This is a genomic window from Methylomicrobium album BG8, from assembly GCF_000214275.2.
Taxonomy (GTDB): Bacteria; Pseudomonadota; Gammaproteobacteria; order Methylococcales; family Methylomonadaceae; genus Methylomicrobium; species Methylomicrobium agile.
The window spans coordinates 804,567-970,000 of sequence record NZ_CM001475.1 but is presented as its reverse complement, the minus strand read 5'-3'; the positions used below and the strand labels follow the sequence as shown (position 1 = coordinate 970,000).

161 protein-coding genes, 3 tRNA genes and 1 pseudogene (1 of these 165 only partly in view) are annotated in these 165,434 nt (G+C 56.0%); 76 read left to right on the top strand and 89 right to left on the bottom strand.

Annotated elements, in window-relative coordinates; translation table 11 throughout:
• Positions 1–67: 67 nt before the first annotated feature.
• From rfaD to METAL_RS04180, 12 genes are all read right to left on the bottom strand, one after another.
• Positions 68–1,036, bottom strand: a complete 969-nt coding sequence (rfaD, locus tag METAL_RS04235) for an ADP-glyceromanno-heptose 6-epimerase (protein WP_005369958.1) — start codon at positions 1,034–1,036, stop codon at positions 68–70.
• Entirely contained in the window at positions 1,033–2,457 is a 1,425-nt protein-coding gene (gene hldE / locus METAL_RS04230) for a bifunctional D-glycero-beta-D-manno-heptose-7-phosphate kinase/D-glycero-beta-D-manno-heptose 1-phosphate adenylyltransferase HldE (RefSeq protein ID WP_005369957.1), read from the bottom strand. Before hldE ends, rfaD begins: the two co-directional genes overlap by 4 nt.
• Positions 2,438–2,974, bottom strand: a complete 537-nt coding sequence (locus METAL_RS04225; RefSeq protein WP_051040464.1) for a D-sedoheptulose-7-phosphate isomerase — start codon at positions 2,972–2,974, stop codon at positions 2,438–2,440. Before METAL_RS04225 ends, hldE begins: the two co-directional genes overlap by 20 nt.
• A 72-nt stretch (positions 2,975–3,046) precedes the next feature.
• The gene (gene msbA / locus METAL_RS04220; protein ID WP_005369955.1) at positions 3,047–4,831 is read right to left on the bottom strand and encodes a lipid A export permease/ATP-binding protein MsbA; all 1,785 of its coding nucleotides are present in this window, start codon (positions 4,829–4,831) and stop codon (positions 3,047–3,049) included.
• Positions 4,828–5,667, bottom strand: a complete 840-nt coding sequence (locus tag METAL_RS04215; protein WP_005369954.1) for a glycosyltransferase family 2 protein — start codon at positions 5,665–5,667, stop codon at positions 4,828–4,830. Before METAL_RS04215 ends, msbA begins: the two co-directional genes overlap by 4 nt.
• Complete coding sequence (locus METAL_RS04210; RefSeq protein WP_005369953.1) at positions 5,664–6,416, bottom strand: glycosyltransferase family 2 protein; 753 nt, start codon at positions 6,414–6,416, stop codon at positions 5,664–5,666. Before METAL_RS04210 ends, METAL_RS04215 begins: the two co-directional genes overlap by 4 nt.
• Complete coding sequence (locus tag METAL_RS04205; RefSeq protein ID WP_036303941.1) at positions 6,409–7,632, bottom strand: O-antigen ligase family protein; 1,224 nt, start codon at positions 7,630–7,632, stop codon at positions 6,409–6,411. The genes METAL_RS04210 and METAL_RS04205 overlap by 8 nt, the downstream gene beginning before the upstream one ends.
• Positions 7,633–7,776: 144 nt before the next feature.
• Positions 7,777–8,859 carry a glycosyltransferase family 9 protein gene (locus tag METAL_RS04200; protein ID WP_005369951.1) on the bottom strand — a complete coding sequence of 361 codons (1,083 nt, stop codon included), beginning with the start codon at positions 8,857–8,859 and terminating at the stop codon, positions 7,777–7,779.
• 6 nt (positions 8,860–8,865) lie between these two features.
• Entirely contained in the window at positions 8,866–9,651 is a 786-nt protein-coding gene (locus tag METAL_RS04195) for a hypothetical protein (RefSeq protein ID WP_005369950.1), read from the bottom strand.
• Between the two features lie 142 nt (positions 9,652–9,793).
• Entirely contained in the window at positions 9,794–10,219 is a 426-nt protein-coding gene (locus METAL_RS04190) for a YqaA family protein (RefSeq protein ID WP_005369949.1), read from the bottom strand.
• Positions 10,220–10,284: 65 nt separating this feature from the next.
• Positions 10,285–11,199 (bottom strand): cupredoxin domain-containing protein, encoded by a 915-nt coding sequence (locus tag METAL_RS04185; RefSeq protein ID WP_005369948.1) that lies wholly within the window; start codon positions 11,197–11,199, stop codon positions 10,285–10,287.
• A gap of 99 nt (positions 11,200–11,298) precedes the next feature.
• Positions 11,299–11,892, bottom strand: coding sequence for a hypothetical protein (locus METAL_RS04180; RefSeq protein ID WP_005369947.1), 594 nt, complete (start codon positions 11,890–11,892; stop codon positions 11,299–11,301).
• 273 nt (positions 11,893–12,165) lie between these two features.
• Between METAL_RS04180 and pgi the strand changes: the two genes are divergently transcribed.
• Complete coding sequence (pgi, locus tag METAL_RS04175; protein ID WP_005369946.1) at positions 12,166–13,806, top strand: glucose-6-phosphate isomerase; 1,641 nt, start codon at positions 12,166–12,168, stop codon at positions 13,804–13,806.
• Positions 13,807–13,998: 192 nt separating this feature from the next.
• Here the strand turns inward: pgi and METAL_RS04170 are convergent, their stop codons facing one another.
• The 3 genes from METAL_RS04170 to msrB form a co-directional block, all read right to left on the bottom strand.
• A complete protein-coding gene (locus tag METAL_RS04170) occupies positions 13,999–14,316 on the bottom strand; it encodes a hypothetical protein (protein WP_005369945.1) in 318 nt (105 codons plus the stop codon).
• Between the two features lie 451 nt (positions 14,317–14,767).
• The gene (locus METAL_RS04165; RefSeq protein ID WP_005369943.1) at positions 14,768–16,075 is read right to left on the bottom strand and encodes a M18 family aminopeptidase; all 1,308 of its coding nucleotides are present in this window, start codon (positions 16,073–16,075) and stop codon (positions 14,768–14,770) included.
• Positions 16,072–16,470 (bottom strand): peptide-methionine (R)-S-oxide reductase MsrB, encoded by a 399-nt coding sequence (gene msrB / locus METAL_RS04160; RefSeq protein ID WP_005369942.1) that lies wholly within the window; start codon positions 16,468–16,470, stop codon positions 16,072–16,074. Before msrB ends, METAL_RS04165 begins: the two co-directional genes overlap by 4 nt.
• A gap of 152 nt (positions 16,471–16,622) precedes the next feature.
• Between msrB and METAL_RS04155 the strand changes: the two genes are divergently transcribed.
• The 8 genes from METAL_RS04155 (at position 16,623) to METAL_RS04125 (ending at position 23,342) form a co-directional block, all read left to right on the top strand.
• On the top strand, positions 16,623–17,198 hold the full coding sequence (locus tag METAL_RS04155) for a DUF2058 domain-containing protein (RefSeq protein WP_005369941.1): 576 nt from the start codon (positions 16,623–16,625) through the stop codon (positions 17,196–17,198).
• An 88-nt stretch (positions 17,199–17,286) separates the two neighbouring features.
• Entirely contained in the window at positions 17,287–17,628 is a 342-nt protein-coding gene (locus METAL_RS04150; RefSeq protein ID WP_005369940.1) for a DUF2782 domain-containing protein, read from the top strand.
• A gap of 31 nt (positions 17,629–17,659) precedes the next feature.
• Positions 17,660–17,821, top strand: coding sequence for a hypothetical protein (locus tag METAL_RS20460; protein ID WP_005369938.1), 162 nt, complete (start codon positions 17,660–17,662; stop codon positions 17,819–17,821).
• Entirely contained in the window at positions 17,814–19,484 is a 1,671-nt protein-coding gene (ggt, locus tag METAL_RS04145) for a gamma-glutamyltransferase (protein ID WP_040578284.1), read from the top strand. The genes METAL_RS20460 and ggt overlap by 8 nt, the downstream gene beginning before the upstream one ends.
• Before the next feature lie 31 nt (positions 19,485–19,515).
• Positions 19,516–20,196, top strand: a complete 681-nt coding sequence (locus tag METAL_RS04140) for a 4'-phosphopantetheinyl transferase family protein (RefSeq protein WP_005369935.1) — start codon at positions 19,516–19,518, stop codon at positions 20,194–20,196.
• Between the two features lie 136 nt (positions 20,197–20,332).
• Entirely contained in the window at positions 20,333–20,605 is a 273-nt protein-coding gene (pqqD, locus tag METAL_RS04135) for a pyrroloquinoline quinone biosynthesis peptide chaperone PqqD (RefSeq protein ID WP_005369933.1), read from the top strand.
• Positions 20,583–21,710: a pyrroloquinoline quinone biosynthesis protein PqqE gene (gene pqqE, locus METAL_RS04130; protein ID WP_005369931.1), complete on the top strand. Its 1,128-nt coding sequence runs from the start codon at positions 20,583–20,585 to the stop codon at positions 21,708–21,710. Before pqqD ends, pqqE begins: the two co-directional genes overlap by 23 nt.
• A 27-nt stretch (positions 21,711–21,737) precedes the next feature.
• Complete coding sequence (locus METAL_RS04125) at positions 21,738–23,342, top strand: tetratricopeptide repeat protein (RefSeq protein ID WP_005369930.1); 1,605 nt, start codon at positions 21,738–21,740, stop codon at positions 23,340–23,342.
• A gap of 653 nt (positions 23,343–23,995) precedes the next feature.
• Here the strand turns inward: METAL_RS04125 and METAL_RS04120 are convergent.
• The 4 genes from METAL_RS04120 to METAL_RS04105 all read right to left on the bottom strand — a co-directional run bounded on the left by METAL_RS04120 (position 23,996) and on the right by METAL_RS04105 (position 27,975).
• Entirely contained in the window at positions 23,996–24,556 is a 561-nt protein-coding gene (locus METAL_RS04120) for a hypothetical protein (RefSeq protein WP_005369928.1), read from the bottom strand.
• A gap of 282 nt (positions 24,557–24,838) precedes the next feature.
• A complete protein-coding gene (locus tag METAL_RS04115; RefSeq protein WP_005369926.1) occupies positions 24,839–25,411 on the bottom strand; it encodes a UbiX family flavin prenyltransferase in 573 nt (190 codons plus the stop codon).
• Positions 25,412–25,422: 11 nt separating this feature from the next.
• Positions 25,423–26,391 (bottom strand): prolyl aminopeptidase, encoded by a 969-nt coding sequence (pip, locus tag METAL_RS04110; protein WP_040578451.1) that lies wholly within the window; start codon positions 26,389–26,391, stop codon positions 25,423–25,425.
• A 111-nt stretch (positions 26,392–26,502) separates the two neighbouring features.
• Positions 26,503–27,975, bottom strand: a complete 1,473-nt coding sequence (locus METAL_RS04105; protein WP_005369924.1) for a helicase HerA-like domain-containing protein — start codon at positions 27,973–27,975, stop codon at positions 26,503–26,505.
• 239 nt (positions 27,976–28,214) lie between these two features.
• Here METAL_RS04105 and METAL_RS04100 point away from each other — a divergent pair, with 239 nt between their 5' ends.
• The 6 genes from METAL_RS04100 (at position 28,215) to METAL_RS04075 (ending at position 32,214) form a co-directional block, all read left to right on the top strand.
• Positions 28,215–28,514: a DUF6763 family protein gene (locus METAL_RS04100; protein WP_005369922.1), complete on the top strand. Its 300-nt coding sequence runs from the start codon at positions 28,215–28,217 to the stop codon at positions 28,512–28,514.
• Between the two features lie 18 nt (positions 28,515–28,532).
• Positions 28,533–29,378: a P-loop NTPase family protein gene (locus tag METAL_RS04095; protein WP_005369920.1), complete on the top strand. Its 846-nt coding sequence runs from the start codon at positions 28,533–28,535 to the stop codon at positions 29,376–29,378.
• Positions 29,379–29,390: 12 nt separating this feature from the next.
• Positions 29,391–30,455 (top strand): homoserine O-succinyltransferase MetA, encoded by a 1,065-nt coding sequence (gene metA, locus METAL_RS04090; protein WP_005369917.1) that lies wholly within the window; start codon positions 29,391–29,393, stop codon positions 30,453–30,455.
• Entirely contained in the window at positions 30,452–30,922 is a 471-nt protein-coding gene (locus tag METAL_RS04085; protein WP_005369915.1) for a nucleoside deaminase, read from the top strand. Before metA ends, METAL_RS04085 begins: the two co-directional genes overlap by 4 nt.
• A gap of 81 nt (positions 30,923–31,003) precedes the next feature.
• Positions 31,004–31,612 carry a hypothetical protein gene (locus METAL_RS04080; protein WP_005369913.1) on the top strand — a complete coding sequence of 203 codons (609 nt, stop codon included), beginning with the start codon at positions 31,004–31,006 and terminating at the stop codon, positions 31,610–31,612.
• Positions 31,613–31,812: 200 nt separating this feature from the next.
• Positions 31,813–32,214, top strand: coding sequence for a C40 family peptidase (locus tag METAL_RS04075; protein ID WP_245549464.1), 402 nt, complete (start codon positions 31,813–31,815; stop codon positions 32,212–32,214).
• A gap of 61 nt (positions 32,215–32,275) precedes the next feature.
• Here METAL_RS04075 and METAL_RS04070 read toward each other — a convergent pair whose 3' ends face one another.
• Together METAL_RS04070 and METAL_RS04065 are read right to left on the bottom strand one after the other, a co-directional pair.
• Complete coding sequence (locus METAL_RS04070; protein WP_005369909.1) at positions 32,276–33,022, bottom strand: phosphate/phosphite/phosphonate ABC transporter substrate-binding protein; 747 nt, start codon at positions 33,020–33,022, stop codon at positions 32,276–32,278.
• Positions 33,023–33,034: 12 nt separating this feature from the next.
• Positions 33,035–33,511 (bottom strand): PAS domain-containing protein, encoded by a 477-nt coding sequence (locus tag METAL_RS04065; protein ID WP_005369907.1) that lies wholly within the window; start codon positions 33,509–33,511, stop codon positions 33,035–33,037.
• A 292-nt stretch (positions 33,512–33,803) separates the two neighbouring features.
• Here METAL_RS04065 and METAL_RS19805 point away from each other — a divergent pair, with 292 nt between their 5' ends.
• The 4 genes from METAL_RS19805 (at position 33,804) to METAL_RS04045 (ending at position 36,670) form a co-directional block, all read left to right on the top strand.
• Positions 33,804–34,250 (top strand): hypothetical protein, encoded by a 447-nt coding sequence (locus METAL_RS19805; protein ID WP_157203425.1) that lies wholly within the window; start codon positions 33,804–33,806, stop codon positions 34,248–34,250.
• 128 nt (positions 34,251–34,378) lie between these two features.
• Positions 34,379–35,323 (top strand): tRNA (adenosine(37)-N6)-dimethylallyltransferase MiaA, encoded by a 945-nt coding sequence (miaA, locus tag METAL_RS04055; RefSeq protein ID WP_005369905.1) that lies wholly within the window; start codon positions 34,379–34,381, stop codon positions 35,321–35,323.
• 82 nt (positions 35,324–35,405) lie between these two features.
• Entirely contained in the window at positions 35,406–35,975 is a 570-nt protein-coding gene (locus tag METAL_RS04050) for a DUF447 domain-containing protein (protein WP_005369903.1), read from the top strand.
• On the top strand, positions 35,972–36,670 hold the full coding sequence (locus METAL_RS04045) for a (5-formylfuran-3-yl)methyl phosphate synthase (protein ID WP_005369902.1): 699 nt from the start codon (positions 35,972–35,974) through the stop codon (positions 36,668–36,670). Before METAL_RS04050 ends, METAL_RS04045 begins: the two co-directional genes overlap by 4 nt.
• A 32-nt stretch (positions 36,671–36,702) precedes the next feature.
• On the opposite strand, the gene METAL_RS04040 is transcribed toward METAL_RS04045, so the two are convergent.
• The gene (locus METAL_RS04040; RefSeq protein ID WP_005369896.1) at positions 36,703–38,751 is read right to left on the bottom strand and encodes a sensor domain-containing diguanylate cyclase; all 2,049 of its coding nucleotides are present in this window, start codon (positions 38,749–38,751) and stop codon (positions 36,703–36,705) included.
• A gap of 233 nt (positions 38,752–38,984) precedes the next feature.
• Here METAL_RS04040 and METAL_RS04035 point away from each other — a divergent pair.
• The 7 genes from METAL_RS04035 (at position 38,985) to METAL_RS04005 (ending at position 46,336) form a co-directional block, all read left to right on the top strand.
• Positions 38,985–39,062: transfer RNA gene (locus METAL_RS04035), tRNA-Arg, on the top strand.
• 164 nt (positions 39,063–39,226) lie between these two features.
• Positions 39,227–39,736, top strand: a complete 510-nt coding sequence (purE, locus tag METAL_RS04030) for a 5-(carboxyamino)imidazole ribonucleotide mutase (protein WP_005369894.1) — start codon at positions 39,227–39,229, stop codon at positions 39,734–39,736.
• Entirely contained in the window at positions 39,733–40,827 is a 1,095-nt protein-coding gene (locus METAL_RS04025) for a 5-(carboxyamino)imidazole ribonucleotide synthase (protein WP_005369892.1), read from the top strand. The genes purE and METAL_RS04025 overlap by 4 nt, the downstream gene beginning before the upstream one ends.
• 198 nt (positions 40,828–41,025) lie before the next feature.
• The gene (locus METAL_RS04020; protein ID WP_005369888.1) at positions 41,026–42,414 is read left to right on the top strand and encodes an MFS transporter; all 1,389 of its coding nucleotides are present in this window, start codon (positions 41,026–41,028) and stop codon (positions 42,412–42,414) included.
• Positions 42,415–42,695: 281 nt separating this feature from the next.
• Complete coding sequence (locus METAL_RS04015; protein WP_005369883.1) at positions 42,696–44,756, top strand: carbon starvation CstA family protein; 2,061 nt, start codon at positions 42,696–42,698, stop codon at positions 44,754–44,756.
• A 195-nt stretch (positions 44,757–44,951) separates the two neighbouring features.
• The gene (locus METAL_RS04010) at positions 44,952–45,908 is read left to right on the top strand and encodes an IS5 family transposase (RefSeq protein ID WP_005369880.1); all 957 of its coding nucleotides are present in this window, start codon (positions 44,952–44,954) and stop codon (positions 45,906–45,908) included.
• 230 nt (positions 45,909–46,138) lie between these two features.
• Positions 46,139–46,336, top strand: coding sequence for a CstA-like transporter-associated (seleno)protein (locus METAL_RS04005; protein ID WP_005369875.1), 198 nt, complete (start codon positions 46,139–46,141; stop codon positions 46,334–46,336).
• Positions 46,337–46,409: 73 nt separating this feature from the next.
• Here METAL_RS04005 and METAL_RS04000 read toward each other — a convergent pair whose 3' ends face one another.
• The 7 genes from METAL_RS04000 to METAL_RS03970 form a co-directional block, all read right to left on the bottom strand.
• Positions 46,410–47,138 carry an esterase family protein gene (locus METAL_RS04000; protein ID WP_005369874.1) on the bottom strand — a complete coding sequence of 243 codons (729 nt, stop codon included), beginning with the start codon at positions 47,136–47,138 and terminating at the stop codon, positions 46,410–46,412.
• On the bottom strand, positions 47,135–48,076 hold the full coding sequence (locus METAL_RS03995; RefSeq protein WP_005369872.1) for an acetylxylan esterase: 942 nt from the start codon (positions 48,074–48,076) through the stop codon (positions 47,135–47,137). The genes METAL_RS04000 and METAL_RS03995 overlap by 4 nt, the downstream gene beginning before the upstream one ends.
• A 97-nt stretch (positions 48,077–48,173) precedes the next feature.
• A complete protein-coding gene (locus METAL_RS03990; protein WP_005369871.1) occupies positions 48,174–48,761 on the bottom strand; it encodes an NADPH-dependent FMN reductase in 588 nt (195 codons plus the stop codon).
• A gap of 42 nt (positions 48,762–48,803) precedes the next feature.
• On the bottom strand, positions 48,804–49,400 hold the full coding sequence (locus tag METAL_RS03985) for a DUF502 domain-containing protein (protein ID WP_005369870.1): 597 nt from the start codon (positions 49,398–49,400) through the stop codon (positions 48,804–48,806).
• A 156-nt stretch (positions 49,401–49,556) separates the two neighbouring features.
• Positions 49,557–50,834, bottom strand: coding sequence for a phosphate regulon sensor histidine kinase PhoR (gene phoR / locus METAL_RS03980; RefSeq protein ID WP_005369869.1), 1,278 nt, complete (start codon positions 50,832–50,834; stop codon positions 49,557–49,559).
• A gap of 12 nt (positions 50,835–50,846) precedes the next feature.
• Positions 50,847–51,539 (bottom strand): phosphate regulon transcriptional regulator PhoB, encoded by a 693-nt coding sequence (gene phoB, locus METAL_RS03975; RefSeq protein WP_005369868.1) that lies wholly within the window; start codon positions 51,537–51,539, stop codon positions 50,847–50,849.
• Between the two features lie 124 nt (positions 51,540–51,663).
• Entirely contained in the window at positions 51,664–52,131 is a 468-nt protein-coding gene (locus METAL_RS03970; protein ID WP_005369866.1) for a nucleoside deaminase, read from the bottom strand.
• A 105-nt stretch (positions 52,132–52,236) separates the two neighbouring features.
• On the opposite strand from METAL_RS03970, the gene mscL reads away from it, so the two are divergent.
• The 9 genes from mscL to METAL_RS03925 all read left to right on the top strand — a co-directional run bounded on the left by mscL (position 52,237) and on the right by METAL_RS03925 (position 58,011).
• Positions 52,237–52,644, top strand: a complete 408-nt coding sequence (mscL, locus tag METAL_RS03965; protein ID WP_005369864.1) for a large-conductance mechanosensitive channel protein MscL — start codon at positions 52,237–52,239, stop codon at positions 52,642–52,644.
• 340 nt (positions 52,645–52,984) lie between these two features.
• Positions 52,985–53,071 (top strand) — tRNA-Leu (locus METAL_RS03960).
• 651 nt (positions 53,072–53,722) lie between these two features.
• Complete coding sequence (locus METAL_RS03955) at positions 53,723–54,181, top strand: C40 family peptidase (RefSeq protein WP_051040461.1); 459 nt, start codon at positions 53,723–53,725, stop codon at positions 54,179–54,181.
• A 312-nt stretch (positions 54,182–54,493) separates the two neighbouring features.
• A complete protein-coding gene (locus tag METAL_RS20455) occupies positions 54,494–54,676 on the top strand; it encodes a hypothetical protein (RefSeq protein WP_169740953.1) in 183 nt (60 codons plus the stop codon).
• 76 nt (positions 54,677–54,752) lie between these two features.
• The gene (locus METAL_RS03945; RefSeq protein WP_005369856.1) at positions 54,753–55,088 is read left to right on the top strand and encodes a phage holin family protein; all 336 of its coding nucleotides are present in this window, start codon (positions 54,753–54,755) and stop codon (positions 55,086–55,088) included.
• A gap of 228 nt (positions 55,089–55,316) precedes the next feature.
• Positions 55,317–55,520, top strand: a complete 204-nt coding sequence (locus METAL_RS03940; protein WP_213069452.1) for a hypothetical protein — start codon at positions 55,317–55,319, stop codon at positions 55,518–55,520.
• 57 nt (positions 55,521–55,577) lie between these two features.
• The gene (locus METAL_RS03935) at positions 55,578–55,886 is read left to right on the top strand and encodes a hypothetical protein (protein WP_005369853.1); all 309 of its coding nucleotides are present in this window, start codon (positions 55,578–55,580) and stop codon (positions 55,884–55,886) included.
• A 29-nt stretch (positions 55,887–55,915) separates the two neighbouring features.
• Complete coding sequence (locus tag METAL_RS03930; RefSeq protein WP_005369852.1) at positions 55,916–56,515, top strand: c-type cytochrome; 600 nt, start codon at positions 55,916–55,918, stop codon at positions 56,513–56,515.
• Between the two features lie 2 nt (positions 56,516–56,517).
• Complete coding sequence (locus tag METAL_RS03925; RefSeq protein ID WP_005369851.1) at positions 56,518–58,011, top strand: cbb3-type cytochrome c oxidase subunit I; 1,494 nt, start codon at positions 56,518–56,520, stop codon at positions 58,009–58,011.
• 353 nt (positions 58,012–58,364) lie between these two features.
• Here the strand turns inward: METAL_RS03925 and METAL_RS03920 are convergent, their stop codons facing one another.
• The 12 genes from METAL_RS03920 to METAL_RS03870 form a co-directional block, all read right to left on the bottom strand.
• Positions 58,365–59,195 carry a sulfite exporter TauE/SafE family protein gene (locus METAL_RS03920; protein WP_051040458.1) on the bottom strand — a complete coding sequence of 277 codons (831 nt, stop codon included), beginning with the start codon at positions 59,193–59,195 and terminating at the stop codon, positions 58,365–58,367.
• Between the two features lie 21 nt (positions 59,196–59,216).
• Positions 59,217–61,670 (bottom strand): heavy metal translocating P-type ATPase, encoded by a 2,454-nt coding sequence (locus METAL_RS03915; RefSeq protein ID WP_005369849.1) that lies wholly within the window; start codon positions 61,668–61,670, stop codon positions 59,217–59,219.
• A 248-nt stretch (positions 61,671–61,918) separates the two neighbouring features.
• Entirely contained in the window at positions 61,919–62,524 is a 606-nt protein-coding gene (locus tag METAL_RS03910) for a hypothetical protein (protein WP_005369848.1), read from the bottom strand.
• 95 nt (positions 62,525–62,619) lie between these two features.
• The gene (locus METAL_RS21445; RefSeq protein WP_236994373.1) at positions 62,620–62,808 is read right to left on the bottom strand and encodes a hypothetical protein; all 189 of its coding nucleotides are present in this window, start codon (positions 62,806–62,808) and stop codon (positions 62,620–62,622) included.
• Between the two features lie 345 nt (positions 62,809–63,153).
• Positions 63,154–63,333, bottom strand: a complete 180-nt coding sequence (locus METAL_RS20450) for a heavy metal translocating P-type ATPase metal-binding domain-containing protein (protein ID WP_005369835.1) — start codon at positions 63,331–63,333, stop codon at positions 63,154–63,156.
• 331 nt (positions 63,334–63,664) lie between these two features.
• Positions 63,665–63,862, bottom strand: coding sequence for a hypothetical protein (locus METAL_RS03895; RefSeq protein WP_005369833.1), 198 nt, complete (start codon positions 63,860–63,862; stop codon positions 63,665–63,667).
• 298 nt (positions 63,863–64,160) lie between these two features.
• Positions 64,161–65,201: an ATP-grasp domain-containing protein gene (locus METAL_RS03890; RefSeq protein ID WP_213069451.1), complete on the bottom strand. Its 1,041-nt coding sequence runs from the start codon at positions 65,199–65,201 to the stop codon at positions 64,161–64,163.
• Between the two features lie 202 nt (positions 65,202–65,403).
• Positions 65,404–65,673, bottom strand: coding sequence for a hypothetical protein (locus METAL_RS03885; RefSeq protein ID WP_005369829.1), 270 nt, complete (start codon positions 65,671–65,673; stop codon positions 65,404–65,406).
• Between the two features lie 386 nt (positions 65,674–66,059).
• A complete protein-coding gene (trhP, locus tag METAL_RS03880; protein ID WP_005369828.1) occupies positions 66,060–67,397 on the bottom strand; it encodes a prephenate-dependent tRNA uridine(34) hydroxylase TrhP in 1,338 nt (445 codons plus the stop codon).
• A gap of 137 nt (positions 67,398–67,534) precedes the next feature.
• Positions 67,535–67,732, bottom strand: a complete 198-nt coding sequence (locus METAL_RS20445) for a hypothetical protein (protein WP_157203423.1) — start codon at positions 67,730–67,732, stop codon at positions 67,535–67,537.
• A 100-nt stretch (positions 67,733–67,832) separates the two neighbouring features.
• A complete protein-coding gene (locus METAL_RS19800; protein ID WP_005369821.1) occupies positions 67,833–69,458 on the bottom strand; it encodes a TIGR03118 family protein in 1,626 nt (541 codons plus the stop codon).
• A 606-nt stretch (positions 69,459–70,064) separates the two neighbouring features.
• Positions 70,065–70,607 carry a flavin reductase family protein gene (locus tag METAL_RS03870; RefSeq protein WP_005369819.1) on the bottom strand — a complete coding sequence of 181 codons (543 nt, stop codon included), beginning with the start codon at positions 70,605–70,607 and terminating at the stop codon, positions 70,065–70,067.
• A gap of 308 nt (positions 70,608–70,915) precedes the next feature.
• Here METAL_RS03870 and METAL_RS03865 point away from each other — a divergent pair, with 308 nt between their 5' ends.
• Together METAL_RS03865 and METAL_RS03860 are read left to right on the top strand one after the other, a co-directional pair.
• Positions 70,916–71,308 carry a DUF4143 domain-containing protein gene (locus tag METAL_RS03865; protein ID WP_213069450.1) on the top strand — a complete coding sequence of 131 codons (393 nt, stop codon included), beginning with the start codon at positions 70,916–70,918 and terminating at the stop codon, positions 71,306–71,308.
• A 99-nt stretch (positions 71,309–71,407) separates the two neighbouring features.
• Entirely contained in the window at positions 71,408–72,601 is a 1,194-nt protein-coding gene (locus tag METAL_RS03860) for a CCDC34 family protein (protein ID WP_005369817.1), read from the top strand.
• A gap of 271 nt (positions 72,602–72,872) precedes the next feature.
• Here METAL_RS03860 and METAL_RS03855 read toward each other — a convergent pair whose 3' ends face one another.
• From METAL_RS03855 to METAL_RS03845, 3 genes are all read right to left on the bottom strand, one after another.
• Positions 72,873–73,739, bottom strand: coding sequence for a hypothetical protein (locus METAL_RS03855; RefSeq protein WP_213069449.1), 867 nt, complete (start codon positions 73,737–73,739; stop codon positions 72,873–72,875).
• A 109-nt stretch (positions 73,740–73,848) separates the two neighbouring features.
• A complete protein-coding gene (locus METAL_RS19795; protein ID WP_051040305.1) occupies positions 73,849–74,073 on the bottom strand; it encodes a hypothetical protein in 225 nt (74 codons plus the stop codon).
• The gene (locus METAL_RS03845; RefSeq protein WP_051040299.1) at positions 74,070–74,573 is read right to left on the bottom strand and encodes an FRG domain-containing protein; all 504 of its coding nucleotides are present in this window, start codon (positions 74,571–74,573) and stop codon (positions 74,070–74,072) included. Before METAL_RS03845 ends, METAL_RS19795 begins: the two co-directional genes overlap by 4 nt.
• An 826-nt stretch (positions 74,574–75,399) precedes the next feature.
• Between METAL_RS03845 and dusA the strand changes: the two genes are divergently transcribed.
• The 6 genes from dusA to METAL_RS03815 all read left to right on the top strand — a co-directional run bounded on the left by dusA (position 75,400) and on the right by METAL_RS03815 (position 81,541).
• Positions 75,400–76,371 carry a tRNA dihydrouridine(20/20a) synthase DusA gene (dusA, locus tag METAL_RS03840; RefSeq protein ID WP_051040298.1) on the top strand — a complete coding sequence of 324 codons (972 nt, stop codon included), beginning with the start codon at positions 75,400–75,402 and terminating at the stop codon, positions 76,369–76,371.
• A 41-nt stretch (positions 76,372–76,412) separates the two neighbouring features.
• Entirely contained in the window at positions 76,413–76,955 is a 543-nt protein-coding gene (gene folE, locus METAL_RS03835) for a GTP cyclohydrolase I FolE (protein ID WP_005369809.1), read from the top strand.
• A 7-nt stretch (positions 76,956–76,962) separates the two neighbouring features.
• The gene (hemH, locus tag METAL_RS03830) at positions 76,963–77,931 is read left to right on the top strand and encodes a ferrochelatase (RefSeq protein ID WP_005369807.1); all 969 of its coding nucleotides are present in this window, start codon (positions 76,963–76,965) and stop codon (positions 77,929–77,931) included.
• 216 nt (positions 77,932–78,147) lie between these two features.
• Complete coding sequence (locus METAL_RS03825) at positions 78,148–79,719, top strand: MutS-related protein (RefSeq protein WP_005369806.1); 1,572 nt, start codon at positions 78,148–78,150, stop codon at positions 79,717–79,719.
• Positions 79,716–80,918: a formate-dependent phosphoribosylglycinamide formyltransferase gene (gene purT / locus METAL_RS03820; protein WP_005369805.1), complete on the top strand. Its 1,203-nt coding sequence runs from the start codon at positions 79,716–79,718 to the stop codon at positions 80,916–80,918. Before METAL_RS03825 ends, purT begins: the two co-directional genes overlap by 4 nt.
• Positions 80,919–80,929: 11 nt before the next feature.
• On the top strand, positions 80,930–81,541 hold the full coding sequence (locus METAL_RS03815) for a transglycosylase SLT domain-containing protein (protein WP_005369798.1): 612 nt from the start codon (positions 80,930–80,932) through the stop codon (positions 81,539–81,541).
• 228 nt (positions 81,542–81,769) lie between these two features.
• Here METAL_RS03815 and METAL_RS03810 read toward each other — a convergent pair whose 3' ends face one another.
• Both METAL_RS03810 and METAL_RS03805 read right to left on the bottom strand, forming a co-directional pair.
• The gene (locus METAL_RS03810) at positions 81,770–82,426 is read right to left on the bottom strand and encodes a class II aldolase/adducin family protein (RefSeq protein ID WP_005369797.1); all 657 of its coding nucleotides are present in this window, start codon (positions 82,424–82,426) and stop codon (positions 81,770–81,772) included.
• A complete protein-coding gene (locus tag METAL_RS03805; protein WP_005369796.1) occupies positions 82,405–83,244 on the bottom strand; it encodes a c-type cytochrome in 840 nt (279 codons plus the stop codon). The genes METAL_RS03810 and METAL_RS03805 overlap by 22 nt, the downstream gene beginning before the upstream one ends.
• A 252-nt stretch (positions 83,245–83,496) precedes the next feature.
• On the opposite strand from METAL_RS03805, the gene METAL_RS03800 reads away from it, so the two are divergent.
• On the top strand, positions 83,497–85,026 hold the full coding sequence (locus METAL_RS03800; protein ID WP_005369795.1) for a hypothetical protein: 1,530 nt from the start codon (positions 83,497–83,499) through the stop codon (positions 85,024–85,026).
• A gap of 303 nt (positions 85,027–85,329) precedes the next feature.
• Here METAL_RS03800 and lipA read toward each other — a convergent pair whose 3' ends face one another.
• The 12 genes from lipA to METAL_RS03740 all read right to left on the bottom strand — a co-directional run bounded on the left by lipA (position 85,330) and on the right by METAL_RS03740 (position 97,050).
• A complete protein-coding gene (gene lipA, locus METAL_RS03795; protein ID WP_005369794.1) occupies positions 85,330–86,292 on the bottom strand; it encodes a lipoyl synthase in 963 nt (320 codons plus the stop codon).
• Positions 86,289–86,897 carry a lipoyl(octanoyl) transferase LipB gene (gene lipB / locus METAL_RS03790; RefSeq protein WP_005369789.1) on the bottom strand — a complete coding sequence of 203 codons (609 nt, stop codon included), beginning with the start codon at positions 86,895–86,897 and terminating at the stop codon, positions 86,289–86,291. Before lipB ends, lipA begins: the two co-directional genes overlap by 4 nt.
• A 33-nt stretch (positions 86,898–86,930) precedes the next feature.
• On the bottom strand, positions 86,931–87,194 hold the full coding sequence (locus METAL_RS03785; protein ID WP_005369786.1) for a YbeD family protein: 264 nt from the start codon (positions 87,192–87,194) through the stop codon (positions 86,931–86,933).
• Positions 87,191–88,033, bottom strand: coding sequence for a D-amino acid aminotransferase (locus tag METAL_RS03780; RefSeq protein ID WP_005369779.1), 843 nt, complete (start codon positions 88,031–88,033; stop codon positions 87,191–87,193). Before METAL_RS03780 ends, METAL_RS03785 begins: the two co-directional genes overlap by 4 nt.
• Positions 88,023–89,201, bottom strand: coding sequence for a D-alanyl-D-alanine carboxypeptidase family protein (locus tag METAL_RS03775; protein WP_005369778.1), 1,179 nt, complete (start codon positions 89,199–89,201; stop codon positions 88,023–88,025). The genes METAL_RS03780 and METAL_RS03775 overlap by 11 nt, the downstream gene beginning before the upstream one ends.
• A 34-nt stretch (positions 89,202–89,235) precedes the next feature.
• Positions 89,236–90,114 (bottom strand): septal ring lytic transglycosylase RlpA family protein, encoded by an 879-nt coding sequence (locus METAL_RS03770; RefSeq protein WP_005369777.1) that lies wholly within the window; start codon positions 90,112–90,114, stop codon positions 89,236–89,238.
• Positions 90,107–91,078, bottom strand: coding sequence for a lytic murein transglycosylase B (mltB, locus tag METAL_RS03765; protein WP_005369776.1), 972 nt, complete (start codon positions 91,076–91,078; stop codon positions 90,107–90,109). The genes METAL_RS03770 and mltB overlap by 8 nt, the downstream gene beginning before the upstream one ends.
• A gap of 441 nt (positions 91,079–91,519) precedes the next feature.
• Positions 91,520–92,650: a rod shape-determining protein RodA gene (gene rodA / locus METAL_RS03760; protein WP_005369775.1), complete on the bottom strand. Its 1,131-nt coding sequence runs from the start codon at positions 92,648–92,650 to the stop codon at positions 91,520–91,522.
• On the bottom strand, positions 92,640–94,484 hold the full coding sequence (gene mrdA, locus METAL_RS03755; protein ID WP_005369771.1) for a penicillin-binding protein 2: 1,845 nt from the start codon (positions 94,482–94,484) through the stop codon (positions 92,640–92,642). The genes rodA and mrdA overlap by 11 nt, the downstream gene beginning before the upstream one ends.
• A 13-nt stretch (positions 94,485–94,497) precedes the next feature.
• On the bottom strand, positions 94,498–94,986 hold the full coding sequence (gene mreD / locus METAL_RS03750) for a rod shape-determining protein MreD (RefSeq protein ID WP_005369769.1): 489 nt from the start codon (positions 94,984–94,986) through the stop codon (positions 94,498–94,500).
• Entirely contained in the window at positions 94,973–95,818 is an 846-nt protein-coding gene (gene mreC, locus METAL_RS03745; RefSeq protein WP_005369768.1) for a rod shape-determining protein MreC, read from the bottom strand. Before mreC ends, mreD begins: the two co-directional genes overlap by 14 nt.
• A 185-nt stretch (positions 95,819–96,003) precedes the next feature.
• A complete protein-coding gene (locus METAL_RS03740; RefSeq protein ID WP_005369767.1) occupies positions 96,004–97,050 on the bottom strand; it encodes a rod shape-determining protein in 1,047 nt (348 codons plus the stop codon).
• A gap of 216 nt (positions 97,051–97,266) precedes the next feature.
• Between METAL_RS03740 and gatC the strand changes: the two genes are divergently transcribed.
• From gatC to METAL_RS03720, 4 genes are all read left to right on the top strand, one after another.
• A complete protein-coding gene (gatC, locus tag METAL_RS03735; RefSeq protein ID WP_005369766.1) occupies positions 97,267–97,554 on the top strand; it encodes an Asp-tRNA(Asn)/Glu-tRNA(Gln) amidotransferase subunit GatC in 288 nt (95 codons plus the stop codon).
• Between the two features lie 14 nt (positions 97,555–97,568).
• Positions 97,569–99,020, top strand: coding sequence for an Asp-tRNA(Asn)/Glu-tRNA(Gln) amidotransferase subunit GatA (gene gatA, locus METAL_RS03730; protein WP_005369765.1), 1,452 nt, complete (start codon positions 97,569–97,571; stop codon positions 99,018–99,020).
• 13 nt (positions 99,021–99,033) lie between these two features.
• Positions 99,034–100,467: an Asp-tRNA(Asn)/Glu-tRNA(Gln) amidotransferase subunit GatB gene (gatB, locus tag METAL_RS03725; RefSeq protein WP_005369764.1), complete on the top strand. Its 1,434-nt coding sequence runs from the start codon at positions 99,034–99,036 to the stop codon at positions 100,465–100,467.
• A 90-nt stretch (positions 100,468–100,557) separates the two neighbouring features.
• Positions 100,558–101,007 carry an Rsd/AlgQ family anti-sigma factor gene (locus METAL_RS03720; RefSeq protein ID WP_005369763.1) on the top strand — a complete coding sequence of 150 codons (450 nt, stop codon included), beginning with the start codon at positions 100,558–100,560 and terminating at the stop codon, positions 101,005–101,007.
• A 145-nt stretch (positions 101,008–101,152) separates the two neighbouring features.
• Here METAL_RS03720 and METAL_RS03715 read toward each other — a convergent pair whose 3' ends face one another.
• On the bottom strand, positions 101,153–103,792 hold the full coding sequence (locus METAL_RS03715) for a UPF0182 family protein (protein WP_005369762.1): 2,640 nt from the start codon (positions 103,790–103,792) through the stop codon (positions 101,153–101,155).
• Between the two features lie 580 nt (positions 103,793–104,372).
• Here METAL_RS03715 and fusA point away from each other — a divergent pair.
• The gene (fusA, locus tag METAL_RS03710) at positions 104,373–106,457 is read left to right on the top strand and encodes an elongation factor G (RefSeq protein ID WP_005369760.1); all 2,085 of its coding nucleotides are present in this window, start codon (positions 104,373–104,375) and stop codon (positions 106,455–106,457) included.
• Between the two features lie 208 nt (positions 106,458–106,665).
• Here the strand turns inward: fusA and METAL_RS21440 are convergent, their stop codons facing one another.
• A complete protein-coding gene (locus tag METAL_RS21440; RefSeq protein WP_084675331.1) occupies positions 106,666–106,803 on the bottom strand; it encodes a transglycosylase SLT domain-containing protein in 138 nt (45 codons plus the stop codon).
• A gap of 209 nt (positions 106,804–107,012) precedes the next feature.
• Between METAL_RS21440 and METAL_RS03705 the strand changes: the two genes are divergently transcribed.
• The gene (locus METAL_RS03705; protein ID WP_005369759.1) at positions 107,013–107,546 is read left to right on the top strand and encodes a hypothetical protein; all 534 of its coding nucleotides are present in this window, start codon (positions 107,013–107,015) and stop codon (positions 107,544–107,546) included.
• A gap of 12 nt (positions 107,547–107,558) precedes the next feature.
• On the opposite strand, the gene METAL_RS03700 is transcribed toward METAL_RS03705, so the two are convergent.
• Positions 107,559–107,744 (bottom strand): hypothetical protein, encoded by a 186-nt coding sequence (locus METAL_RS03700; RefSeq protein ID WP_005369758.1) that lies wholly within the window; start codon positions 107,742–107,744, stop codon positions 107,559–107,561.
• A gap of 2 nt (positions 107,745–107,746) precedes the next feature.
• The gene (locus tag METAL_RS03695) at positions 107,747–110,125 is read right to left on the bottom strand and encodes a DNA translocase FtsK (RefSeq protein ID WP_005369757.1); all 2,379 of its coding nucleotides are present in this window, start codon (positions 110,123–110,125) and stop codon (positions 107,747–107,749) included.
• A 214-nt stretch (positions 110,126–110,339) separates the two neighbouring features.
• Here METAL_RS03695 and trxB point away from each other — a divergent pair, with 214 nt between their 5' ends.
• The 4 genes from trxB (at position 110,340) to infA (ending at position 113,149) form a co-directional block, all read left to right on the top strand.
• Complete coding sequence (gene trxB, locus METAL_RS03690) at positions 110,340–111,293, top strand: thioredoxin-disulfide reductase (protein ID WP_005369755.1); 954 nt, start codon at positions 110,340–110,342, stop codon at positions 111,291–111,293.
• Between the two features lie 70 nt (positions 111,294–111,363).
• Positions 111,364–112,059 (top strand): leucyl/phenylalanyl-tRNA--protein transferase, encoded by a 696-nt coding sequence (gene aat / locus METAL_RS03685; protein ID WP_005369752.1) that lies wholly within the window; start codon positions 111,364–111,366, stop codon positions 112,057–112,059.
• Positions 112,056–112,778, top strand: coding sequence for an arginyltransferase (locus tag METAL_RS03680; protein ID WP_005369750.1), 723 nt, complete (start codon positions 112,056–112,058; stop codon positions 112,776–112,778). The genes aat and METAL_RS03680 overlap by 4 nt, the downstream gene beginning before the upstream one ends.
• Before the next feature lie 152 nt (positions 112,779–112,930).
• The gene (gene infA / locus METAL_RS03675; RefSeq protein WP_005369748.1) at positions 112,931–113,149 is read left to right on the top strand and encodes a translation initiation factor IF-1; all 219 of its coding nucleotides are present in this window, start codon (positions 112,931–112,933) and stop codon (positions 113,147–113,149) included.
• A 37-nt stretch (positions 113,150–113,186) separates the two neighbouring features.
• Here infA and clpA read toward each other — a convergent pair whose 3' ends face one another.
• Together clpA and clpS are read right to left on the bottom strand one after the other, a co-directional pair.
• Positions 113,187–115,457: an ATP-dependent Clp protease ATP-binding subunit ClpA gene (gene clpA, locus METAL_RS03670; RefSeq protein WP_005369746.1), complete on the bottom strand. Its 2,271-nt coding sequence runs from the start codon at positions 115,455–115,457 to the stop codon at positions 113,187–113,189.
• 13 nt (positions 115,458–115,470) lie between these two features.
• Positions 115,471–115,794: an ATP-dependent Clp protease adapter ClpS gene (gene clpS / locus METAL_RS03665; RefSeq protein WP_005369734.1), complete on the bottom strand. Its 324-nt coding sequence runs from the start codon at positions 115,792–115,794 to the stop codon at positions 115,471–115,473.
• Positions 115,795–116,050: 256 nt separating this feature from the next.
• Here clpS and METAL_RS03660 point away from each other — a divergent pair, with 256 nt between their 5' ends.
• From METAL_RS03660 to METAL_RS03615, 10 genes are all read left to right on the top strand, one after another.
• Entirely contained in the window at positions 116,051–116,512 is a 462-nt protein-coding gene (locus METAL_RS03660) for an NUDIX hydrolase (protein WP_005369733.1), read from the top strand.
• Positions 116,505–117,596: a tRNA 2-thiouridine(34) synthase MnmA gene (gene mnmA, locus METAL_RS03655; protein WP_005369732.1), complete on the top strand. Its 1,092-nt coding sequence runs from the start codon at positions 116,505–116,507 to the stop codon at positions 117,594–117,596. Before METAL_RS03660 ends, mnmA begins: the two co-directional genes overlap by 8 nt.
• Positions 117,593–118,018, top strand: a complete 426-nt coding sequence (locus tag METAL_RS03650) for a hypothetical protein (protein WP_005369731.1) — start codon at positions 117,593–117,595, stop codon at positions 118,016–118,018. Before mnmA ends, METAL_RS03650 begins: the two co-directional genes overlap by 4 nt.
• Positions 118,015–119,310 (top strand): KGGVGR-motif variant AAA ATPase, encoded by a 1,296-nt coding sequence (locus METAL_RS19790; protein ID WP_005369730.1) that lies wholly within the window; start codon positions 118,015–118,017, stop codon positions 119,308–119,310. The genes METAL_RS03650 and METAL_RS19790 overlap by 4 nt, the downstream gene beginning before the upstream one ends.
• Complete coding sequence (locus tag METAL_RS03640) at positions 119,307–120,761, top strand: hypothetical protein (RefSeq protein ID WP_005369728.1); 1,455 nt, start codon at positions 119,307–119,309, stop codon at positions 120,759–120,761. Before METAL_RS19790 ends, METAL_RS03640 begins: the two co-directional genes overlap by 4 nt.
• Positions 120,762–120,811: 50 nt before the next feature.
• On the top strand, positions 120,812–122,176 hold the full coding sequence (gene purB / locus METAL_RS03635; protein ID WP_005369726.1) for an adenylosuccinate lyase: 1,365 nt from the start codon (positions 120,812–120,814) through the stop codon (positions 122,174–122,176).
• Positions 122,177–122,356: 180 nt separating this feature from the next.
• Entirely contained in the window at positions 122,357–123,586 is a 1,230-nt protein-coding gene (locus tag METAL_RS03630) for a nucleoside recognition domain-containing protein (protein WP_040578449.1), read from the top strand.
• A complete protein-coding gene (gene mtaB, locus METAL_RS03625) occupies positions 123,587–124,876 on the top strand; it encodes a tRNA (N(6)-L-threonylcarbamoyladenosine(37)-C(2))-methylthiotransferase MtaB (protein ID WP_005369723.1) in 1,290 nt (429 codons plus the stop codon). It abuts the gene before it with no gap.
• 337 nt (positions 124,877–125,213) lie between these two features.
• Complete coding sequence (locus METAL_RS03620; RefSeq protein WP_005369718.1) at positions 125,214–126,956, top strand: AAA family ATPase; 1,743 nt, start codon at positions 125,214–125,216, stop codon at positions 126,954–126,956.
• 75 nt (positions 126,957–127,031) lie between these two features.
• The gene (locus tag METAL_RS03615) at positions 127,032–128,552 is read left to right on the top strand and encodes a lipopolysaccharide biosynthesis protein (RefSeq protein WP_005369717.1); all 1,521 of its coding nucleotides are present in this window, start codon (positions 127,032–127,034) and stop codon (positions 128,550–128,552) included.
• A gap of 311 nt (positions 128,553–128,863) precedes the next feature.
• Here the strand turns inward: METAL_RS03615 and tadA are convergent, their stop codons facing one another.
• The 7 genes from tadA to METAL_RS03580 form a co-directional block, all read right to left on the bottom strand.
• The gene (gene tadA, locus METAL_RS03610; RefSeq protein ID WP_005369716.1) at positions 128,864–129,325 is read right to left on the bottom strand and encodes a tRNA adenosine(34) deaminase TadA; all 462 of its coding nucleotides are present in this window, start codon (positions 129,323–129,325) and stop codon (positions 128,864–128,866) included.
• Positions 129,316–130,902: a glutamine-hydrolyzing GMP synthase gene (gene guaA / locus METAL_RS03605; RefSeq protein ID WP_005369715.1), complete on the bottom strand. Its 1,587-nt coding sequence runs from the start codon at positions 130,900–130,902 to the stop codon at positions 129,316–129,318. Before guaA ends, tadA begins: the two co-directional genes overlap by 10 nt.
• Positions 130,903–131,019: 117 nt before the next feature.
• Positions 131,020–132,486, bottom strand: a complete 1,467-nt coding sequence (gene guaB, locus METAL_RS03600) for an IMP dehydrogenase (RefSeq protein WP_005369714.1) — start codon at positions 132,484–132,486, stop codon at positions 131,020–131,022.
• A gap of 869 nt (positions 132,487–133,355) precedes the next feature.
• Positions 133,356–134,732, bottom strand: coding sequence for a methanethiol oxidase (gene mtoX / locus METAL_RS03595; RefSeq protein WP_005369713.1), 1,377 nt, complete (start codon positions 134,730–134,732; stop codon positions 133,356–133,358).
• A gap of 8 nt (positions 134,733–134,740) precedes the next feature.
• Positions 134,741–134,929 (bottom strand): (4Fe-4S)-binding protein, encoded by a 189-nt coding sequence (locus METAL_RS03590; RefSeq protein WP_005369711.1) that lies wholly within the window; start codon positions 134,927–134,929, stop codon positions 134,741–134,743.
• Between the two features lie 18 nt (positions 134,930–134,947).
• On the bottom strand, positions 134,948–135,226 hold the full coding sequence (locus METAL_RS03585) for a DUF4242 domain-containing protein (protein ID WP_005369704.1): 279 nt from the start codon (positions 135,224–135,226) through the stop codon (positions 134,948–134,950).
• Between the two features lie 17 nt (positions 135,227–135,243).
• The gene (locus tag METAL_RS03580; protein WP_005369702.1) at positions 135,244–135,873 is read right to left on the bottom strand and encodes a TetR/AcrR family transcriptional regulator; all 630 of its coding nucleotides are present in this window, start codon (positions 135,871–135,873) and stop codon (positions 135,244–135,246) included.
• Between the two features lie 147 nt (positions 135,874–136,020).
• On the opposite strand from METAL_RS03580, the gene METAL_RS03575 reads away from it, so the two are divergent.
• The 6 genes from METAL_RS03575 (at position 136,021) to METAL_RS03545 (ending at position 140,735) form a co-directional block, all read left to right on the top strand.
• Positions 136,021–136,518: a low molecular weight protein-tyrosine-phosphatase gene (locus METAL_RS03575; RefSeq protein ID WP_005369695.1), complete on the top strand. Its 498-nt coding sequence runs from the start codon at positions 136,021–136,023 to the stop codon at positions 136,516–136,518.
• Between the two features lie 9 nt (positions 136,519–136,527).
• Positions 136,528–137,247 carry a dienelactone hydrolase family protein gene (locus METAL_RS03570; RefSeq protein WP_005369693.1) on the top strand — a complete coding sequence of 240 codons (720 nt, stop codon included), beginning with the start codon at positions 136,528–136,530 and terminating at the stop codon, positions 137,245–137,247.
• Positions 137,248–137,475: 228 nt separating this feature from the next.
• The gene (locus METAL_RS03565) at positions 137,476–138,288 is read left to right on the top strand and encodes a L,D-transpeptidase family protein (RefSeq protein WP_031430805.1); all 813 of its coding nucleotides are present in this window, start codon (positions 137,476–137,478) and stop codon (positions 138,286–138,288) included.
• 420 nt (positions 138,289–138,708) lie between these two features.
• Positions 138,709–139,478, top strand: a protein-coding gene (locus tag METAL_RS22085; protein WP_213069446.1) for an IS5 family transposase whose coding sequence is annotated in 2 segments (ribosomal slippage) — positions 138,709–139,087 and positions 139,087–139,478 — 771 coding nt in all. Because the reading frame shifts where the segments join, the coding sequence is not laid out codon by codon here.
• Positions 139,479–139,616: 138 nt separating this feature from the next.
• Entirely contained in the window at positions 139,617–139,994 is a 378-nt protein-coding gene (locus METAL_RS03550) for a thioredoxin family protein (protein ID WP_005369687.1), read from the top strand.
• 12 nt (positions 139,995–140,006) lie between these two features.
• On the top strand, positions 140,007–140,735 hold the full coding sequence (locus METAL_RS03545) for a cytochrome c biogenesis CcdA family protein (protein ID WP_005369685.1): 729 nt from the start codon (positions 140,007–140,009) through the stop codon (positions 140,733–140,735).
• Between the two features lie 159 nt (positions 140,736–140,894).
• Here METAL_RS03545 and tolA read toward each other — a convergent pair whose 3' ends face one another.
• The 4 genes and pseudogenes from tolA to METAL_RS03530 form a co-directional block, all read right to left on the bottom strand.
• Positions 140,895–141,503: a cell envelope integrity protein TolA gene (gene tolA / locus METAL_RS19785; protein WP_031430803.1), complete on the bottom strand. Its 609-nt coding sequence runs from the start codon at positions 141,501–141,503 to the stop codon at positions 140,895–140,897.
• 63 nt (positions 141,504–141,566) lie between these two features.
• Positions 141,567–141,689 (bottom strand): annotated as a pseudogene (locus METAL_RS22080) (zinc-ribbon domain-containing protein); the annotation flags it as partial.
• Positions 141,690–141,964: 275 nt separating this feature from the next.
• A complete protein-coding gene (locus tag METAL_RS03535) occupies positions 141,965–144,994 on the bottom strand; it encodes a type I restriction endonuclease subunit R (RefSeq protein WP_005369681.1) in 3,030 nt (1,009 codons plus the stop codon).
• 426 nt (positions 144,995–145,420) lie between these two features.
• Positions 145,421–145,996, bottom strand: coding sequence for a Fic family protein (locus METAL_RS03530; protein ID WP_281023976.1), 576 nt, complete (start codon positions 145,994–145,996; stop codon positions 145,421–145,423).
• A 279-nt stretch (positions 145,997–146,275) separates the two neighbouring features.
• Between METAL_RS03530 and METAL_RS22075 the strand changes: the two genes are divergently transcribed.
• Positions 146,276–147,042, top strand: a protein-coding gene (locus METAL_RS22075; RefSeq protein ID WP_157203341.1) for an IS5 family transposase whose coding sequence is annotated in 2 segments (ribosomal slippage) — positions 146,276–146,651 and positions 146,651–147,042 — 768 coding nt in all. Because the reading frame shifts where the segments join, the coding sequence is not laid out codon by codon here.
• Here METAL_RS22075 and METAL_RS03515 read toward each other — a convergent pair.
• Genes METAL_RS03515 through rtcR form a run of 6 tightly spaced genes read right to left on the bottom strand, consistent with a single transcriptional unit; the run spans position 147,032 to position 154,050 of the window.
• Positions 147,032–147,388 (bottom strand): Fic/DOC family N-terminal domain-containing protein, encoded by a 357-nt coding sequence (locus tag METAL_RS03515; protein ID WP_051040292.1) that lies wholly within the window; start codon positions 147,386–147,388, stop codon positions 147,032–147,034. The two genes, METAL_RS22075 and METAL_RS03515, sit on opposite strands and share 11 nt — an antisense overlap.
• Positions 147,385–148,752 (bottom strand): restriction endonuclease subunit S, encoded by a 1,368-nt coding sequence (locus METAL_RS19780; protein ID WP_005369677.1) that lies wholly within the window; start codon positions 148,750–148,752, stop codon positions 147,385–147,387. Before METAL_RS19780 ends, METAL_RS03515 begins: the two co-directional genes overlap by 4 nt.
• Positions 148,745–149,848 (bottom strand): PDDEXK nuclease domain-containing protein, encoded by a 1,104-nt coding sequence (locus METAL_RS03505; protein ID WP_005369676.1) that lies wholly within the window; start codon positions 149,846–149,848, stop codon positions 148,745–148,747. Before METAL_RS03505 ends, METAL_RS19780 begins: the two co-directional genes overlap by 8 nt.
• A 6-nt stretch (positions 149,849–149,854) precedes the next feature.
• Positions 149,855–152,224: a type I restriction-modification system subunit M gene (locus METAL_RS03500; RefSeq protein WP_005369675.1), complete on the bottom strand. Its 2,370-nt coding sequence runs from the start codon at positions 152,222–152,224 to the stop codon at positions 149,855–149,857.
• Positions 152,225–152,261: 37 nt separating this feature from the next.
• Positions 152,262–152,399, bottom strand: a complete 138-nt coding sequence (locus METAL_RS20420; protein WP_157203421.1) for a hypothetical protein — start codon at positions 152,397–152,399, stop codon at positions 152,262–152,264.
• Between the two features lie 58 nt (positions 152,400–152,457).
• The gene (gene rtcR / locus METAL_RS03495) at positions 152,458–154,050 is read right to left on the bottom strand and encodes an RNA repair transcriptional activator RtcR (protein WP_005369674.1); all 1,593 of its coding nucleotides are present in this window, start codon (positions 154,048–154,050) and stop codon (positions 152,458–152,460) included.
• A 502-nt stretch (positions 154,051–154,552) separates the two neighbouring features.
• Between rtcR and METAL_RS03490 the strand changes: the two genes are divergently transcribed.
• The 5 genes from METAL_RS03490 to METAL_RS22070 all read left to right on the top strand — a co-directional run bounded on the left by METAL_RS03490 (position 154,553) and on the right by METAL_RS22070 (position 159,504).
• Positions 154,553–155,773 carry an RtcB family protein gene (locus tag METAL_RS03490; protein ID WP_005369673.1) on the top strand — a complete coding sequence of 407 codons (1,221 nt, stop codon included), beginning with the start codon at positions 154,553–154,555 and terminating at the stop codon, positions 155,771–155,773.
• A gap of 283 nt (positions 155,774–156,056) precedes the next feature.
• Positions 156,057–157,082, top strand: a complete 1,026-nt coding sequence (gene rtcA / locus METAL_RS03480) for an RNA 3'-terminal phosphate cyclase (protein WP_005369671.1) — start codon at positions 156,057–156,059, stop codon at positions 157,080–157,082.
• A 773-nt stretch (positions 157,083–157,855) separates the two neighbouring features.
• Positions 157,856–158,278 carry a hypothetical protein gene (locus METAL_RS03475; RefSeq protein ID WP_005369668.1) on the top strand — a complete coding sequence of 141 codons (423 nt, stop codon included), beginning with the start codon at positions 157,856–157,858 and terminating at the stop codon, positions 158,276–158,278.
• Positions 158,279–158,286: 8 nt separating this feature from the next.
• On the top strand, positions 158,287–159,216 hold the full coding sequence (locus tag METAL_RS20415; protein ID WP_005369666.1) for a putative molybdenum carrier protein: 930 nt from the start codon (positions 158,287–158,289) through the stop codon (positions 159,214–159,216).
• Positions 159,217–159,369: 153 nt separating this feature from the next.
• Positions 159,370–159,504, top strand: a complete 135-nt coding sequence (locus METAL_RS22070; protein WP_213069443.1) for a type II toxin -antitoxin system TacA 1-like antitoxin — start codon at positions 159,370–159,372, stop codon at positions 159,502–159,504.
• 60 nt (positions 159,505–159,564) lie between these two features.
• Here the strand turns inward: METAL_RS22070 and METAL_RS03460 are convergent, their stop codons facing one another.
• The 8 genes from METAL_RS03460 to pheS all read right to left on the bottom strand — a co-directional run.
• Complete coding sequence (locus tag METAL_RS03460; RefSeq protein ID WP_005369664.1) at positions 159,565–160,329, bottom strand: tRNA(His) guanylyltransferase Thg1 family protein; 765 nt, start codon at positions 160,327–160,329, stop codon at positions 159,565–159,567.
• Positions 160,316–160,765 (bottom strand): ATP-binding protein, encoded by a 450-nt coding sequence (locus tag METAL_RS03455; RefSeq protein ID WP_005369662.1) that lies wholly within the window; start codon positions 160,763–160,765, stop codon positions 160,316–160,318. Before METAL_RS03455 ends, METAL_RS03460 begins: the two co-directional genes overlap by 14 nt.
• A 99-nt stretch (positions 160,766–160,864) precedes the next feature.
• Positions 160,865–161,026 (bottom strand): hypothetical protein, encoded by a 162-nt coding sequence (locus tag METAL_RS20405; RefSeq protein ID WP_157203419.1) that lies wholly within the window; start codon positions 161,024–161,026, stop codon positions 160,865–160,867.
• Between the two features lie 540 nt (positions 161,027–161,566).
• A tRNA-Pro gene (locus METAL_RS03450) sits at positions 161,567–161,643 on the bottom strand.
• 105 nt (positions 161,644–161,748) lie between these two features.
• Positions 161,749–162,102: a MerR family transcriptional regulator gene (locus METAL_RS03445; RefSeq protein WP_005369656.1), complete on the bottom strand. Its 354-nt coding sequence runs from the start codon at positions 162,100–162,102 to the stop codon at positions 161,749–161,751.
• Positions 162,083–162,382, bottom strand: a complete 300-nt coding sequence (gene ihfA, locus METAL_RS03440; protein ID WP_005369653.1) for an integration host factor subunit alpha — start codon at positions 162,380–162,382, stop codon at positions 162,083–162,085. The genes METAL_RS03445 and ihfA overlap by 20 nt, the downstream gene beginning before the upstream one ends.
• 4 nt (positions 162,383–162,386) lie before the next feature.
• Positions 162,387–164,762: a phenylalanine--tRNA ligase subunit beta gene (gene pheT / locus METAL_RS03435; RefSeq protein ID WP_005369651.1), complete on the bottom strand. Its 2,376-nt coding sequence runs from the start codon at positions 164,760–164,762 to the stop codon at positions 162,387–162,389.
• A gap of 13 nt (positions 164,763–164,775) precedes the next feature.
• Positions 164,776–165,434: the 3' portion of a phenylalanine--tRNA ligase subunit alpha gene (gene pheS / locus METAL_RS03430; RefSeq protein ID WP_005369649.1), read on the bottom strand. 361 nt of this gene lie beyond the right edge of the window; 659 of the gene's 1,020 nt are visible here — the last part of the coding sequence; its start codon lies beyond the right edge, outside the window — the gene reads right to left on this strand; its stop codon occupies positions 164,776–164,778.

The window sequence follows — 165,434 nt, the reverse complement described above, 5'->3', positions numbered from 1 at the left end:
TTTTCGGACTTGGCAAACGGTTTTGTGAATTTTTTGCGATGGTAAATCTTAACACCACAAAATTTCCTTAAGAATTAAGCACTTTTCCCTTGGGACCATTCAGCCGGTCCAGATATTTAGACACACCCTGTTTTACATTCAAAAACTCGCTCTGATAACCCGCCTGCCGCAAACCGGAAATATCGGCCTGCGTATAGCTTTGATAAGCGCCTTTCAGATGATCCGGGAACGGAATGTATTCTATCTCGCCTTCGCCGTGCCAGTCGATGACTGCTCGGGCGACCTGATTGAATGTCTCGGCTTTGCCGGTACCGACATTGAAAATGCCCCGCTGGTCGGGATGATCGAAAAACCACAGATTCACATCGACCACATCGCCGACGTAGACAAAGTCGCGCCGCTGCTCGCCGTTCGGGATGCCGTCACACCCTTCGAATAATCTCGCCTTTTTCTGCTCGATCACTTGCCGGTTGAAATGGAATGCGGTGCTGCTCATCGCGCCTTTGTGCTGTTCGCGCGGCCCATAAACATTGAAATAGCGGAAGCCTACGATCGGGCTCCGGGTTTCCGGCAAGATTCGCCGCACGTACTGGTCGAACTGGAATTTGGAGTAAGCATACATATTGATGGGCCGCTCGCATTCGCGTTCGACCCGGAAGCCGTTTTCGCCGCTGCCGTACACCGAAGCGGAGGAGGCATAGATGAACGGCACATTCTTGCCGATGCACCATTGCAATAGACGTTTCGAATAATCGTAATTGTTTTCCATCACGAAGCGCCCGTCCCATTCGGTCGTGGCGGAACAGGCGCCCTGATGGAACACGCCCCGAACCCGGTTCAAGAAACAGGGCGATTCGAGCTTTTGAATGAACTGGTCTTTGTCCAGATAATCGGCGATATCGAGATCGGCCAGATTATGCATCTTGCGGCCGTTCAGCAGATTGTCGACGACCAGAATGTCTCGCTCGCCGCGCTCGTTCAATGCCTTGACCAGATTGCTGCCGATAAACCCGGCGCCGCCCGTCACTACGATCATGCTGTCCCCCTCGCCTTGTTGATCATCGATGTCGTCGATTGCCCCTCGACGAACTGCAAAATTCTGACTTCGCCGCCCGCCTCGATCACGCAATCGCCGCCGGCAACCTGATCGGGCGCGTAATCGCCGCCCTTGACCAGCACGTCGGGCAACAGGCGGCAATAAAGGCGTTCCGGCGTTTCTTCCTCGAAGGCGACAACCCAATCCACACAGGCCAGCGCGGACAATACGGTCATCCGTTCCTTCAAACCATTGATCGGGCGCGACTCGCCTTTCAACTGCCTGACCGACGCATCCGAATTGACTGCCACGATCAGCCGATCGCCGAGCGCTTTCGCCTGCTCCAGATAGGTCACGTGCCCCGCATGCAGCAGGTCGAAGCAGCCGTTGGTCATGATGATCTTTTCGTTATGGGCCTTCGCGCGGGCGACGATATGCATCAGTTCGTCTTCGGAGACGATTCCGTACTGCGATCCGCGGTCGCCGTGCAGCGCCCGGCTCAGCTCCTCGACCGAAACGGTCGAGGTACCGAGCTTGCCGACCACGATGCCACCGGCCAGATTGGCCAGGCACATCGCCTCGTGCAGAGGAAGATCCAGCGCCACCCCGAGCGCCATTACCCCGATCACCGTATCGCCGGCGCCGGTCACGTCGAAAACGTCCTTGGCTTGCGCGGGCAACGAATGGGTTTCGGTTTCCCGAATCAGCGTCATGCCGGCTTCGCCGCGCGTCAACAGCAAGTTTTGCATTCCACAGCGCTGCAGAAGCTCCCGTCCTTTGTCCAGGATTTCGGCTTCGCTCGCGCAAGCGCCCGCCACCGCAAAAAACTCGGACAGGTTCGGCGTAATCACGTCCGCATGCCGATAGCGCCCATAATCGACGCCTTTCGGATCGACCAACACTTTCAGGCCGGTCTGCTTCGCGGTCGCGATATGGTGCGTCACATCGGCCAGCGTGCCCTTGCCGTAGTCGGAAAACACGACCGCATCATGATCGGGCAGATGCCGCTTCAGCTTCGCGCTCATCTGGGCGCCGTCGAACGCGATCGGCGTATCTTCGAAATCGAGCCGCAGCAATTGCTGATGCTGGGCCATGATCCGCAATTTGCAGATGCTGCGCGCGCCTTCAGCCACCACGAAGTCGCAGACGACCCCTTCAGCTTCGAGCAGGTCGCGCACCCTTTCGCCTTCCGGATCGTCGCCGACCACGCCAAGCAAGGTCACCCTGCCGCCCAGCCTGGCGATATTCAAGGCGACGTTGCCGGCGCCGCCGATCCGCTCTTCGCTGCCTTTGACCTTGACGACCGGCACCGGCGCTTCCGGCGAGATGCGCGCGGCCTGGCCGGACCAATAGCGGTCCAGCATCACGTCGCCGACGACGAGAATCCGTGCCGGGGAAAAATCAGGTGTGGTCGCGATCATGAAACGCCTCCTCGACCAAGCCGCACCACCAGTGTCCGATCAATATATGCGCCTCCTGAATCCGCGCAGTCACTTGCTCAGGCACCACGATCGACATCGTCGCGACTCCGGCCAGCATGCCGCCGCCATTACCGGTCAAACCGATCACCGCCATCCCTTTATCGATTGCGGCCTCGGCCGCATTCAGCACGTTTCTGCTGGTTCCGGAGGTCGAAATCGCGATCAGGCAGTCGTTGTCGGTGCCGAGCGCCTCGACCTGGCGGGCGAACACGCTGTCGAAATGATAGTCGTTCGAATGCGCGGTCAGAATGGAAGAGTCGGTCGTCAACGCGATCGCCGCCAGCGGCCGCCGGTGTTTTTCGTAGCGGACCACGAACTCGGCCGCGATATGCTGGCAGTCCGCCGCGCTGCCGCCGTTGCCGCAGAGCAGGATTTTGCCGCCCTGTTTGAGCGTATCGATCAGAAGCTCGCCGGCCGATTCGATCACATCGGTGCGCGTCCTGAGCTTTTCGATCATCGCCTGATGCTGTTCGAGCTCGGCAATAAAGGTTTTCAAATCAACATCCTCTCAGTACTTTGAAATATTCGATCAGGTGATATCGCCTGCTTCGGCCGGCTCTTTGACCTGCATCTGGTGCAGCCGCGCATAGGCCCCGTTCAGCGCCAGCAGCTCCTGATGCAAGCCGCGCTCGACGATCCGCCCGTGCTCCATCACCAGAATCATATCAGCATTTTCGATCGTCGATAACCGATGCGCGATCACCAGCGTGGTCCTGCCCTGCATCACTTTTTGCAGGGCGGCTTGAATATAACGCTCCGATTCGGTATCGAGGGCCGAGGTAGCTTCGTCGAGAATCAGGATCGGCGCATCCTTCAGCAAGGCGCGCGCGAGCGCGAGCCGCTGGCGCTGACCGCCGGACAGCTTGACGCCGTTCTCGCCAATCTCGGTATCGAGCCCCAGATCGAGCTTGTCGACGAACTCCAGCGCATAGGCGTCGCGCGCGGCAGTTTCGATTTTTTCGCGCTCGGCGCCGGCCAAGGCGCCATAGGCGATGTTGTTCGCGATCGTATCGTTGAACAGGATCACCTGCTGGGTAACCAGGGCGATCTGCTGCCGCAAATTGGCCAGTCTGTAGCGGTTGATTTCAACGCCGTCGAGCAGGATTTCGCCCTCGTCGTGCGGATAGAAGCGCAGAATCAGATTCGCGAAGGTACTCTTGCCGCCGCCGGAAGCGCCGACCAGCGCCACCGTCTGGCCGGGTTCGATCCTGACGTCGATATTCTTCAACGCCCAGTCGCCTGCGCCCGGGTAGCGGAACGACAGATTTTTGAATTCCAGCGCGCCCCGGCTTCTGGCCGTTTCGAAATCGCCTGTGTCCGGTTCGCCTTGCTCGTCCAGAATTTCGAACAGTGATTCGGCCGCCGCAATCCCTTTCTGAATCTCGCCGTTCGCATCGCTGAGCTGCCGAATCGGCCGCGGCAGCAGAAACGCCGCGGTCAGATAGCCGACGAATTCGCCGACCGTGGCTTTCTGCATGAAGAACAGCGCCAGGTACATCAAGCCGGACAAGGCAATCGCAATGATGAACTGCATCAAAGGATTGTGAATCGCCATCGTGGTCGCCAGCTTCAGCGACTGCCGCCGGTTATACAGGCTGCTTTCGAGAAAGCGCCGTTTTTCGTAGGCTTCGCCGCCGTAGCTGCGCACGACCCGGTGGCCGCCGACCAATTCGGAAGTAATATGGGTCATGTCGCCTACCGATTCCTGGATGCGCTTACTGATCATCCGCAGGCGCTTGCTGACGTAAGTGACCAATACCGCAATGATCGGCGTGATCGCGACGAATATCATCGACAACTTCCAATTCGTGTAAAACAGATAGGCGATCATCCCGACCGAGGTCAGCCCTTCGCGTACGAAAGTCCGCACCGAATCGGTCGTGGCCCGGGTCACCTCGCCGACATTGTTCGTGATCCGGGCAATCATGTAACCGCTGTTGTTCGCATCGAAATAGGTCGTCGGCAGTTCGGTGTATTTGTCGAAAATCTGGCAGCGCAGCGCATGCACGACATTGGTCGAAACTTTCGCGAGGAAATAATTGCCGAGGTAGGCGCCGATGCCGTGGATCACGATCAGTCCGCTAAACAGCAGGGGCAAATAATACATCCCTTCGCGGGCTTCGGTTTGCAGGGTGTCGATGATGTGCTTGACTAAAGCCGCGAACAGTGTCTGCGTGCCCGAATACAGGATGAAGCCGAAGAAACTGATCAGAAACAGTCCCCGGTGCGGCCTGACATAGGTCAAGAGGCGCCGATAGACCTGGGCGCTGCCTTTTGCTGCGGTTTTATTTTTAGTTTTCCTGGATAAATTCATCGTGTCGTCGAGGCGGGTTCGGGAAGATATTGCACGACGCCGCGCTCAGCGATTTTAAAATCCTCCCGCGCCAGCCGTTCCATCAACCGCTGGTAATTCAAATCCTGGCGGCTCTTGTCGTTGGAGGAATGCCAAAGATGCAGCACCGACACCGCAAAGCGCCCTTCCTTGCGCCGGACGCCGGCATGGATCAGCCGAATCACCAGATCGGAATCTTCATAGCCCCAACCTTCGAACAGTTCGTCGAAGCCGTTCACCGCGATAAAGTCGCTTTTCCACACGCCCAGGTTGCAGGTCATCGCCTTTTCCCATTTGCGGGGTTGAAAATAACGCAATTTGCCGAGCGGCAAATGCAGCAGCGCCGAAATGCGATTGATCCGGCCCAGCAGCCTGAGCCACCAAAAATAAGGCCAGCGCCGCAAATAAATCGGCAGCCGTTCGGCCAGCACTTGGTTCGTGAAACCCCGGCTGAGCAGGATCCGGTTGCCGGGCACGAAATAACCGGTCTCGGCCAGCCGACGATGCCGGGAAATAAAATCGGGCATCAATAAGCAATCGCCATCGACGAACAACAGATATTCGCCGCGGCTTTTGGCCGCAGCCTTGTTGCGGATCGTGCCCGCGCGAAAACCTCGATCTTCATGATGGACATAGACGATTGGAACCGGAGCATCTTGGCAATAGCTTTGCGCCGTTTCGCGATGCTCCGGCCGTGAGCCGTCATCGGCGATCACGATCTCGAAATCACGGTCGGTCTGCGCTAACAGACTGTCGAGGCAAAGCTGCAAAGCCTCCGGCCAGTTGTAGGTCGTCACGATCACCGAAATCAAGCTCATGACGGAAGGCGTCCGCGCGTTTGCAGTTCCCACAGCTTCAGGTATTTGTAATAGGCGCCTTCGGCGTTCGATACGGCCAGCATGAAGCCATGCCGTCCATCCAGCAGCGCAGCCTTCACGAAGTAAGTCCGAAAAAAAGTCCACACCCCTTTCAGGACCGCCTTGGACAAGGAAGACCGGACGCCTTTCCGGTAAAGCATTTCCGCACCCAAGGCCGAATAATTGTTCACCTTATGCAGCACTTCGTCCAGATTCACAAACGCTTCGTGCAGGAGCGGCGACTGCAGACGACCGGTTTCGCCCTGGACAATAATGCGCTCGTGCACGGCCGAATCGGTAAACCGTCCCGCTTCGCGCCGGAACAGCCTGAGCACATAATCCGGCCACCAGCCGCCGTGCCGGATCGACCGGCCGCAATAATCGGACAAGCGGGGAATTTCGTAGCCGTTAAGCTGCGGCGAGGCAATCGCAAGTTCGATTTCCCGCCTCAATTCAGGCGTCACGACTTCGTCCGCATCGATCGAGAAGAGCCAGTCGCCTTGCGCTTTTTCCAGCGCGCGCTGTTTCTGAACCCCGAAACCGGGCCAGTCGGTTTCGAATACTTTATCCGTGAAGCGCCGGCAAATCGCGACCGTCTCGTCGCTACTGCCGGAGTCGAGCACGACGATTTCGTCGGCCCAACTGACCGATTCCAGGCAGCGGCCGATATGCGCCGCTTCGTTTTTGGTGATCACGATTACGCTAAGCATGAGCGATGCCCATCTTTTCGCCGGACTCCAAGGCTGCGAAACAAAGCGCGATCATCACGGCGAACCAGTGGCCTTCGGTATGATCGTAAATCGGGGTATTGAAAAGGCTGGTAATCAGCAAAGAAATCAACAAGCCTTGCGCCAGCCATTTTTCCCGATCGGGTAATTTGCGCGATTCGAAAAACTGGCTGCTCAAGAATCCGAAATAAGGAATCAATCCGAACAAACCAAGCTGCACGCCGATAAACAAAAATTCATTGTGCGGATGCTGCGCCAGCAATTTTTCGTCTTGCGCAACGCGGGCATACTCCTCGGCAAAGCTGCCGGTGCCATGCCCGAACAACGGCTTTTCGGCAATCAGTTTGGCCGAATATTTCCAGAACGTATAACGCTGCCCCATCGACGAATCGGTCTGTTCCGGCTTTTCCTGCATATAGGCCTGGGTATTTTCGATCCCTTCAAAGACCCGCTTGGCCTTGTTCGAAAACCCCAGAAACAACCCGAAGAAGATCGCCAGGACCAGGCAAGTCAATAAACATCTCTTGAAACTTAAGCGCTGCACCGCAAACAACACAGTCAGCACCAGAACCATCAGTTGACCGGTGCGTCCTTCGACGATAAAAAACACATTGAACACGGCGAGCAAAAACAAGCCAAGGTACAGCCGCCCGGCAGGCCCGCCGACCATCGACCGGTGCAGGCAATAAAAAGCAAAAAAGCCGATAAAAATGCCGTGGGTAATCCGGCTTTTCAAGGAAGCTCCGTGGTAAGAGGACGTTTCCAAAACATCCAGGCTCATCAGAAAAGAAATCGCCAGCGACACCAGCGAAGCTACCACAAAGGCCCGCCAGGCGAGGTCACGATAGCGCGGCCTATTCAATAAAGAGAGCAATACGGGGATGAACAGCAGCTCGCGGTATTTTTTCAACGAAGCGATCGCCTCGTCATGCGGCGCAGTGCCGTAAGCCAGGCCCGCGATCAAACAGCCGAACAGCAGCAGAGACCAGGCCGCGACCGGATAACGCTTCAATACGGTTGTCAAACCGACGAACCGGGCCGACAGCAGCCAGATCAAACCGACCACGATCGAAGCGACCACCGCGATCGCTGTCGAGAAATAAATCCCGGCGAGGAACAGGGCCACGGTCATGCCGCCCATATTCAGAAGCCGCTCCTGAACGCGCGAAGGCAAATTGATGTTAGACGATATCTGCATGCGTAAAATGAGTAAATCGGCCCTCTTTCTGCGTTCAAAAAAGGGGACCGTTATTGTAGCTTAGCCGTAAAAAAAATGTGCGCCGATCTGCCTGCCATCTATTCGCAGGGACATTCGACCGAAACGGGACAACTCCGGCCGATGCTACCGCAATACCTGCCGTATCGCCTCGATCACGCGTCGCGCAGGCAGACGGCAGAGGCATTCGCTGCGGCTCGACCGGTGGCGCTCGCAGCCTTCCAGGTCGCACGGCACGCAATCGCCCTCTCCCTGGATCAGATACACGTTATTCACCTGCCGGTTGCCGGATTTTTCGAACGGATTCCGGTCCTGCCGGTAACCGTAGGGCCAGGGCGCCCATTTGACCGGATTGGTCGGACCGAACAGCGCCACGACCGGGATGCCGGTCGCGGCCGCCAAGTGGGTAATGCCGGTGTCGGGCCCGACGAAACATTTGGCGCGCGCAATGATGTCCGCCAATTCCGCGAGGGTAACCTGTCCCGCCAGATTGACCGTGTCTTCGGGCAGCTTGCTCTGTAATGCGTCGAGATAGGCGATCTCTTCCTCTCCCGGCCCGCCCGAGAGTACCAACCGCAACCCCTGCCGGCGCAGATAGCGGCCGATGTCGAGCCAGCCTTCTGTCGTCCATTGCTTGTAGGCCCATTGCGGATAGGGATGCAGCACCGCGTATTCCGGCGACAGTAAAAAGGATTTTACCGAGCCGCTGTGGGGAGGTATCAGGGCATGACTTCGGGGTATCCGAAGCGCATCGGCAAGTTTCAGGTTCTGCAGCACCGTGTGCGTATGTTCGTTATCGTGCTCGGCATAGCCGTTCAACAAATAACGCTTCCACCAGCCGGCGGCCCCTTTGGGCGGCACGACCCCGGCCCGGCACGGCGCCGCGATCAGACTGTAAATGAAGGGCCGGTCGCCGGCCTGCACCGCAAGCGCCAGATCGTAGCGCCTGAAAATGCGCGGAATCAGCGTCAGGTAGTCCCGAAGTTTCGGGCGGTTGGGCGTCGTAATGATACGTTCGATATCGGGATTGCCTTCGAACATGCCGGCGGTGTTGCGGTAAATCAGGATATCGATCTTCGCTTCGGGAAATGCCTGTTTCAGCGAATGAATCAGCGGCGTCGCCAGCAGCGCATCGCCGAGGAAGCGCATCGCGATCAGCAAAATCCGGGCGGGCGGACGCTTCAAGAAATGCGCTTTTATGATCGGCATGACGCGCTATTCGCCGCTGCCGGCACCCTGCCAGGCATTTTTGTCCGCTCTGGCCCGCCAGCGCGCCCCCAGCATTTTGGCAATCGCCAACACCCGCGGCGCCCCGCCTAATGCCACCGCATCGACCAGGCAATACCAAGCGGCGACCCCGCTCGGCGGGTTGCCCTGGGGCAGTTTCAACACCGGATCGATCGCGGCCCATTTCCAGGTACCGGCCGCGGTGCCGATCAGTTCCAGCCAAGTAGTGATGAAAAAGGCGGCCAGATACACCATCGGCGAGCGCCCCTTGAACAGATAAATCAGAAACACCACGAACAGCAGCGCGCCGACCCAATCGCCTTGCTCGCCGAGCCCGCTGATGCCCCAGAACGACCAGGCGCCGCAAACCAGTACCACGAAGCCGGCGATTTCGCGCGCATAGGTCTGGAAAAAGCCGGAGCGGGCCAGCGCAACCGCTGTCAGATATACCATCCCGTGCCCCGGCGGCACATAGGCAGGCACGTTATGATAGCGGTAGGTATAGCCGCCCATGAAAGGAGAAGCGAAATGCTCGCCGATCGTCGCAAAAGCGACCGCAATCGCGACCTGTACCCGGATTTCCTTGTTTTCGCCGAGCAGCAGACCGATCAAAAACACCCAGGCGCAAACGCCCAGCGCATTCTGTTTCTCCATGCTCGCATTCGCATCGCTCAACAGACAGACCGCGACACAGAAAAACGTAAAGCCCGCGATGAAATAGTCGCGTTTTCGATGGGAATAGACCGCCCCTGCCTTCGGAAAATGGCGTAGCACATGCACCTCTTATGATTATTATTTATCGGCTCGATCCAAATACCGCTCTTCCAGCCAGAATCCGCGACCTCAGCGGCAAAGGATCGAAGCGCGGCTCAATTCAATTTTCGAAAAGGCCTTCGTAGCTGGGATATGGAAGTCCTTAACCGAACACCCAGGCGATTGCCCCATACCGGCCGAGTTTGCCGAGCAGAATCACAAGCGTACCGGTCAACAGCGGCAATTTCAACCAGCCGCCCGCAAAACACAGCGCATCGCCGATGACCGGCAGCCAGGAAAAGAACAACGCCCAAATGCCCCGTTTCATGACCACATCCAGCGCTTTTTGCGATTTTTCCGGCAACAGCGAAGCCGCCGGATAACGTTTTGCGGCCAACATGCCCAATCCCCATGTCGTCATCGCACCCAGGGTATTGCCGAGCGTCGCGGCGCCGACCAAGGCCAGGGCCGGATGCCGCCCTTCCGCAAGCAAATAAGCCAGTACCGCTTCGGAACCTCCGGGCGCGATGGTGGCGGAAACGAAGGCGCTGACAAACAAGCCGCCGATTTCAAACCAGGCTTCCCGCATTTTCGATGCTCAATAAAAACCCCTGCTGCAATCTGCAGACAGGGGTCCGGTAGAATTCATCCAAATCAGCCGCGGGGCAACATCTTCGACTTGTTCGAAGAAATCATCTTGACCAGCTTGGCGATCAAGCCCAGCAACAGCTCGATAAACTGGCGCAGCAACACGAACGCATGGGTGGCGGCTTCGGAAAACGTCATGCCTTTGAAGGTACGCGCCAATACCGGCGCCAGCAATAAGCCGATCGCGAGCCCGATCACGGTAATGCCGGAAACGAAAGAATCGTCTTGCCGAACCGCAGGCGTCGAAACGGAGGAAGGAGATGGCGACGACACAGAGCCCGGCTCGGAAGAAGTCGTCGAAGCAGCCGCCGGCTTCGCAATTACCGGAATGGCGCTGTCGGTGTAATCGTCGGAAATTTCAAGCGCGGTCACGCCCGGAATGCTCGGCAAATCGCCGCTGCCCGCGCCGACTTTCAGCTGCGCCTTCATGCCTTTTTCCATATGCTGGGCAATATCGCAATGCACCAGATAGGTTTTGTCGCCCGGCGGCAGAATCAGCGTGCCGGAAATCTTGGCAGGGCCCGAAACTTCCAGGTGAAACATGCCTTTCGGATAGAGGTATTTCGGTAAACCGTGCATCATCCATTGATGTCTGATGCCGTCCTCGTTGATGAAGTGCACCGTCAGTTTGGTGCAAGGTTTGAACTGGAACTCCTGGGTGTCGAACGCGAACATCCTGCCCGGAAATTTCTCCGCGTATTTATGCCCGGCACGGACCGTGATTTCTTTCGTTTCCGAAATCTTGTCGCAGCCGCCCGGCAACGTATCGGTATTTTGCCCCATTACCATCCCGCCGCCCATGTCCATCAAGTGGCCGGCCCCGTGATCCATCAGCATCTTGTTATGGTCTTCATATTCTTGAGCCGCGAGCGGCGCAGCAAATCCCAGAACCAGTGCTCCGGCCCACAATAATTTCACCATCACTTTACCTCTACAACTTCAAACTAAGATTCCGCGTTAACGCTTCCGGCAGGAAAGACGTTAACGCGAACAAAACCCCGCCCTCGCGGAGCTCAAAAACTAGGCGCTCGTTTTCTTTCCGAGCAAACCGTCGACTTTGTTTTTGAATGCGGCGTTGGACAGATACAGTCCATACACACCCGCAAACGCGAACAGAATATACAGCACATAGCTGGATGTGCTGGTCGGCGCGCCGGTACCTGCGGTGAAGCTCATATGCGCATCCAGGCGATCGCCTTGATCAGGCACCAGCGTGATATGGATCAGGTATTTGCCCGCTTCCGGCACGCCGTTCGGCAAGTCCAGATTGACGGTGCCGGATTTGTGCTTGCTGGCAGGCAGGAAAAATACCCGGGTGCCTTCCGGCTCTTTGGTGACTTCAAATTCAACCGACATGTTCCGGTATCTCATGTCCTGGTAATCGAAAACCAGCTGAGTCGGGGTAGCGGCACCTGGAAGTTTGCCGCAAAACTCTTCGGCCGGATAGGATTTCGGCTGATAGGCGGTGTAATGGATCCAGTGGCTCGGCTCCAGTTCGAATTTACATTGATCGGTATCGGTACCCGCTGCGCCGCCGTGCGCCCAGACCGCCGCAGACAGCAGCAGGCCCAGCATTCCTAGAAAACCTTTTGCGATAAAATGTGCTCTGTTCATAATGCCTTCCAGTTTCGATAAATTATTATATTTACAACAACCAAGCTCTAAGCAGCGCTTGAACTCCCCAAAATAACCTTATTTCCAATAAAGTCAATTGCCAGTAGGCCACTCTAGCATATCAAAACCCTTAAATTCAAGGCATTGATGACCTTCCAGCCGGTAATCCGTCAAACCTTCTTCCGCCCGCCAATGTTCTATTGCCATACTCCCTTCATTTCCGTAGACTTACACCCACTAATTCGGATTATTTAGATCTTGGAGTCCCTAAAAATGTCGTCATTGACTCATTCCAAAGCGTGGAGCGCACTCAAAACCCATTTTCAATACATTCAAAACGAATCGATGAGGGAAATTTTTAGGAAAGACCCGGACCGCTTCAAAAAGTTCTCCCTCCGGCTCGACGACATCATTTTCGATTACTCCAAAAACCGCATCCACGAAGAAACCATTGCCCTCCTCGTCGACTTGGCCGAATCGCAAGGGCTCAGGCAGAAAATCGAGGCGATGTTCACCGGCAAAATCATCAATATCACTGAACACCGCGCCGTTCTGCATACGGCTCTTCGTAACCGCAGCAACACCCCCGTGTATGTCGACGGCAAGGATGTGATGCCGGACATCAACCGCGTACTGGCCCAAATGCGCGCCTTTTGCGCAGCGGTCCGAGCGGGGGATTGGAAAGGCTATAGCGGCCGGGCCATCACCGATATCGTCAGCATCGGCATCGGCGGCTCCGGCCTGGGTCCCAAAATGGTGTCCGCGGCGCTGTCCCCTTATGGTTCGGATCGGCTCAAAGTCCACTATGTTTCGAATGTAGACCAAACTAATCTGGTCGAGGTGCTGAAACCCTTGTCCGCCGAAACGACCTTGTTCGTGATCGCCTCGAAAGTTTTCAATACCCAGGAAACCATGATGAACGCCCGGTCGGCCAGAAACTGGTTGACCGAGCGCTCCGGATCGGAAGCGGCGATTCCGAAACATTTCGTCGCGATCTCGACGCACGCGGAGAATGTCGCCCGGTTCGGCATCGATACCGAGAACATGTTCGAGTTCTGGGACTGGGTCGGCGGCCGCTATTCGCTGTGGTCGGCGGTCGGCTTATCGACCGCGCTGAGCATCGGCATGGATCATTTCGAAGAACTGCTGCAAGGCGCTTACGAGGCCGACCTGCATTTCCGCCATACGCCGTTCGACCGGAACATTCCGGTCATCATGGCCCTGCTTGGCGTCTGGTACAATAATTTTTTCGGCGCCGATTCGCACGCGGTGATTCCTTACGACCAGTCGATGCGCTATTTCGCGGATTACCTGCAGCAGGGCGACATGGAAAGCAACGGCAAAAGCGTCGATCTGGACGGCAATCGGGTCGATTACAGCACCGGGCCGATTATCTGGGGCCAGCCTGGCACCAACGGCCAGCACGCCTTTTTCCAGTTGATCCATCAGGGCACCAAGCTGATCCCGTGCGATTTCATGGCCGCCGCGAACAGCCATTATCCTCTGCCCGAGCACCATGATATTCTGATCTCCAATTTCCTCGCCCAGCCGGAAGCGCTAATGAACGGCCTGACCGAGGAAGAAGTCAAAGCCCGGCTGTCGCCGGAAGAACGGGAAGACCGGGTGCTGGTCGCCTCGAAAGTGTTCGACGGCAACAAACCCTCCAATGCCTTCCTGTATAAAAAGATGACGCCGAGAACGTTGGGTTCTCTGATCGCGTTTTACGAACACAAGATTTTCACGCAAGGCGTAATCTGGCATATCAACTCGTTCGACCAGATGGGCGTCGAACTCGGCAAGGTGCTGGCCAAGGCGATACTGCCCGAGCTGAAAAACGACCGGATCATCACCAGCCATGACAGTTCGACGAACGGATTGATCAATGCCTATAAACAATATAAAGAACGCGCCTAATCGTACGCACGCACCACAGCGGCTCCAGCCAGATCCTTTTATAGATCTGGAGAATGAAGGGAAGCGGAATAAACCGGAGAGCCTTAACCTCCGGAAACCGAATCGGGGTTTCTACCCTCTCTGAGCAAAAGGCAGGATATGCTCCAATATCCTGCCCGCACCGTTATCCCTAATCTGGCGAACTACCTGAAATTATCTCTCGGTCTGCGGAAAGTTATAATCGCCCACCGGACGGGTAAAGGTAAATTTGTACGGATTCACGACGACCAGATCGGCAAATTTTTCGAACTGATTATGAGGCGGCTGGAGCGAGGTGATCGCGGTAAAAGGACTCATCGCAAGATAGAAACCGGTACCCAAAACGGTCGACACAAAACCGGCCGGACGCAGCACGACATCATATACGAAATCGGCGCCGCTCGGCTGGTTCACGACCTGCGGATCGTCTGCAAAAACAGGGGCCGACAGGGTCAGGGTAAAGCCAATGACGGCCGGTTTAATAAATTTCATACAATCTCTCCCAGGCTCTCAAGTTAATTTAAGATTAACGATGATAGCATTTTTCCGCTCACCATCCCATGCGGCCGAAAATAGAACGGATTAAGTCGACTTTAGGATTGGGCCGATCATAACTTCCCCCGCTCGCTCTCCCGCCGAACGTTTATCGTGATACCCCGCCGGCTTTGGGCCACACTCCAAAGGGCACAGACCGCTGTAGGGTACGCTGTGCGTACCTTCCCCCTCCCAATGGTACACACAGCGCACCCTACAACTGATAGGAACGATCAGGCGGCAGGCCGGGAGATTATTTTTAGCCACACCCTTTAGTGTATTGACCATAACACAATCCCAGCCAGAAGAGTGGAAAGTCAAATCAGCGCCTCCGGCATTCGTGTGGTGGACGCACTTCGCTTATCCACCACACGAGAAAGCCGGTTCAATTACGGACCGCCCCGTCGATTCAATCGCCTTTAAAGAAACGCTTCAATACCCGAATCATATACTCATGATCCAGCACGCCGACGCTCTCGCGGATGCTGTGCATCGCCCAGAGCGGGCAGCCGACGTCGACCGCGCGGATGCCCAGCTTTGACGAGGCGATCGGTCCGATCGTGCTGCCGCAGGGCAGATCGCTGCGGTGCGAATAGCGCTGGTAAGGTACGCCGGCTTCCTCGCACCAGTGGATGAAACGCACGGCCGAAACGCTTTCGGAACTGTAGCGGCGATTCGCGTTGAATTTGATCACCGGCCCCTTGTTCACGAGAACCTTATGGTCCGGATCGTAAGCCGACGCGAAATTGGGCTGATAGGCGTGCGCCATGTCGGCGCTGATCAAAAAGCTTCGGGCCAGCGCACGAGCCGCATCTTCGGCATCCGGCGAGACGGCGAGATTGATCCGCTGCAGCATATCGGTCAGGAAACTGCCGGCCGCGCCGATCGGGCTCTCGCTGCCGATTTCTTCGTGGTCGAAGAACGCGCAGACCAAGGTGCTGTCGGTCTGGCTCAGAATATTCTCGTCCAGCAGCGCCTGCAGCGCAGCATGGCAAGAGGCCAGATTGTCGAGCTGGCCGTTCGCGATAAACTCCTGATTGGCGCCCCAGAACGCGCCCTTCTGCGTATCGTAAACGGCCAAGTCCCAGGACAAAACCTGCGCCGCGCCGATGCCGGCGCCCTGCTCCAGCAGCGCCAGAAAATAAGGCTGCGGCAGCTGCTCGCCGGCCAGTTGCGCGAGCAATAAAGGCAACTCGTTCTGCTTGTGCAGCTTCAGGCCGTCTTCGTTGACGCCCCGGTTCATATGGATCGCCAGATTCGGCAAACGCAGCAACGAGCGCTCGAATCGTACCAGCGTGTGTTCGATCCGTTCGCGGTCGTCGACATAGCTGATCCGACCAGCCAGGCTCAGGTCGCGGTCGGTGAAAGTCGCAAGGATCGGCCCGCCGTAAATCTCGACCCCGAGCCGGACCAGTCCGTCACTGGCGGTCGCCGGATTCGGCCTGAGCCGAAGGCCGGGCGAATCGGTATGCGCGCCGACGATGCTGAAGCCCGCTTCGGCCGGCGCTTTCCGGCCGAGCGCGAACAGCACGATCGAGGAGTCGTCGCGCACCACGTAATAGCGGCCGCCCGGCTGCAGTTGCCACTTCGCGGTTTCATCGAGCCTTTCGAACAGAAACGCCTTGGCCGCCGTTTCGATCAAGGCGGCCGCATGCCACGGGCTCGGGCTGTTGTCGATGAAGTCCAGCAACTGCTGGGCGTGTTGCCTGGCGGTCATGATTTTTCCTGCAAATCCAGCGCCGCCGAATTGATGCAGTAGCGCAGGCCGGTCGGCTGCGGGCCGTCCGGAAACAGATGACCCAGATGCGCGCCGCAGGCTTTGCAGACGACCTCGACCCGGCGCATGCCGTGACTGCTGTCCGAATGTTCCGCGACGCTGTTTGCGGTCATCACGTCCCAGAAACTCGGCCAACCCGAACCCGAATGGTATTTGGTCTCGGAATCGAACAACGGATTGCCGCAGCAGACGCAGCGGTAAATTCCCGGCGTCTCGCAGTCCGTGTATTTGCCGGTAAACGGCGCTTCGGTCGCCTTCTGGCGGCAGATCGCGAACTGCTCGGGCGTCAGTTTGTCGCGCCATTGTTCGTCGCTATGATTCGAATTGTCGTTCATGAAGTATCCCTCGTACCTTGACTACCGATTCATTGTACCCGCCCGCGGCGGCATCGCAAAACCGGCCTGCCCGGTTCGTAAAACATCCCTTTTTGACATGACTCGGGACGCTTCTATAATGACATCCCAATGATGTCACCGGAATGTTGGATATGAGTCAAAAAAAATTATCGTTGCAGGAACAATTATTGAAGGCGGGCCTTGTCACGACCGCCCAGGCCAGGACCGCCAAGTCCGATAAGCATAAACAGGTTCAGCAGCAGCGCCATAATAACCTGCAGGCTGTCGATGAAGCCAAACGGCTGGCGCAGCAAGCGCTGGCCGAACAGGCCGAACGCGACAAGGAACTGAACCGGCTCAGACAGGAGCAGGAAGAGAAAAAACAGCTTGCCGCGCAAATCCGGCAATTGATCGAAAACAACCGTATCGCGATCGACGAAACTGCGATCGAGGAATACGACGACAGCCAGGCTTATCATTTTACCGACCGAAACAAGGTCAAAAAACTGTTCGTGCCGAAAGCGATGCGCGAACAGATCACCGGCGGCAAATTGGCCATCGTCAGACTGCGCAAACGCTACGAAGTGGTGCCGGTCGAGATTGCCGGAAAAATCCGCGAGCGCGACCCGGCCTGCGTGATCGTGTGGAACGATGCTTCCGCCGCGCCGGTCGAAAACTGCGACGATCCTTATGCCCAATACCAGATTCCCGATGATCTGGTGTGGTAACGCCCGGTGGTTCAAGCCGCGATTTATTTGCGGCCGATTCGTTCGACCGATTAAGATAACCCGATTTCTGACTTTGGAAACAACCGTCATGCGCCGATTCTTTCTGTTATGGTGTCTTGCTTTGCCGGCTTATGCGGTTGACGAACGCCCACCCAAGCTCGAAGAAATCCCTCAAGAAGTCCCCGAACCGCCAATGCCGGTGCAAAGCGGCGAAACGCTGGAACCCGACATCACGATCATCCGTAAAGGCAAGAACACGATCCAGGAATACCGTCAAGGCGGCCGGCTCTATATGATCAAAGTGATTCCGGACATCGGCCCGCCCTATTACTTCATCGATTCGGACGGCGACGGACAGATGGACGTACAGGGCAATGACGGCGACCGGGGCAGCCAGATCAACATGTGGAAGATTCTGGAGTGGGATTAACGCCTTCGTATCGGTGGATAAGCGATCGTCGATGAACCTGAGAATCAAGCTGTTGACCGTGCTAATCCTGCTGACCGTACTCGGCATCGGCCCGATGCCGGTCACCAGCGTGATCGGCATCTATGTCGTGCTGTTCCGTCCGGCATGGTTCAAACGCATGGTGATCGAACTGTATGACGAACCGGATGCTTAAACCGAAGCGTCGGGCCTGCCTTTACGCCTGCCTGCTGTGCGTTGCGGCGCCGCTGCGTGCGAATCCTTCTTCCGAACCACAAGCTGCCATCGCCAGCGCGCACCCTTTGGCGACCCGCGCCGGTTTCGAAATCCTCGCCAAAGGCGGAAACGTGTTCGATGCGGCCGTCGCGGTCAGTGCGGCGCTCGCGGTGGTCGAGCCTTCCAGCTCGGGGCTGGGCGGCGGCGGTTACTGGCTGCTGCACCGCGCAAGCGACGGCTTCGAAACGATGATCGACGGCCGTGAAAAAGCGCCGTATGCGGCCCATCAGGACATGTTTCGGAACCGTCCGAACGTCTCGACCGACGGCGCGCTGGCCGCCGCGATACCCGGCCTGCCGGCCGGGCTGGCGCATTTGGCGGAACGTTACGGCCGCCTGCCGCTGGCGGTTTCGCTCGCGCCGGCGATCCGCCATGCCGAGAACGGCTTCGCCGTCGGCCATAAATTCCATAAACTGCTCGCATCCCGGCAGCCGGTGATCCGCCGCTTCCCGGCCGCTTCCCGCATCTTCCTGCCCAAAGGCAAATTGCCCGAGCCTTTCTCGATTCTGCGCCAGCCGGATCTGGCCGAAACGCTCAAACGGATCGCCCGATCGGGCCGGGACGGGTTTTATCGCGGGAAAGTGGCCGAAAAACTCGTCGATAGCGTCAGAGCCACCGGCGGCATCTGGACCGAAACGGACCTCGCTTCCTACCGGATCGTCGAGCGCCGGCCGGTCAAAGGCGAATACCGCAGCATCAAGATCACCAGCGCCGCGCCGTCCTCGTCGGGCGGCATCGTGCTGATCGAAGCCCTGAATGTGCTGTCGGGTTACGATCTGCAAAAGGCGGACGAAACGGCCCGCACGCATCTGATCGTCGAGGCGATGCGCCGGGCCTATCACGACCGCGCCTTGTACCTCGGCGATCCCGATTACGTCCACCTTCCGGTCGAGCGCTTGCTGGATGCCGATTACGCGGCGGGACTGCGCAGCACGATCCGCTTCGACAAGGCGCTGCCGAGCGCGATGCTGACCGGCGAACCCGAGCAAAACGCCGAAGCCGCGAACACGACCCATTTTTCGATCATCGACCGGGACGGCAACCGCGTCGCGGCGACTTTGAGCATCAACCTGCCTTTCGGTTCCGGCTTCGTCGCGGCAGGAACCGGCGTGCTGCTGAACGACGAGATGGACGATTTTGCCAGCGGCCCAGGCACCGGCAACGCCTTCGGCCTGATCGGCGGCGCGGCGAACGCGATTCAACCCGGCAAGCGAATGCTGTCGAGCATGACGCCGACTTTCCTCGAAAACGAACGCGGAGTCGCGGTGCTGGGCACGCCCGGCGGCAGCCGGATCATTTCGATGGTGCTGCTCGCGGCGCTCGACTATGCGGAAGGCCACGATCCCGATTCGTGGGTGAGCCTGCCGCGCTTTCACCACCAATACCTGCCGGACGCCATCCAGTTCGAACCCGATGCGCTGAGCCGCGCCGAGCTCGATGCCCTCGCGGCGAAAGGGCATCGACTCACGGCTCTGACCGAACGTTACGGCGACATGCAGGCGGCGCTCTGGAACAAAAAAACGCGCGCGTTGAGCGCCGGCAGCGATCCGCGCGGCGAAGGGCTGGCGCTCGTGGGGCCTTGATGATCCATCCCCATCCGGCCGTCTACCGCTCATGAGTAAACATTCCCTGGACATCTGGCTCGGCCGGCTCGCCGCCTCCCCTGCCGATCTCCCTTTTTACCGGAGTCTTCTCGACCGCGAGGAGAGAGTCCGCGCGCAACGGATCAGAATCCCGCAAAGACAGGATTATTATGCCGAGACCCATGCCCGGCTGCGGCTCCTGCTGAGCGAAACGGTCAACGCCGCGCCGACGCAACTCCGCTTTTCCCGCAATGCGCACGGCAAGCCCTTTCTGGCCGATTTTCCCGACGTCGCCTTCAACCTGTCGCATACGGCCGACCGGCTTGCTATCGCGGTCGTCCGACGCTGCAGGCTCGGCATCGATATCGAGACCTGCAAGCCCAGAACCAATCTGTCCGCCTTGGCCGCTAAATGCTTCGGCGCCGAAGAAATGGCCTATTGGCAGTCCCTGCCCGAGACGGAGCGATTGGCTGCCTTTTATTATTTCTGGACCCGCAAGGAAGCTTTCGTGAAAGCCGTCGGCCAAGGCATCAGCTTGGGATTGCAGCATTGCGTGATCAATCCCGCCCACCCCACGGGAATGCTGCATATACCCGCCTCGTGCGGAGCTTCCGGCGACTGGTCGCTTCACGATCTCGACATCGGCGACGGTGTTCTCGGCGCAGTCGCCGTAGACGGACCGATTGCGGCGATGACTGTCCGGACGCTTTAAATTCGGTCAGGGCTAGTCGAATCATTTGACATTTCCGTACCGGCAAGTATGCTTCCCGTCTTCGGCAAGAGTATCCCTTTCATAAAAAACTTTTTTCATTGCCTCCCAACCACCGTACTGGCTGACTGAATACGACATGACGATCAATCCGGACCTGACACTCAAATTTTCTCCCCTACACCGCCTGCAATGGGAAGAAGCCCAACAAAAATTCGTCATTCTGTATCCCGAAGGCATGGTCGAACTGAATCTGAGCTCGGCCGAAATCCTGAAGCTGTGCGACGGCGCGCACAACCTCGGTCAGATCGTCAGCGAACTGGAACAGAAGTTCGCCACCTCCGGTCTGACTAACGACATTACCGCTTTCCTCGACATCGCGCTCAACAATGGCTGGATCCAACAACCTTAAACCCACCCCGCCGCGCTGGCTGCTGGCGGAACTGACCTACGCCTGCCCGCTGCAATGCCCGTACTGCTCGAATCCGGTCGACTACAGCAAGTACCCTTCCGAGCTGGGTACCGAGGACTGGAAGCGGGTGCTGTCCGAAGCCCGCAAAATGGGCGCGGTGCAACTCGGTTTTTCCGGCGGCGAACCGCTGACCCGCAAGGACTTGGCCGAACTGGTCCGGCATGCGCGCGGGCTCGGCTATTATTCGAACCTGATCACCTCCGGTTACGGGATGACCGAAGAGAAGATCGTCCAATTGAAGGAAGCCGGACTCGATCATATCCAGGTCAGCATCCAGGCCAGCACCCAGGAACTGAACGACCATATCGCCGGCACCGCCTCTTTCGAGCATAAGAAGAAGGTCGCGCATCTGGTCAAGAAGCACGGCTATCCGATGGTATTGTGCGTGGTGATCCACCGCGAGAACATCCACCAGATGCCCGAAATCCTGGCAATGGCCGAAGAACTCGGCGCCGATTATCTGGAACTCGCGAATACGCAATACTACGGCTGGGCGCACGTGAACCGCGACTTGCTGATGCCGACCAAGGAACAGTTCGAACAGGCCGAGGCGATCGCGCAGGCGTTCAAGGAAAAAGTCGCGGGCAAGATGAAGATCTACTATGTGGTGCCCGATTATTACGAAGACCGCCCGAAAGCCTGCATGAACGGCTGGGGCACCACCTTTTTGACGATCGCGCCGGACGGAATGGCGCTGCCCTGCCACGAGGCGCGCGTGCTGCCCGGCCTCGACTGTCCGAACGTGAGAGACTACAGCATCGAGCAGATCTGGAACGAATCGAAAGCGTTCAATTTCTTCCGCGGCGACGCCTGGATGAAGGAGCCGTGCCGAAGCTGCGACGAAAAACACAAAGACCACGGCGGCTGCCGCTGCCAGGCGTATCTGTTGTCCGGCGACATGTACGCGGCCGATCCGGTGTGCAGCAAATCGCCGGATCACCACCTGGTCGACGAGGCGATTGCCTCGGCGAGAAACAGCGCTTTGGCGACCGACGAAAAACCGTTGATCTTCCGGAACAGCAAAAATTCGCGTCAGTTGGCCTAACCGTCCGCAACGTTAAAGCAGATTCCCGTGAAATCCCAACCGAAGCCTCAAAAACAGCCCCAACCCGCCGAACTGCAGTCGCTGCATCAACTTTACCAAAGCGGCCGCCTGCAGCAGGCCGAATTGATGGCGCAATCGCTGCTCGCGGCGTATCCGAAAGCGCCGGTGCTGTACAACGTGATCGGTCTTTGCCAGCAACGGCAGGGAAAATTGAAAGAAGCGGCGGCCAGTTTCCGGAAGCTGGTGGCGATCGATCCCGGTATCGCCGAAATTCATTTCAATCTGGGCGTGCTGCAAACGCAATTGAACGATCCGAAAGCCGCGGTCGCCAGCTACCGCAAGGCGCTGCAACTGAAACCGGCATTGCCGTCCGCCCATTTCAATCTCGGAGCGCTGCTGCAAGGCCAGGGATTTCCGAAGGAAGCGGCACAGCACTACCGGAAGGCCGCCGATCTGGAACCTCGCTTTTTCGAAGCGCATGGCAATCTCGGCACCGTACTCCAGCAGCAGGGAAAACTGGAAGAAGCCAAGCAATGCTACCGCCAGGCTCTGGCGATTCATGCCGATGCGCAAGGCCGTTTCAACCTCGGAACCGTGCTGTACGGACTGGGACGTCATCAGGAAGCGATCGAAGAATTCGGGGAAGCGGTGAATCTGGACCCGCAATTCGCCGATGCCTGGAATTCGCTCGGCGAAACCCTGCGCGACCGCGGCGAGATGGAAGAAGCGGTGCGCTGCTATGAGCGGGCGCTGGCGGCACAGCCGGAGCACGGCCGCGCCCGCTACAATCTCGGCGAGACGCTCTGCCTTGCCGGACGCCTGAACGAGGCAATTTCCCATTTCGATGCCTCCGATTTTGCGGACAGCAAGGAGCGGTCACTGCAATGCCTGTACAAAACCGGCCAGTTCGAATACTTCAAACAGCGCTTCGACGAGCTGACGGCCACGGCCCCGCACCGTTCGGTATTGCTCGGTACGCTGGCGTCCCACTACGCGGCCAATTTCGAAGCGCCGAACAGCTATAACTTCTGCAAGCAGCCGATGGACTATGTGCTGCATACCCGGATCGAAGCACTGGCCGCCCCCGAAAGCCCGCTGCTGCAGGAACTCCTGGAAGACATCCGGCATCTGGCGATCGCCGAACGGAAACAGGGAAGGCTCTATTACGGGATGCAGTCGGCCGGGAACTTGTTACTGCGCTCCGAACCCTCGTTCCGGAAACTGGCCGCGCTGCTTCGGCAAAAGGTGACGGAATACCGGCAGCACTTCGCCGCGAACAGTGAGGAAATCATCCGGGCGTTTCCGCGCCGGATCGAATTCGCCAGTTCCTGGTACCTCAGGATGAACCAGGGCGGCTACCTAACTTCGCACATCCATGAGGAAGGCTGGATCAGCGGCTGCGTCTACCTGAAGCTGCCGGACAAACAGCAGGGCCACGAAGGCAGCTTCGAATACAGCACCGACGGCGACGATTATCCGAGACTGCACGACCATTTTCCGAGCCGGATCGTCGACCAGCAGGTCGGCGATCTGGTGCTGTTCCCCTCTTCCCTGTTCCACCGAACGGTTCCGTTTCAGTCGGATCAGGAACGGGTCTGCGTCGCGTTCGATATAAAACCCTCCGACATGTAAGGTACGCGTAGCGTACAATCCCTCCCAAGGCGCATACAAGCCTCCGATCTTTACGCCAAAGGTCCAGCACCCGCCCGTCCCGTTAACCATCGCCGCGAACGAGCCCGATTATAAGTTTGCTCGAATATTTTCCATATTTTCTATGCCCCTATATCATGTGCGATAACCCCGACATAACGTTTCACAACAGTGAAGATTTATGCTCACGGTTGAATAAAGTAGGCTTTCAATTGGGTAGCGGCTCCAGATTATCGCCATAGCGAAGCAAGATTGCCACCTGACGTCGGGCAACGATAAAGCTGTTGCCCGACCTACCCGGCTGAGGCGGCCTAGATTGAAGCCACTTGGCATGGCACGCTGGGCAGAAAAATTTGGTTTTGTTGTTACGCCATGCCTCGATGGTGCGTTCGGTATGACGTGAAACTACACCGCAACGTGCGCACTTAAAGCTTTTCTCCTTGGGTTGACGCTTTGGTAGGAGCTTGCTCACAAAGGACAAGACAATGACGCCAGCAATAATAACTCCGAAGATAGCTTCCGATGACATTTAGCTCCCCACGCCTAACGTAAAGCTAACCGGGCGCGGCCACGGGAAGCTGAAAAACAAAACCGCATTATAACCGCGCTCCGGTTGAGCGCAATGTTAGCCATTGCTACGCCGTCATTGCAATGTTCCATGAAACTAGCTCACCACTTTTGTTGTTGCATAGCCAGCGCTCAACGCCGGCGACAATGCCTTCGCCGTCACCGCGTAGCGCAGTAAATGCAGAAAGCGGAGGCCCCATGCGTTCGAGTAGTGGCAACAATTGGTCGGCATTTATGCAGCGTACTTCGAATGTTGCGTTTCGATTTACTTCTGTTTCGCGTTCGATTTGTTTCCAGCATTGGCTGTGAAAAAGCTGGTTCTCGGGAAGGCGAATCATGGTCTCTGCGTCGTATGCCGGTGAAACACGCCAGCGGTCTTTCATTCTGTTTCTAGAAATTCCGACATATCTGATTTTACCATCAGCTCCGCCAACCAAATATAGACATGGAATCCGGGCTTCCCAAACCTTTGTATTAAGGATGCTATATTCAGCTTGAAGCCAGGGTCCGATTCTACCGCCCTTGGCTACATTTCTTTTCCAACGCTTTCCGCCAATTCCTTGAATATGAAGAACCGGCGTGGCCTTTTGATATATGTCGGCAGAGTGAGTAAGTGCGATTTTATTCATGTATCTTCTGTAAATAAGGTGAATGCTGAAAGATGGTCTGTGTCGATGGCTAACTACAATTAGCCATCCTAAATGACGAAAAACATTGCGTCAAAGGGTTGCCTAAAAAGTTCTCTAAAACTAAAATCCTAGTTAAATCATTCATGTGCAGAAATTTAGCATATCCTAAAAATTATGCAAGATCGATCAAAAACTGTTTCTGGTCAGTCGCCTATAAGTGGCCAGCCCAAATTCTGGCGCCAAGACTTAAAAAACGCGGGGTTTAGTAAACGCACAGCGTATCTACAACCCGTCCCAGGGCGTGTACAGGCCATCGACATTCACCCCAAACATATCGAGCACCCGCCCAACCGTCTCATTTACCATTTCCGCCAACGAGTCCGATTTGCTGTAAAAAGCGGGCATCGGCGGAAAGATGATGCCGCCCATTTCGGTGACCGTCGCCATGTTTCGAATATGCATCAGGTTCAGCGGCGTTTCGCGGGGCATGATTACCAGGCGCCGCCGCTCTTTCAGCACCACGTCGGCCGAGCGCGAGATCAGGTTGTCGCCGAAGCCGTGCGCGACCGCCGCCAGCGTCTTCATCGAGCACGGCGCGATGATCATTCCCTCGGTCTTGAAGCCGCCGCTGGCAATGGTCGCGGCAATGTCGCCGATTCCGTGCGTCACATCGGCCAGCCGGCTCAAATCGGCGCGCTTCATGCCCATCTCGTGCTTCAGGTTCACGACCCCCGCATCCGAGACGACCAGATGCGTTTCCCATTCCGGCTGCGGCTTGAGGTGCTCCAGCATCCTGACCCCGTAAACCGCGCCGGTCGCGCCGGTCATCGCGATGATCAAGCGTTTTTTCGGCATCCGGGCTTCCTTCATGTTCCGGTCGCCGCACCGGCCGCGAGCCGCTCCGCGAACCGGTCGGTAGCGGACAACAAGGCGTCGATCATCTCGTCGCTTTGAGCGATATGACCGGCGTTGGGCAGTACGGTCATCTCCGCCTCCGGCAATGCCCGGTGCAGGCTGAACGCGGCTTCGATCGGGCAAACCAGATCGTTGCGCCCGTGAATGATCACGGCCGGAATATCCCGCAGTTGATCGCAATGGTCCAGAATCCGGTTTTCCTCGATAAAATAGCCGTGCTCGGCATAATGCAGTTCCATCGCCGCCTGCAGCACCATCTGTTCGGTCACATGGCCGCTTTCATCCGCCTGAAACGCATTGCCGAGCGCCACCTGCGCGCTCCAGGCCGACCACTCGCGCGCGACCCGGCGCCGGGCAACTTCATCCTCGCCCGTAATCGCATGGCAGAGCCCCTGCAGCAGATTGATGCGGTCGCGCGAAGGAACGCTTTCATAGAGGCGCTGCCATTGTTCGGGATAGATTTTCCCCGCGCCGTTTTTCAGAAACCAGTCCATATCCGTCTGCCGGGCCAGAAAGACGCCGCGCAGAATCATTCCGAGCACGCGCTCCGGATGCTGCTGGGCATACAGCAGCGCCAGCGCGGCGCCCCACGAACCGCCGAACAACAGCCATCGGTCGATGCGCAAATAGGCGCGAATCCGCTCCATGTCATCGATCAGATCCTGCGTGGTGTTGTTGCCGATTTCACCGAACGGCTTCGACTGGCCACAGCCGCGCTGGTCGAACAGGATGATCCGGTAACGCTCGGGATCGAAGAAGCGCCGATGGTCCGGCCTGGTGCCGGAGCACGGACCGCCGTGCAGGAAAATCACCGGAATACCGCTCGGATTGCCGCTTTCCTCGACGTAAACCGAATGCGCACTGCCGGTTTCAAGATAAAAAGTACGGTTGGGATTGATCTCTGAATACAGTGTTTTCATGCAGTAACTGAGCGAATGCCTTTTTGCGTAGGGTACGCTGCGCGTACCTTTTTTCAATATTGAAACGACCATCAATAATGGTACGCGCAGCGTACCCTACTTCGGCTTGAGTCAGCGCCGCCCGCCCAGCAAAGAGCCCAACACGCCGCGCACGATCTGTCGTCCGACCTGGCTGCCGATGCTTCTCGCGGCGCTTTTGAGCAGTGCTTCGGTCGCAGTTTCGCGACTGCGCGGCTGACGCGCGGGAGCGGAACGTTTGCCGCCGATCCGGTCGGAAATGTCCCGCAAATCTTCCGCGCTGGCCACTTGCGCTTTCTGTTTGAGCATTTCGTAAGCGGACTCGCGGTCGACGGCCTGTTCATAGCGCCCCTTGAAGGGCGAGCGGTTCAGCATTTCCTGGCGTTGTTCCTCGGCCACAGGCCCGATCTGCGATTCGGGAGGACGGATCAATACCCGTTCGACCGGCGTCGGAGCGCCGTCCGTATCGAGCACCGACACCAGCGCCTCGCCTTTTTTCAGTTCCAGTATCGCGGTTTGGGTATCGAGGGAGGGATTGGTGCGGAAAGTGCCCGCGACGCTTTTGAGGGCCGCCTGGTCTTTCGGCGTAAACGCCCTGAGCGCATGCTGGATTTTGAGTCCCAGCTGGCCGAGAATTTCCTCCGGGATATCGAGCGGATTCTGGCTGATAAAATAAATCCCCACACCTTTCGAACGGATCAGCCGGACGATCTGCTCGATCTTGTCGACCAGCGCTTTCGGCGCCTGATCGAACATCAGGTGCGCCTCGTCGAAGAACAGCGCCAGCTTCGGCCGGTCGGCATCGCCGGCTTCGGGCAGATTCTCGTACAGTTCGCCCAACAGCCAGAGTAGAAAGGTCGCGTACAGGCGCGGCGACTTGCTGGTCAGTTCGGTGGCATCGAGCAGGCTGATCACACCGTTGCCGGAAAAGTCGGTTTTCATGATGTCTTCGAGATCCAGCGCCGGCTCACCGAAGAAATGCTCGGCGCCCTGCTGTTCCAGCACCAGGAGCTGCCGCTGAATCGTCCCCAGGCTCGCGGAAGCGATCATGCCGTATTCGGCCTGCAATGCCTTCGCATGCTCGCCCATCCAGATCAAAAGCGCGCGCAAGTCTTTCAGATCGAGCAGCAGCATCCCGTTGTCGTCGGCGATTTTGAAGGCGCTGTACAAGACGCCGCTTTGCGTGTCGTTCAGTTCCAGCAGATTGCCGAGCAACAGCGGGCCGATCTCGGCGATGGTCGTACGGACCGGATGGCCGGTCTTGCCGAACACGTCCCAGAACACCGCCGGATTGCCGCGTGGCTGGAAATCTTCCAGGCCGACCTGTTTGACGCGTTCGCCGATCCGCTCGCCGGCCTGGCCGGGCAGCGCAATGCCGGACAGGTCGCCCTTGATGTCGGCCAGAAACACCGGCACGCCGATCCTTGAAAACCCTTCGGCCAGAACCTGTAGGGTCACGGTCTTGCCGGTTCCGGTCGCGCCGGAAATCAGCCCGTGGCGATTACCCATCGCGGCATTCAAGAATACCTTGACGCCGTTCTGCCCACCGATAAATAATTTCTGCATGTGAAACCCGCTGAAGAGTCGTAAGTGTGCGCATCCTAGCACAGCCCCACCTTGCAAGAAAGCAACACTTCCTCTACAGCTGGCGAAAACTGTCGGCCCGGTTGAACTGAAGCCGGGCAGGACGCATCCATATCGTCATCAACGGAACGATGATTGCGCTGTCGGTCAGGAGCGCGATTGAAATCCTGCCGTTTTTCATTCAGATACAGCACAAACTCAATTTATCGGAGGTAACTCGCATGGCAACCGTGGCAGATCCCATCGTCGGAAACTGGTACAAAGATTTGGAAAACAATCTGACTTTCAAGGTCATCAATATCGAGGAAGGCGAAGATTCGATCGAGGTCCAGTATCTCGACGGCGACATCGGCGAATACGACCATGAGAGCTGGTATAATTCGACCTTCGACTATATTGAAGAACCGGAAGACTGGAGCGCCCCTTTCGACGACCTCGAAGACGACGATCTGGGCTATACCGACCTGGACGAACATCGGCGCAACCCCGATGACATCGATTTCGAGGATTATTTGGACTGAAGCGGGAAATAAAACTTTATGAAAATGGACCCCCAGGAATTCCTGGACTGGGAAACGAAGCGGATTACCTTGCTGGCGATGTCCGGCGCCGGTAAGACCACCCTCGCCAACAAACTGCCCAAAGCCAAATGGTTTCATTATTCGGGCGATTACCGGATCGGCACCCGTTATCTCGAAGAACCGATCATGGACAACATCAAGCGCCAGGCGATGCATGTGCCTTTCCTGCGCGACCTGCTGCTCTCCGACTCGATCCGGATCAGCAACAACATCACCGTCGAGAATCTCGCCCCGGTATCGAGTTTCCTCGGCAAACTGGGCAATCCCCAACTCCACGGGCTTCCCCTCGAAGAATTCAAGCGCCGGCAGAAGCTGCATCATCAGGCCGAAATCTGCGCGATGAACGATGTGCCGGACTTCATCCGCAAGGCCGAGGATATCTACGGCTACAAGCATTTCATCAACGACGCCGGCGGCAGCGTTTGCGAGCTCGACCGCCCCGAAGTGCTCGAAACGCTGGCCAAGCATACGCTGATCGTCTATATCGAAATCCCCAAGGATCTCGAACAGACGATCATCCGGCGCTCCAAGACCGACCCGAAGCCGCTCTATTACCGGGAAGCCTTTCTCGACGAGAAACTCGCCGAGTTCATGGCGCTGAAAAACTATCCGTCGACCGAGGCGATGCCGCCCGACGAATTCGTGACCTGGGTATTTCCGGAATTGTACCGGTCCCGCCTCCCGCGCTACCGGGCGATCGCCGACCGGTACGGCTATACGGTCAATGCGCACGATGCGGCCAAGGTGCGGAACGAAGACGATTTTATCCGGCTCGTCGCCGCCGCGATCGCGGCTCGGCAGTGAGGGATTCGGACGATGCCCTTAGTCGCCCATACCGATTTACCGACGTTCGCCCGACTCAGGGAGGAAGGCGAAGAAATCCTGGAAGTCGACCGCGCCAGCCGACAGGACATCCGCGAGATGCACATCGGCCTGCTGAACATCATGCCGGATGCCGCGCTGGAGGCTACCGAACGGCAATTCTTCCGGCTGGTCGGCGCCTGCAACCAGATCGCGCAGTTCCACGTCCATCCGTTTACGATCGACGGCCTGCCGCGAGGCGAAGCGGCGCAGGCGCATATCGCCCGCTATTACGAGCCGTTCGAAAAAATCAAGGAGGACGGCCTGGACGCGCTGATCATCAGCGGCGCGAACGTGACCCATCCGCACCTGCCCGAGGAAAACTTCTGGCAACCGTTGACCGAGGTGTTTACCTGGGCCAAGGAAAACGTCACTTCGGTGCTGTGTTCGTGCCTGGCGACGCATGCCTTGATCGAGTTCTGTTACGGCATCGAGCGCACCCGGCTGCCGGACAAGCGCTGGGGCGTTTTCTCGCATCGACTGGTCAATCGTTCGCATCCTTTGGTCGCCGAGATCAACACCCGCTTCGACGTGCCGCATTCGCGTTTCAATGAAATTTTTCGGAAGGACATGGAGGCAAAGGGACTTAAGGTGCTCGCAGTCAGTCCGGATGCGGGCGTGCATCTGGCGGTCAGCCCGGACGGATTCCGGGTCGTGTTCTTCCAGGGCCATCCCGAGTACGACGATATCAGCCTGCTGAAGGAATACAAGCGCGAGGTCCTGCGTTACTACCGCGCCGAAACCGACGGCTATCCGCCGTTTCCGGTCAATTATTTCACTCCGGAAGCGCAGCGCGTCTTCACCGACTATCGGGAGCATGTGATCGCCGCACGGCAAGCGGGCTCTCCTCTTGACGAGTTTCCGGAAAACCAGGTGCTTGGCACGATCGACAACACCTGGCGCGATACGGCCAGAGCGGTATTCGACAACTGGCTCGGCAAGGTATATCAGCTGACCAATCAGGATCGCCGGCTGCCGTTCATGGACGGGATCGATCCGGACAATCCGCTGGGTCTATGACGCATCAAAAATTTTTACAGCAGGCGATCGATCTGGCGGTAGAGAATGTCGAATCGGGACAGGGAGGCCCTTACGGCGCGCTGATCGTGAAGCGGGGCGAGATCATCGCGCGTAGCGGCAACCGGGTCACCCGCCGCCTCGATCCGACCGCGCACGCCGAAATCATGGCGATTCGGCTTGCCTGCCGGAAACTGCAGGATTTTCAGCTGACCGACTGCATCCTTTATACCAGCTGCGAGCCCTGCCCGATGTGCCTCGGCGCAATTTACTGGTCCAGGCTGCACAAGGTTTACTTCGCCTGCGACCGACACGATGCGGCGGCCGCGGAGTTCGACGACAGCTTCATCTATGACGAGTTGGCCGTTCCGCCCGCCGAGCGAAGGATCGCGATGCTGCGTCTCGACCTGCCGGATGCGTTGCGGCCGTTCGCTGCCTGGACGCAGAAAGGCGACAAGGTGCGTTACTGACCTGGAGGCATTTTTCGTTCGATTCCGCCTCTTGCGCATAAAACCTTGTCGGGGGTTACCGCTATTACCTGGAGGTTTCGAATGATTACGACAACCCTATCGCCGCGGATCTTTCTTTATCCTCTAAAAGAAAATCCGGCCCGCTTCGCGGGCTTGTTCGGTTTGTTGTTCCTATTGAACGGCTGCCAGAGCGGCCCACCGCCGGAAAAAGTAGCCCAGGCGTTCTGGGAAGCGATGGCGCAAGGCAATCCCGAAATCGCCAGAACTTACACGACTCAGGTTTCTCAATACCTGGTCACCCAGCAACCCGAACTGGAACAGGCATCCGTTCGAACCGGGGCCGTCAAGGTCGACGGTGACAACGCCAGGGTGGCGACCGTCCTGACGCTGAAACCACCCGATCACAGGACGGTCGCTTTCGATACCGTACTGGCCGAAGAAGACGATCAATGGAAAGTCGAGTACCTGCAGACGATGAACAACTTTCTTCATCTGCCGTTCGGAGAGATTTTCAAAAGCCTGCAGGGAATCGGCGAGGCGATCAACAGGAACCTGCAACAGCATCTTCCGGAACTTGAAGAGCAGCTGGAAGGCTTCAGCGACGGCTTGCTGCAGCAACTGGAAGACTTTCGCCGCCGTTTGGAAAAGTCCGTTTCGCCCGAACCGCCGCAGCGGGATCGAACGATTTAATCACGCCACGTACCTTTGGGAGTATTTATGCGTCATTTTAATCAACGGGTCTATTTTTAAAGTGCATAAAAATACGAGCGGGTACGGTGAAACATCAGACTGACTTCCTTCCAATCGCCCTCCCTCCCCAGCCGGCGCTCGCGGCAGTTTTCGCCTTGCTGGCCGCCTGCTCGAGCGCGCCGAAGATGCCCCCCGCCCCGATGCCCTCACCGGCTGCGCAGGCGCATCTTCCGCCGGTTACCCGCTATGCGCTGAGCCTGGTCGGAGCGCCCTACCGCTACGGTGCGGCATCACCGGGTGAGGGCTTCGATTGCAGCGGCTTCGTGCGCCATGTCTATCAGCGGCACGGCATCCTGTTGCCGCGCACGGCCGGAGAGATGGCCGGAGCCCTGCCCCGCGCCGATGACTTGCGCTCGGGCGACCTGGTCTTCTTCAACACCGACGGCGGCGCGTTTTCGCACGTCGGCCTGTTCGTCAGCGGCGACCGGTTCGTGCACGCCGCCAGCCGCCGAACCGGAAAGGTGCTGGTTTCGAGCCTGAACAATCCCTACTGGCGCAAACATTTCACCGGCATCCGCCGGCCGGCTGCCGGTGCGCATTGAGCCTCCCGGCCGGAAGGCTGCCGGTCCTCGGGAAAAATCCTCCGGAGAACCTCTCAAGCGCTCAGAGGGTGAGCGTATCCATCAGGTCGATCATGAACTCCATTTCTTCGTCATCGACCTTTTCCCAGGCCCTGAAACCGAGGCTTTCCAGCACGCCCCGCCCTTTTTCGTCTCCGGTCATGCCGAGCAGGCATTGCTGAAACTGTTCGCGCTTGTCCAAAAGCCCGGGGCCGATCATCAACGAGTGATGGATCACGCTGATCTGGCTGCGCACCAGGATTTTCAACTGTTTCTTGATCATCTCGGAGAGGCCGTCGTAAGCCTCGGCCAGGAAGATCCCGACATCGGCCTCGCCCCGTAGCAAATGCTTGGCGACCTGGACATAGGCGTCGCACGGCATGCTTTGCATATTGCCCACATCCAGATCGCCCGGTTCGAGCATGATCATTCCCATCATCTTGACATCCGGATCGTCGGTAAACGCCAGCCGGATACCCGGCGTCAACTCCGCCGCGTCACTGACCGGATTGCTCGCGGAAACCGCAATGATCGCCTCGTCGGATTCGCCTACCGGCTTGGCCAGCGGCAGAAAACCTTTCTCTCTGACCAGCATTGCCGCGTCGTAAGGATTCGCATAAATCAGGTTGACCTTGTCCTGGCTGATCGCCTCGCGTTGGGCGTTGAAACCGTTGTACATCTCCAGATGGATCGCGACGCCGGTTTGCTTTTGCAGCCACGTGTTGAAAATATACCAGCCGGACAAGTGGTCGGGCGTAAAATCAGGACTGACGGTAAACAGAAACGACATAGGATTTCCTGATCAAAAAAGTGTCGGATAAAGCGCGATGCATTCTTCCACCTTCGTGCGGGAAGGCTTCCGGCGCACGGACGTATAACCGACGACCACGCCTTTGCGGATATTCGGAACCACGGTCGCCTTAACCCAGTAATAGCCGCCGTCCTTGCGCAGGTTTTTGACGAAACCCTGCCATTTTTCACCTCTTTCGACCGTATCCCACAAATCTTTAAAGGCGGCGGAAGGCATGTCGGGATGCCGCAGTATCGAATGCGGCGCCCCGATCAGTTCTGCCTCGGTATAGCCGGACATATCGATAAATGCCTGGTTCACATGGGTGATGATGCCGGTCGGATCGGTTGTCGATACGATCAGTTTGCCGTCCGGATAAGGGGTTTCGATCCCGGTATAAAACACTTTACGCTGCATGCCGCCGTACAGATTCAGTACGGTTTCCCGGAATTCGCCGACAATGTCCCGCGGATTCATATCATTGATCATAATAGTCTCCCAACCACGACCTCCATTTGATAAAATGACGAAAAAACCGCCGGCTCTCTGTACCCGCTGCCTATCGGGCCGGCATCCGGCGCAGCCTGCCGGGTTCGAACAAAACGAATAGGACCCGCTATAAACTCTATCGTTCATAGGGTTATTGATACGCAAGTATAGCAGCCGATAAAAATTTGGCTGACGCGAAGCAATTTTTTTCAAACCGTGCGGAACCGGCTTGACACCGGCAGCGAACTCCACTACCTTCGGAAATTCATTGCAAAACAGGGTTTATAACATGATGAAGCTTGTTCATGGCGCCATTATCGCGCTATCGGTAGCGGCCAGCTTGCCCCTGCGCGCCGAGGAGGTTACGGCGCAGCAAAACAATCCGCCGCCCGCCGCGTACCGGCCCACAGCCCCCGCTGCGGCTCCGTATTATGCTCCGCCGCCGTCCGGCTACCCGCCTCCGCAAATGCCGGCCTACAGGCTGCGCCCGTTCAAGGCGGACCCGGCCTTTACGCTGCTGGACGTCCTGATTTACAGGCCGATCGGTCTGGCGGTAACCCTGGCCGGCATGGGCTTGTTCGTGGGCATGTCGCCACTGACCGCGCTGGCGTCAATCCCGAGACCGCACGATGCGTTCCCGCAAGCGTTCGACATTCTAGTCAATACGCCGGCCGCTTATACCTTTGCCAGGCCGCTGGGAGACAGATCGGTTCCTTACCAATACCTGCAGCACTACTGATGCCCGCACTGTTGGCTTCACAACAAACCCGATTCGCATAGCTTCCGCACAGCCGCTGCGATAAGTCTTCGCCACGCGGAGCCTTACCACTGCCCTGCCGTCTTCCTGTTTCTGATTTCCCGTCACGCATGCCCGACCGTTCCTCCCTGCCTCCCGCCGTTTTGTTGATGGGGCCTACCGCGTCGGGAAAATCCGCGCTGGCCGTCGAGCTGGCCGCCGCGCTCGGCGGTGAAATCATCAGCGTCGATTCGGTACTGGTATACCGGGGCATGGACATCGGCACCGCCAAACCGACCCTAGAGGAACGCCGCGGCATTCCGCACCATCTGATCGACATCCTCGACCCGGCCGAAGCGTTTTCGACCGGACAGTTCAGGGCGCAGGCGCTGAAACTGATGCAAGAAATGACCGGGCGCGGGAAACTGCCGATCCTAGTCGGCGGCACGATGCTGTATTTTAACGCCTTGACGCAAGGGCTGGCCGCGCTGCCGAAGGCCGACCCGGCCATTCGGGCCCGCCTCGATAAAGACCTCGCCCGGCTCGGATCAGGCGCCCTGCATCAACGGCTCCGGGAAATCGATCCCGAAGCCGCCGCCCGAATTCACCCGAATGACCCGCAGCGCATCCAGCGCGCCCTGGAAGTTTTCGAAGTTAGCGGCATGCCGTTGTCTTCGTTTTTCGATAAAACGCCGGCGGAAACCATGCCCTACCGCCTGATCAAGCTGATCATCGCGCCGGAACAGCGCGCCGCGCTGCACGATCTGATCGCCGCACGCTTCCGGCAAATGCTCAAAGCCGGCCTGATCGAGGAAGTGGAAGCGTTATACCGGCGCGGCGATCTGAGCGAGAAAATGCCGTCGATCCGTGCAGTGGGCTACCGGCAAGTCTGGGCCTATCTCGCCGGCGAATACGACCGGGAAACGATGACCGAAAAAGGCATTATCGCAACCCGGCAGCTGGCCAAACGCCAGTTTACCTGGCTGCGCCGGGAAACGGACGCCTTGCGCTACCCGACCGGCCGGCCGGGCCTGCCGCGGCAGGCACTCGCCGACATTCGCCGCCGGCTCGAGTAACCGGCATTCTGCTCGGTATTTTTAATGACTCGGACCCGATCTTGCTCTAGGATGGGTCCCCTTTGCATCGATTTATTGATTCATGATTCTGGAAACGATTGTCACAACCCGAAACCGCGCAGGAAAGCCGCATATCGCGCCGATGGGCATTCACACGCAAGGCGAAGAACTGGCGATATTGCCTTTTCATCCCTCCGCAACGCTCGACAATCTGGCCGCCACCAAAACGGCCGTGATCAATTACTGCGACGACGTGCGCATCTTTGCGGGCTGCCTGACCGGGCGGCGCGACTGGCCGCTCAAACCGGCCGAAAAGATTGCCGGCCACGTGCTGGCCTCGGCGCTTGCGCACACCGAGGTCGAAGTCGTGCGGGTCGAAGAAGATCCGCTCCGCCCGAAATTTTTCTGCCGCCCGGTAACCGAAGTCAACCATGCGCCATTCAGGGGTTTCAACCGCGCCCAGTATTCGGTGCTCGAAGCGGCCATCCTGGTCAGCCGCCTGAGCAGGCTGCCGCTCGAACGGATCGAGCGGGAGATCGGCTATCTGCGGATAGGCATCGAAAAAACCGCCGGCCCCCGGGAATTGGAAGCCTGGAACTGGCTGATGGTGCACATCGAATCGTTCAAGGCAAAAGGAGAGCCACGTTTATGACCCGAATGCTGGCCAGCGTCAACAGCCTCGCGGAGGCGCAACTCGCCTATCGGGCGGGCGCCGACATTATCGACCTGAAACAGCCGGCCGCCGGCGCACTCGGCGCGCTGCCCCCGGAAGAAGTCGCCCGGATTCGCGCCTGGTGCGCGGGCAAAATCCCGGTCAGCGCCACGGTCGGCGACCTGCCGATGCAGCCGGACTTAATTTTCGACACGGCGCAGGCAATGGCGGCGACCGGGGTCGATTACGTGAAGATCGGTTTCTTTCCGGGCGGAGACTGGTCCGGCGTCGCCCACCGCCTGACGGTGCTGACAGAACGCGGGCATGCCTTGATCGCAGTGTTGTTCGGCGACGCATCGCCCGATCCGGCTTTTATCCCCACCTTGCAGCAGGCCGGCTTCGTGGGCGTGATGCTGGATACGATGGATAAAAGCCGGGGCTCGCTGCCCGAGATCCTGACGCCCGCCGAAATCGAACGCTTCGTCGAGGCAGCCAGGGCCCGCCATCTGCTCTGCGGACTCGCCGGCTCGCTGCGCTTGAAGGATATTCCAGCGCTGCTGCGCTACAGGCCGAATTACCTGGGTTTCAGAGGCGCCTTATGCGTTCGGCACCATAGAACCGCCGAGCTGGACGGCAAGGCGGCCGCACTGATCAAACAAGCTATCCAAAACGGCACCGCGCTGGAAACCACCTGAATGTCTACCGGCAGCGAAGCGGAAAGTCTCTCTCATGCCTCCTGTTTCGGCGAACTGGCCGGCGCCCCATCGCCGGCCGGAAGATCGTCGAATAAAACGACACGGTTGCGGCCGGCCATTTTCGCGCGGTACATCGCCCGATCGGCAGCGTCGATCAATTCGTGATAACTCCCGAAGTTCGGCCGATACAGCACCACGCCGATGCTCACCGTCAGTTCCAGTTGCCGAAACCTCGGCTTCAGGGTTTTCCCGCGGCGCTCGATTTCCGAACGAATGCGCTCGGCATAAGCGCGCACATCGTTTTCGTCGGTATCGGTCAGCACGAACAAAAATTCCTCACCGCCGAAACGGCCGACCAAATCGCCAGGCCGGGTCAGGCGCTTCAGCATATCGGCGACCAGCCGGATGATTTCATCGCCTTTTTGATGCCCGCACCGGTCATTGAACAGCTTGAACCGGTCGATATCGACAAAACCCAGCGCCACGTTTTGCAGTTCCCCGGCAGGGCGGCGGCAAATCCGGTTCAACGAGAACTCGAGCATACCTCGGTTGTAAATCCGGGTCAGGGGGTCCAGTTGCGCCTGATGCTTCTGTATTTCGTAATGCCTGGCATTGGCCAGCGCGACGCCCAATTGAGCGGCAACCGCGACGATCTCCTCGAGAACCCGGGCGTTTATCGGTTTACGGCTGAGCCCGTAATCCGCGTAAATGATCCCGGCGAGCCGGCAGTGGCTGAGTACCGGCACCGCGATGAACTCCGCCGCACCGAACTGCCCGACCAGCGGATTTTCCGGTTCGAGCGCCGCAGGGATCAGCACCGCCGTCTTCTCGCGAAAACAATGCAGCAATTTGCCCGATACGCGGCCGATGTCGATTTCCAGTCCCGTTTCGCCAGCTTCCGGACAAGCATGGGAAACGACCAGACTACGGCGCTGCGGATCGATTCTGAACAGAAGCACGCGGTCGAAATCGAAATCATGCCTGATCGATTCCAGTGTCCAGGGCACGAAATCCGCCGGTTCCAGACTTTGATGCGGCGCCGTCAAACTGGCCGAAATATTGCGTACGACCGCCGGAGAAACAGGTTTCTCCGAAGTGTGATGACTCCGGCTCATCGCGATGCTCGCCTGCAGAAGCTTGGCCCTGAGGCGGTTGACGTCCGGAAATTCGATGCGGTAAAACTGGCGCGCGGCGCGCATTTCCTTGTCGGTTTCTTCCATCAGGCCGTCCAATTCGAGCTCATCGACCGGCAGCCACTCGAATACCTGAGGAGGCAATTGCGGCGGGCCGGTATGGCGGGTCGAGGAAATCCCCTGCAGCGAAGCGATATAGTTGGCAAAAGCGACGATCGCGATTTCGGTCCGGTAGGGATAAAAAGGCGAACCGGGGTCCGGCAATACGTGATGATGCGAAACCACGCCGGTAATCGGCATTGGCAATTGCCATTCCAAGCACAACGCCAACCCCATTTCGGCATGAGTGATGCCGAAAAAATGTTTTTCCTCTTCAAGCGGCGGGTGGGAACTGTTATGCAGGGAACCGATAAACTGGCTGTAAGTCAGCTTGCCGTGAACTTCAAAGGCCAGCTTGCCGATATCGTGCAGCAGCCCCGCCGCATACACCATTTCCGGGTCGGGATGCCGCAGGGTGGAGGCAATCCGCCGGCTCAGCTCGGCGACGAACAGGCAGTGCTGCCAAAAGAACAGACAATCGAACCGGCCGGATTTGCGCTGGATCATCTTGCTGAACAACAGCATGGTCAACGCGATCCGCCGAACTTCATCCACTCCCAAAAGATTCACCGAACGGCTGATCGAAGTCACCTTGGCGGGCAGACAAAAAGCCGCGGAATTGATCGTCTGCAAAACTTTCACGGCCAGGGCGGGGTCGGTTTCGATAATTTTCGCCAGCGCCTCGATGCGCACATCCGGATCGTAAGTCAAATTGACCAGTTTGACGGCGATCACCGGCACCAGTTGCAGATTCAGCGATTCGTTTTTGAGGATCGCTCGCGCTGCTTTCTTGATGTGTTCCAGTTTATTGTCCATTTCGATCATACTCAGCCCGCTTTCAGCTTTCATCCCACCGTCTCTATCATTCATTGTATTGCATGACACAATCATATTTTCCGAGATGCATTACAAAGTTTTCGAATCAGGCAAGTTCGGCTCGCTCTTCCCTAAAGCCGGCTCCCGGCAAACGTGTAACCCGGCCATTTCGCCGGTAAGAATATACACATTTTCTCCATAGCTTGAGAGCCAGTCTCCGTCGTCGGCTTGTTATGAGCGAGCCAGTCTTGTTAGAATGGGCCGATGTCCCCGTAGCATAAGCCGGATAATGCACCTTCCTCCTAAGAAGGCGACTGGGTGTTCGAATCACCCCGGGGACGCCACTTCTTGCAAGGCGGATTCTCCGATTCCGCATCTTCCCGGCCTCCCGTTCTTTTTCACTTTAAACGCTACATCGCCCGGTATTTATGCGATAATTTTCCGCTTCATTTATCGACCGGACCGGGAGCGCTGGCCGCATCCCGCTTTTTATCTTCAGGAGTACGACATGACAGCACTGGTTGGCATCATAATGGGCTCGACCTCTGACTGGGAAACGATGCGCTTCGCCGCGGAAACGCTGCAGGAACTGGGCATTCCGCACGAAGTCGAGGTCGTCTCGGCGCATCGGACGCCGGACAAACTGTTCCATTATGCCGAAACCGCCGAAACCAAAGGCCTGGAAGTGATCATCGCGGGCGCGGGCGGCGCGGCGCATCTGCCGGGCATGACCGCCGCCAAAACGGCGGTTCCGGTGTTAGGCGTCCCGGTGCAGTCGAAAACCCTGAATGGTCTGGATTCCTTGCTGTCGATCGTGCAAATGCCGGCCGGCATTCCGGTCGGCACGCTGGCGATCGGCAAGGCGGGCGCGATCAACGCCGCCCTGCTCGCCGCTTCGATCGTCGGAAACAAGCACAACACCTACCGTTCCGCGTTGAACGGCTATCGGCAGAAGCAGACCGAATCGGTCCTGGCCGGCTCGGATCCGCGCGGCACTGGCGAAGGCAGCCTCCTATGAAAGTCGGCATCCTCGGCGCGGGCCAATTGGCCCGCATGATCGCGCTGGCGGGTTATCCCCTGGGCATCGACTTCATTTTCCTCGACCCGGCCAAAGATGCCTGCGCCAATACGCTCGGCACGCATCTGCACGGCGATTACGACGACCCGGCGCTGCTCGCCCGGCTGGCCGAAATGTCCGATGTGGTGACTTACGAATTCGAAAACGTGCCGGCCGATGTCGCGCATTTTCTGGCGACCCACACCGAAGTGCATCCGTCGCCCAATGCGCTGGCGGTCGCGCAGGACCGGCTGGTCGAAAAGAACTACTTCAACTCGATCGGCATTCCGACGCCGAAGTTTGCGCCGATCGAGAGCCTGGACGAATTGTCCCGGGCAATGGAAACGATCGGCTGGCCTGCGATCGTCAAAAGCCGGCGGATGGGCTACGACGGCAAAGGCCAAGCTTTCGTCAGAACCCCCGAGGATCTGCCAAAGGCTTGGGAGTCCATGACGGGCGTCCCGGCCATCGTCGAAGCGTTCGTCCCGTTCGACCGCGAAGTCTCGATCATCGCCGCGCGCAGCCCGCAAGGCGAGATCGCCTTTTATCCGTTATCGGAAAACCTGCACAAAGGCGGCATCCTGCGCGTTTCCGAATGCCGCGAAGCCGATCCGATGCAGGCGCAGGCGGAAGATTATGTGACGCGCCTGCTCGAAGGGCTGGATTATGCCGGCGTGCTCGCGCTCGAGCTGTTCCAGGTCGGCGGCCGGCTGGTCGCAAACGAATTCGCGCCGCGCGTGCACAACTCCGGCCATTGGACCATCGAAGGCGCCGAAACCAGCCAGTTCGAAAACCACTTGCGTGCGATTCTGTCGCTGCCGCTGGGCTCCACCCGGCCGGTCGGGCATCCGGCCATGGTCAACTTCATCGGCGGCCTGCCGGCAACGGCCGAAGCGCTGGCGGTCGAACATGCGCATCTGCATCTGTACGGCAAGGCGCCCCGCAAAGGCCGCAAGGTCGCGCATGCGACTATCCGGGCGGAATCGCGCGCGCAGTTGTCCGCGCAGTTGAAAAAGCTGAGCGATTTGGCGGAACGCGTCGACGATTCCTGAGTTCCAGATTCAAGCATAAACGCAGGCCTGCTCCCCACGCGCCTCGGCGCGCGCCGGGAAACAGCCGTGCGATGACAATCATTCGCTCCCGCCGAGCCGAGCCCCTTCCGGCGAACCCTGCCGGAAAGCGCCCGGCCGCTCCATGCACGGCGGCATCAAAGGTAGACCTTATCACGACATCATGAGGAGATTCCGGTTGTGAACCCGATACAGGACATCGCCAGCCCGATGACGCGGCCCGAAAAACGCGCCACTTGGTCGCTGGCCAGCATTTATGCATTCCGGATGCTCGGCCTGTTTTTGGTCATGCCTGTTCTTTCCCTGTTTGCCGAACAGATCGAGGGCGCTACCCCCGCGCTGATCGGCCTGGCGATAGGCATCTACGGCATCGTGCAATCCGTTTTGCAAATCCCGTTCGGACTGGTCTCGGACCGCTTCGGCCGCAAGAAAGTGATCGTCGCGGGCCTCCTGCTGTTCTTTGCCGGCAGCGTGATCGCCGCGCTGTCGACCGACATTTACGGGATCATCATCGGACGCGCGATCCAGGGCTCCGGCGCGATCGCCGCCGCGGTGATGGCACTGGTCGCCGACCTGACCCAGGAAGTGCACCGCACCAAAGCGATGGCGCTGATCGGCGCGAGCATCGGCGTTTCTTTCGGCGTCGCGATTACGGCAGGGCCGGTGATCGCCTCATTCATCGGCGTACACGGCATTTTCTGGCTGATTGCGGGGCTGGCGCTGCTGGCGATCCTGATCGTTCTACTGCTGGTCCCGAATCCTCGGCTGTCCAGAAAGCACCGCGAAGCGCAGGTGATTCCGAGCCATTTCAGCGAGGTACTCACCCATCCCGAACTCTTGAGGCTCGATTACGGCATTTTCATCCTGCATTTGGTGATGACCGCAAGCTTCGTAGTCGTGCCGCTTCTGATGCGCGATGCGGGCCTTATTCCCGCACGGCACTGGATGGTGTACCTGCCGGTTTTCGTGCTGTCGCTGGCCTTCATGATTCCTTTCATCATCCTGGCCGAAAAGAAACAAAAAATGAAAGGCGTGTTTCTCGGCGCCGTGTCGATCTTGATCCTGGCCTTTCTGGGCCTGTCGCTGTTCCATGCTTCCTTGTTCCAGGTGATCGGCTTGCTGCTGCTATTCTTCAGCGGCTTCAACCTGCTCGAAGCCACTCTGCCGTCGCTGATTTCGAAAACTGCGCCGGGCGACCTGCGCGGCACCGCGATGGGCATCTACTCGACCTGCCAGTTCATGGGGGCCGGCATCGGCGGCGCGGCCGGCGGCTGGTGTTACGGCCATTACGGCGCCGGCGGCGTGTTCATGGCCTGCGCCGCGCTGGCAGCAACTTGGCTGCTGCTCGCGTTCGGGATGAAAACGCCCCGGCATTGGACCAATCTGCTATTGTCTCTGGAACGGATCGAATTACAAAAATTCGACGAATTCGAACAGGAGATACTGGCAATCGACGGCGTCGAAGACGTGACCCTGCATCCCGAAGAAGCGGTGGCTTACCTGAAAGTCGACAAGCAGCAGTTGAATACCGACGCGTTGCAGAATCTGATTGTGCAGTACAGCAGATAAGAGGCATCCCTTCGGGAAAGTCTGCTGTACCGTCCCCGGCGCTTTGGCCGCCTTGAGTTTTGCACGCCGCTTAACAGGCAGGAACACGATCCGCTCGGCCAGATCCGCCTTGCCGATTCGGTTTCCGAACGCCGATCGATTGTTTTTGCCCCGCACTCCACGGCGTTTTGCTATGAAACCGACTTTTTAGCCAGCTCGCTGTGCATTCATGATTTTTTTCGCGTATAACTACGCCGGGGAAACCGGCATACCTTACTTTTCAATTCGACACGGGCAAAGTCATGCTTAAAATTCTACTCTGGATACTGGTCGGAGGGCTCGGTGCGTCGGCGGTCGGCGGCATCGCCCTGCAGCGCGGCGAAACGGTCAATTCGCTCTGGTTCATCATCGCGGCGGTCTGCGTCTACGCGCTGGCCTACCGCTTCTATGCGGCCTGGATTGCGGCCAAGGTGCTGGCCGTCAATCCGACCCGCGCAACCCCCGCCGAACGCCTCGACAACGGCCGCGATTTCGTGCCGACAAATAAATGGATCGTGTTCGGTCATCACTTCGCGGCAATCGCCGGTCCCGGCCCGCTGGTCGGCCCGACGCTCGCGGCGCAATTCGGCTACCTGCCCGGCACGCTCTGGATATTGATCGGCGCGGTGCTCGGCGGCTGCGTGCAGGACATGGTCACGCTGTTTTTCTCGACCCGACGCAACGCGCGCAGCCTCGGGCAGATGGCCCGCGACGAGATCGGCGTACTGGGCGGCACCGCCGCCCTGGTTGCAACCTTCGCGATCATGATCATCCTGATCGCGGTGCTCGGGCTGGTGGTCGTGAATGCGATGAAGCATAGCCCGTGGGCGACCTCGACCGTCGCCGCGACGATTCCGGTCGCGATGATCGTCGGCCTGTACATGCGCAGCATCCGTCCCGGCCGCGTGCTCGAAGCGTCGATATTCGGCGTGGCCTTACTGCTCGCCTCGGTCGCTTACGGCGGCTTCGTCGACCGCAGCGAAACCTGGCGCGTGGTGTTCGATCACGACGGCCTGACCCTGGCCTGGGCCGTGATCGCCTACGGCTTCGCGGCGGCGGTGTTTCCGGTCTGGCTGCTGCTCGCGCCGCGCGATTACCTGTCCACTTTCGTCAAGCTCGGCACGATCACGCTGCTCGCGATCGCGATCGTGATTCTGCGGCCCGACGTGAAGATGCCCGCGCTCACCCCGTTCATCGACGGCACCGGCCCGATCTTCGGCGGCAAGCTGTTTCCGTTCGTGTTCATCACCATCGCCTGCGGCGCGATTTCAGGTTTCCATGCGCTGATTTCCTCCGGCACCACGCCGAAGCTCTTGACCAGCGAGCGCGACATCCGGATGATCGGCTACGGCGGCATGCTGCTCGAATCGTTCGTCGCACTGATGGCGATGATCGCCGCGACCGTACTCGATCCCGGCGTGTTTTTCGCGATCAACAGCCCCGCCGGCGTGGTCGGGGCGGACGCGGCCGCCGCGGTCGCGAAGATTTCTTCCTGGGGCTTTCCTGTGACGGCCGAGCAGATGCAGGCCCTGGCCGCGCAAATGGGCGAAGCGAGCCTGTTCGCGCGCACCGGCGGCGCGCCGTCGCTGGCGGTAGGCATGGCCAGCCTCTTCGGCAGCGCGTTCGGCAACGGCTTCCTGGCCCTCTGGTATCACTTCGCGATCATGTTCGAAGCGATCTTCATCCTGACCACGCTCGACGCCGGCACCCGCGTCGGCCGCTTCATGCTGCAGGACATGCTCGGCAATTTCTGGCCGAAGCTCGGCGAAACTTCCTGGACGCCGTCGGTGATGCTGAGCAGCGGAATCGTCGTGGCCGGCTGGGGTTATTTCCTTTACATCGGCGTGATCGATCCGAACGGCGGCGTGAACATCCTCTGGCCTTTGTTCGGGATCGCAAACCAGATGCTCGCCGCGATCGCGCTCTGTGTCGCGACCGGCATCCTGGTCAAGTCGAACAAACTCCGCCATGCCTGGATCAGCGGCGCGCCGCTGGCCTGGCTGGTCACGATCACCTCGACGGCGGCCTGGGAAAAACTGGTCAGCCCGGACGTTCGGATCGGCTTCTTCGCCGCCGCGAATGACCTGAGCGCAAAACTGGAAGGCGGCTTGCTGCCCCCGGAAAAAGCCCATATCGCGCCGCAGCTGATCCTCAATCTGCACCTGGACGCGGCGATCACGCTGAGCTTCGTCGTGCTGCTCTGGCTGATCGTACTGGACATGTTGAGGGCCGTCTACCGGCATTTGTCCGGCAGGCCGGCGCTGCCGCTATCCGAAGCGCCGCACTGTCCGAGCCAACTGATCGAGAACTGGGTACGGGACTGACCCCACGGAAGGGGGAAGCGGGGCTGTAGGTGGATAAGCGTAGCGCATCCGCCACGCAATCGCCGGTACTTCCAGAGGGCACAAGCGCGCTACGCTTATCCGGCCTGCGTAATACCTTAACTTAAGGAAACTCTGAATAAGTCCTACGCCTGGGATAAAATATCCGCAGCTTGCCATTTTCGATAGGTGCCCGCCATGAAGCAACTCGGACTCAGTGCCCCGCTGTTCGTGAAGAAACCGAAACAGACTCGGCGGCAGCAATTTCTCCAAGAGATGGAGCAGGTAGTGCCTTGGAGTTTGTGGGCGAGCCGGATAGCGCCGCACTACCCGACAGCGGGCCGAGGCCGCCGCCCCTTTCCCTTGGCGACGATGTTGCGCATTCACCTGATGCAGCAGTGGTTCGGCTATTCCGATCCGGCGATGGAGGAAGTATTGCACGACATGCCGCTGCTGCGCGAGTTTGCCGGGCTCGATGCGGGCGAGGACGCCCTGCCGGATGAAACCACGATCCTCAAGTTCCGGCATCTGCTGGAACGCCATCAGTTAGCACAAACCCTATTTGATGAAACGGCGGCGCTGTTGGCCGAAAAAGGCCTGTTGCTACGGCAAGGCACGATCGTCGATGCGACATTAATCGCTGCCCCGCCGTCCACCAAGAACCGGGCGCGCAAACGGGATGCCGAGATGAGTTCGACCAAGAAAGGGAACAATTACCACTTTGGGATGAAGGCGCACATTGGGGTCGATGCCGAGTCGGGGTTGGTGCATACTGTGGAGATGACCACCGCCAAGGTGGCGGATGGGGTCATGACGGAGGCGTTGCTGCACGGCGAGGAACGGGTCGTGCTGGGCGATCGGGCCTATACCCGCAAGGACCGGAATCTAGCGGCGGATCGCCTGGAAGGCGAGCCGGTTTGGGCCTTTCCGTTCAAGCGGGGGAAGGGTGAAGAGTTGCCGGTAGAGCAAGCCCTTCACAACCACATGCTGGCGCCGTTACGCGCCATGGTCGAACATCCGTTCCGGATCGTCAAGCGCCAGTTCGGCTATACCAAAGTGCGTTACCGGGGGCTGTTCAAGAATGCCCAACAACTCTACTTGCTGTTTGCCCTGGGCAATCTTTATCACGTTCGGCAGGCGCTGCAGCCGACCTAGGGAGACCTTTGTCCTTCGCCCTGGAAAACCGAGAACACTGAGTGAAATCACCCCGATAGCGGGCGCTGCCGGGAAGGATTTGCCCATTTTCGGCGAGGTGCCACGGATGTCGCACGGTGTCGCTTATAAAAACCACTTATTCAGAGCTTCCTTAACGGCATTGCCCAGGAAAGAGCGAGGCAGATCGCGTCGGCAACCCACGATAATAGTAAGAGTAGGAGCGATTACCGATGCTCAAACACCTGAAAACCTTCTGGCAGGCCGTCCGCCGCCTGAGCGGCGACGACGCTTACGAACGCTACCTTGAGCATTATGCGCACTGCCACACGCATGAAGACCCCCACGAATGCGAGGGTCCCTTGAGCCGGGCCGAGTTTTTCAAACAGTGGCAGGATCAAAAATGGAACGGGATCAAACGCTGCTGCTGAAAATGATCCGGGCCGGCTTTCCAGACCTGTCAGGTTTTTAAATCCTGGCAGGTCCATATCTCTCAAGTCCGCCTCAGACATAAAGACTCGACATCCGCCGCCAGTACCGGCCGCGATGGGCGCGCCCGTCCCATTCGTGCAGTTCGTGCCGGATGCCTTTGGACCACAGGATGCGGCTCAAATGGCGATTGTTGTCGAGAAAGGGATCGTCCCGGCCGATCGCGAAGATCATGTCCATCTGCCGCAACTGTTCCAAGCTCCGTTCACAGGCGAGCTGGGGCAGAAAGTGCGTGGGCGTATGAAAATAAATATTGTCGTCGTAGTAGCCGTCGAACAGGTTGCCAAAATGCTCGACCGCCAGAGTCAGATCGTACCGGCCCGAAAACGCGCACAATTTTTGAAACAGATGGGGATGGCGGAAGGCGATCGTGGCGGCTTTATAGGCGCCGAGACTACAGCCGTAGGCGATCGTGCAGGGATGCGGATTCTTTTTTTCCATAAACGGCAGCACGTCTTTCAGAATATAGTCCTCGTACTGGATGTGCCGCCGGATCCGCCCGGAAGGATGGCACCAGCCGCAATAAAAGCTCTCGCCGGCAATGCTGTCCACGCAATACAATTGCAGATGGCCGGCTTCGATTTTGTGCTGCAGCGTTTTTACGACCCCGATGTTTTCATATTCATAAAAACGGCCCTCGCGGGTCGGAAACATCAGCACTTTCGCTCCCTCACCGCCGAATACCAGGAGTTCCATCTCGCGTCCCAGCTCGGGACTGTACCAACAGTGATATTCCCGCTTCATAAGTTGCCGAAAAACTCCCCCAACTCCGCGATCAACGCGTTTTCCTGCATTGCCTTGCCCGGATAGTCCGCGTGTCCCCAGTCGAGAACGAACAGGCGCTTTTCCCCGGCTAACGCGTTGTAAATACTGAACTGGCCGGGCGGCGCCACCACCGGATCGGCCAGCGCCGCGGCCACATGGGCCGGCGCCCGGATATACCGCGCCGCGACGGCCGCATCATAGTAGCGCAACGTTTCGAGAACATGACCGTCATGGTCGCGCTGGTAGTTTTGCACCGCCGCCGCGCTGCCCCAGGTCGGCAGCTTCAGGCGCAGCGGATGGTCGCCGAAACTCGGCACGTTGAAATGGGCGCGCCGGATGCGCCCGTCCCAGGGCATCGCCAGCGCCCCGATCCCGCCGCCGAAGCTGATGCCGAGATAGCCGACACGGCCTTCTACCCCGGGAAACAACGCCAGCAAGGCGGATACCGCCAGCCACAGGTCTTCGACGCAGCCGCCCAGGATATAACGGTCTTTCCGGTCGATGTCGTGCAGAACGTGGTAAGCCGGATTATCCGAAATCGGCCAGCGCCGGCTGCGGGACAAGCCGCGGAAACACGGAAACAAAAGCACCGCATTCGGGATCGGCAAATGGAAATCCGGCCCTTCGCGCCCGCCGTAACCGTGGCCCACGATCACTCCCCGCTCCACCGGCTGATGTTTCGGAATCAACGCCCAGCCCCGGATATCGAAGTCATCGGTGGAACGGTAATAGAGATCGCAACACTCGAAATCGGGATGCGGCCAGCCGCACGGCCTGAGGCGCTGGCGCGGATCTAGCGCCAGCACCCGCCGGTAGCGTTTCCCCCAGAATGAGGCAAAATCATCCGGCGGCAACGGCGGCATGATCTGCAGTAACTGATCCAGGGAATAGCCGTAGGAAGGGTCAAATTCAGGCATCGAAAATGCGGGTTATCGATTCGGGCGGGAAAGAGTATTTCATCGGCCTGGCCCGTTCAATCATCCCCATGCAGGCAACGCAATGGCAGGGAAATCGTCAACCCCCGCTGTTTTGGAGCTTCTGCAGGATGTCGGCCAGCCGGCCGCCGATCTTCACGACGGCGTCCTGCAATTGCGCGTCGTTCAGGTAGCCTTCCGGATGGAACGCCTTGTCCGCCTGCGCGATGCCCTGCTGCTCGGCCAAAACGGTCACCCCGATATTGCTGAGCAGCAGCCGTAGAAATACCAACCCCCGGAGCCCTCCTAACGCGCCCGGCGAAGCGGCCATAATGCCGGCGACCTTGCCCCGGTAAGCCAGGAGCGGCGCCTCGTCGCCTTCGCGCCGGGAAGCCCAGTCGAGCGCATTTTTCAGCAGCGGGCTGAACGCGCTGTTATATTCGGGGGAGGCGATCAAAAAGCCGTCATGCGCGATCAACAGCTTTTTGAAGGCCCGCGCGGCTTCGGGAAGTCCGTAGGCCGCTTCGTCGTCCTGATTGAAGATCGGCATCGGATAATCGGCCAGATCGACAAGCGTCACCTCCGCTCCGGCCTGCTCTGCTCCCTGGGCCGCAATCCGCACCAGCCGTTGATTGTAAGAGTCTTTCCGGGCGCTGCCGGAAAACGCGAGAATGCTGGGCTTGACCATCAGGCTGGCTCCGGCTTAGCGGTTGGAATAAAGGCTGTCAAGTTAGTCTTTCGGTAAAGCCGCGATCTCGGAAACCTTGCTGAAATCGACCCCGACACTGATAATCAGGCTGCTGGCTTCCTCGATATTCATCGTCGATCTGACCACTTTCGATTTGCTCACGATGGTGGTATAGCCGGAGGTCGGGTTCGGCGAGGTCGGGATAAACAGTACGTATTTGTCATCGAAGCGGTTCGTGACATAAGCCGCCATCCAGGCACCTTCCTTCGGCCATTCGACATAAACGACCTCTTTCGCGGCCGCCTTATCGTGCCCGGAAAACATATTGATGACTTTCTTGATGACCCGGTAAATGGTATTTAAAACCGGAATTCTGCCGATAAAGTTGTCGAAAGTCGCAATCACCCAATAGCGGCCGTCCTTCACGATTTTATGGCCGATCCAGACCAGAATCGCGATACTGACGCCGAACACCATCAGGGTATAAAGGTAATTGTCGGCCACCGCATACACGGTGCCGATCAGATCGGATAGGCGGTCCTTGATAAAGATCATGATTTCCAGCGTAATCACGATCGGGATCACCGCCAGCACACCGATCATGAAATAGTTGAACATCTTTTTTAACGTGTCGCTCATTATCGCTCCTCTGCCTTCACCGGCGGACTTTCGCCGCGGCCGTTACTTTATCGGGCTATTATTATCGAACGCCGTACCCCGCTGCCTTCCGGTTTTCGCCGCAGCGGTGCGGACCGGGCCGGCTCCCATTATAAGCCAAATCGAAAAACTTACCGATCAATCGCACTTGCGGTGCGGCGGGAAGTGACAACTGAAGCAGCTGCCCTTGCCGAGCTCGCTGATGATGTTCAAACGGCCGTCATGGCGCATCAGCACATGCTTGACGATCGCCAGGCCAAGGCCGGTGCCGGGAATTTTCCGGCCGTGAAGGGAGTCGGCCCGGTAAAAGCGCTCGGTTACCCGGGGGATGTCCTCGGGCGCTATTCCGATGCCGCGGTCTTCAACTTCGAACACAACCGTGCCGCCCTCTTCAAACCAGCGCACCTTCACCACCGAATCGGCGGATGAATATTTCAGCGCATTGCCGACCAGGTTGGTGAAGGCGCTGCGCAATTCCTGCTCGTCGCCATCGAGATTCGCAGCGGACGCCAGGACCAATTCGAGGCGCCCGGCCGAATTCTCGACCATTCCCCTTTCGTTGCAGATCTGCTTCAGCAAGGCCGGCACATCGACGCAAACCGTCCGCCTTTGCTGCGTTTCGAGGCGAGTCAGCATCAACAGGTCGTCGACCAGGTGCTGCATGCGCTCGGTCTGTCCGCGCATTTGTTCCAGCGAACCGGCCAATAGCGGCGAGCTGCCGTCGTCCATGTCCTGTAAGGTTTCGAGATAGCCTTTCAATACCGTCAGCGGCGTCCTGAGCTCGTGCGAAACGTTCGCGACGAAGTCCTTGCGCATTCTTTCCATCTGCTTCAATTGCGTCACGTCCTGCGCCAAGAGCAGCCTGAGGCCGGCGCCGTAGCTGACGATCCTGACCGCCAACGTGATCTGTCCGTTCACCGGCGAAGGCAGAATGATGCCGTCCCGGTAATCCCGCGACTTGAGATAGCGGACGAATTCGGGATAGCGTATCAGGTTGGGGATGCGCTGCCCCTTGTCTCCCGGCTGCAACCCCAAAACTTTCAGCGCGGCTTTGTTGGCCCACTCGATCACGTCGTCCTGGCCGAGAATCACGGCGGCATCGGGCAATGCGCCGGTGAACTCCCGGAACTGTTCGAGCAGTTTTCTAAGCTTCTTCTTACGCCGCTTTTCGCTTTTTTTAAGCCGATAGACGTGGTAATAAATGTCCTCCCAAATCCCTTTGGTGTTGGGATAATCGCCCTTGCCGCCTCTGCCGATCCAGTATTCGAAACGGCTGATTTGCTGAATCTGCCGAAACAGAAAGATCAAGGTCGCCGCCAGCAGCAAGGGCAACAGATGGCCGGACAGAAAGCCGGCAATCGCTATCGCCGGCAGAGACAGTAAAGCGATAGTGATTTCCCTTTTCCAAACTCCCATAAAGCCTTTTGTCTATGCGGTCAATGAAAAGCGATAGCCGAAACCGCGCACCGTCTGCAACAGTTCCTCTCTGCCGTACTCGGCCAGAATCTTCCGGAGCCGGCGGATATGCACGTCGACCGTACGCTCTTCGATATACACGCTGCGCCCCCAGACCTGATCCAGCAATTGCGTGCGCGTGTAGACCTTGTCCGGATGCGTCATGAAAAACTGTATCAGCCTGAACTCGGTCGGACTGACCTCGAGCTGACGCTCGCCGATGCTGAGCCGGTGCTGCTCGGCATCGAGCATCATATCGCCGAGCACGATCTGCCCGGCGTCCGAAAGTTTGCCGCTGCGGCGCAGCACCGCGCGAATTCTGGCGATCAGTTCCTTCGGAGAAAACGGCTTGGTCATATAATCGTCTACCCCCACGTCGAAACCGCGCACTTTATCTTCTTCCTCGCCGCGCGCAGTCAACAGGATGATCGGCAAATCCTGGTAAGCCGTTTCCTTCCGGAGGCGGCGCCCCCATTCCGCCCCGCTGATGCCGGGCAACATCCAGTCCAGCAAAATCAGATCCACCGGCGTCTGATCGAGCACGGCCTGGGCCTCCCTGGCATCTCCCGCCGCATACGCCGTAAAGCCGGCCTGTTCGAGCACCAGCAGCAGCATCGCGCGGATCGCCTCTTCATCTTCTACCACGAGAATGGTCGATTTAGTCATAGATTACGAAAGCAAAAATTAAAGCCCGGATTGTAATCCCGAATTTATGACAGTTTTATGACACCTCCCGACTGAAGGCAAACCTGGAACGGTAGGGACGATAAATCCTCCCCATAAAACCGGACTATTCGGAACCTGTACCGAAACAGCCTCGGCGGGCGGCGGCAAATAAGGCATTGCATTCAGTTTCGAGAATTCCGCCGACAATCAGCGTATCGCGAAAAACGGCTCGCGCGCTGACCTCGGCCGCGCGTAAATCGATCTGCCACCAACCGAGCTTCTGCAGGTAAGGGATCGAAGTGCCGTAAAAAACCCGGCCGATTCCCGCCCATTCGATCGCGCCCTGGCACATCGCGCAAGGCTCCGCCGTCGTATAAAGATCGAAACCGCGCCAGTCTTCCGCACAATGCCGGACGGCACAATCGTTGATTGCGACCATCTCGCCGTGATAAGTCGGATTCAAATCCGAGCGGTTGAAACCCTGGCCGACGCATTGTCCATCATCGCGCCGGACGATTACCGCGCCGAAAGGATATTGCGGCGCCTGCCTGGCGAGTTCGATCGCGCGCCGCATGAAATGTTCATGATTCATAAGCGCGAATTATATTAGAATTGGCGCCGGGCAGCTCAGTTTTTGCCCGACATGGCGTTTTTCAGGCGATACGGCAAATCATGATCAATCACGAGGAGATCCTTCATGAATGTGTTAAAAGAATTCAAAGAATTTGCAGTTAAAGGCAACGCGGTGGACATGGCCGTCGGTATCATCATCGGCGCGGCTTTCGGCAAGATCGTCTCGTCGCTGGTCGCCGATGTGATCATGCCGCCGATCGGCGTCCTGGTCGGGGGCGTGGATTTTACCGATCTGGCAGTCAAAATCAAGGATGCCTCCGGCGATACTCCGGCGGTCATGCTGAAATACGGCAACTTTCTGCAAACGGTCGTCGATTTTACGATTATCGCCTTTGCGATATTTCTGCTGGTCAAATTGATCAACAAACTGAAAAAGACCGAGCCCGAAGCCCCTGCCCCGGACCTCGAACCGACCCGCGAAGAACTGTTGCTGACCGAGATCCGCGATCTGCTGAAAGAAAGAAAACCCTAATTCCAGCCGGATGCTCCGGAGAGAACACGGCCAGGATATCAGAACCGCCCCGCTCTCCAGTCTCCAATGCCGTCAAGTTAAGGTATTAGGCCGAGTAACCCTGAAAAGTTGACCATTTGCATAGGTACTTAGCTCAGGCGGAACCAGCCTGCCGGGTTCCGCCGAACGAGATGTCGTGACGGCATCCGCCCTACGCGGGCTATTCGTCGAAACTCGTAAACGGTTCCGACTTACAGGTTGAATCTCCATTTGCCCACAGCTGGCGTCCTCCCAGAAAAAATACCGTCCTGCCCTAGTTTATTTTCGCAATTCTTATATAATACCCCGCTCATCAAGCGATGCCTCGGTGGCGAAATTGGTAGACGCAAGGGACTTAAAATCCCTCGGTGGAAACACCGTGCCGGTTCGACTCCGGCCCGAGGCACCAAATCACAATTTCAGGCCGTCTCATACGGCCCCAGAACCCGCAAGCCGCAAGGCTTAGCGGGTTTTTTATTGGCTTGTGTTGTATTATAGCGTTTCACCGAATGCCAACAAATTGTTGGTAGATTTGTTGGTATCATGACTTACCCCGTACGCCGATACCAACAAAACCGCCCCGAACCGAAAGATGACGGGAGATGAAACCATGCTAACCGACACCCAAATCCGAAACCCATAAGGCGGAACCGGCTTGCCGGGTTCCGCCGGATGAGATTCTGCTGCAGAAGGGTGGAGTACTCGGCATGGCGGCGATCGCCTCGGCAACTGCTCCTGCATTGCCCTCGATCGTTGGTTCCATACGCGATCTATCTCCCTCATCCGTGGGGTCGTACCTCCTGCCTTCATGCAGCCGTGACGGCATCGGCCCTACGCAAGCTAACCGGATCATTCTTGCGCCCAACCGATAGCCGTAGCGTTCTTTCTCAGGTAAACTATTGATCCAGCGAAGCTATTCTGACGGACTGATGAAATCAGCTCAAGCGCATGAAGCCCGCTTTTACCGTTTTGCAATGACGGAAAAAGCGATTGCCCCCGTTTAACGATCCGTTCAATCATCCGCCTGCCGGAAAATATTGTGCCCTATCGTGCGTTTTTGATGCCCATTTACAATACGGTCGAAAGCATTATCGACGGATGCCGCAACAGAGTCGCTCCCGAAATTGGCAGCGTGCTCTATTGCGATCTGGCTTTTGGCTATATGGATCATTCCGGTATTTATATCGGCGATAACAAAATCGTCCATTTGAATCGACATGGAAAAATTCAGGTCACCACGCCCAGAGGTTTCATCAACGGCGGCACGGCGATCCATATCTATGTGTCGTGCCGCAACGGCGTTTCGATCGGCTCTTATCTTTCCGCGGAACGGGCCATCTCGATGGTCGGCGCCTCTAGAAGGTACCATGTGCTGCTGAACAACTGCCATCAGTTCAGCTGCGGCTGCCTGACCGGCAATTTCGATAATACCGACAACTATCTGTGGATGCTGAAGAAAAGGTCCGGCGAACACTTAAGGGCCAATACCTGGAGATATTGGGACATTGACCTTTTCTAAGGGTAAGCGGGCGTTTTCGGGCTGGCGAACCGGATCTTCGCCCGTATTCGAGCGAGCCGCCAACCGCTTGGCCCATCCCTTTCAAAGTCTCCATCCTCCGCTGGGTGCGTTAACGCACCGACCTGGCAGGGTTTTACGTTCAGAGTGTTTCCAGATTGCGGTCCGCCCTATTTAAAGGCATGCTCGCCAAGCCTGCGCATTAGCCCAGGTAGTTCTCCCATCTACACGAACCGGATTTCAGGCTTTTTGTCCTTGAAAAGGTAATGGATATGAATAGGATTTTTTTCTTCATTGTTACCCGGAAAATCGATATTGGCGGCTCCGATCGTTTTATCCTTATCAGGCTGTCCGCTCACGGTAAACCTGAACGTGGCGACGGATAAACCCATTGCGCTGAACATGACTGTCGACAAACCGATCGATGTAAAACTCGATGCCGGGGTTGCCGTCACTAAACTGCCGCCCGTAAGAGTCACGATGGGTAAAAAAGATTGAATAGTTATAGAAGCATATCGGTAAAGAGAGTGATTTTTTCTGCCGATTTCCTGTTCGAACCTAAACGGAGGTCGTTATGATGGCGTTTCTGGCACACCTGATCCTGACGGCAGCCTTGCTGCTGCTTGTCGCCCACTTCGTCCGCGGCGTTCAAGTGGAAGGCTGGGGCTCGGCGCTGATCGGCGCGCTCGTTCTCGGCATCGTGAATGCCGTCGTACGGCCGCTGATGGTCGTGCTGACCCTGCCCTTTACGATTCTCACCTTCGGGCTTTTCCTCCTGGTGATCAACGCGTTGATGCTATGGCTGGTTGCCGGACTCGTGCCCGGTATCCGCATCGAAAGTTTTTGGGCCGCTCTGATGGGAAGCGTGCTGCTGACGCTGCTCAATCTCGCGGTTGAAATCCTCGTGTAGAGGAACGGACGGAACGGCCGAAGTGATGGGTTAATTTCCCCTTCATCCCGCTCCGCCTTGCTCGCCCGAACACCGGACTAACCGCTCACTCCGGCGCCGCCGCATCCAATAGCGATCTTCACGGGCCCGTAAAACAACTTAAACCCCATTATAGCCTTTAGCGCTTGCCCTCGTTGCGTCGATTCCTGAGTTGTCGATCGGGAAAGCATGCTCGCGTAAATCGAGTCGATGAAGCGAAGGAAGCCAAGCTTCATGCCGCCGATCGGCAGCCGCAGCAAGATCGTCAAGCGGCCCATGATCCATTATCACGACGAATTGCCGAACGATACGGCGATCGATCCGCGCAGAAAACCCAATAGATTCACCGAATTCCTGCAAGACTACCGGCCGATCGACGACAGGAAAATCTTAAATTCGATCGGTAACACTTAACTTTTTGTGGTTATTAGTGTTAAATAGCCGCTGCCGACTGACTGGGAGAAACGAAGCATGATCGAACCGGTGGCCTTGTCCGATTTTTTTATCGTGTTTTTCAGCGGTGCGCTGATTATCTTACTGGCGGCACTTTATGCGGCGCTGTTCGCCTGGGGAAAACTGCAGGGCGGCGCAGGATTCCGCTACGGTTCCTGGCTGACCTACGGGCTCTTGCTGGCCTGCGTGGCGATCTTCGCGAAAGTTCTGCATCTGGAAGGGCACTGGAAAATCCTGGCCGTATTGATGGTCGTCGGCTATTGGTGGATGCCGCGTTTGATATGGCGCTTATGTACGGCCACGCACGCACATGAATCCGGACGATAACTCTAAAAAAATAAAAAATCGGAGGCGTTATGAACGAACCACTTCCCTTCTGGGCTTCGGAAACGTTTTGGAAAAAAACCGCTATCTGGGTCACCTCGGGCTCTTTCGTCCTGTTGATCCTGCTGACTTTCGACTCGCTGGCAAAAATTTCCGCCGGCGGTTCGAGAGTGCCGGCCTATAGCGTCATCAACAAGGACATCAGTTACCGCTTCGACAAACAGTTGCAGCGCTACCAGCCGGTAATCCTCGGCGATGCGCCGCTGTTCGGCAAAATGCTGAGCGAGACCGAAGCGGAGCAGCTAGTGGCGCTCGGCAAAAAAACCACCCAAGCGAAAAACTGTATGAATTGCCATACCCTGCTCGGCAACGGCGCCTATTACGCGCCGGACCTGACCAAGGCTTGGCTGGATCAGGCGTGGGGCGGAGCCGGCCGTGAAACGGCGATGGCGCAGTTTCTGCTCGATCCGGAAAAATACGCCCACACTTACGGCTCCAACCGGAAAATGCCGAATCTGGGCATCACCGAAGAAGAAGCGCGCGGCGTCGTAGCCTTTTTGAAATGGATGTCGGCCATCGACACCAATGGGTTCCCGCACAACTTTAAAGCCATCGGCGCAGAGGAGGAATGATCATGGCGATTCAAGCGTATCAAGACAAAGCCGCGGCATTATATGCCGGTTTACGTTCCCGCTACTCGGTCTTCATGGCCAATCCCCATTTGACCGGAGGACAGAAACTGGCGGTGCACTATTTTACGGCCGCCGTCGTCCTGTTCATGGCGCAGTTGCTGTTCGGCCTGTTGGCCGGCCTGCAGTTCATCTGGCCGGGATTCCTGTATGAAGTCCTCGATTTCAACGTCAACCGGATGGTTCACATCAACGCGATGATCGTATGGATGCTGTACGGCTTCATCGGCTCGGTCTACTGGTTTCTGGAAGACGAAAGCGGCGTGCCGGTCGTCGGCCTGAAATGGGGCCAACTGGCATTCTGGGTGCTGACCGGGGCGGTCGCGCTGGTGGTGCTGGTATATCTCCTGGTGCAGGTCGGCAGCGGCAACGACACCTCGCTCTGGTTCATCAACGAAGGCCGCGAATATATCGAGGCGCCGCGCTGGGCCGACATCGGCATCGTGGCAGTGATGCTGGTGTTCTTCTACAACGTCGCGGCGACCTTCGCCCAGGGTAAATGGTCCGGCATCGCCGGCGTGCTGACGCTGGACCTGGTCGCCCTGGCCGGCCTGTACCTGGCCGGAATGTTCTACGCCACCAATATCAGCGTCGACCAATACTGGTGGTGGTGGGTGATTCATCTCTGGGTCGAGGCCACCTGGGAAGTGCTGGTCGGCTGCATCATGGCCTGGAGCCTGATGAAACTGCTCGGCGTGCGCCGGCAGATCGTACAGACCTGGCTGTATATCGAGGTCGCGCTGATGTTCGGCTCCGGCATTTTGGGCTTGGGTCATCACTATTTCTGGATCGGCACGCCGGAATACTGGTTCACGATCGGCGGCTTTTTCTCCGCGCTGGAGCCGATTCCGCTGGTCGCGATGGTGGTGCATTCGGTTTACGATTCCGGCGTACATAACTTCAAAAACGGCAATCATCCGGCGCTGGCCTGGATCATCGCGCATACCTTCGGTAACTTTTTGGGGGCCGGCGTCTGGGGATTCATGCACACGCTACCGCAAATCAATCTTTACACGCACGGCACGCAATGGTCCGCTTCGCACGGCCATCTGGCCTTCTTCGGCGCCTATGCGACGATCAATATCGCCTTTTTCTATCTGGCCGCCCAGCAGGCGCGCGGCAACTGCTGGATGGGCGGCGGGCTGGCGAACGGCTGGCGCTGGAAATGGTCGCTGGCTTTGCTCAATCTGGGCGTGATGGGCATGACCGTCGCGCTGCTGATCGCCGGCTACGAGCAATCCTTCATCGAACGCGCGATCGAAGGCTCGACCTGGACGGCTTATTTCGACGCGCAAAACCATCCCTGGTTCGTGCAGGCGATGGTATGGCGGGTGATCTTCGGATTGATGACGATCGCCGGCGGCGGCTTGCTGTTCTGGGATTTGCTGGCGATCGGCAAAGCCGAGACGAGAAAAGCCGCGGTGATTAATCTTGCGTGACCGTTTTTATGGGAGATTCGGCCGGCAACCGCGCCGGCCGCTTCTTTCCGGACTCCGGCAGAACTTTCCGCTTCCGGAACTATTTGCAGGATTTCCGAAAAACCGGCAGGAAAAACCGCATAACGCGTGGATAGTCCGATACAGCTACCGATCATCGTCCGACGGCCGTTCAGAACCATCCTCCATCGCGGCGCCTCCGCGTTAGACGCCCTTTGCCCAGCGACGGGAAAACGCTCCACGAAGGTAGGGTTCATGCGTCGGTTGCCCCCCAGAGCACAAGCTGTTGTAGGGTACGCTGTGCGTACCATTGGAGGGTGAAAAGGTACGCACAGCGTACCCTACAGTTGATACAACTACATGTTCTGAATATTGCCGACCAGATCGCCGAAATACGCGACCAACTGATACAGATAAGCCATCAACTCGTTCACCCAGGCCTGCAGCATGACATAGTGGTTATGATGCTTGAAATTCTGGTCCAGATAAAAGCTCAAGCCCCGGTAAAAAGTGTTGATACCCATCACCACCATGACCATCGCGGCGGCTCTGTACATCCTCCCGCGAAGGTCTGCCTGGATTCTGCCGAAAGCAAGGCTGATAAACAGCATCATGGGCAGGGTGCCGGCGCCGAACGCGAGCATCAGCGTGCCGCCGCCGAGAACGTTCGGGGCGGTGACCGCTTTTACCGCCATCGCAAAGGTCAACGGGCACGGCATCATGCCGTTCAATAAGCCCGCCAGGAGCGCACCGCCGAGGGGGCCTTGCCGCCGGGAGGCCGCATAGCCTTTGCGCAGCCATTGCACGGGCAACAGGCGCAACGCGCCTTGCCGGGGCAGCCAGCCCAAAATGCCGAGCGCGAGGCCGATCACCACAAGACCGATCAGCATCTGTAAAATGCTCTGGATTTTGCCGAATACTCCGCCCGACACCAGCACCACGCCGAGCAGCGCGGCGGCGATGCCGATCAGGCCGTAAACCGAGATGCGCGCAGCCTGATACAACAGATACGGCCAATACGAGCGCTGTTTGCCGGCGTTCATGAAATAGCCGGACACCAGTGCGCCGCACATGCCGAGGCAATGGCCACTGCCCAAAAAACCCGCGACGAAGGCGAGTGTGTAATCGAAGCCGCCGGCTGCAGCAGCGGCCTCCGCCATGCCCTGCATCGCGGCGTGATCCATCATCGAATGATCCATGCCGAAAACCTACTTTTTACTCAAGCGCAGCGAATTGAGCACCACCGAGAGCGAGCTCAACGCCATCGCCAGGGAGGCGATCATCGGATTCAGCTTGCCGACCGCCGCGACCGGAATCGCCACGGTGTTGTAGCCGAAGGCCCAGAACAGGTTCTGCTTAATGATACGGATCGTATCGGTGCTCAATTCGATCGCATCGGTCACTTTGCCGATGTCGCCACGGGTCAGCGTCATGTCGGCCGACTCGATCGCAATGTCGGTGCCGCTGCCGACCGCAAAGCCGACGTTCGCGGCGGCCAGCGCCGGCGCATCGTTGATGCCGTCGCCGATCATGCCGACCTGCTTGCCTTCGTCCTGCAGGCGCCGGATGATCGCAAGCTTCTCCTCCGGCTTCGCATTCGCGACGATGTCGGCGATGCCGACTTTGCGGGCAATGAACGCGGCGGTCTTTTCGGTGTCGCCTGTCGCCATCACGGTTTCCACGCCGAGCCGGTGCAGGCGCGCGATCGCCTCGGCCGCATGCTCGCGCGGCCGATCGGCGATCCCGAATACGGCTGCTTCCTGATGATCGACCGCCATGTACACCGGCGTCTTGCCCTGCTCGGCGAAGTCCCCGGCCGCCGCTTCCAGATTCCGCACATCGACCTCGCGCTGGCGCATCCAGGCCAGATTGCCGAGCAGCAGGGATTTGCCGTCGACGTCAGCTTCGATGCCGCGGCCCGGCTCGCTGTAAAAGTGCGAACATTCGGCCGGGCCGATGCCCCGTTCGTGAGCGTATTCGACAATTGCCTTGCCGAGAAAATGTTCGGAGTTGTGCTCGGCGGAGGCGGCCAGCATCACGATCGTTTCCTCGCCGAGGCGCGAGACGTTCGACAGATCGCTGACTTTCGGCCTGCCTTCGGTGATCGTGCCGGTCTTGTCGAACACGATCACGTTCAGTTTCGCCGCCACCTCCAGACTTTCGCCGTTGCGGATGTAAATGCCTTTCTTTGCGGCTTGGCCCGTGCCGACCATGATCGACGCCGGCGTCGCAAGACCCAGCGCACACGGGCAGGCAATCAGCAGCACCGTAATCGCATTGCCGAGTGCAAAGCCGAACGGCGCACCCAAGGCCAGCCAGCCGGCAAAGGCCAGCCCGGACACCGCCATCACTGCCGGCACGAATACCGCCGAAATTTGATCGACCTGTTTCTGGATCGGCAGTTTGGCCGACTGCGCCTGATCGACCATATGCACGATGCCGGCCAGCACCGTATCCCTGCCGACCGCGGTCGCGCGAATGCGCAGCACGCCGTTGCCGTTCACGCAGCCGCCGATCACTTGATGGCCCACGTCTTTGATCACCGGCAGGCTTTCGCCCGTTACCATCGATTCGTCGACCGTCGAGATGCCCTGTACGACCTCGCCGTCCGTCGGGATTCTTTCGCCGGGCCGCACCAGAAGTATGTCGCCGACCTGAATGTTCTCGACATCGACGATGATTTCCTGATCGTCCCGGAGCAGAGTCGCGGTCTGCGGCTGCAGATCGACCAGTTGCCGGATCGCCTCGCCGGCCTTGCCTTTGGCGCGTTCTTCGAGATAACGGCCGAGCAGCACGAACACGATGATCGCTGCGGCTGCTTCGAAATACATGTGGCCGCGGCGCTTCAGGAATGACGACAAACTGAAGGCATAGGCCGCACCGACGCCCAGTGCGATCAACGTATCCATATTCGCCGCCCGGTGCCGGGCGAGCCGGAAAGCCTTGTCGAAAAACGGCTTGCCGGCGCCGAACACGACCGGCGTCGCGAGCGCGAATTGCAACCAGTGCAGCGGGCGCGACTTGGCCATCGCCATGCCCAGAATGACCACCGGCGTACTCAACGCCGCCGACCACAAAAAACGCCGCCAGGCCGACCGGATGCGGGCTTGCTCCTTTTCGATCAGCTTCTTGCGCTGTGCCAGGGTATCCATCGGATAGGCTTTGTAGCCCAGACCCTCTATTTTTGCCGAAACCTCGTCCCGGTCCAATTGTCCCTGCACAACCAGCGTTTCGGTCGCAAAATTCACGCTGGCCTGCTTGATTTTCGGGTCGCGGTTAAGCACCATTTCGATCAGCAGCGCGCAGGAGGCGCAGGTCATGCCCTCGATCGCCAGATCGACTTCCCTCATTTCGTTCGAGAAATCGCTCTTTCGACGCGGGCCGGCCGAGCGGGGCCTGCTGACCAGATTGCCGAGCACCGTATCCAGCATCAGCAAGAGATTCGCCTTCGGCAGACGGTTCGAATCGAACTCGATCACGACCGTGCCCAGCGCGGGAGTGGAACGCGTCTTTTTGATTTCGGCGCGCTTTTTGAGCAGAATTTCGAGGATGTAACAGCGCTCGCCGTCCTTTCTCAGCATGGGCGCTTCGATGCGAACCCGTCTTTGCAGTTGATGCGCTACTCGAAAATGTTTATAGGCTGGCGATGCGTCAGAGCTCATGAGTCACTCCCGTACTTGTTTTCAGTTACTTAGGATTGGGTCGGTCATCACTTTCCCCCTGTTTCCCCCGCCAGGTGCTCAGCGTGATATACCTTTTGCCCACTTGGGTTATCCTCAAAAGGGCACAAGCCGATGTAGGGTACGCTGTGCGTACCTTTTCAACTCCCGTGGTACGCACAGCGTACCCTACAGCTGAAAATCATTACAGAGAAAGGGATTTTTAGCCACATCCTCAGGAAAAAGCGCCCTTACCTCGGCCGGCGCGAGCGCATCAACAGATAAATCATATAAAACACCGCCATCCATTCGTAACGGTACTTCAGCGGCCGGGGAATCCACTCCTTGGTGATGTGATCCCAGTGCAGCCGGATCAGAAACAGCACCAGTACGTCATTCAGAAAATCGATGACCATTTTTTCCGGATCCTTGAAAAACTTACCGGGCTGAGTGAGTCCCTTGCCGACGATCTTCGCCGCCTGCAAAGTTTCCCTGGCATCGTCGTATTTGCGGCCGAACCAGCGGAAGGCCTGCAAATTTTTGAACCGATCGCCGACTCGCTGCCTGGCGGCCTGAAGGATTTTGGGCTTGACGGCGGCCAACACGTCTTTCTCCAGGTCGCCGACGATCCGGAATAACAATCGGCACAAACCCACGAAATCATGCACCGTTTCCTGATAACGGATGGCCAATTTTTTCTGGCTGCGATAGACCTTGACCCGGTAAATGCCGTCCACCGCCAGCAATTTTCCTGTCAACGCATCCGCGGCCCCTGCCGTACAGAACGCCGAGGGTATTTCAAAACGAACGTGTTCCGAGCCCCGATAGCGCAAAATAAACTCTTTTTGAATAGTCATAGTCAAAAATACCCGGATAAAAAACGGGTGATTTCCGAACCCGAAGAAATCACCCGTTTCTGCGAAAATGGGGAAGAAAAAAGCCCTGCGCCGGCTCAGCTCTCTTCTTTGGTTTCGGCGACGATGTCTTCCAGGTTTTCTTTTTGCTGCAATACAAAATCCTTGCCGGAATCGAGCGCCTTGTTAGCGGACGCGATGATTTGCTTGCGGTATTTGTATACATAAACACCGGCCACGACGCCGGCGCCGAATACCAGAACGGGATATTTCGCTAATTTGCTCATCAGTTTTGCTCCTGTGTGAACGGTAACGGAAGCCATTGAGCCTTTCATAATTTCCTTGCCCATGGAATTCTTTGTTTTACTCATTTCCTTCATCATGTCCTTGCCATGTACATGCGCCATCACGAGACTCCTCTTGAATTGAATCCAGCCTCACCGCTCAGGTAATGCCGCGCGGCAGGGTGACAAACGGTTTAAATTTTGTTTTTGCTAAAAAACCTGTGTTAGGGATAAAAAGCCTTGAATTCCGGTCTAGCGCTGATGTTTATCCTGAGAACCTGAACACGAAGGGTCTCGCCAATCCAAATCCGGAATTTCGCCAGACCGGACTCTACCTTAAAGAGCGTTTCAAACGTTGGGATCGGGCTCGTCGGCAACGGTGAGTGCTTCGTCTTCATGCAGTACTTGGTAGATACCCCTACACCCTTCGCAGCAAAACGCTTTGTCCCCTTCTTTCGTGCGCCACTTGAAATCTTGGTTCAATACCGGCAACCCGCAAAGATCGCAGGCCTTATCGTTTTCGCTCATGATAATATCAATTTATTATTGGATATGAAAATGCTACTAAACTCGGCAACAAGGCGCAATGTATTTATAAAAATTCCGAGGGGAAATAATAAAAAACCGATTCACTGAAACCGTTGCGGAGGGCGAATCGGGCGAGTATGTATGACGATAAATAGCTGCGGATAATTCGTTACGCGGGCTGTAACTTCCCCTCCTATCCGGATAGCCTACCTAATCAACCAACGCAGGGGCTCTTTTCAAACGTTAGCGGCATGGCCCGGCCGCCCGATTTGGCCTGCGAAGCGATTGCGCCGTTCCTAAATCGACGATTTCGACCTCCGCAGCCCGAATACTAACGTCTAATCGCCTGATTCCCGGCTTTCATCAGCGCCATCCTGAGCGCACCGGTCAGACTTGCGCCCAAGCCGATGCGGGTTGCCAGAGCGGGAATCAAAATCATCGATGCCAATGCGAGCCCCGTTCCTACCAATAAGGCGCCGTTGCCGCCGGAAGACTGGGAGAGGGTGTGTTGTGCTAATTGTTGGTTCATTGCTGCAACCTCCAGGGAGTGGTTCTTCCTTAACTAGAAGCACAATCAATGCCAAAACTTCAAGGAAATTCCAAATTTTCGCGCCGTTTGGTACAAACACCGTAATACATTGATTTTACTGCGCATGATGCCGCTCTATCCGGACCGGATCCTTACCGCCGTCCGTTATCGTTGCCGGATGCCCGTTTCCCATTGCCTGCTTTTCCGCTGCCGTTATGTGATCTGACCTATTCGGGCCGCGTTAAATAACATAGTTTATTTAACCCTTGAAAAGTCAGAGTTAAAGACTGTTATCCGTTCAAACAGTTAACCGGATTTTTGCAAAACCGCCGTTTTCGGTCCGCAAGTTGGTTACCTGCCCTTGATAAATCCGCGCGGCCGCGCCGAGGATGCGGTCGCGGTATACGAACAGCCGGTAATCGGTCTTGAATGCCTGTTGAGGCGCGCCCGGTGTCATCGACGGGTGAATCCGGCGCTGGATCAACGTGTTCTCCGGATCAAGCTCGGCCAGTTTATGCCGGGTCAGCTTTTCGCCCACATACACCCCCCGGCTTGCATAGCCGGTATCGGGTTTGAACACCCATTGCTTACGGGTCCGCCAAGCCTCATCGGCCGTCAGTTCCCTTAACAGCAAGGTTTCAGGTATCGTTTCCGCCAGGATGGAAAGCTCCGCATCCGCAAGCCCGAAGCCGCGCATGAGGACGGGCCGACACCACAGCATCATCCGGCGCTTGTCCGCCAGCAAGCCGTAAGCGCGGGGATTCGGGCTCAGGCACACCTGCCTTTTCAGATAGGCCTCGCGTATGTGATCCAGCGGGGAAGCGTTCAAGTAAAAATCGCAGTGCCGGTTATAGATCATCTCGACCGGCTTGCCGCCGAGAGAGAGTCCGGATGCTTGCGTTTCGATCGCTTCGGGCGGGGCGATCACCGCCTCGATGCCGGCTTTTTCAAACATTAAGACGAAAATCCGCATTTCGGAATACAGCGGTTGCCCGGTCGGATTTTCGTCGAGGATCACAATCCTTTCGGGGCGCGCCACCGCATTCCTCCGAAAAAGGCCATAGTCGTCACAAAAGGTTTTGAGCAGCTTCGAGCCCACCCGCGCGGAAAATTCGACTGCCATAGGGTCATGACTCAGGTTTGCGTACCATATCCCGCCGGCATTGGTGTTCACTTCGATCAGCTTCGGCCCCGTTTCGGATACATGAAAGTCATACCCCATCATGACCGCCTGATTGCCCGGATCGAAACGGGCGCTGGCCGGCAGCAGGCTTTCCAGATAATTTCTATAGCCGGCATTTTCGCTCAATTTGTGTAACAGGCGAACCACGTTGATCATGCGCCTTAAATCCCGGCGGGATAAATCGGCGGGATAAGGACTAATGGGCAATGATGAGGGGGACATAGCCTGCCGGCAGGATGACGGTCGATAAAAAAGAAAGGTGCGCATTTTATCGGAAAATGCGCGAACGGGCTCGGGAAGTTGATGCCGCCCGGATTCAATCCGGGGCAGACAGGATATTAGTAAAATAAGCCTCGCCTCATGGATCGTCGGACTGGAAAGGCAGCAGGTTTTTAGTCTGATGCTGAATCTGTCTGGCCGTGCGGATAATTTTTTTACGGTGCCGGTGCGCGTACGCGCCTGCCGCCATCCCGAGGCCAAAGACCAGCAGCGGGTAGCGTGCGGCGCGATGGATCACCTCGGTGGCGATCTGGGTACCGACCGTAATCAGGCCCAACTTGATCAGGGCGTCGGTTTTGGTGCCGGAATCTTTCTCAGTGAATGTCTTATTTTTGTGTTCGCTTTGCATGCGGTTTCCCGTGATTGATGATTGCCAAAAGGTACGCGGCAGAAGGCGCTTAGCCGGCAAGCCGCTTGATCTGCGCCAGCAAGGCCTCGCTGTCCATATAGCCGACGATCCGCAATGATTTTCTTTCCCGCCGGTCCGGGTCGAAGAAAACGCCGGACTGCCTAGCCGGTGCGCCCTACAAGAGCCGTCGGGCTGAACGAAGTGAAGCGCATCCCTCCGCTCATCCTATGCTCCTTTGTCAATTGGTTGAGGCACCGGTAGAGCCGGCTTTGCAATTCCCCGGCGCTTGACTTAACGGGATGATGCTCCCTCAAAGGATGCATGCCGAGCGGCCGGCAACCTGGCGCGGCCCCACCCTGCAAATTGCGGAGATACCGGACGGATATTCAAAAATATCTGGCCATCAGCCCATACCCTGCGCTCGCCGCCGGGATCGGTATTCTTACTTCATAGCCAGCCCCCGGCGCTTCCTGCATCTCCTGGCCGTGCAGGTCCTGCATCCGTTCGATCGCAATATCGCGGTTGCCTTCGGGCAGAATCAGTTCGACCCGGTCGCCGACCGCGAACTTGTTTTTCACCTCGATTTCCGCAAGGCCGGTGGCGCTGTCGTAACCGCGGATTTCGCCGCAAAATTGCTGTTGGTGGCTTTTCGAATAGCCGGTAATGTAGTTCTGGTATTCCTGGGTATGGTGGCGCTGATAGAAACCGTCGGTGTAGCCGCGGTTCGCAAGGTTTTCGAGCACGCCGAGCAGTTCCGGACGGAACGGGCGCCCCGCCAGCGCATCGCCGATCGCTTGCCGGTAGGTTTGCGCGGTGCGCGCGACATAATAGTGCGACTTGGTGCGGCCTTCGATTTTCAGGCTGTCGACGCCGATTTCGACCAGCCGCTGTACGTGCTCGATCGCGCGCAGATCCTTCGAGTTCATGATATAGGTGCCGTGCTCGTCCTCCATCACCGGCATCAACTCGCCCGGACGGTTTTCTTCTTGCAGGAAATAGATATTGTCGGCCAGCGGATGCCGCTCGCCGCCGCAGCCTCCGCTACTCAGATCGTGCATCGACAGCAAACCGCCGGCCGGCAGGTAATCGCCTTCGGCGTTTTCTTGGGCCGGCATCGTGTCGTATTTCCAGCGGCAGGAATTCGAACAGGTTCCCTGGTTCGGGTCGCGCCGGTTGAAGTAGCCGGACAGAAGGCAACGTCCGGAATAGGCGATGCAGAGCGCGCCGTGCACAAATACTTCCAGTTCCATATCCGGGCATTGCTGGCGGATTTCGGCGATCTCGTCCAGCGACAGCTCGCGCGACAGGATGATGCGCTCGACGCCGAAACGCTGCCAGAACTTGATCGTCGCGTAATTGACCGTATTCGCCTGCACCGACAGATGCACCGGCATCTCCGGCCAGGCTTCCCGGACCATCATGATCAGGCCGGGGTCGGCCATGATCAGGGCGTCCGGCCGCATCGCAACGATCGGCTCCATGTCCTTGAGGAAGGTCTTGATTTTCGCGTTGTGCGGAATCACGTTCGTCGCCAGGAAAAATTTCTTGCCAAGCCGGTGCGCTTCGGCGATCCCGATGCCGAGATTTTCGGCAAGAAAATCGTTGTTGCGCACCCGAAGGCTGTAGCGCGGCAGTCCGGCATACACCGCGTCGGCACCGTACGCGAATGCGTAGCGCATGTTTTTCAGGGTGCCGGCGGGAGAAAGAAGTTCGATTTTTTTCATGGAGTTAAAACAGGATTGGGCAATCGGCTATTTTAACTTATCGGCCGGCGTTCAGCTGGAAATTATAGGAATTTCAAGGTCAAAGACATCGATTTGGAACCGTTCGGAAGATGAAGGCAGGCAATCCGGCCATTCACTCAGAAATAGGCCGGATTGCTTAAAATCACAAAGATAGCAATATCAATGCGCAGCTCGGCCGCCGGGTACCGAGCTTCTTCAGGCGAATACCCGAAAACGGCAATTGCTTCCGAATCACCCCAGGAAACCGCCTTTCTTAAATTTAAGAAAGGCGGTCGCTTGCGAACAGGTATTGATGGCAAATGATCCGGCTGCACCGGGCGTTTCGGCCAGCGCCGAATTCGAGAGCCGTCGTCCCTGTGTTTTTAACTCGCTACGCCACCTGTGCTCCCCGAGCCGGCAGGGACTGTACCCAACTTACGCCGTTTGACCGGTTGCGCCTGTTTCACCGACAGCTCCACCCGTGGCGCCTGTTTCACCGGTAGCTCCACCCGTAGCGCCTGTTTCACCGGTAGCGCCGCCCGTAGCGCCTGTCTCACCGGTAGCGCCGCCCGTAGCGCCTGTCTCACCGGTAGCGCCGCCCGTGGCGCCTGTCTCACCGGTAGCGCCGCCCGTGGCGCCTGTCTCACCGGTAGCGCCGCCCGTGGCGCCTGTCTCACCGGTAGCGCCGCCCGTGGCGCCTGTCGCTCCGGTAGCGCCGCCCGTGGCACCTGTCGCTCCTGTCTGACCCGTCCGGCTGACCGGTTCGATCTTTCCGTAAACGCCATTCGCTTCGCCATTCGGGCCTGCGGTAAAGAACAGGGTATTGGTTGGCTGATTCAGCACCCCGTTCCCGAATGCAATCCCCCACAAACCGTCGAGCGAGACTCTGTTGTTTCCGCCCTGGGTTCCTGTATTGGCTACATTAAGCAATGTACCGCGGAAACGGCCGGTCACCGGGTCGTAAGCATTGATGGAACCGTCGCCGAAGTTGGCTATCAGCAACGTGTTGCTGTAAATCCCGAAATTGGCGGGCGCCAGCGCCATTCCCCAAGGAGAGTTCAATCGTCCGCGGGCTGCAAAACGGCGAATCAGACAGCCATTCGCATCGTAAACATCCACATAACCCGCGCCGCGCCCGGGCATATCGTCCACCCGGTCCTGATCCTGCCTCGCATAAGTGACGTACAACACGCCACGGATATTCTGAATGCCGAACGGGGCAAATCCGGCAGGAATTCTCGCATCGGTAAAATTGCATCCCAGTTCCGTCTGCGGATCCACCCAATTGAAATCGCTGTCGAACACCTGGATTTTGCCATTATGGAAATCCGTGACATATAAATAATGGTCCTGCCCGTTGCTGGCCAGGGCAAGCCCTTTATAAACGGGCGCATCCTCGTCCGGCGGCACGGCGTTTTCGAGCACAACCGCATTATTTACATCGGTTTGATCGGACCACCCTGCCAAGTTGCCGCTTTCTGTCGCAAAAATAAAGCGGGCCGGATTGTTTTCCGTACCGTTGTTGGCGGCTGTCGGAAGATCAAAATCGACGGTATGATTGACAACAATGCCGGTAGGATCGCCGGCTGAGGGCGGCATCGTGATGAAAGGCAGGCCGGTAAACGCAGCCCCATTGCCGTCGTAAAGCGACGCCGTCCCGGTAGCGTTATTGGCGATCCAGGCCGGGCTATCGTGATTGAATGCCAGTCCCCAGGGATTTACCAGGCGTGAATCGGATTGATTGGTTACCAGATTCGTCACGCGATAACGGTTCAGCCGATTTTGCGGGATACCGATATTTTGGCCGGCAACACCCGCTGCACCGGCAGCTCCTGTGGCATTCAGGGCGCCTGCAGCGGTTGTATTGCCTTGGCTTGCGGCATTCTGTCCGGTGGTACTCTGGCTTCCCGCGGCCGTCGCGGTGTTGCCGCTCTGACCGGTGTTTTGCGCTTGCGCCGCGCCGGCGATAGCCCCGAGCGCAGAAAACTGAATACAGGTGAGCATGACTGCCCGCGTCAAAGGTTTAAACTGGAAAGGCGAATTTCGTTTATCGATCTTCATGATTCTTTCTCCTCTTAGGAGTTGCAGCCAAGCCGCAGCATATTCAAGATAAAGTTTTTATGATCCACAGCTTCCACGGGCATCAAATGTCCCTTTACTCTGGTAAATCCCAAAATTTTTGTGGAAGAGCGGAAGAAAAAATTTAATCGTTTGAGCCCTTGAGGTCTGTCTTATGCCCCACATAGAGGATCGTTATCGCTCTTGAATAAAGAGGCGGGCGATATACTTTGATTGATTTCCAACGCAAGACAACTGAATAGCAAGCTCCCGAACCGGGTGCCGCGCCATTTTGAAAGGACCAATGCCACGAATGCGCCAACCCGGCCGGACGATTGATGATACCTTATGAGTGAGTACCCGTTTCGGCATTGGATAAGGCTGCGCCGGACGCATTCGCCCTGCGATCGCAGTGCGGCGCGCAATCCGGTTTTAGCGATGCTTTCGACGTAACGCCCACGGCATGATCACTGGTATTGAGGCTTTAATGACGATTCGGGTAAGTTCGAACGCTTTTTTTGCTAATCGGCGAGTATCGGCTAAAAGCGGGTTATCGACCCTGTTCAAGGAACGGCGGTACACATTCGAAAACAGCCCGTCTTTTCCGCGTCAGAACCCCGCCGGAAGCTTCGAGCGCATCATTTCCCTCCGGTCCAATTTGTATCCGTCGACGACGAAGGTACCGTCCCCGACGGCGTGAAGGGTGCGCTTTTCTTCCCGTGATCGATCGAAGTACGCGGCGACACCTTCAAGCACAACGATGTGGTGCCTTTCGACGATATCGATCACTTTACATTCAATATTTGCCAGGCATTCCTTGACCAGGGGCGCTCCGACATATTTTCCCCGGAGGGGCGTCAGCCCGAACTTTTCAAATTTGTCCGTATCGGCGCCCGAACAGGTCCCCACCCCAACGACCTGATCGATCAGATCCAGAGTAGGAATAGCCACAACGCATTCTTTGGAATCCCGAAGCGCACGGTAAGAATAGTTCCAGGAACCCGTCGTGATAGCAAATTTCGGCGTAAAATCCATCACCATGGTCCAGGAAATGGTCATGAGGTTATGCTTCCCGCCATCCTGGGTCGTAATGAAGACAACCGGACCCGGTTCCAGCAGCGTGAAGGCTTTATTGATCGGCATCGTTTTCATGGCCGTCCCCCTACGGTTTACCACAGACTCAGACGGCTTAAACGCGCGATCTTGAAAGGGCTCGCAGCCGATAACGGCCAGAGTGATAACCGGCAAAAGCAATAAAATTGAAAATGGTTGTTTTTATCAAGCATCGCATGACCTCGCCGATTTATGCAACAAAACCCAGTAAAAATAGGAAAGTGCTTGCCAGAGTAATATGGCACCATTCGAACCAGCACCTTACCCGTTTTACGAATGAGTCACCGGTATAGTTTTCAATTTCATCGAACATTACAATTACGGAATTAAATGCCACAATTACAATGATGATTAGACGAAGATTACAAACCGAGCTCGAACAACTGTTGGCTGCTTATCCGGCCGTGGCGCTGCTGGGCCACCCGGTCTGCGGGCAAAGCTGGGAAGGCTTCGTGATCGAAAATTGCCTGGCCGTAGCGCCACCGCATTGCAAAGCCAGTTTTTATCGAACCAGTGCCGGCGCCGAATGCGATTTGCTGATTACCTTTCCCGATCAGAAGACTTGGACGATCGAAATCAAGCGCAATCTGGCGCCAACTTTGTCGAAAGGCTTCTATTTCGCGCAAAGCGATATCAAGCCGGAGGCCAGCTTTGTGGCCTATCCCGGACAAGAAACCTATCCCATGAATGAAACGGTGCAAGCCATCGGTTTGATCAATTTGATAGACCAAGAAAAATAAAATTACGATGAAAGCCGAATACCATTTGGCGGCAAATTATTTTGAAAGGCTCTGTCAGAAATGCGCCATGCCGCCCAAACCATTACTGAATAACATCTCATGAGTGAATACCAATATTACGAATTCAGAGCGGTCGATAAACCGCTCACGCCACAACAACAAGCGGAACTGCGCAGCCGCTCCTCGCGCGCGACCATCACAGCGACCAGCTTCATCAACGAATACCATTGGGGCGATCTCAAAGGCGACCCTCTCGACTGGGTGCAGCGTTATTTTGACGCACACGTTTATTCGGCCAGTTGGGGAACGTGCAGTTTGATGTTGCGTTTACCCCTTTCGGCCTTGGATAAGGATATGCTGGACCCATTCACTCAGTCTTCGCGATGCGGCGCGCAATCCGGCTTCCGTGATGCTTTCGGCGTAACGCCCACGGCCGATCACAGGATAGTGTATTGGGGCTTTAATGACGACTCGGGCGAATTCGAACGTTTTTGGAGTCAAGAAGACGGCCCGGGCTGGATGAGCAGTTTATTGCCGCTACGGGACGAGTTATTGCGGGGCGATACGCGGCCGCTCTACTTGGGCTGGCTGGCGCGAGTGTGTAACGAGGAAGTGGGCGATGACGATATCGAGCCACCCGTCCCGGCGGGCTTGCAAACATTGACCCCCGCGCAAACCGCCTTGACGGAATTTCTCCTGATCGATCCCGACTGGCTCGCCGCCGCGGCCGGCGCCAGCCCCACGTTACCCGATCGGGATACGATCGATCCGGAACGGGACGACTGGCTTGCATTGCAAACCCAGGAGGCCATGCGAGAAACGCTGCGTCTGCTGTTGGAAGGACGCAGCCAGGAAGCCGAGCGCGCATTGCGGCAGCGTTATCTGGCCTGGCAACGGGAACGTTCATCCCACCCCAAATCCTCTTCGCGCCGCACGGTGGCCGAAATCGATGCCGCATGTGAATGGGTCAGGAACCAGCGCCTTGAGATCGAACGACGGAAGCGCGAAGCCGAGGAAGCCAAGCGCCATGCCGAACGCAAGCAACGGTTGGAACGCCTGGCGGCCCATTCCGACAGGGTTTGGGCCGACATCGACCAAACGTTGCAACGCGGCACGGGTCATGCCTATGATCAGGCCCTGCAAACCATGAAGGATCTGGCCGAAGCCATGACCCAAGCCGGACGCGAAGCCGAATTTCAAGCCGGCCTCGTCAAGTTGCTCGGCGCCCACGGCAAACGCGGCGCCTGGATGAGGCGGCTGACCAAGGAAGGAATCCTGAAAGGAGAAATTTGACGGTGCAACAAACACCATCCCGCTTTATTTAGGCCCGGCACCTATGGGAAATGAAAGCCGAGGATACTGATGATTTCGATGGGGAAAAACCGGCTTGGCTCTCCAATCATCAAGGTCAGGGCCGTAGGATGTGCTGAACGAAGTGAGGCGCATCGTTCGCGTGAGAAGAATTCCCTCGATCGATGCTCATCGTGCCTCGGCACATCCTACGCTTGGCGCATCTTACGGGTTTGCGAGGAAGCCCGAGGTCAGGTTCCGGTTGGACGAATGGTTATGCTTTTTTCTCTTTTATGAAACTCCTGAACACAGTCTTAGCCCTTTCGTGCATGTCCTTCCAATTCGAAAGATCCGATGGCATGTGATGGAAGTAATATGAGAATTCGCCGTCAAAGAACATATGAGTACATTGATACCCCATACTGTCAAAACAGCGAATTAAAGTCTGCGTGGATCCATCTTTTTCTTCCACATAGTACTGGACTGTGGTCGAATCACTCTTTCCACGTACCTTCTCAACTATTAGACCATTTTGCAGTGCTTGCCCTTCTACTTGATGATCTTTATCTGCTCGTAATCTCCATGACTGGATTAGGGGACTGTATCCAAAACCTACATCCAGGCCAACGGTAGGCACTTTTCGAAAGTCCGGTTCCAAGACCGGCTCAAATCGAGGAGCAGCTGCCGAAAGAATCAACATCTGAATTCCCGCAAATGATGGGATATTGAAGGTCGGACTGTACTCCTTTGGAATTTTGAATTTGTAGCCTGCGTAACTGAACGAAACCCTACTTTCGTCTTTGTATTCAATCTCTCCCAGCGAGTCCAAAAAATTCTCCCTAGGATTGCAGAAGATAGGCGGATTTCCATAGGCGCCTTCTTCGAAAAAATTGCTCTTGTATGACCAGTGGTATAGCTCCTGACCGCCCATATCATCAACAACGAGCACCGCGTGATTCAGCGGGCCATTGCCTTTCATGCGGAAGCCAGCCAAATCAACGGAGCTGGAGATTTCCCTATATGCGGTTGATGTCGTCGCGATCTGTATGCAATACGGATTGTCATTGGCGATAGTCTTGGCGCTATTTCTTGCCGAATACATCACGGTAGCCGAGAACACCACCAACAAGGCGATTGCCAAAAACGCAACAGTCAGCAATTTACTAAACAGACGCTCTCCAAAATGCTTAACGAACGTGGAAGCCGCCGAAGACGGCTGTAGCGTTTCCGGTGCAGCGAAGGGTTAGCCGTCACTTGGGTGGCTCTATTGGTACGAGGCCAATGAGATCTTCGAGGGCCTTCTTGCACACAGCCTCGACAGAAGGCATCAGCTGCACCGCAGAAATGCCCATGAGGGAGAGCTCCCGGATCACTTTCGGTCTTTCGCGAACATCAAGTTCGTACTTCGTCAGGAATTTACGCCCTTCAGATTCATTGAGGCGGATGTGCTGTTCGATATCTAGAACGTTGGTCACCGTAAAGCAACCTTGTTGAACAGCGAGCTTGTGATTGCCCACCTGGCGCGGCCGCAGTACTGAGACGTGCGGCGTGAAGTCGGCGAAATCGTAGACTTGACCTCCTGATTGAAGGCAAAGATGGCAACGCGCTCGGACTGTGGCTTGAAATGATTCACGCCCTCGAACGCGAAATACGCGGCGATGTACGGTGACGCGGTCCAATCCAGCAGCGGAGTCGGAAAGCCGTTGTGCTGAGCGAACGCAAGAAACTCTGCCAAGCCCAAAGAATGCTTTAAATCCCATGAGCGTTCGACCCATGCCTCAAGCGCGTCATGCACGCGTGGGAGCATGTAGTCCGCATACCCTTTCAAATCGGGAATGGAGCGAACCAACGCGGTTCGGTGCACAGAGGAAACCAGACCCCAGCTCGCAAGTCGCTGTCCGCGATAGATGACCGCGCCATCGAGCTCGAGATCGGATGTGGCGATCGCTTTGTACTCGGCCCAGGAGATCTTCATTTGGCAGTTCGCAGTCGTGACGGCTAACGTTTGAGTTCACCGGTTGCCATAGGCAATCCAGTGCAACGAAGGGTTAGGGGGCTTTTCCTGTCATGTGAGATTGAGACCACCGTCTGCAACTATGACTTCGCCAGTCAGATAGTCTGAACGTACGATCATGGCGGCAAGGTCAGCGATATCTTCTGGTCCTGATTTCATTGCAAACTAAAATTGAAAGAAAAGTCTGGAATCCATGGATTGACTAGGCGGGATAGCATGCATTTTTCTCATGATAAACTGATCAGGATAATTCCAAAATTCAAACTTAAAATGACTAAGATAGCGATTTTTACAGACATTCAAAGATCAACATCAATAGACCGGTATGGGTCGTTAATCCCCTTTGAGGAATACGGATTTCATGCCAATGCAGCGTCCCCTTTTGTTTCAAGGCGTGATGCCTATACCGAGAGTTTGAGGGCAAAAAAACGTCAGCACGAGAACTCGTACATTCTTTATGAAAGCCAGTTGCCGATATGGGTAACATTGGCTCAAATCAGCAGAGTGTTTAAAATACCGTGACAGCTAATGATCCGGCTAAACGAAATGCCGCCTGATCGTTCCCTCGCTCGACGCTATATATGATCCGTCATTCCGGCAGGAATTGCCGGAATCCAGGCCGCATGGATAGCTTAAGACTCGTCATCCTTGGCACCGGATACCCACTTCCCGGCGAGCATGACGCTACTCGCGCATAATGATGAGCGCTTGGCGTGGAAACCATGAGGGAAGTGATGATTGACCAATATCCTAATTTACCAAGTCAAGAATATTCAAGATTTTCTTAATGAATAAATCACATAGGTTCTGCGTTGCCCCGATGCTGGACTGGACCGACCGCTACTGCCGCTTTTTTCACCGCCTGATAACGAAACGGGCGCTGCTCTATACCGAAATGATCACGACCGGGGCGCTGCTGCACGGCGACCGGCAACGGTTTTTACAATTCGATTCGAGCGAGCATCCTCTGGCATTGCAATTGGGCGGCAGCGATCCGGCCGATTTGGCCGCCTGCGCGAAAATGGCCGAAGACTTCGGCTACGACGAGGTGAATCTGAACGTCGGCTGCCCCAGCGACCGGGTGCAGAACGGCCGCTTCGGCGCCTGTCTGATGGCGGAGCCGGAACTGGTGGCCGAGTGCGTTGCGGCGATGCGGAACGCGGTGTCGATTCCGGTGACCGTGAAGTCGCGGATCGGAATCGACGACCGGGACTCCTACGAGGAGCTGGCCCATTTTATCGGCACGGTCGCCGATGCCGGCTGCCGGACCTTTATCGTGCATGCCCGCAAGGCCTGGCTGAAAGGGCTGTCCCCCAAACAAAACCGGGAAGTGCCGCCCTTGCGCTACGAGATGGTTTACCGCCTGAAGCAGGATTTTCCGCCGCTTCGGATCGTGCTGAACGGCGGCATTACCACGCTGGAACAAGCGGAAGAAGCATTGCGGAATGGCGTCGACGGCGTGATGATGGGGCGGGAGGCGTATCACAATCCTTATATTCTGGCCGAAGTCGACCGGCGCCTGTTCGGCATGCCGGCCGATGCCGTCCCGCGCAGCGAAATCGTCAACCGGCTGATGCCCTACATCGAGCGGCAACTGGCCGAAGGCGTGCGCCTGCACAGCATCACCCGGCATATCCTCGGCCTGTTCCACGGCGAGCCGGGCGCGCGTTCCTGGCGCCGGCATTTGAGCGAAGAAGCGGTCAAATACGGCGCGGACACCTCCGTTGTCCGCGAAGCATTAAAATTCACCGCACAATGATGTTATACTGCGGGGATTGTGTATTTATTGAGAACTGAATCGTGGAAGAATATTTCTCGAAAATTATCGCCGCAGTAGGCGAGGACTTGACCCGCGAGGGGCTGATCGATACCCCGAAACGTGCCGCCAAGGCGTTCAAATTTTTGAACAACGGTTACCAAAAAAACCTCGACGAGGTGCTGAACAATGCGGTGTTCACGGCCGATACCGAAGACATGGTGATCGTGAAGGACATCGAGCTGTATTCGTTGTGCGAGCACCATCTGCTGCCGTTCATCGGCAAATGCCATGTCGGCTACCTGCCGCGCGGCAAGGTGCTGGGACTCTCCAAAATCGCCCGGATCGTCGATATGTACGCCCGCCGCCTGCAAATCCAGGAAAAACTGACCAAGCAGATCGCCGACGCGATCGAGTATGCGGTCGATGCGAAAGGCGTCGCGGTCGTGATCGAAGCGAAGCATCTGTGCATGATGATGCGCGGCGTCGAAAAACAGAATTCGGTGATGACGACCTCGGTGATGACCGGCATCTTCCGTAAAGAAATGAATACGCGTTCGGAATTCCTGAACCTGATCAACCGCTAGCCCTAGCATGCCCCCGAAAAAAACCGGCGTCTTGCTGGTCAATCTGGGCTCGCCTGCGGAACCGACCGTCGCGGCGGTCCGCCGGTTTTTGGGCGAATTTCTCCGGGACCCGCGCGTCGTCAATCTGCCCCGGCCGTTATGGTGGCTGATCCTGAACCTGTTCGTGCTGCCGCTTCGGCCGCGCCGGTCTTTTCTGGCTTACCGCAAGATCTGGGATAAAAAAGGCTCGCCGCTGATTTATCTGACCCGGCGGCTTGCCGAAAAAATCGCCTCCGCACTGGCGGCGAAAAATATCGCGGTACGCGAGGCGATGCGCTACGGCGAACCCTCGATTGCGAGCCAATTGCGGGCTTTCAGGAAAGCCGGCGTCGACCGCGTATCGATACTGCCGCTGTATCCCCAATATTCGTCGACCACGACCGCCTCGGTCTTCGACGCGGCGGCCGCCGAACTGATGCAGTGGCGCCACATTCCGGAAATCCGCTTCATCGGCGATTATCATCGGGACCCCGGCTATATTGCCGCGGTAGCGAATTCGATCCGGCAATACTGGCATCTGCACGGCAAACACGAACGGCTGCTGATGTCGTTCCACGGCCTGCCGGAAATGTTGACCAAGCTGGGCGATCCGTACTTCACGCATTGCGAACGGACGGCCGCCGCGATCGCCGAACAGCTTTCGCTGCAGGATCACGAGTGGCAAATAGTATTCCAGTCGCGCTTCGGCAAGGCCGAGTGGCTGAAGCCGTATTGCCTGGACACGCTGCAGGAATTGCCGAAACGCGGCGTCAAAACAGTCGATATCGTCTGCCCCGGATTCGCGGTCGATTGCCTGGAGACGCTGGAAGAGATCGCGATCGCGAACAAGCAAGCCTTCTTGAAGGCCGGCGGCAGCGCTTATCATTATATTCCGGCGCTGAACGACTCGGATGCGCATGCGGACGTACTCGTCAATTTACTGCTGTCGAGCGATTGAAGAAAAGCGCCGGGCACTTGCCGAGCTTGCAAAGCGGCTCGTGATTTGACAAATTCTCCGCAAACGGCTTACTTATACCCGAAATATTTGAAGTGGTCGTAGCCTCGATGAAGCTTTGCGGAATCGAAGGTGCCGGACTTCGAGATTTCCCGGTTCGGCTTTGCCGCATCGCGGCTACGGGTATTGTTCCACAAAACCGACAACGAGAGATCACCGATGACGGAAACGATATTACAAAGCTGGCAGAATGCCTGGCCCGAAATCAAATCCACCCGGCCCCCGGAAACCGGCGCCGGCGTAATCGACCCGAGTGCTTTCAACACGATCGAAGTCGACAACCTTTTCGACGCGGTCAATCATTGCTCGACCACGGTCGGACAGGCGTTTTTGTACCGTTCGCTGTCCCGCCCGCTGGACGACATCCGGCTTCTCAAAGCGAAACAGGAGGCCGCCGCTGAAATCGGCCGCAATCCGGCGCTCCGGGAAGCAATCGAACGTATCGTGCAACATGCGGCCGATACCGAAAAAAACCTGTACATGCTGCTCTACGCCGAATTCATCGGTTCGTTCGGCGCCGCGCGCGGCGAGCATGAAATCGAAGGCTACGGCTATGCCCAGTACAAGCGCGGCGTGCGCTTCATGCTCGATCTGGTCGAGCGGATTCGGCAGACCGAAGCGCCTCAAAGTCCTTTCCTGGACGCGGTGTTCGATAAAATCCGCCGTTTCGCGGCCAGCCGGGATTATTCGCTGATGGCGGGACCGGTTTACGTGACCGAAGGCGTGATCCAATCGAAGGAAGAAAAGAAGGGCTGGTTTCCGGTTTCGGTGATCTTCAAGCCGCGCCTGTTCAAGCCGCTGATTTTCGCCGCGCTGGCTTTCATCCTGGGGCTGCTGCCGATGGCGATGAACATCACCACGCCCGCGCAGATCATTTTCTTCGCGCCTTTGCTCCTGGTTTATTTCCCGATCGTCGGCGGCTACGACCGCGACAATTGCATCATCCCGCTGCGCAACCGGTTCCGGAGCTCCCAGGAGGTCGGCGAGGCGCTGGACGCGCTCGGTCAGTTGGATGAACTGTTGTCCTTCGTCAAATTCTCCGAAGCGTTCGGCAGCGAAACGACATTGCCTACGCTGATTGACGCGCCGCATCACCGGATCAATCTGACCGCCGCCAAAAACCCGGTGCTCGGCAAGGCGAATCCGAATTATGTTCCGAACGACTTCATGCTCGACGACGACAAGCTGGTCCTGATCACCGGCCCGAACAGCGGCGGCAAGACCGCGTTCTGCAAAACGCTCACCCAAATCCAGCTGCTCGCGCAGATCGGCTGTTATGTACCGGCCAAAGCGGCGACGCTGACCGTCGCGGACCGGATCTTTTACCAGGCGCCCGAAATCAGCCATCTGGTCGACGGCGAGGGCCGCTTCGGCACCGAACTGAAACGGACCAAGGATATTTTTCTGGCCTCGACCGCGAAAAGCCTGGTGGTACTGGACGAGATGTCCGAAGGTACTACCTTCGAGGAAAAAATGGAATCGTCGATCAACGTGTTGACCGGCTTTTACCGGAAAGGCAACAGCACCGTGCTGATCACTCACAATCATCAACTGGTCGATCATTGCATCGCCCAAGGCATGGGCATCGCCAAGCAGGTCGAATTCGCGCATGATACCCCGACCTACCGGCTGATTCCGGGCATTTCGCGGGTCAGCCATGCCGACCGGGTCGCCAAAAAAATCGGCTTTTCGAAGGAAGACATCGACAACTATCTGGCAGGATCGTCATGAAACTAGGCACCGCACTATCGAACAGCGCCACCAAGGCGCTGCTGCTCGGCAGCGGCGAACTGGGCAAGGAACTGGTCATTTCGCTGCAGCGCTACGGCGTCGAGGTGATCGCCGTGGACCGCTACCCCGATGCGCCGGCGATGCATGTCGCGCACCGCAGCCATGTCATCGACATGACCGACGGCGAGGCGGTCAAGAAAATCATCGCGCTCGAAACACCCGATTACATCATTCCGGAGATCGAAGCGATCGCGACCGACGCGCTGGCCGAAATCGAACAGGAAGGCCACAGTACGATCGTCCCGAATGCGCGCGCCATTCAACTCACGATGAACCGCGAAGGCATCCGCACGCTCGCCGCGGAACGGCTCCAACTGCCGACCTCCGCCTATACGTTCGCGGAAAGTTTTGCCGAGCTGAAACACGCCGTCGAGCAAAAAATAGGCTATCCTTGTTTCGTCAAGCCGACCATGTCGTCCTCGGGCAAGGGCCAGTCGATGGTCAAAAGCCCGGAAGAGCTGGAAGCGGCCTGGAACTACGCGAAAGTCAGCGGCCGGGTCGATACCGGCAAAGTGATCGTCGAATCCAAAATCGACTTCGACTTCGAGATTACGCTGCTGACCGTGCGCGCGCTGAATCCGAACGGCGAGATCGAAACCCGTTTTTGCGAGCCGATCGGCCACCGGCAGGAACACGGCGATTACCGCGAAAGCTGGCAGCCGCAGCCGATGGCGCCGGCCGCCATCGGGGCGGCACAGCAGATTGCGCTGAAAGTCACCGGGGCGATCGGCGGACGCGGCCTCTTCGGCGTCGAGCTGTTCGTGAAAGGCGACCATGTCTGGTTCAGTGAAGTGAGTCCCAGACCGCACGACACCGGCATGGCTACAATGATTACTCAACAGCAGAACGAATTCGAGCTGCATGCGCGCGCGATCCTGGGCCTGCCGGTCGACACCCGCCTCTTGAGAGTCGGCGCGAGCGCGGTCATATTGAGCCAAACAGAAGCTGACGATGTCGTTTATGAAGGGCTTGACGCCGCGCTGAACGTACCGGACAGCGAAATTCGCCTGTTCGGCAAGCCGCGCGCCCTGGTCAACCGGCGGATGGGCGTGGCGCTGGCCAGCGCGGAAACGATTGAAGAAGCAACGCAAAAAGCGGTGAAAGCCGCGAGTCTGGTTAGTATTAATGCAAAACAATAAAAGGGGGAGCCATGCTGAGATGGACCACAATCCTAATCACCTTAAGCGTGTCCGGCGGCGCGCTGGCCGACATTTATAAATATGTCGACAGTGCGGGCCGCACCTACTATACCAATATCAAACCCAAACCCGCCAACAGCAGCCTATACAAGCGCATCATGGAGACGAAGCCGTATCGTTATATGCGGCCCGCTCCGACGATGGCCGGTTACCGGGGCTATTTCGGCCGAAACAAGCATAAATTCAGCGATTTGATCAACCAGGCGGCCTATCGGCACCAGGTCGATCCCAAACTGGTCCATGCGGTGATCCAGACCGAATCGGCCTACAACGCCGGCGCGGTTTCCTCGGCCGGCGCGGTCGGCCTGATGCAGCTGATGCCGGACACCGCCCGGCGCTACGGCGTGGACGACCGCCGCGACCCGCTCCAGAACGTCGACGGCGGCACGCATTATCTGCGCGACCTGATCGAAATGTTCAGCCCGAATCTGGAACTGGCCGTCGCGGCTTACAATGCCGGCGAAGGCGCGGTGATCAAATACAATTACTCGATCCCGCCGTATCCCGAAACCCAAAACTACGTCAAGCAGGTTTTGGCGGCTTATAACCGGTCATCCCTGTAAGCCGCGTAATATACTCGCGCTGCAGGCAGATAATAGATTACTTTTTCCGATAACGGTATACGTCGAGCCTGAGCTGCACCCATGCCGTTAAGTTGATGGAGCGTAGGGTGGATAAGCGAAGCGCATCCACCGTATGATCGCCGGATGCGCTTCGCTTATCCGGCCTACACAATATCTTAACGGCATTGGTCGTCATCCCCATTAGACAGAACCTTACCGCCTCTCTAATTACCGGTCTTCGGATAAATCCGCCAGCGCCCAGGCGCTGGCCAAACTCCGCACCATCTGCCAGCAGGCAATCTCCGGCGTCCTGCCGTACGTCAACAACCCATCAAGGTGGCCCCGCATCACGATAATACCCTGCTCCGGATTCGTTTCAGCAATCGCGCTGACCGCCTGGGCCATTGCCGGCGTGCCGTAGGCAATCGCTTCCGCTACGCAGGTGAGCCCCAGGGTCTCGGCATGCCGCCAGATTTCCGGACTATGTCCGTGCGCGACGCAACACACCTCCGGCGCCGCACGATAGATCGCCGCATGCGTGAGAGCTTCCGAAGACGGCGCCAGCGGGCCCTCGGCCTGCAGATAATTTTCTTCGGGAAGCGCCTGGCTGACATAAGCATAATGGTCGGCCGTCAGATGCGGCAAATGGCCGGTTTGGGTGCCGGTCACCGTAAAACTCTCGCCTTTCAGCCGCAGGCTGAGATTGCCGTAGCCCAGACCGTCATAGCGGGCATCATCCTGCCCGATCAGGCCGATCCTCCACAACAGACCGCGCCAGGCGTTCAGCTCGGCAAATCCGGCGATGGTTCGGGAGGGTGCAACCCGGTAATCCAGGCGGTATTTGATCACGCCTTCCCGTTCGCTCATGGCGCCGGTCTTGCGCATGCTTCCGGAGATTCAACTTTCATCGCACCCAAATACCCCACGATGCGCCCGATCATCCGCTGACGTTCCGCTTCCGGCAACAGGCGGGCCAAAGGCGGCATGGCCGTGCCGGGCTTGACGCGGCTCGGCGAATCGATCCAGGCTTTCAAATCGGGCTCCTGCCAACGGCATAGGGCGCGGATCAGATCGACCGGATATTTTTTACCGCCGATACCGCGAATGTTATGGCAGGTCAGGCAATATTCCTTGGTTTCCGCAAAACCTTGCTCCAGCATGGGGGAGGCGCGAGCCGGAAGCAGTGCCCGATCCTCGCTTTTACTGTGCCATTCGACCGCGGTAACCTGGTAAGGCCAGCCATAGGCTCCCTGGCGCAAGAGCTCCGGCTCCTTCTTATTGTCCCAGACGAGATAATACGGGCTGAGCGGGATTTTACGCTCGTTCTGGCTGCTGTTGTCGACGGTGAAAGGCGCGCCGTCGGAGCGGGCAAAGGCCAGAAAAGCGCGGTATTTTTTCAGTTTCGGGCCGGGAACGACCGAGCGGTAGCCGTCCTTGGCGAGAAACACGATCTCCGCCTCTTCCGACGTCCAGCGGTCGCCGAACCAGCGCGTCAAAAGCCCGTCGATCGGTAGCGCCGTATATTCGACCCGCTTCTGCCGCTCGTTCGTCGATTCATGCGGCTCGACGACGATCACCTGTCGGCTCGGAAGCGCATATTGACTCGACAAATCGGCCGGCGGCGGCAGTTCCACGGCTCCGGCCTTTCCGAAAACGGCCATTGCCAGAAAGACTGGCAGAATGCATTTCAAACAGTACGCCATCGGTTATTCACCCTCAAAAATAAGAAATTTGTGCACGCTATCGTACAGAACTATCCCTGATTTATGGGTACAGTCATTATTCGACTATACGCGAGAATGTTGATTTTGTCTTTTCACCGTTGCGAATGCATCGTTTCCATTAATTGAAACATAAATTAGATGCCCGGCTGAGTAAATGTTCTGCCGCTTATGGCCTCAAAGCGCCACGCGGCGATTTTGAAACGTTTCTTAAGCCTCATTAAGGAGAAGACCATGACGTCCAAAAGGATAATGAAAATATCGTCGGGCCTGTTACTGCTGGGCGGTTGTTTCGCCGCGACAGCCCAAGCTCAGGGAGAGAAACGGCTGTTTGACGCCATCGCCGAAGCACAGACGCCGCGCACGGTTCGAAGCACCAGGCCTGAACAGCAAAAAACCGAGCACGACCGTTCGGAAAGGTTCACTCCGAACCAGCCTTCGCCGCTGTCGCCGGCAGTCAAGAACCAGCCCAAAAGCGGCAGGATCTCGGGCTTCGATTTTTACCGCGACCCGTTGAACGCGGACCAGCCCATGCAAAAGCCCGAAGACATCATGAAAAAAGAAACCGCCGGCAAAGCCGACGTCATGGCTGCGCAAAAACAGCTGCTGGAGCAACGCTATGACCTCAACGTCAAGACCGATCCGTCGGCCAAAATGTCGCGCGGCAAACCGCTGGCGGTGGGACCTACGGCAAGGCTGCCTTCCGGCATGACCTGGGACAAGCTCGGCGAAGCGGCTCCCGAGGAAATCAGGGCACAAGGCATTTTCCCTTACCCGTCACTGCCGCATCCGTTACAGTCGAACGGCGGCCAAGTATTTCCGAAAATGCAGATCGACATGTTTCCGCGGCTTGAGCGTTTCGATGTCGATTTCGACCTGCCCGAAGCGTTCCTGCCCGAGTTCCCGCCGGCGCTATTCCTGAACAACCGGCCGGAGCTGGGCGACGTATCGCGCGGCGAGGTGATCTCGATCAACAATTATTATCGCCTGTTCAAAGACATTCTGACGCCGATACAACTGGATGGATTAAGGCTGCTGGTGACGCCGTTTCCGCAAGAGGAGTTCAACCCGACCGACGACCGCAAAAGCAAAGAACCCAGCCTCGGCGTCACCTGCTTCGACTGCCACGTGAACGGCCATACCACCGGCCAGTTCCATTTGAGTCCGGATATCCGGCCACAGGAGCGGCGCTTCCGGCTCGATACCACCAGTCTCAGAGGCGTGTTCAACCAACAGATTCACAGTTCCAAACGCAGCCTGCGTTCGGTCGAGGACTTTACCGAGTTCGAGCAACGCACCGCATATTTCAACGGCGACGAGATTCACGCGATCAAAAAAGGCATGAATGTTCTCGACCGCATCCCGGTCAGCCACATGGCGCAGATGCAGAACATGCTCGACTTCCCTCCTGCGCCCAAGCTCGATCCGGCCACCGGCAGGCTGGACCCGGCCAAAGCCACCGAAAGCGAGGCGCGCGGCGAAAACATCTTTTTCGGCAAAGGCCAATGTTCGAACTGCCATATGCCGCCGACTTATCTCGATCACCAAATGCACGATTTGCATCTCGAACGTTTCGTGAACGAGCCGGGCGACGGCACGATCAAGACCTTTACATTGCGCGGCATCAAGGATTCGCCGCCCTACATGCACGACGGCCGCGCGCTGACGCTGGAAGATACCGTCGAATTTTTCAACATCGTGCTGCAACTGAAACTGAACGCACAGGAAAAACAGGATTTGGTGGCGTTTATGAGGCAGTTGTAGAGTGATGCAGAATCTGAGGGGAATGGCATTAAACTGTAGGGTACGCTGTGCGTACCATTGGAGGGTGAAAAGGTACGCACAGCGTACCCTACCGCGGTTTGTGCCTTTTGGGGCGTAACAGCTGAGCACAAAGGGTATCACGATAGGCGCTCGGCGGGGAAACGAGAGGAAGAAGCTATGATCGACCCAATCTCCTTAAGTTAAACCGTTCGCCCTTCTGACAGGCTCAGAACGAACGGTTAAGCGTTAACTTAACGGCATTGACCTGAGGAGCGAGCGCTTCTACAGCGGGGGAAACGGGGGTCAATCGCCTATCACGCCTTTCGCCTGCGCGTCGGCATGATAGGAGGAGCGGACCAGCGGCGCGCTGGCGACCTGTTCGAACCCCATGCGTCGGGCTTTTTCGCCGAATTCGCCGAATTCGGCCGGCGACACATAGCGCTTGACCGGTAGATGCGCCTTGCTGGGCTGCAGATATTGGCCGAGGGTCAGCATCGTGCAGCCATGATCGAGCAGGTCCTGCATCACCCGGTGCACTTCTTCCGATTCTTCGCCGATCCCGAGCATCAAGCCGGATTTGGCCGGCGTCTCGGGCCGGGCTTTTTTATAGCCTTCGAGCAATTTCAGCGAACCCGCGTAATCGGCGCCGGGGCGGGCCTGCTTGTACAGCCGCGGCACCGTTTCGAGGTTGTGATTGAACACGTCGCAAGGCTGAGCCGCGAGGATTGCGATCGCTTTGTCCATCCGTCCCCGAAAATCGGGCACCAGGATCTCGATCTTGGTCTTCGCGGATCGCTCTCTGATTTCTTTAATGCAATCGGCGAAATGCCCTGCGCCCCCGTCGCGCAGATCGTCGCGGTCGACCGAAGTGATCACCACGTAGTTCAACGCCAGCGCCTTGATCGCCTCGGCCAGACGACCGGGTTCGTTCGGGTCGAGCGGCAAAGGCTTGCCGTGCGCGACGTCGCAGAACGGGCAGCGGCGCGTGCAGAGGTCGCCCATGATCATGAAGGTCGCGGTGCCGTGCTGGAAGCATTCGCCCAGGTTCGGGCAGGCGGCCTCTTCGCAGACCGTGTGCAGATTGTGCTCGCGCAGCAGCCGTTTGACCCGGGTCACTTCGTCGCCCGCGGAAAGCTTGATTCGGATCCATTCCGGCTTGCGCAGCGGCGCATCGCCCGTTTCGACTTTGACCGGAATCCGCGCGAGTTTTTCGGCATTGCGTTGATGCGTTTCCGGCGTAGCCCGGGAAGGCGCTTGGTAAGTCATGATGGCAATTTTTCCGTCAGTATTTGGAGAAGCCGTTCGGCCAGCTCATCAAGATCGACCGCAACACCGAGGTCGGCCAGTTGCGTAACTTCGAGCCCGGCATAGCCGCAGGGGTTGATGAATTTGAACGGGGCCAGATCCATCGCATTATTCAAACTGAGCCCATGATAACAGCAGTTGTTCCGGATTCGTATTCCGATCGAGCCGATTTTTTTGCCTTCCACGTAAACGCCCGGCGCTTCGGGCCGTGCGAGGGCATGAATGCCGTAGTGTGCGAGCACGGCGATCATCGTTTGTTCGAGCAGCGTCACCAACGGGCGGACGCCGAGTTCGCGGCGCTTGAGGTTCAGCAAGGGGTAGACGACCAGTTGGCCGGGACCATGGTAAGTCACCTGCCCTCCCCGATCGCTCTGCACGACCGGAATCGGGCCGGTGTTCAGCAAATGCTCGCGTTTGCCGTTCAATCCGAGCGTATAGACGGGCTGATGTTCGACGATCCAGATCTGGTCGCCGGTCTCCGGCGTCCGGTCCAGCGTGAAACACTGCATGGCCTGCCAGACCGTTTCGTAGTCCTGTAAGCCGAGCTGTCTGATCGTGATCGCCATAAAATAAGAACGAAGACTCTCCCTGCCCCCGGCTTACAACGTCATCAGAATGTGCGGGCTGCGGTTCAGGTCCAGGTAAATCGCGTCCAACTGCTCGCGGCTGTGCGCTTCGATCGTGACCGTGACTGCGGTATAGTTGCCGCCCTTGCTCGGACGCGAGGAGACCGCGCCCTCGCCGATGTTCGGGCTGTGCCGGCGCACGATTTCCACGACGAGCAGGTCGAGTTCCGGACTGGTCTTGCCCATCGCCTTGATCGCGAAGGTGCAGGGAAAGGTTAAGAGGGATTCTTCGTTCATGAGACGGATTGTTTGTAAGCCTGAAACAGGCGGTTGACCTGTTGCCAGGCGGGGCCGGGTTCACCGCCGCCGACGGCTCGGCCGTCGAGGTCGACAACCGGCACGACTTCCCGGACCGAACTCGCGATCCATATTTCGTCGGCCTGTTTCAGATCGTCGATCGTCATCGATTGTTCCCGGCATGAGACATGGTTTTCCCGGCAGATTTTCAAGATCACTGCGCGCGTGATGCCGGGCAGAATGTCCCGGCTCAGCGGCGGCGTGACCAATACGCCGTTCAGCACCGCAAAGACATTGCTTGAGGAACCTTCGGTCACGAAGCCGTTTTTGACCAGAATGGCTTCCGCGCCGCCGCGCTCCGACGCTTCCTGTCTGAGCAGCACATTGGCCAGCAGGGTGATCGCTTTGACATGGCAGTTATCCCAGCGGCTGTCTTCAAGGCAAACGGCCCTGATGCCGGTATCGCGCTCCGGATAAGGGGGAATCGGCGAACTCATCGCGAAAACGGTCGGGGGAATATTTTCGGGGAACAGATGGTCCCGTTTCGGCGCGGCGCCGCGGGTAATCTGCAGATAGACGTATTGGTCGGTTCCGCCCTTCAGAAGCGGAACAAGAATGCCGCGCCATTCGTCCAGGCTGTGCGGATTGCCGATCAGAACAGCGGCCAAGCTGTTGTCGAGCCTTGCCATGTGGGCTTCGAATTCGAACAGCCGGCCGCGGTAGGCGGGGATCACTTCATAGACCCCGTCGCCGAACAAAAAGCCGCGATCCAGAACCGAGATATGGGCTTCTTCGACAGGTAAATAACGGCCGTTCAGATAAACGGGGTTATTGGCCATCCGCTTTTGCAAACCGCATCAAAATCCCGTCGAAGAGACGGCGGAACACGCTCCCCTCGCCGACTGCCTTCAAGGCGATCAGGTCTTTTTGGTCGACCACCTGATCCTTGTAGGTGACTTCGACCGTACCGAACTTGTCGCCTTCATTGAAAGGCGCCACGATTGGCGCATTGACGCGAATGGCCGTTTTCACGTCGCCCGCACTGCCGCGCGGCACCGTGACATAAAGGCTTTCCGCCAATCCCAAAGGTACGGTCCGAACGTCGCCTTTCCAGGCTTTCGAATCGGATAGGGAAGTCTTGCCCTCGTAGAGGCGAGGCGATTCGAAAAAGCGGAAACCGTAGTTCAATAGATTCTGATTCTCGACAGCCCTGGCATTGGCGCTTTTGGTCCCCATCACCACCGATATCAGGCGCATGTCGTTCCGGAGCGCGGACGCAACCAGGCAATAACCCGCATCCTCCGTATGGCCGGTCTTGACGCCATCCACGGTGCCGTCCCGTGACAACAGCAGATTGCGGTTATGCTGAACGATGTTGTTGTAGGTAAATTCTTTTTGCGAAAACCAGGGATAGTACTGCGGAAACTCCTTGATCAACGCAGTCGTCAAAATCGCCAGATCGCGCGCCGAGGTGTAATGGTCTTCGACCGGCAAGCCGTCCGCATTTTTAAAATGGGTGTTTTTCATGCCCAGCCGCGCGGCGTGCTGGTTCAGCATATCCGCGAAGGTGGCTTCGTCGCCAGCGAGATGTTCGGCCAATGCCACGCTGGCATCGTTGCCGGACTGGATGATCACGCCTTTGAGCAGGTCTTCGACTTTGACCTGGGCGTTGACTTCGACGAACATCCGCGAACCGGAGGTGCTCCAGGCTTTTTTACTGATCGTGGCGAGATCGTCCAGCTTCAAATGGCCGTTCGCAAGTTCCTTGAACACCACGTAAACCGTCATGATTTTGGTCAGACTGGCCGGAGCGAGCCTCTCGTCGGCGTTATTTTCCGCCAACACCTTGCCGGACTGGAAGTCTTGCAAAATAAACGCTTTCGCATCGATAGCCGGAGGCGCGGGCGTTTGTATCTCCAGCGATTCGGCATTGGCCTGCAGCGCAAGCGCGAGCAGTACGATCATGAAAAAACTGGGAGTCAGCTTTGATTTTCTCTTAAAAAACATTGCGCCACAAGACTAACTGAAAGGAACGTAAGCGCTATTGTATCATGACGCTTTCGTTTGGGTCGTTTTCCGTCACGTATTGAGCCCCGGTAATGCCGAGCCTAGCCAACCGGACATTCAGCTTGTCCGCCTTGGATTGACTGTCGACCGGACCGACCTGAACAGTGTAGAGCGTGGCTTTGTGATGACGTGAAGCGAGCACTTTGGTTCTGGCCAGATGCTTCGCGGCAATTTTGTATTTCAGTTTGTGCGCCTGGCTGGCGCTCTTAAAAGCGCCGACCTGCAGATAGATGCCCTGCTTCCGCTGTTCTTTCGCGACTTCCCGCATTTTGCGGATCGCCTGCTTGTCCGAAATCGGCTTGATTTGGACCGGCGCGGTGCCGTTCATTTCAAGCTCCTGGGCAGCGGCATAGGATAAATCCATCTCACGGTTGGCAACGAAAGGGCCGCGATCGTTAATCCGCACGATCACCTTGCGATTGTTTTCGAGGTTGGTCACCTCGGCATAAGAAGGAATCGGCAGCGTTTTATGCGCGGCAGTCAGCGCATACATATCGAAAATTTCGCCGGTGGCGGTTTTTTTACCGTGGAAGCGGGGACCGTACCAGGAAGCGACGCCTTGCTTGATATAGCGGGCGAGGCGCGGCAGCAAGGCTTCATCCTGTCCAGGCTCCTCCTGTCCGGCATCGGAAGAAGACGTTTGGGATTTGCCGATGTTGAGTACGGTATGATGGCGGAATTGGTGGTTGGCGGTCAGGTGCCGCCTAGGTCGCTCTTCGGCCTGCGAGGCCGCCGCTTCAGCGGTGGAGGAAGATACTGCGGTAATATCGGTAGCGAGTGAAGAGGTCTTGACTTGAGTGGCTGAGCAACTGCAAAGCACAGTAATAGAGAGAGCCGGTATGATTTTATTCATAGGGAGACGAGTTTCGATAATTTAAGAGGGCCTGGCTGAGCTGGTAAACGGCCATGGCATAGAAGGAACTTTGGTTATAACGCTTGATAACCGAGAAATTGTCTAAAACAGCCCAAAGTTCGTCGCCACGTTCTTGCTCGAACGCCAGAAGTTTTACTTTACTTTCTAAAGGTAGCGGTCTTGAAAATTCAACACGGGCCGATTCTAACTCATCAATTCTTAAATCTCTATTAATTTTGTCATTTAACAATGCTTTATAATCTTCGCTTTTGGCAAAAACCCGCACCGCAACCGGCTGATTCCTGGCCCATCCATGAGCCTTGAAATAGCTGGCAATACTGGCGATCGCGTCTTTCGGGTCGCGCCATAGATCGCGTTTGCCGTCCCGATCGAAATCGGCCGCAAAAATACGGAAACTGCTCGGCATGAATTGCGGCATACCCATCGCACCGGCATACGAGCCGGACGGCTGCAGCGGGCTGACTTTTTCTTCACGGCACAAAAGCAGGAATTGCTCCAGTTCTTTGCTGAAAAAAGGGCTGCGCGGCGGATACGCGAAAGCGAGCGTCGACAACGCGTCGATGACGCGGTAATAGCCGGTACGGCGGCCGTACAGCGTTTCCACGCCGAGTACCGCGACGATGATTTCCGGCGGCACCCCGTATTGTTCCGAAACCCGCTTCAGCGTATCCGCGTGGAGGCGCCAGAATACCGCGCCTTCCTTGATTCGGGCATCGGTCAGGAAAATTTTCCAGTATTTGTGCCAGGGCATCGCTTCCGCCGGAAACGCGATCTTCTTCAGCACATCGTCCCTGATTTTGACTTGAGCGAACACATCCTCCAGTTCATCTTCGGAAAACCGATGCTTGGCGACCATCGCATCGATGAAGGCGCTTTTCTCGCGCTGCGCGGCGCAGGAAGCGAGTGCAACCAGAGAACAAAGCAGAGCGGCGCGAACAGGCATGGACAGGCTCCTTAGGATTTCATCAAAAATAATTTCCTCTTTTGAAAAAGGGGAATTCCGTCAAAAACAACTTCCCCCCTTTGAAAAAGGGGGATCGAGGGGGATTTATTCGATCAATCTCCCCCGGCCCTCGGCAATCGCTCCTGCATTGCCACCTGCCTCCCTGCAGTCGTCGGTAACGGCTTCCTGCGTTATCCTCGATCGCGTGTTCCCGACACGATCTACCTCGCCCTTCCTTGGGCTCGTATCTCCCGCATGAACGCCAGGGATGGCGTGAATGCAGAGATTGCACGACTGCAGGGAGGCAGGAGGTGGGGCAACACAAGGAGCGGTTGTCGAGGAGCAAATCGCTGCCCATGCGGTCTTCTTTTTCAAAGAGGGGGGTGAATCATCCGCTTTTCGAAACAATCAACATTCGGGAAGTTATCTTCTACCAGATCCTCAACCAATCGAAAATTTTTGATGCGTGTGGATCGACATCAGCATGCCGAAACCGGCAAGCAGTGTGACGATCGAGGTACCGCCGTAGCTGATCAAGGGCAAGGGCACCCCGACAACCGGCAGAATCCCGATCACCATGCCGATGTTCACGAACACATAGACAAAAAAAGTAAAGGCCAGCGCGCTGGCCAGCAGACGGTTGTAACTGTCGCGCGCCTGCGAGGCGATATAAAGGCTGCGCGCGATAATCAATAAATAAAGAGTCAACAGCGCGATGCAGCCGAACAGCCCGAATTCTTCTGCGAACACCGCAAAAATAAAGTCGGTCGAGCTTTCAGGCAGAAATTCGAGCTCGGACTGCGTACTGCCGAGCCAGCCCTTGCCGTAAATGCCGCCGGAACCGATCGCGATCTTCGACTGGATGATATGGTAGCCCCTGCCCAAGGGATCGGCTTCAGGATTCAGGAAAGTCCGCACCCGGTCGCGCTGATAGTCGTGCATCAAATGCCAGATGACCGGCGTCGAAGCGCCGACCAGCCCGACGATCGCGCCGATAAACCAGTAGGAAATGCCGGCGAAGAACAATACCGCCGCACCGGCCGAAGCGACCAGCAGCGCGGTCCCGAGATCGGGCTGTTTGGCGATCAGCAAAGTCGGCAGGATGATCAGAAAACCGGCAATTCCCAGTTGTTTAGGCTTCGGCGGCAGATGGTGCTCGGCCAAATACCAGGCAACCATCATCGGGGTGGTGATTTTGATCATTTCCGACGGCTGGAAACGGAAAAAGCCGAGATCGAGCCAGCGTTGCGCGCCTTTCCCGATTTGCCCCATGATCAGCACGGCAATCAACAAAAAAATGCCGATCCCGAACAGAGTGGCCGAATAGCGTTTGAACTGAATCGGATTGACCTGCGCCAGCACGATCATCAAACAAAACGCGAGCCCGACGCGCGCCGCCTGGCGCAGCAAGACTCCGAAGTCCTGACCGCCCGAACTGTAGAGGATCACGAAGCTCAACAGCGCGGTCAGAAACAGGCAAAGAAACAACGGAATGTCGATGTGCATCCGGCGCAGCAATTTGCCGATCATCGACGAAGGATGAAAATGTTCGCGCCGAGTCTCAGTTTTCATGAAGGTTTTGTAAATATTGCTTGATCACTTTGCCTGCAATCGGCGCCGCCACCGAGCCGCCGTGCCCGCCATGCTCGATGACGACCGCGACCGCGATTTTCGGGTCGTCGGCCGGCGCGAACGCCACAAACAGCGCATTATCGCGCAATTTGAAGTCGATTTGGCTCTCGTTGTATTTGGCGCCCTGTTTGATCCCGAACACCTGGGCCGTGCCGGTCTTGCCCGCAATCTGGTAAGGAATGCCGTAGCCGATCCGTTTCGCAGTGCCGGAAGCGCTGTGCACGACGTTGATCATGCCGGCCACGATCGGATCGAGATTCTGCGCTTTCAGCGGAATGATGCGGGCGGGCTGTTCCGGACTCTTCTGGACGCCCTGAGCCGTAACGATTTTATCGACCAGGAACGGAGTGACGACCTGGCCGTGGTTGGCCAACGTCGCGGTCGCCCGCGCCAGTTGCACAGGCGTAACCTGATGATAGCCCTGGCCGATCCCGGTAATCAGCGTCTCCCCCTCATACCATCGCTGCTTTCTCTTCGCCTGTTTCCAGGCAGGCGACGGCAGCAACCCCGCCACCTCGCCGTAAAGATCGATGCCCGTTTTTTCGCCGAAACCGAATTGCTGTAGAAAGTCGTGCATTTTTTGAATGCCGAGCATTTGCGCCAGCCGGTAAAAATACACGTCACAGGATTCGGTAATCGCGCGGATCATGTCGACCGTGCCGTGGCCGCCCCTGCGCCAGTCGCGGTAGCGGTGATCGACGCCGGGCAAGGTGTAATATCCCGGACAATACAAACCCTGCGGCGCGCGGACCTTGTCGTATTCTAGCCCCGCCAGCGCGATGAACGGTTTGATCGTCGATCCGGGAGGATAGAGGCCGCGCAATGCGCGGTTGTACAGCGGCTGGTTTTCCGATTCGTTCAGTGCCTTATAATCTTCGGATGGAATGCCGACCACGAATGGATTCGGATCGAAGCCGGGGCGGCTGACGAACACCAGCACGCCGCCGGTTTTGATATCGATCGCGACCACGGCGCCATTGTAAAAGTCGAGCGCGTCGTAAGCGGTTTTTTGCAGATCGATATCGAGCGTCAGGTAAAGGTTCGCGCCAGGAACCGGCTTGACCTCGTTCAGCGTATTCAGCGCCCTGCCCTGTACGTTGGTTTCGATTTCCGCATAGCCGGTCGTGCCGTGCAATTGTGTTTCATACGTTTTTTCGATGCCGAGTTTACCCATATGAGTAGCGCCCTGGTATTCTGGCATCGGCAATTCCTTCAATTCGGTTTCGTTGATGCGGCCGACGTAACCGACCACATGCGAGGCAAGCTCGTAATACGGATAATGGCGCACCTGGTGCGTCTTGATTTCGACGCCCGGAAAAAAAGGCATCGATACCGCGAACTTCGCAAGTTCCTCGTCGGTCATCGCAGGCAGCAATACCACGCTGTTGAAGCGTTTTTCGCGTTTGCGCTGCCTGTGGAACTGTTCGATTTTCTCGTCCGGCAGACCGAACAACGCCTGCAGCCGTCTCAATGTATCCTCCATGTCCTCGATCTGCTCGGGAATCAGTTCGAGACTGTACGACGGCGTATTTTCGGCCAGAATCCTGCCGTTGCGGTCGTAGATGATTCCCCGGGTCGGGGGCACCGGCGTCAGCTTAATGCTGTTTTCCTTCGCCAGCGTCGCGTAATGTTCGTGACCGACGATCTGCAGATACATGAGACGCACGACCAGTCCCGCGCTCATCAGCCCGATAAACAGCATGGCGACATAGATGCGGCGCAGAAACAGGCGATTCTCGGCCAAGTCGTTTTTGATCGAAAACACGCGGTCCATGGTCCGGCCCGGATTATTTGACGCGTCTGGCCAGGCGGACGAAACGCAACGTCGTATACACCAGCGGCCAACACAACGTGCCGGTCAGAATCGGCACCCAAAAAGTCGCATGCAATTGCGCGGGATGCTGCGCATTCTTGATGAAGAATAGGAGCAACTGCGACAATAGCAGACAGAAAAAAATGAACAGCGTCTGCTGTATCAGCGGAAACAGGCGCAAGCGTTTGTGCAGCTTCAGGCAAAGAAAGATCACCAGCGAATAGGCCAGCGCATACTGGCCGAACAAGCGGCCGAACAACACGTCGGTCAACAGCCCGAACGACCAGGCGTAAAAAATGCCTACCCTTTCCGGCACCGCCAGCGACCAGTAAATCAGGCTCAACAACACCCAGTCCGGGTTCAGGAACGCCCAATCGCCGGGCAGCGGCACGATTCTGAGGGCCATCGCCAACCCTAGAGTGATCACGATACGCCCCCAGGCGTACTTGTTATTCAAGAGCATCCTGGAGTACCTGGTTCTGTTCGGCGGCCTGCTTGGAGACCAAAGGAATCGGAGTCGAATTGCTCCACACGATCATCAATTCGCGGCTGCGGTCCAGAAACGCCTTGGGCGTGGCAGTCACGGTCGCGAACGGCTTGTCCGACTCCGAGGTAAATTTATCGACGACCGCGACCGGATAGCCTTGCGGAAATACGCCGCCGAGCCCGGAAGTGATCAATAAATCGCCGGGCTTGATGTCGGCGTCATTCGGCAGGAACGGCAAGATCAGGCGATTGGTCTGGCCACTGCCGACCGCAATCGTCAGCAGCCCGTTCCGGTTGACCTGCACCGGGATCGCATGATTCGGATCGGTGATCAGCATCACTTCCGACGTCATCGGGAAAGACCGGAACACCTGTCCCACCACGCCGTTTTCGTCCATCACCGGCTGCTGCGGATGCACCCCGAAACGGGTACCCTTGTTCACGACCACGATATGTTCGTAAGGGGCCATTTTGACCGACAACAGCTCCGCGATCATCACCTGCTCGCCGAGCTTGAACGAGTTTTCGAGCAGCGCGCGCAGGCGAATGTTTTCCTTTTCGAGCACATCGAGTTTCAGCAGCCGGGTTTGCTGCATCAAATGGTCTTCCCGCAAGCGCTCGTTTTCTTTTTTCAGGGCCGCGTACGAACTGACCGAATCGGCGGTATGCCGGAACACGGTGGTGGGCATGTCGACCAGATATTTGATCGGGTCGGTCAACAGCGAAAGCGTGGTGCGCAGAGATTCCAGGTGCCGGGTTCTCTGATCGGCGAACAGCAGCGCAATCGAGGCGAGAACGGCGAACAGCAAGCGGGTATGGATCGATGGGCCGGTGGCGAATAACAGTTTGATGGCAAAATTCCTCTGCGATTGGCCCCGGCCGCGGCAAACCGACCGGTGACCGGGAATAATCTTAACGAATTAAACAAACAGCGAATTGAAACCGGCCGCCCGCACTGCGGTCCGCAACGCCGGGCAGAAGCGAGGAAGCCCGGTCATTCCAGAGAAAACGCGGAGACGCCTTTCTTGTCCATCATTTCGAGTACCATGCCGCCGCCGCGGGCCACGCAGGTCAACGGATCGTCCGCGATGAATACCGGCAAGCCGGTTTCTTCCGCGATCAGCCGGTCGATGTCTTTCAGCAGCGCGCCGCCGCCGGTCAGGTAAATGCCCCGGTTCGCGACATCCGCGCCCAATTCGGGCGGCGTCTGTTCGAGCGCGGCCTTCACGGTGCTGACGATGCCGGACAAAGGCTCCTGCAGCGCTTCGAGAATTTCGTTGCTGTTCAGCGCGAAACTGCGCGGCACGCCTTCGGCCAGATTGCGGCCCTTTACTTCGATTTCCTTGACTTCGCTGCCCGGATAGGCGGTACCGATTTCCATCTTGATTTTTTCGGCGGTCGCCTCGCCGATCAGCGTGCCGTAATTGCGGCGCACGTAATTGATGATCGCGTCGTCGAAACGGTCGCCGCCGATCCGGACCGAGGACGAATAGACGATGCCGTTGATCGAAATCACCGCGACTTCGGAGGTTCCGCCGCCGATGTCCAATACCATCGAACCGCAAGCTTCGTCGACCGGCAGCCCCGCGCCGATCGCCGCCGACATCGGTTCTTCGATCAGATACACTTCGCGCGCGCCGGCCATCGCCGCGGATTCGCGGATCGCGCGCCGCTCGACCTGGGTCGAGCCGCAAGGAACGCAGACCAGAATACGCGGGCTCGGCCGCAAAATTTTACTTTTATGCACTTTTTCGATAAAAAAACGCAGCATCCGTTCGGTGACCGCAAAATCGGCGATAACCCCGTCCTTCAGCGGACGGATCGCGGTAATGTTGCCGGGCGTTCGGCCGAGCATGCGTTTCGCGTCCGCGCCGACGGCCGCAATCGTCTTGGCCCCGCGGATCTTGTCTTCCTTGATCGCGACGACCGAGGGCTCGTTCAGGACAATGCCCTGCCCCGGGATATAGATCAAGGTATTGGCGGTTCCAAGGTCGATAGAGAGATCGTTGGAAAAAATTCCACGAATTCTTTTGAATAGCATTGAGGATGGTTCCTGACGGGAAATAAATGGGACTACTTTATCAATCGAGCCGGTATTCGAGCAAGATATAGTATCATATCTCAAGGACCGGATTCTGAATACCTGTTGGCGCTTTTCGCATGCGGCTAGCGGGGGGAATGATGATGAGCATCCCTAATTCTGCGAGACGCTGCATTTATCCGGCCGCGATTTTAAATTTTCTCATGGAGTCATTCAATGTCGTTAACGGCAGACGAAGTAAAAAAAATCGCGCATCTGGCGCGTCTGGGAATCGACGAACAGGATGTGCCGCATTACGCGGAAGATTTGTCCGGCATGCTGGAACTGATGGCCGCGATGGGCGCGGTCGACAGCGCAAATGTGCCGCCGATGGCGCATCCTCTGGATCTGCAGCAACGGCTCAGAAACGATAGGGTGACCGAACGGAACGAACGCGAAAAATTTCAGGCGATTGCGCCGCAAGTCGAGGCCGGGCTGTATCTGGTCCCGAAAGTGATTGAATAAAGGATAAACCGGGAATGTATAACAAGACCATCGCGGAGTTGGCCGAAGGGCTCCGCAGCCGGCAGTTTTCCAGCCGCGAATTGACACTGGCCTATTTGGAGAGAATCGGGCAGCATCAGGCATTGAATGCCTTCATTACGGCGACCGAAGATCTGGCGCTCAAGCAGGCCGAGGCGGCCGATGCCAGGCTTGCCGCAGGCGATGCGGAACCTTTGACCGGCATTCCGATCGCGCACAAGGATATTTTCTGCACCGACGGGATCAGGACCAGCTGCGGCTCGAAAATGCTCGACAACTTCATCGCTCCGTACGATGCGACCGTGGTCGCCAAGCTGCAAAAGGCCGGCGCGGTGATGCTCGGCAAGCTGAACATGGACGAATTCGCGATGGGTTCGTCGAACGAAACCAGCTTTTACGGCCCGGTCAAAAACCCGTGGGATCTGAACGCGGTGCCGGGCGGCTCGTCCGGCGGTTCGGCCGCAGCGGTCGCGGCCCGGCTCGCAGCGGGCGTGACCGGCACCGATACCGGCGGCTCGATCCGCCAGCCGGCCGCGTTTTGCGGCATTACCGGCCTGAAGCCGACCTACGGGCGGGTGTCGCGCTATGGGATGATCGCCTATGCCTCCAGCCTGGACCAGGGCGGACCGATGACGCGCACGGCCGAGGATGCGGCGATTTTGTTGCAGGCAATGGCCGGTTTCGATGAGCGCGATTCGACCAGCGTCGACCGGCCGGTTCCCGATTACCGGGCCGGTTTAACACAGCCCCTCGACGGCCTGAAGATCGGCTTGCCGAAAGAATTCTTCGGCGAAGGCCTGTCTTCCGAAGTCGCGTCGGCGATCGAGGCCGCGCTCGCCGAGTACCGCAAGCTGGGCGCGGAAACCGTCGAGGTCTCGATGCCGAACCTGAAGTTGGCGATCCCGGCCTATTACGTGATCGCCCCGGCCGAATGCTCGGCGAACCTGTCCCGCTTCGACGGCGTGCGCTTCGGCTACCGCTGCGGCAACCCGGCCGACCTGACCGACCTTTACACCCGTTCGCGCGGCGAAGGCTTCGGGCGCGAAGTCAAGCGGCGGATATTGATGGGCACCTATGCGCTGTCGGCCGGCTATTACGATGCCTATTACATCAAGGCGCAGAAAATCCGCCGCCTGATCAGCGACGATTTCAAAAACGCGCTGTCGTCGGTCGATGTGCTGATGGGACCGGTCGCCCCGTCCGTCGCGTTCGGAATCGGCGAAAAAATCGGCAACCCGATCGAAATGTATCTGTCCGACATTTACACGATTGCGGTCAACCTGGCCGGCCTTCCGGCGATGTCGATCCCGGCGGGGCTGGCTTCCGGCAAACCGGTCGGCCTGCAGATCATCGGCAATTATTTCGCCGAAGACCGTTTATTGAATGTCGCACACCAATATCAGCTTGCAACTCGATGGCATCGACTGATGCCGCCGGGTTTCGAATAGAGAGATTAAGAACATGGAATGGGAAACCGTCATCGGCCTGGAAATTCACACCCAGCTTGCCACCCAATCGAAAATTTTTTCCGGCGCGGCGACCGCCTACGGCGCCGAACCGAACACACAGGCCTGCGCGGTCGACCTCGGCCTGCCCGGCGTTTTACCGGTATTGAATCAGGAAGCGGTCAATATGGCGGTCAAACTCGGCCTGGCGATCGAAGCCGAGATCGCGCCTTATTCGGTGTTCGCGCGTAAAAACTATTTTTACCCGGACCTGCCGAAAGGCTACCAGATCAGCCAGTTCGAATTGCCGATCGTCGGCAACGGCCATTTGGACATTGAGGTGGACGGCGTGACCAAACGGATCGGCATTACCCGCGCACATCTCGAAGAAGATGCGGGCAAATCGCTGCACGAGGATTTCCACGGCCTGACCGGGATCGATTTGAATCGGGCCGGTACGCCGCTGCTCGAAATCGTCTCCGAACCGGACATGCGTTCGGCGAAGGAAGCGGTCGCTTATATGCGCAAGCTGCACGAGCTGGTGCGCTACCTGGGCATTTGCGACGGCAACATGCAGGAAGGTTCGTTCCGCTGCGACGCGAACGTCTCGGTGCGCCCGAAGGGCCGGAAGGAGTTCGGCACCCGCGCCGAGCTGAAAAACATCAACTCGTTCAAATTCGTCGAAAAAGCGATCAACTATGAAGTCGAACGCCAGATCGACCTGATCGAAGCGGGCGGCACCGTCGTCCAGGAAACCCGCCTTTACGATGCGGTAAAAGACCTGACCCGCTCGATGCGCAGCAAGGAAGAAGCGAACGACTACCGCTACTTCCCCGATCCCGATCTGCTGCCCGTGTACATTTCCGAAGCATTCAAGGCGGAGGTGCTGACCACGATGCCGGAACTGCCGGACGCGAAAAAGCAGCGCTTCAAGGACCAGTTCGGCCTCGACGATGAGAGCACGACGATTCTGACCTCCTCACGCGAAACGGCCGATTATTTCGAGGCGCTGCTGGCAGCCTCGGCTTGCGAGGCGAAGTTGTGCGCGAACTGGGTCACTGGCGAGCTGTCGGCCGCATTGAACAAATCGGGACTCGAAATCGCCGCTTCGCCGGTCGGTTATCAGCGCCTGGCCGGACTCCTGAAACGGATCGCCGACAATACGATTTCCGGCAAGATCGCCAAGCAGGTGTTCGAAGTGATGTGGCAAGGCGAAGCCGAAGCGGACGAAATCATCGAAACGCAAGGCTTGAAGCAGATCACCGACACCGGCGCAATCGAAGCGATCATCGACAAGATCATCGCCGACAATCCTGGCCAGATCGAACAATACCGCAGCGGCAAGGACAAAGTGTTCGGCTTTTTTGTCGGCCAGGTCATGAAAGCGATGCAAGGGAAAGCCAGCCCCGAGGAAGTCAACCGCATGCTGAAAGACAAACTACATGGCTGACCGTTGATTTTAAAAAAAACGTTGCGGATTAGCAGCATCCGGCATACAGTTAAGGCAAAATATGGGAAATCCATTTGAGAGGAAACCGCTATGGCGACGACAGTAGAACCGGCGCGGCCGGAAAGACGACAGCGCACCGCTCAGCTGATCGATGAACTGCAACACGAAAGACGGGACTTGTGGTCCCTGTATTGCCAGATCGGCGAACTGAAGCCGTTCAACGACGTCGAACCGGTCAAGAGCAAGCTGATGCGATTTGCGGAAGTGCTGGTCGACTACGTTTCGCTCGGGCATTTCGGATTGTACGAAAGAATCCTGTCCGGCACCGAACGCCGCGAAAGCCTGATCGCGGTAGCGACCGACATCTATCCGGAATTTTCCGAGGTCACCGAGTTGTCGGTTTCTTTCAACGACAAATACGAAAACGCCGGCGAGGCCTCCGCCTTGACGAACTTGGCGGACGATTTGTCCGCGCTGGGCGAATCGCTGGCCAGGCGGTTCGAACTGGAAGACCGGCTGTGCGGATTAATGCGGCGCTGAATTGCCAAGCTTGCTGCTTCGCTTGATGAAGGCCTAGACCCGCCAGGTTTTTAAAACCTGGCGGGTCTTTTTATAAACCCCTTTCTACGCGAGAGACCCGATTTTCCGGAATCGGCTCCTGGTCCGTTATTGGCTTCGCCCCGCCTTACTGAGCGGTAGGCGCCGCGGTGCCCGACCCATTGCTTTCCGAGGCTTCTTTTATAAACGTCTGCTTCAGTCGATTGAGTGCCGCCCAAAGGGTTTTTTCCATCACCACTTCATTGCCGATCGAGACGATCACCCTCCGCAATTCCGGTATCTTGACCTTGGTCGATACCAGATAGACCGGCTGCACGTACAACACCGTATTGCCCATCGGCAAAATCACCATGCGCCCCAGTTCGACCCGCGAACCGCCCTGATTCCACAAGGTAAACTGCGCGGAAATTTCCGGATCCTGGTTGATCAATGCTTCGACCTGGGCGGGACCGTTCACCTGCACTTCCTTCCGGAAGCGGTAAACCGTAATGCCGGGCTTGTAACTGTTGCCGCAGGCTTCCTTGTTCAGAATACTGGCGACCCCGATCATGCTCAGGTTGTCTCGATTGATCGGAGTCATCGGGTTGATCATCACGAATTCTTCCTTGTCGTTGCAGTTCCCGAAATCCATGGTCTGATAATAAGGCTTGACCTCTTCGCCGCGAACATTGGCAAACTGCCAGGTTTCGGCCTGTTCGTAAAACAGTTCCGGTCTCGTCTGATGGTACTTGGCGAATACCTTCATCTGCATGTAATACAGGTCGCGCGGATAGCGTAAATGTTTTTGCAGTTCGAGCGGCATTTCCTCCATGTTCTTGAACAGGCTGGGATAGGCCCGCGCATAGGCGTTGATCAACACATCCGACGGATCGGCAATATAATAGTCGACCGCGCCGTCATAGGCATCCACGACAATTTTGACCGAATTACGGATGTAATTGAAAGGCTGGTCGCCTTCGAGATATTCATCGGCGGCCGGTTTCGAAGCCGGATACCATTTCGATAGGGTGTAAGCGTCCTGAATCCAATAGAAGCGGTCCTTGGCCACAACCAGATACGGATCCTTGTCCAAATGCAGAAAGGGAGTCATCGCATTGATCCGTTCGGTGATATTCCGGCGGATTAACATTTTGCTTTTGTCGGTAATCGAGATCGAAAAGAAAATCTTTTCATCTTTGAAATAAAACGCGAACAGCGCCTTTCGGAACCAGGACGGAATCGGAATCCCCCCTTCGCCTGTATACTGACGTTCGATGCTGGGATCGGCAGGCTCAAGCCCGACCACGTTGAGCGTGTTCGGCACGACGGCATAATCGTAACTTCCCTCGCCGTAATAGATATCCGGATTTTTGGTGGTCAATCCGACCGGCGAGTACAGATTCAGGTCGCGCAGATACCAGACCAGCGGAATATCGGCATCCTGGGCGGCCGGTGTCGCCACCGCACCGCTTCCGTGCGTATAGCGCAAATGCGTGTTCTCCCACGTATGCGCCGCTTCGGGCAGTTTGCCGATGTTCACTTCGCGGGCCGCTAAGTTTACCTGACGGGTATGGCCCAACAAAAAGTAGCGGTCTTCGTCGACCGAGAAAAAGGCGTAATAGGGCCGGATCTCCTGCAGCTGCTGATAACTGTTGATCAAATATTCCCGGTCCCAGACCGGAATATTCTCGAAACGCTTTTGCGTGCTCCAGGTCGCGATGTCTTCGGCCGCATTCAAATTGATACGCTGATCGACAATCTTGATGTTTCTCAGGTCATAAGCGTTCAGCGTCGCGTCGATATTATGCTGCATGAACGGTTTTTCGGCTTTGACCGGATTCGGATTGACGATGTATTTCTGGATCGCCGCGGGAATCGAGTCGACGTTCGGCAAAAACCACACAAACAGAAATGCGGCCGACGAAATGAAAAACGGCCCTTTAACGCGGTGTTCCTTCGAGAAAATGAACAGCAGACCGGTTATCGCGACCGCCACAAAGGTGAAGATGCCGAGCCAGATCAGCGGCAGCTTGTAATTGATTTCGACGAACCCCGGCCCGAAGAAAACCGGCTCGTGCGAATGGTTGTAAAGCAGCGCAAACCGATCCAGCATAAAGCCCCAGACCACGAACAGCACGACAAAGCCTATCAGCACGGTCAGATGAATCTTCGCGCCGATGTGATATTCCTTGTTCTGGTTGGGGATGAAGATATGCTCCAGCCAATACAAAATGCCGACCGCGATAAAAATGACGATCGCGGCCGTCAACAATTCTTTTTGAATCAGCAGATAAATCGGATAAGACAACAAATAGAAACTGATGTCGTTACCGTAAACAGTATCGGTGGCGCCCGACGGCTGGCCGAAAAAATACAGTAATGCCGACTCCCATTGCCGATAGAACGGAATCGCGATAAAGACGGCCAAAATCAGCGAAATGGGCGTATAGACCTTGGCCGAACCGCTCATGAAGACATCGGCAAAGCGCTGGAAACGGCGGCGTTTATCCAGGTCGGTCAGAATTTCGTCGGGCGGATTCAAGCCCAGATAGCGGGAGGCAACCCAGAAATGAAAGAAGAAAATCAGGAAAAAAGCCAGCGTGACCCCGCCCGACAGGAAAAACCGGTAAAGCAGCCGGAGCCAGAAGTACGGCTCCTGTTTCAGCGACTGGAACCACCATAAATCAACGAATAGGTCGAGGAAAATGAAATAGAAGGCAACATAGATAATGACCGCGATTCCCAGGATCGCTCCGATCAACGCGGGTAAGAACTTCAGATTCCGCATACTATCCTCATGTTTTTAAAATTGGTATATGACTTAATACTGCTGTACGAGCCCGGAGGACTGTAGCCGGCGCAATACCGATCCGGGCCGTATTTTAACATCCAACCACCGAACCGCCGCCGCTTTTATCCTCCGCGTTACCGGGCACTTTCGCTTGATATCGCCATATTCCCCGGTACTATTGCGTACATTCTCCCATATTGCAAATGCTCCGGCGCAAAATCGCAAAAGGGATTCGAGTTGACGTCCGCTGGTCCGGAACGGCCGAAGACGAAAAGCCGGGCGGTACGTATTTGATGTTTTTATATATTTTTATAAAGAATTTAGGTTAAAATACCCGGCTATCGAAACTGGGCGCGTGCCGGTCCGGCCTTTGCCGAAACCTGCGCTCGACGTGACTCCATCCTCCAGACTTCGATGCGTTCCGTCCAACCCTTGGTTACCCTGACTGCGGTCTACGGCATCAGGCAGCAGGTCATATTTTGCGCCGTTCAAAACTCCGGTCGAATTTGCTTGAGTAAATACTCGCGGGGACGGTTTTTGCAAAAAGATTTTTATGCCCAACATTTAGAGTAACAACATGACTGATTTAAGCCTTTACAGAAACATCGGCATATTCGCGCACGTGGATGCCGGCAAAACCACCACGACCGAGCGTATCCTGAAGCTCACCGGCAAGATCCACAAGCTGGGCGAAGTGCATGAAGGGGAATCTACCATGGACTTCATGGCGCAAGAAGCCGAACGCGGCATCACCATCCAATCCGCGGCGACGACCTGTTTCTGGAAAGACCATCGTTTCAATATTATCGACACCCCGGGCCACGTCGACTTTACCATCGAAGTATATCGTTCGCTGAAAGTGCTCGACGGCGGTATCGGCGTTTTCTGCGGTTCCGGCGGCGTCGAACCGCAATCGGAAACCAACTGGCGCTATGCGAACGACTCCAAAGTCTCCCGCCTTATCTACGTCAATAAATTGGACCGGATCGGCGCCGATTTCTTCCGCGTGGTCAAACAGGTCGAGGACGTGCTGGGCGCAGTCCCGCTGGTGATGACTTTGCCGATCGGCATCGAAGATCAATTCTCGGGCGTCGTAGACCTGCTGACCCGCAAAGCGTGGATCTGGGACAATTCCGGAGATCCGATGAGCTACCGCATCGAAGATGTCCCTGCCGATATGGCGGATAAAGTCGAAGAATGGCGCGAAAAGCTGATCGAAACCGCGGTCGAGCAGGACGACGACGCGATGGAAAAATATCTGGAAGGTGAAGAGCCGGATATGGAGACCGTCAAGCGCTGCATCCGCAAAGGCACGATCAACATGGCGTTTTTCCCGACTTATTGCGGTTCGTCCTTCAAAAACAAAGGCGTGCAACTGGTCCTGGACGGCGTTGTCGATTACCTGCCGAACCCGACCGAAGTCAAGCCGCAGCCTGAAACCGACATCGAAGGCAACCCGACCGGCGAATTTGCGATCGTCGATCCGAGCCGTCCGCTGCGCGCATTGGTATTCAAAATCATGGACGACCGCTTCGGCGCGCTGAACTTCATTCGTATTTATTCCGGCCGCCTGAAGAAAGGCGACACCCTGCTGAATACCTATACCGGCAAGAACGAACGGGTCGGACGGATGGTCGAAATGCATGCCGACACCCGCACCGAAATCGAAACCGCCCAGGCTGGCGATATCGTCGCGCTGATCGGCCTGAAAAACGTACAGACCGGCCATACCTTGTGCGATCCGGACAAGCCGGCAACGCTTGAGCCCATGGTTTTCCCTGACCCGGTCATCTCGGTGGCGGTTACCCCGAAAGACAAAGGTTCCAACGAAAAAATGGGCATCGCGCTGGGCAAAATGGTCGCGGAAGATCCGTCTTTCCACGTTTCAACCGACGAAGAAAGCGGCGAAACGATCCTGAAAGGCATGGGCGAGTTGCACCTCGACATCAAGGTCGACATCCTGAAACGGACGCACGGCGTTGAAGTGACCGTCGGCAAGCCGCAGGTGGCCTACCGCGAAACGATCACGCGCCGCGTCGAAGACGAATACACGCACAAGAAGCAATCGGGCGGTTCCGGCCAATACGCAAAGATCAGCTATGCGATCGAACCGGGCGAACCAGGCAGCGGCTTTGCGTTCGAATCGGCCGTTACCGGCGGCAACGTGCCGCGCGAATACTGGCCGGCGGTCGAAAAAGGCTTTAAGAGCATGCTCGATCAAGGCGTGCTGGCCGGCTATCCCTGCTTGGACTTCAAAGTGACTCTGCTGGACGGCGGTTTCCACGCGGTCGACTCGTCTTCGATTGCATTCGAAATTGCCGCGAAAGCCGCGTTCCGCCAATCGATTCCAAAGGCTGCGCCGCAGTTGATCGAACCGATCATGAAAGTGGATGTCTTCACCCCGGCAGATAACGTCGGCGACGTGATCGGCGACTTGAACCGTCGCCGCGGTATGATCAAATCGCAGGATCCGGGCGTTACCGGTGTTCGCGTAAAAGCGGACGTGCCGCTCAGCGAAATGTTCGGCTATATCGGCGACCTGCGCACGATGACTTCAGGCCGCGGCCAGTTCTCGATGGAGTTCTCACACTATCTGCCATGCCCGAAAAACGTGGCCGAAGAAGTGATCAAGGAAGCCATAGAACGCAAAAAAGCAAAATAATCCACTCTTGACGGGATGATGAAAAAAGGCCGGTCGGCATTGCTGACCGGCCTTTTTTTGTACCCGCCTGATCAAAAAAAAGTTTCGAAGCGAATAACCCAACCTCGCCGTTCGGGCACTCCCCTGGCCTTAATCGGACCCATAACGCTCATTCCATTCAAACACTTGAATCCCGCCTCGCCTGAGTGGCGCTTCGCCATTTTACCGATCAGCTCCGGATGCTGGTGTTCCGTAGCGATCGCCCCAGTCCGAACCTTACGGCAGCCCCTGACATCAAATACATCAAGCCCACCGCGCCGGCCGAGGGAACCGCCGCCGGGTTAGAGGCGGATTCTGCCTGAATCATCGCATGCAAGAACTTCGGATCGACGTGATGCTTATCGCCGAATCGGCCGGGAGCCGCATCAGGAGTTTTGGGCTCCGCGCGCACATTCAAGCCGATGCGACGAAATGTCCTCCCTGCAAATGCCGGCCAAACGGTATAATTCTCAAAAGCCGGCTTGACTTTTTTCGTTTTTATGGTGTGATCGGCAAGTCGGCTGGATGGAGGTATATATGAAACAAGACTATCATTACTTACAGGCATCGTTCGACAACCCCGTGATGGCCATTGTGCAGGGGATCGACCGCGATGTCGAACACGGCGAAGACCTGTTGATGCTGGGGCTCGGGATCGTGATGCTGTCCTCGACGTTTGCCCCGGTTGCCCCGCCGATCTTACTCTTGCCGCTGGTCGCCTTGACCTTTGCGATTACCGTGACCCTGGCGCACCGGAATTACCGGAAAATGGAGAGCAAACTGTTCGCCTCGATGTCCCGCTTAAGCAGCCAGGACATCGCACTGCTTCGCCCGATCGCGGCGATTTTTGCCGAAGTTCCCGCAGACTCCCTGGCCGAGTCGTTCAATCCGGCCAAAAACCTCAAGAGGACGCTGAAAAGCGCGCTCGGCGGCGTATTGATCAATCCTCTCTGGATGCCGATTTTCTATATGATGGGTCTTCAGATCAATGCGGAAAAACGTTTGAGTTCATTGAATCGAGCGATTATCGGGGTCGAGCAAAAGATCAATCCCCCTTCCGCCTGGGTTTGAGCAAGGAGCGGATTATTTCTGAAAGGAATAAAACAAGGCAGCGAGGATCAACTGCAAAAAGACCAGACCCCAAAAATAGAGTCCGAAGAGCACCGCCTTGACCTGGACCGCATGCTCTTTGGAATGCCGCCGGACCAACAGCCAGCCGCCGCCGGCGGCAGCCGTCAGAATCAGGATACCGACGATCGCCAACCGCACGGTCAGTCCCTGACCGGCGCAGGCGCCAGCACGACGCGGGAACCGTTGGATTCTGCCGAACTCACCACGCCTGCCGCTTCCATCGTCTCGATCATCGTCGCGGCCCGGTTATAGCCGATCTTGAAACGCCTCTGCACGCTCGATATCGAGGCTTTGCGCGTCTCGGTCACGAACTGTACGGCCTGGTCGTACAAAGCATCGGCCTCGGGATCGCCGAAACTGCCGTTCCCGCCGCCATGCGCACCGTAGCCTTCGCCCGCATCGGATGCCTCGCGGGTAATTTCTTCGAGATAATTGGCCGGTCCGGTCAATTTCAAGAACTCGACCACACGGTGCACTTCATGATCGTCGACGAAGGCGCCGTGCGCGCGAATCGGAATACTGGTGCCCGACGGCAAAAACAGCATATCGCCGTTGCCGAGCAGCGCTTCCGCGCCGCCCTGGTCGAGAATGGTCCGGGAATCGATCCGCGAAGAAACCTGGAACGAAATACGGGTCGGCACGTTGGCCTTGATCAATCCGGTCAACACATCGACGGAAGGCCGCTGCGTCGCGAGAATCAAATGAATGCCGGCCGCGCGGGCTTTTTGCGCGAGCCGCGCAATCAACTCCTCGACTTTCTTGCCCACGATCATCATCATATCGGCCAATTCGTCGATCACGATCACGATGCTCGGCAAGGTCTCCAGCATTGGAGGCTCTTCGCCTTCAGCCAGCGGATTCAGCGGCTGGAACATCGGATCCTTGATTTTTTCCCCGCGCGCATCGGCATCCGCGACCAGTTGGTTGAAGCCCGCCAGATTCCTGACGCCCATCTTCGACATCAGCTTGTAGCGCCGCTCCATTTCGGCGACCGCCCAACGCAGGGCGTTACTGGCTTCCTTCATATCGGTGACGACCGGCGTCAGCAAATGCGGAATGCCTTCATAGACCGACAATTCGAGCATCTTCGGATCGATCATGATCATCCTGACCTGCTCCGGGGTCGATTTGTAAAGCATACTCAGAATCATCGTATTGATCGCGACCGACTTTCCCGAACCGGTGGTTCCCGCGACCAGCGCATGCGGCATTTTGCCGAGATCGGCGACCAACGGCGCGCCGGAAATATCCTTGCCCATTGCCAACGTCAAGTTCGACTTCGACTTGATGAAAGCACCGGAAGAAAGTAACTCCTGCAGGTTGACCATTTCGCGTTCGCGGTTCGGAATTTCGAGACCGATCACCGACTTACCGGGAATCACTTCGACGATCCGGACGCTGGTCACCGACAAGGCTCTGGCCAGATCCTTCGACAGGGAGCTGATCCGGCTGACCTTCACGCCGGGCGCCGGCTGCAGTTCGAAACGGGTAATCACGGGTCCCGGCAGAAAACCGACGACTTCCACGCTGACGTTGAAATCCTGCAGGATGTTCTCGACCAGCCGGGACATTTCCTCCAAATCGGTCTGCGTATAACCTTTTACGCGGGTATCGCGGTTGTCCAGCAGATCGATCGACGGCAGCGCGCCTTTGTTCCGATAGCGCACGGCGGCGGCTTTTTTCGCAACCCGCTTGGCGACCGCTTGTTGCGCATCGGCCAGTACCTTTTCGAGAACCGGCGACATTTTGGCCGCCGCCTTCTTGACCGATTCGGCTTCGCTTTCGAGAACCGGCAACGTTTTGGCGAGGGCTTTTTTGACCGGTTCGGTTTCGCTTTTAGAGAAAGGCGCCGGCTCAGGCTCATCGGCGATGAACGAGCCGAAAAATTCTTCAGGCTCTTCAAACTCGTCCTGCATATTAAATTTTCTTTCGCTATAACCCGCCACTCGTTCGAACAGCAGCCTGAACAATAACACGGTATATTTGCCTATCAAATCCAGTACGGACAGCCATGAAACTTTGGTCGCCAAGGTAATTCCGCCGAGCAGGCCGACCATCAAAAATAAGGTAGCCCCAGAGTTGCCCAGCTTAACGACCAGCGTATTGCCGATTTCCTGGCCGACGATTCCGCCGGTGCTGTTCGGCAGGTCGACGCCAGGACGCAGTAAATAAAGATTCAGCAATGCCGTCGCCGAAACGATCGTGGCAAAGATGCCGGCCGTATTTACGGCCATGGGAAGGATCTTGGGAGCCTCCTGCAGTTTATGCAGCCTGTAGCCGGCCCAGAAAATAAGCAGCGGGAAGGGATAGGCCAAGAGGCCGAAAAAGCTGAAACTCACATCCGCCAGCCAGGCGCCGAACACGCCGCAGGCATTCGCGATCGCCTTGGCCGTCCCGCTATGGGTCCAGCCGGCGTCGTCCAGGCTGAAAGTCGCCAAGGCGATTAAAAAAAACAGACCGAAGGCAAAAAAAACCAAAACGGCGATTTCACGCAAGCCACGAACAGTTTTTTCTTCCATCACAGCAGACCCAATATTTCTTGGTGAAAAATAATACCGATAAAACATGATTATAGAACATGCATCCAAGAGATTACATGAATAATTTCGCGGCGAACACTTGGTTTTCGCAGATCCAGCCCTTATTTCATCTGTAAATTTTTCCGGTTTACGAACGCTGTATTCATCTGCATAATTGATTGCATAACTTTTGTTTATCCCTGAAGAGGTCCGAATGAGCGACACCAAACACTGCCGTCTGTTGATTCTCGGCTCCGGCCCGGCCGGTTATACCGCCGCGGTCTATGCCGCAAGGGCGAATCTGAATCCGGTCATGATCACCGGCCTGCAGCAAGGCGGCCAATTGACTACCACGACCGAGGTCGATAACTGGCCGGGCGATGTCGAGGGACTGCAAGGCCCCGACCTAATGGAAAGGATGCGCAAGCATGCCGAGCGTTTTGCGACCGAAATCATCTTTGATCATATTCATACCGCCGATTTGTCGACAAGGCCGTTTGTGCTGACCGGCGACGCCGGACGCTATTCGTGCGATGCGCTGATCATTGCAACCGGTGCATCCGCGCGCTATCTGGGGCTGGAGTCCGAGGAAGCCTTTAAAGGCCGAGGCGTTTCCGCTTGTGCGACCTGCGACGGTTTTTTCTACAAAAACAAACCGGTTGCAGTGATAGGAGGCGGCAATACCGCCGTTGAAGAAGCGCTGTATCTGGCGAATATCGCTTCGCACGTAACGGTCGTGCACCGCCGGGACAAATTCCGCGCCGAAAAAATCCTCTCCAATAAGTTACTCGAAAAAGCCGCCCACGGCAATGTGACGATCGAGTGGGGCCACACGCTGGATGAAGTGCTCGGAGACGACATGGGCGTTACCGGAATCCGGATAAAACATGCGCAATCCGACGAAACGCGAGAGATCGACGTGCACGGCGTCTTCATCGCGATCGGCCATACCCCTAACACCGATATTTTCGAAGGGCAACTCGAAATGGAGCACGGCTATATCAAGGTCAAAAGCGGCATCGCCGGCAACGCAACCGCCACCAGCGTACCGGGCGTGTTCGCAGCCGGCGACGTGATGGATGCGGTCTATAAACAGGCAATCACCTCCGCGGGTGCGGGCTGCATGGCGGCGCTCGACGCCGAAAAATATCTCGATGAATTGACCTAAAGCCGTACGGTCTAATTGTGCGAAGCTCGATGCAGAACCCGACTCGCGCTTTTTAGCCAATCCCAAACGGATGAAGATAGCGATACTCGACCCTCAGCGGCCGGATCAACCCTTCCCGCCGCTAAATACCGCCTTGGCGGAACCGAACGGTTTGCTCGCGGTGGGAGGTTGTCTGTCGGTCACCCGTTTGTTGAATGCCTACCGGCACGGGATATTCCCCTGGTACAACGCCAACGAACCGATTCTATGGTGGTCGCCCAATCCCCGGCTGATCCTGTTTCCCGAACATTTGCAGGTCTCCCGCAGCCTAAGCAAGACTTTACGTAAAAATACTTTCACCGTGACTTTCGACACCGCTTTCGACAAAGTAATCACCGCCTGCGGAGAGTCCCGGCAACACCGGGAGGGCACCTGGATCACCCAGGACATTATGCACGCTTACCGCGAACTGCATCGCCTGGGCTTTGCGCACTCGGCCGAAACCTGGCGCGCAGGCGAGCTGGTCGGCGGATTATACGGCGTCGCGATAGGCCGTGTCTTCTTTGGCGAGTCGATGTTTCACACGGAGACCGACGCCTCGAAAACCGCATTTGCGGTGCTGGTCCGGCATCTCAGCGACTGGCATTTCGAATTGATCGACTGCCAGGTTTATACGCCCCACTTGGCCAGCCTTGGCGCCGAATTGATCGGCCGCAACGACTTCATGCGTCTGCTCGACCGCTACTGCACGCGGCCGGCCGCCGCGTGCGCCTGGCAGGACGCATGACATCGATTCCTTTATTCATTACCGGCGACCATTCGTGCAGTTATCTGGACCGGGAGACCGCACGGTCGGCGTTCGTGCATCCGGCGTTCCGGATCACGCCGGCGATCTACGCGGAATTGCTAAAACACGGCTTTAGGCGCAGCGGCAACGACGTATATACTCCGCAATGCCCCCAATGTTCGGCCTGCATCCCGGTGAGAATCCCAGTGGCCCGTTTCAAACCGAACCGGCAACAAAAGCGCTGCCGGAAAAAAAATGCCGATACCCGGGTCGTGATCAAACCGGCAGTGTTTGAACCAGCCCATTACGATATGTATCTGCGTTACCAGAACAGCCGGCACCCGGACGGCTCGATGGCGCGCACCGGCCCTGAGGATTATATCGATTTTCTCGGCAGCGAATGGTGCGATACTCTGTTCGCCGAATTTTCCATTGCAGGAGAACTGGCGGCCGTTGCGGTGATAGACCGCTTCACGCATGCCTGGTCGGCGGTCTATACTTTCTTCGATCCCAAATTCAACGCATTCAGTCCGGGAATGTATGCGGTGTTGTGGCAGATCGAAGAAGCGCGAAAACAGCAGAGCGAATTTCTGTATCTGGGTTACTGGATAAAAAACTGCCGGAAAATGGTCTATAAAAGTGCTTACCAGCCGTTACAGCTCTATATCGAACAGGAGTGGCGGGAATTCTCGGATTACGAAGAAGCAGGCGCCACGTAACGTATGGCGGCCCTCCTATACGGAACGGCTTCCGCCATGCCCGTCTTTTTCAGGTTAAAGGTGAGGAATGCCCGGCGATTGTTCGTCTCGCCTTTTGTCGTGAAGGAACGGCTTATGGTATGATTACTGATTTTAATAACCAGGACCCAAAAATGGCAAAAGAAGATCAAATTGAAATGGAAGGCAAGGTGATCGATACCCTTCCGAACACGATGTTTAGAGTCCAGCTGGAAAACGGCCATATCGTGACGGCTCATATTTCGGGCAAAATGCGCAAGCATTATATTCGTATACTGACCGGCGACACCGTCAAAGTCGAAATGACACCTTACGATTTAACCAAAGGCCGGATCATCTTCCGGATGCGCTGATTCCGGACTCCGGGCCCGGAATCGCGCATTCCGACTCCTAAATGCTTTCGGGCACGATCAAATCCTTGCTTTCAATCGCAAAAGCCAGCTCGTCGTTTTCCATATAAATCCTGACGTGGCCGCCCTGGACCAGCTTGCCGAACAACAGATCGTTCGCCAGCGGCTTCTTGATTTTTTCCTGTATCAACCGCGCCATCGGCCGGGCTCCCATTTTCGGATCACAGCCGTTTTCGGCCAGCCATAGGCGGGCATCGGCATCGAGCGTCAAAGTCACATGCCGGTCGGCCAGCAGCGCCTCCAGCTCGAAAATAAATTTATCGACCACATGCCCGACAACCGAAATATTCAGCGGTTTGAACTGAATGATCGCATCCAGCCGATTTCTGAATTCCGGCGAAAAGCCCCTTTCGATCACCTTCATACTGTCGCCGGCATGATCCTGCTGGGTAAAGCCGATCGATGCGCGGCTGCCCTCTTCGGATCCCGCATTGGTCGTCATGACCAGAATGATGTTCCGGAAATCGGCTTTCCGGCCGTTGTTGTCGGTCAGCGTGCCATGGTCCATCACCTGCAGTAACAAGTTGAACACGTCCGGATGCGCTTTTTCGAGCTCATCCAGCAGCAGCACAGAATGCGGATGCTTGGTCACCTGCTCGGTCAGCAGTCCGCCCTGATCGAAACCGACATAACCCGGAGGCGCGCCGATCAGCCGGGAAACGGTATGGCGCTCCATGTATTCGGACATGTCGAAACGGATCAGCTCGACGCCCAGAATCTTGGCCAACTGCCGCGTCACTTCGGTCTTGCCGACGCCGGTCGGTCCCGCGAACAGGAACGAACCGATCGTTTTTTGCGTTTCCCGGAGCCCGGCCCGCGACAGCTTGATCGCGGAGGCCAACGCGGCAATGGCTTCATCCTGGCCGAACACCAGCATCTTGAGATTCTTTTCCAGATTCGCCAGCTTGTCGATGTCGTTCGACGAAACCGTCTTGGCCGGTACGCGAGCGATCTTCGAAACGATTTCTTCGATTTCGCCCGCATCGATCACCTGTTTGCGCTCGTCTTCGGGCAGCATGCGCTGCCGGGCACCGGCTTCGTCGATCACGTCGATCGCCTTGTCCGGCAGATGCCGGTCGGTAATGAAACGATCGGACAACTCGGCGGCCAGGCGCAGCGACTCGGTCGAGTAAACCACGTCGTGGTGTTCCTCGAAGCGGGCTTTCAAGCCCTTCAGGATCAGCACCGTGTCTTCGACGGACGGCTCCAGAATATCGACTTTCTGGAAGCGGCGCGCCAATGCATGATCCTTTTCGAAGACGCCGCGGTATTCCTGGAATGTTGTCGAGCCGATGCAGCGCATCTGCCCCGAGGCGAGCAGCGGCTTGATCAGGTTCGACGCATCCATCACGCCGCCCGACGCGGAACCGGCGCCGATGATCGTATGAATCTCGTCGATGAACAGGATCGAATCCGGTTCCCGCTTGAGCTGGTTGACCAACGCCTTCAGGCGTTTTTCGAAGTCGCCCCGATATTTGGTGCCCGCCACCAATGCACCCAGATCCAGGGCATAAATGACGCTGTTCTTCAGCACGCGCGGCACATTTTCCTCGACGATCCGCTTTGCCAGGCCTTCGGCGATCGCGGTCTTCCCGACTCCGGCCTCGCCGACCAGCAGCGGATTGTTTTTCCGGCGCCGGCATAGAATCTGAATCGTCCGTTCGACTTCCGGCTCTCTACCGATCAACGGATCGATCCGTCCGCGGCGCGCTTCCTCGTTCAAATTGGTCGTATATTTATCCAACGGGCTTCCGGAGGGTTCGGCATCCGGATTCGAAGCGTCGGAACTCCGGTCCTCGGACGCCTGATTTTCCTGATCGATTTTCGAAATGCCGTGCGCGAGATAATTGACCACGTCGAGTCTGGAAATGTCCTGTTTGTTCAGCAGATAAACGGCATGGGAATCCTGTTCGCTGAACAGCGCGACAAACAGATTCGCGCCGGACACTTCTTTTTTATCGGAAGCCTGAACATGGAAGACGGCCCGCTGCAGCACCCGTTGAAACCCCAATGTGGGCTGCGTTTCCCGCTGTACGCCTTGAGGAATGAGGGAAATGGTCTCGTCGATGAATTGCGTCAACTGGCCCCTCAAAAGTTTAATGTTGCAGCCGCAGGCTTTCATGATCGCCTCCGCGGAAGGGTTATCCAGCAGCGCCAGGAGCAAATGTTCGACCGTTATAAACTCGTGCCTTTTCTCATGCGCATTCTTAAAGGCATTGTTCAGAGTAACTTCAAGTTCTTTACTTAACATAAGCTCACCAAATTTACGCTTCTTCCATTGTGCACATTAACGGATGCTGATGCGCACGTGAATATTCATTGACTAGATAGACCTTGGTTTCCGCCACATCCTTGGAGTAAGTCCCGCATACGCCGACTCCCTGCATATGGACCTGCAGCATCACATGAGTCGCTTTCTCATGGGGCATGCCGAAAAACTCCATCAGAATCTCGACCACAAAATCCATCGGCGTGAAATCGTCATTCAACAAAATAACCTTATAAAACGGCGGTTTTTTCAGCTTCGGCTTGGCTTCCTGCAAAACGAGGCCGCTTTGGTTATCATGCAATGGATCAAAATCAGACATAGAAATCGCGGTGAAAAATCTTTACAGACTTAACAATAATACCAAACGGCAGTTGATTTCAAGCTCATACTCATTGTATTTCCCCCCGCTTCCACCTAACTGAAGTATAGCGCTTTTTCAACGCTATAAAACGGACAAATATCAGCATTCGCTTCTACTCGTTCCGTTTGACACGATTAATGAAAAGAGTTCAATTCGTTCCCCGCCGACGCCCCAAATCGAGTAAAATAGCCGTTTTGTAATACGAGGAAAATGAATGGTTTGGAAGCCGCATGTGACCGTGGCCGCGATCATCGAGCGCGAACAACGATTCCTGCTGGTAGAAGAGGAAACCACTGACGGAATCAGACTGAATCAGCCGGCCGGACACCTCGAAGAAAGCGAAGACCTGCTCGCGGCAGCGCGGCGCGAGGTGTTCGAAGAAACCGCCTGGCGTTTCGAACCGGAACATCTCGTCGGCATCCAGCTCTGGCGGCGCAATCCCGACTCGCCGAGCTTCCTGCGCCTTTGCTTCTCCGGCAGTTGCCACAGCCACCAACCGGAACGTGCGCTGGACAACGGCATCATCGCAACCCATTGGCTCACGCGCGACGAAATGCTGTCCGATCCCCAACGGCTGAGAAGTCCGCTCGTCGCCTTATGCGTGGACGAATACCTCAAAGGCGCCCGTTATCCGTTATCCTTAATCCAATCCCTGCTTGATCTGAACCATGTCTAAAAATATTATCGTCGGCATGTCGGGCGGCGTCGACTCCTCGGTCACCGCGCTGCTGTTGCTGGAACAGGGCCATCGGGTAACCGGCCTGTTCATGAAAAACTGGGAGGAAGATGACGGCACCGAATACTGCACCGCGATGCAGGATCTGGCCGACGCCCGGCAAGTCTGCGACAGGCTCGGCATCGAACTGAAAACGGTCAATTTCGCGGCCGAATACTGGGACGAGGTGTTCGAAGTGTTCCTGTCCGAATTTGCGAAAGGCCGCACCCCGAATCCGGACATCCTCTGCAACAAACACGTCAAGTTCAAGGCATTCCTGAATTACGCGATCGAAGACCTGGGCGCCGAATATATCGCGACCGGCCATTACGCGCGCGTCGAAGCGCGCGGCGGCGAATATTTTTTATTGAAAGGACTCGATCCCGGCAAGGAACAGAGCTATTTTCTGTACACGATGGGCCAGAAGCAGTTATCGCGTACCTTGTTTCCGATCGGCCATCTGCACAAAAGCGAGATCCGCACGATGGCCGAGAAAGCCGGCTTCGCGAATTCCCGAAAAAAAGACAGCACCGGCATCTGCTTTATCGGCGAGCGCAAATTCCGGGAGTTCCTGCAGCGCTACCTGCCGACCCAGCCCGGCGACATCCGCACCCCGGAAGGCAAAACGATCGGCCGCCACCACGGCCTGATGTATTACACGCTCGGCCAGCGCCAGGGGCTCGGCATCGGCGGGGTCAAGGATACGCCCGACGAACCCTGGTACGTGCTGGAAAAAGACCTCGACAACAACGTGCTGGTCGTCGGCCAGGGCCACGACCACCCGCTGATGTTGCACAATGTGCTCGAAGCGGGCCAGTTGGACTGGTGCAGCGGCCGCCCGCTGGCTGGAACGATCCGTTGCGCGGCCAAAACCCGCTACCGGCAGACCGACCAACCCTGCAGGTTGATTCCGTTGCCGGAAAACCGCTGCAAGGCGGTGTTCGACGAGCCGCAGCGCGCGATTACGCCGGGACAATCGGTGGTGTTTTATGATGACGAAGTCTGCTTAGGCGGTGGCATTATCGAGTCTAAGACAAACAAATGAAAGCCGACTTTAAGAATGCTTACGAGCGACATCAGCAAGACGCCGATTCATTGTTCGATGGTAAACGTTATGCCAATGCCGATCATCTTTATGGCCTAGCTGCTGAGTGCGCTTTAAAAGCCGTAATGAAAGGACTTGATCCTAGCCTAGTTGATAAAAACGGCGATTTCTTAAATCAAACCGATAAAAAGCATATAGATAAATTATGGGATCATTTCAGATGTTTTCTTCAAGGGCGAAATGCTTCTTCACTCTCAGCGCATATACCAGGTCCTAACAATCCATTTAACAAATGGACGGTTAATTCACGCTACGCCCATCACAAGAACTTTAATAAAGGTAATGTATTACCCCACAAGCTAGTTGTGAATAACTCAATTGTCAACTTAATGATCGAAGCTCGTGCAAGAGGTATTCTATGAACAAAGTATTTTTTCATGAGGCATTAGAAAAAACCATTGAATTCATAGAAGAAAACCACTCTCACTTCGGGAAAGAGCCCATTTTATTACGCGATATTTACGGTCGAATTAGCGTTATAGTACAAACAAAAAAAAGCAATAAACACAAAAAATTAGCAAAAAAGCTGTTCAATTTATTAGGTAACTTTGCATATTCAGAAGATTCTATTTTTATATATTCTGAAGAACTGATTGCAATCGATAGCCTAATAAAATCCCCTGACAAAATTCTTATCCAAGGAATCTCCCATCCGATTTATTTATTAGACAGACAAATCACCGGCCAAGACTGGTTACGCCAACCTATTGAAGAAGCCCCTCATCCCCCTAGAGTCACATTATTCGGCATTAAAGGAGGCGTCGGACGATCGACTGCACTCTCCATCTGGTCGTGGTATCTGGCCAAGCAAGGCAAAAAAGTCTTGGTTATCGATCTGGACTTGGAATCGCCCGGCATAGGCCAAATTTTGTTGCCACACGAAAGAGCCGCAGACTTCGGCGTGGTCGATTGGTTGGTGGAAGAGGCAGTCGGCCAAGCCGACGAATGGCTGTTACGCGACATGGTTGCCACCAGCCCATTGTCGGAATCGACCGAAGGCACGGTACGGGTAGTATCCGCTGCTGGAGGCAAGGAGCAAGATTACATAGCAAAGCTATCCAGAGTTTATATGGACATCAATCAGGACGGTAGAATACTGGACTTCGCTCATCGACTCTCCGAATTGTTACAAAAACTAGAAACTCAAGAAAAACCTGATATTGTTCTATTGGATAGTCGTGCCGGCATTCACGATATTGCCGCAATCGCCATTACCCGCCTGACAGACATGGCCTTGTTGTTTGCTGTCAATACCCCGCAAACATGGCAAGCTTACCGTTTTTTGTTTAAGCATTGGCAAAAATGGAATGTCAATTTAACGGCATTTAGGGAAAACCTTAAAATAGTCGCCGGCATGGTGCCTGAATTAAGTAGGGAGGATTATTTTTCCAGATGCCGTGAATCCGCTTATAACTTATTTCTGGAAACCATTTACGAAGAATCCGACCCGGAAGACCTGGATACTTTTAATTATCCTCTGACTGACGACACAGCCCCGCATTTTCCTCTTGAAATATTTTGGAACATTACGTTTCAGGAGTTTAATCCGCAATCGGAAGAATATTTTCGTAGCAATAGTAATCAAATAATTGCTTGCTACGGTAATTTTCTGCAAACAGCCAGCCGTCTTGCCTTAGGTGAATATTTCGCATGAAAGCTTTTCCAATCGAAACTCTGCGCAAAGCATTTCTATCACTACCCGAACAACAACAGCAATCGGGTGACAAGGCTATCGACATGCGTTTTTTTTATGTCCCTCCCATTCATACCAAAGCACTGCATCCCGACAATATGTTGGTTGAGGGTATTCGTGGCGCAGGAAAAAGCGAATGGTGGCTGGAGTTGCAAGACCCGGAGCGCCGCCGATTAGTATCTGACCTATCTCCTCGTTCAGAACTTACCAATATTGAATGCTATACCGGGTTTGGCCAGACACCTTCTACGCACTATCCTACAAAAAAGGTCTTGGCCAGTTTATTAAAAAAAAACATATCGACTCAAGACATTTGGAATACCGTTATTACATGGGCGATTCTAGGCTCAGAGAAATTCGGCATATCCGATCAATCTTTATGGTCGGAACGAGTAGAGCACTATCAATCAAATTTTGAAACCCTAGATAATCAACTACTCAAAATCGACAATCAGCTAGTCAGCGACAATAAAAAATCTATCGTTTTGTTCGACGCACTTGACCGCACAGCCGATGACTGGCGGTCCTTAAAAGAACTATTAAAAGGTTTACTACAAGTCGCTTTAGAATTCCGTTCTTTTCGCGCCATTCGTTTAAAAATATTTGCACGCCCGGATATGTTGGAAGATCCTTATGTGACGGATTTTCCTGATAGTTCTAAACTCATTAACAATCCCGCCAGATTGGAATGGAATAAATTAGAGTTGTTTAATTTGCTATGGCAATATTTGGGCAATGCACCGGAAGGCGGCGAGGAATTTCGAAACAATTGCTCTCAACACTTTCAACAGCACTGGACCAAGCATTCTGATTTCGATGTCTGGATTATCCCAGAAGAAATGCAAAAAAATGAAGTAGTGCAACGGAAAGTTTTTCACGCACTTGCTGGTGAATGGATGGGAACCGACGCGCGCCGTGGTTTTCCTTATACATGGCTACCCAATCATTTGGGCGATAGCCGTGGCAAAGTTAGCCCAAGAAGCTTTCTAGCCGCTTTAAGAGAAGCGGCCACCGATAACTTGGTTAGAGATCAAAAATTTGCACTTCACTATCAAGCTATCAACAAGGGCGTACAAAAAGCATCCAATATCCGAGTCAATGAACTAAAAGAAGATTATCCGTGGGTACAACTTTTGATCAACCCATTGAAAGGCATTAGTGTCCCCTGTCAATTCGATATAATTGAAGAAATTTGGAACAAACATAACATCGTCAATAGCTTAAACAATATTGACAGCGAAACGGTAAGACTCCCTCCTAGCCGTTTAGATCAAGGCCCAGAAGGCATCAAACAAGATTTAGTCGATTTAGGTATCTTTGAGGTCATGCGCGATGGTCGCATCAATTTACCGGATGTATATCGAGTGGGTTATGGCTTAGGAAGAAGAGGCGGCATCAAACCAGTCAAATAATCGACCCACTATCCCAACTATCATTTTTCTTAAAAAATCACCCATCGAACATGACTAATACAAGCTTAACCGCCATTTCCCCGATCGACGGCCGCTATGCCCGCCAAGTCGAAAAACTGCGTCCGATCTTCAGCGAATACGGCCTGATCCGCTTCCGTGTGCTCGTCGAAGTGCGCTGGCTGCAGGCCTTGGCTCGCGAGGCGAAAATCGCCGAAGTGCCGGCATTCAGCGAGGCGGCCCTGCTAGCCTTGAATACGATTGCGGACGAGTTTTCAGAAGCGGACGCGGCGCGGGTCAAAGAAATCGAACGGACCACCAACCACGACGTGAAAGCGGTCGAGTATTTCCTGAAGGAAAAAATCGCCGGCAATGCGGAACTCGAAAAAATTTCAGAGTTTTTCCATTTCGCCTGCACCTCCGAAGACATCAATAATCTGTCTTATGCGCTGATGCTGAAAGAAGGTCGCGCGGTCATGCTCGAACAGATCGATGCCTGCATCGCGGCGATCAAGAAGATCGCGATTGACACGGCCGGCCAGCCGATGCTGTCGCGCACTCACGGCCAGTCCGCGAGCCCGACCACCGCCGGCAAGGAATTCGCGAACGTCGCGGCACGCATGCAGCGCCAGCGCAAGCAACTGGCGGCGGTCGAACTGCTGGGCAAGATCAACGGCGCGGTCGGCAATTACAATGCGCACAGCGTCGCCTATCCCGAAGTCGATTGGGAAGCCTTCGCACAAAATTTCGTCGAATCGCTGGACCTGACTTTCAATCCTTATACGATTCAGATCGAACCGCACGATTACATCGCCGAGTTTTTCCATGCGCTGTCGCGCTTCAACACGATCCTGCTCGATTTCGACCGCGACGTCTGGGGCTATATTTCGCTCGGCTATTTCAAGCAAAAAACGGTGGCCGGCGAAGTCGGCTCGTCGACGATGCCGCACAAGGTCAATCCGATCGATTTCGAAAATTCCGAAGGCAACCTCGGCATCGCCAATGCGTTGTTTGGATTCCTGGCCGAAAAACTGCCGGTGTCGCGCTGGCAGCGCGATCTGACCGATTCGACCGTACTGCGCAACATCGGCGTCGGGATCGCGCACACCAGCATTGCGATTCAATCGACCCTGAAAGGCATCGGCAAACTGCAGATCAACAGCGAAGCGATCGAAGCCGATTTAAACGCGAACTGGGAAGTGCTCGCGGAGCCGATTCAAACCGTGATGCGGCGTTACGGGATCGAAAAGCCCTACGAAAAACTGAAGGAGCTGACCCGCGGCCAGCGCATTTCGCCGGACGAGATGCGCGCGTTCATCGAGAAACTGGAGATTCCGGCGCACGCCAAAGCCCGCCTCTTGGCCCTGACGCCGCGCGGTTATACCGGCTACGCCGAAGCCCTGGCAAAAAAAATCTGATCCACCCTTGAAAACTGCGGGTTTTATCCTAGACTCCAATATAACGACTTGCCATGGTTAATGCGTATTCATTGGACTTCTCCCCCGCTTCGAGAGTTTGGTATTTCCTCTCCCAGGCTGCGTCATCCGGCGCAGCCTTTTTTTTGCCTGCGCGGCCTGTCCGCAAAACATAAGACCATGCTGCTCAACCTGATCTGGAGCGGCTTTTTCCTGATCGCCTTGCTCACGGCCGCGGTCAAGCTGGTATTTTTCGGCGACACTCAAATCTTTGCCGGCATCATGGCCGCGCTGTTCAGCCAAGCGAAAGCCGCGTTCGAGATTTCTCTGGGCCTGACCGGCGTGCTGTCGCTCTGGCTCGGCATCATGCGGGTCGGCGAAAAAAGCGGCTTCGTCCAATTGCTGACGCAGGGCTTGACGCCATTATTCAGCCGTCTGATGCCGGACATTCCGAAAAATCATCCCGCGCTCGGCGCGATCGTGATGAACATTTCGGCCAACGCGCTCGGCCTCGACAACGCCGCCACCCCGCTCGGGATCAAGGCGATGAAGGAATTGCAGACGCTGAACCCGAATCCCGAAACCGCCAGCAACGCGCAAATCCTGTTTCTGGTGATCAATACCTCGTCGGTAACGCTGTTTCCGGTCACCATCTTTACCTACCGCGCCCAACTCGGCGCGGCGAATCCGACCGACGTCTTCATCCCGATCCTGATCGCCACTTATTTCTCGACGCTGGCCGGCCTGCTGGCGGTCGCATTCATGCAGAAGCTCAACCTGTTCGACAAAGTCGTAATGGCCTATCTGGCCGGAATGACCCTGCTGGTCGGCGGCCTGCTCGCATACTTTATCTCGCTGCCGCAGGAGGCCATGCTCGCGCAATCGGCATTGATCAGCAATGCGGTCCTGTTTTTGCTGGTGGTTGTATTTATCGCCGACGCGTTCTATAAAAAGGTCAATGCCTACGAAGCGTTCGTCGAAGGGGCCAAGGAAGGCTTCCAGACCGCGATCACGATCATTCCGTATCTGGTCGCGATGCTGGCCGCGATCGGCGTTTTTCGGGCCAGCGGCGCCCTGGACATCCTGAACGACGGGATGCGGTTTTTAACGAGGTGGTTTCAGGTCGACAGCCGCTTTATCGACGCGCTGCCGACCGCCCTGATCAAACCCTTCAGCGGCAGCGGCGCCCGCGCGCTGATGATCGACACGATGAAAACGCTCGGCGCCGACTCGTTTGCGGGCCGCCTGTCCTGCATCATCCAAGGCAGCACCGAAACGACCTTTTACGTGCTGGCGGTTTACTTCGGCGCGGTCGGGATCAAAAATATCCGCCACGCCGCCGGTTGTGGGATAATGGCGGATTTTGCGGGCGTGATCGCCTCCATTTTGATTGCTTATCGGTTTTTCGGATAAATGTTAGTTCATTTGCAAACCCTCGGCTGCCGGCTCAACGAAGCGGAGCTCGAAACCTGGGCGCAGGATTTCGAGCGCGCCGGCCATCGGATCACCGCCCGGCCGGAAGCCGCCCAGTTGATCGTGCTGAATTCCTGTGCGGTGACCCGCGACGCGGCCCGCAAATCGCGCCAGTCGATCCGCCGCATCCACCGCGACAACCCGCAGGCGAAACTGGTCGTCAGCGGCTGCTACGCGACGCTGAATCAGCAGGAAGCCGAGGCCGAAATGGGTGTCGACCTGGTGATTGGCAACCGGGACAAGGACAAGCTGGTCGAAAAAGCGCTGAACGAACTGAACCTGGACAGCATGCCCGCGCAGGCGACCGAACCCGGCGAATTTTCGCTGTTTACCCGCGGCCGCCAGCGCGCGTTCGTAAAAGTCCAGGACGGCTGCCGCTACCGCTGCACGTTCTGCATCGTGACCGTAGCGAGAGGTGAGGAAAAAAGCCGGCCGATCGCCGCGGTGATCGAGGAAATCAACGCACTCTACAGCCAGGGCATCGCCGAAGTGGTATTGACCGGGGTGCATCTGGGCGGCTACGGCGGCGACCTCGGCAGCAACCTGGCCGAGCTGATCCGGGCGATTCTTGCGCAAACCGACATTCCGCGCATCCGGCTCGGTTCGCTCGAACCGTGGGAATTGTCAGACGGCTTTTTCGAACTGTTCGACAACCCGCGCCTGATGCCGCATCTGCACCTACCCTTACAAAGTGGCTCGGACAGCGTGCTGCGACGGATGGCGCGGCGCTGCAAAACGCAGGAATTCACTGAAATCGTGCATCGCCTGCGCCGGCAGATTGCGCATTTCAACGTCACGACCGACATCATCGTCGGCTTTCCGGGCGAAACCGAGCAGGAATGGCAGGACAGTGTCGACTACATTGCCGCGACCGGCTTCGGCCACCTCCATATCTTCACCTATTCCCGGCGCGAAGGCACCAAGGCCGCGGCTCTGCCCGGCCAAGTCAGCAATGCGGTCAAGAAGCAGCGCAGCGCCGACCTGCACCGTCTGGCCGAAGAAATGAAGCTGAAATTCTACCGGAACAATCTGGGCCGCGAACTTCCGGTGTTGTGGGAGGGCTACAGCGAACCTTGCGGCGATAACCGGCAGCGGGTTTTCGGCTATACCCCGAATTACCTAAAAGTTGGTTGCATCGTGAGCTGCGAAAGATCGGTCGAAAATCAGGTAATCTCAACCCACCTGACCGATCCAGGCCAAAATTGGGTTGTGGGCGAATTGATCGAATAGGCAGAGAAGCGCGATAGATTATATTATCCTCGGGGAACGCTAACGTGCACCCTGAGCTACACCAGCAAGAAAAAAACCGTAGGTTGCGGTTGGCGATAGCCAACCCAACATAAGGATGGGAAGTGTTGGGTTGCCCAAAAAGCAGGCAACCCAACCTATATTGCTTCGGTTATACGTCGAATTACTTGAAGGTCGGCAATATAGTGGATCAGAATGTGTCAGTTGAGAATCGGATTATCCGCACGAAACTGACAGAAGTAGAACAAAATTCTCTCATTGGTAATTTAATTGAATAACAATTCAGTTGATTATATGCGTTGGAGCTGGAGAAGGGTAAATGCTAACGAAATTAACCATTCGAAATTTTAAACGTTTTGTAGAAGCTGAAGTTGATTTAGGAAAATCCGTTGTATTTATCGGACCGAATAACTCAGGGAAGACAACAGCGCTCCAAGCCCTTGCACTCTGGGAATTAGGCTTACGACGGTGGAGCGAAAAGAGACAAGGCAAGTCAACCGCAGTTCAGCGTCCAGGCGTAGCTATTAACCGACGTGATTTAGTTGCTCTTCCCATACCTACCGCTAATCTTCTTTGGCGTGATTTACATATCCGTAACGTCGAGCGACAAGAAGGTAAACAAAAAACACAAAACATTCGTATTGACATACTAGTCGAGGGCGTAACTGAAGATCAACCTTGGTCATGTGGACTCGAATTTGATTACGCCAACGAAGAATCCTTTTATTGCCGCCCACTCAGACTTAATGATGCTGATAAGCCGGAGCGAATGGTTATTCCAGAACTGGCAAGCAGAATCAGAGTTGCTTTATTACCGCCAATGTCCGGTCTTGCCGACCGTGAATTTATTAAGCAGCCCGGAGAAATTGGTGTACTCGTTGGACAAGGACAAACAGCACAGGTACTACGCAATCTCTGTTATCGGGTTTGTTTCCCAAGCGAAGAAGCCACCAATCCATCCGATGATTGGAAAGAATTAACCGATAAGATTTTGCGTTTTTTCGGAGTAAAACTGCAAACACCCAAATTTATTACCGAACGTAGCGAGATTATTATGGAATATGAAGAAAAGTCGGGAATTCGACTCGACCTTTCTTCTTCAGGCCGTGGCTTACAGCAAACTCTTTTGATTCTTGCACACCTTTATGCGAACCCACGCACCGTGTTACTGTTAGATGAACCTGACGCTCATCTAGAAGTCCTGAGACAACGCCAGACATATCAACTCATTAATGAGCTTGCCGAAGCAAAAGGCTCTCAAATTATTGCCGCCAGTCACTCAGAGGTAGTGCTTACTGAAGCCGCAAACCGTGGAATTATCATCGCTTTTGTTGGCAAACCACATACCTTGAATGAACGCAATAGCCAAGTCATGAAGGCACTAACCGATTTAGGTTGGGATCAATACTATGAAGCCGAACAAACTGGATGGGTGCTTTATGTAGAAGACTCAACAGACCTGGCAATTCTCAAAGCATTCGCAAAAATTCTGAGCCATCCTGCCGAATCGCTACTCGACCGCCCTTTTGTTCACTATGTTGCAACCAATTTGCCACAAAGATCTCGTGATCACTTCAACGGATTGCGCGAGGCCAAGAGCGACCTAGTCGGTATTGCAATTTTTGATCGATTGGAACGCGAGCTTCAGCCCACCGCTAACCTGAATGAAATCATGTGGCAAAAACGCGAAATCGAAAATTATATTTGTAGTAAAGCTGTACTGGATGCATGGGCTATCCATGATGTCCCAGATGATTTATTTGGTTTGAACGAACGCTTGCATCGCCAACAGACAATGCAAGAAGCTATTGCCGAAGTGACACACTTACTAGAAATTGATGAAAAATCCCCTTGGTCTTCTGAAGTAAAAGCTAGTGATGAAGTGCTTGATCGTATCTTCAGGATATTTTTCAAAAAACTCAATTTACCATTATCTTTTCGCAAGCGTGATTACTATTTGCTTGCCGGGTTTATCACTAAAGAACAGATTGATAATGAAGTAATTGAGAAACTCGATGCCATTGTAGCAACAGCAAAACGAGCGAAACCCCTCGGTGAATAGGTCTATAGATTGGGTTGGCTTTATCTCTTTTTCATCAGTCAGTTTATATCGCTTTATCTATAGATCAGCGAAAATATGAGCATCATCAAAAAACTCGCCTCGCAAACCGCCATCTACGGCCTGAGCAGCATTTTCGGGCGGTTTTTGAATTACCTGCTGGTGCCGCTCTATACCTATCATTTTTCAGCGGCGGAATACGGGGTCGTGTCGGAGTTTTACGCCTATGCCGGATTCTTTGCGGTGCTGCTGGTATTCGGCTTCGAGACCGGCTATTTCCGCTTCCGCGACAAAAACGATCCTCAGCGCGACAGCGCCTATTCGACCGCATTGTGGTTCGTGCTGGGAGCCAACCTGGTTTTTCTGCTGCTAATAAGGCTCGTCCGAACGCCGCTCTCCGAAGCGCTGCATTATGCGCATCACCCCGAGTACGTGGAATGGTTTGCGATCATTCTCGGGCTCGACGCGATCGCCTCGATTCCGTTCGCAAGGCTCCGGGCCGAAAACAAGGCGTTCCGGTTTGCGGGAATCAAGATCCTGGAAATCCTGGTCACGGTCGGCCTGAGCCTGTTTTTCATCGCCTATTGTCCGCCGCTGTACGCGAAGAACGAGCAGGTCTGGTTCGCGCCGATCTACGATCCCGGCATCGGCCTCGGCTACGTGTTCATCGCGAATCTGGCTGCGAGCGGGGTCAAATTCGTGCTGTTGACGCCGCAACTGAAAGGGTTGATTTGGGGCTTCGACCGCGTTTTATTCAGAAAGATGGTCGGCTATTCGCTGCCGATGGTGGTGATCGGTTTCGCCGGCATCGTGAATGAAATGCTGGACCGGGCCTTGCTGAAATATCTGTTGCCGCACGACCCGCTGATGAACATGCGCATGCTCGGGATCTACAGCGCCTGTTACAAGCTGTCGATCCTGATGTCGCTGTTCATCCAGGCATTTCGCTACGCGGCCGAGCCGTTCTTCTTCGCCTATGCGGATAAGAGCGATGCGCGCCGGGTCTATGCGGACGTGATGAAATATTTCGTGATTTTCTGCATGGCGATCTTCCTGCTGGTGACGCTGTACATCGATTTCTTCCAGTATTTTATCGGCCGGGAATTCCGCGCCGGGCTCGGCGTAACCCCGATTCTGCTGCTCGCGAACCTGTTTCTGGGCATTTATGTGAACCTGTCGATCTGGTACAAACTGACCGACCGGACGCTGATGGGCGCGTTCGTCTCGCTCGGCGGCGCGCTGATCACGATCGGCCTGAATCTGTGGTGGATTCCGCACTACGGCTATGTCGGTTCGGCTTGGGCGACGCTGGCCTGCTATGCGGCGATGGCTGTCGTTTCGTACCTGTTGGGGCGAAGATACTATCCGGTCGCCTACGACCTGAAACGGATCGCTTTTTATATCGCTTTCGGGCTCGGCCTGTATTTCGCCCGAGAGCCGTTGCTGACTTACGGGTACCGGAGCTGGCAGGCAGGTACTTTATTGATGGGAAGCTATTTGCTGAGTGCCGCACTGTTCGAGTTTCGCGGCTTGTTCCATTTTCGAAAAAAATTGCCGGCTGGTGATTCCGGCAAATCTTTAGGTCCCGGTAGGAAATAACTTTCCGAATGCGATTGTGATGAAAAGCGAATGATTCATTCCCCTCTTTGAAAAAGACGACTGCATGGGCAGCGATTTGCTCCTCGGCAACCGCTCCTTGCGTTGCCCTACCTTTTTTTGCCTCCCTGCAATCGCTGCATTCACGCATCCCTGGCATTCATGCAGGAGGTACGACACCACGGATGGGGAAGGTGGAACACGCGATCGAGGGCAACGCAGGGAGCAGTTGCCGAGAGGCGCCAGCCGAAACCCATCGATCGAAAACCATCGCGGAGCTTCATGTTGGGTTACGGCTGATGCCTACGATTTATTCAGCGCCTGGCTTTAAAAAAGCTTTTCAGCAGCTCGGAGCATTCGGCTTCCAGCACGCCGCCCTGCCATTCGACGCGGTGATTCAAAAAGCTCGCATCGCTCAGGCTCAGCGCGTGGCAGACCGCGCCGCGCTTCGGGTCGAAAGCCCCGAATACCAGCCTTTTGATCCGGGCATGGCTGATCGCTCCCATGCACATCACGCAGGGCTCCAGCGTCACATAGAGCGTCGTATCGACCAGACGGTAATTGCCGACCGCCCTGCCCGCCTCGCGTAGCGCGACGATTTCGGCGTGCGCGGTCGGATCATGAGCGACTATCGGACTGTTCCAGCCTTCGGCGATGCAGCGGTCGTTCTTAACCACGACCGCGCCGACCGGCACTTCCCCCAGCGCTTCGGCGCGTTCGGCGAGCCTCAGCGCATGCCGCATCCAGGCGGCATCGTCGGCATCGCTTACTCCCATTCAATCGTTGCGGGCGGCTTGCCAGAAATATCGTAAGTAACCCGCGAGATACCCGGCACTTCGTTGATGATCCGCCGCGACACCAGGTCGAGAAACTCGTAAGGCAGGTGCGCCCAGCGCGCGGTCATGAAATCGATCGTTTCAACGGCCCGGAGCGCGATCACGTAATCGTAGCGGCGGCCGTCGCCCATCACACCGACCGACTTGACCGGCAGGAACACCGCAAAAGCCTGGCTGACCTTGGAATATAAATCGTGCCGGTACAATTCCTCGATGAAAATCGCATCGGCCCGGCGCAACAGATCCGCATAGTCCTTTTTCACTTCGCCCAGGATGCGCACGCCGAGTCCCGGCCCCGGAAACGGATGGCGATGGATCATGTCGGCGGGCAGGCCCAGCTCCAGGCCTAATTTTCTTACCTCGTCCTTGAACAGTTCGCGGAGCGGCTCGACCAGTTTCAGGGTCATATTTTCAGGCAGGCCGCCGACATTGTGATGCGATTTGATCAGATGCGCCTTGCCGCTTTTCGCGCCGGCCGATTCGATCACGTCCGGATAGATCGTGCCCTGCGCCAGCCATTTCGCATCGGTCAGTCTGGCCGCCTCCTCGTCGAAGATTTCGACGAACAGGCCGCCGATGATCTTGCGTTTCCGCTCGGGATCGGCCACGCCGTTCAGCGCGGCCATGTAGCGCGCTTCCGCATCGACCCGGATCACCTTGATGCCCATGTGCTCGGCGAACATCGCCATCACCTGGTCGCCTTCGTTCAGCCGCAACAGGCCCGTATCCACGAACACGCAGGTCAATTGGCCGCCGATCGCCTTGTGCAGCAGCGCCGCGACCACCGACGAATCGACGCCGCCGGACAGGCCCAGGATCACCTGGTCGCTGCCGACCTTCGCTCGCACCGCCCGGATGCTGTCCTCGATGATGTTGTCCGCGGTCCACAGCGCCTCGCAGCCGCAGATCTCCAGCACGAAGCGGGAAAGAATCCGGCCGCCCTGCTTCGTGTGGGTGACTTCGGGATGGAACTGCAGGCCGTAAAAATGCTTTTCCTCGTTCGCGATGCCGGCGATCGGCGCGCCGTCGGAGCTGGCGATCCGCTTGAAGCCTTCGGGCAACTCGGTGACCCGGTCGCCGTGGCTCATCCAGACGTCGAGCAAGCCGTAGCCTTCCGGCGAAACATGGTCCTCGATGTCGAACAGCAGTTGCGAATGGCCGCGCGCCCGGATCTGCGCATAGCCGAATTCGCGGTGGTGCGACGATTCGACCTTGCCGCCGAGCTGCTCGGTCATCGTCTGCAGACCGTAGCAGATGCCCAGCACCGGCACCCCGGCCTCGAACACATATTGCGGCGCGCGCGGGGTGTCGTCGATGGTCACCGTTTCGGGACCGCCGGAGAGAATGATTCCTTTCGGCGCGAAGCGCTTGATCTCGTCGGCATCGCAATCGCAGGAAAAAATTTCCGAGTACACGCCGATTTCGCGAATCCGGCGCGCGATCAGCTGAGTGTATTGCGAGCCGAAATCCAGGATCAGGATCTTGTCGGTATGGATGTTCGCGTGCGTGTGTTGCATTTTTAAAACTCTTGATAAGGTCTAAAAAAACAAAGGGCTCGACAGAGCCCTTTTGCAGATGGTACGGTAATCAAACCGGCTTGGCCGTAAGGTACGCATAGCGTACCCTACCGAAATCTAATCCAGCCGGTAGTTCGGCGCTTCCTTGGTGATCGTCACGTCGTGCACATGGCTTTCGCGCATGCCGGCGCTGGTCACGCGCACGAACTGCGCTTTCTCGTGCAGCACGGCGATCGTCTGGCTGCCGGTGTAGCCCATGCTGGCGCGAATGCCGCCGAGCAATTGATGAATCACCGCAAGCAAGCTGCCTTTGTAAGGCACGCGGCCTTCGATACCTTCCGGCACCAGTTTTTCGGCCGAATCGGTTTCTTCCTGAAAATAACGGTCGCTCGAACCCTGAGTCTGGGACATCGCACCCATCGAGCCCATGCCGCGGTACGATTTGTACGAGCGGCCCTGATACAGTTCGGTTTCGCCCGGCGCTTCCTCGGTGCCGGCGAACAGCCCGCCGAGCATCACCGCATACGCGCCGGCGGCCAGCGCCTTCGCCACGTCGCCGGAATAACGGATGCCGCCGTCGCCGATCAGCGGCACGCCGGTGCCTTTCAGCGCCAGCGCCACATTGCTGATCGCGGTGATTTGCGGAACCCCGACGCCGGCGACGATCCGCGTCGTGCAGATCGAGCCCGGACCGATGCCGACCTTGACGCCGTCCGCGCCGGCCTCGACCAGCGCCAGCGCCGCCTCGGCGGTCGCAATATTGCCGCCGATCACCTGCACGTCCGGATAATGTTTCTTGACCCAGCGCACCCGGTCCAGCACGCCCTGCGAATGGCCGTGCGCGGTATCGACCACGATCACGTCGACGCCGGCCGCCACCAGCGCCTCGACGCGCTCTTCGGTGCCGTGCCCGGTGCCGACCGCCGCGCCGACGCGCAGCCTTTCCAGGTCGTCCTTGCAAGCCTGCGGGTAGTCTTTCGCCTTCTGGATGTCCTTGACCGTGATCATGCCGCGCAAATGGAAATCGTCGTTCACGACCAGCACCTTTTCGATCCGGTGTTTATGCAGCAGCGCGATCACCTCCTTGCGGTCCGCATTTTCGCCGACCGTGACCAGCCGCTCTTTCGGCGTCATGATTTTATTGACGGCTTCGTCGTAGCGGGTTTCGAAGCGCAAATCGCGGCTGGTCACGATCCCGACCAGTTCGTCGCCGTCCACGACCGGCACGCCGGAAATGCTTTTCGCCCGGGTCAATCTGAGTACGTCGCGAATGCTGGCGTCCGGCGTTACCGTAATCGGGTCCTTGATCACGCCGCTTTCGTATTTCTTCACGCTTTGCACTTCGCGCGCCTGCTGCTCGGCGGTCATGTTCTTGTGGATGATCCCGATGCCGCCTTCCTGCGCCATCGCGATCGCGAGCCGCGCCTCGGTCACCGTATCCATCGCCGCGGAAACAAGCGGAATGTTCAGGGTAATCCCGCGCGTCAGTTGCGTTTTCAATTCGACTTCACGCGGCAACACGGTCGAGTGCGCGGGCACCAATAACACGTCATCGAATGTGAGCGCTTCTTGAACTATATGCATAAACCGCACCTGCAGATAATAAATTAACCGATTATATTACCATACCCGGTCAGTTTTTGTAAGCGTCTTTATATTACCGACCGTGTATGCCGAAAACTTCGCACGAACACTCCCGCCTCTCCCCAAATATCATTGTATTGAATGATTCAAATTTTCACTGTATCAGGCCGGCGCAACTTTGAAAATTTCTTTGCTGCGCATAAACAATACAGAGTCGTAGGATGCGGTAACGATAGGAACCGCATCAATCGCGAACGATGCGGTTCGTTCCTCACCGCATCCTACGGCCCTGATTCGTTCGGAAATCGCACCGGAATCGGTCGATTTGGCCGGAGTGTTTCCTATTCACTTCGAATCCCGGCATTTCCAGAAAAACCGATCTAAACCGCCGGGATTGAAGCTAGAGCATTTTCGTTTCGGGTTTACGTTCATAAGCCATGCCGCTAAGGATTGGGCTCCCAATCACTTCCCGGCACAAGACCTGCCAGGTTTTAAAAACCTGGCAGGTCTACCCCCACATCGGGAAGTTAATATCGGCCAAATCCTCAGTTGAGGGAAAGTCGTTATTTCGGCAAGGATCGCCGGACGATTTGTAAGGATACAGGCGTTAGAGCAACGCAGGGAGCGGTTGCCGAATCTGGAAGCCAAAGCCTGGCGGGTTCTAATACCTCCCTGTTATATGGATCTCGGCACAAATCTGTCTGGAACAGATTTGCATTGACCCGAAGGGGGCCAGGCAGGAAAGCCTGGTATGAATCCCTGCCGAGATGACGGCTTGACTTAACGGTATTATGCCCCTACATGCGAGATGAAAATGCTCTAGGATTGCATCATCGGGCTTTGAACAAAAGAGGCCAGCCTGACGCTATTTATTTTTTCGCCAGCACGCCTTCGGCATTGTCCGGCTTGTTCGCGCTGTACAGGGAATAGGCATTGAACACCATCTGATGCGCCCGGCCCAGTTTTTCCCGGGTAAAGTCGATCGCGAACTTTTGGGTCAATTGCTTGCCGTCCCAAGCATAGCCTTTCAGGAACTGCTCGTTGTCCGCGCCTTTCTTATCCCAGTTCGCGAGTAAGGATGAGGTGTAATACAAACGCTTGCCGTCCCAGCTCGACGACACCATGTTCACCTGCGCGCCGATTTTTTGCTCGTACACCGGTTTCGGCTTGAACGGATCGGTGATGTCGAACGCGCGCGTCTTGCCGTCCATGAAGGTATTGACCCAGAGCATCCTGTCGTCGCTCGAAATCGAGATGTCCACCGGCAGCGGCACCTTGGACGGATCGCCGACATCGGCAACTTCCTTCGCCTGCCATTCGCCTTGGTCATCCTCGTAGATCAGCCAGATTTTCGAAGTCAGCGCGGTGCTGGTGAAACAATAGTTGTGATTCTCGCCCCAGGCGCAGCGGATTTCGAGCGGCGCGCCGGGCACGTCGAAGACCTTTTTCGGCTGCTTGCTGTGCAGGTTCCACTGCACCACCGTATTGCCGAAGCGCTTCATCGCTTCCGGATCGTTCAGCATCTTGCCGAAATCCATCATGTAGTTCGACCAGCCGGTAAACGACGAAGTCAGCATTAGGTTGCGCCGTGGCAGAACCCGCACGTCGTAGCCGTAGCCGTCCGCATATTTGCCGGACTTGAGCGCGCCTTCGAGGTCGCTGTCGGTGGGCGTCCAATGCGTGGCGATATATTCGCCGTCGTTGGTGTATTCGACCAGGCCGGTGCGGCCGCCGTGATCTTTATTATTCGACAGGCCGGTAATGATCATCCGGCCCGGCAGTGCGTAGGTCGAATGCGGGCCGACCACGCCGCCGCTGTTCGCGACGAAATCGGTAATCGTCTTGATCAGCTTCGGTTTGGCAGGATCGGTATGCACGTCGAAAATGAACATCTTGCTGGTATCCAGCGACGCGGCCCAGAGGAACTGGCGGTCGTCGGTAAAACCGGAGTGGTGCGCTTCGTTGCGGCCACCGACCGACAGCGTGCTGACGACCTTACCGTAAGTCGGCGATTTCGGACTCACGTCGACCGTGACCAGTTTATCCTGTTCGTCCCCGACGCCTTCCTGCCCCAGTGTCCAAACATAGACAAAATCTTCCTGGCCGACGATCTTGGCCATGTAAGGCGATTGGCAGGTTTCGTCGGCAAGCGCGCCTTCCGTGCCCAGACTCGCCACGGCAAGCGTAGATGCCGCGAAGGCGCAGGCCCTCGCCAGGGCGCGCAGTGGATGTGTGTAGTTCATCATGACATTCCTCAATTGTTATTCGCCAACCTATTGCAGCACCCGGAAGAGCACCGGTCGACTGTGTTTTTGATTGTTTCTTCGCTCGCCTTCTCCGCATCGATCACGAACCGGCCGTCCTCGATTTTGAATACTTCGGGCAGCGAGCCGACACATACGCCGGCATGGCAGCATTTATCCTGATCCCATGTAACGCACATGGCGGCTTCCTTGCCAGGTTAACGGCTTTCGGCGGTGGTCGGATCGATCACGGTCCTGACTTCGGAAATCCGGTTGGCCGGAAAGCCGCCTTTTTCGGCATGCTCCCTGACGCTGGCTTCGTCCGGCGCGATATACACGCAATAGACCTTGTCGCCGGTCACATAGCTTTGCACCCACTGGATTTGCGGCCCCATGGAGCGAAGCACGCCGCATGACTTTTCGGAGATGCCTTGCAGCTGTTCCGGGGTTAAGGCGCCGGCATTCGGAATGTCGCGTTCGATGATGTATTTGGGCATTGCGGTTCTCCTCGTGGTTATGAATGGTCCGCCCGGCAGGGCGGAATGGGTCGAGCATTGAAATAATCGCCGAGCAGGTCGCGGCAGCATTGCCGGAGCGGCTCGGCCGATTTTTCGATTTTCATGCGCAGCAGCGCGCCCTGCCAGACGTTCGTCAACAGATCGGCCATCGCCTCGGCGGACTTGTCGGTTCTGACGGTACCTTGCCGCTGCGCGGCGGCCAGTCCTTTCGCCAATAAATCACGGTAGCGGTGCACGGCCTGCTGCAGCGATTCCCGGCACAGCTCGCTGGTGTCGCCGACCTCGCCCATCAGATTGCCGAGCAGACAGCCCCCCTGAAACCCGGAGGTTTCCAGCGCGCCGATCAATTCATCGAAATAGCGTTCGATCGCACCCAGCGCATCGCCCTCTCCGTCCCGCAGGTGGCCGTCGAGCTGCCGGATGAACGGCTCGATATAGTGCCGGACCACTTCCGCGGCGAACTGCTCCTTGCTGCCGAAATAGTTGTAGAAGGACCCCTTCGGGATCCGCACCGCATCGAGAATCTCCTTCAGCCCGGTGCCGTGGTAGCCCTGCCGCATCAGCAAGGACACGCCCTGACTCAAAAGGTTTTCGCGATTGAATTGTTTTTGTGATTTGGTTTCCATGAAAAAATAATATGACCGGTCGTCTCAATATGTCAAGATAAACTTTTAGCGAAAGCTCCGGGCTTGACGGAACTCCGCCCTTCGCTCTTCGACTTTCTTCATCTTCGCATTACAATACTCTCAACTCAATTTCAATCATTCGACCGTATGCAAAAAGTCAAAGTCCTGTTCGTCTGCATGGGCAACATCTGCCGTTCGCCGACGGCCGAAGGCGTCTTCACCAAGCTCGTGCACGAGCGTGATCTAGCCCATCATTTCTCGATCGACTCGGCCGGCACCCATGCCTATCATGTAGGCGATGCGCCCGACCGGCGCGCGGAAAAAGCGGCCGGCGAACGCGGAGTCGACATTTCGCATTTGCGCGCCCGGAAATTCGTACTCGGCGATTTCGAAGATTTCGAGTATATCCTCGCCATGGACGGCGACAACTATGCGATTCTGTCTTCGGCCTGCCCTACGCCGCACCGGCACAAAATCAACTATTTCCTCGACTACGCGCCGCACCTCGGCACCCGCGAAGTCCCCGACCCGTATTACGGCGGCGCCTACGGCTTCGAACGGGTACTGGACATGGTGGAAGCCGCTTCGGAAGGCTTTCTGAACGAATTGCTCGAAACGGGCAAAATCAAATCGAACAAACAATAGGAGCATGTTATGGCGATCGTCTCGAATACCGTTAATTACATGGACGGCGACACCGTTCTGGAAGCCTTTTTCGCCTACGACAACGCGATCGAAGGCCGCCGCCCGGCCGTATTGATCAATCACGCCTGGGGCGGCCGCGACGAATTCGTCGGCAACAAGGCGGTCAAGCTTGCCGAACTCGGCTATGTCGGCTTCGCGCTCGACATGTACGGCAAAGGCGTGCTGGGCTCGGGCCCCGAGGAGAACGCGAAACTGATGCAGCCGTTCGTCGACGACCGGGCGAAGCTGCAAAGACGGATCGGCGCCGCACTGTCCGCGGCAAAGCTGTTGCCCTGGGTCGACGACAAAAAAATCGCCGCGATCGGCTTCTGCTTCGGCGGCCTCTGCGTGCTCGACCTGGCGCGGACCGGTGCGGACCTCAAGGGAGTGGTCAGTTTTCACGGCCTGCTGAACGCGCCCGGCAATACCGAAGACAAGCCCATCAGGGCCAAAATCCTCGCCCTGCACGGCCACGACGACCCGATGGTACCGCCGGAGCAGGTGCTCGCATTCGAACGGGAAATGACCAAAGCCGGCGCCGACTGGCAGGTGCATGTGTACGGCCACACAATGCACGCCTTCACCAACCCGGTCGTGAATAACCCGGATTTCGGCACGGTTTACCAGGCCGACGCGGACCGGCGTTCGTGGATTGCGATGAAGCAGTTTCTGGAGGAAATTTTCGAATAGCCGCGGATCATCGGCGAACTTCCTTGCAGGAACGGCTTAAAAAGCGGCTCGTCACCTTTGGACAACGATCGGCGATCTAAAAGTACAATTTTCGCTCTAATGATTAAGCTGCTTCGAGACCTTTGCCGGAACAATCGGGAGGTGGTCAATACGAAGAAAAAATGGAGGCATGACGAACGGCATTCAAAAGGCTATCATTTATTCACCTTAATCTCAGCCTTGACCTCAATGAATAAACCCACAGCCAAGATCATTGCCGGCCTGGCCTTGACCGGATTGCTCGTCGCCTGTTCCGGGCACAAGCCTGCCTCCCTCGCGCCCAGGATCGCCGCCGTCAAGCCCCAACCCCAGGTCCAGCCCGACCGGCAAATGCAAATGTATTACATCCCTCCCAAGCCGTCCGGCGAACGGACCGTAGCGGATGTGCTGCAAATTTACGGCGAACATACCACGACCAAACTCAAATCCTATTTCGCCAAAGCCAAAGTTTCCTATCCTCCGCAGGAAGTCACCCTTGTGGCCTTGAAACAGGAAATGAAGCTGGAGCTCTGGGCCCGGGACAGCGGCGCATTCCGTTTCATCCGCGACTACCGCATCCGCGCCGCCAGCGGCGTGTCCGGCCCCAAACTGCGCCAGGGCGACATGCAGGTCCCGGAAGGCATCTACCGAATTGCGGGACTGAATCCGAACAGCCATTTCCATTTATCGATGAAGCTCGATTACCCGAACGAATTCGACCTTTTCCATGCCTGGCAGGAGGGGCGCACGAATCCCGGCTCGGATATTTTCATCCACGGCCAGGCCAAGTCCATCGGCTGCCTGGCGATGGGCGATGAAACCATCGAGGAACTGTTCGTGCTGGCCGCGCACACGGGCGCAGGAAACGTGAAAGTCGTGATCGCTCCGCACGATCCGAGGACTTATCCGCTGGCGGCGGATATCGAAGGACTGCCGGCGTGGACCCCGGAGCTGTATTCGATCATTTCCCGCGAAATTAACGCCCTGACGCCTGGGGTAAAATCGGCGAAAACGGGGTTGTGATCATCGAGCTTGAAAATTTCAGGCTATACTTTTTTGTAATGTACATAGCTCGCTCTAGCAGGCAAGTTTGAAATCGGGGCCGGGTAATCCGGCCGAAACCCGAAGCTTTTTAACCCCGTCCCCCACGTTTAAAGACCTACCGCCAACATAAAATCATTGTCTGTATTCGCGCGATTCCAAACGTTACGGACGGGATAAATATCCCGTCCGGCATCGGTATCTTACGGGTTCAGTCCCGTAGGGTACGCTGTGCGTACCTTCCATGTTGAAAGGTACGCACAGCGTACCCTACGGGGCTGGCTTCAGACGGTGAGGACTTCCCTACACACGATATGAAAATGCTCTAGATAGTGTCGTCACAAGATAAGTCTTTGTCAGGTATAATACGGAGATTGTCGTTGCTGATGAGATTAAAGAGCCATGTCCCAACCTGCCCACCGCCGCCATGACATTTCCGATACGGTTTGGAGCTTACTGGTGGAACCCCATCTGCCCGGCCGTGCCGGGGCCTGGGGCGGAAAAGCGCGAGACAACCGCTTGTTTATCAATGCGGTCTTCTGGATTTTGCGTACCGGTGCGCCATGGCGCGACCTGCCACCTGACTATGGCGATTGGAAGAACACCCATCGCCGGTTTTGCCGTTGGCGAGATCACGGCGTCTGGGAAGCCCTGTTGGAACAGTTGGTCACCGAACCCGACTATGAATGGTTGATGATTGATGCCAGCCACATCAAAGTCCATCCGCATGCGACCGGCGCGCAAGGCGGCAATCAGGGCATGGCGGTCACAAAAGGGGGCTCAACAGTAAGATACATCTGGCCGTGGATGCGCATGGTATGCCGGTCAGAATCCTTATTACAGCAGGTACCACAGCAGATTGTTCGCAGGCTTCAGCCTTGATCGAAGGCGTGGATGCTCAGTACTTATTGGCGGACAAAGGCTACGATAGCGATGCTATCGTAGCCCAAGCCGAAGCAAATCAGATGACGGTGGTCATTCCGCCACGCCGCAATCGAAAACAACCCCGCGACTACGATCGCGACCTGTACAAACTGCGGCATTTAGTAGAAAACGCGTTCTTGCACCTCAAGCGCTGGCGAGGTATTGCCACACGCTATGCCAAGAACACCGCATCGTTCCTGGCCGCTGTGCAGATCCGGTGCATCGCCCTGTGGACAGCTATCTTATGACGACACTATCTAGTGAATAAAGTCTCTGTTTTAGGTAATGAACTTTTTAGAGCATAGGCTATTCTATTTTTTGCCGGTTTATGAGGCTTTATCCGGCTCTTTCCAAAAAACGATGGGTTGATAATAGGTAATAACACGATGATTCCATTTTTGCGTTCCCTGATTTTACTGGGGTTGTTGACCGGTACCGCCGCGGCTTCGGAGGAAGCGTTTACCCAGACGGCTTTCGATCGTTTACAACAGCAAGGCGCTCCGATTCTGGTGTGGATTCATGCCGATTGGTGTCCGACCTGCCGCGCCCAGGAGCCGGTTTTAAAAGAACTGCTGGAGCAGGAAGAGTTCAAGCCGATCCGGGCGCTGCGCGTCGACTTCGACCGACAGAAAGAGATCGTGAAAGCGTTCAAAGTGCTCAAACAAAGCACCTTGATCGTATTCAAGGGCGGCAAGGAAGTCGACCGGAACTTGGGCGTGACCCGCGAACAGGACATCGCGGATTTCTTAAGAAAAGCCTTGTAACCGGCCGCCGCGATGATTGTGGGCATGGGCGTTTATGGGCTCAGTCTCGTAGCGGGAATGCTGTCCACGCTGTCGCCGTGCACGTTGCCGTTGATCCCGATCATTCTCGGCACCGCCTTGACGGCGCATCGATGGGGACCCTGGGCATTGGCTGCCGGTCTGGCGCTCGCCTATGCGCTGGCAGGCATCTTTTTGGCTACCGTAGGTCAGATGATCGGGTTGGACCCGGCGCTTTTCCGCTATTTTGCCGCCGGGCTATTGATCCTGTTCGGAGGGGTGTTGCTGTCGGCGCGATTACAAGGGGTTTTTGCGGAAGCCTTGGCGGGCTTGAGTCGCCGAGGTCAATCCTGGCTCGAACACGTAGCAACCGACTCTTTGGCAGGGCAGTTTCTGTTGGGCGCATTGTTGGGCATCGTCTGGAGTCCTTGCGTCGGCCCGACCCTGGGCGCGGCGATTGTGCTCGCCGGCCAGGGCAAAGACCTCGTTCACGTATCGGCCATCATGGCCTTATTCGGCGTGGGCGCCGCGCTGCCATTGGTTGGCTTGGGTTTGATGTCGCATCAAGCCATGCGGCGTTTTAGAAGCCGGTTGCTCGCGACCGGCACCCTCGGTAAAAAACTATTGGGCTCGATGCTGTTGCTGTTAGGTTCGATTGTGGTGACCGGGATGGATAAGGTGTTTGAAGCCTGGATTTTAACGCACGCCCCGGCATGGCTGAGCAACTTGACGATTTCGGTTTAAGGTCGTGCCCTTTGGGGGACGGGAACGTTCCTTCGCGAATCCAACATAAACAAGGGCCGTAGGATGTGGTGAGGAACGAACCGCATCGTTCGCGATTGATGCGGTTCCTATCGTCACCGCATCCTACAGCCCTATCGAGCTACTGACATCCTGAGCCCTTCATGAAGGGGTGAAGGTAAAAGTGAAGCTTCTGAAACTTTTCTCAAACAAATCTTTATCGGCCGGAACCGGCAGCGGCGAGGCTTGGAGCACCGCATTCCGAGCCGAAGTATCGAACGTTTCATCGCCACTCGTGGCAATGATCTCGGCATCAACGACACGGCCATCCGGCATCAATCTGACTCTGACTCGGCATTTAAGGCCCTTTTTCGCCATTACCGGGCGAATCCAACTGTGGTTTATCTTGAGCCTAATGGCTTGAATCGCGCTGGCGATCTGGGCTTGCTGTGCGGTAGCGAGAGCGTTTGCCTCGGCTTGCGCTCTTGCCGCTGCTTGGGCGGCTTGTTCCGCGGCTTCCTGGCCCTCGCTTTCCATCGCTGATGGCGCCGGTACGGTATCCGGAATCGCCGGGTTGGTGGGGAGTAGAGGGGGGACCGTGGTCGGCTCGGCCGTTACAGGTTGATCCTGCGTTTCTGCGGGCCGGGAATCCGAGGCCGGTTGAATGCCATCGCTATGGCTTTCGTAAAAATCGTAGGCGTTGAACGCCGTCCATAAAAGCAGTAAAGCGGCGGCTCCATATAAAACCGGACGCCCCTTAAAAAACCGCAACCTATCGGCGGTTCGGGCGGAACCGGAAGGGACCAAAGGCGCGCCGCACCGGTCGCAATATCGGGCGGTAGTCCGGTTTTCGGTCTGGCATGAGCGACAGTAAAGTACCTTGAGCAGCGAAGCTCCGCAATGATCGCAAAACTGCGCGTTAGGCCGATTCTCGGTATGACAGAAAGAACACTTCATGCAGGTTAGCCAGTTTTTGAAATGGGGAAGCGATTATGGCATGAGGGTTAGTTGATCGTCATCTCGATATTATCTGCAGCCGATTTTGTTCGTCTGGTTCAGAAAAACATCATTCAAAATGGGATGGTAACCGAATCGCCCCCTTTCGGTATTTTAACTGCCAAGCATGCGGAAGTCTTTAAGTGGTAGGTTATCATTCCAAACTTGGGCTTATCCGCTCTAAACTGACAACCACTTATTCCAATACCTATTCCGCCAAGATTATGATGATGTGATCAAGCCACCATTTGCCGCAAACTCTGCTGCATGGCGGCCTTGAATGCCGGATCGTTGGCCAGCAGTTTATACAGCTCCAATTCATTGCGCCGGTTCTTGAGTATCACGTCTTCGAATATCTTTTCGAATGCCAATAGCCGGGTATGGACATCGGGGTTGTTTTGATATTTTTCCTGGAAATCCGGGTGCGCCTTGATGCCGTCGGCGATGTTGATGAACTTGATGCGTTGCGCTTCCGGCGTTGCACCCCAGCCCTGAAACCAGCGTTCGTTAAAACTGCGGATGATTTCATCCAGCGGATCGCGTTCCCCGCCACCGCCATGCGTTCCACGCGGATTGGAATTTGACGGCTCCAATTCGGATTCACTGGCATCCAAGCCAATGCCGTGATTGAGTTTGATGCGCTCCAGGCCGTATGACGACAAATCGACTGACTCCAGTAATTCGTCAATCCGATCCGCAGAGGGGTCTTTGACGATCAGCTTGGGAATCAAAAATTTCAAGAACCAGAACAGCTTCTCCCACGCCGCAATTTCAAAAGGCATGATGGCGGCCATTTGTCCGTAGATTTTGACGAACTGTTTGGCTTTGATCTTGAAGTCGGCTTTAGCCAGTTCATCGAGCGCCAATTCCTGATTGAACCGGTCCGCCGCCGTATCGATAATCGGGCTCAGTTGCTGGGCATCGGCATTGCCAAAATACAATTCGACAAACTGCTCAATCTCAAACCACTCATATACCGCCACTTCGTCCAGCGCGTCTTTTAACTCATGCAACACATTGACGTCCGTGGCTTCCGACAAGCGCGTGGCGGTGTAAAAAGGATCGAAGGCCGTTTTAATATCGTCCACCGAGTTAAAGAAATCCAGGATGAACAAATCCTCGGTCTTCTTGCCCCACTTCGGCGCCGCCCGATTCAACCGCGACAAAGCCTGCACGGCCAGCACGCCTTGCAATTTTTTATCGACATACATCGCGCACAGCTTGGGCTGATCGAATCCGGTCAAGTATTTGTTGGCCACGATCAACAAGCGATATTCATCTTTATCGAAAGTGTCGCGGGTTTCGTTTTCGGCAAAACTATTGATTTGCGCTTCGCTGTACTCGATGCCATCCACTTCTTTAGTGCCGGAAAAGGCAATCGCGACCTTGAACGGATTGCCTCGATCCGTCAATAACTGGCTAATCGCCCGGTAATAACGAATGGCCGCCTCGATGTTCTGGGTAATCACCATGCCCTTGGCTTTGCCTTTCAGCTTTTTACTGTTGACCACCTGCGGAATGAAATGGTCCAGCATGATTTCCGCTTTCACGGCAATGGTTTGCTGGTGGCGCTCGACAAAGGCGCGCAGCTTTTTCTGCGCCTTGGCGCTGTCGAACAGCGGATTGTCGGCGACAGATTTTTGGATCTCGTAATAGCTTTTATAAGTGGTGTAGTTGGCCAGCACGTCCAGAATAAAACCTTCCTCGATCGCCTGTTTCATGGAATACAAATGAAAAGGCTCGAAACTGCCATCCGCTTGTTTAACGCCGAACTTTTCCAAAGTGGTGTTTTTCGGCGTCGCGGTAAAGGCAAAATACGAGGCATTGCCGCGCATTTTTCGCGATTGCATGGCTTGCAGGATTTTATCCTGCACATCCACCGCGTCTTCCTCGGCCTGCTCGCTTTTGCCCATCGCCCGGTTCATATTGTCGTGCGCCGAGCCGCTTTGCGAACTGTGGGCTTCGTCGATGATCACCGCAAAACGCTTGTCGCTCAAATCGGCAATGCCGTCGATGATAAAAGGGAACTTCTGGATGGTGGTAATGATGATTTTCTTGCCTTGCTCTAGGGCGCTTTTCAGCTCCGAAGACTTGAATGCCGGGGCGACGATATTCTTGACTTCGGAAAAATCCTTGATATTGTCGCGCAGTTGTTTATCCAGCAGGCGGCGATCGGTGACGACAATCACCGAATCGAACAGCGGCTTTTCCAAAGCGATAGCACCCGGCGTGTCCAGACTGGCCGGATACGCTTCGATCAATTGATACGCCGCCCAGGTGATGGAATTGGATTTACCGGAACCGGCCGAGTGTTGAATCAAATAGGTTTGCCCAACGCCATTTTGACCGGCATGCGCCACCAATTTGCGCACCACATCCAGTTGGTGATAACGCGGAAAAAACAAGGTGCGCTTATCTAGCGGCTCTTTGCTGCTACCGTCCAATCGCACGAAATGCTGAATGATGTTGGCGACGCTGTTCTTGCTGAACACAGCCTGCCATAAATACGCGCTTTTGTGGCCGTTGGGATTGGGCGGATTGCCGGCCCCAAAATTGTGGCCTTGGTTGAACGGCAAAAAAAACGTTTGTTGCCCGGCCAGTTTGGTAGTCATGTAGATTTCGTCGGTATCCACCGCCATGTGCACCAGACAGCGGCCGAATTGCAGCAATGGCTGGTTGATGTCGCGGTCTTCGCAGTATTGTTTCTGGCCGTGGTAACGCGCGGTCTGGCCGCTCCAGGGGTTTTTCAGTTCCAGCGTGGCAAACGGCAGACCGTTGACGAACAGCACCAGATCGATTTCTTCCAGGGTATTGCTCAAGGAATAGCGCACTTGGCGGGTACTGCTAAAGAGGTTGTCGGCAAAGTTTTGTTTCACTTTGTCGGAACTGCTGGCCAGTGGCGCCGGATACATCAGGTGCAAGGTGGCATCGTCGACGCTCAGGCCCTTTTTCAGCAAATGCAGCAGGCCGTATTTCTTGATCAGCTTGTCGAAGCGCTCCAGTACTTTAAGCCGCCAATCGCCGCCGTGCTTTTGCAGTTTTTCCAGCCCGTCATGCTGGGTGTGCTCCAGAAACGCCCAAAAGCGTTTACTGTCGATGGCGTAACGGGCGTTGAAATCCTGCGCCAAGCCGAGTTGGTAGCCGTGGTTGGGGCTGAACGGCAAATCGCCCACTTCGGCAACACTTTTTTGCGCTTCCAGACAGGTGCCGGTCAATTGTTTTTCAATCGCGATTTCCAGTTCTTTCTCGGTGGTTTTGCTGACCATGGCACTCACTTGCTGAATAGACGGGGCTTTGCAGAGCCCAGACGCTCCACAAACGGGTTTGTTGCCGATAGCGGCTCCATATACGATTCATTAAACTTCCATCGTACTCACACAGAGCGTGAAATCCATAAAAACAGGTCATCATCAAATGAAGCGCTCTTAGTATGCTTTTGATTTGTATGTACAAAACAAAAACCTCCCTGAATCGAATGCTTGCACAATCAAATGACCATCAAATGAAAACAGGTCATGCCCAAAATGGCACATAGCGGTAAGCCTTATGGTTAGCCGTAGATGCGGCAAGACACGAACCACATCTTTCGCGTTTTGCAGAGTCCAGCCACTCCACAAAACAATTTGTGGAGTCTATTTTTAAATACACGCTCCACAAACTTATTTGTTGCCGATAGCGACTCCACAAAATAGTCATAAAATTTTCCTCCCTTCCGCCAGATTCAGTAGCGCAGGAAAACAAAGCGTTGCAGAACGGCGACCGCTACCGGGCTGTAAAATCGACAAGATGCCAGCCTCTTTTAGCTGCCTAAACAAATCGGCTGTGTTTTTTTCGTGTATCGCGTAAGTACGGCTAAGCTGTTTGGTGACATCTGAAACCCGAAAAATCGGTTTATTAAAAATGGCATCCAGTAAATACACCGAATACTGGGACCGCGTGATTTCATGCACTTGAACTTTCATCGTTTCATACAGCACCATGATTTCCTTCACGCGACGGCTATTGTCCTTGGCCTGATAAGCAACCGCCTGTAAGAAAAAGGCAATCCAGCCATTCCAGTCACCCGCCGACGAAATTGAACTTAAGCGTTGATAATACTCGTCGCGATGGCTTTCAAGATATTCGCTCAGATAAAACATCGGTTCGGCCAACAGTCTTTTCTGATACAGAAACAGCGGTATCAAAATCCGGCCAATACGGCCATTACCGTCGTTAAACGGATGCAGCAATTCAAATTGGGCGTGTACCACGGCTGTTTGCAACAACACATACTGTCCTCTCTATCCATATAACCTATCAAGGCTTGCAGATAGTCCGGCAGCCGCAGGGGATCAGGCGGGACAAAACTGGCTTGTTCAATGCTGCAACCTGCTGTACCAATCCAGTTTTGCGTGCGGCGAAATTCGCCGGGTTCTTTGTTTTCGCCACGCACACTGGACATCAAAATTTTGTGCAGTTGCAAAATAAACCCTAGATAGTGTCGTCACAAGATAAGTCTTTGTCAGGTATAATACGGAGATTGTCGTTGCTGATGAGATTAAAGAGCCATGTCCCAACCTGCCCACCGCCGCCATGACATTTCCGATACGGTTTGGAGCTTACTGGAACCCCATCTGCCCGGCCGTGCCGGGGCCTGGGGCGGAAAAGCGCGAGACAACCGCTTGTTTATCAATGCGGTCTTCTGGATTTTGCGTACCGGTGCGCCATGGCGCGACCTGCCACCTGACTATGGCGATTGGAAGAACACCCATCGCCGGTTTTGCCGTTGGCGAGATCACGGCGTCTGGGAAGCCCTGTTGGAACAGTTGGTCACCGAACCCGACTATGAATGGTTGATGATTGATGCCAGCCACATCAAAGTCCATCCGCATGCGACCGGCGCGCAAGGCGGCAATCAGGGCATGGCGGTCACAAAAGGGGGCTCAACAGTAAGATACATCTGGCCGTGGATGCGCATGGTATGCCGGTCAGAATCCTTATTACAGCAGGTACCACAGCAGATTGTTCGCAGGCTTCAGCCTTGATCGAAGGCGTGGATGCTCAGTACTTATTGGCGGACAAAGGCTACGATAGCGATGCTATCGTAGCCCAAGCCGAAGCAAATCAGATGACGGTGGTCATTCCGCCACGCCGCAATCGAAAACAACCCCGCGACTACGATCGCGACCTGTACAAACTGCGGCATTTAGTAGAAAACGCGTTCTTGCACCTCAAGCGCTGGCGAGGTATTGCCACACGCTATGCCAAGAACACCGCATCGTTCCTGGCCGCTGTGCAGATCCGGTGCATCGCCCTGTGGACAGCTATCTTATGACGACACTATCTAGGCGAATCGGATAATCCTGTAAATAATCCCGCGCCTGATATAAAGCCGAGCGGTAATTGGCAATCTCTTGAATGTCCTTATAGTTCTCACCCTCCTTGGCTAAACCCGCGTCGTATTCCAACACATCGTCCACGGTCGCCTGCGTGCCTTCAATTTTGGAGGACAACACCGCCTCGCGAGTGGTCAACGGCGACAGCATCACCGCCGGGCTGGGAATGCCCAGTAATAAGCCGTCATAGCGCGCCAGTTCGGCGCTGGCATCAGCCACCAGCGCAAATAAGCGTTGATAATCGAGCTCGGTAATCGGCAACTGATCGGGAACATAGGGTTTCATCGCACCCCCTCAAGCTGAACAGCGTCAGAAATGCGGACTTTGCCGGTGACGGCGCTGTTGATCAGGGTCGCTTTGTATTCCTTGAGCTTGTCGATTTGCTGTTGCTGAATGGCAATGGCTTGGTCGATTTTGGCGGATTGGGTTTCGATGTGGGTGACGATGGCGGTTTGTTCCTCCATGTTTGGCATAGGTAGAACAAGATTTCCCACAATAGCTGTATTCAAGTTGTCCATCGTTGAACCTACTGAATCTAATCCTAATACTTCAGCAACACCTCGACCAGATATTATTCTAAAAAAATATTTAACATTGAAATAATCATGTTTCAACCGAATCACAATAGAGCCTGTGCCACATAGCCATCCGTGTTCCTTTGTTGAAACAACTGCACATCTTCCCAGTTCTCCACGCCTGGCCATAATTAAATCACCATTTGCCAATTGGTATTTTTTTAAGCGTAGCAGAGTATTGTTGTCTACTGAGCAGGTGGCGTCTGGAATTATATTTCCCTCTTTCATATGCTTGGGATTGATAAGAGGGGTCCCATTTTCTACATAATCATGGGCATGTAATTCTGCCCCAAACGGCCCAGTTTGTATGAAATAAACTATGCGCTTTAACGTAATCAATTCCCAGTGCTCCGGAATCTTGCCGATCCACTCCACGCCGGAGTTGCGCATCGGTACATTGGGGTCAAGGCCGCGGGTAACGGCATTTTGAATCAGGATTTGCTTGCGCTCTTTCAGCAAGGCGATTTGTTGCTCCTTGATCGCCACGGCTTGGTCGATTTGCGCGGTTTTGCAGTCCAGAAAAGCGGCGATGGCGGTTTGTTCGAAAAGTGGTGGAAATAAAAAATGAATATTAGTTAGCTTTTCTTTAGTTAAATGAGCAATACTCACTCTATTAACTATAGAGTCAAATAAACCAATTTTTCCAGTTATAAAAAATAGGTAAAGAAAAAATCGAGAGTTATTCTCTTTTGAAAAGGTAATCTTATGAGCTGAATTTTGAATGTAACATTCATCAAGCTCATTGTTCCAAATACATGTTTTTCCAACTTCGCCTCCCTCGCTTAAAATCAAATCACCATGCATCAAGCGATAAAGCTCAATTTCTGATGGAGAAAACCACATTTCATCAGTAGAGGATATATCAACGTTAAGCCACTGAATATTTTTTGATTTCAAGTATGGTTTTAATTGGTAGTTGCCTTTATTTTCAGTGCAGAGCATTTTCCCTAAAACAACATTAGCTTCATATTTAAGCCTTTTAATATTCCAATACGCCGGAATCTCCCCCAACCATTCCACCCCGGAATCCTTATAAGCCTCGTAAGTCGGCATTTCCGCCAGTTGCTCAATCATCGTCCGCCTCGTCCGTTTTAGTCAGCAATTGCGCCTGTACCTTAATCCGCTCCCGTTCCAATTCGCGTTTCAGCTCCGCCTCGGTCGGTAGATACGGCAGGTATTTGGCGGCGAACAATTGTTCGCTGTCGGTCAACACCGAATATTTCACGACCGCTTCGCTTTTCTGGCTGCACAGGATCAGGCCGATGGTCGGGTTGTCGTCCGCCGAGCGTTGCTGTTGGTCGTAGATGCGCACATAGCTGTCCATCTGGCCGACATCCTGATGGGTGAGTTTGCCCAATTTCAGGTCGATCAGTAAAAAGCACTTTAGCTTGAAATGGTAAAACACCAGATCGATGTAAAAGTCTTGGTCTTCGGTTCGGATGCGCTGTTGCCGGGCGACAAAGGCAAAGCCTTTGCCCAATTCCAACAAGAAGGCTTGCAGGTTATCCAGCAGGCCTTGTTCCAGATCGGATTCCAACCAGTGCTGGCCGGGCAGGTTCAAAAAGTCGAGAATATAGGGGTCGCGCAATACATCTTGGGGCCGCAGTTGTTGCTCACGTTGATTTTCTTCGGCAATTTTTTGTTCGGCCTCGGCCTGAACCGGCGCTTTATCCTGAGTGGACAACAGGCGTTCGTAGTAGAGTTTGTCGATTTGCCGTTCCAGTGCGCGGGCGCTCCAATACTGTTCTATCGCCTCCCGTTGATACCAACTTCTGGCATCCGGATTTTCCACCCGGAGTAAGGTGCGGTAGTGCGTCCAGCTTAATTCGGTACGCACTGCGTTCCAATTTGGATAGGCCAGAAAAAAACTTCGCATATTGCGCAGGTTGCGAGGATCAAATCCCTTGCCAAATTCCACCGTCAATTGCGCGGAGAGTATCTGCAATTGTTGTTTGCCGTAGGCGGCTCTGGCCTGTCCGCGTTGCTCGTGCTCAACAATCAAACAACCTATTTGCCAATAACATTGCACCATTTCGCTATTCACCGCCTGTTGCACTTGCTGGCGAGCCTGCTGAATAACGCGGGCGATGTTTTCGAAAAGCGGCGCTAGTCCATCGGATGACGAAAGTGGGGCGTTGGCTGATTTCAAGGGTTTGGCATCGTTCATCATCGTCACCTATAGCAGGTTCACGTCAATGCCCAAAATATCGGCAATCAAGCCTTCGGCCTGCTTTTCCAGGGCGATGATGTCTTTAGCCACCTCATCCATGCCGCGCAACGGCTTGTGCCGGTAGAAATATTTGTTGAAGCTGATTTCGTAACCGATTTTGGTGGAATCGAGGTTAATCCAGGCCTCTTCGACATGCGGCTTTACCTCGGCCAGGAAATAGCGGTGAATGCGGTCGTTCAGAGGCACCGATTCGCTGTCACGCAGGTCGGCGTGGGTTTCGTAGGTGAGATATTCACCTTTTTTACCGGTGGGGTAATAGCCGAAATCCGGTAGCCCATCTTCGCTGCAATCCAGATGATGCAGTAAAGCATCGAGTTTGTCGCCACTCAGTTTGAGCTGTTGCGCGATGACTTTTTCGGCGGTTTCGTCGTACCAACTGACGGCATTGAGGATGGCGTTTTTGTCGCTGGCGGTCAGCTTGATCGTTTGCGCCTTGAGAACGGCGTCTACGGAGGATTTGAATTGGTTGAAATCGCTGGATTCGTCGGTACCGATCGCCGCCATCAGGGTTTGAGCGGTTTGCATCAGGTTTTGCTGCTTCAGCCAGGTGTCCAGGCTGAGCAATTTGCCGCGATTTTTGGCATTGAGCCCAAGCTCGTTATCTTCGCACCAGGCCAGGATGGTTTTTTCGTGCTTCCCCAACCAGCCGGCTTGATAGACGGCATCGCCCCATTGCCGGTAGATCCACTGCATCGGCTGATTCAGCGCCTTGTCGAAACGCAAGGTTTCAATGCGCTCCAGGCTGAATTGGGCCTTGCGGCGGTCGGGCCGTTCGATATTGACCTTGTAATAGCCAAAATCGCTATTGTCGAAAACCTGAGCGGCAATGCCGGAATCATCCGTCTCGCGTTCCTTTGTTACCAATTCCAGGTAGGTGTCTACGATTTCCCGGATATGCTCGGGGGCGAATTCGCAGTTTTTATTGCCGAGATTTTTGCGCAGCTTGCGGTAGAGCTGGCTGGCATCGGTCAACTGCACTTTGTTTTTACGCGATGGCGCCTTGCGGTTGGACAGCAACCAGATATAGGTGGTGATGCCGGTGTTGTAAAACAGGTTGTTGGGTAGCTGAATAATGGCTTCCAGCAAGTCGTTTTCGATAATGTGGCGGCGAATATTGCTTTCACCGCTGCCGGCATCGCCGGTGAACAGGCTGGAGCCGTTATGGACGGAAGCGATGCGCGAGCCATGCGGACTTTGATCCAGGCTTTTCATCTTGCTGACCATTTCCATCAAGAACAGCAATTGGCCGTCGCTGGAACGCGGGGTGGCATCCAAGGTTTCCGGCTTGCCCCAGTAATCTTTCAGCGTGACCCGAAAGCGGGAGTCGATCACGTCGCCGCCGTCTTTGATATATTTCTGCTCGCTGGCCCAGCTTTTGCCATAGGGGGGATTGGACAGCATGAAATCGAAGCGCGTGCCTGAAAATTCGTCGCTGGACAGCGTGGAACCGACACGAATGTTGGCCGGGTTGTTGCCCTTGATCATCATGTCGGATTTGCAGATGGCATAGGTTTCGTCATTGATTTCCTTGCCGTACAAATAGACGTCGCCGGTTGCCCGTATCGCGCCTTCCTCGTCCTTGATGAAGTTTTGCGATTCGGTGAGCATGCCGCCGGAGCCGCAGGCCGGGTCGTAGATGGTCATGACCGGCGGCAGTTGGTCTTTTACCGGATCGAAGATCAAATGCGTCATCAACTCGATCACTTCGCGGGGCGTGAAATGCTCGCCGGCCTCTTCGTTATTTTCTTCGTTGAATTTTCGGATCAGCTCTTCAAACACGTAGCCCATGCCCAGATTGGTCAGGGCTGGCAGTCGATTGCCGTCCGGGTCGCCCTTGTCATACGGCGTGAGGTTGATATAAGGCGAGGTAAACTTTTCCAGCACGCCGAGCAAAACATCCTTGCCGGCCATGTGGCGAACCTGGGATTTGAGATTGAACTTGTCGACGATTTCCTTGACGTTGGCGCTGTAGCCGTTCAAGTAGTCTTCGACATTGGCTAATAGAATTTGCTGATTGTTGGTCGCGGTTTTCAGCAATTGCGTGAGCGTCCATTTGCTGGTGTTGTAAAACACATAGCCGGAGGCCTCTTTCAAGCCGTTATCGTCCAACTCGGTCAGGCCCATGTCGTTTTTTTGGAAAGCGAGTTCGCCCAGCACTTTGTCCTTGCTGGGTTCGAGTAATGCATCCAGGCGGCGCAACACCACCATCGGCAAGATAACATCGCGGTATTTGCCGCGGACGTAGACGTCGCGCAAACAATCGTCGGCGATCGACCAGATAAAGGAAACGAGTTTATTGTGTGCTGCGTGATTCATGCGCTGGGTTCACTTGTCCGAATCTTAAATGATTTTATTAGTTAAACACTGGATCTTTTTTAATCTTCTCCATCGCCTCATCTTCGCTCATGGTTGGCAAACGATCACGACTCAGAAAGAAAAAGTCTAGTGCTGCGGGGTGTTCTCCGTTCAGCCCGGCGTTGTGCAAGTCCATGCTTCGATCTTGAAGGAACCTTGCTTGTGGCGCTCTTTATTATCAAGGACATTAGTTTTCACATGCCCTTCACTTTGGCCCAGTCCAGACCGAACTTGGCCAGGTATTTGCGCAGGCGGTCGGAATCGTTGCTGCTGCCGCGCCGGGCGCGGGACGCCGCGAACAGTTTCCGGCCCGCTTCCGACAGGCTGTGGCAATCCTGGCACGCGGCGAGCACGGCCTCCAATTGCAGGCGGTCGAACAAGTCCAGCCCGGCCAGTTGTTCACTGTCCAGCGCCTGCGTCATGTTGCCTTGGGTTTTTACCTGCGGCTGACCCCAAAATATAGACAAACGGCCAATTTCCTGCTCAACCAGTTCCTCAGTGATCCGTCCGCCCTGGGCCAGGGTCGATAGGCGCAAGATGGACGCGCTCAGGTCGCGGAAATTGCCTTGCCAGGTCGCAGAGGGTGAAGTGGCGAAATCAAGATACTTGCGTCTTGCCTCCTTATTGAAACTGACTTTTTGACCCAGCTCGGCAAATTGCTGGGTCAGCAGGTAGTCGATGTTGGGCTCGATGTCCTCGGGCCGTTGGGCGAGCGATGGCAAATTATAGGTCCACAGGTTGATCCGGGCGAACAAATCCTCCCGGAACCGCCCGGCCTGCACGTCCTGGCGCAAGTTCCGGTGGGTGCCGGCAATCAGTTGGAAGTCGCTGGTTGCCAACTTGTCGCCGCCGACCGGATAAAACTGTTTCTCTTCCACCGCCTTCAACAGCATGGCCTGTTCGTCCGCGCCCAACTCGCCGATCTCGTCCAGAAACAACAAACCCTTGTTGGCGCTTCTCAACAAGCCCGCCCGGTCATGTTGCGCCCCGGTGAAAGCGCCTTTGACATGGCCGAACAACGCGGAAGCCGCGCCGTCGCCGCGCAAAGTCGCGCAATTGACTTCGACGAACGGGCCGCTGACCTGATGCCGGGCCTTTTTCAGTTCATACACCCGCTTGGCCAGGAATGACTTCCCTGCCCCAGTCTGCCCCATGAACAACAGCGGCGCTTTGGAACGCACCGCCACCTGCTCGATTTCGCCGATCATCTTGTTGAAGGCCGGATTCAAAGTTTCTATGCCGGATTTCAACAAAGTGATGGCATCGGCCTCCGCCCTGGCGTAGCGCTGGGCAATCGCATCGTAATGGCTTAAGTCCAAGTCGATCAGGGTATAACTGCCCAAGGCATCCCCTCTTTTCTTGGATGGCGGAGAAGTTTGCAACAGCACGCCCGGAAAATACCGCGCTTCCACCATCAAAAACAGGCAAATCTGGACGACGTGGGTGCCGGTCGTGATGTGGATCCAATATTCTTCATGTTCGATGTCAAACGGGTATTGCTCGGCAAGATCGAATAAAGCGGCGTAGACCTGGCCGAAGTCCCACGGGTTGGCAATGCTCATTTCCACGGGCGTGACCTCCGTTTCCGGCGACACGGTGGCGATGTCCTGCTTGAGCAAATCGGCCAATGCCTGGTAATTGCGGTCGTACAGCAACATCATCTTGTCGATGACCAAGTTTTCGCGCAGCACCAGCGAGACGGTGGGCCGCCAGCGTTCCCAGCGGCTGGCCGCGATTCCTGAATCCAGTTGGGTACCGATGAAGCCGATGACCACTTTTTTCTTCATGAGAATAATTTATAAATCCAGATAAATATTTCTACAGCCAGCAGTATAGCCGAGTTTTAAAAACCCAAGCGCAATTAAATTTTTTAAAGAACTTATCCCATAATATCAGTCAGTTAAAAACATAAAACAAGTTGAAAGCAAAGCTGGCACAGTTATCGCTTTTTCTGTAAGCGTCGGTGAGTGAAGTCAGTGCTTACAAGTGGCGCATTCCGGCACCCTGGCGCGGTTTATCCTGGTTTAGGTCATCAAGCCGTATCGCCAGCTTCAGGAATGACAGGCAGAGAAACGATGGCATCGCCTGTAGTTCAGCTCCACGACAAAATTGAGTGGCTCAATCGGAGTCCATCTGTCGCATGATTCGATTCCTACTCCAATTCGGTCAATATCCGTTCGTACCGAGTCCTGAGTTTATCGAAGGGTCGAAGCATGAACGGATAATTTCACAAACGTTTGTAAAAGGCAATGTGACGTAAAGTCATATCAGAATAGAGAGATAACAACCATGCCTAGCCAAAATTACCAAGTGCTGCAAGAAGACCAGGGCAAGCCGATCAAACTGTGGGCGCAGGGCGTGCCAGTCGATGACGCTGCCAAGAAACAGTTATTGAACATGGCCCGGATGCCCTTTGTGTTCAAGCATATTGCGGTGATGCCGGACGTGCATTTTGGTTTGGGTTCCACCATCGGCAGCGTGATCCCCACGCGGGGCGCGATCATCCCGGCGGCGGTGGGCGTGGACATCGGCTGCGGCATGATGGCGGCCAAGACCACTTTGACCGCCAGCGACCTGCCGGACCACTTGCACGGCTGGCGCACCGCCATTGAACGGGCCGTGCCGCATGGTTTGACCTTTAAAGGCCGCGACAAGGGTTCCTGGGAGAACCCGGCAGCGAACGTAGACCGGCAGTGGGCGGAATTGTTGCCGGAATTTGAAGCCATTTGCGATAAACATCCGTGCCTGAAGAACACCAATAACTATAAGCATTTGGGTACTTTAGGAACCGGCAACCACTTTATCGAAGTCTGTCTGGATGAAAGCCAAAACGTCTGGTTCATGCTGCATTCCGGTTCGCGCGGCGTAGGCAACCGCATCGGCATGCACTTCATCGAACTGGCGCGGAAGGACATGGAAAAATTCTATATCCAGTTGCCGGATCGGGATTTGGCCTATTTCCCGGAAGGGACGGAACATTTTGACGACTACGTACAAGCGGTCAGTTGGGCGCAGGACTTCGCCAGACGCAACCGCGAGCTGATGATGCACAACCTGGTGGCGGCCGTCCAGGCGATTTGCCCCAAGCCGTTCACGACGGATGTGGAAGCGGTGAACTGCCATCATAACTATGTGCAGCGCGAGCATCATTTCGGCCATAACGTACTGGTGACGCGCAAAGGCGCGGTAGCGGCCTGGCCGGGGCAGATGGGCATCATTCCGGGGTCGATGGGGGCCAAGTCTTTCATTGTGCGCGGCAAGGGTCAGGCGGAATCCTTCTGCTCTTGCAGCCACGGCGCTGGCCGGGCCATGTCCCGCACCGAAGCCAAGAAACGGTTCAGCATTGCCGACCAGATTGCGGCCACCGAGGGCGTGGAATGCCGGAAGGATGCCGATGTCATCGACGAAATCCCGATGGCGTACAAGGATATCGACGCGGTGATGGCGGCACAAACCGATCTAGTGGAGATTGTGCATACCTTGAAACAGGTGGTTTGCGTGAAGGGTTGATAGGCCGCGGCAGTTCCCGTGCCAGACAAGCACGGGAACAAAATTAATTTGTCATTAGGCTAAACCACAACACACCGCCGTTATTGACTTTGAACGACGAATTGAAGGTTTTGGAATTCTACAAAGTAGTCGATCCTTTCACGGCATTCAATAACATATCGGGCTTTATATCCGGTGTGCTAGGCAGCAAGGAACACGAAATGGTCCACATTAACGACAAAGACATGTTGGTCGCTAAAGGCTTTGACCAATGGTCTTTCAAAACCATGAAAAGTAAACAATCATGACAATTGAAATTGACGGCTCCCAAGGCGAAGGCGGCGGGCAAATCCTACGCACTGCGCTGACTTTGTCGGTCATTACTGGGCAAGCCTTCCGCATTAACAACATCCGCGCCCGGCGCAAGTCGCCCGGCCTGATGCGCCAGCATTTGACCGCCGTGCAAGCGGCGGCAGCCATTTCGGGAGCGGAACTGGTTGGCGCCGCAGTGGGTTCGCTTGAATTGAGCTTTTGCCCACGACATTTACAAGGCGGCCATTACCGCTTCGACATTGGCACGGCAGGCAGTTGTACCCTGGTGTTGCAAACCGTATTGCCGGCGTTGTTGCTGGCGGCGGAAGATAGCCGTGTCGTCATCACCGGCGGCACCCACAATACCATGAGCCCGCCCTTTCACTTTTTACAGCGGGCTTTTTTGCCGTTGTTAAGGCGCATGGGCGCGGAAGTTGATTTGCAGTTGAACCGCTTCGGCTTTTATCCGGCGGGCGGTGGCGAGATCGTCGCCACCATCACGGGCGGCACTCAGCTTGCGCCCTTGCATTTGGCCGAACGCGGAACGGCATTGAATAGCTATGCCGAAAGCTACATCGCGGCCCTGCCCGTCCACATTGCCGAGCGCGAACTGGCCTTGGTCAAGTGGAAGCTGGCTTGGGACAATGAGCAACTTCGACTGCATAAACTCGACAACAACCAAGGCCCCGGCAATGTGCTGCTGCTCACCTTGGAGCACGAACAGGTTACTGAAGTGTTTACCGGCTTTGCCGAACGCGGCGTGCCGGCCGAACATATCGCCCAAAGCGCGGTCGCCCAGGCGCACAAATATCTTGCCAGCGCGGCGGCGGTGGGCGCCAACTTGGCCGACCAATTGCTATTGCCCTTGGCCCTGGCGGGCGGCGGTTCGTTCACTGCCACCGAATGGAGTCAACACGCCGACAGCAATGCGGAAGTCATCCAGCGGTTTTTGCCTGTTCGTATCCTGTCCAAGCCAACCCATACGGACTCAGTAGGGGTGGAAGTGGCTGGACAATAAAGCTTGGCGAGATAGGCTGGCTAGAGCATTTTCATATCGCCTATAGGGAGATAATGCCGTTAAGTCAAACCGTCATCTCGGCAGGGATTCATGCCAGGCTTTCCTGCCTGGCCCCCTTCGGGTCAATGCAAATCTGTTCCAGACAGATTTGTGCCGAGATCCAGACTGCAGGGATGCATTAAAGCTTGCCATCCCTGGCTTCTGGATTCGGCAACCGCTCCCTGCGTTGCTCTCGATCGCGTGTTCCTGACGCGATCTACCTCGCCCTTCCTTGGGCTCGTATCTCCTGCATCCCTGCAGTCGTCCGGCAATCCCTGCCGGAATGACGCGTTTCCCCTCACTTTGCGGTATTGATTATGATCGTACACCCAAAACGAAAATGCTCTAATGTTTGTTGTCTCGCTTTGGACTGAGAAATCAAGGCTTAAAGGAGCATGACGAAATGATAAACAATCCTTTGATGAAACAGGCAGAAGCCTTTGACCAATTCGAGTTGAAGATTGACATTAAAGCTTCTGACACGTCGAACCAACCACACTCTGTGTAACACCAGCGGTCTTTTATCAATGGCAATGAACTACAACGCCTGGTGGCCGCCATCGAGGCTCAAACGCTGGATGAGGTGCGAAGCGCGCTGGCCGCAGCGCAAACTCCAATGCCTATCATGGTGCGTATTCCATGCTAGGGCTACATGACAATCATGGTTGTGATATTACGGACAGGTATTTGGCAGAACAAGCTGCCGCTGAAATAACAGACAGAAAACCGAACTCATGATAACCCAACGCTATTTCATCATCGAACCGAAATATTCCGACCCCGATACATTCTGTCATTTCATTGTCGGCAGCGACCGGGTACGGGCTTCCATTCAAATCTACGCCGACCGGTGCATACTTGACGAAGTGGCTACTGCACTCTTAGCTCCGTCGCTAAAGGAGGAAACAGCTCGCCCTTTCTTTGTCGATTACAAGGATGACGATGATCTCTTTCATTTCTTCCTGACGGTTCTGCCGCATGAAGGCAAAAACAGGTGCCTTCGCTTTTGTATCTTTCAGGGCTTCCTTGATGACAGCGCACCGTTCCGGGCCGACATCCGTTTCAACCTCACGCCGGAGGAGGCTGAAGAGCTCGCCAACGATCTGAAAGCGTGGTGCGCCAACCCGGTGTATCAATTTGTATGGAAAGAGGATTAGACAACGCCATGAACAATGAAGAAAACACGCCATTCATTCCTGTCCTCACCGTAATGGTGGACTACGGCAATGCGCCGTTCCTGTGGTGGGTCAAGAGCCCAGACGAACGCGGCGTCGGTGGTAATATCTGCGACGGCGCCTATTGGGATGAGTCGCTCCCGGTGTCGGAAGGGCTATGGCAGAAGTTCGCGGTTTGGGCCATCACGTTCGACCGAACATCGTTCTACTCGGACGACTTCGATGCCGATAGCTGGGACTGGATCGCTTTTAATGTGCGCGGCCTGCAACTGTCGCGCTGGCTCAAGGAAGAAGTGGGAAACGCCTACCGCGTCGTTTATATCAAGCCCGGCGAGGACCCCAACCACAGCATCGACGAGCGCACCGAAATCCTCGCCGGTGGCTGGCTGTCGCCACTGCCTTCGTTCCGCAGGCTGTACCAGACATTTCCCGACCCGCCGCGTTTCTGCCAACACATTGTCTCCGGCGGACAGACCAGCGCGGATCGTGGCGCGTTGGATTTCGCCATCCATCATGGCTATCGCTACACGCACGGTGGTTGGGTACCACGCGGACGCAAAGCCGAGGACGGCATCATCCCGTTGAAATACCAGCTCACCGAATTGGCCGATGGGGGCTACCGCCAGCGCACCCGCCGCAACGTGGAAGACAGCGACGGCACCCTGATTGTCAATCTGGGCGAACTGGAAGGTGGAACGTTAGCGACCCAAGCCTTCGCCCAGCAGATAGCCAAACCACATCTCGTCGTACAGCTCGATGCCGGTGTTACGGCGGAAGCAACGGCCAGCGTACTTGCTTGGTTGCGTACGCACATCATTAAGACCCTGAACGTTGCCGGCCCGCGTGAGAGTAAGCGGCCGGGCATTTACCACCTGACCGTCGAACTGCTCAAAGCCGTTGATGTCGCGTTTAAGACCTAAATTTGTGCTGACAATTGCAACACAAAAACCGAGCATAAATAGCCCATTACCCTCCGGTCATTTGAAATGAAAACAGAATAACTTTCCGCCGAGGTCAATATCCATCTTCGCGGCCGTGCCGCCGAATTGCTGGGTTCCAATCGCTCGCAATTTATGTTGGCATCGGCGCTGAAGGAAACCAAGAACGTCATTCTTGACCAAAGCGCATTCCATGTCGATAACAAAACGTTTAATCAGCTATTGGATTTGCTGGTTCGGAGGCCAGCCAAGAACAGCTTGAGGGTATGAAACGCTTACATTCCACATCATTGCCCTGATCGCGTGACTAAGGGGCGGTAAAACGATAATCTAGCCGCAGTTAGCCAGCATGTCTCCTATAAACTGGCTGTAGCCGTCCTTTATGGGCAAATCGAAGTCTACTTTTATGCGGCTTCGATAGGCTGTTGCAGGTTCACCGGTCAGCGGGTTCATCGCCGTTTTTTCATAGCTTTCCCAATACACGCCCGTGCCGCGTTTTTGCCAATTGGGGAGGTCGTTGAAGTTGACGCCTTTCTGGAAAAGCAATTCGTTTTTCTCGGCCACTGATTTTTTAGATAAAGCTGTGGTCGCGTTCTGAACCGATGCGCCTTCCTTGCGAAGGCTCCAATAACAATGGGCATTCAAGGCGTTTCGGCGGGCATCTTCCTGCCGCCACCGAAAATAATCGATGACCAGTTGTTGGGTCGGCAGTTGGCAAATCCGGCAATCGAAAGCGGCGACATCGCCCAAGAGCAAGCTGAATTTCGCGCTGGCTTCTCCTGCCAGGATGGAATTCAGCTTGCGTTCCTTGCGCTCAAACAGGCCGTCATTCAGATCAAGCCAAAGCGAAATTTCATCGCTTTGGGTATAGCCGTAATTGATCTTGAACCCGCATTGCATCAAGTGTTTGACAGTCTCGATCATCATATCCCGAAACTTCAGGTCAAAAGGCGCTTCAAGCCGATGCTTGTCCTTGGTCAAGGTAGTAAAGCAACGCCCATCAATGCGGGCGACGATGTGGATGCCCGGCAACACGCAGTGGTCGTGCGCGGTCTCGAACACGCGCATTTTTCGGTCAAGCTCACTGAATTTCATGTTTCCAGCCTTCTACCTTGAAGTGGTTGTGGTGGATGCTCACATAATACAACTGGTCAAACCCTTCTGCGTATTCCGGCAACTCCAGTTTATTGTAAGTGCCCTTGAGACCAGCCTCGGGAATGTTTCCCTTGCCTGTTCGCAAGGCATTCCTCTTGAGGCAGGCTTCCAGATTGGCCGCGAAATAATAGCCAATGACTTCAAATCGATGTGTCTTAAAGCCTTTGATGTATTTTCCCCGCTCTTGTCTGGTTGGATTGGTGTTGTCAATCACCACGGGTTGTTTTGCCTCCAGGCAGGCATGGAGCAGCAGATTTTCCCGATGACGGGTTTTCAGCATGTCCATGCTCAGCCGGATATGGGTCTTGGCAAATTGCTGAAAATAAAACGTGGTTTTGCCGCTAGCTTGCAGTCCAATGAGAATAATGCCTTGCATGGGGTGAAGGGGAATTGATTTTTTCTTGCCAGTTGTTTCTGCTTGGGAGCTGAAAAGGGTATCAGGTAGCCGCGCCAGTATTTAGTGGATGATCGCCGATTACCATTCGATCCTTTTTTCAGCTTCCGCCAGCAAAACGGTCAGATAGTCAGCCACCTCGTTCAGCTTCGTCTCGTACTCTTCCATCAGCCCGGCCCGCTCGATCTTCTCCACGAGATCATCCAACCGCTTAAAGGCATACATGTCAGTCTTTGACGGCAAGGATGCGATCTCCGCGTCGATCTCGGAGCGGGTATTGGATACTTGGCCTTTTACGGCTTCCGATGTTTCAGATGCCTCATTAAGCTTAGGATAGCTATTTAAAAGAAGCTCTAACTGCCCTATATCTTCCGCATATTCCCTAGAAGATCAAAAACTGTATACGCTTAAAGATAGATGTCGTGTCTTTAAAAAATCCCAATACAGGGAAACCATGGACAGGAGACAGACAAATCAGGAAGTTTTGGGGATGGGCTCTTAAGCGTACAGGTATTCGTTACCGTAAACCCTATCAAACTCGTCACACTTATGCCTGCATGATGTTTTGACTGCATGTGAATCATTGGCCTGGATAAGTTGGCAGATGGGTCAGGCTCAGTCATCATAACAACAAAGTCTTATGCGCGATTCATTAAAGACAGCCTGCCCGATGCAGGCAACAAAGCGGTGGAGATGTTCACATAAAAAACAGACATTCATTTCGATTTATATCTGTTTATTTCGGTTTTAATGTACGTTTTTCCCTGAAAATACTAATTTCATTGGTCGGGACGAGAGGATTTGAACCTCCGACCCCTTGCACCCCATGCAAGTGCGCTACCAAACTGCGCTACGCCCCGATGATTTGACAACTGCTCGGGCACGCCGCCTTTGCAATTTATAAGATAAGGATAAAACCGGCTTTTGAAAAAAGCCGAAGAGGGAGAATTATATTACAGCCGACCTTATTTAAGCAATTCCAGAATGTCTTCGAGTTCTACGACCATCTGGTGGATCAGTTGCTTGGTGCGGGTCGCGTCCTCTTTGTGCTGGTCACTGGTCAGGTGTGCCCTGGCGCCACCGATCGTGTAGCCCTGCTCGTACAGCAGGGAACGGATCTGGCGGATCATCAGCACGTCGTGACGCTGATAATACCGGCGGTTGCCCCGGCGTTTGACCGGGCTCAGTTCGGTAAATTCCTGCTCCCAGTAGCGCAGTACATGGGGTTTGACGGCGCATAGCTCGCTGACTTCACCGATCGTGAAGTAGCGCTTTGCCGGGATGGGAGGCAGTTCGTTATTATGACTCGGTTCCAGCATAGGCTTCTACCCGCGCTTTGAGTTTTTGTCCGGACCTGAATGTTACCACACGTCTGGCAGTAATGGGTATTTCTTCTCCGGTTTTCGGATTTCTTCCCGGACGGCTATTCTTGTCGCGCAGTTCGAACTTGCCGAAACCGGACAGTTTGACTTGCTCGCCGCGCTCCAGAGCGGTTTTGATTTCTTCAAAAAACAGCTCCACGATATCTTTGGCTTCACGCTTGTTCAAGCCGAGCTCTTCGAAAAGTTTTTCAGCAAAATCAGCTTTGGTTAATGCCATTTAATCAATCCCTCAACTTCGCACCAATTTTATTTTTCAAGTTTTCCAAAAGCTTACTAACTATAGCATCGATTTCGGAATCTGTCAGCGTCTGTGAATAGTCCTGCAGAGCCAAGCTCAGGGCGATGCTCTTGTGGCCTTCGTCGACGCCTTTGCCGCGGTATACGTCGAAGGGGACGACAGTTTGCAGCGCAGGTTCCCGGAGCTCGCCAATGCAATTCGTGATCTGTTCGGCGGTGACATCCTCCCTGACGATCAGCGCCAGGTCGCGCCGTACCGACGGATATTTCGACAGCGGCGTGAACCGGGCCTTCTGTTTGGCGAGCAATGTGTCCTGATCCAGCTCGAACAGGAATACCCGGCCGTCGAAGCCGAACCGTTTTTCGAGATTCGGGTGCAGCATGCCGATCAGGCCGATCAGTTCACCGTTCGGGGCCAGAATTTCGGCGGTCTGGCCGGGATGCAGCGCCGGATGTTCGGACGGGACGAAGCGTGCGGCGCAACCGGTCAACGAGAACAGGGCCTCGACATCGGCCTTGACATCGTAGAAGTCGACCGTTCGGGACGGCTCGCCCCATTGTTCGGGATGTGCGCTGCCGAGCGCTACGCCGGCCAGCATTTTTTCCTGCAGCACTTGGCCCTCGAACCGGACGAAACGCAAACCGGTTTCGAACAGGTGGACCCGGTTCTGCTGCCGGTTGACGTTATGCTGGGCCGCCTTGATCAGTCCGCACCAGAGCGTGCCGCGCATCACCGACAATTCGGAGGAAATCGGGTTCTGCAGGGTGATCATGTCGGCGCCCGGCGTGATCGCCTGCTGCGTTTCCGCATCGACAAAGCTGAACGTGATCGCTTCCTGATAGCCGCGGTCGACCAGCAGGTCGCGGGCGCGATCCAGCTCCAGCAGCGATTCGCTCGCCTTGTGCAGTTCCGTGCGCACCAGCAGGCGATTGCTCGGCAGGTTGTTGTAACCATAGATGCGCGCGATTTCTTCGATCAGGTCGGCTTCGATCGCGACATCGAAGCGGAAGCCGGGCGGCGTTACGTGCCAGCCGTCCGCAGTCGTTTCGACCGCCATGCCCAGGCGGCGGAAGATGCCGGAAATCTGTTCGTCGCTCGGCAACAGACCGAGCAATCTTTCGATTCGCGCGCGGCGGAGTTCGACCGGAAGCCGTTTCGGTAGGTGGGCTTCGGAAACCGCCTCGCCGATCAGGCCGGCGCTGCCGCCGGCGATTTCGGTAATCAGTTGCGTCGCGCGTTCGATCGCACGTTCCTGCAGAAACGGATCGACGCCGCGCTCGAAGCGGTGTGAGGAATCGGTATGCAGGCCGAAGCGGCGCGCCTTGCCGGCAATGCTTTGCGGCGTAAAAAACGCGCATTCGAGGAAGATGTTCCGCGTTTCCCCGCCAACCGCCGATTCGCTGCCGCCCATCACACCGGCCAGGGCCAACGCGCGCGCGTCGTCCGCAATCACCAACGATTCGGGATCGAGCTTGACCGTCTGACCATTGAGCAGCGCCAGTTCTTCGCCGTCTTTCGCCCAGCGCACATGGATGCTGCCGTTCAATTTGTCCGCATCGAATGCGTGCAAAGGTTGTCCGAGTTCGAGCAAGACATAGTTGGTCACGTCGACCACCGGACCAAGGCTTCGGAGGCCCGAGCGCCGAAGCCGTTCCTGCATCCAGAGCGGCGTTTCGGCTTTCGAATTGACGCTCTTGATCAGACGGCCGAGATAGCGCGGGCAGGCATCAGTCGCATCGACGGCAATATGCAGCGTATCGCGATGCGCGGCGGACGCCTTTTTCATCGGTGCGCCTTGCCAGTCAATTTGATTCAGCACCGCGACTTCGCGGGCCAAGCCTTCGATGCTCAGGCAGTCGGCCCGGTTCGGGGTCAGAGCGACCTCGATCAGGTTATCGTTCAGCGACAGGTATTCGCGGATGTCGGCCCCGACCGGCGCGTCCTGCGCGAGCTCCATCAGGCCCTGTGATTCTTCGGCCAGACCGAGTTCCTTTTCGGAGCAAAGCATGCCGTAGGATTCGACCCCGCGCAGCTTGGATTTCTTGATCTTGAAATCGCCCGGCAGCACCGCACCGATCAGCGCGGCCGGAATTTTCAGGCCGGGACGCACGTTGCTGGCGCCGCAGACGATTTGCAGCGGCTCGCCCTGCCCGACTTCGACCTTGCAGACGCGCAGGCGGTCCGCATCGGGATGCTGCACCGTTTCGAGCACTTCGCCGACGACCACGCCGCTGAACACCGCGGCAGCCGGGGTGACCGAGTCGACTTCGAGACCGGCCATGGTCAATTGCGCGACCAGTTCTTCGGTGCTGACGACCGGATTGACGTAAGTTCTTAACCAAGCTTCACTAATTTGCATGACGTACGGCTACTTACTTGAATTGTTGCAGGAATTTCAGATCGTTTTCGAAAAACAGGCGCAGGTCGTTGATGCCGTAACGCAGCATCGCGAGCCGTTCGACGCCCATTCCGAACGCGAAGCCGGTGTATTTTTCGCTGTCGATGTCGACCGCCTTGAACACTTCGGGATGAATCATCCCGCAGCCCATCACTTCCAGCCAACCGGACTGGCCGCAGACGCGGCAGCCCGAGCCGTTACAGATCACACATTCGATGTCGACCTCGGCCGACGGTTCGGTGAACGGGAAATAAGACGGCCGGAAACGGACCCGACTGTCTTTCTCAAAAAAGGCCTGCAGAAAATCGTAGATCACGCCTTTCAGGTCGGCGAAGCTGACGTCGCGGTCGACCAGAAAACCCTCGACCTGATGGAACATCGGCGAATGGGTCAGATCCGAATCGCAGCGGTAAACACGGCCGGGGGCGATCACTTTGAGCGGCGGCTCTTCGGACTCCATCACCCGAATCTGCACCGGCGACGTGTGGGTCCGGAGGACGGTGTGCGCATCGAAATAAAAGGTATCGTGCATCGCCCGCGCCGGATGGTGGGCGGGAATGTTCAACGCCTCGAAATTATGATAGTCGTCCTCGATCTCGGGGCCTTCGACGGCTCTGAAACCGGCGCTGGTAA

Bases quoted from the DNA above. Each gene is read 5' to 3' on its own strand.
- rfaD (WP_005369958.1), bottom strand. From the start codon at position 1,036: ATGATCGTAGTGACGGGCGGCGCCGGGTTTATCGGCAGCAATCTGGTC.
- hldE (WP_005369957.1), bottom strand. From the start codon at position 2,457: ATGATCGCGACCACACCTGATTTTTCCCCGGCACGGATTCTCGTCGTC.
- METAL_RS04225 (WP_051040464.1), bottom strand. From the start codon at position 2,974: ATGATCGAAAAGCTCAGGACGCGCACCGATGTGATCGAATCGGCCGGC.
- msbA (WP_005369955.1), bottom strand. From the start codon at position 4,831: ATGAATTTATCCAGGAAAACTAAAAATAAAACCGCAGCAAAAGGCAGC.
- METAL_RS04215 (WP_005369954.1), bottom strand. From the start codon at position 5,667: ATGAGCTTGATTTCGGTGATCGTGACGACCTACAACTGGCCGGAGGCT.
- METAL_RS04210 (WP_005369953.1), bottom strand. From the start codon at position 6,416: ATGCTTAGCGTAATCGTGATCACCAAAAACGAAGCGGCGCATATCGGC.
- METAL_RS04205 (WP_036303941.1), bottom strand. From the start codon at position 7,632: ATGCAGATATCGTCTAACATCAATTTGCCTTCGCGCGTTCAGGAGCGG.
- METAL_RS04200 (WP_005369951.1), bottom strand. From the start codon at position 8,859: ATGCCGATCATAAAAGCGCATTTCTTGAAGCGTCCGCCCGCCCGGATT.
- METAL_RS04190 (WP_005369949.1), bottom strand. From the start codon at position 10,219: ATGCGGGAAGCCTGGTTTGAAATCGGCGGCTTGTTTGTCAGCGCCTTC.
- METAL_RS04185 (WP_005369948.1), bottom strand. From the start codon at position 11,199: ATGGTGAAATTATTGTGGGCCGGAGCACTGGTTCTGGGATTTGCTGCG.
- METAL_RS04180 (WP_005369947.1), bottom strand. From the start codon at position 11,892: ATGAACAGAGCACATTTTATCGCAAAAGGTTTTCTAGGAATGCTGGGC.
- pgi (WP_005369946.1), top strand. From the start codon at position 12,166: ATGTCGTCATTGACTCATTCCAAAGCGTGGAGCGCACTCAAAACCCAT.
- METAL_RS04170 (WP_005369945.1), bottom strand. From the start codon at position 14,316: ATGAAATTTATTAAACCGGCCGTCATTGGCTTTACCCTGACCCTGTCG.
- METAL_RS04165 (WP_005369943.1), bottom strand. From the start codon at position 16,075: ATGACCGCCAGGCAACACGCCCAGCAGTTGCTGGACTTCATCGACAAC.
- msrB (WP_005369942.1), bottom strand. From the start codon at position 16,470: ATGAACGACAATTCGAATCATAGCGACGAACAATGGCGCGACAAACTG.
- METAL_RS04155 (WP_005369941.1), top strand. From the start codon at position 16,623: ATGAGTCAAAAAAAATTATCGTTGCAGGAACAATTATTGAAGGCGGGC.
- METAL_RS04150 (WP_005369940.1), top strand. From the start codon at position 17,287: ATGCGCCGATTCTTTCTGTTATGGTGTCTTGCTTTGCCGGCTTATGCG.
- METAL_RS20460 (WP_005369938.1), top strand. From the start codon at position 17,660: ATGAACCTGAGAATCAAGCTGTTGACCGTGCTAATCCTGCTGACCGTA.
- ggt (WP_040578284.1), top strand. From the start codon at position 17,814: ATGCTTAAACCGAAGCGTCGGGCCTGCCTTTACGCCTGCCTGCTGTGC.
- METAL_RS04140 (WP_005369935.1), top strand. From the start codon at position 19,516: ATGAGTAAACATTCCCTGGACATCTGGCTCGGCCGGCTCGCCGCCTCC.
- pqqD (WP_005369933.1), top strand. From the start codon at position 20,333: ATGACGATCAATCCGGACCTGACACTCAAATTTTCTCCCCTACACCGC.
- pqqE (WP_005369931.1), top strand. From the start codon at position 20,583: ATGGCTGGATCCAACAACCTTAAACCCACCCCGCCGCGCTGGCTGCTG.
- METAL_RS04120 (WP_005369928.1), bottom strand. From the start codon at position 24,556: ATGAATAAAATCGCACTTACTCACTCTGCCGACATATATCAAAAGGCC.
- METAL_RS04115 (WP_005369926.1), bottom strand. From the start codon at position 25,411: ATGCCGAAAAAACGCTTGATCATCGCGATGACCGGCGCGACCGGCGCG.
- pip (WP_040578451.1), bottom strand. From the start codon at position 26,391: ATGAAAACACTGTATTCAGAGATCAATCCCAACCGTACTTTTTATCTT.
- METAL_RS04105 (WP_005369924.1), bottom strand. From the start codon at position 27,975: ATGCAGAAATTATTTATCGGTGGGCAGAACGGCGTCAAGGTATTCTTG.
- METAL_RS04100 (WP_005369922.1), top strand. From the start codon at position 28,215: ATGGCAACCGTGGCAGATCCCATCGTCGGAAACTGGTACAAAGATTTG.
- METAL_RS04095 (WP_005369920.1), top strand. From the start codon at position 28,533: ATGAAAATGGACCCCCAGGAATTCCTGGACTGGGAAACGAAGCGGATT.
- metA (WP_005369917.1), top strand. From the start codon at position 29,391: ATGCCCTTAGTCGCCCATACCGATTTACCGACGTTCGCCCGACTCAGG.
- METAL_RS04085 (WP_005369915.1), top strand. From the start codon at position 30,452: ATGACGCATCAAAAATTTTTACAGCAGGCGATCGATCTGGCGGTAGAG.
- METAL_RS04080 (WP_005369913.1), top strand. From the start codon at position 31,004: ATGATTACGACAACCCTATCGCCGCGGATCTTTCTTTATCCTCTAAAA.
- METAL_RS04075 (WP_245549464.1), top strand. From the start codon at position 31,813: ATGCCCTCACCGGCTGCGCAGGCGCATCTTCCGCCGGTTACCCGCTAT.
- METAL_RS04070 (WP_005369909.1), bottom strand. From the start codon at position 33,022: ATGTCGTTTCTGTTTACCGTCAGTCCTGATTTTACGCCCGACCACTTG.
- METAL_RS04065 (WP_005369907.1), bottom strand. From the start codon at position 33,511: ATGATCAATGATATGAATCCGCGGGACATTGTCGGCGAATTCCGGGAA.
- METAL_RS19805 (WP_157203425.1), top strand. From the start codon at position 33,804: ATGAAGCTTGTTCATGGCGCCATTATCGCGCTATCGGTAGCGGCCAGC.
- miaA (WP_005369905.1), top strand. From the start codon at position 34,379: ATGCCCGACCGTTCCTCCCTGCCTCCCGCCGTTTTGTTGATGGGGCCT.
- METAL_RS04050 (WP_005369903.1), top strand. From the start codon at position 35,406: ATGATTCTGGAAACGATTGTCACAACCCGAAACCGCGCAGGAAAGCCG.
- METAL_RS04045 (WP_005369902.1), top strand. From the start codon at position 35,972: ATGACCCGAATGCTGGCCAGCGTCAACAGCCTCGCGGAGGCGCAACTC.
- METAL_RS04040 (WP_005369896.1), bottom strand. From the start codon at position 38,751: ATGAAAGCTGAAAGCGGGCTGAGTATGATCGAAATGGACAATAAACTG.
- purE (WP_005369894.1), top strand. From the start codon at position 39,227: ATGACAGCACTGGTTGGCATCATAATGGGCTCGACCTCTGACTGGGAA.
- METAL_RS04025 (WP_005369892.1), top strand. From the start codon at position 39,733: ATGAAAGTCGGCATCCTCGGCGCGGGCCAATTGGCCCGCATGATCGCG.
- METAL_RS04015 (WP_005369883.1), top strand. From the start codon at position 42,696: ATGCTTAAAATTCTACTCTGGATACTGGTCGGAGGGCTCGGTGCGTCG.
- METAL_RS04010 (WP_005369880.1), top strand. From the start codon at position 44,952: ATGAAGCAACTCGGACTCAGTGCCCCGCTGTTCGTGAAGAAACCGAAA.
- METAL_RS04005 (WP_005369875.1), top strand. From the start codon at position 46,139: ATGCTCAAACACCTGAAAACCTTCTGGCAGGCCGTCCGCCGCCTGAGC.
- METAL_RS04000 (WP_005369874.1), bottom strand. From the start codon at position 47,138: ATGAAGCGGGAATATCACTGTTGGTACAGTCCCGAGCTGGGACGCGAG.
- METAL_RS03995 (WP_005369872.1), bottom strand. From the start codon at position 48,076: ATGCCTGAATTTGACCCTTCCTACGGCTATTCCCTGGATCAGTTACTG.
- METAL_RS03990 (WP_005369871.1), bottom strand. From the start codon at position 48,761: ATGGTCAAGCCCAGCATTCTCGCGTTTTCCGGCAGCGCCCGGAAAGAC.
- METAL_RS03985 (WP_005369870.1), bottom strand. From the start codon at position 49,400: ATGAGCGACACGTTAAAAAAGATGTTCAACTATTTCATGATCGGTGTG.
- phoR (WP_005369869.1), bottom strand. From the start codon at position 50,834: ATGGGAGTTTGGAAAAGGGAAATCACTATCGCTTTACTGTCTCTGCCG.
- phoB (WP_005369868.1), bottom strand. From the start codon at position 51,539: ATGACTAAATCGACCATTCTCGTGGTAGAAGATGAAGAGGCGATCCGC.
- METAL_RS03970 (WP_005369866.1), bottom strand. From the start codon at position 52,131: ATGAATCATGAACATTTCATGCGGCGCGCGATCGAACTCGCCAGGCAG.
- mscL (WP_005369864.1), top strand. From the start codon at position 52,237: ATGAATGTGTTAAAAGAATTCAAAGAATTTGCAGTTAAAGGCAACGCG.
- METAL_RS03955 (WP_051040461.1), top strand. From the start codon at position 53,723: ATGCCCATTTACAATACGGTCGAAAGCATTATCGACGGATGCCGCAAC.
- METAL_RS03945 (WP_005369856.1), top strand. From the start codon at position 54,753: ATGATGGCGTTTCTGGCACACCTGATCCTGACGGCAGCCTTGCTGCTG.
- METAL_RS03940 (WP_213069452.1), top strand. From the start codon at position 55,317: ATGAAGCGAAGGAAGCCAAGCTTCATGCCGCCGATCGGCAGCCGCAGC.
- METAL_RS03935 (WP_005369853.1), top strand. From the start codon at position 55,578: ATGATCGAACCGGTGGCCTTGTCCGATTTTTTTATCGTGTTTTTCAGC.
- METAL_RS03930 (WP_005369852.1), top strand. From the start codon at position 55,916: ATGAACGAACCACTTCCCTTCTGGGCTTCGGAAACGTTTTGGAAAAAA.
- METAL_RS03925 (WP_005369851.1), top strand. From the start codon at position 56,518: ATGGCGATTCAAGCGTATCAAGACAAAGCCGCGGCATTATATGCCGGT.
- METAL_RS03920 (WP_051040458.1), bottom strand. From the start codon at position 59,195: ATGATGGATCACGCCGCGATGCAGGGCATGGCGGAGGCCGCTGCTGCA.
- METAL_RS03915 (WP_005369849.1), bottom strand. From the start codon at position 61,670: ATGAGCTCTGACGCATCGCCAGCCTATAAACATTTTCGAGTAGCGCAT.
- METAL_RS03910 (WP_005369848.1), bottom strand. From the start codon at position 62,524: ATGACTATTCAAAAAGAGTTTATTTTGCGCTATCGGGGCTCGGAACAC.
- METAL_RS21445 (WP_236994373.1), bottom strand. From the start codon at position 62,808: ATGAGCAAATTAGCGAAATATCCCGTTCTGGTATTCGGCGCCGGCGTC.
- METAL_RS20450 (WP_005369835.1), bottom strand. From the start codon at position 63,333: ATGAGCGAAAACGATAAGGCCTGCGATCTTTGCGGGTTGCCGGTATTG.
- METAL_RS03895 (WP_005369833.1), bottom strand. From the start codon at position 63,862: ATGAACCAACAATTAGCACAACACACCCTCTCCCAGTCTTCCGGCGGC.
- METAL_RS03890 (WP_213069451.1), bottom strand. From the start codon at position 65,201: ATGATCAACGTGGTTCGCCTGTTACACAAATTGAGCGAAAATGCCGGC.
- METAL_RS03885 (WP_005369829.1), bottom strand. From the start codon at position 65,673: ATGCAAAGCGAACACAAAAATAAGACATTCACTGAGAAAGATTCCGGC.
- trhP (WP_005369828.1), bottom strand. From the start codon at position 67,397: ATGAAAAAAATCGAACTTCTTTCTCCCGCCGGCACCCTGAAAAACATG.
- METAL_RS19800 (WP_005369821.1), bottom strand. From the start codon at position 69,458: ATGAAGATCGATAAACGAAATTCGCCTTTCCAGTTTAAACCTTTGACG.
- METAL_RS03870 (WP_005369819.1), bottom strand. From the start codon at position 70,607: ATGAAAACGATGCCGATCAATAAAGCCTTCACGCTGCTGGAACCGGGT.
- METAL_RS03865 (WP_213069450.1), top strand. From the start codon at position 70,916: ATGATTAGACGAAGATTACAAACCGAGCTCGAACAACTGTTGGCTGCT.
- METAL_RS03860 (WP_005369817.1), top strand. From the start codon at position 71,408: ATGAGTGAATACCAATATTACGAATTCAGAGCGGTCGATAAACCGCTC.
- METAL_RS03845 (WP_051040299.1), bottom strand. From the start codon at position 74,573: ATGAAGATCTCCTGGGCCGAGTACAAAGCGATCGCCACATCCGATCTC.
- dusA (WP_051040298.1), top strand. From the start codon at position 75,400: ATGAATAAATCACATAGGTTCTGCGTTGCCCCGATGCTGGACTGGACC.
- hemH (WP_005369807.1), top strand. From the start codon at position 76,963: ATGCCCCCGAAAAAAACCGGCGTCTTGCTGGTCAATCTGGGCTCGCCT.
- METAL_RS03825 (WP_005369806.1), top strand. From the start codon at position 78,148: ATGACGGAAACGATATTACAAAGCTGGCAGAATGCCTGGCCCGAAATC.
- purT (WP_005369805.1), top strand. From the start codon at position 79,716: ATGAAACTAGGCACCGCACTATCGAACAGCGCCACCAAGGCGCTGCTG.
- METAL_RS03815 (WP_005369798.1), top strand. From the start codon at position 80,930: ATGCTGAGATGGACCACAATCCTAATCACCTTAAGCGTGTCCGGCGGC.
- METAL_RS03810 (WP_005369797.1), bottom strand. From the start codon at position 82,426: ATGCGCAAGACCGGCGCCATGAGCGAACGGGAAGGCGTGATCAAATAC.
- METAL_RS03805 (WP_005369796.1), bottom strand. From the start codon at position 83,244: ATGGCGTACTGTTTGAAATGCATTCTGCCAGTCTTTCTGGCAATGGCC.
- METAL_RS03800 (WP_005369795.1), top strand. From the start codon at position 83,497: ATGACGTCCAAAAGGATAATGAAAATATCGTCGGGCCTGTTACTGCTG.
- lipA (WP_005369794.1), bottom strand. From the start codon at position 86,292: ATGACTTACCAAGCGCCTTCCCGGGCTACGCCGGAAACGCATCAACGC.
- lipB (WP_005369789.1), bottom strand. From the start codon at position 86,897: ATGGCGATCACGATCAGACAGCTCGGCTTACAGGACTACGAAACGGTC.
- METAL_RS03785 (WP_005369786.1), bottom strand. From the start codon at position 87,194: ATGAACGAAGAATCCCTCTTAACCTTTCCCTGCACCTTCGCGATCAAG.
- METAL_RS03780 (WP_005369779.1), bottom strand. From the start codon at position 88,033: ATGGCCAATAACCCCGTTTATCTGAACGGCCGTTATTTACCTGTCGAA.
- METAL_RS03775 (WP_005369778.1), bottom strand. From the start codon at position 89,201: ATGTTTTTTAAGAGAAAATCAAAGCTGACTCCCAGTTTTTTCATGATC.
- METAL_RS03770 (WP_005369777.1), bottom strand. From the start codon at position 90,114: ATGAATAAAATCATACCGGCTCTCTCTATTACTGTGCTTTGCAGTTGC.
- mltB (WP_005369776.1), bottom strand. From the start codon at position 91,078: ATGCCTGTTCGCGCCGCTCTGCTTTGTTCTCTGGTTGCACTCGCTTCC.
- rodA (WP_005369775.1), bottom strand. From the start codon at position 92,650: ATGAAAACTGAGACTCGGCGCGAACATTTTCATCCTTCGTCGATGATC.
- mrdA (WP_005369771.1), bottom strand. From the start codon at position 94,484: ATGGACCGCGTGTTTTCGATCAAAAACGACTTGGCCGAGAATCGCCTG.
- mreD (WP_005369769.1), bottom strand. From the start codon at position 94,986: ATGCTCTTGAATAACAAGTACGCCTGGGGGCGTATCGTGATCACTCTA.
- METAL_RS03740 (WP_005369767.1), bottom strand. From the start codon at position 97,050: ATGCTATTCAAAAGAATTCGTGGAATTTTTTCCAACGATCTCTCTATC.
- gatC (WP_005369766.1), top strand. From the start codon at position 97,267: ATGTCGTTAACGGCAGACGAAGTAAAAAAAATCGCGCATCTGGCGCGT.
- gatA (WP_005369765.1), top strand. From the start codon at position 97,569: ATGTATAACAAGACCATCGCGGAGTTGGCCGAAGGGCTCCGCAGCCGG.
- gatB (WP_005369764.1), top strand. From the start codon at position 99,034: ATGGAATGGGAAACCGTCATCGGCCTGGAAATTCACACCCAGCTTGCC.
- METAL_RS03720 (WP_005369763.1), top strand. From the start codon at position 100,558: ATGGCGACGACAGTAGAACCGGCGCGGCCGGAAAGACGACAGCGCACC.
- METAL_RS03715 (WP_005369762.1), bottom strand. From the start codon at position 103,792: ATGCGGAATCTGAAGTTCTTACCCGCGTTGATCGGAGCGATCCTGGGA.
- fusA (WP_005369760.1), top strand. From the start codon at position 104,373: ATGACTGATTTAAGCCTTTACAGAAACATCGGCATATTCGCGCACGTG.
- METAL_RS21440 (WP_084675331.1), bottom strand. From the start codon at position 106,803: ATGATTCAGGCAGAATCCGCCTCTAACCCGGCGGCGGTTCCCTCGGCC.
- METAL_RS03705 (WP_005369759.1), top strand. From the start codon at position 107,013: ATGAAACAAGACTATCATTACTTACAGGCATCGTTCGACAACCCCGTG.
- METAL_RS03695 (WP_005369757.1), bottom strand. From the start codon at position 110,125: ATGGAAGAAAAAACTGTTCGTGGCTTGCGTGAAATCGCCGTTTTGGTT.
- trxB (WP_005369755.1), top strand. From the start codon at position 110,340: ATGAGCGACACCAAACACTGCCGTCTGTTGATTCTCGGCTCCGGCCCG.
- aat (WP_005369752.1), top strand. From the start codon at position 111,364: ATGAAGATAGCGATACTCGACCCTCAGCGGCCGGATCAACCCTTCCCG.
- METAL_RS03680 (WP_005369750.1), top strand. From the start codon at position 112,056: ATGACATCGATTCCTTTATTCATTACCGGCGACCATTCGTGCAGTTAT.
- infA (WP_005369748.1), top strand. From the start codon at position 112,931: ATGGCAAAAGAAGATCAAATTGAAATGGAAGGCAAGGTGATCGATACC.
- clpA (WP_005369746.1), bottom strand. From the start codon at position 115,457: ATGTTAAGTAAAGAACTTGAAGTTACTCTGAACAATGCCTTTAAGAAT.
- clpS (WP_005369734.1), bottom strand. From the start codon at position 115,794: ATGTCTGATTTTGATCCATTGCATGATAACCAAAGCGGCCTCGTTTTG.
- METAL_RS03660 (WP_005369733.1), top strand. From the start codon at position 116,051: ATGGTTTGGAAGCCGCATGTGACCGTGGCCGCGATCATCGAGCGCGAA.
- mnmA (WP_005369732.1), top strand. From the start codon at position 116,505: ATGTCTAAAAATATTATCGTCGGCATGTCGGGCGGCGTCGACTCCTCG.
- METAL_RS03650 (WP_005369731.1), top strand. From the start codon at position 117,593: ATGAAAGCCGACTTTAAGAATGCTTACGAGCGACATCAGCAAGACGCC.
- METAL_RS19790 (WP_005369730.1), top strand. From the start codon at position 118,015: ATGAACAAAGTATTTTTTCATGAGGCATTAGAAAAAACCATTGAATTC.
- METAL_RS03640 (WP_005369728.1), top strand. From the start codon at position 119,307: ATGAAAGCTTTTCCAATCGAAACTCTGCGCAAAGCATTTCTATCACTA.
- purB (WP_005369726.1), top strand. From the start codon at position 120,812: ATGACTAATACAAGCTTAACCGCCATTTCCCCGATCGACGGCCGCTAT.
- mtaB (WP_005369723.1), top strand. From the start codon at position 123,587: ATGTTAGTTCATTTGCAAACCCTCGGCTGCCGGCTCAACGAAGCGGAG.
- METAL_RS03620 (WP_005369718.1), top strand. From the start codon at position 125,214: ATGCTAACGAAATTAACCATTCGAAATTTTAAACGTTTTGTAGAAGCT.
- METAL_RS03615 (WP_005369717.1), top strand. From the start codon at position 127,032: ATGAGCATCATCAAAAAACTCGCCTCGCAAACCGCCATCTACGGCCTG.
- tadA (WP_005369716.1), bottom strand. From the start codon at position 129,325: ATGGGAGTAAGCGATGCCGACGATGCCGCCTGGATGCGGCATGCGCTG.
- guaA (WP_005369715.1), bottom strand. From the start codon at position 130,902: ATGCAACACACGCACGCGAACATCCATACCGACAAGATCCTGATCCTG.
- guaB (WP_005369714.1), bottom strand. From the start codon at position 132,486: ATGCATATAGTTCAAGAAGCGCTCACATTCGATGACGTGTTATTGGTG.
- mtoX (WP_005369713.1), bottom strand. From the start codon at position 134,732: ATGATGAACTACACACATCCACTGCGCGCCCTGGCGAGGGCCTGCGCC.
- METAL_RS03590 (WP_005369711.1), bottom strand. From the start codon at position 134,929: ATGTGCGTTACATGGGATCAGGATAAATGCTGCCATGCCGGCGTATGT.
- METAL_RS03585 (WP_005369704.1), bottom strand. From the start codon at position 135,226: ATGCCCAAATACATCATCGAACGCGACATTCCGAATGCCGGCGCCTTA.
- METAL_RS03580 (WP_005369702.1), bottom strand. From the start codon at position 135,873: ATGGAAACCAAATCACAAAAACAATTCAATCGCGAAAACCTTTTGAGT.
- METAL_RS03575 (WP_005369695.1), top strand. From the start codon at position 136,021: ATGCAAAAAGTCAAAGTCCTGTTCGTCTGCATGGGCAACATCTGCCGT.
- METAL_RS03570 (WP_005369693.1), top strand. From the start codon at position 136,528: ATGGCGATCGTCTCGAATACCGTTAATTACATGGACGGCGACACCGTT.
- METAL_RS03565 (WP_031430805.1), top strand. From the start codon at position 137,476: ATGAATAAACCCACAGCCAAGATCATTGCCGGCCTGGCCTTGACCGGA.
- METAL_RS03550 (WP_005369687.1), top strand. From the start codon at position 139,617: ATGATTCCATTTTTGCGTTCCCTGATTTTACTGGGGTTGTTGACCGGT.
- METAL_RS03545 (WP_005369685.1), top strand. From the start codon at position 140,007: ATGATTGTGGGCATGGGCGTTTATGGGCTCAGTCTCGTAGCGGGAATG.
- METAL_RS03535 (WP_005369681.1), bottom strand. From the start codon at position 144,994: ATGGTCAGCAAAACCACCGAGAAAGAACTGGAAATCGCGATTGAAAAA.
- METAL_RS03515 (WP_051040292.1), bottom strand. From the start codon at position 147,388: ATGAAACCCTATGTTCCCGATCAGTTGCCGATTACCGAGCTCGATTAT.
- METAL_RS19780 (WP_005369677.1), bottom strand. From the start codon at position 148,752: ATGATTGAGCAACTGGCGGAAATGCCGACTTACGAGGCTTATAAGGAT.
- METAL_RS03505 (WP_005369676.1), bottom strand. From the start codon at position 149,848: ATGATGAACGATGCCAAACCCTTGAAATCAGCCAACGCCCCACTTTCG.
- METAL_RS03500 (WP_005369675.1), bottom strand. From the start codon at position 152,224: ATGAATCACGCAGCACACAATAAACTCGTTTCCTTTATCTGGTCGATC.
- METAL_RS20420 (WP_157203421.1), bottom strand. From the start codon at position 152,399: ATGGACTTGCACAACGCCGGGCTGAACGGAGAACACCCCGCAGCACTA.
- rtcR (WP_005369674.1), bottom strand. From the start codon at position 154,050: ATGAAGAAAAAAGTGGTCATCGGCTTCATCGGTACCCAACTGGATTCA.
- METAL_RS03490 (WP_005369673.1), top strand. From the start codon at position 154,553: ATGCCTAGCCAAAATTACCAAGTGCTGCAAGAAGACCAGGGCAAGCCG.
- rtcA (WP_005369671.1), top strand. From the start codon at position 156,057: ATGACAATTGAAATTGACGGCTCCCAAGGCGAAGGCGGCGGGCAAATC.
- METAL_RS03475 (WP_005369668.1), top strand. From the start codon at position 157,856: ATGATAACCCAACGCTATTTCATCATCGAACCGAAATATTCCGACCCC.
- METAL_RS20415 (WP_005369666.1), top strand. From the start codon at position 158,287: ATGAACAATGAAGAAAACACGCCATTCATTCCTGTCCTCACCGTAATG.
- METAL_RS22070 (WP_213069443.1), top strand. From the start codon at position 159,370: ATGTTGGCATCGGCGCTGAAGGAAACCAAGAACGTCATTCTTGACCAA.
- METAL_RS03460 (WP_005369664.1), bottom strand. From the start codon at position 160,329: ATGAAATTCAGTGAGCTTGACCGAAAAATGCGCGTGTTCGAGACCGCG.
- METAL_RS03455 (WP_005369662.1), bottom strand. From the start codon at position 160,765: ATGCAAGGCATTATTCTCATTGGACTGCAAGCTAGCGGCAAAACCACG.
- METAL_RS03445 (WP_005369656.1), bottom strand. From the start codon at position 162,102: ATGCTGGAACCGAGTCATAATAACGAACTGCCTCCCATCCCGGCAAAG.
- ihfA (WP_005369653.1), bottom strand. From the start codon at position 162,382: ATGGCATTAACCAAAGCTGATTTTGCTGAAAAACTTTTCGAAGAGCTC.
- pheT (WP_005369651.1), bottom strand. From the start codon at position 164,762: ATGCAAATTAGTGAAGCTTGGTTAAGAACTTACGTCAATCCGGTCGTC.